Below are 230,686 nucleotides of genomic sequence, written 5' to 3' on the forward strand. Positions count from 1 at the left end.
TAAACCTTCCTCTTAATACTTCGTGTGAGACTCTTGATTACTTTTGCTATTGCCGATTCCGAAGAACCGGCCGCACTTGCCATCAAGCGCCCACACTTATCGGCTGTTAGTTTTTAAAGAGCACATCGCCTGACTTATCCACCTCACCGCACCAAGCGTCTTGCTCAGCGCCGCTTCCGTCCGGCGTTTGCTGCATCAGCAGCAGAGAAACGAGATTATGAAGAATCTTTTTCTCTCTGTCAACAGCTTTTTTTGCTTTCGCTTCTAAAAACTGTCGACTTCGAGGCCGCTTGTTTCGTTTAGCGGCTCCCCGTCTTGCGACGAGGAGCGGAATATTAGGCCAACCAGATGCCAATTACAAGGTCATGACGAAGATTTTTTTCAGGCCCCGTCGCGACGCCTACTTCGCCGCCCCCACGACGGACTCAACCGGCACCGCTGCCGCCATCGCGGCATAGCCAGTGTCGCTCGGATGAATGTGGTCGCCGCTGTCGTACCGACGCTGCAGCGCGCTCGGACGCGCCGGATCCCGCAGCGCCTCGTCGAAGTCGATCACGCCGTCGAACGAACGGCTCGCGCGCAGCGACGCGTTCACCGCCGTGCGGATCGCCTCGCGCTCGGGCGGCAGCGACGCCGGCGTCAGCGTCGCGCCGTAGATCTTGATGCCCCGCTGGTGTGCCTGCGCGATCAGCCGTTGATAGCCGCGCAAGAGCGCGTCCGCGTTCACTTGCGTATGCGGCGCGTCGCAGTCGAGACCTTGGCGGGCGGGCATCGCGGCGAAGTTGATGTCGTTGATGCCGATCAACACGATGATCGCGCGCACGCCCGGCTGGCGCAGCGCGTCGCGATCGAAACGGCTGACCAGCGCCTCGCCGTAGCACGGTGAATTGCTCAGGAGCCGATTTCCGCTAATACCCGCGTTGACCACCGCCGCCTGCCCGCCGCTCTTCTGCGCGATCTGGCGCGCGAGCGCGTCGGGCCACCGGCGATTCGCATTGAGCGTCGAGCGCATCCCGTCGGTAATGGAATCTCCGATCGCGACCACCGTGCGCGCCGACGGATTCTGCACCGACACGTTCGTGAGCCACGCGTATTGCGTGAATCGCGTGCGGAAGGACGCGGCGGACGCTTCCTCGGTCCGGTCGCCGGGCGTCGATACATAGTTAACCTGGCTCGCGATCCGATGCCACGCCACGAGCTTCTGCTCCTTCCCCATGAACATGCTGACCGCGATCGGCTGATCTCGGGCGACATCGAAAGCCACGGGATCGCTCGTCATCTGTCCGCCGGGCGCCACCGTCACGCTCTTGCGTCCGCCGAACAGCACCGGCCGGCCGGTCCCCGCCTGAATTGCCGCGCTGCTGCCGCTCACGGCACGCGCGACGCTCATCGAATCGACGACGAGCGGCTCGGTCCCATACACATTACTGATATGCAGCCGCATTTCCTTGCCGGCGATCAGCGGATAGATCAACTGTCGAACGGTGCGCCCGCCGACGTCCGGCGCGCGATAAAGCGGCGGCGCCTTGTCCAGTTGCGGAATTGCTTGCAACGCCGTCGCCCAGGCGCTGACCCAGTGATCGTTGACGGGCGCGTTCGTCGAAGCGGACGCAGCGGGCGCGCCAGGCGCATCGGCGGCGAAAACGGGCGATACGAAAGCGAGCGGAACAGCAAGCGCGGCCGCGCGAATCGCGGCGAAAGCACGGAGTTTCATTCGGCGATGGCGTTCGGAGAAAGGCAGAATTGTGCCTGATCGTCACACGGATCGGTCTATCGACGCGGTCCGTCCGCCCGCGCATACGAAATGGCCTCACAATGCAGCCAAATCCATTCGCGCGATAAACGAACCATGCAATCCAGAAGCAGCACCTCAGACGTTCCGGCACAACTTCATTGGGAAGAAGACGGCGAAAGCCGCTCGGCCCGCTGGCGATCCGAAAGCGGCAATCAGCCGCCGAAGCGCCTCGTGATCGGTCACGATCAGATGACAGCAGATCACGCCTACCGGCTCGCCTGCGAAGGCACCGCGATTCTTTGGCGCGGCGACTTCCAGAACGCGCGCCAGTTGCTTCAGGCGATGGCCCGCCGCATTGACAACAAGCCGCGCAAGTCCAAAAAGGCGCCGGCCGAAAAGCCCGCCGCACCCGTCGATGCCTTTAATCTGCACCGTCTCGCGCAATCGCAACGCGCGCGCACGCTCGCGATGCTGATCCTCCCGCTCGATGAGCAGTACGCCATTCCGCTGCGCCGCGCGCCGGACGTGCGCCAGGCGTGCGAAGAGGCGTATGGGCCGGCGAAGGAAGCGTCGGTGGTATCGATGCGCGAAGTGCTCGGCCTGATCGGCGCGCATGAATGGCGCAAGAAAGGCGTCGAAATCAAGGCGACGGGCGGCCGGATTCATCCGTATTACGGCGTTTTTTCGCCCGTGCGCGGCGAATATGTCGATCTGGTCGCGAACCAGCCGCTGCCGTCGACGTCGCTTGCTTTCGATATCGGCACCGGCACCGGCGTGCTCGCCGCGGTGCTCGCGCGTCGCGGTGTCGAGCGCGTCGTGGCGACGGACCTCGATCCGCGCGCGCTCGCCTGTGCGCGCGAAAACATCGGCCAGTTGGGCCTCGGCAAGCAGGTCGATGTCGTCGAGGCGAATCTTTTCCCGGAAGGACGCGCGCCGCTGATCGTGTGCAATCCGCCGTGGCTGCCGGCGCGACCGAGCGCGGCGATCGAGCACGCGATCTACGATCCCGAGAGCCGCATGCTGCGCGGCTTCCTCGATGGTCTCGCCGCGCATTTGACGCCCGGCGGCGAAGGCTGGCTGATCCTGTCGGACTTCGCCGAGCATCTCGGATTGCGCACGCGCGCGCAGTTGCAGGAATGGATCGATGAGGCGGGATTGAAGGTGGACGGGCGCATCGACGTCAAGCCGAATCATCCGCGCGCGATGGACAAGACCGATCCGCTGTTCGCGGCGCGGTCGGCTGAAGTGACGTCGCTTTGGCGGCTCGTGGCTCGGTGAAGCAACCTACGATTTCCGATTCCCAAGCCACGCGAGCGCCCCTTCGCCCGCCACCAGCCCGCTCGCGAAACACGCCGTGAGCAAATATCCGCCTGTCGGCGCTTCCCAGTCGAGCATTTCGCCGCAGCAGAAGACGCCGGGGAGCGCGGCGATCATCGACCGCTGATCGAGCGATTCGAACGCCACGCCGCCCGCGCTGCTGATCACTTCCGCGATCGGCCGCGGGCGCAGCACGCGCAACGGCAGCGCCTTGATGCGCGCGGCGAGCGTATCCGGATCGGCGAATTCTTCCTTGCCGACGCATTCGCGCAGCAGACCCGCCTTCAGGCCCGCGATGTGCAGCCGGCTCTGCAGATGGCTCGACATCGAGCGCGCCCCGCGCGGATGGCGCACATCCTCACGGACGCGTTCGGCGGAAAGCTGCGGCCCGAGGTCGAGCAGGATGTTCGTGCCGGCGTCGCCGCTCGCTGTCAGTTGGTCGCGGATCGGCGCGGACAGCGCGTAGATCAGACTTCCTTCGATCCCGTGCTCCGTGATCAGGCACTCGCCGACGCGCCAATCCACCGCGCCGTCCGCGCGCGCCACGCCGATTGCCACCGACTTGAGCGGCTCGCCCGCGAATCGGCTGCGGAAATGCGGCGTCCATTCGACGTCGAAACCGCAATTCGACGGCAGGAACGGCCGCACATCCACGCCACGCGCCGCCAGATGCGCGACCGCGCTTCCGTCCGAGCCGAGTTGCGGCCAACTCGCGCCGCCGAGTGCGAGCACGAGCGCGTCGTGACGGACGCGCTTTTCGCCTTCCGGCGTGGCGAAGCGCGAAACCGACACGCCGTCGTCCGCCCAGCCGAGCCATCGATGCCGCATATGCAGCCGCACGCCCGACGCGCGCAGCCGATGCAGCCACGCGCGCAGCATTGGCGCGGCTTTCATGTCGGTCGGAAAGACGCGGCCCGAGCTGCCGACGAACGTCTCCACGCCGAGCCCGTGCACCCATTCGCGCAGCGCGGCGGCATCGAAACGATCGAGCAGCGGCGCGATATTCGGGCGACGCGCGCCGTATCGGGCGAGAAAGGCGTCGGCGGGTTCGGAGTGCGTGAGATTCATCCCGCCTTTGCCCGCCATCAGGAATTTTCGGCCGACGGACGGCATCGCGTCGAACACATCGACGCGCGCGCCGCCCGCCGCGAGCGCTTCTGCGGCCATGAGTCCCGCCGGGCCGCCGCCGACGACCGCGACTTCGACCGATTCAGTGTTATCAACAGACTCCATGCCCGGGAACCGTGAGAAAAACGAGAGCGACATTGTCGCATCGCGGCATTCACTGGGCGCGCACGAAAAGCCCGCCGCTTCTCGTAAGTCATTAAATAACAAAAAAGAATTTGGTCGCGCGACACCGCGCCAGTACGATCGCGCGATTCTCCGCATCTACAATTTTTCACCTTTCCGATTCCGCCATGTCCGTTTCCATCGCGCCCGATCGCGCTTCCACCCGGGCCGCCGCCGATGCGCGCCCCGTCATCCGCAGCGCCGCGGATGTCTCCAGTCTCGTCAATCGCGGCGCGGCCGTCGGTAGCGATGCGCGCATCGTCGTCGCCATCGCGCTAGGCGGGATTTTTCTCGATGCCTACGACCTCGGCGCCCTCGCGTTCGGCGTCAAGGACATCGCCCGCGAGTTTTCGCTGACGCCGACTGGAACCGGTTTCGTCGCCTCCGCGATCACGTTCGGCGCGATCATCGGCGCATTCTTCGGCGGCTATCTGACCGACAAGGTCGGCCGTTATCGCGTGTTCATGGCCGACATGTTCTTCTTCGTCGTCGCGGCGATTGCCTGCGCGCTCGCGCCGAACGCGTGGGTGCTCGGCGGGGCGCGATTCGTGATGGGTCTGGGCGTCGGCATCGATCTGCCGGTCGCGATGGCGTTTCTCGCGGAGTTCTCGCGTTTGCAGGGACGCGGCAACAAGGCCGCGCGCGTCGCGATGTGGTGTCCGACGTGGTACGCCGCGATCAGCATTTCGTATTTGCTCGTGCTCAGCCTTTACTCGGTGCTGCCCGCGCACAACGCGGGCTGGCTGTGGCGGCTGATTCTGGGTTTCGGCGCGGTGCCGGCGATCGCGATCATCGCGATTCGCAGCCGCTACATGAGCGAATCGCCGGTGTGGGCGGCGAATCAGGGCGATCTGGCGAACGCCGCCGCGATCCTCAAGCGCTCGTATGGCATCGATGCGCGCGTCGAGCCGGACGCGCTCGCCGCATCGAACGCGCCGAAAGCGCGCCGCGCCACGTTCGCCAACTACGGCGCGCTGTTGCGCGGCGTCTACCTGCGCCGCACGGTGCTGGCGACGGTGATCGCGATCGCTTCGTCGTTCGCGTATAACGCCGTCGCGTTCGGGCTGCCGGTCATCATTTCGAGCTTCCTCGCGCAGTCCATGCTCACCACGATTCTCGCGTCGCTCGCGCTGAATCTCTGCTTCGCGTTCGCGGGCGGCCTGTTCGCGGTCCGCACGGTGCCGAAGTTCGGCGCGTGGAACCTGACGGTCGTCGGCTACGCGTTTCAACTCGTGGCGCTCGTCGGGCTCGCGGTTGTCGGCAAGCCGGCGACGGGCGCGCAGGTCGTCATCGCGATCGCGTTGCTCGCCGCGTTCCTGCTCGGGCAAGGCATCGGGCCGGGGTCGCACAGCATGACGTTCGCATCGCTGAGCTATCCGACGTCGCTGCGCGGCGTGGGCGTCGGCTTCAATCAGACGCTGATGCGCGCAAGCTCGACCGTTTCGCTGTTCCTGTTCCCGGTGCTGTCGGCGGCGCTCGGCACGAAAGTGTTCTGGATCATCGCGGTCGCGCCGCTCGCGGGACTCATCGCGCTTTTCGCGGTGCGCTGGGAGCCGTCGGGTTATGACGTCGATGCCGAGGACTTCGCCGGACAGAATGCGAAGTAAAAGTCGAAGGCAAAAGAAAGCGGTGCAGGCTCGAAAGCAGCCGCACCGCTTTTTTTATGCCGATGTGCCGCGCCTAGGTGAATTCCCGGCAATCTCAAAAAAAGCAATTCCCCGACCGTCCGGTCGGTTTATAATCGGCCGACAGCGACTTCCCATGAGCGAGTGTCCGCCATGTACACCCAATCTCTCGATCTTCCCGGCCAGCCCGTCGCCTCCGACGCGCCCGCCGACGCTTCCTCGGACCAGCAACGTTTCGACGCCGTGATGAAAGCCGACGGCAAGATCGAGCCGCAGGACTGGATGCCTGAGGCGTATCGCAAGACGCTGGTCCGGCAGATTTCGCAGCACGCGCATTCGGAGATCATCGGGATGCAGCCGGAAGGCAACTGGATCAGCCGCGCGCCGAGCCTGAAGCGCAAGGCGATCCTGCTCGCCAAGGTTCAGGACGAAGGCGGCCACGGCCTCTATCTATATAGCGCGGCGGAAACGCTCGGCGTGTCGCGCGATCAGCTCGTCGACGCGCTGCACGCGGGCAAGGCGAAATATTCGAGCATCTTCAACTATCCGACGCCCACGTGGGCCGATGTCGGCGTGATCGGCTGGCTGGTCGACGGCGCCGCGATCATGAATCAGATTCCGCTCTGCCGCTGCACATACGGCCCGTACGCGCGCGCGATGATCCGCATCTGCAAGGAAGAGTCGTTCCATCAGCGCCAGGGTTTCGACGCCCTTCTCGCGATGATGAAAGGCACAGAGGCGCAGAAGGATCTCGTGCAGCAGGCGGTGAACCGCTGGTGGTGGCCGGTGCTGATGATGTTCGGCCCGAGCGACAAGGATTCGATTCACAGCGGCCAGTCGTTCGCGTGGGGCATCAAGCGCATCTCGAACGACGATCTGCGCCAGAAGTTCGTCGATGCCACCGTCGAGCAGGCGAAGATTCTCGGCGTGACGCTGCCCGATCCCGATTTGAAGTGGAACGCGGTGCGCGGCGCGCACGATTACGGCGAGATCGACTGGGAAGAATTCTGGCGCGTCGTGAACGGCGACGGCCCGTGCAACAAGGAGCGCCTCGCCACGCGCGTGAAGGCGCACGACGACGGCGCGTGGGTGCGCGAAGCGGCGCTCGCCTACGCGGAGAAGCAGAAAGCCCGCGCCCAAAAACAAGCGGCATGAGCATGGAGACGATGAAGATGAACAAGGAATGGCCGATCTGGGAAGTCTTCGTGCGCAGCAAGCAGGGACTCGATCACAAACATTGCGGCAGCCTCCACGCGCCGGACGCGAGCGCCGCGCTGCGCATGGCGCGCGACGTCTACACGCGGCGTCAGGAAGGCGTGAGCATCTGGGTGGTGCCGTCGTCGGCGATCACGGCTTCGGACCCCGCCGACAAGGGCGAACTGTTCGAGCCCGCCGGCGACAAGATTTATCGGCATCCGACGTTCTTCGTGCTGCCCGACGAAATCAACCACATGTAAGGGCGCGACATGAGCATCGAACATCTCGCCTATGTGCTGCGTCTCGCCGATAACGCGCTGATCCTCGGCCAGCGCAACGCCGAATGGTGCAGCCACGGCCCGGCGCTGGAAGAAGACATCGCGCTCGCGAACATGAGCCTCGATCTGATCGGTCAGGCGCGGCTGCTTTATTCGCACGCGGCCACGCTCGAAGCCGCGCTCACCGGCCAGCAGAAAACGGAAGACGACTACGCCTATTTCCGCACCGAGCGCGAGTTCGCGAATTACACGCTCGTCGAGTTGCCGCACTTCGGGCCGCTCGCCGGCACGGCGCGCACCGAGCGCGACTACGCGGTGACCATCGTGCGCAACTTCCTGTATTCGGCGCTGATGGCCGAACTGTGGACGGCATTGCAGGCATCGTCGGATGCGCAGCTCGCGGCGATCGCGGCGAAATCGATCAAGGAAACGCGATACCACTTGCACCACGCGCGCGACTGGTTCGTGCGTTTCGGCGACGGCACCGATGAATCGCATCGTCGGGCGCAGGCGGCGCTCGATTACCTGATGCCCTACACGCGCGAGTTCTTTCATCCCGATGCAATCGAGCGCGCGGTCGCCGAAGCGGGCATTGCGCCGCTCGCGAGCGATTTCGAATCCGCGTGGCGCGAAACGGTGTCGTCGGCGATCGATGAAGCCACGCTGCGCGCGCCCGCCGACGTGAAGCACGTCAGCACCGGCAAGCTCGGCGAGCATTCGGAGCACATGGGTTATCTGCTCGCGGAAATGCAGAGCCTCGCGCGCCAACATCCGGGCGCGATCTGGTGATGACGACCGCCCTCGCCCGCATCGACGACGCCGCGCTGCAACGCGCGTGGTCCGTCCTCGAAACTGTGCCCGATCCGGAAATCCCGGTCGTGTCGATCCGCGAGCTCGGCATTCTGCGCGACGTGCGTCACGGCGACGACGGCGTGCTCGAAGTCGTCATCACGCCGACGTACTCGGGTTGCCCGGCGATGTCGCAGATCGCGGAAGACATCGCGCATGCGATCGACGGCGCGAATCTCGGCGCGCATCGCGTGCAAACGGTGCTCGCGCCCGCGTGGACGACCGACTGGATCACCGAGGAAGCACGCGAAAAGCTGCGTCGATATGGCATCGCGCCGCCGACGGGCGCGTGCAGCAGCGCGGAAAAGCCGCTGCGCTTCGTGCCGTACAAGAAGGACGTCGTCGCCTGCCCGCGCTGCGGCTCCGCGCATACGGAAACGCTCGCGCAGTTCGGATCGACGGCGTGCAAGGCGCTGTATCGCTGCATCGACTGCCGCGAGCCGTTCGATTACTTCAAGCCGTATTGATTTCCCAAAGACCCGATCATCATGGCGACTCCGCAATTTCATCCGCTGCGCATCCGCGACGTTCGTCCCGAAACCGCCGACGCGGTCACCGTCTCGTTCGACGTGCCGCCCGAACTGCGCGACGCCTTCCGCTTCACGCAAGGCCAGTTCGTGACGCTGAAGACGCATATCGACGGGGAAGAAACGCGCCGCTCGTATTCCATCTGCGTCGGCGTGACCGACTATGACCGCGACGGCGAATTGCGCATCGGCATCAAGCGCGTGCGCGGCGGGCGCTTCTCGAACTTCGCGTTCGATACGCTGAAGCCCGGCCACGAAATCGACGTGATGACGCCCGACGGACGCTTCTTCACGCACCTCAACGCCGATCACGCGAAGCATTACGTCGCGTTCTCGGGCGGCTCGGGCATCACGCCGGTGCTGGCGATCATCAAGACGACGCTCGATATCGAACCCACGAGCCGCTTCACGCTCGTGTATGGCAACCGCAGCGTCGACGCGATCATGTTCGCCGAGGAACTCGAAGACCTGAAGAACCGCTACATGAGCCGGCTCGCGCTGTATCACGTGCTCTCGGACGATCTTCAGGACGTCGAGCTCTTCAACGGCGTGCTGGACAAGGACAAGTGCAAGGCGTTCCTTGCGACGCTCCTGCCGCCGGATGAAATCGACGAAGCGTTCATCTGCGGCCCCGGCCCGATGATGGACGCCGCCGAATCCGCGCTGAAGGAATCGGGCGTGGCGCCGGAGCGCATTCATGTCGAGCGCTTCGGCACGCCGCTGCCGCAGGCAGGCGTTCCGCAGATCGAGATTACGGAAAGCACGCCGGCGGCGGATCTGGAACTGATCATCGACGGGAAAAAGCGCAAGCTGCGCCTGCCGTACGAAGGCGTGAGCGTGCTGGACGTCGGCCTGAAAGCGGGGCTCGCGCTGCCGTATGCGTGCAAGGGCGGCGTCTGCTGCACGTGCCGCGCGAAGGTCGTCGAAGGCGAAGTGAAGATGGACAAGAACTACACGCTCGAGCAGCACGAAATCGACGACGGATTCGTGCTCACGTGCCAGTGTCATCCGGTGAGCGAGCGCGTCGTGGTGAGCTTCGACGAGCGCTGAAAGCGCGGCGCAGCCCACACCGTCGCGCACGACGATTGGCTTAAACTCAAGGATCGCGCCTGAGCGCGTGGAGCGGTCCTTTCGTCTTCTGCATGCCGACACCATGAACATGATTCACGTCACGAACGGCGACAGCGCGGCCCAATCGCTCACCGCGGCGCTTCGGCTCGCGGAGCGCGACGAGCAGGTGATCGCCCTGCGCGACGATCTCGCCGTCGGTCCCATCCGCGACATCGACGAATCGCCGGCCGCGCGCGCGGCGTTCTGGCGTCAGGTGTCGTACAGCACTATCGATTTCGAGGCCGAACTGAAGGCGCAGCAAGCGCTCTTCGGGCGTCTCGCGCGCGGCGACGCGCAGGTCGTCGTGTGGCACGGACAAAGCGCGGCGGATCAGCTCACGCTGCGCCGCGTCGCTTATCACTTGCGCAACGCGCCGCAGCGCCTGAACGAAGCAAAGCTCACGTTCGACGATCTCGCCATCGCCGCCGCCGACGCGCAACCGGAACGCGTCGGCCGGACCGATCGCGCGACCGCCGTCGGCATGTTTTCGCCGAAACAACTGCTCGCGAAACTGCCGAGCGCCGCGCCCATTTCGGTGCTGCGCATCAGCCGGCTCGCGCTCGAATGGCAGGAAGCGAAGCACTCCAACGCGGAAACGCGCCGCCTGCGCGACAACATGCTGGTGTCCGGCACGTGGATCGATGTCGATGAAGCGCTGCTCGAACTCGCGACTGCGGAATGGCGGCCGGCGCGGCGCATCGCGGGCGAGGCGATGGGCCAATCCTTCGATTTCCTGCTGAGCGACTCGATCGCCTTCTGGCGATGCCGCGAACTCGTCGCGGCGGGGCGGCTTAAAATACGCGGCACGCCGTCGGAGATCGTCGACGCCGAATTGCGACGCTCATCCCACACCTGACAAGCCGAAAAGAACGTCCGATAAATGGCCCGTACGAAAGCGCCCGACCACGAAACACAACGCGAACAGATTCTCGAACTCGCCGCCGCCAAATTCGCCCAGACGAGCTACCCGAGCACGTCGATGGCGGATCTCGCCGCCGCGAGCGGCACGTCGAAGGCGCGGCTCTATCACTATTACGAGAGCAAGGAAGCGATTCTCTTCGACCTGCTCGACCGCTACACGAAGCGGCTGATGCTGATCATCGCGCAAGTGGAAGGCGCGAGCGCGCGGCGCGGCTTGAGCGAGCGCGAAGCCTTCGCGGACCTGGTGCGCGCGTTTCTCGCGGAATACGAGACGTCGCACAGCCGGCACGTCGCGCTTCTGAACGACGTCAAATATCTCGAAGACGCGCAGCGCGAGATCGTGCTCGATCGTCAGCGCGATATCGTCGCGGCCTTCGCGCGCCAACTCGCTCGCGCTTATCCGCAGCGCGTGACAAAGGAAAACCAGACCGCGTTCACGATGATGGTCTTCGGCATGATCAACTGGACGTTCACGTGGCTGAAGCCGGGCGGCAAGCTCGGTTACGGCGAGTTCGCCGAGCAGGTCGTCACGATGATCGAGCATGGGCTTGCCGAAAAGGCGTAAGTCATGTTGCATTGCGGCGAATCGCCACCATTGATCTGACTTTTTCATTAAACCATTGAAAACGCGTATCTTTATCGCGATTCAATAGACGTTTAGAACACACCCTCCACGATTTTTAAGGGTTTTCCCGTATGCGTTTCCGCTGAAGCGGATAGAATGCGTTTTGCTTTGCAGCATCCGCATCAAACGACAGGAGAACACCGTGGAACTGACCTTCAACCGCAATGCCGAGCAGATCGTCGCGAGCGACCGTCCGCTGCCCGACGCCGCGCGTTTGCCAGTTCTCGTTCGCGAGCTGTCGTCGGCGGACCGCGAGCGTCTGCTCACGCACTTCCTCGCGCTCGACGAAGACGACCGCCTTCTGCGCTTCGGGCAGATCGTGCCGGATCACGTCATCGAGCATTACGTCCGCAATCTCAACTTCACCAACGACACCGTCTTCGGCGTGTTCGACACCTCGCTGCAACTGGTCGGCGTTGGCCATCTGGCCTACTTGCCCGCTGACGGCGACAAGCGCACGGCGGAATTCGGCGTGTCCGTGCTGGAAAGCGCGCGCGGTCGCGGCATCGGCACGAAGCTGTTCGAACGCGCCGCCATTCGCAGCCGCAACACGCACGTGTCGGTGCTGTACATCCACTGCCTGTCGCGCAATTCGACGATGATGCACATCGCGCGCAAATCGGGCATGAAGATCGAGTACGCGTACGGCGAAGCGGACGCGTATCTGTCGCTCACGCCTGCCGATCAGGCCAGCATCATGGCCGAACTGCTTCAGGAGCAGGCCGCCGTCTTCGACTACGCGATCAAGCGCCAGGCGCATCGCGCAACGCAAATGTTCCAGGCGTTCATGCCGACCGCCGACGCATTCTGATTTCATCGAACAGCGCGGGTGCGCTGCGAGCGGGACCACAAAGGGCGGCCGAGACCGCCCTTTTGCTTTGTGCGTCGACCGCGTCTAGCGCAGCGGCAACACCGTCGTTTCCTTGATGCGTTCCAGCGAAAAGCTCGAGCGGACATCGATCACCGAAGGGTGATGCAGCAGCTGGTCCTCCACGAAGCGCGAGAAATGCTCCATGTCGCGCACCTGAACGCGCAGCAGAAAGTCCATTTCGCCGGTCATTGCGTCGCAAGCGACGACTTCCGGCCATGACCGCACCGCCTCGCGGAACAGATCGCCGTGCGTCGGCGGTTTCGGCGTGCCGGCGGCAACCGGCATGCCGCCGCGCTTTTCCAGCCGCACGTTGACATAGGCAAGCAGCCCGAGGCCCAGCTTTTTCGCGTCGAGCAGCGCGACGTAGCCGCGAATCACGCCCGTCTCCTCCAGCCGCCGGATGCGCCGCAGGCACGGACTCGGCGACAAACTCACGCGATCCGCGATCTCCTGATTCGACAGCCGCCCGTTCTCCTGAAGAATCGCGAGGATTTTGCGGTCTATCGTGTCCAGCTCCGGTTCGGCCATCTTCTATCTCCTCGTCGCGATTACGTGGCAGCTTCGTGCGCAATAGTAGGAAGCGACAAATTGTTTCGCAAGTTTTTGGCGCGATGCGATCGCTAAACTTGTCTTCACGTCGCGTCAGGCGCGCACAGACTAGGAGACAGGCAATGACCGCATCGAACTGGGAGAACCCCGTCGGCACCGACGGCTTCGAATTCATCGAATACACCGCGCCGGACCCGGTCGCGCTCGGGCGGCTGTTCGAGCAAATGGGCTTCACCGCCATCGCGAAGCATCGGCACAAGAACGTGACGCTGTATCGGCAAGGCGGGATCAACTTCATCATCAACGCCGAAAGCGATTCCTTCGCGCAACGGTTCGCGCGCCTCCACGGACCGTCGATTTGCGCGATCGCGTTTCGCGTCGCGGATGCGGGCAAGGCCTACCAGCGCGCGCTCGAACTCGGCGCGTGGGGCTTCGACAACAAGACCGGCCCGATGGAACTGAACATTCCGGCGATCAAGGGCATCGGCGATTCGCTGATCTATTTCGTCGATCGCTGGCGCGGCAAGAACGGCGCGCAGCCGGGCAGCATCGGCGATATCAGCATTTACGACGTGGACTTCGAGCCGATTCCCGGTGCGGACCAGAACCCGGTCGGCCACGGGCTGACCTATATCGATCACCTGACGCATAACGTGCATCGCGGCCGGATGATCGAATGGGCCGAGTTCTACGAGCGCCTTTTCAATTTCCGCGAAGCGCGTTACTTCGATATCGAAGGCAAGGTGACGGCGGTCAAGTCGAAGGCGATGAGTTCACCGTGCGGCAAGATCCGCATTCCGATCAACGAGGAAGGTTCGGAGAACGCCGGCCAGATTCAGGAATATCTCGACGCGTATCACGGCGAAGGCATTCAGCACATCGCGCTCGGCACGGACAATATTTACGCGACCGTCGATGGCCTGCGCACGTCGAAGATTTCGCTGCTCGATACCATCGACACGTATTACGAGCTCGTCGACCGGCGCGTGCCGAATCACGGCGAGAATGTCGCGGAATTGAGAAAGCGCAAGATTCTGATCGACGGCGTGCGCGACGAAATCCTGCTGCAGATTTTCACGGAGAACCAGATCGGCCCGATCTTCTTCGAGATCATCCAGCGCAAGGGCAATCAGGGCTTCGGCGAGGGCAACTTCAAGGCGCTGTTCGAATCGATCGAACTGGACCAGATGCGGCGCGGCGTGCTGAAGGACACGAGCGCGACCTGATCCGTCGAGCGGGCGCAAAAAAAGGGACATGATGCATTCACGTCCCTTTTGTTTTTTTGGCGGCCGATCCTGTTGGTTACTCAGCCGCGAGCGGTCGGGTCAGTTGACCGTATCGTCGCTGCTGCGCTCGGCGTCGCGGCGCTCTCCCGTGCGCGTCTGCGATGCCTGGACGCGAGCCTGCACCACTTGCGGAACGGACGTCGCCCCGAACGGCGAATTTGCGCGCGCGCCGCCCATCGGCGCGCTGATCGCAAAGAAGGCCGCCGAGACCATCAAGAAATTCTGGATATGGCGTTGCTTCATCTAGTTTCTCCTTATAACTGCGTTACGACTCCTGGCAATTCCAGCGCGCACCGAAGCGCCCGTGGAACTGCGCAAGCGCCCGTTTAGACAGAGTTCTAAGCGAGGGTTCCGTGTGTCGGTCGCTTTTACATCTGTAACAAAACGCGTCGGAGCGACGGTGTCGATCGGAAGAATCTGAAGCGGAAACGGGTTTGTCCCACTGTCTGCGCGACGCAGGCATCGGCACACTTGAAGTCCCGGCCAACGCATCCACAAGGTGCGACGGCCCGAAACATGCTTTGGTGATCCCAAACTCGGGTGGAGGAAGACACATAATGAACGCCCCGTTAGACGCAGAACAAAGAGCTTCGCTAGAGGCCGCGCTGAAATCCGTCACACTCGACGACAAATACACGCTCGAACGCGGCCGCGCCTATATGAGCGGCATCCAGGCTCTGGTGCGCCTGCCGATGCTCCAGCAAGAGCGCGACAAAGCCGCCGGGCTCAACACCGCCGGATTCATCTCCGGCTATCGCGGTTCTCCCCTCGGTGTTCTCGACCAGTCGCTCTGGAAGGCGAAGAAGCATCTCGCCGGGCATCAGGTCGTGTTTCAGCCGGGCGTGAACGAGGATCTCGCGGCCACCGCGGTCTGGGGCTCGCAGCAAGTCAATCTCTACCCGAGCGCGAAGTACGACGGCGTCTTTTCGATGTGGTACGGCAAAGGCCCCGGCGTCGATCGTTCCGGCGATGTCTTCAAGCACGGCAATTCGGCGGGATCGTCGCAGCACGGCGGCGTGCTCGTGCTCGCGGGCGACGACCACGCGGCGAAGTCATCGACGCTTGCGCATCAGTCCGAGCACATCTTCAAGGCGTGCGGGCTGCCGGTGCTGTTTCCGTCGAACGTGCAGGAATATCTCGATTTCGGCCTGCACGGCTGGGCGATGTCGCGCTACTCCGGCCTCTGGGTCGCGATGAAATGCGTGACGGACGTGGTGGAGTCGTCGGCGTCGGTGGATATCGATCCGCATCGCACGCAAATCGTGATTCCGACCGATTTCGCGATGCCCGAAGGCGGCCTCAACATCCGCTGGCCCGATCCGCCGCTCGTGCAGGAAGCGCGTCTGCTCGATTACAAGTGGTACGCCGCGCTCGCCTACGTGCGCGCGAACAAGCTGGACCGCATCGAGATCGATTCGCCGCATGCGCGCTTCGGCATCATGACGGGCGGCAAGGCGTATCTCGACGTGCGCCAGGCGCTCACTGACCTCGGCCTCGACGATCAAACCTGCGCGCAGATCGGCATTCGTCTCTATAAGGTCGGCTGCGTGTGGCCGCTCGAAGCGCAAGGCGCGCATGAATTCGCGCGCGGCCTCGACGAGATTCTGGTCGTCGAAGAAAAGCGCCAGATTCTCGAATACGCGATCAAGGAAGAGCTGTACAACTGGCCCGATGCGCAGCGTCCGCGCGTCTTCGGCAAATTCGACGAGAAAGACGGCGCGGGCGGCGAATGGTCGGTGCCGATGGGCAACTGGCTCTTGCCCGCGCATTACGAGCTGTCGCCGGCGATCATCGCGAAGGCGATCGCCACGCGGCTCGACAAGTTCGATCTTCCCGCCGATGTGCGCGCTCGTATCGCTGCGCGCATCGCGGTGATCGAGGCGAAGGAGAAGGCGCTCGCGCGGCCGCGCGTCGAAGCGGAGCGCAAGCCGTGGTTCTGCTCGGGCTGTCCGCACAATACGTCGACGAACGTGCCGGAAGGATCGCGCGCGATGGCGGGCATCGGCTGTCACTACATGACGGTCTGGATGGACCGCAACACGAGCACGTTCAGCCAGATGGGCGGCGAAGGCGTCGCGTGGGTCGGCCAGGCGCCGTTTTCCGGCGACAAGCACGTGTTCGCGAATCTCGGCGACGGCACGTACTTTCACTCCGGCCTGCTCGCGATTCGCGCGGCGATCGCGGCGAAGGTGAACATCACCTACAAGATTCTTTATAACGATGCCGTCGCGATGACCGGCGGCCAACCCGTCGACGGCGTGCTGACCGTGCCGCAGATCACGCATCAGCTCGCGGCGGAAGGCGCGGCGAAGATCGTCATCGTGACGGATCAGCCGGAGAAGTACACGCCGGATGTCGGCATTGCACCGGGTATCGAAGTGCATCATCGCGACGAACTCGACGACATTCAGCGCCAGTTGCGCGAAGTTGCGGGCACGTCCATTCTCATTTACGACCAGACGTGCGCCACCGAAAAGCGCCGCCGCCGCAAGCGCGGCGCGTTTCCCGATCCGGCGAAGCGCGTCGTCATCAACGAAGCGGTGTGCGAAGGCTGCGGCGATTGCTCGGTGAAGTCGAATTGCCTGTCGGTGGAACCGCTCGATACCGAGTACGGCACGAAGCGGCAGATCAACCAATCGACGTGCAACAAGGATTACTCGTGCCTCAACGGCTTTTGCCCGAGCTTCGTGACGGTCGAAGGCGGCCAGTTGAAGAAGCCGAAGGCGACGAGCGTTGCCGGCGATGCGATGCCGCCCGTTCCGACGCCGGACCTGCCTGAAATCGCGCGGCCGTATGGCGTGCTGGTGACGGGCGTGGGCGGCACGGGCGTCGTGACGATCGGCGCGCTGCTCGGCATGGCGGCGCATCTGGAGCAGAAAGGCGTAACCGTGCTCGATGTCACCGGACTCGCGCAGAAGGGCGGCGCCGTGATGAGTCACGTGCAGATTGCGAACCGTCCGGCCGATATCCACGCGACGCGCATCGCGATGGGCGAGGCGGATCTCGTCATCGGCTGCGATGCGATCGTGACCGCGAGCGATGAGTGCGGCTCGCGGATGCAGCCGGGGCATACGCGCGTCGTCGTGAACAGCGCGCAGACGCCGACCGCCGCGTTCATCAAGGACCCGAACTGGCGCTTTCCGGGCGCGAGCGCGGAAGCCGATATTCGCGCGGCGGCGGGCGAGCATGTTGCGCTCGTCGATGCGAACCGCTTCGCCGTTGCCTTGATGGGCGATGCTATCTACACGAATCCGTTCGTGCTTGGCTATGCGTGGCAGAAGGGCTGGCTGCCGCTGCTGCATGAATCGCTCGTGCGCGCGATTGAGTTGAATGCGGTGCAAGTCGAGAAGAATCTAGCGGCGTTCGAATGGGGACGGCGCGCTGCGCACGATCTTGCCGCGGTGATGCGGCTGGCTGGCGGCAAGCAGTCTTCGTCGGATGCGCCGGGCAAGATCATCGCGCTGCATACGCCGAAGGCGCTCGATACGCTCATCGACAAGCGGCTCGATTATCTGGCGAAGTATCAGAACGCGGCTTACGCGGCGCGGTATGGGCGCCTCGTCGCGGATGTGCGCGCGGCGGAGGCGGAACTTGGCGTCGGCGATTATTTGCTGACGGAAGCCGTCGCGCGGAATCTGCACAAGCTGATGGCGTACAAGGACGAGTACGAAGTCGCGCGGCTTTACGCGGACCCGGCGTTCATCGAAAAGGTGAAGAGCAGTTTCGAAGGCGACTGGAAGATCAAGTTCCATCTTGCGCCGCCGTCGCTTTCGAAGAAGGATGCGCACGGACGGCTGATGAAGAAGCAATACGGCCCGTGGATGATGTCCGCGATGCGGGTTCTCGCACGGCTCAAGTTCCTGCGCGGGACGGCTTTGGATGTTTTCGGGCGCACCGAAGAACGGAAGATGGAGCGGGCGTTGATTGTGGAATATGAAGTGCTCGTGCGCGAGTTGATCGCCGGATTGACGATGCAGAAGCTGCCTCTTGCGATTGAACTCGCGAATCTGCCGGATTCGATGCGCGGGTACGGGCATATCAAGGAAAACAATGTCAAGGCGGCGAAGGTGAAGTGGGAGAAGCTGCTGGCGCAGTGGCGTTCAAATGAAGGTGGGGAGAAGCGGCAGGTGGCGTAGCTCGATTGCCCCGCTGGTTGACGGCGATTCGCGAAAAGCGAATCGCTTTTACCCTTTCCGGCCTAGCCTAGCGAAGCGTTCCTTATTTGGTCGTGGTTTACCCACGTAAGTCGACAGTCGGTGAAATTACTCACACGAGTAGTAGGAAGGCCGCACCTCAGTCCCGATCCTAGCGCTCTCGCTCGTGTTTACTACATCGCGCTCCCAGGCCGAACGGTCACGCCACCAAGATTGCCGGCGTAGCGCGATTACAGCTATGATTGACAATCAGGTGCCTTCGGCAAGTTCTTGTCAACAAAGCTTAGAAAAATGACCAAGCATCACGACATCGATGAGAATTCTGAAGTTTTTGATTTTTCTCGTCATAAGCAAATCGCCATTGCCAAATATTTACCTTCCGTTGGCTTCCATGCTGATCTCGCTGCGACTGTTAAATTGATTACCCAAGAAGCATTGAAGCGGAGACAGATTCGCCCCCATTCTATCGAGGCACGTGCCAAGGATCCGGAAAGTTTTGGCCGCAAAGCGGCGAAGCCATCAAAGATAGATCCGAGACGTCCAATGTATACCGATCCAGTCACTGATATCACGGATAAAGCGGCGATACGCATCATCACCTTTTTTCCGCGGACGGTCCAACAGATCGATAAGATGCTCTTGGAAGAGTTTTTCGTTATTGAACATGCGGTTAAGGGAGAGAGCCTTCTCGAAGAAGAGCGATTTGGCTATCAGAGCGTCCATTATTTGCTGAAGCTGAATGCTTCTCGGACTGCTCTACCTGAATATCAACGGTTCAGCGAGGCTGTTATCGAAGTTCAAGTTCGAACGATTCTCCAGCATACTTGGGCGGAGATCGAGCATGACATTCAATATAAGTCGTCATCGACGATTCCGCGCGATATTAAGCGTCGTTTCATGTCGCTTGCTGGACTGCTCGAGATAGCAGACCGAGAATTTCAAGCTATCCAAGATGCCGATCGCGACCTAACGGAAAAAGCACAAACATTAATTTCGGCCGATGACGATCTCTCTACGGTTGAGATCACACCAAATTCACTCAGAACGTTCCTCGATAAGACGTTAGGGCCCGATGGGCGTATGTCGGATTTTTCATACGATTGGGAAACCCGAGTTTTGATGCGGTTGGGCTTTACCTCGCTAAACCAAGTAAAAGAGGTGCTTTCGAAGTATGACGATAATCAATTGTCCAGAATTGCTGAGGGAGGACGGCAAGGGCAATTAACGCGTTTGCAGCACGTGCTTCTTGCTGCTTTGGGTGAGAAGTTTATTGAACGCCATCCGTGGGCTCACGAGGATTGGTTTCAATCCAGACGGCGAAACATTTTAGAACGGTTCAGGGGGAGTAACATCCCAATCGGCGGTTATGACCCGCAAGCCCACGAATCAATAGTCCAAAATATAGCGTCCACCGAAGAGTTAAATGGCGGTGCTAACGAGCCGGCGGACTAAGCTGCGATTGCAGGGGGCGCCTTATCGCGCTAACTGGGTGGATCATTTAGCGGACCTCGAGCCGCTCCCGTTGATATAAGGCAGCAGACTGCCGACGGTCGTCAGCCGAAAAAAACGGCGACCCATTCCCCGGATCGCCGTCCCTGATTCACCAACCTACCGCTTACTTCCCGTGAGCCAACCCAGCATTGGCACTCGCCACCGCCGTCATATTGATGATTCGCCGCACGGTAGCCGCCGGCGTCAGAATATGCACCGGTTTCGCAGCACCCAGCAGGAACGGCCCGACCGTCACGCCCTCGCCGCTCACCATCTTGAGCAGGTTGTACGTGATATTCGCCGCTTCCACGTTCGGCATGATCAGCAGATTGGCCTCGCCATGCAGCGTCGTTCCCGGGAAGGCCGCCTTGCGCACGGCCTCCGACAAAGCCGCATCGCCGTGCATTTCACCGTCCACTTCCAGATTCGGCGCGCGTTCCGCCAGCAGCTTGCGCGCTTCCGCCATGCGCTTGCTCGATGCGCTCGGCACGCTGCCGAAGTTCGAGTTCGACACCAGCGCCACCTTCGGCTGAATGCCGAATCGCTCGATTTCGCGCGCCGCGAGAATCGTCATGTCGGCGAGTTGCTCGGGCGTCGGCGTTTCGTTGACGTACGTATCGCTGATGAACAGATTGCGCCCTTGCAGCATCAGCAGATTCATCGCCGCGAAGTTGTTCGCGCCTTCCGCCTTGCCCAGCACCTGCTCGACGAACTTCAGATGATCCTGATACGTGTCGATGAGACCGCAAATCATGCCGTCCGCATCGCCCGTATGGATCAGGATCGCGCCGATCAGCGTGTTGAACTTGCGCAGCGCGGCCTTCGCGCTCTCCGGCGTCACGCCCTCGCGCGCCGCGATCTCGTGATACGCCTGCCAGCTCTTCTGATAACGCGGATCGTCTTCCGGATTCACGATCTCGAAATCGACGCCCGGCTTCAGCTTCGAGCCCATCTTCTGCAAACGCATTTCGACAACAGCCGGGCGGCCGATGATGATCGGCTTCGCAATCTTCTCCAGCAGCACGAACTGCGCGGCGCGCAGCACGCGCTCGTCCTCGCCTTCCGCGAACGCGATGCGCGCCGGAGCCGCCTTCGCCGCCGCGAACACCGGACGCATCACCATGCCCGTGCGATACACCGTCGCGCCGAGCGTCTCGCGATACGCGTCCATGTCCTGAATCGGACGCGTCGCGACGCCAGAATCCATCGCGGCTTGCGCCACGGCCGGCGCGATCTTGATGATGAGGCGCGGATCGAACGGCTTCGGAATCAGATACTCCGGACCGAATTCCAGCGAATGACCTTCGTAGGCCTTCGCGACTTCATCGCCCTGATCGGTCTCTTCCGCGAGTTCCGCGATCGCGCGCACGCACGCGAGCTTCATTTCCTCGGTGATGGTCGTCGCGCCGACATCCAGCGCGCCGCGGAAGATGAACGGGAAGCACAGCACGTTGTTGACCTGGTTCGGATAGTCCGAACGGCCCGTCGCGATGATGCAGTCCGGCCGCACCTTCTTCGCTTCTTCCGGGCGGATTTCCGGCTCCGGATTCGCCAGCGCGAGAATCAGCGGCTTGTCGGCCATGGTCGCGACCATCTCCGGCTTCAGCACGCCCGCGCTCGAACAGCCGAGGAACACGTCGCAGCCGTGCATCGCGTCGCCGAGCGTGCGCGCGTCGGTGCTCGCCTGATAGCGCTCCTTCGACGCGTCCAGGTTGCCGCGTCCTTCGTAGATCACGCCCTTCGAATCGGTCACGAGCGTGTTCGACTTCTTGAGGCCCAGATGCACGAGCAGGTCCAGACACGCAATCGCCGCCGCGCCCGCGCCGGAGCAGACGAGCTTCACTTCATCGAGCTTCTTGCCGACCACTTTCAGGCCGTTGAGAATCGCCGCCGACGCGATGATCGCCGTGCCGTGCTGGTCGTCGTGGAAGACGGGAATCTTCATGCGCTCGCGCAGCTTCTTTTCGATATAGAAGCATTCCGGCGCCTTGATGTCTTCGAGGTTGATGCCGCCGAGCGTCGGCTCGAGCATCGCGATGGCGTCGACGAGCTTGTCGGGATCGGTTTCATCGAGTTCGATATCGAACACGTCGATGCCCGCGAACTTCTTGAAGAGACAGCCCTTGCCTTCCATCACCGGCTTGGCCGCGAGCGGACCGATGTTGCCGAGACCCAGCACGGCCGTGCCGTTCGTCACGACGCCGACGAGATTCGCCCGCGACGTGTACTTCTGCGCGTCGAGCGGTTCGTCGAAGATCGCCATGCACGCGGCGGCGACGCCCGGCGAATACGCGAGCGAGAGATCGAGCTGATTCGACAGCGGCTTGGTCGGCGTGACCGAGATCTTGCCGGGACGCGGATTCTGGTGATACGCGAGAGCGCTTTGCTTCAGTTGTTCGTCCATGATTGACCTGATTATCCAGAGACGTTTGGGAATTTATTGGACAGGGTTCACAGCCTGCGACCGCTCTAACGATGAGTGGACGGTGTGAATCGATGGACCCATGTTGTCAGTCGCCCGGTGCGTCGGATAGACACGGCGTCGCGCCCGGCTGAGGTTATAGCGGGCGGACGGAGGCTTGTTATTTTTTAGGACGTTCAGTGTACACCGCGCCCCTGAAATGACGCGCAGCAGCATTGCATTCCGCGAAAGCTGCCGCGCGCCGGAACGCCGCGTGTCAGGGCGTCGCGCGGGCTACCACGCGTAGCGCGCGCCGAGCCGCACGCCATATTGCGAATAGTCGTGTGCGCCCCACTGCCCCGAGAGATCGCTCCATGCGGACCAGCCTTTCGCGAACGTGGCGTTCAGGCCGAGCCGCAGTTCGTAGCGATCGGTCGGATACATCTGCGGCAACGAGACATCGTTGAACGCGATCGCGAGATTCGACTTGTCGTGCCACCAGTTGAACGCGACATGCGGCATGAAGCGCTTGCCGCTGCCGGCATCGATTTCACGCGACACGCGCACGCCCACGCGCGTAATGACATTGCTCGACGCGCCGTTCGTGATCGCCGTGCCATTCGGCTCCGTCAGGTCGATGCCGAGCTGACGCAGCCAGACCGCCTGCACTTGCGGCTCGAATCGCCACGACGCGCCGAGCGGTAACGCCCAGCCGCCTTCGATCGACGCCGCCCACGCTTTCGTGTGATACGCGACGTCGGGAAGGTCGTCGCCGCGCACGCCCTTGTCCATCCATCCGAACTGCAGCCACGAATCGACGTACGGGCCCAAGCGCGACCGCGCGTTCGCGAACCACGTCGCGTACATGCCGACGCTGTAGCCGTTCACCGTGCCCGTCGCGTGCGCGGTGTTGTCGGCGGCGGAGGCGTCGGTGTGGAAATAGCCGTAGCCGGCCATCGCGCCGATCTGGAAACGATCGTCGTCGGTGAAGAGCCGGCCGCGCGCGAGATCGCCGCCGCCCTGCAGCAGCACGCTGTTCGTTCGCGCGCTGTATTCGTTCTCCGATGCGGCGCTTGCGGTCGTGCGGCCGACGAGACGCAGCCATGCGCCGTTGTCGCGTTCCTGCGAGCCGGACGCGGCATCGGCGGAAAGCGAGTTCATGCGATCGTCGAGGCTGTGCAGGAACAGCAATCGCGGCGCAGCCGCGTTGGCCAGATACGCGGGCACTTCCGGACGGTATTCCGGCGTGGGCGTGGGAGTGGGCGCGGGCGGTGTCGGCGTCGGCGGACTCGGCGGTGTCGGTGTCGGCGGACTCGGCGGCGTTGGCGGCGTTGGATCCGGCGGCGTCGGTGTCGGCGGTTCTGGAGGCGTCGGCGGTTCTGGAGGCGTAGGTGGAGAAGGCGGCGTCGGCGGCAGCGGCGGCTTCGGCGGTCGTTGCGAGCGCAAGTACCAGTTGCCGTCGTCAGGATCAGTCACGCTTCCCCGATACAGACGATATTCATAAGGCCCCGCCACCGCCCGCCCGGTCAGCGTGAACGCCGTCGCGGGCGCGATGCCGCCGTCGATCGCCTCGATCACGCGAATACCGTTGAACGTCAGCGCGCCTCGCCCGCCTGCATTCGCGATGCGCACGCTGGTCACGCCCGTCGCCGCGCCGCCATCGATCACGAGCCGGTCCGACGCCGACCGATCCCCGCCGAGCGCCGTGTTGAGCACGAGCGTCGCCGCGTCGCCGTGATACTGCCGCACCGTCAGCGTGTGGAACGCGCCATCGGGCGAGCGCGCAAAACCAACGACGCTGCCCGCGCTGATGAGGCTCGTCAGCGTCGAATCGCCGTTGATCCACCACGCCGAGCCGTTCACGAGCGCCGCGCGAAGAATCGCATCCGCCGACGCCGGCCCGCGCATCAACGACGCGCCGTAGAGTGTCGCGCCGTTCGCGGTGAGATCCAGTTCGCTCGCCCGCGCGACGCTGTCCACGGCGAGCAACGCCGGCCCCGCCGCGCCGCCGCCGGTGAGCGACACGCGCGCCGATCCGTCGATGACTCCGATCGCCGCGCCCTGACTGCTCGCGAGCGTCGTTGCGTCGAACACCGCCGACATCGGCGCGGACGATACCCCGCCGTTCACGCTCAACGCGTTCGCCCCGGCGCCCGACGCGCTCACCGCGCCGTTGCGCATCGCGATGGCGCCGCCGTCCAGCAACACGATGCCGTTCGCCAGCGCGCCGCTGGTCGCAACCTGCACGCCGTCGGCGTCGATCTGCGTGCCCGCGCCGCTCGCGACCAGTCCATGCGACGCCACGCCCGATGTCGTCACCGCGCCGCCGTTCATCGTGAGACTGCCCGAACCGGCGGCCAGCGCGCCGATCGCGTTGTCGCCGAGCGTCGTCACCGTCGTGCGGGTGGTGTCGATGTTCGCGTCCGCGACCGCCGCGTACAGCCCCGGCGAACCCGTGCCCTCGGTCCGGACATCGACGCCGCGCAGCACCATCGAGCCGGGCGACGCGACGAATGCGCCCGGCGAGCCCGATCCCGTCGTGAGCACCGACGTGCGCCCGCCCAAAGCATCGACAAGAATGCTCGATCCGCCCGACGTCTGCCCGAGCGCGCCCGCGTTGTCGCCGGCCGTCATCACCGAACTCGGGCCGAACAGTTCGAACGAGCCGGTCGCGACGGTCACGCCGCCCGCCTGCAGCCCGTACGCGACGATGGTCGAATCGTGGAGCTGCATCGCCCCGCCATAGTCGATGAACACGGCATGCGACCGCTCGCCGTAGGTCGTCAGGCTGACGCGCCCGGTGATGATCTGCCCGTGGAACACGTGGACGCCGTTCGAATGCACGCCTTCTGTCGTGATGCTGGAGTTCGTGTCGCCGAAGTCGATGCGGCCGCCGCCGTCGACGTAGGCGCCCGTCGATTCGTCGCCGCTCGACAACAGCACGACGGGCGCGGTGACCGTGATCGATCCGCCGTTGGTGGCGTGGAAGACGGCGGCATAACTGGCGGCGCCGGTATTGAACGCGCCGCCGGCGACGGTTCCGTCGCAGCCGTCGGCGAGATAGGAAGTCGCGGACGATGATGGCGGCGCACACGTCGCGGCTTGCGCGGCCGGTACGTGCATTGCCATCGAGAGCAGGAGCAAGAACAACCTGACGATCCGCGCGCCGGCGTTGTCCGCCTTGTCACGCAACATGCAATTTTCCTTGTAATACGATGATCGTGCCGACCGGCTCGCGCGTTTGCGCGCCCTCGTTGGTGTCCGGTCAGTCTATGAGCCGGCGCGCCCCGCCGCCGCTACGTATCCTTCAATAACCGGGTAACGGATACGAAACAACGGATGCGAAACAACGGCGCGCGCTCGCCCCGGCGCGCGGGCTCGGGTAAAATCGCCGGTTAGCCGTGCAGGGGATGAAGGGCGCGTTCCGCGTCGAAAGCCCCGTCGACACGCGCGCCGGAAAACGCGAGACAGTCCATCGGAAGACGGCTCGTTTCGCGTCCAGCCCGTGCGCCAAGGGCCTCGCGCCGCCTCCTCGCTTCTCGAAGCGCCACACCAGTCCAAGGATTCGCCCATGACAGGCTTCGATCGCCAGACGATCTCCGACACCACCGCCAAGATGCTGCTCGAAGTTCAGGCGGTGCATTTCAACGCGGAAAAACCGTTCATCTTCACGTCCGGCTGGGCGAGCCCGGTTTATATCGACTGCCGCAAGCTGATCTCGTATCCGCGCGTGCGCCGCGGCCTGATGGAAATGGCGGAAGCCACCATCCTGCGCGATGTCGGCTACGAACAGATCGATGCCGTCGCCGGCGGCGAGACCGCGGGCATCCCGTTCGCCGCTTGGATCGCCGATCGCCTGATGGTGCCGATGCAATACGTGCGCAAAAAGCCGAAGGGATTCGGCCGCAATGCACAGATCGAAGGTTTGCTGACCGAAGGCCAGCGCGTGCTGCTGGTCGAAGACCTGACCACCGACAGCCGCAGCAAGATCAACTTCATCAACGCGCTGCGCACCGCCGGCGCGAGCGTGAACCACTGCTTCGTACTCTTCCACTACAACATCTTCAAGGAGAGCGTGTCGGTGCTGAAGGACATCGATGTCGAACTGCACGCGCTCGCTACGTGGTGGGACGTGTTGCGCGTCGCGAAGCAACAAGGCTACTTCGAGACGAAGACGCTCGATGAAGTCGAGAAATTCCTGCACGCGCCCGCCGAATGGTCGGCTGCGCATGGCGGCGCGACCGCAGCACCGCAATAAAGCGTTTGCTGTTTAAAGGGTAAAAGAAAAAGCTGCTGATTCACATCAGCGGCTTTTTTCATTTATGCGCCGATTAAACGTTAATGCGCCTTATAGCGAGTTCGGATTGGACGCGGGAGAATCTTCAAGCGAACCGTCGCCCGAATACGCGGACAGGTTCATTAACCCGTTACTCTGCGCATACTGAAAAAGCTCGGAATCGCGTTCGATGCCGAGTTTGCGCATCGCCGTGTTTTTCTGCGTGCTGATGGTCTTGATACTGCGACGCAACTGGCCCGCGATTTCCGTGATCGTCATGCCCGACACGAAGAGGCGCACGACTTCCAGTTCGCGCTTCGACAGGATGACGCCGCGCTGCTGCCCGCCCGCGCCGATTCCCATGCTGTCGAGCGCCGCCTTCACCGACGGCCCGAGATATTCCTGCCCGCGCATCACGTGCTGGATGGCCCAGCCGATGTGATTCATGTCGTCCGCCTTGTTGATGATCGACATGACGCCGACTTCGCGCAAACGTTTGAGCAAGGCCGGATTTTCGAGCATCGTCAATACGACAAGGCGCACCTTCGGGAACTGGCGGCCGATATAGCCGAGCAGCGGCATGCCGTCGCCATAGGAACCGCCGGGCATGGCGAGGTCCGTGACGAGCACGTCGCACGATGTCTTTTGAAGAAGCTGGACGAGTTCGGTCGATTGCCGCGCCTGTCCGACTACATCGACTTCGGGAAACTTGCTCAGCGCCTGAGTGGCGCCGAACAGGATCACCGGATGGTCGTCTGCAATGATGACTTGTATTCGCTGGCTCATTTATTCTTCCCCGCATCCGGTTGATTCATTGCCACGCGAATCAATGCCAAATAGCTCATATTTTGCTCAACAGAGTCTGGAATCGTGACCGCCGTAAGAAGCGCCATACAGAACGCCACTGAATTTGCGCTATAGGTTGAGTCCCAAGGATCAAGCTTTTAATGCTTTGTTGCAATGTTAAACTGCATCTTCGTATGAAGCGCATCACTGAGACAAAAAACATCGTTGCAGTCGGTGAAACGCTGCTATATGCACGTTAGCTACTGCCAGGAGTCAGCTATGCGCGTCGCATGCCGGATCATGCGCTCGAGAAATGCTGCGGTCGTTGCCTTTGGTGCAGTCAGTGCAATGACGCTGCTGTGTCATACACACGTGGTGGCGGCGCAGTCCGCGTTCAGCGTGTCGAGTCCGGATCTCGCGCCCGGCAAGCCCGTGAGCCGCGAACTACTTTTCAACGAATCGGAGTGCAAGGGCGGCAACCGCTCGCCGCAGATCGCCTGGCGCGGCGCGCCCGCGCAGACGCGCAGCTTCGCGGTGACCATTTTCGATCCCGATGCGCCCGGACGCGGCTGGTGGCACTGGGCCGTCGCCGGCATTCCGGCGAGCGTCACGCATCTGTCGGCCAACGCGAGCGCGTCGGGCGCGCTGCACAAGCTCGGCGCGGTCGAAGCGCGCAACGATTGGGGCACCGACGGCTACGGCGGCCCGTGCCCGCCGCCGGGCAAGGCGCATCGTTATGTGGTCACCGTATATGCGCTCAACGACGAGGACCTGCGGCTGCGCCAGGGCACGCCCGCGCTCATGTTCGAGCACGAAATCCGCACAATGGCCATCGCCAGCGCGCAACTCACCTTCACTGTCGGGCGATAGACGATCGATCGCGCCGGGCGACCGTTGCGCTTTTTGCGTGCGCTCGCGCCGGTAAGCCCGAATTTGTTCTTGCTAGACTGGCCGCATCCGTCCGCCGGTCCTGTCCCCGCATTCGATCGCGTCGGCCGAGCTCCGGCGGCTATCGTGCCATTCAGGTGCCATTTACGTGTCGATGCGCGCCGTCGGCGGCCAAGAGGGAATCATGTCGAACATCATCATCGTTTATCACAGCGGATACGGTCATACGAAGAAGGTCGCCGAAGCCGTGCTCGCGGGCGCAACCTACGCCGGCGCGAACGCCAGGCTGCTGCCGGTCAGCGAGATCGACGACGCCGCCTGGGCCGACCTCGACGCCGCCGACGCCATCGTCTTCGGCGCGCCGACGTACATGGGCGGCCCGTCCGCCGACTTCAAGAAGTTCGCCGACGCCAGTTCGAAACCGTGGTTCGCACAGAAATGGAAAGACAAGATCGCTGCGGGCTTCACAAATTCCGCGACGATGAACGGCGACAAGTTTTCGACGATTTCCTACTTCGTCACGCTCGCGATGCAGCACGGCATGATCTGGGCGGGCACCGGCATGATGCCGTCGAACACGAAGGCCGCGACGCGCAACGACCTGAACTTCGTCGGCGGTTTCACGGGACTGCTCGCGCAATCGCCCGCGGATGCATCGCCTGACGAAGCGCCGCCTGTGGGCGATATCGAAACGGCGAAGGCGTTCGGCGCGCGCATCGCTGCGGTCACGGCGCGCTGGACCGGCCGGTAAGGCTTGCGCCATTGCGCGCGCCGCGTTCAGTCTGCTGCGCGGCGCGACATCAACGGGTCCTCGGAAACGCCTTAGAATGACGTTTTTTGCGGCAGGCGCGCGCGTCGTCGCCCGAACCAGTGAGAGCGAGATGACCACGAAAGTATTTGTCGACGGACAGGAAGGCACCACCGGCCTGAAAATCTTTGAATATCTGTCGCAGCGGCGTGACATCGAAGTGTTGCGTATCGACGAAGCGAAGCGGAAGGACGTCGAAGAGCGCCGCCGGCTCATCAATGCGTCGGACGTGACGTTCCTGTGCCTGCCGGATGTGGCGTCGCGCGAATCGGTTTCGCTCGTCGATCCCGCCAACGCGAAGACCTGCGTGATCGACGCGAGCACCGCCTTCCGCACGCACGACGACTGGGCGTACGGCCTGCCCGAACTGTCGCGCGCCCAGCGCGAGCGCCTGCGCACGGCAAAGCGCATCGCGGTGCCGGGCTGTCATGCGTCGGCGTTCGTGTTGTCGGTGCAGCCGCTCGTCGCGGGCGGTCTCATTCCGGCCGACTTCGCCGCACACGCCTATTCGATCACCGGCTACAGCGGCGGCGGCAAGAAGATGATCGCCGAGTACGAAGCCGGCGGCGATGCGCGCCTCATGAGCCCGCGCGCCTACGCGCTCGGCCTGACGCACAAGCATCTGCCGGAAATGTCAGTGCGCACCGGTTTGTCGCGCGCGCCGATTTTCACGCCGATCGTCGGACCGTTCCTGAAGGGTCTCGCGGTCACGACGTATTTTTCGCCCGACCAGCTCGCGCGCACGGCCAGGCCGCAAGACGTGCGCGAGATGCTCGCCGAGTACTACGCGAACGAGCCGTTCATGCGCGTGATGCCGTTCGACGCCGAAAGCAATCTGGATAACGGTTTCTTCGACGTTCAGGCCTGCAACGACACGAATCGCGTCGATCTCTTCGTGTTCGGCAACGACGAGCGTTTCGTCACGGTCGCGCGTCTCGATAATCTTGGCAAGGGCGCATCGGGCGCGGCGATCCAGTGCATGAATCTGGCGATCGGCGCCGACGAGGGCACGGGACTCGCACGCTGAAATCGAATCGCATGGAACGCAAAAAGCCGACCTTCGGGTCGGCTTTTTTCTTGCGGCGCAGCATCGGCTGCGAACAAAATCTATGGGCGAAAAAAAGCCCGCCTAGGTTGGCGGGCTGAATCCATATCAGTGGAGACATGGAGGAGACAGGACCACTATACCAAGGAATTTGGTGCGACGCAACATCCGGTCTCACGGCTGCGTCATCGACAAGATGAATTGCAGCTGATCCGCGGAAATCGGCTTGACGAGATGGATGTCGAAGCCCGCTTCCTGCGTCATTTCGCGATGCTGCGGCTGCCCCCAGCCCGTCAGCGCGACGAGCAGCAGCGCTGCGCCGTTCGGCGTCTCGCGCAAGGCACGCGCGGCGGCGAGACCATCGACGATCGGCATGCCGAGATCGAGGATCACCACTTCGGGCGCGAACTGCGCCGCCACTTCCACCGCCTGCGCGCCGTTCGCCGCAAGCGCCACTTCGTGTCCCATGCCGTTGAGCAGATGCGCGAGACCGGCCAGGGCGTCGTCGTCGTCATCGGCTATCAGGATGCGCTTGGTCATGACTGCCTCACCGGGTTGCGTAGATTTCGAGTTTCAGCTTGTTCGCGCCCGCCTGCGCCGCCGCGACTTCGGTGCGCGATCCGCGCGGTCCGATGCTGAAGTGCTGCCGCGCGGGCGAATTCTCATCGTGGACGGCGTCGGGCAGGCAGGCGGCGATGTCCGCGGCCACGCCTTGCAGCGCGTCGGCGCTGGAGCCACCGTGCGGCGTCCACGTGCATCGGTAATTCGTCTGCGATGCCGCGCATTGCGCGTCGTCGCCATAGGAAAGCGCGATCGGGCGGCCATCCATCGCGGTCAGCGACGAAAATTTCGGCGATGCCGCCACGATGCGCTTCAGGGCATCGCAAGGGCTCGGGGTATCGTCGGCGCGGGCGGCTGTCGCGGCGAGAACGCCGCAACACAGCGCGGCAAGCACGACGCTTCGGCTCTTCGGATGCATGGGCGTCTCCTTTCGTTCAAAGCCGGGATTCGCCCGCGCTCCGTCCCATGCAACGTGTCGCGGCGGCTCGGACGCCGCGCAACAGTTGCGTTCTGGCTGCTCTTGTCGTCGCCGCGAGTCGCGGGCTTTTGTCGACCGCTACTATCCGCCCGCTCGATCGCGCCTGTATGTTCGAAAGCGAATGAAGCGTCGCAACCGCAGCAAGGTGCGCACCAGTTTTTGCAGACGTTAGCGATCCCGAACGATCAATGCCGCAAGAGCGCCATCATCGCGCCGAAGCCGATGAACACGCCGCCCGTCAGCCGGTTGAACGCCTGCGCGACGGCCGCGCTTCTTAGCGTGCCGCCGATGCGCGCGCCGACGCCCGCATAGGCCGCGTAGCAGCCGAGTTCGACGACGACGAACGTCGCCACGAGCACGATGAATTGAGGGAACACGGGTCGCGCGGCATCGATGGATTGCGGCAGCAGCGCGGCGGCAAAGAAGATCGACTTGGGATTGCTGCTCGCGACGATGAAGCCATTTCGGAAGAGCGTCGGTGCATTGGCCTGCGCGTTGCCAGTCGCATCGCGCGCTTCGACCGCACTCGGCTTCGCGCGCCAGCTCTTCACGCCGAGCCACACGAGATACGCCGCCCCGGCGATGCGCAGCGCATCGAAAAGACGCGGCCACGCTTCGAGAAACACGCCGAGTCCCGCCGCCGAGACGGAGAGCATCAGCACGAGCGCGCAAAGGCTGCCGGCCATCGTCGCGGATGCGCGGCGCATGCCGTGGCGCGCGCCGTGCGTCATGACGAGCAACATGCTGGGACCGGGAATCGCGGATACGACGAAGACAGTGGCGACGAACAGCCACCAGACATGCAGGCTCATTGCGGCATCGAAAGGAGAAAGGGAGAGGATTATGCCGCGCGCCTCTCCCGGCGATGCCGCGTTGTCTCGTTATCTCGCTATCCTGCTATCGGCCCGCGCGACGCGCCGCCACCTGGCCGAGCACCGCGAAGTCCTTCTCGCCGTCGCCGTGAGCGAGCGCATCGACGAGGTTGTCGCGCACCACGCTCGCGACCGGCAGCGGCACGTTCACCGCATCGCCGGCGGCGATGGCGAGCCGCACATCCTTCAGTCCGAGCCGCGCCTTGAAGAGCGCGGGCTCGTAGCGGCGCTCGGCGATCATCTTCCCGTAGCCCGCGTAGACCGGCCCCGGAAACAGCGAATTCGTGATGACGTCGAGGAACGCCTGCGCCTCGATGCCGTGTCCGGTCACGAGCGCCGCCGCTTCGCCGACGGTTTCGATCGCCGAGGCCAGCATGAAATTCGCGGCGAGCTTCAGCACGTTCGCATGCTGCGGCTCTCGCCCGACGCGCCACGTCTTTTGCCCGAGCGCATCGAGCACGGGCTGCACGCGGTCGATGTCCGCGTCCGCGCCCGCCGCGAGAATGTTGAGCTTGCCCGCCGCCGCGACATCCGGCCGCCCGAGCACCGGCGCCGCGACGTAAGCCACGCCGTGCTGCGCGTGCAGCTCCGCGAGTTCGACGGCGAGCGCCGCAGAGATCGTCGCCATGTTGACGTGCACGAGGCCCTTCGGCGCGTGCTTGAGCAAGCCGCCGTCGATGAGCACCGAACGCAGCGCGTGATCGTCGGCGAGCATGGAGAACGCGGCGTCGCCGGCGAACGCCTGCTCGGGCGTATCGACCACGGAGGCGCCCTGATCCGCGAGCGCACGCGTCTTGTCGCGCGAGCGGTTCCACACGCGCACCGAATGTCCCGCCTTCAGCGCGTTGACCGCCATCGCGCCGCCCATTTCACCCAGTCCGATGAATCCGATATCCATGCCGTGCTCCACGAAGTGTTCGATGATCCGTATGCGTTCGCCCGCCAGTAAAGCACATCGTCCGGAAGCACGCAGCGGCGGCCAATGCCATACTGCTGCATGGTCACGGCGCGCTTTCATTTCCATCACGAACTGAACGATTTCCTCGCCCGGTCGCAGCGGGGATGCACGTTCGAATGCGCGTGCCCGAAGGCGTCGTCGACCAAGCACATGATCGAGGCCCTCGGCGTGCCGCATACGGAAGTCGATCTTGTCGTGCGCAACGGCCGTCCCGCCGGCTTCGACGTGCAAATCGAAGAAGACGACCTGATCGAGGCTTATCCGCCGCATCGCGCGCCGCCCGACATGGCCGATGGCGCGCTGCTGCTGCGTCCGCCGATGAAGGCATCGGACCTTCACTTCATCGCCGATGCGCATCTCGGCGGTCTCGCGCAAGTGCTGCGGCTCGGCGGCTTCGACACGCATTACGACAACAACTTCGCCGACGATGAAATCGAGCGCCTCGCGCTGGAGGAATCGCGCATCGTGCTGACGCGCGACCGCGAACTGCTCAAGCGCCGCACCGTGCTGCGCGGCTGCTATGTGCGCGCGCTGCAGCCGGACGAGCAATGGCGCGAAATTGCCGAGCGGCTCGATCTTGCGCCGCACGTGCGCGCGTTCCGCCTGTGCCTGATGTGCAATGCGCCGCTGCGCCGCGCGATGCCCGACGAAATCGACGATCGCGTACCGGACGGCGTGCGTCAGCGTCATACGCGCTTCGTCACATGCGATGTGTGCCGTCGCGTGTTCTGGGAAGGCTCGCACTGGAAGCGGATGCGCGCGCGCATCGACGCGCTGGCCGAAGCGAGCCAGGCGTGAGCGCGCGGCCACGTACAATACGGCACACTCAAAAACCGCCGCACTGGAGCATCGCGTGAACAAATTTCAACTGGAACAAAACAAGGCATTCAAGCTCGCCAACGACCTGAAGCAAGGCGGCCGGGCGAACATCGGCGGCACGGCTGCGCCGAAGACGGATCGGCGCGAGCAGCGCAAGCTCGATCAGGCGAAGGGACTCGTGCCGTTCGCGTGCAAGCTCGACGAAAAGCTCGTCAGCCAACTGAAGGAACGCGCCGAATCGCACGAAGGCGGCATGACGGAAGTGCTGGCCGAACTGCTCGTCGCAGCAGGTCTGCAACGCTGATCGTCGAACGCCTCTACACGCTGCCTGCTTTTTCGATCACCAGGATGCGCGCCGCGCCCACCGGCTCGGCGTAATGCTCGTCGCCGGCCTGGGCGTGGAAGATGTCGCCAGCATTCAGCGTGACGGTGCGCTCGCCGTCGGCGTCACGCACATGCATGCGGACCACGCCGTCCATCACGGCGAAGACTTCCTCACCGTCGTTCACGTGCCATTTGTAGGGCGTGTCCGTCCAGTGCAGCCGGCACGACGTGCCGTTCATCACGCAGATATCGAGCGCGCCCCACGCGCGCTCGGCCGTGAACTTGCTGCTTTCGATCACTTTCATGCGATGCCGCCTATCGAACGAGGTTGCGCGCTTCGTCGACGTCGGCGTGGCGCGCGGCCGGAATGCACGCGACCGCGACCAGCGAAATCACGAGACCGGCCATCACATAGAAGGTCGGCGCGAGCTGCGAACCGGTGATACGGATGAGCCACGTCACGATGAACTGCCCAAAGCCGCCGAAGATCATCACCGCGATGTTATACGCGAGCGACAAGCCGGTGGATCGCACGTTCGCGGGGAACAGCTCCGCGAGCAGCGCGCCGAACGGGCCGTAGTAGCCGGCGAGCGTGATCGACAACACGCTCTGCACGATGACGAGCCGCATCACGCTCGGCTCCGCCGCGAGCCACGCGAACAGCGGATAGATCACGACGAGCGTGATGCCGAGCGACCACAGCGTGAGCCCCTTGCGCCCGATGCGATCCGACCATGCGCCCGCCACCGGGCACAGCACCGTCAGCAGCAGATTGCCGACGATCAGCGCGGTGAACGACTGCCCGAACGGCAGTTTCAATTGCTTGACGGCGAACGTCGGCAGATAGGCGATCAGCACGTACACGGTGACCGTCAGCGCGACGACCGATCCGAGCCCGCACAGGATCTCGCGGCTATGCGCGCGGAACACTTCGCCGAGCGTCGCCCGGCGCGCGGTCTTTTGCGCGTGCAGAAACGCTTCCGTGTCCGCCATGTTGCGCCGGATGTACAGGCCGACCGGCCCGATCACGAGCCCGAGAATGAACGGCACGCGCCAGCCCCACGATTCGAGCGCCTCGGGCGACAGGCCGCGCGAAATCGCCGCGCCGACGACCGCGCCCAGCAGCAGCGCCGCCGCCTGGCTCGCCATCTGGAAGCTGCCGTAGAAGCCGCGCTTCGAGAACGGCGCGGCTTCGATCAGAAGCGCGGTCGAACTGCCGAACTCGCCGCCCGCCGAGAAGCCCTGCAACAGGCGCGCCGCCACGATCAGAAGCGGCCCGCCGATGCCGATCGCCGAATATGGCGGCGCAATCGCGAGCAGCAGAATGCCGAGCGTCATCAATCCGATGACGAGCATGAGCGCCGCCTTGCGCCCCGCGCGATCCGCATACAGCCCGAGCACGATGCCGCCGACCGGCCGCATCACGAAGGCGACGCCGAAGGTCGCGGTGGTCAGGAGAATCGACGAGTAATCGCTTTCGCTCGGGAAGAACAGCCGCGCGATCACCACGGTCATGAAGCCGAACACGGTGAAGTCGTACCACTCCAGCGCGTTGCCGATCACGGCGGCCGCTATGGCGCGCGCGTTCAATGGTCTGCCTGCCATGCGAATCCCTCAGTGGTGGATGTGCCTCGGACTCATGCCCGATGATGTCACGCGCCGCGCCGCCCTGCCTTTTTCGTCATGGCTCATGCCTCTCGCGCGCTATTTTTAGTCCTGGCGAGTGTAAAGACCGCACGTTGGGTTATCAAGCGATGAGGAAAAGCGATAAGCGACAGGCAAGAAAAAGCGCGCCGGGCTTCGCAGCCGGGCGCGCTTTTCACCGATACATTCGCTTCGCGTTACGCCTTCTTCGCGTAGGCGCTGCACCAGCCCTTCGAGGCGACGAGCTTGTTCGCGAACATCGGGCACGGCGCGAACGCATCGGCGGCTTTGCCCTGATAGAACTGACAGTTGCCGCAATCCTGGCCGGCCGCGTATTTCGGGAACTTGGCCTTGTCGACCTTGCTCGCGTCGAGCTTGTAGCCGAGCGCCTGCGCGGTCGGATCGCTTTCCTCGACTTTCGGCGCGTCGGCGAAAGCGGCGCGCGAACCGAGCGCGAACGTCGATGCAACGCCCACGCTGGTGATCAGAAACGTGCGACGGGAAGTCTTCATGGTGACTCGCTCCATGTTGTATTGGGGGATTTCGCCGTTCTGACGACGGCGATGCCCGAGCATAACAACACCGAGGCGAATGGATGACGACGAATGCCGAAAATAAGCGCTTCAGCGCGCCATGTCCGCCACGCGTTCGCCGATGGCGAGCGACGCCGTCAGCCCCGGCGATTCCATGCCGAACAGGTTCACGAGTCCCGGCACGCCGTGCGCGGATTTGCCCTGGATCATGAAATCGGCGGCGGCCTGACCGGGGCCAGAGAGCTTAGGCCGGATGCCCGCGTAGGCCGGCTGCAACGCGTCGTCGGGGAGGCCGGGCCAGTACGCGCGGATCGCGGCGTAGAAGGAATCGGCGCGGCGCGGATCGACGTCGTAGTTCAGCGACGTCACCCATTCCACGTCGGGGCCGAATTTCGCCTGACCGCCCATGTCGATCGTCAGATGCACGCCGAGGCCGGCTTCGTTCGGCATCGGATAGATGAGACGCTCGAACGGCGCGCGCCCGCTCACGCTGAAGTAATTGCCCTTCGCGAAATAAAGCGGCGGCACGTGGCGGTCGTCGAGGCCGCGAATGCGCCGCGCGATGTCGTTCGCGTGCAGCCCCGCGCTGTTGATCAGATACGACGCCCTGAAGCGCGCGGGCGCGTCGCCGCCGGTTTCGACGATAAAGCAGCCTTCGCGCGCATCGATGTCGACGACCGGCGTATGGAACACGACGCCGGCGCCGTGATTTTCCGCATCGCCCTGGTACGCGAGCATGAGCTGATGGCTATCCACGATGCCCGTGCGCGGCGAATACACCGCTTCGACGCATTGCAGTTGCGGCTCCATTGCCAGCGCCTCTGCGCCGCTGACGCGAACGAGTCCTTCGACGCGATTCTCGATGCCCTTCTGCTCGAGCGCCGCGAGCTGCGGAATCTGGTTGCGCGCCGTCGCGACGAGCAGCTTCCCGCATTGCCGATGCGGCACGCCGTGCGCCGCGCAGTACTCGTAGAGCATTTCGCGTCCGCGCACGCAGAGTTCGGCCTTGAGCGAGCCGCGCGGATAGTAGATGCCGGCGTGAATCACTTCGCTGTTGCGCGAACTCGTGCCGACGCCGATGGCTTCGCCCGCTTCCAGCACGACGACTTCGCGCCCGCGCATCGCCAAAGCCCGCGCGATGGCGAGCCCGACGACGCCCGCCCCGATGACCACGCATTCGATCCGATCCATGTCCCTTTCCGCGCCAACCCGATGCTAACTATTCTACGTGGGCAACTATTGCGCGTTGCACAACAAACGCACAGGGAAGGCGTCGTTTTCCGGTGCAATTCGGATAAAGCCAAGAATCCGGCCGCCAGAATACGAAAAAGACCGGTTTTCAGGCCGTTTCTGGCCGTTTTGCCATTTTCGGGGCGTCAGAATCCCATCGATTTCCGGCGCGACTGGCGATCGAGCTGGATATCGCGCGCCTCGACGTGATGCCTTCCGTCGATGCGCGCGTTGCCGAACGCGTTGAGCATCGCGCGCCGCATGCCGCGCGGCGACGCTTGCGTGAGCGCATCGAGCGGCGCATCGCCGAGCGTTTCGGGAAAGCGCCCGCCCCACGCGTGCGCTTCGCGGATCTCGGCGTAGATCGCCTGCCCGATGCGCCGCGCGCCGTCGCGGTCCGGCGCGGGAATCTCGTACACGTTCATGCGGTTCAGAAGCGGCTCGGGGATCGCGCGCGCGTCGTTGGCCGTCGCAATCCACACGATGTTGCCCGCGTTGATCGGCACCTCGGCGAATTCGTCGATGAACGCCTTCGCCGTGTCGTGCTCGAGCAGCGCGTAGAGCGCGCCCAGCGGATCGTATTGCGCGTCGCCGGTGGCCTTGTCGATTTCATCGACGGTGATGACGGGGTTCGCGTAGCTGCCGTTCACGAGCGCGTCGAACACCTTGCCGGGCTTCGCGTTGCGCCATTGCGACGACGCGCCCGACAGAATCCAGCCCGCCGTGAGCGAGCTCATCGCGACGTAATGCGATGACGTGCCGAGCAGCCGCGCAAGCTGCTTCGCGAAATGCGTCTTGCCGATGCCCGGCTCGCCGAGCAGCAGCATCGGCATGAGTTCGAGGCGGTCGTCGGTTTCGAGGCACAGCGCGATCTGCTTGCGAATGTCGTCGAGCGGTTCGTCGAAATTCGGCAGCGAAGCCACGAGATCGTCGATGGAAGGCATGCGGTTGGGCTTCACGCAGAAGCGCAGATTGCCCACCTTCAGCATCTTTTCGTAGGTGGCGCGCAGCGCGTCGCTTGCGCCATCGGAGAGTTCGTTGAGCGCGGTTTCCACGTCGTCGAGACTGTAGACCTTACTGAACGATGCCACCGCCAGTTCCTGTTTCACCACGGCCGTCGTCATGTCGCACCCCGTCTTTTGATTGATCGACGATTCAGTGTATCGATGACAAAACCGCACGCAAGCGAGCAGTCCCGCGCGTCTGCTGCCAATCGAATGTTGTTGCTCGAAGCTGCAAGCCTAAGACGCCGGGCGCTAGTATCATCGTCGGGATCGATGCGCCGGGCGGGTTCGGAACGTGCTCCCGGACATGACTGACCCGCGCGCCGGAGAAGCTTTCAATGACGAAAACAAACCGCACCGCATTTCTGTATCCGATCCGATCCGCGCTTCTGTTGAGCGCCTGCCTCGCCGCGAGTCACGGCGTCCTCGCGCAAAGCGCGCCGCAGCCGGTCGACTGGGAGCTGCAGGTCGTGCGCGACGGCCAGCAGATCGACTCGTTTTCGGCGACGACGAACGTCGGCCAGGCGCGCACGGATACGCATCACGATGTCGTGCAGAACCGCGTCGGCTGCGCCGACAAACCCGCGGGCGACATCGACCTGCAACGCACCGTCACCGTGTCGCCGACGCACGCGAGCGCCGACGACATCACGCTCGCCATCGATGCGCAAGAGACGATCGAAGACGATGCGTCGCGTACTTCGACGTCCGGCTGCAAGGTGCCGCCGACGCCGCGTCAGGTGAGCGGCTCGCATCCCGGTCTCGTGGTGAAGCCGGGTGAATGGGCGCAGTGGCAGATCATCGACAGCAATCCGTCGCTGGCGTACCGGGTGCGCGCCAGCCTCGCTCCATCCGCGCCGGCCGAGTGACCGGGCGTCGGCGCGTACAACACAACGAACGCATGCGAAACCCAGAACATCTTCCGCCAGCACCGTCCGCGAAAGCGGTCACGCCGGATTTCACGGCGGTGAGCTGGAATCTGCACAAGGGCCGCTCGCCGCTCGGCCTGCGCGCGTGGAGCGCGATGCAGCGGTGGGTTCAGACCACCAACGCGGACGTCTACTTTCTTCAGGAAGCGATGGCGCGGCGGCTGCCGCAGCCGGTGCTCGCAAGCGGTTTCGGCAAGCCGCTTGCCGGTCCGCTCGACGATGTCTGGCATTGCCAGGCCACCGAAATCGCCACCGCGCTCGAGTTGCAGATCGCGCTCGGGCCGAACGTGTTCAAGCCGTCGTGGCGGCACGGCAACGCGATTCTCTCGCCGCATCCGCTGGATCTTTCCGGGCGATGGGACATTTCCGCGCATCGCTTCGAAAAGCGCGGGTTGCTCGTCGCGCGTGCGACGTTCGCGGGCCGGGCGGTCACGCTGCTATGCGCGCATCTTGCGCTGACGCGTCAGGCGCGGCTGCGTCAGATGAACTGGATCGCGCACTGGATCGCGAAGGAAGCGCCGGACGGCCCGCTCGTGCTCGCCGGCGACTTCAACGACTGGCGCAACGACTCGGTGCCGCTCTTCGGCGAACTCGGCATGAACGAAGTGGCGACGATGCTCGGCGAATCCGGCCGCACGTTCCCCGCGTTTTCGCCGGCGCTCGCGCTCGACAAGATGTTCGTGCGCGGTCTCAGACCCGTCGAATGGCTCGTGCCGACGCAGGACACCGCGTGGCTCTCCGATCACCTGCCGTACATGGCGCGGCTGCGGGTCGAGTGAGGGAAAGTCAGGCGCGCGCGAGCAGCGCCTCGATCTCGTCGATGGAAACGGGCTTCGTGAGGTGATGATCGAAGCCCGCATCGAGCGCGGTCTGACGGTCGGCGGCGCTGCCGTAGCCGGTGAGCGCGAGCAGCAACGCGTGGCGGGTCGCGTCGCGCTTGCGCATCTCGCGCGCCACGTCGAAGCCGCTCATTCCCGGCAAGCCGATATCCAGCACCACCACGTCGGGCCGGAATTCGTCGATGGAGGCGAGCGCGCGTGCGCCGTCGTGCTCGGTGCGCACTTCGTGGCCGAGCGCTTCGAGCAGCATCGACATGGCGAGCGCCGCGTCGGCGCTATCGTCGACGAGCAGAATGCGGCGGCTCTCCGTGCCGCCGTGCGCTCCGGCGCTGGTGGTCATGCGTCCCCGCGATTTTGAGATGGCCCGGCCGACTGTAGCATACGCTGCATAGAAACGATGAGACCGCAACGCCGTGACGCGACGGCTCTGCTATCGTGAATGTTTCGGCCGCATCGACGCGCTTTGCCATGTTCGATCTATTCGACGACATCCCCAAGCCCGACATCGCGTGGCACCCGGACTGGATCGCCGCGGACGCCGGTTCCGACCTGATGGGCGCGCTGATCGAGGAGGTGCGCTGGCAGCAGGACTTCATGAACACGCCGGGCGGACGCGTGCCGCTGCCGCGCCTGACCGCGTGGCAGGGCGAGCCCGACGCCGTCTATGTCTACTCGGGCATCCGCAACGTGCCGCAGCCGTGGACGCCCGCCGTCGCGCAACTTCGCGATGCCGCGCAGGAAGCGGCCGGCGCGCGCTTCAACAGCGTGCTGCTCAACCGCTATCGCGGCGGGCTCGACAGCATGGGCTGGCACGCGGACAAGGAACGCGAGCTCGGGCCGGAGCCGGTGATCGCATCGGTGAGTCTGGGCGCGGCGCGCAGCTTCGAATTCCGCCACGTCCGCACGCACGCGACGCACACGCTGTCGCTCACGCACGGCAGCTTGCTCGTGATGCGCGGACGCACGCAGCTCGAATGGGTGCATCGCGTGCCGAAAGAGCCGGGCGCGCGCGGCGAGCGCATCAATCTCACGTTTCGCTGGGTGGATGCGTCGAAGGCGCGCCGCTGAATCAGGGCCGTTTCGCGACGAAATCGATCTCCACGAGCGCATCGCGCGCAAGCCCCGTCACGCCGATGCACGTACGCGCCGGCAGCGGCTTCGGCGCGAAATACGAGCGGTAGACGGCGTTCATCGCGTCGTAATCGCGCTTGAATTCGGTCAGGTAGATGCGCACGGACACGACGTTGTCGAGCGTGAGGCGAAGTCCCGTCAGCACGAGAATCAGGTTGTCCATCACGCGCCGCGTTTGGGCCGCGATGCCTTCGGGCAGCGGCGCGCTGTCGTCGTCGGGATGCGTCGGCATCTGGCCGGTCAGAAAGACCCAGCCGTCGGCTTCCGCCGCGTGCGAGAACGGGCCGACGGGCGTCGGCGCGGCGTCGATCATCGAGAATTTGGGCTGCGTGGTCACGTTATGTCCTTGGGGCTCGCGCTGATGACGTCGATCAGGCGCCCTGCACGTTAGCGCGACAAAATTCGCGCCGTGCGCAGAACTGTCGTTTGCACCGCTTCGATGCGAAGATGACAGCCTTACAGTCGTACGACGCACACCGACAAGAACCCCGACCACGGAGCCACTCGATGCTGCCCTACCCCGTCTTCACCGATGCCGTCCTGCGCATGCTGTGCGCGGTGCTGGTGGGCTGCATCATCGGCATCGACCGCGATCTGCACGGCAAACCGACCGGCATGAAAACGCTCGGGCTGGTGTCGCTCGGCGCGTGCATCGCCACGATGTGCGCAATGGGCTTCTCCACGCGCACGCTGTCCGACGACGCCGACGTGTCGCGCGTGGTGCAGGGCATCGTGACGGGCATCGGCTTTCTGGGCGCGGGCGTGATCATCCAGAATCAGGCGGAAAACCGGATTCGCGGCCTCACGACGGCGGCCTCGATCTGGGTCACGGCGGCGGTCGGCATTCTGTGCGGGCTCGGCGTGTGGAGTCTCGCGCTCGTTGCGACCGTCTTGCTGATCGCGCTCTTGATCGTGGGGCGCATCATCGAGAAAAGCCTGCATCGGCGATGGATGCGCAAGCCGCCCGACGAACGCGCCGCGCACGGTCCGGTAGAAGAGGACTGAGCGGCGCGCGGCTCATGCAATCGAGTCCCGCGAGCTTGGCCGCGTAGAGCAGCGCATCGGCGCGCGCCATCAGCGCACCTTGAGCCGATGCGCCGCGACGCGCCAACTGACGTTCAGACGCCGCGCCATGAAAAAACGCGGCGGACCATGAGGCCCGCCGCGCCTTTCGAAACCGGATTCGTTACCGCTTACCAACCGTGGCGATCGTGCCAGCGCTCTTCGCGGCGCATCTCGTGCCGCCAGTGACGTTCGCGCCGCTCGCGCCATTCGTGCTCGCGCCAGCCTTCGTCGCGATAGCCGTAGCCATAGCCATACGCGACCGGAGCCGGCTGCACGTACACCGGTTGCGCCGCGTAGTAGGCCGGCACGCCCACGCCTACCGCCACATCGACATGCGCAGAAGCCGATGCCGATATCGCAAGCGCCGCCATCCCCGCCAGCCCGACCACCGTACCAAGCAGTTTCTTCTTCATTTTGCTGTCCCCCTGCACCGAGTGCCGTGTGAGTGAGTGTAGTCTAGAAGGCGCGGCCGGACACAGGTGCAACAGCGCTGCGAGAAAAGTAACGTGGCGTAACGGCCGCGTCGCGTTCAACGCACGCGCTTGCCGCTTTCGTCGATGACCACTTCGCCGTCTTCCTTCGTGAACGGTCCTTGTTGCGGCGAAGGCAGGATATCGATCACCAGTTCCGATGGCCGGCACAGCCGCGCGCCGATCGGCGTATCGACGAACGGGCGGTTGATGAGAATCGGATGCGCGAGCATGGCGTCGATGAGCTGATCGTCGGTGAGCGCGGGATCGCCCAGGCCGAGTTCCGCATACGGCGTGCCTTTCTCGCGCAGCGCGTCGCGCACGGAAAGACCGGCGCGCGCGATGAGCGCGGTGAGCGTCTCGCGGCTCGGCGGATGCGTCAGATACTCGACGACATTCGGCTCGATGCCCGCGTTGCGGATCAGCGCGAGCGTGTTGCGCGAGGTGCCGCATTTCGGGTTGTGATAGATGGTGACGGTCATCGCGTTCTCCTTCGGTTCTCAATCTTCGTAAACGAATTGCATTCTATTGCCGACGCACGGCCAACACACGTCCAACACACGCCGTCGATGTCGCCCGCGCCCGCATCGCGTCATGTGCACGACTAAATCTCCGGCGTATAAGCGTATTTGCTGTTCATTGCGAAACGCGCCGCCTATAACGGAAATGCCGCAAGCGCGCGTCACGCGAAGCGGCGTGATGCACGAACGTCCGCACTGCGCGCTTTCGACGGCTGATGAGCAGCATATCGAATAGCGAACGGATGCGCGGCACTCGCGCGGCGCATCAATCAAGGAGTCGACGACATGAAATCCAGTCTGGCCATGACGGCGCTTGCCGTCTCGTTACTCGCTGCTGCGGGCGTCGCATCCGCGCAGCAAACCTACTATCGGACCGCGCAAGTGCCAGGGCAAGCCACGCCGGATACGTGGACGCAGCCCGGCACGATGCAGCAAGGCGCAAACATGCAAACGGGCGATGCATCGTATGGCGGCGTGCCGTCGACACGAGGCGGCGCCGGATCGATGAGCATGGGCGGCAGCCCCATCTCCAAGCCGTGCGTGCGCGGCCCTCAGTGCGATATCTTCTTCGGGAACTGATGCGTTGGCATCGGTGCATCGGGACGCGTCTCCCGCAATGGCGGACGCGCCCTTTTCCCTCTCCTCCGGATTCCCCATGCACCGCGACGCGTTCCTCGCCCTTCTTCCCGCCGAAGGCTTTCACGAAGTCGTCACCGTCACGCGCGAGCCGAACGGTTCGCTCGATGCGCACACGCATCCGTTCGAAGCGAAAGCGCTGATCGTCGAAGGCGAATTGACCATCCGCATCGGCGATGACGCGCGGCTGTATCGCGTGGGCGACATCTTTCATCTGCCCGCGAATGTCGAACATACGGAGCAGTATGGGCCGCACGGCGTGAGCTATCTCGTCGGGCGAAAGTAGCGCGGCGCACGCGCGGACTTCCTGTTCGCTACACTCTTCACGGGTCCGGACAGGAGACGCCTCATGGCAACGAAGAAGAAAAGCGAGAGGAGCGAGAAGAGCGGGAGCGCGGGACGCATTCTCATCGGTGTCGGCGGATGGAACTTCGAGCCGTGGCGCGGCACGTTCTATCCGGACGATCTTGCGCAAAAGCGGGAACTGGAATACGCGAGCCGCGCGCTCACGAGCATCGAAGTGAACGGCACGTTCTACGGTTCGCAAAAGCCCGCGACGTTCGCCAAATGGCACGACGAAACGCCCGACGACTTCGTGTTCTCGCTGAAGGCCTCGCGCTATTCGACGCATCGCCGGGTGCTCGCCGAAGCGGGCGAATCCATCGAGCGTTTCTTCGCGAGCGGCGTGCTCGAACTCAAGGACAAGCTCGGTCCGATCAACTGGCAATTCGCGCCGACCAAGCAGTTCGATCCCGAAGACTTCGAAAACTTTCTCAAGCTCCTGCCGCAGGAAGTGCAGGGACGCGCCATTCGCCATGCCGTCGAAGTGCGGCACGAAAGTTTCGCCGATCCGGCGTTCGTCGCGCTATTGCGCAAATACGGCGTGGCCGTCGTCGCGGCGGGCGATTCGAAGTATCCGCAAATCGCGGATGTGACCGCGCCGTTCGTCTATGCCCGCATCATGGGCACGACCGAAAAGCCCGCGAAAGGCTACCCGAAGGCCGCGCTCGACCGCTGGGTCGCGCGCGCGAAGGAATGGGCGGCGGGCGGCGCACCCGACGACTTGCAGACGGTCGGCGAACCGCCCGCGAAGGCATCGGCGCGTGACGTGTATCTGTACGTCATCAGCGGCCACAAGGCCGTCAACCCGCTCGCCGCGATGGCGCTCATCGAACGGCTGAAGCGCGAGTCGTAGATTCGCCTCAACGCACGAGGCACGGCCGCTTGTTGTCGAACTTCCAGTTCGGAATGAGAAATTGCATGGCGATGCCGTCGTCGCGCGCGCCGAGACCGTGCTCCAGATAGAGCGCGTGCGCCTTTTCGATTTCGTCCATGTCGAGTTCGACGCCCAGGCCCGGCGTCTCCGGCACCTTCACCTTGCCGCCGACGATCCGCAGCGGATCGCGCGTCAGGCGCTGGCCGTCCTGCCAGATCCAGTGCGTGTCGATCGCGGTGATCTTGCCGGGCGCGGCGGCGGCGACGTGCGTGAACATCGCGAGCGATACATCGAAGTGATTGTTCGAATGCGATCCCCACGTGAGGCCCCAGTCGTTGCACATCTGCGCGACGCGCACGGAGCCTTGCATCGTCCAGAAATGGGGATCGGCGAGCGGGATATCGACCGATTGCAGCTGGATGGCGTGGCCCATCTGACGCCAGTCCGTCGCGATCATGTTCGTCGCGGTCGGCAAGCCCGTCGCGCGGCGGAATTCGGCCATCACTTCGCGGCCCGAATAGCCGTTCTCCGCGCCGCACGGATCTTCCGCGTAGGCGAGCACGTCGTGCTTGTCGCGGCACAGGCGAATGGCTTCCGCGAGCGACCACGCGCCGTTCGGATCGAGCGTCACGCGCGCCTCGGGGAAACGCTCCGCGAGCGCGGTCGCCGCTTCCATTTCGGCATCGCCCGACAGCACGCCGCCTTTCAGCTTGAAGTCGTTGAAGCCGTAGCGCGCCTTCGCCGCCTCCGCCAGGCGCACGACGGCTTCGGGCGTCAGCGCTTCTTCGGTGCGCAGGCGTTCCCAGTCGTCGCGGCCATCGGCGCCGCTCGCGTACGGCAGGTCGGTCTTGTTGCGATCGCCGATGTAGAACAGATAGCCGAGCATCTCCACTTCGTCGCGCTGCTGCCCTTCGCCGAGCAGCGCCGCGACCGGCACGCCGAGATGCTGCCCGAGCAGATCGAGCAGCGCGGCTTCGAGCGCGGTGACGGCGTGGATGGTCGTGCGCAGATCGAAGGTCTGGAGGCCGCGCCCGCCGGCATCGCGATCCGCGAACTGCGTGCGCACACGGTTCAGCACCGCCTGCATGTTGCCGATGGATTGCCCGACGACGAACGCGCGGGCATCGTCGATAGTCTTGCGGATGTTCTCGCCGCCCGGCACTTCGCCGATGCCGGTGTTGCCCGCGCTGTCTTTCAGAATCACGATGTTGCGCGTGAAGAACGGGGTGTGCGCACCGGAGAGGTTCATCAGCATGCTGTCGCGGCCCGCGACGGGCACGACGCGCAGTTCGGTGACTTTCGGAGTGGCGTTGGGTTGCATTGCGTTGGTCGACATGTGAGTGATCCCGAAGTTGAGTGTCTGGCCGCGTTCAGTGCGCGTTGCGATGCGCCGCGTGTCCGACGGGCGTCCCGTCCGATCGGCGACGATTGCGCGTGAGGAAAGCCGCCGCCGCCGCGATCAGCGACGCGACGCCGAGCCCGTACAGCCCGCCCGACACCGAGCCCGTGTGTTGTTGAAGATAGCCGAAGGTCGCGGGCGCGAAGAAGCCGCCCAGATTGCCGACCGAGTTGATGAGCGCGATCACGCCGGCCGCGACGCGGGCATCGAGATAGCCTTGCGGAATCGGCCAGAACAGCGACGCCGCCGCCTTGAAGCCGATCGCCGAGAAGCAGATCGCCACGAACGACAGCACCGCGTTGCCCGTCGTCGATGCGAACAGCCCGCACGCCGCGATCACGAGCGCCGCCGCGAGCCACGCCTGCTGGAAGCGCCAGCGCGCGGAGAGCAGCGCGAAGCAGTACATCGCGACCATCGCGATCAGCCATGGAATCGCGTTGAAAAGGCCGACCTGGAAATCGGTGAGGCCGCCCATCTTGCGGATGATCGTCGGCAGCCAGAACGTCGCGGCGTAGATGGTGAGCTGGATCGCGAAATACAGCAGGCAGAACAGCGCGATCTGCGGGTCTTTCAGAAGCTGGATCGCGGGAACGTGACGGCCGCCCGCGGCTTCGCGCTCGGCCTGCTCGCCCGCGATCGTCTTTTCGAGCACGGTGCGCTCGTCGGCGGTGAGCCAGTGTGCATCCGCGATGCGCGACTTCAGCAGCATCCAGCTCACGCCGCACAGCAGCACGGAGAAACCGCCTTCGATGAGGAACATCCACTGCCAGCCGTGCAGCCCGAGGCCGCGAATGGACAGCAGACTGCCGGTGATCGGACCCGACAGCACGGACGCGAACGCGGAGCCGCCGAGGAAGATCGCGATTGCCTTGCCGCGCTCCTTCTGCGGCAGCCATTGCGTGAAATAGAACACGACGCCCGGGAAGAAGCCCGCTTCCGCCACGCCGAGCAGAAAGCGCAGCACGTAGAACGACGTGTCGTTCCAGACGAAAGCCATCGCCGCCGCGACGATGCCCCACGTCCCCATGATCCGCGTGAGCCACGCGCGCGCGCCGTACTTCTGCATCAGCACGTTGGACGGCACTTCGAACAGCGCATAGCCGATGAAAAACAGCCCGCTGCCGAGCCCGTACGCCGCCGCGCCGATGCCGAGATCGGTCTGCATGTGCGAATTGACGAAGCCGACGTTCACGCGGTCGATGTAATTCGCGATGAACATGATCAGGAACAGCGGCAGGACGTGACGCTTGACCTTGGAACTGGCCGACTCGAGCAAATCGTCGGCGCGCGGGGCGGGGGCGGATCGCAAGGCTGTCTCCTGATGGTGTAGGTTGTCTGACGACATCTTAGGGTCATCGGACGACTCGCGCATCGCGTGTTTACCCTCTACGACTCTGGCTTCGAGGGTCCGTCATAGGCCTACGATGACGCAGAGAGTAGACGTCTGACGACTGCTGAAATGAAGAAGCCGGCTTGCGCCGGCTCGATCCTCGCGACTGCGCGAAACTTACTTCGCGTCCTGCCCGATCTCGTGGTTCGCCAGGAACTCCAGCGCGCGAACCATGCCCGAGTGATCCCACGCCTTGCCGCCGTGCGCGGTGCACGCGTTGAAGAGCGCCTGACACGTCGCCGTGTTCGGCAGCGAGACGCCGAGCGATTGCGCCGTCGAGAGCGCCAGATTCAAGTCCTTCTGATGCAGTTCGATCCGGAAGCCGGGATTGAACGTGCGCTTGGTCATCCGTTCGCCGTGGACTTCGAGAATACGCGACGAAGCGAAGCCGCCCATCAGCGCGGTGCGGACCTTCTCGGCATCGACGCCCGCCTTCGACGCGAGCAGCAGCGCCTCGCCGACCGCCTCGATCGTCGCCGCGACGATCACCTGATTCGCGACCTTGCAGACCTGGCCCGCGCCGACTTCGCCGATCAGCGAGATGTTCTTGCCCATCATCTCGAAGAGCGGCTTGACCTTGTCGAAGGTCGCCTGCGCGCCGCCGACCATGATCGTGAGCGATGCCGCCTTCGCGCCGACTTCGCCGCCGGAGACGGGCGCATCGAGGTAATCGGCGCCGCGCTCGCGGACTTTCGCGGCGAACTCGCGCGTCGCAATGGGCGAAATCGAACTCATGTCGACGACGATCTGCCCCGCGCGCAGCGAATTCGCGACGCCGTTCTCGCCGAACAGCACGCGCTCGACGTCAGGCGTATCCGGCACCATCAGGAAGATGATGTCCGCTTTCCCCGCGACGGCCGCAGGGCTGTCGCATGCCGTGGCGCCCGCCTTCGTCAGTTCGTCGGGCACGCCGCTGCGCGTGAACGCCGCCAGTTCCACGCCGTTCTTGACCAGGTTCGCGGCCATGGGAAGCCCCATGATGCCGAGTCCGATGAAGCCTGCTTTTGTCGTCATGTATCGCTCCTTGTGTGCTGTGTGTGCCTTGTTCATGTGTCGATGCGCGGTCTTCGCAGCTTACTCTTCGATGAAGTGTTTCTTCACGGCTTGCGCCGCGTTGCGCAGCAACCCGAGATCGGCACAGACGGCGACGAGCGTGCAGCCCATCGACAGATAGCGGTCCGCGTCCTGCTGCACCGGCGCGAGGATGCCGCTCGGCTTGCCCGCGGCGTGCGCGCGCTCGAACACGTGCGCGATGGCCGCCTGCACGTCCGGATGATTCGGGTTGCCGAGATGGCCGTAAGCGGCGGCGAGATCGGACGGGCCGACGAACAGCGCATCGACGCCGTCGACGGCGGCGATTTCGTCGATGGCATCCACGGCTGCCCGACTTTCGATCTGCACCGCGACGCTGATATTGTCGTTCGCGATATTGAAGTAGTCCGCGATGGTCCCGTACCGGTTCCCGCGATGCCCCACCGACACGCCCCGGATGCCGTGCGGCGGATAACGCGTCGCGGCGACGGCGCGGTGCGCGTCGGCGGCGCTATCGACGAACGGAATCAGGAAGTTCACGAATCCGCCGTCGAGCAGCCGCTTGATCGCGACGGGCTCGTTCGCCGGCGGCCGCACGACGGGCGCGCTCACGCTGTCCTTGAGAGCCATCAGTTGCGGAATGAGCGTGAGCGCATCGTTGGGCGCGTGCTCGGCGTCGAGCAATATCCAGTCGAAGCCGACGACGCCCAGCAACTCGGTGACGATCGGACTGGCCAGCGACGACCAGCAGCCAATCAGCTTCTTTCTCTCGCGCAGCGACGCCCGGAACGCGTTGGGCAACGGTTGATACGGTGTCGAAGACGGCATGGTGCCTCCCCGTGGCGGCTGGATCGGTGGATTTTGGCTTGCGACTAAGTCGTAGGATGTCTTAACAGAAGGTATCGCGATTCCGGCCATCCGGAACAGGAGCGTTAACCCTTAAAGTGCCTCTGTGTGCCGCGCTCGCGCGATCATCTGTCGCTTCTCTTGTCATACGATGTCTTATATATCGCGTTGTCGCCGAATTGACGATCCGCCTGCCGAACTTCATGATGGTTCATCAGACCTCGTTGTCAAAGCATGTATGCGTGGGCATCGAGGTCGTCCGACCTCAACTTTTCCCGAATTGCAGAACGAAAATGGCCAGCCTCACCGATAAAGTCGTCGCCGCCCTCATCGAAGAGATCGAGCGCGGCGTGCTCCGCCCCGGCGACAAGATTCCGACCGAAGTCGCGTTGATGAAGCAGATGTCGGTGAGCCGGTCGGTGGTGCGCGAGGCGGTGTCGCGGCTTCAGGCGGCGAATGTCGTCGAGACGCGGCATGGCATCGGCACGTTCATCCGCGCGATGGCGGATCGCGAATCGGTGCGGCTCAAGGACGCCGATCTGTCGAACTTGCTCGATGTGATGGCGATCATCGAATTCCGGATCGATTTGGAAGGCGCGGCGGCCGCGCTCGCGGCGGGGCGCCGGACCGAGCAGCATCTGAAGCAGATTGCCGGGGCGCTCGATCGTTACGAAGAGCAGGTCGCCAATGGCAGCACCGATGTGCTCGAGCATGACGTCGAGTTTCACTTGCAGATCGCGCGGGCGAGCGGCAACCGGTATTTCTACGACGTGCTCAGCCAGATGGGACGCGCCGTGAGTCCGCGCACGCGGCTCGGCAAGGCGGAGATTGCGGAGCTGGATCAGATCGAACGGTTACGCAACGTGCTCAACGAACACAAGGCGATCTATCAGGCGATCGTTCGCCAGGATGCCGACGATGCCCGCGCCGCGATGCGCATGCATTTGAGCAACAGCCGTGAAAGGCTGCGTCAGGCGCATGAGACTGCGGTGAACTGAACTGCTCCGGTTTTGAGCGACGCTGCATGCGTCTCTAAGTAAACAAAAGGATTCGTATGTATACGTGGTAGTAGTTAACAAGCCTGCCACTTTTCAGTGGATAACCCGATTCGCGCGTTTCGCGTCAATGACTTGCGAAGTAAACAACTTCGGTATGAATCGGCGGATTGCGGATGGAAGCGAGGACAACTTTCGGGACTTTTTCGGAATCGCCGAGTTATGCAGAAAGCGCGAACAGTTTACGCGGCGGGGTTTGTACAGGGTTGTCCACAGGTAAACGCGGGGACGTGGCGGGAAAAGACTGTCCATCGCGCGTACCGAATAATTTCATTCACGCAAGTCGCGGCAGCGCGGCGCTTCTGCTAGTCCATCTTTCCCAACCCGACGTTACACAGCTAGGTGTCTGCCAGGACAGTGCCGAACTGAAGCCAACGAACGGCTTTCTTCGCCAAGCTGCGCTACCGGGACAAGGCCTTACACAACGTGCCGCCACGCACGTAAGAAGCGCTCTGTCTCGCGTAGAACTTAAGAACGGTCAACGCTACATGCCCTGCATTCGTTGAGCGTGGGATATGATCTCAGCACTATGTGAGGGCCAGGGAGCAACAGTGGGCCACCGCCGTCTGCACATATCTGTTGCTTCCTAGCGCAACTACGTGCAGACCGATCGCAGGCGATCGTGAAGTAGTGAGCCATTTTTGGTTAGATAACCTAAATAATTTAAGCAGAAGAGTCGCAATATGGCGGGGCCCTTTTTCAAAATCGTGGTCAATGATCTTGCGAGGACGCCAAGGCTTACGGGCATCTGTGCCGGTTATGAGCTGGGCGCATGGCGTGCCGACCAGCTCTCAAAACTCCTCTTTCAATCCCTACCAGACTTCTGTCTCCGTTACTCAGAGTACCACAGCATCGACGCAGGAAACGCCGCTGAGCGACTAGGCGAGGCGGCGAGGAAGATCTATCAGACTGACGCGTATCGAAATCGTGGTGAATTCGGCGAGTTAATATTGCACGTTGCGCTCAAGAAGGTGTTCGCAACCCTTCCGGCGATATCGAAGATCTACTTCAAAGACTCGAGTAATCATGCGGTCAAGGGCTTCGACGCCGTTCATGTCGTTCCTACTCAGGCCGGTCTCGAGCTGTGGCTCGGCGAGGTTAAGTTTTACCAGAACATTGGGAAAGCGATTACCGACGTTTGTCTCGAGCTTGATGCGCACTTCGAGCGTGAGTATTTGCGAGATGAGTTCTTGCTCATCAAAGGCAAGATTGACGAGACGTGGCCTCATGCACAGAGATTGCAACAACTTCTTGACGAGACCGTTTCATTAGATGCTGTTTTTGATGTCGTGGTTGTACCTGTGTTGCTGACGTATAACAGTCCAACGACAGCGCTTCACAACCAAAGTACTGACGAGTATCTACGTTTGCTAACGGCCGAACTTGAGAAACACTATCAAACATTCATCTCGAAGAACAACCTGACACACATTGAAGTACGCCTCATTCTCTTCCCACTGAGCGAAAAAAAGCTCCTTGTCGATGCGCTCCATAAGCGGCTGGAGATTTACCAATGCCTTTAAGTTTCACCGAGATCCGCGCGAAAATAGCGACCGCCGCGCTAGCAGGAATATCAGACCCTTTCTCACTCTTGCAAGATGTCTCCAGTTTCCTTAACGTCTCGCGGGGCACGAGCGAGGAACATTTTGGACAGGAACTGGTTATTCGCTTACTCGACATCCGGCATATGTTCGAAGCGCATGCTGTCATCATAGACGCGCTCGTCCGTGAATCGGGTCTTTTTCCCTATCTTAATCCTGACCGACTTGGTATCGCCGATGCCCTTGCATACGAAATGCACCGTCCGGCTGCTAATTCAGACACAGTTTTTCACCGGGCACAGGCGCAAGTATTTGATCACATCATGTCCGGCAGGAGCGTAGTATTGAGCGCGCCGACGAGTTTCGGGAAAAGCCTAATCATCGACGCAATCGTGCATTTGGGCCGTTTTCGCAACATCGTAATCGTGGTCCCGACGCTAGCACTGCTTGACGAAACGCGACGCCGCCTTGCAGCGCACAGCACGAGATACAAAATCATTACCCACTCGTCACAAACTCCCGCTGATCGCAATATCTTCGTGCACACGCAGGAGCGAGTCATACAGAACGAGCACATACAGAAAACCGATTTCTTCGTTATAGATGAGTTCTACAAGCTAAACCCGGGAGAAGATGACGGCCGCGCGCAAATGCTGAACTTAGCTTTCCATAAGCTTTCAAAACAGGCAAGTCAATTTTATATGCTCGGCCCCAACATTCAGAACATCCCGGACGGTTTCATCGAGAAGTTTCAATGCCGATTCATTCGCACCGACTTCAACACTGTCGCCTCCGAAATTCATCGCTTTGACGTGCAGGACGACACGACTCACGCTGTTGATCTGTGTACACGGCTGAAAGAACCCACGCTGATTTACGTTCGATCGCCAGCACGAGCTCACGCGCTGGCTACTAAGTTGGCGAACGCGTTGGGCGACGTCGGAGCTGCCTCGGCAAAGGAAACCTCGCAGTGGGTCAAGGAGCGTTACCACTCCGACTGGTCGTTTGCCAAGGCACTCAGCGCTGGCATTGGGATACATCATGGCAAATTGCCGCGCTCGCTTACTCAGCTCATGGTGCGTCGCTTCAACGAAGGCGCAATACGCTTTTTGGTATGCACGTCAACTTTAATTGAAGGAGTCAACACGCGTGCTAAACATGTGATTGTCCTCGATAACAAAATCAACAATAGAAAGTTCGACTACTTCACGTTTTCGAATATCAAGGGTCGCTCGGGTCGAATGCTGAAGCATTTTATTGGGCACGTCTATCTCTACCATGAGCCTCCGCAGGCAGAATTGCCGTTGGTCGACATACCCGTGGTGACGCAATCAGACGACGCTAGCGACGCGTTGCTGATTCAGTTAGAACCGACCGAACTCACCGCGTCATCATCGGGGCGGGTAAGACAGTACTATGAGGACCCCCTCCTGAGCCTTGAGGTCCTACGAGAGAATGCAGGAATCGACCCAGCGGCGCAACTCGCCGTAGCTCAAGCAATCGTCAGAGACCTTCGCCGGGCTCACACTATGCTTTCGTGGCGGGGCTTTCCATCGTTTGAGGAGTTGGCCTACCCGTGTGACTTGCTTTGGAAGCATTTCACCGAAGGTCGACCGCGGTCCGGCGCAACGACTGCTAGACACCTCGCCTTTCTGCTGCGGCGCCTATTGCGAGCCCGCAGGTTCAGCGATGCACTCGCGCTTTTCCACCGCGATGGAAGGCATGTCGACGACGCCATCGAAACGCTGCTCGACTTTCAGCGTCAATGGGCCGAGTTTCGAGCACCGAACCTTCTCTCTGCTGTCGACCGAATTCAACGCCACGTCTTCGAGAAATATGGACTGGCGGCTGGTAACTACGAAGCGTTCATCGGCAGAGTTGAGAACGTAGGCCGTCCTCCTGTAGTAAATGCGCTGGACGAGTACGGGCTTCCGACGCAAATAGGACAAGTGGTCTGGAAGGAACTTGGCCGGCCTGACACGCTTGACGAGATGCTTGAGGCGCTGCGCTCGCGAGACCTCTATTACCTTGAACTTACCGGATTTGAGAACCGCTTCGTACAGGATGTCCGAAATAGCCTAATGCCTACCCGAGTCGCATAGGCGGAAAGGCTTGCCGGACAGCGTGCCGCTATACGATGCTTTCTAGACTTGATCGCGACTCTGATCGCTGATGCTATCGCAGACTCTGTCGGGACTTTCTTTCCTAAGCGTTGGTTCAATGAAGCGTGCAGCTTGCGGCCGCTCATATAGCCGACCGCAAATTGCTGCAGTTTGGACAGTTGCTTAAGACATGCTCCGTCCGCTTCAGGTAAAACTCCCGAAAACGATAAGTGATGGTATGAGGCGGTCACAAACAACAACAAAAACGGCAGTCCCTCCTCCTCCTCACTCCACCGTCACCGACTTAGCCAGATTCCGCGGCTTATCGACATCCGTCCCGCGCGCGCACGCCGTGTGATACGCGAGCAACTGCAGCGGCACCACGTGCAGAATCGGCGACAACGCCCCGTAGTGCTCCGGCATCCGGATCACATGAATGCCGTCTTCGCTGACGATGCGGGTATCCGCATCCGCGAACACATACAGTTCGCCGCCGCGCGCCCGCACTTCCTGCATGTTCGACTTCAGCTTCTCCAGCAGCGTATCGTTCGGCGCGACGGTGACGACCGGCATCGCCTCCGTCACAAGGGCAAGCGGCCCATGCTTTAGTTCGCCCGCCGGATACGCCTCCGCGTGGATATACGAAATCTCCTTGAGCTTCAGCGCGCCTTCGAGCGCGATCGGATAATGCAGCCCGCGCCCGAGGAACAGCGCATTCTCCTTGCGCGCGAACTCTTCGGACCACGCGATGATCTGCGGCTCCAGCGCCAGCACGCTATTCAACGCCGCCGGCAAGTGACGCAACTGACCGAGATACGCCGCTTCCTGCTTCGCATCGACGCGGCCGCGCAATTTCGCCAGCGTCACCGCCAGCACGAACAGGCCGACGAGCTGCGTCGTGAACGCCTTCGTCGATGCCACGCCGATCTCCGTTCCCGCATGCGTCAGGAACGCGAGTTCCGTCTGACGCACCATCGCGCTCGTCGCGACGTTGCACACGGCGAGCGTGTGCGCGTGACCGAGCGATTGCGCGTGCTTCAGCGCGGCGAGCGTATCGGCGGTTTCGCCCGACTGCGAAATGACGACGACCAGCGCCTTCGGATTCGGCACCGACTCGCGATACCGATACTCGCTCGCAATTTCCACCTGCGTCGGAATCTTCGCGATGGATTCGAGCCAATACTTCGCCGTCAGCCCCGAGTAATAGCTCGTGCCGCACGCGAGAATCAGCAGGCTGTCGATGTCCGCGAACACGTCCTTCGCGTTCTCGCCGAAGAGGTTGGCGGTGAATTCATCGCCTTGCGGAATCGTGTCGGTGATCGCGCGCGGCTGCTCGAAGATTTCCTTCTGCATGAAATGACGATACGGCCCGAGTTCCACCGCGCCGCCGTACGCCGCCACCACGCGCACTTCGCGCTCGGCGGGCAAGCCCTGACGATCCACGATCTTCACGCCGTCCAGCGCGATTTCGACGACATCGCCCTCTTCGAGGAACGCGAAGCGATCGGTGCTGCCGGCGAGCGCGAGGGCATCGGATGCGAGGAAGTTTTCGCCCTCGCCCACGCCCACGACGAGCGGCGAACCCTGGCGCGCGCCCACCACCGTATGCGGCTGATCCTTATGAATGACCGCGATCGCATATGCGCCGTGCAGCAGCTTGACGGCTTCGCGCACGGTCTGGAACAGATCGCCGCGATACATGCTGTGAATCAGATGCGCGATGACCTCGGTGTCCGTCTGCGACACGAACTCGTAGCCCTTGTCGCGCAGCATCGTGCGCAGCGACTCGTAGTTCTCGATGATGCCGTTGTGCACGAGCGCGACCGTATCGCGCGAAAAGATGGGATGCGCGTTGTCGGTGACGGGCGCGCCGTGCGTGGCCCATCGCGTGTGCGCGATGCCCGTCATGCCGGCAAGGCTCGATTCCTTCACTTGCGCGTCGAGATCCGACACCCGCGCGACGCTGCGCGCGCGGCGCGGCTCGCCATGACTCAGCACGGCGACGCCGCACGAGTCGTAGCCGCGATATTCCAGCCGCCGCAAACCTTCGACGAGCACCGGGACGATGTTACGTTGCGCTACCGCGCCGACAATTCCGCACATGGCGTTATCCTTTGATATCCGAATCAGACGCACCTATCGAAAGGCCGCGCGTTCAGCACGGCCCAGCGCGCTTCAAACCTTCTTCTTGGTCGGGCGAACGTAGCCCGTCTTGCTGACCTGGCGCTTCTCGTTCAGCACCAGCTCGCCCTCACCGACGTCCTTCCACACCGTCGTGCCCGCCGCAATCGTCACGCCGCGCGCCACGCGCACCGGCGCGACGAGTTGCGTATCGGAGCCGATGAACACGTCGTCCTCGATCACCGTGCGATGCTTGTTCGCGCCATCGTAATTACAGGTGATGGTGCCCGCGCCCACGTTCACGCGCGCGCCGATATCGGAATCGCCGATATAGCTCAGGTGGTTCGCCTTCGCGCCGTGGCCCATGACCGCGTTCTTCACTTCGACGAAATTGCCGACGTGCGCTTCGTCGCCGAGCACCGCGCCCGGACGTAGCCGCGCGTACGGGCCGAGCACGACCTTCGCGCCCGTCGTGCCGCCTTCGATATGCGTGTACGCATCGACGCGCGTGCCCGCGCCGATCGACGCATCGCGGATCACGCAGTTCGGCCCGATGCTCACGTTGTCCGCGAGCGTCACGCGGCCTTCGAACACGCAGTTCACGTCGATCGACACGTCCGCGCCGCATTCCAGCGTGCCGCGCACGTCGATGCGCGCGGGATCGGCGAGCGTGACGCCCGCATCGAGCAGCGCGTACGCCACATTGCGCTGATGCACGCGCTCCAGTTCCGCGAGCTGCACCTTGCTGTTCACGCCGAGCGTTTCCCATTCGGCGTCGGGCTGCGCGGTCACGACCTCGACGCCCGCTTCGATCGCGCGTTCGACGACATCGGTCAGATAGAACTCGCCTTGCGCGTTGTCGTTCTTGAGCGACGCGAGCCACGCTTCGAGCGTGCGCGTCGGCGATACGACGATGCCCGTGTTGATTTCCGCGATGCGCCGTTCTTCGTCGCTCGCATCCTTCTGCTCGACGATCTTCCGCACCGCGCCGTTCGCGTCGCGCACGATGCGGCCGTAGCCGGTCGGATCGTCCACGGTCACCGTGAGCACGCCGTAGCGTTCGGTGCCCGCCGCGTCGAGCAGACGCTTCAATGTGCTCGCGCGCGTGAGCGGCACGTCGCCGTACAGCACGAGCGTGGGCACGGACGGATCGAGCAGCGGCAGCGCCTGCTGCACGGCGTGTCCGGTGCCGAGTTGTTTGTCCTGCACGGCGAACTGCACGTCGGGCGCGCCGACGGCATCGCGCACTTTTTCCGCGCCGTGTCCGACGACGACGACGAGGCGCGTGGGCGACAGCGTGCGCGCCGTGTCGATGACATGCGCGAGGAGCGGCCGGCCCGCCAGGGGATGGAGCACTTTCGGCAGGGCGGAGCGCATGCGCTTGCCCATGCCGGCAGCCAGAATGACGATATTCATCGCGGGTTCTTGCAGATGGAAGCCAGGTTTAAGGTCGGGCCAATATAGCACGCGAACATGGCCGAAACGGCGTGCGAAAAAGCGCGCCGGGGCCTGCTGGAGAAGGTCTTACAGGTCGTCGAACTGGACAATTGAAATAGCGTTCGGCGTGCCTGACGGTTCGCTCGCGCACGGTTCTTCGTCGAACGCGATATCGCCCTGCGGGTCGGCCTCGCCGGTCGCGCGCAGGCCGGCGAACGGGAAAAGCGCGGTATCCATCAGATGCGACGGCACCACGTTCGACAGCGCGTTGAACATGTTTTCCACGCGCCCCGGGAAACGCTTGTCCCATTCGCGGATCAGCGCCTTCATTTCCGCGCGCTTCAGGTTCGGCTGGCTGCCGCACAGATTGCACGGAATGATCGGGAATTCGCGCAGTTCGGCGTACTTTTCCAGATCCGTTTCCTTCACGTACGCGAGCGGACGGATCACGACGTTCTTGCCGTCGTCGGATTGCAGCTTGGGCGGCATGCCCTTCAGCTTGCCGCCGTAGAACATGTTGAGCAGCAGCGTCTGAAGGATGTCGTCGCGATGATGCCCGAGCGCGATCTTCGTCGCGCCCAGCTCGCCCGCCACGCGATACAGAATGCCGCGACGCAGGCGCGAGCACAGCGAGCACGTGGTCTTGCCTTCCGGCACCAGCCGCTTGACGATGCTGTACGTGTCCTGATTTTCGATGTGGAACGGAATATCGAGCTTCGACAGATATTCCGGCAGCACGTGTTCCGGAAAGCCGGGCTGTTTCTGATCGAGATTGACGGCGACGATCTCGAAGTCGATCGGCGCGCGTTCGCGCAGGCGCATGAGAATCTCGAGCATCGCGTAGCTGTCCTTGCCGCCGGACAGGCACACCATGACCTTGTCGCCCTCTTCGATCATGTTGAAGTCGCCGACCGCCTGGCCGACCTGGCGCGCGAGCCGCTTGAACAGCTTGTTGTTCTCGTACGCTTCCTTCTGCTGGCGCCGGGTCAGCGCCTCGCGCGCGGGCTTTTCTTCTTCGACGTTTTGAATGGCTTCACGCGCGTTCATGCTCGTTCCTCTTTGATGCGGAAGACTTCGACGCCCACCGCGTCGCAGTCCGGATAGACGTCGGGCTTTTCCGTCGATACGGCGACCGCCCGCACGTTCGGATGCGCGAGCAGCGCGGCGGCGACATCGTCGCAAAGCGTTTCCTGCAAATGGATGTGGCCGCGCTTCACGCGTTCGGCGATGGTCGAGCGCATGAAGTCGTAATCGACGACTTCGGCGAGCTTGTCCGCGACGGGCGTGGACAGCGCGAGCGGCACGAACAGTTCGACGTTGATCACGACGCGCTGCTCGCCGCGCTTTTCGAAGTCGTGCACGCCGATGTTGATGCGCACTTCGTAGTTGCGCAGAAAAAGCCGCCGGCAATCGGTGAGCCGGGGATGCGAAAGAGCGGCAAGCATGGGTGTGTTTCCAAGGTTAAGGCTTTCGCGCGCCGATCAGGTACATCACGTCGCGCGTGCTCGGCACGAGATGCTGGCCGCCATCGACGACGAGCGTCGTGCCCGTCACGCCGTGCGCGTTCGCCAGATAGCACGCGGCCTGCGCGAGATCGTCCACGGTCGATGCGCGCCCGAGCGGCGTCACGCGATGCGCCTCTTCGAACGACGCGGGCGTCTGCCACGCCGACACCAGCGTCAATCCCGGCGCCAGCCCGACCACACGCAGCTTCGGCGCGAGCGCCTGCGCGAGCGCGACGGTGGCGTTGTCGAGCGCGGCTTTGGTCAGCGTGTAGGACAGGTAGTCCGGGTTCATGTTGTACAGCTTCTGGTCGAGCACGTTGATGACGACGCCGCGCCGGGCGTCGTCGGTCGCGGCGGCTTCCGGCGTCGCTTCGTGCAGCTTGCGCGCGAGCGTGAGCGGCGCGGCGACGTTCACCGCGGCCATCTGCATGAGCTTTGCGTAGGTGAAATTCGTGGCGGTGTCTTCGTCGAAACGCGAGGCGCAGTTCACCACGCATTGAAGCGCGCCGAATGCTTCGACGCACGCGGGCACGAGCCGCGCGGTTTCGGTTTCATCGGCGAGATCGGCTTTGAGCGCGACCGCGCGGCGGCCGAGCGCTTCGATCTGCGCGACGGTTTCGTGCGCCTCGCGCTCCGAGTGGCCGTAGTGCACGGCGACGTTCCATCCCTGGCGCGCGAATTCCAGCGCGATGCCTCGCCCGATGCGCTTTCCGGCGCCGGTCACGAGAACGGCGCGCGCGCGCGTCTCCGCGGACGCGGATTCAGACGATTTTGCGGGAGAGAACGGCGAGGAAGCGCTCATTTACAATACTGGGATGAATCCGAAAGCTCGACAATCCGATAGTTTACCTGCTCCGGGCGCCGACGCGCTCGCGCAGTCCGAGGCGCTGACGCAGTTGATCCGCGAGCGCATCGCGGCGGCGGGCGGCTGGTTGCCGTTCGACCGATACATGGACCTTGCACTGTACGCGCCCGGCCTCGGCTACTACAGCGGCGGGGCGATGAAATTCGGCCGTCGCGCGGAAGACGGCAGCGACTTCGTGACCGCGCCGGAATTGTCGCCGTTGTTCGCGAAGACGCTGGCGCGGCCGGTGGAGCAGGCGTTGCGCGAGAGCGGCACGCGCCGCGTGATGGAGTTCGGCGCGGGCACGGGCAAGCTCGCGGCGGGGCTTTTGACGGCGCTTGCCGAGCTGGACGTGGAGATCGAAAGTTACGAGATCGTCGATCTGTCGGGCGAATTGCGCGATCGTCAGCGCGCGACGCTGATGGCGCAGGCGCCGACGCTCGCCGCGAAGGTGGAATGGATCGATGCGTTGCCGGACGCGTTCGAAGGCGTGGTGATCGGCAACGAGGTGCTGGACGCGATGCCGGTGCGGCTCGTGGTGCGCAAGCTGGGCGCGTGGCATGAGCGTGGCGTGGTGGCTGAAGGCGAGGGTTTCGCGTTCGCGGACCGGCCGGTCGCGGTAGATGCGCAGATCGAACAGATCGATGCCGCCATCGACGAAACCAACGACGAGCCGTTTGCCGAATATGTCACCGAGACGCACGAAGCGGCGCTGGCGTTCACCAAGACGGTTTGCACGATGCTCGTGCGGGGCGCGGCGTTCTTTATCGATTATGGATTTCCGCGCCGCGAGTTTTATCATGCGCAGCGCGCGGGCGGGACGTTGATGTGTCATTACCGGCATCGGGCGCATGCGGATCCGTTTTTGTATCCTGGGTTGCAGGACATTACGGCGCACGTGGAATTTACGGGCATCGCCGAGGCGGGGGTGGAAACGGGCGCGGATTTGCTCGGTTTTACATCGCAGGCGCGGTTTCTGATGAATGCCGGCGTCACTGATGTTTTGAGCGATATCGATCCGAGCGATGTGAAGCGATTTTTGCCTGCGGCGAATGCGGTGCAGAAGCTTTTATCCGAAGCGGAGATGGGCGAGCTGTTCAAGGTGATCGCGTTTTCGCGCGGTATTTCCGGTACGGTCGATGCGTTCATGTCGGGCGACCGTTCTCATACGCTTTGAGTTTGCGATCATGATCCGCTGGCTGCTCACTACGTTTGTTGCACTCATGGTGCTTTCGGCCTGCTGGCCGTGGCTTAGGAAGATCGGCATCGGACGGTTACCCGGGGATTTCACTGTCCGCATATTCGGACGGGAATATTCTTTTCCTTTTATGTCGACGGTTTTGCTCTCGCTTTTGCTTTCGTTTATTGCGCGGGCGCTTTGAGTTTTTTCTTTTTCTTCGTTTTTCTTCGTTTGTTCGCGTCGGTCTATTAGCACGCCCCTCCCCGGGGCAGGGGTCACTTTCTTTGCTGCTGCAAAGAAAGTAACCAAAGAAAGCAGCTTTTCGGGCCCGAAGCACTGACTGCGTGATCACTCCGTAGAACCAGATTGGCACTCAGCTTGACACAGCCCTGAATCACCTTCCGCGCCCGCTGAGCGCCACCCCATGCGAGCCCCCGGGCTCGACAACACCGTCGGTACGTGACGCGCCGCGCGACAGCGCAAACTTCAAAGACAGTCACTCGCCACCGCTAAACCCTACTCGTGGGTGATCTGCGCGTGGCTTGTAGTTGTAGTTTGCAGTTCGTGGTTTGCGTTTGTGCTTGTGGCTATCGTGTGCGGTTTTTATTTCTACGTGTGCGGCAGTGCCCGATGGTGTTGACGAGCCCGGGGGCTCGCATGGGGTGGCGCTCAGCGGGCGTGGAAGGTAATTCAAGGTTGATTCAAGCTGAGTGCCAACGTCGTTCTACGGAGTGCTCCGTCAAAACTGACTGCGGGCGAAAAAGCTGCTTTCTTTGGTTACTTTCTTTGCAGCAGCAAAGAAAGTGACCCCCGCCCCGGGGAGGGGCGAGCTAATAGACCGACGCGAATAAACGAAGAAACGAAGAAACAGAAAGATTAAGAAGCACCAAAAACAGCGTCGTGCACGGCCGCAACCCGTGCCTCATGTACAGCATCCTTGATGCGAGAAGGCTGAGAAGCAAACCGCTGTGCAACAGCCCCCGCATCGACTGAACGTGCAGCAACGAGTGCAACCCGTAACCGCTCAGCCTGCGGATAAGGCTGCTCCTCGAGCCCGAGCCGCCCGCGTATATCCGCCAGACAGGCCTGCAACGCCTCCGCAAACCGCGCCGGCTTACGCAACGCATCGGATCGTTCGAACAAGCGCACGAGCGCCGCCGCGCTCATATCCATCACGCGATGAATATTCCCATGCTCACGCGCGACGAGCATCGCCAGATCGCGACACTCGTTCGGCACGCGCAACCGCTCAGACAAAGGCTTGAGCAAATCCAGACTTCGCCCCTCATGCCCGATATGCCGCGGCAAAACATCGTCCGGCGTCGTCGCCTTGCCGAGATCGTGCGTCAGCGCCGCGAACCGCACCGGCAACGCGAAACCCTGCGACGCCGCATAGTCGAGCACCATCATCACGTGCACGCCCGTATCCACTTCCGGATGGTAATCGGCACGCTGCGGCACGCCCCACAACGCATCCACCTCGGGAAGAATCCGCGCCAGCGCGCCGCAGCCACGCAACACCTCGAACATGCGCGACGGCTTCTTCTCCATCAGCCCGCGCGATACTTCCTGCCACACACGCTCGGGCACGAGCGCATCGACCTCGCCCGCTTCGACCATCTTCTTCATCAACGCCTCGGTCTCCGACGCGACGCGAAAATCCGCAAAACGCGCCGCGAATCGCGCCAGCCGAAGAATGCGCACCGGATCCTCGATGAACGCATCGCCCACATGCCGGAACAACCTGTTCGCGAGATCGGACTGGCCGTCGTACGGATCGATCACCGGACCCGTCAGCTCGCCCGCCGGATTCACCTCGCGCGCCATCGCGTTGATCGTGAGATCGCGCCGCGCCAGATCCTCTTCGAGCGTCACGTCCGGCGAATAATAGAACTGGAAGCCGTGATAGCCCGCCGCCGTCTTGCGCTCCGTGCGCGCGAGCGCGTATTCCTCGTGCGTCTGCGGATGCAGGAACACCGGAAAATCCTTTCCCACCGGCCGATACCCCTGCGCCACCATCTGCTCGGGCGTCGCGCCCACGACCACGTAATCGCGGTCCACCACCGGCATGCCGAGCAACTCGTCGCGGATCGCGCCGCCTACCGCGTAGATATTCATCGCGCGCTTTCCTTGCGGGCATCGTCGATCCACGCAGTCACCGCCGGCAGTTGCGTCATCCGGTTCGCATACGCGCGCGATGTCTCGCTCAACGCCGGCTCATACGAGTTGAAGCGCATGACGACAGGCGCATACATCGCGTCCGCGATGCAGAAATCGCCGAACAGAAACGGCCCGTCCGATTGCGCGAGACAGTCGGTCCATATCGCGTCGATGCGCGCAATGTCGAACAGCGCCGCCGGCGTCGCGCCGATGCCCGGCGCATGCGTCGCAATCTGCATCGGCATGTTCTGGCGCAGGTCCGCGAAGCCCGCGTGCATCTCCGCGCTGATGCTCCGTGCGCGCGCGCGGGCGGCGGCGTCGCGCGGCCACATCGCGTGTTGCGGATGAAGTTCCGCGAGCGTCTCCATGATCGCGAGCGATTCCCACACGGCGTCGCCCGCATCGGTGACGAGGCACGGCACCTTGCCGGACGGCGTCACGTCGAGAATCTTCGCTTTCGTGTCGGGCTGGCCGAGGCGGATCAGCGTCTCGTCGAACGCAATGCCGAAGTGCCTGAGCAGCACCCACGGACGCATCGACCAGGAGGAAGAATTCTTGTCACCGATAACGAGTTTCATGCGATAGAGGATCAACGGTGCGCCGTGGCGCGGAAGGTATTGAAGCGCGAGCGTGGCGTATTGCCGGTGAGATACAGCGGTGCGATGGCCTCGATGCTCGCCGGCTCGCCGATATCCAGTTCCGGCGCAAGCGGGCCGCTCGCGATGCTCGGCGTCTTCATCGAATCGAGATTGTCGCGCGACATCATCGGTTCGCCCGGCGCCATTTCAAGCGTCATCGCCTGAAGGCGGCCGAGGCTCTCCGGCAGCTTGACGATGCGCGCCCGCCGCCCGATCGTCGCGCCCGCGAAGCGCACGAGTTCCGCGAGCGTATAGACGCCCGGTCCCGCGAGTTCGTAGGTCATGCCGTTGGCGGCATCGAGATCCAGCACGTTGACGATGGCCTTCGCGACATCGCCGACGAAAACGGGCTGGAACTGCGCATCCGCGCAGGCGAGCGGGATCACCGGGAAAATGCGTTGAAGGAACGCGAACTGGTTGAGCAGGTTGTCCTCGGGGCCGAACACGACGGAGCTGCGGAAAATCGTCCAGTCGAGACCCGACTCGCGGATGTGCTTCTCGCCATCGCCCTTCGAGCGCAGATACATGCTCGGGCCGTCGGGATCGGCGCCGATCGCGCTCATGTGGATCAGCCGCCGCACGCCCTTCGCCTCGCACGCAGCCGCGATCTTGCGCGGCAACTCGACGTGCGCCCGCGCGAACTCCGGGCCGTACGGGTCGCCGCGGCTTCCCTGCAGCACGCCTACGAGGTTGATCACCGCATCCGCTTCCGCGATGAACGCGGCGAGCTTGATGGGATCGTGCACATCGGTTTCGATGACATCGACGGGAAGCAGCGTCAGATGCGCCGCGTTCACGCGCCGCCGCGTCGCGATCCGAACGTTCTTGCCGAGATCGACGAGCGCGTTGACGAGATGGCTGCCGATGAAGCCGGAGCCGCCGATGAGCGCTACGTTTTGATGTCGCATGTTCGCCTCTTGGATGTGGCGGCTTGCCGGTTGCGGCTGACGAATGCGGGGCTTGAAAGCAGATGCGAAGACGAGCCGCCGCGCGTGTCCGAAATCATGGAAACGCGCGGCGTCGTGTGTATGCGCTTACGGCGCGATATAACCCAGCCGCGCCTTCAGCGATTGCGGACGTCCTTCGAACAGCGCTGCGTAATACACGGTGTTCGACAGCACGTTCTTCACGTAATCGCGCGTCTCGGAAAACGGAATGGTTTCAGCAAAAACCGCGCCCTCGACCGGCGCGCGCAAATCCTGCCGCCATTGTTTCGGCCGGCCGGGACCGGCGTTGTAGCCAGCGGTGGCGAGCACGGGCGAGTTGTCGAATTGATTGTAGATCATCGACAGGTAATTCGTGCCGAGCAGGATGTTCGTGTTGATGTCGTTCATCTGCGCGCGCGACACCGTCCCGAGACCGATCTTTTTCGCCACGAGTTGCGCCGTGCCGGGCATCAGTTGCATGAGGCCGCCCGCGCCGACTTCCGAACGCGCATTGATGATGAAGCGCGATTCCTGGCGGATCAGCCCGTACGCCCATTCGATATCGAGCCCGGTGGTCTGCGCATCGCGCTCGACGATATCGCGGAACGGCGAGAGATAGCGCAGCGAAAAGTCGTGCTCGCTCTTGGTCTTGTCGGCGGTATTGACGGTGCGGTCGAACAGTTCGATGCGCTTTGCATACTGCGCGGCGGCGAGCAGTTGACGGTCCGTCATCGTACGAAGCGGCCAGTTCCATTCGCGATTGCCTTCCAGCCGCATGTTGAGCGCATAGAAACGCTGCGACAGCGAGAAGCCCGGCACCGACTGCATCTGCGCGATCTCGGCGTCGGACACGGTCGTGCGCGGCGGCACCGTGATCTTCTGCCCGAGTTCTTCCAGCGCGAGCTGGCCGTAGAAGTTGTATTGATCCGCGATGCTCTGGAATTCCTGATTCGCCGTGGCCGTGTCGCCGGCCTGCTTCACGGCGCGCGCGTGCCAGTATGTCCACGAAGGCTGGCTGCGCAGCGTCGGCGGCATCTGTTCGATGGACCAGCGCACCATGTTCCAGTCGCCCGCGAGCAGCGCGCTGCGCGTGCGCCATTCGTACGCGGGGTTCGACAACTGCGCATTCGCCGACAGCCGATACCAGTCCGCCGCCGCCGGCATGCGCTTCAACGCCGCCTGATAGCCGATGGTCCCCCAGCCGATCGCGCGTTCGGCGGGCGTCAGGCCCGGCGCGACGGAACTGAACGTGGCCGCGGCCATCGCCGGATCGTTGCGCGCGAGGCGCGTGACGGCGAGCAGCGTCAGCTGATGCGCCGGCGTGTTCGGCATGACGCCGCGCGCGAGATAAAGCGGCGGCTTGTTGACGGCGTTATCGAGCAGCTCGGGCTTCGGCTGTTCCTGGCCGAGCGCTTCGACGATATTCGCGCCGGTCGTCGTGTAGTTCTGTTCGTAGGCGAGGCGGATCTGCTGCCAAATGTCGTCGCTCGTGAACTGGGCGGACTCCGCCAGCGCGCCGATCAGATCGACGCAGCCGTCGCCGTACCATTTCGGATCGACGAGCAGCGCGCGCGATGCCTCCGCCACATTCTCGCCGCGCGACATGCGTGCTTCGAGCGCATAGCACTTGACCTGCGTGTCGTCGTTCAGCACGAAACGGGCATATTGCTGCTCGAAGTTCTTCCAGTCGTGACGGCCGCCGAGCACCACGAGATAGTCGTTGCGCATGCGATCCGCGATGGCCTGGCCGTCGTAGCGCTGCAGGAACGAGAGCACGGGCGCATCGGGCGCGTCGGGGCGTGCGTGGCCTTGCGCATCGAAGAGTTGCGGCTTGATCGTGAAATATTCGATATAGCCCGGCGCCGGATAATTCGGAATCTGCGAGGCGAGTTGCGCGGCGCGGCCCGCGTCGTTCGCACGCGATGCCTCGCGCAGTTGCATGAAAATGCGGTCGTCGGAGGACGGGGAAAAGTCGGCGTCGGGAGGCACGGCCGTCGCGGTTCCGCATGCGACGAGCGTCGCGGCTGCAAGGGCGTAACCGGCCGCGAGATATACTCGGTTGAGGCGTTTTGACATCGTTATTACTGGAGCGCGAGGTGGTCCAAAGATCGGTCCAAAGCATAGCACGCAACGTTTGCGCAGAACCCAAAAGCGCCCTTCGCGCAACGCTGCTCGCCGAGCGCGAAGCGCAGAGCGAACACGCGTCGCGCGCGCGCACGGACGCGGCGCTCGCCGAACGGCTTCGCGCGGTGCTGGAAGAACGCGCGGTCAGATGCATCGGCTTCTATTGGCCGGTGGCGGGCGAATTCGACGCGCGCGCCGTTTTGACCGAATGGCTCGCATCGAAAGATGCAACCGATGCACGCGAAGCCGCGCTGCCGGTCGTCGTGCAGCCCCACGCGCCGATGGTCTTCCACGCCTGGCGCGCCGACTCGCCGATGAAATCCGGCCGCTATCGCATTCCCGTGCCGGAGGAAGAACGCGTCGTGGTGCCGGATCTGCTGCTGGTGCCGTGCGTCGGTTTCGATGCGGACCGCTTCCGGCTGGGCTACGGCGGCGGCTATTTCGACCGCACGCTCGCCGCGTGGCCCGCTGCGCGCAAGCCTGTGACCATCGGCATTGCGTATGAAGCGGGCCGGCTCGACGCGTTGCCGCGCGAATCGCACGATATGCCGCTCGATGCGATCGTCACCGAAGCCGCGCTTTACTGAGAACGCGCGCTCAAAGCGATGCCGCCGCGCGCGCGGCGGTGTCGTAGAGGCCGGATGCGTTGCGCATCAATTGCGCGGCCTCGCCGATCTGCTCGTTGGTGAGTCCGCTTTCCCGCAGCGCCGAAATCAGGCAGCTCTCGCGCACTTCGCGATACTTGCCGCACAGCTCGCGTCCCGCCGGCGTCGCCGAGAAGAACACTTCCTTGCCGGTCTTTTCGCTCGTCACATAGCCGCGCGCGACGAGTTTCTTGAGCGCATATGTGGCAACGTGGGTGTCCTCGATATTGAGCACGAAGCAGATGTCCGCGAGCTTCTTCTTGCGGTCGCGGTGATTCACGTGATGCAGCAGCGACACTTCCACCGCCGTCATGTCCTTCGCGCCGGCGGCGGACATGCAGCGCACCATCCATCGATTAAACGCGTTGCTCGCCATGATGAGCGCGTACTCGAATTCGGACAGTTCCGCGCTGGTTTCGGAGACGAGATGTTCGGACGACACGATCTTGGTAGGGTGACGCGACATGGCGATGACCGTAGGAAAGTGCGCCGGAGTGTAGCGCAGCGCCCTTTCCGCCCGCCACGCACGCGTTTTTACGACACTCCAGACAAACGCGAATAGATAATTTCTTGATAATTTATTGACAATGTACCATCGTTGACACGACGCAGCGAACCGCATTTTGCGCGCGCCGTGAAGAGGCAAGACCTGGAACCATGACCACACCCCGTATCCATCCGCTCGGCGATTGCGCGCTCGTTTGCGACGTCGCGCCGCCCGCCACCATCGAATGTCAGCGCCGCATCTGGGCGCTGGCCGAACACGCGCGCCTGATGCCGCAGGTCGTCGAAGTGGTGCCCGGCATGAACAATCTCACGATCGTCTTCGACCCGCTCGAAGCCGATTACGAAGCCCTCGCCGCGCAGCTCGAAGCGGCCTGGAACGCCGTCGCCGGCGCCGATGAGCCCGGCGCGGAAATCGAAATTCCCGTGCGCTACGGCGGCGAGGACGGCCCCGATCTCGCGGAACTGGCGAAGCACGCGGGCCTTTCCGTCGACGAAGTGGTGAAGCGTCACACCGCAGCCGAATACATCGTGTTCTTTCTCGGCTTCCAGCCGGGCTTCGCGTACTTGGGCGGCCTCGATCCCGCGCTGCACATGCCGCGCCGCCGCGAACCGCGCCTCGAAGTGCCGGCGGGATCGGTGGGAATCGGCGGGGCGCAGACGGGCATTTATCCGGCTGCATCGCCCGGAGGATGGCAACTGCTCGGCCGCACCGAACTCAAGCTCTTCGATCCGTCGCGCAATCCGCCGACGCTGATGCAGCCCGGCGACCGCGTGCGCTTCACGGCGCTGGAGGTGCGCGCATGATCGACGTGATTCGCGCGGGCGTGCTATCCACGGTGCAGGATCTGGGCCGCCACGGGTATCGGCATCTCGGTGTCAGCTCGGGCGGTGCGCTCGATGCGCTGTCGCTCGAAATCGGCAATCGCATCGTCGGCAACAGGCCGGATGCGGCGGGCATCGAAGTGACGTTCGGGCCGACCGTGCTGCGCTTCAAGCGCGCGACGCGCATCGCCATCACGGGCACCGACTTCGGCGCGACGCTCGACGACGAGGCGATCTATTCGTGGTGGAGCGTGCCGGTGCGCGCCGGCCAGGAACTGACGTTGCGCGCGGCCAAGCGCGGCATGCGCTGCTATGTGTGCATCGCGGGCGGCATCGACGTCCTGCCGATGCTCGGCTCGCGCAGCACCGACCTCGGTGCGTGCTTCGGCGGCCTGGGCGGGCGCGCGCTGCGCGACGGCGACCGCTTGCCGGTGGGCGTGCCGCAGCCGCACAAGGGCATTGCGTTTTCGCCGGAAGAACCGGCGTTCGGCGTGAAGGCGCCTGCGTGGTGCAAGTTCGTGCTCGTCGACGAACCCGTGCGCCGCGGACGCCACGCGCCCGGTCTCGCGTGGGCGGTGCCGATCCGCGTGCTGCGCGGCCCGGAGTATGCGAGCTTCAGCGACAAGGCGCATCAGGACTTCTGGAACGAAGAATGGACGATCACGCCGAACAGCAACCGCATGGGCTTCAGGCTCGCGGGCACGGCGCTCGAGCGCACCGACCGGACCGAACTGCTGTCGCACGCGGTGCTGCCGGGGACCATTCAGGTTCCGCCGAACGGCCAGCCGATCATCCTGATGGGCGACGCCCAGACCACGGGCGGCTATCCGAAGATCGGCGCGGTGATTCGCGCGGACCTGTGGAAGCTCGCGCAGGTGCGATTGAACGGCGGTGTGCGCTTCATCGAGACATCGGTGGAGGAAGCGCGCCGGGCGCTCGCGGAAGAACGCCAGTACGTGAGCCAGGTGGAAACGGCCATCGCGATGCACGAGGAACGCATCGCGCGATAAAGCGATAACAACACACGCTTCAGCTTCAAACCCAACGACTATTACGACGACATCATGGAAATCGATCTCAACGCCGATCTCGGCGAAGGCTGCGGCTCAGACGAGGCGCTGCTCGATCTCGTCAGCTCCGCCAACATCGCGTGCGGCTGGCACGCGGGCGGCGCCACCGCGATGCGCGACTGCGTGCGCTGGGCGGTCCAAAAAGGCGTCGCCATCGGCGCGCATCCGAGCTTTCACGATCCCGAGAACTTCGGCCGCAAGGAAATGGACCTGCCGCCCGAGGAAATCTACGCGGGCGTGCTGTATCAGCTGGGCGCGCTCGCGGCGATCGCGAAGGCGGAAGGCGGGCGCATCGCGCACGTGAAGCCGCACGGCGCGCTGTACAACCAGGCGGCGAGAACGCCGCACATCGCCGATGCGATCGTCGCCGCCGTGCGCGACTTCGATTCTTCGCTGCTCGTGTTCGGTCTCGCGAACAGCGGTCTCGTCGATGCCGCGAAGCGCGCGGGCCTCGGCGCCATCGAGGAAGTATTCGCGGATCGCGGCTATCGCGCCGATGGTTCGCTCGTGCCGCGCAAGGAACCGGGCGCGCTGCTCGACGACGAAGACGCCGTGCTCGACCGCACGCTTTCGATGGTGCGCGAGCAGCGCGTGCAGGCCGTGTCGGGCGAATGGGTGCCGCTCAACGCGCAGACCATCTGCCTGCACGGCGACGGCGAGCATGCGCTGGCGTTCGCGCGGCGCATTCGTGGCGCACTGGCCGATGCGGGCATCGGCGTGCGCGCCGCCCGCGCTGCCTGAACGCTGCAACGAAGCATTGAACGCCCCGCGAAGCCGGGGCGTTTTAGCAAGCGGCCACGAGAGCCGCAATTCGGCACACGCGCCCGGCTCGAGGCGCGGTGTTTTCATCGATATTCGTTTGGAGATCTCATGGCAACCCCAGTCAGTCTATGGCCGCTCATCGGCGTGGCCGTCATCATCGTGGGCTTCGTGCTGCGCTTCAATCCGATGCTGATCGTCGCCGCCGCCGCGATCATCACCGGTTTCGCGGCGCATTTTCCGCCGGAGCGCATTCTGAGCGCCATCGGCAGCGGCTTTCTCAAGACGCGCAACATTCCGCTCATCATCCTGTTGCCGCTCGCGGTGATCGGCTTGCTGGAGCGCCACGGGCTGCGCGAGCGCGCGCAGATCTGGATTTCGGGCATTCGCGCGGCGACGGCCGGGCGGCTTCTGATCGTCTATCTGCTCGTGCGTGAATTGACGGCGGCGGTCGGCCTGACGGGTCTCGGCGGTCATCCGCAGATGGTGCGCCCGCTGCTCGCGCCGATGGCCGAAGGCGCCACGGAAGCGCGCTACGGCAAGCTTTCCGATGCGGTGCGCTTCAAGCTGCGCGCGTATTCGGCGGCGACCGACAACGTCGGCCTCTTCTTCGGCGAGGACATTTTCGTGGCGTTCGGCGCGATCGTGCTGATGGTCACGTTCCTGAAGGAAGCGGGGATCGTCGTCGAACCGATGCACGTGGCCGTCTGGGGCATCCCGACCGCGATCTGCGCGTTCCTGATCCACGGCTTTCGCCTCTGGCTGCTCGACCGTCAACTGACGCGCGAACTCGATGCGCTCACGCGCAATGTCGCGGGAGAAAAAGCATGACGCTCACGATCAACTATCTCTTTTATCTCGTCGGCATCGTGCTCGTGGTCGTCGCGGGCATGATCCTGACCGACAAGTCGCATCCGCGCCGGCTGACGGCGGGCGTGTTCTGGCTCGTCTACGCGCTGATCTTCCTGATCGGCGACTGGCTGCCGGTGCCGGTCGTCGGCGTGCTCGTCGTGGCGATGGCGGTGATCGCGGGACTGGGCGGCGTCACCGGCGCGAAGCCGAAGATGCTCTCCGAGGAAACGCGCCGCCAGAGCGCCGTGCGGCTCGGCAACAAGCTCTTCGTGCCCGCGCTGACGATTCCCGTCGTGACCGTCATTCTCACGCTCGGCGCGAGTCATCTCGTGTTCGGCGGCAAGCCGCTGATCGAACTGAAGAACGTGACGCTGATCGGCTTCGGCATTGGCTGCGTGATCGCGCTGGCGGTGGCCTGCGTGATGACGCGCGATACCGTCGGCCAGTCGATGCGCGAAGCGCGCCGCCTGATCGATGCGCTTTCGTGGGCCGCCGTGCTGCCGCAGATGCTCGGCATGCTCGGGCTCGTGTTCTCGGACGCGGGCGTGGGCAAGGCGGTCGCGCACGTGACGACGGCATACGTCAATCTGGACTACCGGCTCGTCGCGGTGGCGGTGTATTGCATCGGCATGGCGCTTTTCACAATGGTGATGGGCAACGGTTTCGCCGCCTTCCCGGTCATGACGGGCGGCGTCGGCGTGCCGATTCTCGTCGGCGTGTTCCACGGCAATCCCGCGACGATGGTCGCCATCGGTATGTTCTCGGGCTACTGCGGCACGCTCATGACGCCGATGGCCGCGAACTTCAACATCGTGCCGGCGGCGCTGCTGGAGTTGCCCGACAAGAACGCGGTGATCAAGGTGCAGGTGCCGACCGCGCTGACGTTGCTCGTCGTGAATATTTTCTTGCTGAACTGGTTGATGTTTATCTGAAGCAAGCCGTAACGAACGGCGCATGATGATCGTGCTTCATGCGTCGTTGCATCGCACCCTCCTTCCGCACACCGCTCCGCCAGCCATTTGGCGCAATATCCCTGCCGTATTTTTCCTTCGCATAACGAAGCGCATCTTTTATGCGTTTTCTTAAATTCGGACCGATCCTATTCCGGCTTGCGGGTGCATAACGGAGACTTTTGCCCCGTAAAGGGCCGCAACGCGCATGAGGTGCGGCCTTCGAAGATGAGTCGCTAACCGGCATGTGAAAGCAAGGCTAGTCCTGCATGACGCGTATGGCGGCCGTTTATGTCAGTCCAAATTTGCCGATGGTCCGGTAAGCCGCCGCAAGGAGTATGCGGGGGCGTGGTGCGCCGGGTATGGCCATCGGTCCCGTCATGCGATTGCCACGATACTCCTTATTGACAGAGCGGCCTTGTGGCTGCGACGTTGTACTGCGTCTTTGCGAAGCGCTCGTCGCCGCGGGAAGCGCGCTCATGGCGTACCGCCTGTTCGGCGAGTCCGCCGAGGCGGCCCACGACAGCGCGGCCGCGGCGTTCGCCGTGTTGTTCGCATGGGCCGCGCAGTCCGTTTGCGCGCAGCGGCGCGGTGCGCCGGTCGGCGGCATCGTTGCGCCTGCGTTGGCGTGGATGCTCTGCGACGCGCTCGCGACGTGCGCCGTCATGTGGATGCATCGCGAATATCATCCGTCGCGCGCGTGGTTTGCCTGCTGGGCGGCGTCGACGCTGGCGGGCGTCATCCTCTGCGGCCTCGTAGTCCGCATGGACCGTGTGCGGCGCGCGCGCACGCGCTCCGTTGCAGTCGTCGGTCGCGGCGATCATTACGAGACGTTCCTGCAGCGCTTTCTCGACAAGCGCGATTCCGTCTATCGCATCGACGCACGGTTCGATATGGACACCGCCGCCGCCGCGCCCGCCGACGGCATCCGCCGGTTCCAGTGCATCGAACAGTTCGCGGCTTACGTGCGTGAGCAGCGCATCCACGAACTGTGGCTTGCACTTCCGCTGACCGATGAAGCCACGCTGCTGCGCTTCCTCGAACTCTTCCGCAACGACCTGCTCAACATCCGCTTCCTTCCCGATCTCGGCAAGCACGCGCGCTTTTGCAGCGACGCCGCCGATCCCGACGCGGCCTTCGCCATCAATCTAGTCGCCGCGCCGCTGACGGACCGCGCGCAGGCCGCCAAGGACGCGTTCGACCGCGCTTTCGCGGCATGCGCGCTCCTCGCGGTGTCGCCGCTTTTCCTGCTCATTGCGATTGCCGTGAAGCTCTCGTCGCCGGGGCCGGTGCTGTTCCGGCAATGGCGCCACGGCGCGAAGGGCGAGCCGTTCCAGATCTACAAGTTCCGCACGATGCACGCGCACGCGTCGGACGACGGCGTGGTCGCGCAAGCCACGCGCGGCGACGTCCGCATCACGCGCATTGGCGCGCTGCTGCGCCGCACGAGCCTCGACGAGCTGCCGCAGTTTCTCAACGTGCTGCGCGGCGAGATGTCGGTGGTGGGGCCGCGTCCTCATGCCATCGAGCATGACGCGCTTTATCAGGACGTCGTCGACGGCTACATCCACCGGTATCGCATCAAACCCGGCATCACGGGCTGGGCGCAGGTGAACGGGCTGCGCGGCGAAACGGATTCCATCGACAAGATGCAACAGCGCGTCGAACACGATTTGTTCTATCTCAGCAACTGGTCGCTGGCGTTCGATGTGCGCATCGTCATGGCGACGGTCGTGCGGGGCTTCGTTCATCACAACGCTTATTGAAGCGCAGGATCATCCATGAAGTATTCGATTGAGCGCGCCTGCGACGCAATGCGGCGCGCTTCCTTGCCCAAACGCGGCGCGGCCATCGCTCTCGTAGGACTGCTGAGCGCATGCGCGGCCGCGCCGGGCTTCCGGATGCAGGTAACGCCGGGCGCGGGCGACGGCGCGCAGACCGGCGCTTCGCATGTCGATGCGACGGCCACGACGCCCGAAATCGCCATCACCGAGCTGGACCTCGGCACCGTGAAGCGGCTCGTCACCGAGCGCCACACTCGGCAGGACGAGCAGACGCAGCAATTATTCGCCGCGCCGCAAGCCTATACGGTCGGACCGGGCGATGTATTGCAGATCGTCGTCTGGGATCACCCGGAATTCGCGGAAGCCGTCGGTTCGACGCAGACGCAAGGGCCGTCGAAGCCGGGCGATCCGGCGGCGGGCTTCGTCGTCGATCAGGGCGGGAAGGTGACGTTTCCGTACGCGGGCTCGCTGGCCGTGGCGGGTTTGCGCACCGAGCAGATCGGCGAGCGGCTGACGTCCGCGCTCTCGCGATTTTTCGTGAAGCCGCAGGTGACGGTGCGCATGGCGTCGTATCGATCGCGTCAGGTGTATGTGGATGGCGAAGTGCGCTCGCCCGGCGCGTTTTCCGTGACGGACGTGCCGCTCAGTTTCTATGACGCGATTTCGCGCGCCGGCGGGTTTTCCGATTCCGCCGATCAGAGCGATGTGGTGCTCGTGCGCAATGGCGTATCGCATCGGGTGGATGTGGCGCACATGCTCGCGCAGGGCATGAATCCGTCGCAGCTTTATCTGAAAGCGGGCGACCTGCTGCGCGTGGCATCGCGCGAGGACAACAACGTCTACGTGATGGGCGAAGTCACCAAGCCTGGCTCCGCCGTGCCGCGCCGCGACGGCAAGCTCTCGCTCGCGGATGCGCTGTCGCAGGTGGGCAGCGTCAACGCGAGCACGGCGGATACGGCGCAGATGTTCGTCATCCGCTCGCGGGACAACACGCCCGAAGTGTTCCATCTCGACAGCCGGTCGCCAGTGGCGATGCTCGTGGCGAAGGAGTTCGAGTTGCAGCCGAAGGACATCGTGTATGTGGACGGCAACGGGCTCGTCCGCTTCAACCGCGTGCTGAGCTTGCTGATGCCGCTGATCAATACCGGCCTCACGGCGGGAGTGATCGCGAAATGATCCGCTCCGTGTTGATGGTGTGCGAAGGGAACGTGTGTCGCAGTCCGCTGGCGGCGGCGTTGCTCGCCGAACGATCGCCGCATTTGGAGGTGATGTCGGCGGGAACGGCGGCGCTCGATGGACATTCGGCAGATCCGATCGCAATCGACCTTATGCGGGAACGCGACATCGATGTCACCGGACACATCGCGCGCACGGCCAACCTTCAACTGATGCGCGGAAGCGACCTCGTGCTCGCGATGACGCGTGCGCAACTCGACTGGCTGCTGTCGCGCTATCCGTTCGCGCGAGGTCGCGTGTACCTGCTCCTGCACGAAGGCGCAGGCGATGTCGTCGATCCCTTCAGGAAAAGCCGGGCGTGCTTCGAAGCGTGCCTCAAGCAGATCGAGACAGGCGTCGCCGAGTGGTCAGAAAGGCTTCGCGCCGACTGCTGACGTTCCCGCCGTGGCACTCGCCACCTGACTCCAACGATTGCAACGCCCGGCGTCCAAACCTTTCGACCGAGTGTCGCAGTCCGCCACGTTTTGCCTCACCTGAAGAACCCAGTCATGTCACACCTTGATAGACACAACCCTTCCGAGGCCTTCGAGATCGATGTCATCGCCGTCCTCTCCACGCTTCGCACGCATGTGTGGCGCATCGTCCTGATCGCTGCTGTCGTCACAGCGCTCGGAACCGCATGGGCGTTTTTGTGGCCGCCGAAGTATCAGGCGGACATCCTCGTCCAGATCGAGGATGTGTCGGACGGCGCGGCCGCCGGCACGCTCCTTGGCGATGTGTCGTCGTTGTTCGACGTGAAGTCGTCGGCAGCAGCGGAAGCACAGATTCTTGCGTCCCGGCTCGTGCTTTCGCGCACCGTCGAGAAACAACGGCTTTTCATCGACGTCACCCCAGCGCGCTTTCCGCTCATCGGCGACTTCGTATCGCGGGTGACAGAGACGCCGCATACGCCGGGTGTATTCGGCTTCGGCGGGTTCGCATGGGGGCAAGAAAGCGCGGAACTGACGCGCCTGGATGTCCCGAAGCAACTTCAGGAGGAGCCTTTTTCGCTGATCGTCGAACCTGGTGGCCGCTACGAACTGCGCGGTGACGACCTGAGTGCGCCCGTGCACGGAAAGATTGGCGCCGAACGCACGGTGAGCACGCAATATGGACCGGTCGTCATCAACGTGGCTCGCATGAATGCATCGCCGGGCACGCGGTTCACGGTCGTGCGGCATGGGTTCGACGAGACCGTCGATCTACTGCAGAAGCGGCTCGAAGTACACGAAAAGGTGAAGCAGTCGGGCGTGCTCGTCGCGACCTTGCTGGGGCGAGACCCGGAACGCACCGGCCGCACGTTACGAGATATCGGCGACCAGTACCTGAAGCAGAACGTAGAACGTAAATACGCCGATGCCGCGCAGTCTCTCGCCTTCCTCGATGTTCAATTGCCTGTACTGCGCCGCAAGCTCGAGGATGCGCAAGACCGTTTGACCGCGCTGCGTATCAAGCGCGGTGTGGTTGACCTGCCGGTACAGACGACGACCGGACTGCAGCGGCAAGTCGAAGTAAAAGCGCAACTCGTGCAGCTTCAGCAAAGGCGCGCAGAACTGATGACTCGCTATACGGCCATGCATCCCGAAGTCATGGCTACGGACAAGCAGATGTCGGTGCTGCAGGCCGAGATGGAGCAGTTCGACGTCGCGTTGCGTCGCCTGCCGGACCTGGAACAGGAAACCGCCCGGCTGATGCTCGATGTGAAGGTCAATACCGATCTCTACACCGCCACGCTGAATAACGTACAGCAGTTGCAATTGGTGAAAGCGGGCAAAGTCGGCAGCGTGCGCGTCGTCGATACGCCAGCCGTGCTCGATGTACCGACCTGGCCGAATCGCTGCATCGTCATCATCGCTGCGGCTTTGGGAGGCCTGCTCCTCGGGATTGCCTATGCCTTCGCGCGCGAGTTCCTGCGTGGCGGCGTCAATTCCGCCGAAGAGATCGAACGACGCGTCGGGATGCCGGTCCTGACTGCAGTGCCGTTTTCTGCGAAACAGAAGTTGGTGCAGAAGCAAGCGATGCGCAGTGAAGCGCGGCAAGTTAGCCTTCTCGCCAGCGAAGCGCCGGACGACCCTGCGATAGAGGCGCTGCGCAGTCTGCGGACCGCGTTGCGAATGCGGCTGGCCGGAACGCCGAGCAAAGTCATCATCGTCAGCGGCGCCGCGCCGGGAGCGGGCAAATCTTTCGTGACCGCGAATCTGGCGCTCGTGCTCGCGTCGATGGGCCAGCGCGTTTTGTTGATCGACAGCGACTTGCGCCGCAGTTCGCTTCGTCCTTATTTTGGCATCGGGCAAGGCACGGGATGGGCCGACGCCATCGCGGGCAGAGCGGACTTCGCATCCACGGTGCACCGCGCCGAGTCGACGGGCCTTGATTTCGTCGCGGCAGGCTCGCTTGTTTCGAACCCTGCTGAGTTGCTGGCGTCGTCAGCCGTCGGCGCGCTCATCGATGCTGCCCGGAACAAGTACGACTACGTGCTGATCGACACCCCGCCGATACTCGCAGTCGACGATGCAGCCGCAGTCGCCTCGCATGCCGACTCGGTGCTGCTCGTCGCCCAGGCCGGCGTCACGCGCATCGGCGAAGTAAGGGAATCCGCCAAGCGGCTCAATCACGCTGCGCTGAAACAGATCAGCGTCGTGCTCAACGGTGTGCCGGCCCGATCGATCCGTTCGACCTACGGCAGCCACGGCTACAGCACATACAACTACGCAACACCTGCCGATGCCAATGCATCAAGACTTGGTTCGTGGCTTCGCTCGTGGCTGGGACGGCGATGAATATGCGCGCAGCTCTCAAGGACGCCCACCGCGAGCGGCGTTCGCGCAGCCGCGCTGGTAATGCGGCCGCGTCCCGTTCGCTGACCGTGGCGATGGTGGTCGAGGCTGCCGGTGGCGGCGTCGCCGTGCATCTCGCGGACCTGATTCCCGGCCTCGCGGCGCGCGGCGTGGACGTTCATCTCATCGCCACGCAAGACACCGACCGTTTCGATGCGCAATGCATCAAGCCGGAGCACCTGTCGTTATGCCGGTCGGTCACGCGCGTGCCGATGCGCCGCAATGTCGGCCTGCACGATCTCGCGTCGTTCATGCATGTTGCGCGGGCGCTCGCGCGCATTCGTCCGGACATCGTGCACGCACATAGTTCCAAAGCCGGCGTGCTTGCACGCGCGTGCCCCGGACCTTGGTCGAAGGTCTACACGCCGCACGCCGTTTATACGCTCAATCCTACGCTCAAGCCTTCGGCGCGTTGCGTGTACGGCGCGATCGAGAAATTATTCGGGCGCTGGCTCACTCATCGCCTCATCGCGGTCTCGGACGATGAAGCCCGGCATCTTCGCGATGTACTCAAAATTCCAGGCGAACGAATCGCGACCGTCTGGAATGGCGTGCCGGAGTTTGAAACCCTCGACCGCAAGGAAGCGCGCCGCCGGCTCGGTCTGGCCGATGACGCATTCGTCGTCGGTCTGGTGGGACGCTTCGCGTTCCAGAAGGGCGTCGACCGGCTGGTCGCCATTGCACGCGAAGTGGGTCAGCATCTGAAAGAAGAGGTGCAGTTCGTCTGCATCGGCAGCGGTGACTTCGCTGCGACAGCAGGCGCGCACGCACATTCGTTGCCGGAAAACATTCGCGTGATCGGAGCGGTGCCGCAAGCGCGGCGCTTATTCGAGGCGTTCGATGCGTTGGCATTGCCTAGTCGCTATGAAGGCTTTCCCTACGTGTATCTGGAAGCAGTCGCGGCTGGTGTGCCGATCGTTTCCACCCGCGTCGCAGGCGCCGACGCGCTCGTGACAGCGCACGAAACCGGCGTCGTTGTACCCAATGGCGACGACCCCGGTCCATTCGCCGACGCGCTGATCGATCTGGCGACCGACACGCCGCGTCTCGCGCGCCTGAGAGCCAATTGCCTGAGCGCCGCGGCGCACTTCACCGCCGATCGCATGGTCGACGAAACGCTTGCCGTCTACCGGCAATGCATCAACCGAAAAACTGTATGAGTTCCATCCGACTGATCGTGCTGTTGCACGCCTATAGCCGCCGCAATTCTGGCGACGGCTTGCTCGTCGACTTGTCCGCTGCGCTTCTGCGCGAGGCGTTCGGTCCACGCGTTCGCATCGCTGTCGTCGCGGCTGATCCTTCGTCCTTTCCGGAGTACGACGATGTGCTGCATGCGCCCGTCATTGCGGATGCCGGTGCCCGGCGCGTTGAGGCGGCCTTGCGCACGGCATGTCGGCTGCCGACTCCGGCCTCGGAGATTCTGCACAATCGACTCGCGAGCGCGGACATGATCGTCGGTGTGGGCGGCGGGTATCTGCGTGCGCGCAATGGCGTTGAAGCGTTGAAGCTCGAACTCGGCCATCTCGTGCAGGCAAGGGCAGCGCGCGACGCGGGGAAGCCAGCGGTCTATCTGCCCCAGAGCATCGGGCCGGCGACGGCTTGCACGCCCGCGCTGACCGCACGCGTCGCGGCCCGATTGCGCCACGCGCTTTCCAGCTTCGATGCCGTATGCGTGCGCGACGATCGCTCGCAACGCTTTCTTCAGGGACATGCGACGTCGGTTCGGATGCCGGATCTGGCCGTTCTCGAATTCGGCCGCGCACGGGAAGCTGTCCTTGCTCGCGCCGCATCACGGGAAGGACGCGTCAGGCATCTCGCGCTGGTGTTACGTGAGGCGCCGAGCTGGAGCCGCGCCCAACGCGAACGCTACGCGGCGTCGGTGCGTGAGCTCATCCGACTTGCACAGGGAGAGTGCCGCGTCAGTTTCGCGGTGCAGAGCACCGGGCGAGGCAACGACGATGCGGCTTATTACCGTCGAATGGGTATCACCGAGGACCTCCCGAGTCTGCGCCATCTGCTTGAATCCGACACGCCTGACGCAGTCGTCTCCGTACGCCTTCATGGCGCGCTCGAGACGCTGCTGCATGGCGTTCCCGCGTATCACCTCAGCTACGAGCGCAAGGGATTCGGCGCGTATGACGACCTGGGCATACCGGGCTGGGTAGCGAACGCGGCGGACTTCGACGCGGCCGCCGTGATGAGTCACGTATTCGCGTCGCAAGCACTGCCTTCGTTGTGGGGCGCAACCGAAGGCGCGCTCGGACGCATCGATACGCAGCGTGCGTCACTCGTCGAATTGCTGCGGCGTACGGCTGGTATCGAATCCGTTAGCGATCGGTCGGGCAGCCACGCGCAGCCGTTCACGGAAACGCACTGATAAGCCGCGATGCTGTTGCGCCTCTTCTTGCGTGTGCTCTCCCTGTCGGCCAAATTCGGCTTGACCATTGTGATCGCGCGCACGGTCGGATTCTCGGCCGTCGCCGAATACGGGATCGCCGTAGCCGTTTCCGTCGTCGCGTCGAAGGTGTTGGGCTTGGGCTTCAGTGCTGAACTGAACCGGCGCATGAGCAGGCCGCAGCCTGAAGCTGCCATTGCGACGGCTCGCGTATTGCGCAGTATCTATGCAAGCTCCTACGTCATTGCCGCAATTCCTTGCCTTGCGGCAGTTTGGGCAGGCAACGAGTGGGCAGGCCAGTCGTTCGGGCTTTGGTCGTGGGCCATGATCCTGCTGGTAGCGGCAAGCGAACATCACGGTTTCGAAGTCAACACCTACATCTTCTCGCTTCATCGCGCACGGGCCGGTTCGGTCATGCTCTTCTTGCGAACGGGCGGTTGCGCGGCGGTCGCGATCGTCGGCCTCGTATGCGGCATGCCGGGAGGGATCAGCAGTGTCTTCATGCTGTGGACACTGACGAACGTCTTCGTGATTTTTTGGGCTTGGTCGTTGATCGAGCGCACAGCGACCGTACGCCCGAGCGAGACCGATCAGGCGACCCCTGCCGCATCTTCCCTGCGCGAGACGTGGATTGCGGGTGCGCCTTATTACATCGGAGGCATCGTGCTGGCCGGACTGCAATACGTCGAGCGTTTCGTCGCGTCGGCGTTTCTGCCGGCAAACGATGTCGGCCGTTACGTCTTCGCATGGTCAATAGCCAATGCGGTGCAGACGATTTGCTACGCGACGGTCGGCGTCGTTGCAGCGCCGCGACTGGCGCGCGTGGTCGAAGCCGCGACTGCGGACTGGCATACGAGCTTCCGTATCCTGCTCGCTCGTACGATCGCGATAAGCATGGCCGTGGCGCTCGCCATCATGCTCGCGTCGCCGATCATTTTTCGAATGGCGAAGGAAGCCGTGACAACAACGGGCTTCGTCACGCTCGCCGTTCTCGTTGTTTCATTCGTGCTGCGGTCGCTCGGTGATTTGCTCTGGGCCGCAGCCGTGGCCCGCAAAGCGCGCGGAAGGATCGTGATTGGAATGCTCGCTGCAGTGGCTTGGGCTTGCCCCGCTTCGCTATGGCTGATACCCGGTCACGGCACGGTTTCGATTGCGCTCACCCATCTACTCGCCAGCGTTCTTGTGCTCATCGCCCTCGCGTGGGCGCAAAGCCGCGAGCCGGCACAGGCTTCCTAATCATGTTTGACACCTTGATGCGCTCCGGCCCGCCGCTTAGCCGTGGTCTGATTGCGTGGCTCGCCGGACTGTCCACCCTTTGTTACTCCGGCTTGTTCATGGCCGGGAAGTCGTTTCTGCCCGAGTTCCTGTTCCGTGACTCGGACAAGATCCAGGCGCAGATGAACGGCTCGAGCGCTTACGACGGTTCATCATTCGATGCAGTGGGCAAGTTCTATGCGATGTTCGGGCCGACGCTGCTCAATGTCGTTGTGCTCGCTCTTGGCGTCGGTTTCATTCTTGCCATCTTCAAGCGAGTGAGACATGTGGGGTCGCTCGGCGTCGCACTTGTCTTTGGCTCGCCGTGCGTGTTCTTCAATCTCTTCGTTGCGTCGAAGGACACGCTCGTCGTCGCGCTATCGCTCTTGATCGTGTGGACGCTGCGGCGCGGTGGCGCAAAGCTCACGATGGCGGCTGTCTTGTTCGGCTACGCGTCCTATGCGGTATCCGTGCGCACCTATTACCTGCTGATCGTGGCGCTGGCTGGCTGTTTGTGGATTTATCGGCGAGCAGGACGCCGGACGCGCCTCGTGATGATCGGAGCCGGCCTGCTCGGCCTCTATGCGTTGCCTACGATCGGCTATTACGCGTTACTGCATCCACGCGATATGGCGGTCGATTACCTCGTCTACCAATCGCCTTTCGGCGCACGCACGAGTTTTTATAACCTGCGTCCGCCCGACGGTTTTTCTTCGTTTTGCATCGATTACGCCTACGCGGCGCTGAGGCTGCACCTTCCGATGTTGTTTTCGCCGGACCCTCGTGGCCTTGTCATGCAAATGTTCGTCCTCGCAGCGTGGTTTTCCACCCGTCCGATGCGCGCCAACAGGGAGACGTGGCCGGGCGTCAGCGTGCTTGCGTGCCTGGTCATGGCGCACATGATGGTCTCCACGCTATTCGAACCGGATCTCGGAAGTTATGTTCGCCATCTGTCGAGCGTCTCCCTGTTTTGCATGGTCCTGTTCAGTCTTCGGAACAACGCGTCACTCGAAGCCGGCGCCACCGTTCAGGGTGTGCCCGAGGCCGCGGCGCCGAAGTAATCGCGTACCGTATGCAGAGCCGGTTTCTCGGCGCCGGTTGCATCGACGAGACCGAAACTCCGCTCCCTCGCCGTGCGGCCGCTGGCCGTGTCCTTCCATTCATAGACGGAGATGAGCGACGCATCGAGGCTTCGGATCGAAGCAAGAAAGCTACGGATACGGCTTGCCTGTAATGTCGCATTGCTGGTGGCTGAGCCGTCCGAGGGTACTCCCCACTCGGTGATGACGGCCGGCATCGCATACTTCGAGCCAATGTCATCAGCGGCATTTCTAATCTCCGGGGGCGTCATACCGTATGCGTGGTAAGAAATCGCATCGATGCAATGCGGTGACGTTGTCAGCACTGACTGGGTGAGTCGGCTTGGCAAATTATTGCCGACCGGCGCGCGAGAGAATCCGAAGCCATAGATTGGAACGGTGCGCGATGCTGCCTTCAAACCGCTGCATACTCCCTGCATGAACGCGGGAAACGTTCTCGCGATATCGCCAGTCGGCCAATAGCGACTCAAGTCCGGCTCGTTCCACAACTCGATGCCGACGAGTTGCGACGCGTACTGCCTCGCAATCTGCGTCACTTGTGCACCAAACCGCTTGCCTGCGGAGATCATTGGCGCGGTATCGCGAGTTGCCTCATCGACGAGAGGAGCGGTCGAACGCATGGTCAGCAGCACGGGCACCTTCGCACGTGCGGCGACGTCGAACGCGGAGGCTACGCGGCGCCTGTAGGCCGCATCGTCGAGCTGGTTGGTCCAGATGCCGAAACGCACGAAGCTAAAGCCTGAGCGCGCGATTGCGTCGGCGTCCTGCGGCGTGAGCGTCTCGATCTTGACTTGCACGCCGACACGCTGTGTCTGCGGCGTGGTGTCTGCTACAGCGGCGAACGGCATCGGTGATGCAAGCGCAGCGAGTATCAACGCGAGCGTGCGAATTGGTAAGGAATGCATGGAACAGTGTCGTTGGCGTCTGATGCGATTCGAAAGCATACGCCGATGATCGAATTTCCAGAACCTACCCCCCCACCACCACAAACCCCCTCCTCCTCAACAACTCCAACACCCCCCTCTCTCCCCCGAGATGCAGCGCCCCGATAGCCACGAAAATCGGCTTATCGGGCGCGCTCAACGCCACCATCCTCTGCACGAACCGTCGATTCCGCTCATACACCACGCGGTTATCCACCTGGGCCGCCAGCACCTTCGACCTCGCCAGCTTGCTGCTCTTCGCATCGTCCCAGGCCTTCAGCGCGTCCGCATCGCCGATACGCCACAGCCGATGCAGCTCCTTCACATCCGCCACATTCTCCGCCGACGTCTGCGCGAGATCCTCCGCGAGCATCTCCCGCTGCTGCGCGGACGTGAGATGCGTGAACGTCGATATCTGCTCGTTCAGCGTCTCCAGTCCCACAATCTTCCCGCGCACGCGCAAATACACGTTCTGCAATTGCGCCTCCGTGCCGTATTCGCTCTGAAACCCCGCCTTTAGCGTGTCATAAGTCTGAATCAGCATCGACGCAAGCCACGGCCGCGTATGCCGCAGGTTCTTCAACGCCGCAGGATTGCCCCGCATGCGCGCCTCGACCTTCTTCCACATCGATTCCGGCAGATAGTCGATCAGACATTCGCTGCGGCACATTCCATAGCGGTTCACGTCGTCTTGCGACAGCAGCAGTTCATCGGGGGAAATTTCGAGCGCCAGTATGGGCGATGCATCGAGCGCCGCGAGAATCGGCTTGCGGAAAGGCTGCTCGGGCGGATAGTCGCTGGCATAGCCCACATGCAGCGTGCCGAGCAGATAGATCGTCGTCGCGCCGCGCGTGGCGACATAAAACGGCATGCGCGCCGGCTGCACGCGCACCGGGCCCGTTGCCGTCGTGCCGGTGGAACGGTCGGTGCGCGAAGGCGATGCCGGCGGCGCAGGAACATCGGTCGCGCTGGCATCGCCCGCGGGCTGCGGTGTGCCGCCCGGCGCGCTGCGCGATCCGGTGACGGCGAAGGCTGCCGTCGATAGCGCGATCACCAGCGTGATCGCGCAGCTCGCGACAAGGGCGCGCCGCGCGAGCAGCGCCATGCCGCGAGACGCAAAGCGGCGCGTCCGGTCGATCACCCGACGCGCCGCCCGCGATTCAGGCATCGCCTTCACCGACCTCCTCGGCGCGATGACACGACACCTGCCGGCCATCGACGACACGCAGCGCCGGCTCTTCCACGCGGCATCGCTCGATCGCATACGGGCAGCGCTGATGGAACGTGCAGCCCGACGGCGGATTCAGCGGCGACGGCATCTCGCCCTGCAGCTTGATCTTGATGCGCCGGTCTTCCTCGAAGAGCGCGGGCGTCGCGGACATCAGCGATCGCGTGTACGGATGCCGCGGATTCGCGAAGATCGTCTTCTTGTCGCCAAGCTCGGCAATGCCGCCGAAGTACATCACCATCACGTCGTCGGCAATGTGCTCCACCACCGACAAGTTGTGCGAGATGAACACGTAGCTCGTGCCGAATTCCTGCTGCAGATCCATGAAGAGATTCAGAATCTGCGCCTGAATCGATACATCGAGCGCCGACACCGGCTCGTCCGCCACGACGATCTGCGGATCCAGAATCATCGCGCGCGCAATCGCCACGCGCTGACGCTGCCCGCCCGAGAACATGTGCGGATAACGCGACGCATGCTCGGGCCGCAAGCCGACCGTGCGCATCATCTTCGCGATGCGTTCCGCGCGTTCCGTCGACGAGAGTTTCGTGTTGATCGCGAGCGGCTCGCCGAGCGTCTGCTCAACCGTCTTGCGCGGATTCAGCGATGCGAACGGGTTCTGAAACACCATCTGCACGCGCTGTCGCAACTCGGCGATCTTCGCCTTGCTCGCGCCCGCCACGTCCTCGCCTTCAATCAACAAGCGGCCCGACGTGGGCGCCTCGATCATCGTCAACTGACGCGCGAGCGTGGACTTGCCGCATCCCGATTCGCCGACGACCGCGAGCGTGCGTCCGCGCTTGAGCTCGAACGACACGCCGTTCAGCGCCTTCACCGTGCCGTGCTTGAATGCGCTGCGCTTCACGTCGTAATGCTTCGTGAGCTTGTCGGCGGCGAGCACGATGTCCTGCTTCATTTCCTTCGGTATCGCGTTCATCGCGCGCCCTCCCCGACGATCTGCGCCTCACGCTCCACGCGCACCGCCTGCTTCACGTCGTCTGCGACGTTGAGCGGCTTGATGCAACGCGCGCGCACGGCCGGATCGTTCCAGTCGAGTTGATACAAATGCGGCCGGCCCTTCCAGCAGTCATCGACGACATACTTGCAGCGCGGCGCGAAGAGACAGCCGCTCGGCCTGTCGTCGCGGCCCGGCACCATGCCCGGCAGCGCGGCGAGACGCGCCGCGCCACGGCTATGCTCGGGAATCGCGGCCAGCAGCGCTTCCGTGTACGGATGATGCGGCTCGCTGAAAATGGCCGGCACGTGATTCGTTTCGATGATCTCGCCCGCGTACATCACCGCGACACGCTGCGCCACTTCCGAAACCACCGCGAGATCGTGCGAGATCAGCACGAGCGCCATGCCGCGTTCCTTCTGCAGCTTCACGAGCAGTTCCATGATCTGCGCCTGGATCGTGACGTCGAGCGCCGTGGTCGGCTCGTCGGCGATCAGAAGCTTCGGATTGCACGCCACCGCCATCGCGATCATCACGCGCTGGTTCATGCCGCCCGACATCTGATGCGGAAACGCATCGATGCGGCTTTTCGCATCCGGAATGCCGACCTGATCGAGCAGCTCCAGCGCGCGCTTGTGCAATGCATCGCCGCGCAATCCTTCGTGCAGCTTCAGCACTTCCTTGATCTGATAGCCGACGGTATAGCTCGGGTTCAGGCTCGTCAGCGCGTCCTGAAACACCATCGCGATATCTTTGCCGATGATCCTGCGACGCTCGCGCGCCGATGCCTTCAGCAAATCGCGTCCGTCGAACGTGACCTGATCGGCGGTGACTTTGCCGGGATGATCGATGAGGCCCATTAGCGCCATCATCGTGACGCTCTTGCCCGAGCCGGATTCGCCGACGACGCCGACCACTTCGCCCGGCGCCACCGACAGGCTGATGCGATCGACCGCTTGCGTGCCGCCGAACGTCACCTGCAGGTTACGGATAGTCAATAAATCGTTCATGTCATCCCATCCGTTTCAGTTTCGGATCGAGCGCGTCGCGCAGACCGTCGCCGAGCAGGTTGATCACGAGCACCGAGACGAGGATCGACAGACCCGGCATCGTCACGATCCACCATGCGCTTTCGATGTAATCGCGCGCCGATGCGAGCATCGCGCCCCACTCCGCCGCCGGCGGCTGCACGCCTAAGCCGAGGAAGCCGAGCGCGGCGGCATCGAGAATCGCGGATGAAAAGCCGAGCGTCGCCTGCACGATGAGCGGCGCGGCGCAGTTCGGCAGCACTTGCGAGAACATGAGCCGCACGGTGCCCGCGCCCGCCACGCGCGATGCCGTCACGTATTCCTTCTGCAATTCGCCGAGCGCCGATGCGCGCGTGAGGCGCACATAGCCCGGCAGCGCGACGATGGCGATGGCGAGCATCGTGTTGACGAGTCCCGGCCCGATGATCGCGACGACGGCGACCGCGAGCAGCAGCGAAGGCAGCGCGAGCAGCACGTCCATCACGCGCATGATCGGCGTGTCGAGCCAGTTGAAGAACGCGGCCATGAGACCGAGCACGACGCCCGGGATCAGCGCCAGCACCACCGAAACGAAGCCGATCCAGAACGACAGCCGTGCGCCGTACATCAGGCGCGAGAGGATGTCGCGGCCGGCTTCGTCGGTGCCGAGCAGGAACATGCGATTGCCGCCTTCGAGCCACGCGGGCGGAATCTTCACGTAGTCGCGGTATTGCTCGATCGGGCTATGCGGCGCGATCAGCGGCGCGAAGATCGCGACGAAAATGAGCACCAGGACGATCGCGCCTGCCGCGACGGCGCCGCGATTGCGCGAGAAGTTCGCCCAGAACTCGCGCGCCGCGACCATGCGGCCGGACGGGGGCGTGAGCGCGCCGGGCGGGAGATTGTTTTGGATATCAGCCATAACTATGCCTCGCGCCGAGCCGCCTCAAGCGAGGCATGCGCCCCCTCGGAGGGCAGCGAACGAAAGTGAGTGTGGGGGTAGTCCATCTGTTTCCTCAGCGAGTATGGCGAATGCGCGGATTCAACACGCCGTACAACAGATCGACGACCAGATTCACGATGATCACGAGCGACGCGATCATCAGAATGCCGCCTTGCACGACCGGATAGTCGCGGCGCGAAATGGCGTCGATGAGCCACTTGCCGACGCCCGGCCACGAGAACAGCGTCTCGGTCAGCACCGCGCCCGCGAGCAGCGTGCCGACTTGCAGACCGATCACGGTGACGACCGGAATCAGCGCATTGCGCAGCGCATGCACGACGACCACGCGCAACGGCGACAAGCCCTTCGCGCGCGCCGTGCGGATGTAGTCCTCGCGCAGTACTTCGAGCATCGACGATCGCGTCATGCGCGCGACGACGGCCAGCGGAATGGTGCCGAGCACGATGGTCGGCAGAATCAGATGGCTCAACGCGGACGTGAACGCGCCTTCGTCGGTGGAGAAGAGCGAGTCGATCAGCATGAAGCCGGTGACGTGCGGAATGTCGTATTCCACCGCGATGCGGCCCGACACCGGCGTCCACCCGAGCTTCGCCGAGAAGAACATGATGAGGATCAAGCCCCACCAGAAGATCGGCATGGAATAGCCGGTGAGCGCGGTGCCCATCACGCCGTGATCGACGACCGTGCCGCGCCTGAGCGCCGCCGCGACGCCAGCCGGCAGGCCGACGACGAGCGCGAAGATCATCGCGCAGATGGACAGTTCGACGGTCGCCGGGAAGCGCGCGAGGAACTCGCCCATCACGCTCGTGTTCGTGATGATCGACGTGCCGAGATCGCCTTTCAGCGCGTGCCCGACGTACGTCAAGTATTGGAGCGGAAGCGGCTGGTCCAGACCCAGGCGCTTCATGGCTTCGGCGTGCATGGCCGGGTCCACGCCCCGCTCGCCCATCATCACTTCGATGGGGTCGCCGGGAATCAGGTGGATGAGCGCGAACGCGAGAATCGTAATGCCGATGAACGTCGGTATCACCATTCCTATGCGTCGCAAAACGAATCGGAACATGATCGCCCTTAGATATCGTTCGTGGGGTAAAGACGTGACCGGCGGCCGGATCGTTGCGATCCGCGCCGCCGGCCCTGTTTCGACTGATGCTTTTCTAGCGCAAAAAGCGTTCCGTCAGCTGATTACTGCATGCCGACGCCATCGAAGCGCACGTAGCCGAGCGGCTCGATCTTCATGTTCGTCACCTTCTTGCTGACCGGCTGATAGACGGTCGAATGCGCGATCGGCGAGAACGGCAGTTGTTGCGCGAAGATCTGCTGCGCGTCGGTGTACGCCTTCGTGCGCGCGGCGACATCGGTGGTCGAACGGCCCTTCACGACGAGATCGTCGAACGGCTTGTAGCACCACTTCGAGAAGTTGCTGCCCTTCACCGCGTCGCAGCCGAGCAGCGTGCCGAGCCAGTTGTCGGGATCGCCGTTGTCGCCGGTCCAGCCGATCAGCATTGCATCATGCTCGCCCGCGTGCGCGCGCTTCAGATACTCGCCCCACTCGTACGACACGATATTCGCCTTCACGCCGATCTTCGCCCAGTCGGCCTGGATCATCTCGGCCATCAGACGCGCGTTCGGGTTGTAGGCGCGCTGCACGGGCATGGCCCACAGCGTGATCTCGAAGCCGTTCGGGAAGCCTGCCTTCGAGAGCAGTTCCTTGGCCTTCGCGGTGTCGTACGGATTCGCTTTCAGGTTCTTGTCGTAGGACCACTGCGTCGGCGGCATCGGTGCGGTGGCTGCCTGACCCGCGCCCTGATACACGGAATCGATGATCGCCTTCTTGTTGATCGCCATGTCGAGCGCGCGGCGAACGTCGGCATTGCCGAGGTCCTTCTTCGTCACGTTATACGCAACGTAGCCTTCGTTGAAACCGGCCTGCGACGGCGTATCCACATTCGATGCCGACTTCAGCGCCGAAATGTCGCCCGGGCGCGGATAGCTCATGACCTGGCATTCGTTGCTCTTCAGCTTCTGCACGCGCACGGCGGCATCCGGCGTGATCGAGAAAATCAGCTTGGAAATCTGCACCGCGTTCGGCTTCCAGTAGTCCGGATTGCCGTCGAAGCGGATGGTCGCGTCCTTCGTGTAGCTGCGGAAAATAAACGGGCCCGTGCCGAGCGGATACTGATTGATGTCGGCGGCCTTGCCGTCCTTCAGCAACTTGTCCGCGTATTCGGCGGACAGGATCGACGCGTATTCCATCGCCATGTTCTGAATGAAGGGTGCGCTCACTTCCTTCAGCGTGAACTTCACGGTGTACGGATCGACCTTGTCGATCTTCGCGATCAGCTTGTCGAGGCCCAGGTCCGTGAAGTACGGGAACTGCACGTTGTACGCCTTGCGGAACGGATGGTTCGCATCCAGCATGCGGTTGAACGTGAAGAGCACGTCGTCGGCGTTGAATTCGCGCGTCGGCTTGAAGTACGACGTCGTCTGGAACTTCACGCCATGACGCAGATGGAACGTGTACGTCAGGCCGTCCGGCGAGACGTCCCACTTTTCCGCGAGACCGGGTTCGACTTTCGTGCCGCCGCGTTTGAATTCGACGAGGCGGTTATAGACGGTGAAGGTGTTCGCGGTGAAATCGGTGCCCGTGGTGTACTGCGCGGGATCGAAACCGGCGGGGCTGCCTTCGGAGCAGTAAATCAGCGTTTTGTTCGGGATTGCCGCGTTCGCAGCGCTCGCCGCGAACAACGTTGCCGTAGCGACAGCGCCCATGAGCGCCGACAAGCGGGCGGCTCGCAACAGGCCATTCTTCTTCATGTTTCCTCCAGGTCAGTGCCGGCTTCTGGCCGGCGTAGCGCGATATTACTTGATCGCGTCCTCCGCCTTGTTAGCGGACGAAAAAACCGGGCGCAACACTAGCATGAACAAATGTCACGCGGGCTGTTGGTTTTCCCCACTTTCGCCGCGCGAAAAAGCTCGGACCGCGAAACGTCGTCGCGCAACCGAAAGTCTTCTGAAAAGGAAGGAGAAAGAAGAACCGCGCGGCGAGCGCCGCGCGGGTGATGCCAGGTGATGCTAGTTGACGCTTTTTATGCGCTCTTGAAGCCGAGCCGTTCGCAGATGGTCTTCGTCGCGGCCGCGCCGTTCAGCGTGTAGAAGTGCAGACCGGGCGCGCCGTCGTCGACGAGACGGCGGCACAAGCCCGTCACCACGTCGAGGCCGAACGCGCGGATCGACTCGCGATCGTCGCCGAAGCTTTCGAGCCTGCGCGCGATCCACTTTGGCACTTCCGCGCCGCACATGTCGGAGAAGCGCATCAGTTGCGAGAAGTTGGTGATCGGCATGATGCCCGGCGTGATCGGCACATCGACGCCGAGCTTCCTCGCTTCGTCGACGAACTCGAAGTACGCGTCCGCATTGAAGAAGTACTGCGTGATCGCGGCGTTCGCGCCCGCCTTCACCTTGCGCGCGAAGTTCTCCATATCGACGCGCGGCGAACGCGCTTGCGGATGAAACTCCGGATACGCGGCCACTTCGATGTGGAACCAGTCGCCGTGCTCCTGGCGGATGAACGCGACGAGCTCCGACGCATAACGCAACTCGCCGACTTCGCCCATGCCCGAAGGCAGGTCGCCGCGCAACGCGACGATATGGCGAATGCCGTGCTCGCGATACGCGCCGAGAATCGACCGCAGGCTTTCCTTCGACGAACCGATGCACGACAGATGCGGCGCCGCCTCGAAGCCTTCCGCCGCCATTTCGAGGACGGTATCGAGCGTGCCCTGCTGCGTGGAACCGCCCGCGCCGAAAGTCACGGAGACGAACTTCGGCGAGAGCTTCGCCAGTTGCGCGCGCGAGGCCCGCAACTTGTCCACGCCTTCCTGCGTTTTCGGCGGGAAAAACTCGAATGAGAGTTCGATGGGTTTCATGATGATGTGTGCGCGTGAAGCGCGGCGGCTAGCCGAAGTTGCGCTGCCCGAAAATGAGCGCCGACAGGAGCCACGACACGATGCTGTAGAGAATCGAGCCGAAGAACGCGGACCAGAAACCCGACACTTCGAAACCTTTCAGCAGCGACGAGCACAGCCAGAAGCACAGCGCATTCACCACGAGGATGAAGAGGCCGAGCGTGAGGATGGTCACCGGCAGCGTGAGGACGATGAGCACGGGCCGGATGATCGCGTTGATCAGGCCGAGCACGATCGCGATGATGAGCGCCGTGCCGAAGCTGCGTATGTGAATGGACGGCACCAGATACGTGATGATCAGAAGCGCGAGCGCGTTGATCAGCCATGTCAGCAGCACGGTCATCGAGGTTTCTCCGGTTGGTCGTCGTTCGGGCAACGCGCCGCACGGATGCGCGTGCATCCGTGCCGGCATTGCCGCCGCTTGCTCGCGTGCGTCGCGGGCAATTAATAGCGGTAGTGGTTCGGCTTGAACGGGCCGTTTTTATCGACGCCGATATAGCCGGCCTGCTCGTTCGACAACACGGTCAGCTCCGCACCGATGCGGCCGAGGTGCAGGCGCGCGACCTTCTCGTCGAGATGCTTCGGCAGCACGTACACCTTGTTCTCGTACTGGTCGCCGCGCGTGAACAGTTCGATCTGAGCGAGCGTCTGGTTCGTGAACGAGTTCGACATCACGAACGACGGATGGCCGGTCGCGCAGCCGAGGTTCACGAGACGCCCTTCAGCCAGCAGAATGATGCGCTTGCCGTCCGGGAAGATGATGTGATCGACTTGCGGCTTGATGTTGTCCCACGTGTACTGGCGCGTGGACGCAACGTCGATTTCCGAATCGAAGTGACCGATGTTGCAGACGATCGCGTTGTTGCGCATCGCCTTCATGTGGTCGTGGTTGATCACGTGGTAGTTGCCCGTCGCCGTCACGAAGATGTCGGCCTTGTCGGCGGCGTATTCCATCGTCACGACGCGATAGCCTTCCATCGCGGCTTGCAGCGCGCAGATCGGATCGATTTCCGTGACCCACACCGTCGCGCCGAGCCCGCGCAGCGATTGCGCGCAGCCCTTGCCCACGTCGCCGTAACCGGCCACGACCGCGATCTTGCCCGCGATCATCACGTCGGTCGCGCGCTTGATGCCGTCCACGAGCGATTCGCGGCAGCCATAGAGATTGTCGAACTTCGACTTCGTGACCGAATCGTTCACGTTGATGGCCGGGAACGGCAGGCGGCCTTCCTTTTCCATCTGATACAGGCGATGCACGCCCGTCGTCGTTTCTTCCGTCACGCCCTGGATGTGCGCGAGGCGCGTGGAGTACCACGTCGGATCGGCGTCGAGGTGGCGCGCGATCGATGCATACAGCGCGACTTCTTCCTCGTTCGTCGGCTTGGCGATGACCGAGCGATCCTTCTCCGCCTTCGAGCCGAGAATGAGCAGCAGCGTGGCGTCGCCGCCGTCATCGAGAATCATGTTGGCGAATTCGCCGTTCGGCCATTCGAAAATGCGATGCGAGAATTCCCAGTACTCGTCGAGCGATTCGCCCTTGAACGCGAACACGGGCGTGCCGCCATCGGCGATCGCGGCGGCTGCGTGATCCTGCGTGGAGAAGATGTTGCACGACGCCCAGCGCACGTCCGCGCCCAGCGCCGTCAGCGTTTCGATCAGCACGCCGGTCTGAATGGTCATGTGCAGCGAGCCGGCAATGCGCGCGCCCTTCAGCGGCTGCTGCGCCTTGTACTCTTCGCGCGTCTGGATGAGACCCGGCATTTCCGTCTCGGCGATATCGAGCTCTTTGCGGCCCCATGCGGCGAGCGACATGTCGGCGACGACGTAATCCTTGGAGTTTTGGGAATCGAGAACTGCGGCGTTCATCACGCCCTCCTTTTCTAAAAAGACTAGAAATGTTGACGTGAGCGCCGTTCGAATGCGGTGGCTTGACGGGCGTTTTCACCTTGAAGGTAAAGCGCCTTCGAACCGTCCGGATTGAATGCCTCCGAGCCTGGCGGATGCTGCTTTTCAGCGGATCATCCGTCGCAACGCTCCTCGGGGGCGAGCGTCGATTGTAGCAAAGTCTTATGGAATGGTTTGGCTTTCAGCGTGCGCCGATTCCATCTTTCGGCGACGTGCGAATCAGAACGGCAACGCCGAAAGCAGCGGCGCGAGCAGCACCATCACGACGCCCGCGATCATCATCGTGAGGCTGGAAACCACGCCTTCTTCGCTCCCCAATTCGCGCGCTTTCGCCGTGCCGACGCCATGCGCCGCCGCGCCGAACAGCGCGCCGCGCGCGAGCCGCGTGCGCAGCGGCACGAGCGCGAGCACGAGTTCGCCGAAGAGCATGCCGCAGACGCCCGTCGCGATCACGAAGAGCGCGGTGAGGTCTTTCGGCGCGTGAATCTTGTCGGAGACGGCGAGCGCGAACGGCGTGGAAACGGAGCGCGTCGCGAGACTGCGCTGCAGTTCGGGCGACAAATGCAGCAGCTTCGCGAGCGCCAGCGATCCGCCGACGCCCACGAGAATGCCGACCGTCACGCCGACCGCCAGCGAAATCCAGTGACGCTTCAAGAGCGCGCGATATTCGTAGATCGGCACCGCGAACGCGACGGTCGCGGGTCCGAGCAGCCACATGAGCCAGCGCGTATCGGCGAAATAGACCGAATACGGGATGCGCGCGGTTACGACGACGAGCGCCAGCACCGCCGGAACCGCGACGAGCGGCGTGAGCCACGCGCTCTTGAAGCGCGCGTAAAGCCGCTTCGACGCGAAATACAGCGCGACGGTCAGCACGAAGCATCCAGCCGCGATCAGGCGGCCGGCGTCGTCATCGAAAAGGGATGCGTAAAGGTGGCTCATGGTCGTGCGCTCAGGGCGTATTCAGGCGCGGGCCGCGTGACGGGCGACGAGCGCGCGGCGCAGCGCGAGACGGCGTTCGAGGCGCGCGGCGCGATCGACGGCGAACGCCACCGCGATCATCACCATCAGCGTGCCGCCGACGACCACCAGCGCGAGCCGCCAGCCGTCTTCCATGAACAGCCCGCCGTACTGCACCACCGCGACCGCTGCGGGAATGAAAAACAGCAGCATGTCGGCGAGCAGCCAGTCCGCGCCGGCCTTGACCCAGCGCGGCGCGATGCCGCCGCACATCAGCAGCAGAAGCAGCGCGATCAACCCGACGACGCCGCCCGGCACCGGCAGCGCCAGCTTGCGCGCAACGAAATCCGCTGCGAACCAGATGCCGGCGATGCCCGCCGACTGCACCGCGACGCGTACGAAACGCGCCGCCGTCGCGCGGGCGTCGGTGGAAGGCGTGGGATTGGGGAGAACGGCGGCCATGGCGGATTCCGGTTATTGTTTCGACTAGGGGTTAACCTGTATGTCGAGTATATGGGCGGTGCTCTCATAAAAAAAATGACTTAAGCTCATCCATATCATTCCGATCTGGAATCCGGAGCCCGACATGGAACTGCGCGCGTTGCGATATTTCGTCGAAGTGGTGAAGCAGAAGAGTTTCACCACGGCGGCCGAGCACATGTTCGTCACCCAGCCGACGATCAGCAAAATGGTGAAAGCGCTGGAAGACGAAGTCGGCTCGCCGCTGTTGCTGCGCGAGGGCCGCCAGATGGTGCTGACGGATGCCGGGCAGATCGTGTATCAGCGCGGCATCGACGTGCTCGCGGCGCACGCGCGGCTCGAAACCGAACTGAACGATCTCGGCACGTTCGGGCGCGGGACGCTCACCATCGGCATTCCGCCGATGGGCGGCTCGCTTTTCACGCCCGCCATCGCGGCGTTCCGGCGGCGGTATCCGAAGGTCGAGCTGAAGCTGTTCGAGCGCGGATCGAAGGCGATCGAAGCGGCGCTCGTCGATGGCGAACTGGAACTCGGCGGCGTCCTGCAGCCCGTCGATACCGACATGTTCGACGTGCTGCCCGTCAGCCGCCAGCTTCTATGGCTCGTCGCGGCGAAGGGATCGCGCTGGGAGGACATTCGCGAAGTGCCGCTCGCCGATCTCGCGGCCGAGCCGTTCGTGTTCTACGGCGAAAGTCTCGCGCTCAACGACATCGTGCTTCAGGCATGCCGCGAGGCGGGCTTTTCGCCGACGATCGTCGGGCGCAGCGGGCATTGGGATTTCATGGCGGCACTGGTGCAGGCGGGCATCGGCATCGCGCTGTTGCCCGCGCCGTATTGCCGGCGCCTCGACGCCGACGCGTTCACGTGCCGCCCGGTCGTCGCGCCGGAAATTCACTGGGACATGGCGCTCGGCTGGCGGCGCAACGGTTATCTGTCGCATGCGGCGCGCGCGTGGATCGAGGTCGCGCGCGAAACGCTGCCCGCGAATCTGGATCAGGATTTCATGGCCGACGGCTTCGCCCGCGCGCGACGCTAAAAACGCGTTCCGCCAATGAAAACGCGCCGGAGCCGCAGATCGCGGTCCGGCGCGTGATTCATTGAGAGAGCGAATTAGCTCGCTTCCCTGAACTCGATGCGGCGATTCGCCAGGCGTCCGGCCGCCGTCGAGTTGTCCGCGATGGGATTCGCCGAGCCGAAGCCTTCCACCGTGAGCGAGTCCGCCGGGATGCCGTGCTTGACGAGATACGCGCGCACGGCTTCCGCCCGCTTCTTCGACAGTTCCTTGTTCAGCGCCGCGCTGCCGGTGTTGTCCGAGTAGCCGGCGATGTGCAGCTTGATCGGCGTGGCGTGCCCGTTGCACGCCTTCAGCGCCTTGACCGATTTGGCGAGCGACGCCATGGCGGCAGCGGGCGGCGTGTTCGAGCCGATGCGGAAATTGACCGGCTTCAGGTTCAACATTCGCGCGACGACCAACGCGGAGCACGCGTCGCCCGTTGCTGGAGCCGAAGCGGAGGAAGCAGACGATGCAGCGGAAGCAGCCGAAGCCGCGCCGATATTCCAGCCCGCGCCGAGCAACGGCTTCAGCTTGTCCAGCCAGCCGAGCTTCGCGTCGGCGGCCTTGCCGTCCAGTTCGATCTTGTCGCCCGTAATCTGCACGCGTGCGCCCGGCAGCGTCACGACAGGCAGCAGCTTGTCGATCTTGCCGATCCATGCCGACGGCTTCACGTCAGGATCGACCGTCACGTTCGCGTGAAATTTGCCCGCGCCGCCGAGCTTGGCGGACAACGCGTCGATCAGGCGCTGCCGCTCTTCTTCGCTGCCGACCGTCGCGTTGAGCGTCGGCACGCCGGAAGCGTCGACGGCGAACGATGCGCTTGCGTCCTTCGTCGGCTGAATCGCCGGGGCCGATGCCTGATCCGGCGCGGATGCCGACTTGTCGGCGGTCACGGCGCCAGCGGAAGCCGCCGAAGAATCAGAAGCCGCCGAAGAATCCGAAGCCGTCGCAGCCGCCGATGCCGAAGCACCAGCGTCCGCTTGCGCATCCGATGCGTGCTCTTTCGGCTTCTCTTCGGTCGAGCAGCCGCGCGCGACCAGCGCGGCGAACAGCGCGAGCGCCGCAGCGTTGGCGACCCACAGCCACTTGCGCTTGCCCGACTTGTCCTTCTCTTCGCCGTCCGGTTCGGGTGCGGCGGGATCGCTATGAATGGGGAACGCCGCCGCTTCCTGCGTGGCCGGATGCTCCAGATGCGACGACACCGCCTTCAGCCGCGTCGCGACGCCCGCGAGGAACGCGCCGACCGAGCCGAGCCCGAGCGCCTGCGCGAACGCGTCCGTCATGTTGGCGCGCACGACAGGCAGTTGATGGCCGAGCAGCGTCGGCAACTGGCCGACCTGCGCATTGTGCTGCGTGAAGTAGCGCTTCAGCAGCCCGAGGATGGTCGCGCCGACCACGCCCGTCAGCGTGCGCGTGGCGCTCGCCGCCACGCCCGTGTATTCGGCGATGCGTTCGCTCAGCAGGTTGAGGCTGTCGTGCGACGCGACCGCGCCGTCCACCGATGCGCCCGTGGCCAGCAACGTCTGCATGCCTTCGTCGCGGACGACGAAATGCGGCAGTTCGTCGGCGATATGCGTGTTCACGGTTGGCGCCATGATCGACGCAAAAAGACTGCGCGCGCCGTCGAGCGACGACGCCTTGTTCATCATCGAGCCGATGAGCGCCGGGCCGCACAACGAAACGACGCGCTTCGCGGATTCCGGCGTGCAGCCGATGCGCGTGGCGAGATGCTGCAGCACGCTTTCGTTCAAGGCGCCCTGCACCAACTGGTTGAGGTTCATGCTCATTGCGAATGCTTCCTGAAAAGCCGTAGTGGCACGGGCTGTCGGCCCAATAAAGTCGAGCCGATTATAGGTTCGGGTTCCTGCACATCAGCGCGGCCGACTAAACAATCGGATTTCTCTCAGCGATCGGCGCTTTCAGACTGCGCCTCAGAAAAGTTGGCAGCTTTGTGACAACCGCGCCGCGACGCCCGGCCGGACTGAAGAGAGCAATGCCTCTACACCTCAGCCGAAAGCGCGGCCTATCATGGTTTCATCCGGGATAGCGGCCGCGTGGCCGGTGTCACGCGTGACTGACAACGGCGGCTCACCGCGCCGAACGCTTTCAGGGAGACCGACGCATGAACTCGCCTTCGGCCGATGCACACGATCATCCTTTCGGCGTGACACACGAAGTCACGAATCAGCCGCCGCCGCTGTGCGATTACGACGCCTTCGCCGCCGATCGCGCGCTCGCTGCCGCCGTCGATCGCGAAGGCGCGAGCTGGCACGCGAATGCGCTGACCCGCGACGCCCGCGCGCTCACGCAGCCCGACGTCCTCGCGCTCGCGGAGCTCGCCAATCGCCACACGCCGGAACTGGCGACGCACGATGCGCGCGGCGAGCGCATCGACGCAATCGAGTTTCATCCGGCGTGGCACGAACTGCTGCGGCGGCTGCGTCACGAAGGATTGCAGGCGCTTCCGTTCGAACCCGGCGCGCGCGCAGGTTCCATGGCCGCGCGCTGCGCGAGCTACTTCCTGCACGGCCAGCTCGAATCCGGTTCGCTGTGTCCGATCACGATGACCTTCGCGAGCATTCCCGTCTTGCGCAACGAACCGGCGCTGTATGCGCGGCTCGCCGGGCCGCTGCTTTCGCGCGAGCACGATCCGCGCGACATTCCGCTCGAAGCCGGCAAGCGCTCGATGATGATCGGCATGGGCATGACCGAAAAGCAGGGCGGCTCCGATGTGCGCAGCAATCGCACGCGGGCGTATGCGGCCGGTGCCAGCGGAACGGGCGGGCGCGGAGGCGAATACCGGCTCGTCGGCCACAAGTGGTTCTTTTCGGCGCCGCAATGCGACGCGCATTTCGTGCTCGCGCGCACCGCCGACGATGGCGGCCTGTCGTGCTTCTACGTGCCGCGTTTCGCGCCGGACGGCCGCAAGAACGCGGTGCGCGTGCAGCGGCTGAAGGACAAGGTCGGCAATCGTTCGAACGCGAGCAGCGAAGTCGAATTTTTCGATGCCTACGGCGTAATGATCGGCGATGAAGGACGCGGCGTGCCGACGATCATCGAAATGGCGAACTTCACGCGGCTCGATTGCGTCATCGGCAGCGCGGCGCTGATGCGCGCGGCGCTCGTGCAGGCGATTCACCACGCGCGGCATCGGAGCGCGTTCGGCGCGCGGCTCGCCGATCAGCCGTTGATGCGCAACGTGCTCGCGGACCTCGCGCTGGAATCGGAGGCGGCGACGCTGCTGTTCATGCGGCTCGCGGGCGCGTTCGAGCAGAGCGCGGCAACCGGCAGCGCGCCGCTGATGCGCGCGTGGCGGCGCATCGTGACGCCGGCCGCGAAGTTCTGGGTGTGCAAGCGCGCGGTCGAGTTCACCGGCGAGGCGATGGAAGTCTGGGGCGGCAACGGCTATGTCGAAACGGGGCCGATGGCGCGTTTTTATCGCGAAGCGCCGGTCAATTCGATCTGGGAAGGCTCGGGCAACGTGATGTGCCTCGACGTGCTGCGCGCGTTCGAGCGCGAGCAGGACGCGGCGCACGCGCTGTTCGACGACTGGCGGAATGCGGCGGCGCAATATCCGGCGCTTTCGGCGGCATTGCAAGGGCTCGTCGCGATGCTGACGGGCGATGCCGCGTCGCGCGAGGCGTCGGCGCGGGGCATTGCTCAGCGGCTGGCGTTATGCGCGCAAGGCGTGTTGATGGCGCGGCATGCTCCGGCGGACGTGGCGCAGGCGTTCATCGAAACGCGGTTGGGCGACGCGCGCGGCGAAACGGGGCGCGTGTTTGGGACGCTGCCGGCGCGGTTCGATCATCGGGCGATCGTGGAGCGGGCGTTCGGGGTGTAGAAGCGGCGCGCGAGCCTGCGCGCCTTACCGCCCCGCCCTTCCCGCCTCGCGGATCGGCTCTTCGTTCTCCAGCCGATAAACCCACGACAGCAATTCCGCCACCGCGTGATAAAGCGCCGGCGGGATATGCGAATCGAGATCCACCTGCATCAGCAGCGACACCATGTCGGGCGAGTCGTGGACGTACACGCCCGCTTCCTTCGCGCGCTGCACGATCATTTCCGCGATCAGCCCGTAACCCTTCGCGACGACGCGCGGCGTCGCCTCGCGGTTGCCCGCGTCGTAGGTGAGTGCCGTCGCCTGCTTGCGGCCGTAGGGCGTGCTCATGCCGAGCCTCCGTCGCCAGCCGGCGATGCGCGGAACAAATGCGCGAGCGGCGAGCGCACCGGCTTCGCGCCCGCGTCGCTCGCGTTGCCGCCGCCGTTGAGTTCGATATCCGCGCCGTCGATCGAACGCACCGACATCGACGCGAGCGCAATGCCCGCCGCATCCAGTTGACGCGCGAACGCCGCGCCTTCCGACGCGAGACGGCCCGCGCCCTTGTCGCTCGCCTTGATGCGCACCGCGAGCTTTTCGCCCGTCAGCACGAGTTCCGCGTCCACGGTGCCGAGCGCCGGCAGCGAAAGCGTCACGCGCGTGCGCCAGGCGCGGTCGTCGGCGGGAGCCTCGGACGGGCGGGCATCGCGCGGCTCGCGGGCGATTTCCCATTCGAAGCGCGTGCCCGGCCACGCCTCGCCTTGCCAGCGGAACTGGCCGTTGGCGAGCACGTCGAGTTGCTGACGGACGACATCGAGCGTCGCCGGATGAATGCCCGCCGCAACGGACGCCTGCACCGCCGATTCATGCGTTCCCGGCTGCGCGGCCGCCGTGGGCGCGGCGCTCGCCGTCTGGGAATTGGACAGCACCGAAGCCGGCGCATCGCGCACCGAAGCGGCGAGCGCGGCCGCCTGCTGCGGCGTCTGCGGCATCGCGACGGGGCGCGCGGGCAGCGGGGCATCGGTGAAGTCGGGGGTCGTAGCGGGATGCGCGGACCACGCATCGCCGGCGAAATCGAGCGGCATCGCGCGGGGATCGACGCGCGCCTGCGGCTCGTTCGAGAGCGACGCCGCGCTGCGCTGCCCCGCGAGCCATTGCGCGAGATGCGATTCGTAGAACAGCCCGCTTTCGCCGACGGTCTTCGCCAGCCCTTCGGCCAGCGCGCTCGCCGGCAGCGGCGGCAGGTTCAGGCTCGCGGCGCGCGCAGCCGCGACGGCGGCGGCGTTGGAGGAGAAAGCGGTATCGAAGAGACCGGTGGTGAGCGCGGCGAAGGCGCTCGCGGGACGCGGCGGCGTGGGCCATAAAGGCGTGTCGCCGATGACGGCGGGCGCCGCGCCGCCCAAGCGGGAGATCACGTCGAGCGTGCGCGCGACGCTGGAAAGCTCGGTTTGCGCCGATGCCGCCGACGCACCCGGCGCCGCCGTGACGGGCGTATCGACGGAATGGAACGCGCCCGCTTGCGTCGTCGTCCGGCTGGCGGCGGCGCCGGTCGCGCCGTTGACGCCATCGGCTGCGCGGATCGCGGACAGAACGAGGTCGGTGCGGCTCGCGAGCAAGGCCGCGAGCGTGGAATCGAGTCCTGTCATGCCGAAATCCTCATGGGCGTCCGCCGTGCGAAGCGGCGGGCGCAAGGCGGCTGCTAACGCAGTCCGACCATCTTTTTCAGAACACGCGCCGTGCTGTTGACGGTGAAGAGCGCCGACAGGCGCGCGAGACTCGGCGAGCTCAGATCGCGAATGGCGGCGTCGTCGGCGAGAATCTTCTTCACCAGGTCCAGCTTGCGCGCCCGGGCGCTTTCGTCGAGGTCCGATCCGGCGTTCGTTTCCTTCAACTGATCGACCAACTCGCGATACGCGCTCTGCATCGCCTTCAGTTCGCTCCATTCGCCCTCGCGCGCCGCGACCAGCATCTGGGCGGAAAGTGCGGCGATGGCTTCGTAGTGAGCGAAGTATTCTTGTGTGGTTTTCATTCTTCTCCGGCAGTCGCCCGCCGCTTTCCGTTCAGACGGCGGCCGCGGTCATCTTCGCCACTTCCGGTCCGATTCCAACCCACGCTTCCTCGAGCGTCGCCAGCAAGTCGTCCACTTCCACGAGCATCGTCTCGTCCTGCTTCAGGTTCGCTTCCAGAAGCCGGCGCGTCATGTACTCGTACAGCGCGTCCAGCCGCTGCGCGATTTCGCCGCCCGCTTCCTTGTTCAGCGCCTGTTGCAGACCGCTCTCGACGATGCTGATCGCCTTGCTGATCGCCGCTCCGCGTGCGCCGACGTTGTTCTGCTGCTGATGCATCCGCGCCTGCGCGATGGCCTGCCGCGCGCCCTGATAGAGCATCACGATGAGCCGGTGCGGGCTGGCTCCCATCACGCCCGTCTGAACGCCGACGCGCGCATATGCGTTGGCTCCCGCCTGTCCCTGCGAATACATCGATGGCTCTCCCAAATTGCGATGCCGGCGCGGCGCTTCGGGCCGCCCGTCCGGACGCCTGCGGCGTCTGCCCGGTAAAAGTCGGTGCTGGCGAAAACACGCTGGCGCCGCCCGCTGTCGCGAGCGAACCATCGTTCGCCGTGCTGTTATCGGGGTTATCGGAGAAACGCGGCAAAGCTTTAGGGCGCAAGGCTCGGGGCCATACCGGCTGGACGCGCGGGACGGCGTTTCAGCGCGTCAGACCGAGATCTGCATGATGTCGTTGTAGGCCGAGACCAGCTTGTTGCGCACCTGCAGGCCGAATTGCAGCCCGACGTTCGCCTTCTGCATGTCCACCATCACGTCGTTGAGCGAGACGTTCGGCGCGCCGATCTCGAATGCGTGCGCTTCCTTGAGCGCGCTCGTCTGGTTGTCGCTGATCTTGTCGATCGACGATTTCAGCGCGTCCGCGAAACTGCCCGCGCTCACCGCGCCCGAGCCGCCGCTTTGTCCGGTGACCGCGCCGGACGCCGTCGCGCCGCCGGCCGCCTGCGCGGACATCGACTGGATCGCGCTCAGTGCGGCGGAAAGCGGATTGATCGGAAAGTTCATGTTGACTCCGTGTGACTGAAACGCTGTTGCAAAGGCCGGAAAAGGGTCCGGACGGCGCTCGAAAGCCTCGTCGGGACATGAAAAAGATTAGCAGCGGGTGCGTTTCCAAACCGCCCGAAGAACGGGGGAAACCCGGCTCTATTCGTCGAATCGACTTGCAATGTTGTGCGGATAATCCCCATCGTGAAAAGACTTCCTCAACCGCTGACGCACAGTCGCGGCAGGAAGACGCAACAGATTCGGAGTATCGACGCCAAATGGAAACGCCCAACAATTCTTTGATCACGCCCGACGCCAGAATGGGTCTGGCGGGCGCGCAGCCAGGCGCGGCCGGCAGCCCCGCCGCGGGCGCGGGCCTTTCCGGCGCGGATTTCGGCGGCTTTGCGCAGCGCGTGCCGATGCTGTCGCAGTTCCGCTCGAACCCGCGCGTGCCGCTGATCATCGCGGTCGCCGTCCTCGCGATGGTCGTCGCGGGCCTCTTGCTGTGGTCGCGCCAGCCGGACTATCGCGTGCTGTTCAGCAATCTGTCGGATCGCGACGGCGGCGCAATCGTTGCCGCGCTCCAGCAGGGCAATATTCCGTACAAGCTCTCGGACGGCGGCGGCGCCATTCTCGTGCCGGCCGAACAGGTTCACGAAACGCGCCTGCGTCTCGCGAGCCAGGGTTTGCCGAAGAACGGCTCGGTCGGCTTCGAACTGATGGACAACCAGAAGTTCGGCATCAGCCAGTTCGCGGAACAGATCAACTATCAGCGCGCGCTCGAAGGCGAGCTGGAACGCACCATCGGCTCGATTTCGTCGATGAAGTCGGCGCGCGTGCATCTCGCCATTCCGAAGCCGAGCGTCTTCGTGCGCGACAAGGAACTGCCGACCGCTTCCGTGATGATCAACCTCTACCCCGGCCGCGTGCTCGACGAAGGCCAGGTGCTCGCGATCGCGCACATGGTCGCGTCGGGCGTGGCGGACATGCCGGTGAAGAACGTGAACATCGTCGATCAGGACGGCAACCTGCTCACGAGCCAGAGCGCGGCGAGCGGTCTCGACGCATCGCAACTGAAATATGTGCAGCAGATCGAGCACAACACGCAAAAGCGCATCGACGCGATCCTCGCGCCGCTCTTCGGCGCCGGCAATGCGCGCTCGCAGGTCAGCGCGGACATCGACTTCTCGAAGCTCGAGCAGACCGCCGAAAGCTACGGCCCGAACGCGAATCCGCAGAGCACGGCGATCCGCAGCCAGCAATCGAGCGAATCGAGCGAAACGTCGGGCAGCGGCGCGACGGGCGTGCCGGGCGCGCTCTCGAACCAGCCGCCGCAGCCGGCATCCGCGCCGGTCGACGCCGCCGCATCGGGCTCGGCCGCTGCGAAGTCCACGCCGCAAAACCTGCGCAAGGACACGACGACGAACTACGAAGTGGATCGCACCGTGCGCCACTTCGAGCAGGCGACGGGCGGCATCAAGCGTCTTTCCGTGGCGGTGGTCGTCAATTACGAAAAGCAGGTCGATGCGAAGGGCAAGGTCACGATGACGCCGCTCGCCGCCGACAAGCTCGCGCAAGTCCAGCAGCTCGTGAAGGACGCGATGGGCTACGACGAGAAGCGCGGCGATTCGGTGAACGTGGTGAACAGCTCGTTCTCGTCGAACCTGGACATGACGCCCGACGTGCCGTGGTGGCGCACGCCCGACATGATCGCGCGGGGCATCGCGCTGGCGAAGTACGTGGGCATCGGCATCGTCGCGCTGTTCCTGTACTTCAGCATGGTGAAGCCGGCAATGCGCCGCGCCTTCCCGCCGCCGCCGGAACTCGCGCCTACGCTGGCGGGCGGCCCGGACGATCTCTCGCTGCTCGACGGCCCGACCTTGGACGGCGAGAAGAAGGAAGACGAAGAAAAGGATGCCGAGGTGAGTCTCCTCGGTCATGAAAGCAACAAGGCGAAATTCGATCGCAATCTCGAGTACGCGCGCATGGTCGCGCGTCAGGACCCGAGAATCGTTGCGACGGTCGTAAAGAACTGGGTGTCCGATGAACGCTGAAGGCCTGAATAAAGCCGCGCTCCTCCTGATGTCGATCGGTGAGGAAGAAGCCGCCGACGTTTTCAAGTATCTCGCGCCGCGCGAGGTGCAGAAGATCGGCGCGACGATGGCGGCGCTGAAGAACGTGACGCGCGAGCAGCTCGACAACGTGCTGACCGAGTTCGTCTCGGAAGCGGAAAAGCACACGGCGCTGTCGCTCGATTCGAGCGAGTACATCCGCTCGGTGCTGACGAAGGCGCTCGGCGAAAACAAGGCCGGCGCGCTGATCGACCGCATTCTGCAAGGCAGCGACACGAGCGGCATCGAAGGCCTGAAGTGGATGGACTCGGGCGCGGTCGCGGAACTCATCAAGAACGAGCATCCGCAGATCATCGCGACGATTCTCGTGCACCTGGACCGCGATCAGGCGTCGGAAATCGTGTCGCTGCTGAACGACCGCCTGCGCAACGACGTGCTCCTGCGCATTGCGACGCTCGACGGCATTCAGCCCGCCGCGCTGCGCGAACTCGACGACGTGCTGACCACGCTCCTCTCCGGCAGCGACAACCTGAAGCGCGCGCCGATGGGCGGCATCCGCACGGCAGCCGAGATTCTCAACTTCATGTCGAGCAATCACGAGGAAGGCGTGCTGTCGAACGTGCGCGAATACGACGCCGAACTGGCGCAGAAGATCATCGACCAGATGTTCGTGTTCGAGAACCTGATGGACCTCGAAGACCGCGCGATCCAGTTGCTCTTGAAGGAAGTGGAATCCGAAACGCTGATCGTGTCGCTCAAGGGCGCGCAGCCGGGATTGCGCCAGAAGTTCCTGTCGAACATGTCGCAGCGCGCGGCCGAACTGCTCGCCGAAGACCTCGATTCGCGCGGTCCGGTGCGCGTGTCGGAAGTGGAACAGCAGCAGCGCAAGATCCTGCAGATCGTGCGCAATCTCGCCGAAAACGGCCAGATCCAGCTAGGCGGCAAGGCGGAGGACGCATATGTCTAACGCCGCGGCCGCGAAGGCGAACATGTCCGCGTATCAACGCTGGGAGATGGCGTCGTTCGATCCCGTCACCGTCGACAACAGTGCGGCGGATCAGGCCGCGCTCGAAGCGCATCTGCGCCGCGTCGAGGAAGACGCGCACGCCCAGGGGCTTGCGAAGGGACACGTCGCCGGTCAGGCGCTCGGCTTCAAGACGGGCTTCGAGCAGGGTCAGGCGAAGGGTTTCGAGGAAGGCCGCAAGGAAGCGCTCGCGCAAGCCGAGCAACTCGCGCAGATCGCCGATACGTTCAGGACCGCGCTGCAAGCCGCCGATGCGGCCATCGCGGAGACGCTCGCCGCGCTCGCCATCGACATTGCGCAGCAGGTCGTGCGTCAGCATTTGACGCTCGATCCGACCGCGCTCGTCGCCGTGGCGCGGGAAGTGATCGCCGCCGAGCCGGAGCTTTCGGGCACGCCGACGTTGATCGTCAGCCCGACGGATCTGCCGGTCGTCGATTCGTATCTGAAGGAAGAACTGGAAGCCGCCGGCTGGACCGTGCGGCCCGATCCGACCATCGAACGCGGCGGCTGCAAGGCGCACGCCGCGACCGGCGAAATCGACGCGACCAACGCGTCGCGCTGGGAACGCGTGGCCGCCGCGCTCGGGAGCAACAAGCCGTGGTGAACAACCGCATCACACAGGACGGACTGAGCGCGCTGGAACAGGAAATCGCGCGCGCGTCGTTCGGGCCGCTCGCGGGCGATGAAAGCCTCGGCGCCCTCGACGACGCCGACGCGGACACGATCGCCGCGCGCACGATCGCCGAACTGGCGACGCTCGCGGGCAATCCGCACATCGACACGTGGCGCGAGAAGCTCGACGCGCTGAAGTCGCGCAACGCCATCGCGAAGCCGCTGCGTCCGTGCGGGCGTCTGACGCGCGCGGCCGGTCTCGTGCTGGAAGCGGTCGGCCTGAAGATGGGCGTCGGCTCCGAATGCATGATCGAGTTGCCGCCCGGCAGCGCGATTCCGACCGCCGAAGCCGAAGTCGTCGGCTTCGCGGGCGACAAGCTCTTTCTGATGCCGACGACGGAAGTCGCGGGTCTCTTGCCCGGCGCGCGCGTGTATCCGCTCGAAAGCGCGCCGATCAACGATCCGATGGCGGGCGCGAAGCGCTTGCCCGTCGGCTGGGAAATGCTCGGCCGCGTGGTCGATGCGTCCGGCCGTCCGCTCGACGGGCTCGGCCCGCTCGGCGCGAAAGTCGATGCGCCGCTGTCCGCGCCGGTCATCAATCCGCTGAACCGCGAGCCGATTCACAAGGTGCTTGACGTCGGCGTGCGCGCGATCAACTCGCTGCTCACGGTCGGGCGCGGCCAGCGCATGGGCCTGTTCGCGGGCTCGGGCGTCGGTAAATCGGTGCTGCTCGGCACGATGGCGCGCTACACGAGCGCGGAAGTGATCGTGATCGGGCTGATCGGCGAACGCGGCCGCGAAGTGAAGGAATTCATCGAGCAGATTCTGGGCGAAGACGGTCTCGCGCGCTCGGTCGTGGTGGCCGCGCCGGCGGATGTGTCGCCCGTGCTGCGGATGCAGGCCGCCGCGTACACGACCTCGCTCGCCGAATATTTCCGCGATCAGGGCAAGCACGTGCTGATGCTGATGGATTCGCTCACCCGCTACGCGATGGCGCAGCGCGAGATTGCGCTCGCGATCGGCGAGCCGCCGGCGACGAAGGGCTATCCGCCTTCGGTGTTCGCGAAGCTGCCGGCGCTCGTCGAACGGACGGGGAACGGGCCGGAAGGCGGCGGTTCGATCACCGCGTTCTATACGGTGCTGACCGAAGGCGACGATCAGCAGGACCCGATCGCCGATTCCGCGCGCGCGATTCTGGACGGCCACATCGTGCTGAACCGGTCGCTGGCGGAGGCGGGGCACTATCCGGCGATCGATATCGAGCAGTCGATCAGCCGCGTGATGACGTCGATCATCGACGACAAGCATCTGGAGCGCGTGCGTCTGTTCAAACAGATGTTGTCGCGCTATCAGCGGAACAAGGATTTGATCAACGTGGGCGCGTATTCGAGCGGCCGCGACCAGTTGCTGGACCGGGCGATCGCGCTGTATCCGCGCATGGAGCAGTTTTTACAGCAAGGCTTTCGCGAGCAGGCAAATTTTGAACCGAGCCTTGATTTGTTGCACCAGCTTTTCGACTAGTATTCGAGCCATTCATCAGAAGAACGCGTAGTTCCACGACCACAGAGACCGCACGTCCATGTCCAAGAATCTGCCGATCAACACGCTCATCGAGCTGGCGCAGGAAGAGCTCGAATCCGTCACCAAGAAGCTGGGGAAGCTGCAGCAGGAAAAGACCGAGATCGAGGCGCAACTCGCTTCGCTCGTGACTTACCGCGACGAGTATCACGCGAAGTTCACGGCGTCGGCGCAGGTCGGCACGACAGCGCAGACCCTGCGCAATTTCCAGGCGTTCGTCGATACGCTCGATGCCGCGATCGCGCAGCAGCGCGCGGCGCTCGTGATGGCGGATCACCGCATCGAGGCGATGAAGCCCGAATGGCGCCTGAAGAAACAGAAGGTCGGCAGTTACGAAGTGCTCGCAGCGCGCGGCGAAGCGGTGCTCGCGAAGCAGGCGGCGCGTGTGGAGCAGCGCGAAGCGGATGAGCATGCGGCGAAGATTCTGCGCATGCGGTCCGCGAGAGCATGAGATTTTTAGCGGCGTTGGTCCGCGTGTAATTCATTTATCGGATTTCAGAGGCTGAATATGTCCTCCGTTTCATTCACGGGCGCGCTTTCGGGTGCGTCGTCTTCTCAGGCTTCGGGCGCATCGGCGGCCAAGCGCGCGGCGAGCGCGGGCGTGTCGTTCGGGCAGACGCTGCAGGGCATCACCGATCGCGCGCATGCCGAGGCTCAAGCGGCGCAGGCGCTCGCTTCCGGCGATACGTCGAGCGTGCATGACGCGCCGAAGCCCGACGACAGCGCATCGGGCAAGGACGACGACGCGCACGCCAAGTCGTCATCGGCCGATGCGAGCACGAAGGCGGACGCATCGGCGCGTGCGGACAAGAGCGCGGGCGCGGATGAATCGAAGGCGTCCGACGCTGCGAAGCCGTCCACGTCCGCCGATGCCGCCGCGAAAGCCGCAGCCGACGCGAAGGCACGCGCGGATGCCGCGAACGCGGCGAACGCCAACCATGCCGACGCCGCTTCCGACGACGCGACGCTTGCCGATCTCGCCGATGCGGCGACGGCGAGCGGCGTGACGACGGCATCGACGGATGGCGAGACGTCCGCGACCGGCGACACGAAGAAAACCGACGACGCGAAATCCGCGCAGGACGCGCTGCAAGCCGCGCTCGCGGCGATGAACAACGCGCCGGCGGCGGCTGCACCGGTGGTTCATTCGAACGCCAGTACGGGCGAAGCGGGTAACGCGAATAATGCGGGCGATGCGCAGACGCGGGGCGCCAAGGGCGCGCGCGCGGGCGTGGTGCTGGCGAACGTATCGGCGGGCGATGCGAAGGGCGCTGCGACGACGGCGCAGGCGGAAGCGACCGCGATGACGAACGCGCAGGCCGCGTTGACGCCGGTGGCGGCGGACGGCGCGAGCGCCGCGTACGAGCAGGCTGCGGATGCGGCGGCGCACGCGGTGGCGTTGCAGGCGGCATCGGCGAATTCGGGCGTATCGAGTCCGCAGGGCGCGATGACAGCGGCGACGAGCGCGGCGATTGCGCCGCACGTGGGCGCATCGGGCTGGGACGATGCGTTCAGCCAGAAAGTCGTTTTCTTGTCGAATGCGAATCAGCAGAGTGCGGAGCTGACGCTCAATCCGAAGGATCTTGGGCCGTTGCAGGTGACGTTGCAGGTGGCGGACAACCATGCGCATGCGCTGTTCGTGTCGCAGCATGTGCAGGTGCGCGAGGCTGTTGAGGCGGCGATGCCCAGGCTGCGTGAGGCGATGGAGGCGAATGGCATCAGCCTCGGGAGTGCTTCTGTTTCCGATGGATCGGCGTTTGGCCGGCAGTCGCACGAGGAGCGGAATGGCGACGGGCATTCCTCGAGGGGCGGTTTTGCTGGCGCTTCAGTTGGGCGTGTTGCTGGTGGCGGTTCTTCTTTGCCGACGCGGCGCACGGTCGGGCTTGTCGATACTTTTGCCTAAGGCAGTTTTCTTCGTTTCTTTTTTTTCTTCGTTTTTTCGTGTCGGTCTATTAGCACGCCCCTCCCCGGGGCGGGGGTCACTTTCTTTGCTGCTGCAAAGAAAGTAACCAAAGAAAGCAGCTTTTCTGGCCCGAAGCACTATATCTCTGGTCACTCCGTAGAACGAGATTGGCACTCAGCTTGACACAGCCTTGAATCACCCTCCGCGCCCGCTGAGCGCCACCCCATGCGAGCCCCCTGGCTCGACAAAACCATCGGTGCGCAACGCATCATGCAATGCCACGAGTCTCGAGATTTATTCTTCGGGTGACTATGGTTGGTGACTTTCGGTTGCGGCGCGGGTTTTTTGTTAGTGCGTGGGCGGTGGTGCGCGATGGTGTTGTCGAGCCCGGGGGCTCGCATGGGGTGGCGCCCAGCGGGCGTGGAAGGTGATTCAAGGTTGATTCAAGCTGAGTGCCAATCTTGTTCTACGGAGTGGTCACCCCTTCGATGCATCGGGCCAAGAAAGCTGCTTTCTTTGGTTACTTTCTTTGCAGCAGCAAAGAAAGTGACCCCCGCCCCGGGGAGGGGCGAGCCAATAGACCGACGCGAAAAAACGAAGAAACGAAGAAACAAAGAAAGAACCAAAACGAAGAACAGAAAAGAACACTAAAGCCCGAGTCCGCTCCGGCCGATATCAAGTTCAACCTCAACCGCGAGCGGAAAAAACCCGCCCGGCGGTAGCCGGAAAGAAAAAGGAACCCCGTCCAAATGTCCAACAACATTTTCAACATCGGCCTGTCGGGCTTGAACGCAGCCCAATGGGGCCTGACGACGACCGGCCAGAACATCAGCAACGCCGCCACGCCGGGCTATACGCTCGAAAAGGTCGCGTATCAGGAATCGTCGGGGCAATTCACCGGCTCGGGCTACCTCGGCACCGGCGTGCAAACCACCACCGTCTCGCGCCAGTACAGCCAGTACCTCACGACACAAGTCAACAACACGCAATCGTCCAGCAGCGCAGCCAACACGTATTACACGATGGTCTCGCAACTGAACAACCTCGTCGGCGATCCGACCCAGGGCATCGCCGCTGGCATCACCAGCTATTTCTCTGGCCTGCAATCGGTGGCGAACTCGGCCAACACGTCGGCGTCGCGCCAGTCGCTCGTCAGCAGCGCGCAGACGCTTGCCAATCAACTGACGTCGGCCGGCGAGACGTACGATCAACTGCGCCAAAGCGTCAACACGCAACTGACCAGCGCCGTATCGTCGATCAACAGCTACGCGCAGCAGATTTCCGATCTCAACAAGCAGATCAGCATCGCGAGCGCGTCCGGACAGCAGCCCAACCAGCTGCTCGATCAGCGCGATCAGGCCGTCACCAGCCTCAGTTCGATGATCGGCGTGCAAGTCGTCCAGCAGGACGGCAACTACAACGTGTTCATCGGCAACGGGCAGCCGCTCGTCGTCGGCAATACGCAATATGGGCTGCAAACGGTCGCGTCGCCGACGGACCCGAGCGAGCTGACCATCGCGTTCAAGAGCCGCGACGGCTCCGCGACCACCCCCGCGCAAACGCAATACATCGATAACTCCGCGCTCACCGGCGGCGTCGTCGGCGGATTGGTCTCCTTCCGCAGCCAGACGCTCGATCCCGCGCAGGCCCAGCTCGGCGCGATCGCGACCAGCTTCGCCGCGCAGCTGAACGGCCAGAACGCGCTCGGCCTCGATCTCAACGGCAACGCGGGCGGCGCACTCTTCTCGACGGGCGAGCCCATCGTCTACGCCGACGCGCGCAACAAGGGCGGCGGCAGCCTGTCCGTCTCGTTCGCCGATCCGACGCAGCCGAGCACGGGCGACTACACCGTCACCTACGACGGCACCGACTATCAGGTGACGGACCGCGCATCGGGCAAATCGGTCGGCAGCTTTTCGGCGGCCGCCGGCAACGGCACGGTCGCGGGCCTGAACATCACCCCGTCGGGCGCGATGCAACCGGGCGATTCGTTCACCATCCAGCCGACGCGCGGCGCGCTCGACAACTTCGCGCTCACGACGACGAGCGCCAGCGCGATCGCGGCGGCGTCGCCGGCGGTGTCGTCGGCATCGACGGCCAATACCGGCACGGCGTCGATCTCGTCGGCGACGGTCACGGCGGGCTACACCATGCCGTCGGGATCGGGCATCACGCTCGCGTACAACAAGGCGGCGTCCGGCTTCACGTCGAATGTCGATGTCACCGTGGGCGGCACCACGTATCCCGCGAACTCGACGATTCCCTACGATGCATCTAAGGGCATGACGGTCACGTCGAACGGCGTGAGCGCGACGATCAGCGGCACGCCCGCCGATACCGACACGTTCAACATCGCGCCGAACAAGGGCGGCACGAGCGACGGCAGCAACGCGCTCAAGATGGCGAATCTCGTCTCGACGAAGTCGCTCGACGGCGGCAGCGAGACGCTCACGAGCTCGTATGCGGCTTACGTGAACACCATCGGCAATCAGACGAACCAGCTCAAGGCGACGAGTTCGTCGCAGACCGCGCTGCTCAATCAGGCGACGACGGCGCAGCAATCCGTGCAGGGCGTGAACCTGAACGAGGAAGCGGCGAATCTCATCCAGTATCAGCAGCTTTATCAGGCGAACAGCAAGGTCATCCAGACGGCGTCGACCCTGTTCCAGACGCTGCTTGGCATCTTCAATTAAGGCGAACCGCGATGCGTATTTCCAGTTCCCAGTACTTCAACCTGAACGTCGCTTCGATGAGCGACCAGCAGAGCACGCTCGCGTCGATGTATCAGCAGATCTCGTCGGGCAAGCGGATTCTCACCGCATCCGACGATCCGCTCGGCGCCGCGCAGGCCGTGCAGCTCACCTTGAAGAGCGGCGCGCTTTCGCAATACGGCACGAACCAGACGACGGCGCTTTCGTCGCTGCAGCAGGAAGACTCGACGCTCAGCGACGTGAGCAACGTGATGCAGAGCATTCAGTCGAAGCTCGTGCAGGCGGGCGACGGATCGCTCACGGATGCGGACCGTTCCTCGGTGGCCGATGCCATCAAGGGTTATCGCGATCAGCTGATGGGCCTGGCCAATACCACCGACAGCAACGGCAACTACATCTTCTCGGGACTGAAGGGCGGCACGCAGCCGTTCGCCGATGATCCGTCGGGCGTGGGCACGACGTATTCGGGCGATTTCGGTCAGCGCACGGTGCAGATCAGCGAAGGGCGATCGATTGCCGTGGGCGACTCGGGCGCATCGATCTTCAGGAGCGTATCGCCGACGGAGAGCGATCCGGTATCGAGCGCGGACAAGAACAACACGGGCTCGGGGACGATCAGCGCCGTGAGCATGCAGGACACGAGCAATCCGAACAACGCGAGCACCTACTCGATCAAGTTCGCCGTCGATGCCACTTCCGGCGCGACGACTTACACGGTGACGGCGACGCCAGCGGATTCATCGTTGCCGACGACGCCGACCGCGTACACGGGCAAGACGGACATCACGCTGGGCGGCCAGAAGGTGACGATCGACGGCGCGCCCGCGAACAACGACACGTTCACGGTGCAGCCGGCGACGAAGGACGACAACGACATTTTCGCGACGCTGGACAATCTCGTGAATGCGCTGAAGCAGCCGACGACTACGCCGGGCGCGCAGGCGGCGTTGCAGAATGCGCTGACGACGGCGGGTACGAAGATCGGCAATACGTTCAACAACGTGTTGTCGGCGCAGACGGTGGTGGGCGGACGCGAGCAGGAAGTGCAGGCGACGCAGACTGCGATGCAGACGACGCAGACGCAGACGGCTTCTGATCTTGCCAATTTGACGAGTATCGATCTCGTTTCGTCCATTAGCTCTTATGAGTTGACGCAGTCTTCGCTGCAGGCCGCACAGATGGCTTTTTCTCAGATTCAGAAAATGTCGTTGTTTCAATACTTGGGCAACTGATTTTTGATTTTTGCGTGCGCTTTGTTGGTCGTTGAACTTGTTTTCGCGTCGGTCTATTGGCTCGCCCCTCCCCGGGGCGGGGGTCACTTTCTTTGCTGCTGCAAAGAAAGTAACCAAAGAAAGCAGCTTTTCGCCCGCACTTCGTTTCTTGATGGTGCACTTCGTAGCGCCACGTTGGCACTCAGCTTGACCCAACCCTGAATCACCCTCCGCGCCCGCTGTGCGCCACCCCACGCGAGCCCCCGGGCTCGACAAAACCATCGCGCACCACCGCCCATGCAATAACGAAAGACTCCAACCAGCAACCGAAAGCCATAAACCATAGCCACGCGACGACTAGATTTCATCGGGACTCGTGGCATTGCGTGATGCGTTGCGTACCGATGGTTTTGTCGAGCCCGGGGGCTCGCATGGGGTAGCGCTCAGCGGGCGCGGAAGGTGATTCAAGGCTGTTTCAAGCTGAGTGCCAACCTGGTTCTACGGAGTGCTCCGTCAAACCGAACCACGGGCGAGAAAGCTGCTTTCTTTGGTTACTTTCTTTGCAGCAGCAAAGAAAGTGACCCCCGCCCCGGGGAGGGGCGTGCTAATAGACCGACGCGTATAAACGAAGAAAACGAAGAAGAAACGCAGTTAGAAAAACCCCTGCGCCACACGCCCCACCTGTTCAATCCCCGAATCGAAGATTCGAAGAAAGAACGGCAAGAGATTCGGCACCATGAGCTGAAGCAACAAAAGCCCGATGAGCATCGTCACGGGAAACCCGACCTGAAAGATCCCGATCTGCGGCGCAGCGCGATTAAGAATCCCCAAAGCGAGGTTGGCGATCAAGAGCGCCGCGACCACCGGCAGTGCGAGCAACAAGCCCGTTGCAAAGATACTGGCGCCGTAGCCAACCAGCACCCGCCAGCCTTGTGCATGAGCCGCAGACGCCACGACATTCGCCCCGACGGGCACGTTCTGAAACGTGGTGATGAGCGCGCCGATCAACTGCAGATGCCCGTCGAATACGAGAAAGGCGAGCATCGCCAACGTATTGAGGTATCGCGATACCACCACCGCATTGCCGCCCGCGCGCGGATCGTAAAGCATCGCGAATCCCAGGCCCATCTGCTGCCCGATGAACTCGCCCGCCGCATCGACGGCCGCGAACGCAATCTGCATCGTCATGCCGATGGCCGCGCCAATCAAAAACTGATTGACGATGATCCACACGCCCGCCGCCGAAAACACCGTCGCCTGCGGCATCGCGGGCAACGTCGGCGCGACAATCAGCGTGACGAACGCAGCAAGCGCGATCTTCACGCGCATCGGAATGGCCATGTGGCTCAGCACCGGCGCGGTGGCCACGAGCGCGAGAATTCGCACGAACGGCCACAGGAACGCGGTCAGCCAGCCATTGAGCTGCGCATAAGTGACGGAAAACATCGCGGCGATCTCAGCCCGTGATCGCGGGCGTGATGGTGAACACGTGACGCATGTAATCGAGCAGCGTCGAAAGCATCCACGGACCGGCAATCACCAGCGTCACCGCGACGGCAATCAGCTTCGGAATGAACGACAGCGTCGATTCGTTGATCTGCGTAGCCGCCTGGAACAGGCTCACCACCAGACCGACGACGAGCGCCACCAGCAGCAACGGCGCAGCCAGCAACAAGGCGACATACATCGCCTGATGCGCCATCGTCATGACGGATTCGGGTGTCATCTGCGTGTCCTCACGAAACGAAGCTCTGCGCGAGCGAGCCGATCAGCAACTGCCAGCCATCGACGAGCACGAACAGCATCAGCTTGAACGGCAGCGCGATCGTCGATGGCGAAACCATCATCATGCCCATCGACATGAGCACGCTCGCCACCACCATGTCGATGATGAGAAACGGAATGAAAATCGTGAAGCCGATCTGAAAGCCCGTCTTCAGCTCGCTCGTCACGAACGACGGCACCAGCAGCGAAAGCGGGACGTCCTCGGGGCCGTTCATCGGCGGAGCCTTGGAAATGCGGGCGAAAAGCGCGAGGTCAGACTCGCGCGTCTGCTTCAGCATGAACTGCTTGAAGGGCGCGACGCCGCGCGTCATCGCCTGATCCATCGCAATGGTGCCTTCGGAAAAGGGCTTGTATGCGTCGTTGTATGCGCGGTCGAGCACCGGCGACATCACGAAGAACGAGAGAAAGAGCGCGAGGCCGACGAGCACCTGATTCGGCGGCGTGCTCGACGTGCCGAGCGCCTGACGCAACAGCGACAGCACGATGATGATGCGCGTGAAGCTCGTCATCATCAGGACCATCGCGGGGAGGAACGAGAGCATCGTCAGCAGCAGCATCGTCTGCACGCTGAGCGAGTACGTCGTGCCGCCGTTGGGGCCGGGACTCGTGTTGAAGGCGGGCAGACCCGCCGTGCTTTGCGCGAACGCCGCGTACGGCATCAACGCGATGACAACGGGCAGCGCGACCTTCGCTCCAACCTTCACTGCGCGCACGATGTTACGACTGACCTGCATGACTTGCTCCTGCCTACGAACCGTAGTCTTGATCGACAGGCTGCATTGTTGACCACCCGACCCGCAAACGATGGCGCGAAAAGAAGGGCAATTCGGGGCTAACTCGTTCTATTGCCGCATGCGTTCGAGTCCCTTTTTCAGGGCATGAAAGCAAAAGCGCGCGATCCTCGCGGACCGCGCGCCTTGTCGCCGCTGCGCTGCGTCGAACTACTTCGCGCCGCCGACGAACTTCTGCATGCGCTTGTTCGCTTCGCCTGCAAGTGCATCGCGAAAGCGCTGACCGAATGAGCCCGGCAACGTTTGCGCGGGTGTCGGCGTCTGATTGCCGATACCATCGGCTTCGGCGGATCCGGCGGGCATCGTATGCAGAAGCCGCACGTTGCCGGGCCCCGCACCGAGCACGAGCCACGTATCGCCGATCTCGACGACCGCCACGCGTTCCTTGTTGCCGAGCGATGCGCCGCCCACCACCTTCACGAGACCGCTTCGCTTGCCGCCCTGAAAGCCGAACTTGCGGGCGAGCCATGCGCAGCCGAACACGAAGCCGATCACGATGACGAGCCCGAAGAGCGTCTGCAGCACCGCGCCGAAGCCGAGCGACGGCACCGCGCTTCCCGCGCCCACGCCCGACGCGATCTGCGCCGCGTGATTCACCGCGTTCATGTCGGCGGCACGGGCGAAAAGCGGTACGGCCATAAGCGGTACGGCGGACAACGAACCAGCGGCGAAGCGTTTCATCGATTCAGCTTCCGGATACGTTCGGACGGCGTGATGATGTCCGTCAGGCGAATGCCGAACTTGTCGTTCACGACGACCACTTCGCCCTGCGCGATGAGACAGCCGTTCACGAGCACGTCCATCGGTTCGCCGGCGAGACCGTCGAGTTCCACGACCGAGCCTTGCGCAAGCTGCAGCAGGTTGCGGATCGCGATCTTCGTGCGGCCGAGTTCCACCGTCATCTGCACGGGGATGTCGAGAATCATCTCGATGTCGTTGCGCGTCGACGGCGGCGTGGCCTTCGACAGCGGCTGGAACACGCCGGCGGATGTGGCCGGTGCTTCGTTGCCGTTTTGTTCGGCGAGCGCGGCCGCCCAGTCGTCCATGGCCATCTCGTCGTCGGTCGAAACGGTCGCGCCAGGCTGCGTGCCTTCCTGCATCAAATCACTCATAACTACCTTCCTTCGGGGAATCGCTTGCGCTGATCATCTTCTGGACGCGCAGCGCGTATTGACCATTGAAAATTCCGTAGCCGCATTCCATCACGGGCACGCCGTCCACCTTGGCGACGACCTGCTCGGGGATATCGATCGGCAAGACATCGCCCACGCGCATGTTGAGCAGCTTTTCGAACGACGATCGAACCTCCGCGAGATCCACCGTCAACTCCACTTCCGCCGATTGCACCTGCTGCGACAGCACGCGGACCCAGCGGCGGTCCACTTCGAGCGCTTCGCCCTGAATGGGCGAGGAGAGCACGTCGCGGATCGGCTCGATCATCGAGTATGGAAAGCAGATGTGCAGCGTGCCGCCCGTCGAGCCGAATTCGATCGTGAACTGCGTGACGATGACGATCTCGTTGGGCGTCGCGACGTTCGCGAACTGCGTGTGCATCTCGGAGCGCATGTATTCGAACTGCAGCGGGCGCACGCTGCGCCACGAGGCCGCGTAGTGCTCGAACACGAGGTTGAGCAGCTTGTGGATGATGCGCTGCTCGGTCTGCGTGAACTCGCGGCCTTCGACGCGCGTATGAAACCGCCCGTCGCCGCCGAAGAGGTTATCGACGACGAAGAACACGAGGTTCGGATCGAACACGAAGAGCGACGTGCCGCGTAACGGCTTCACGTGGACGAGGTTCAGGTTCGTCGGGATGGGCAGATTGCGCGTGAATTCGCTGTATTTCTGCACTTTCACGGGGCCGACGGAGATTTCCGCCGATCGCCGCATGAAGTTGAAGATGCCGACGCGCATGAGTCGCGCGAAGCGGTCGTTGATGATTTCGAGGCCGGGCATCCGGCCGCGGACGATGCGTTCCTGCGTCGCGATGTTGTAGGGACGCACACCGACGGGTTTGTTCTCGTCGGAGACCTGGTCGATTTCGCCGGTGACGCCCTTGAGGAGGGCATCGACCTCCTCTTGCGACATGAACTCTTCGTGGCCCATGACTCTGTTCGTTCCTTAAAGATTGGATGTCGTGGGCTTACTGGACGACGAATTCGGTGAACAGCACATCATCGACATGCACCGGATGATCGGGCGTGCTGGCGATGCTTTCGACGGCGCTGCGCAGTTCGGCGGCGAGCTTGCGTTTGCCGTCGATGGTCGCGAGGTCTTCCGGGTGCTTGGCCGAGAGGATGAGCAGCACGCGGCTGCGGATTTCGGGCATGCGTTCGGTCAGCGCGGCCTGGGCTTTCTCTTCCTTGAGCTTGAGCGTGAGACCGACGCGCAGGTAATGCATGATGCCGTCGTCGGCTTGCAGGTTGACGGTGAGCGAATCGAGCGGGAAGAACACGGGCGGCGGCGGTGCGGGCTTGCTGGCGTGGCCGGATTTTCCGAGCAGGAAGTAGGCGCCGCCGGCACCCGCGCCGAGCAGGACGATTGCGCCGATCGCGATGATCAGGATGCGCTTGAGTTTGCCGCTTTTAGCGGGAACGATGGGTTGCTGGTTTGCGGTCGTGGTAGCCATGAATGCGTGCCTCTTTCGATAGGATGCATTGTTCGCTATCGCGTAAGGTTGTGATGGGGGGAATAGAGGGGGGATTTGGGGCTATCTTTGGGTTTTGCACTGGAGTGCGGACGTTGGGGTTTTTCGTCCGGGGAGCTTGTTTTCGCGTCGGTCTATTTGCGTTGCCCCTTCCCCGGGGCGGGGGAGAGCAGCTTTCTTTGCCCAAAGCACGAAATCTCTGGCCACTCCGTAGAGGCAGATTGGCACTCAGCTTCACGCAAACTTGAATCACCTTCCGCGCCCACTGAGCGCCACGTCCCTTCGGCGCGCGCGGCGGGTTTTCAATGCTTATTATTCGCGTCGGTCTATTAGCACGCCCCTCCCCGGGGCGGGGGTTACTTTCTTTGCTGCTGCAAAGAAAGTAACCAAAGAAAGCAGCTTTGTTGGCCCGAAGCATCGAAGGCGTGCCCACTCCGTAGACCCACGTTGGCACTCAGTTTGAAACAGCCTTGAATCACCTTCCGCGCCCACTGAGCGCCACCCCATGCGAGCCCCCGGGCCCGACAACACCATCGCGTACGACGTCTCACGCGAGAGAAAAGACTTCACGCAGCACCAGACACGCGCGTAAGCCCAATCCGCATGACTTACCGGCGCTGGATGGCAGATTCAGTGGTGAGAGATGCAGCAACGCGGTCCGCTGCACGCCGATGGTGTTAACGAGCCAGGGGGCTCGCATGGGGTGGCGCTCGGCGGGCGCGGAAGGTGATTCAGGGCTGTGTCAAGCTGAGTGCCAACGTGGTTCTACGGAGTGCACCATCAAAACGGACTGCGGGCGAAAAAGCTGCTTTCTTTGGTTACTTTCTTTGCAGCAGCAAAGAAAGTGACCCCCGCCCCGGGGAGGGGCGAGCTAATAGACCGACACGAAAAAACGAAGAAAAGCCCGCCCCTGCAAGAAAGGGGCAAAAACCCTCACCTGACCAATGAACGCCGCTTCATTTCCAACTGAGTAATGAGCCGCTGGAGAGTATTCTCCGCCGACCCCGGCATTGAAACGAACTTGAACCCGAGCGTGAACCGCCGATCGCCCTTCGGCGTAAGCGTCTCCCGGTGCGAGACCAACTTGAGATCAAGCGTCACCTTACCCGTAGCGGTGAAGTGCAATTCAGCATCCTGAATCACGACGCCCATTTCCATATCCGCGACGCGCTCGTCCATCGTGCGCAACGCCACGCCGCCCAGCGACAGATCGTGCACCTCGAAGCGGAACCGGTCGCCATCCGCCAGCGAACCGCTGCAAATATAAGGATCCAGCACCGGCGCCTCGACGCGGAAATACTCGCGACGCTGCATGTAATACAACACCGGCGGAAAGTCCGCCTCGAACGCCGGCCGGCCATCGAACAGGGTCTCGCGCGCCATGCCCGTCGTGAACTCCACGCGAACCCCCTCCGGCGCCGCATGAAAAACGAGCTTCTGCGCACGCAGCACATCGCGATTCTGCTCCGCCACGCCGCCCCAGTCGAACGTGAATCGATGCGACGTCACATCGACATCCAGCAGCCGCGTCACGATCTGCCCGTCGCCATATTGCGCCGTCAGAAAATCCCCGCGATTCGCCAGATTGCGCAGCGATACGCCGATCTCCAGCGGATTCCGACGCCCGAAATCCACTTCGTGGTCGATCTCGTCATCGGCAAAGTCATGCTTGTGATTGGTATTCATGGTGCTGGCCGTGTTCAATTTGCCCTCGCATCGCCGGTCTTTTTTACGCCGCTCAGCGAACCGGACCCCGTCGATCCGGTACTGTCGTCCACGAGTTAGCGGCATGCCTCATGAAAAGTTTAGGGGCCGTCGCGAAATTTCTGTGTGGCGCGCCGTCCCCATCGACGTAAAACGTTTGCACCCTCCGGACGCCCCGCAAGTGCCTCGCGAGTGGCCGCCGCGCTGCGTCAAACGATCTGCTTCATGATCGAGATGAGCTTCTTCGCGTACTGCGGATCCGTCGCGTAGCCCGCCTTCTGCATGCCGTGCGCGAAGCCCGCGACGTCGCGCGACGCTTCCACCACCGGCGCATAGCGCGGATTGCTCTTGATGAAGCTCGCGTAATCGGTCAGCGCATCTTCGTATGAATCGTAGGCGCGGAAGCGCTCCACCACCTTCTTCGGCTGGCCGTTCACGTATTCCGTCGTCACCGCGTTGACCGTCTTGCCGGTCCAGCTGCTCGTCGCCTTGATGCCGAAAATGTTGTGGCTCGTCTGGCCGTTCGCCTGCTTGATCTCGCGTTTGCCCCAGCCCGATTCCAGCGCCGCCTGACCGATGATGAAGCGCGCCGGAATGCCCGTCGCCGCGCTCGCCGCCTGCGCGGGCGCCGCGAGCCGCTCGACGAACGCATTCACCTTGTCCGAACCGTTGCCGTGCGCGGGCGGCTCCAGCGAGCTGGCCGCCGAATAACCGCGGCCATCGCCGAGCGAAGCGCCGTTCTTGTTCGCCTGCGCCGCCGCATAGGCTTTCGCCATCGCGTTCATCGCGGCGATGTTGCCCGCGTTCGATTCGATATCGCCGCCGCCGCCCGACATGCCGCCGAGCGCCTGCATCGCGTTCATCGACTTTTCGCCGCCCGCGCCACCCATGATGTTCGCGTCGGCCTTGCCGCCGGCGTTGCGCATCAGTTGCTTCAACATCATGTCCGCCACGCCGATGCCCTTCGACGACATCTGCTGCGACAACTGCTGGTCGAGCATCGCCGTGAACGACTTCGAATCGTTCGATTCGAACGGACTGTCGGACGGCGTCGCGTCGCGCATGCTCTTCAGCATCATCTGCGTGAAGACGGCGTCGAACTGCTGCGCGGCGGCCTTGAGACCTTGCTGCGGATTCGCGCCGGCCTGCGCACGCAGCGCATCAAAGCCCTGCGTGTCGAGCGCGAACCGGTTCGAGAGATTCGACAGTCCGCTCGTATCGGTCGATGCCAGCGGCGTGCTGGCGATACCGTTCGTATTCGAGTTCATGTGCCGCCCCCGTTAGATGATTTCGAGGTCGGCGCGCAGCGCGCCAGCCGCCTTCATCGATTGAAGGATCGAAATCAGGTCCGCGGGCGTCGCGCCGAGCGCGTTCAGCCCCTTCACGACATCCGCGAGATTCGCGCCCGCCGACAGCATCTTGAGCGCGCCGCTATCCTGCTTGAGCTGAATCTGCGACTGCTTCGCCGCGACCGTCTGCCCGTTGGAAAGCGCGTTCGGCTGGCTCACCGCCGTCTGCGTGTTGATGACCACCGACAGGTTGCCGTGCGCCACCGCGCAGTTCTGCAGCGTGACCATCTGATTCATCACGATGGACCCGGTGCGCGCGTTGAGAATCACCTTCGCGGCGGCCTGCGCCGGACGCACATCGATGTTCTGCAACTGCGCCATGAACGACACCTGCTCGGCGGCGTCCGTCGGCGCGCGAAGCTGGATCGTGCGGCCATCGAGCGCGAGCGCCGTGCCCATGCCGAACTGGTTGTTCACCGCCGCGACCACGCGCTGCGTCGTGTCGAAGTCCATCTCGCGCATTTCCATCTGCATGACGCCGCCTTGCTGCTGGAGCGCCGTCGGGACCGCGCGCTCGACGATCGCGCCGCCGGAAATGCGGCCCACCGCGAGCTGGTTGACCTGCACCTTGCTGCCGTTCGCGCTCGCGCCCGCGCCGCCGACGACGAGGTTGCCCTGCGCCATCGCGTAGACCTGGCCGTCCGCGCCCTTCAGCGGCGACATGAGCAGCGTGCCGCCGCGCAGACTCTTCGCGTTACCGAGCGACGAAACAGTCACGTCGATCGCTTCGCCGGGACGCGAGAACGGCGGCAGCGTCGCCGTCACCATCACGGCGGCGACGTTCTTCAACTGCATGTTTTGCGTCGTCGCCGGATTCACGGTGATGCCCAGGTTGCCGAGCATGTTCGTGAGCGACTGCGTGGTGAACGGCGTCTGCATGGTCTGGTCGCCGGTGCCGTCGAGACCCACGACGAGGCCGTAGCCGATCAGCGGGTTGTCGCGCACGCCCTGGAACGAGACGAGATCCTTGAGACGTTCGGCGTGCGCATGCTGCGCGGCGCCGATGGCGACCAGCGCGGCCGCGAGCGAGAACGAAACGAAACGTTGGAGCGGAGTCATGATCAGAACGGCGCGACGTTGAGGAAGAAGCGTTGGAGCCAGCCCATGTTCTCCGCTTCGTCGATATAGCCCTTCGCCGAATATTCGATCTTCGCGTCGGCGATTTGCGTGGAGTACACGGTGTTGCTGCCCGAGATGGTCGTCGGATTGACGACGCCCGAGAAGCGCACGAATTCGTTGCCCTGGTTGATGAGCATCTGCTTCTCGCCGCTCACCATCAGGTTCCCGTTCGGCAGCACTTCGGTGACGGTCACGGTCAGCGTGCCGCTGAACGTGTTGGCCGCGCTCGCGCCGCCCGCCGCCGTGAACTTGTTCGCGCCGGTCGCCGAGAGATTCGTGTTGTTGAAGAGACCGCCGAAGATGCCGGGCGTCGTCGGCACCGCGAACGAGCCGGAGCCGCCGCGGTTGGTGTTCGCCGCCGACGACTTCGTCGCGTTGACGTTTTCGGAAATCACGATCGTCAGGATGTCGCCGACATTGCGCGGCCGCTGGTCTTCGAAAAGCGGCCGGCCCGCGTAGCCCGCGTTGTAGATCGCGCCGGGCGAGCGCGTGCCGGAAGGCGGCTGCGGCGGACGCGCGGTCATCGGCTGCTGGATGATCGGCTCTTTCGGCACGAGGCCGCATGCGGCCAGCGCGGAAAACAGCGCCGCCGTCGAGGCACGCGCGAGGAGGTGTTTAAGCGACATCTTGATAACTCGTTTGATGCGAAATGTAGCGCTAGTGTGACGCCATCCTCGCGAATTCCATCCGTCGAATAGAGGGTTAAACCTGCATTTGCGAGAGCGTCTGCAGCATCTGGTCGGACGTCGTCACGGCCTTGCTGTTGATTTCGTACGCGCGCTGCGTCTGGATCATGTTGACGAGTTCCTGCACCACGTTCACGTTCGACGCTTCCACGTAGCCTTGCTGTAGCGAGCCCGCGCCGTTCAGTCCCGGCTGCGACACGTTCGGCGCGCCCGAGCTGCCCGTCTCGGAGAACAGGTTTTCGCCGCGCGCTTCGAGACCGGCCGGGTTGATGAACGTCGCGAGCTGAATGGCGCCGACGTTCGTGGCGGCCGTCGTGCCCGGCTGCGTGATCGATACCGTGCCGTCCGAGCCGATGGTGATCGACGTCGCGTTCTGCGGAATGGTGATCGCCGGATTCAGCTGGTAGCCGCTCGACGTCACGAGCTGGCCTTGCGCGTTGGTCTGGAAGGAGCCGTCGCGCGTGTAGGCGGTGGTGCCGTCGGGCATCGTCACCTGAAAGAAGCCTTGACCGTTGATGGCGACGTCCTTCGAATTGCCCGTCTGCTGCAGATTGCCCTGCGTGTAGAGGCGCTCGGTCGCGACTTGCTGCACGCCGGTGCCGAGCTGAATGCCCGAGGCGAGTTCGGTTTGCTGCGTCGAGTTCGCGCCCGGCTGGCGGGTCGTCTGATACAGCAGGTCCTCGAACACCGCGCGCGAACCCTTGAAGCCGTTGGTGGCCACGTTCGCGAGGTTGTTCGAGATCACGTCCATCTGCGCTTGCTGCGCGTTCATGCCGGTCGCGGCGATGTAAAGAGAGCGATTCATGTTCGTTTCCTGGTGTGCTTCGCCGCTTAGGAGAAGTTAAGCAGCTTGTTGGCCGATTGTTCGTTCTGGTCCGCCGATTCCATCAGCTTCGTCTGCATCTGGAACTGGCGCGCGTTGGTGATCATCGAGACCATCGCGGAGACCGGATTCACGTTGCTGCCTTCGAGCGCGCCGCCGGCCACGACCACGCTCGGGTCCGCATCGGCGGGGTCGCCGGATGCAGTGCGATACAGGCCGTCGTCGCCGCGCGTGAGCGTCGCCGGATCGGGATTCACGAGCTTCAGCTGATCGACGGTGGCGATCGCGGTGGGCGGATCGCCCGGAATCAGCGCGGAGATCGTCCCGTCTTTGCCGATGGTCACTTCGGCGCCCGGCGGCACCGACAGCGGGCCGCCGTTGCCGAGCACCGGCAGGTTGTTCGCCGTGACGAGCTGGCCGTTCTGATCGACGTGCAGATTTCCTGCGCGCGTGTACGCCTCGCCGCCGTCCGCCGTTTGCACGGACAGCCAGCCCGGTCCCTGAACGGCCACGTCGAGCGGATTGCCGGTCTGCTGGATCGGGCCGGCGGAGTAATCGGCGGTCGGCGTCGACGAGAGCACGAAGGTGCGCGTCGAGCCGTCGGCGGACTGGTTCTCGAACGACATCGGCACCTGACGGAACGCCGCGAGCTGCGCCTTGAAACCCGTGGTCGATGCGTTCGCGAGGTTGTTCGCGACGACGGCTTGCTGCTCGAGCGACTGGCTTGCGCCGGTCATCGCGGTGTAGATCAGACGGTCCATGAATCGCTTTCCTGTTTCCTATGCGTGCGGACGCCGCTTACAGATTGATCAGCGTCTGGTCGACGGTCTGCTGCGTCTTGATCGTTTGCGCGTTCGCCTGATAGTTGCGCTGCGCGGTGATCAGGTCCACGAGCTCGTGCGTCAGGTCCACGTTCGAGTCTTCCACCGCGCCGCCTTGCAGCGTGCCGTGGTTCGTCGAGCCGGGCACGCCCACTTGCGCCGCGCCCGAAGCCGCCGTCTGCGCGTACACGTTGCCGCCGAGGTTCTGCAGGCCGTTCTGGTTGTTGAAGTTGGCGATGGCGACCTGGCCGAGCGCTTTCGTTTCGCCGTTCGAGTAGTTGCCGGTCAGCATGCCGTCCGTGCCGACGCTGAAGCCCGTCAGTTCGCCCGTGCTGTTGCCGTCCTGATGCAGGTTCGACAGGCCGCTCGTCGCGCCGTACTGGGTCGTGCCGGACAGATCGAGCGTGATCGTTTGCGTCGCGCCCGTCGTTTTGTCGGCGCCGTTGGGAATCGTGAACGTGAACTTGGTGCCGCCGCTCGTCGGCACGCTGACGCCCGGCTTTGACGTGGACGACAACGCCGTGCCCGTCAGCGCGCCCGACGAATTGAAGCTCACCGAGCCGAGGTCGGTCTGCTGCGAGACGGGGTCGCCGTAGCCGGCATACGCTTCCCACGTACCGGTGTCGGTCTTGGTGAAGTAGACGGACACTTTCTGCGTGCCGCCGAGCGAGTCGTACACATCCACCGAAGTCGATGCGTTGTACGTGTTGCCGTTGGTCGGATCGAAGCCGGAAACGGGCTTGTCCGGGTCCTGCGAGTTCAGGTTGAACGCCGCGGTGATGGTTTTCGTCGCGCTCGGCGCGATGTTCGCGGTCGGAACGGTCAGCGGCACCGTGCTCGCGCTGTTGACGACGCCGCCCGAATCGGCTGCGTAGCCCATCAGTTGCAGGCCGGCCGAGTTGACGATCTTGCCGCTGTCGTCCAGATGGAACACGCCGTTGCGCGAATACACGATCGAGCCGTTGTTCGACAGCTGATAGAAGCCGTTGCCGTTGATGGCGACGTCGAGCGCCTGGTTGGTCGTCGTGATCGTGCCTTGCGAGAACTGCTGCTGCACTTCCGCGAGGCGCGTGCCGATGCCGATCTGGTTCGACACGGCCGTGGCCATGGAACTCGCGTACATGTCGGCGAACTGCGCGGCGCCCTGCTTGAAGCCGACGGTATTCGAGTTCGCGATGTTGTTGCCGATCACATCGAGGTCGCTCGACGCGGCGCCCAGACCGCTCAATGCTTGTTGGTAGCTCATGTTTGTCTCTTGGCCGGACGTGTCCCGGCATCAAAGGAATGGGGAATCAAAGAATCGAGGCGACGCTGGACAGCGCGACCGTCGAACCGTTCGCGAGCTTGAGGCCCGGCGCGCCGCCCGACATCTGCACGACGCTCTGCACCTGCGAAGCCGCGAGCGTCGTCGCGGTCGCCTGCTGGCCGTTGATCGTGCCTTGCGCGGTGATCGTGTAGCTGCCGTCCGCGAGCGTGGCGCCCTTCGAATCGACCGGCTTCCAGCCCGATACCGGCACGACGCCCGCGCCTTGCGCGCCGAGATCGAGCGTGTTGACGATGTTCCCCGACTTGTCCTTCACGACGATCTGCAGGTCGCTGACATCGTTGGCGAGCTGCACGCCGAAGTTCGACGACGCGCCGCTCGACACGCTCACCGTGTTGCCCGGCGCGAGCACGTTCGAGCCGATGAGCATCGCGGCTTGCGTCGACTGGCCGGCGGAGAGTTGCGTCGCGAGCGAGCTGAGCGACGTGTTCAACTGGCCGATGCCCGACACGGTGTTGATCTGCGCGAGCTGCGAAGTCATCTGCGAGCTGTCGGCGGGATTGGTCGGGTCCTGGTTCTTGAGCTGCGTCACGAGCAGCGTCAGGAACGTGTTCTGCAGATCCGAGGCGGACGTGCCGCTCGTGCCGCTGCTGCTGGATGCCGACGACGCGCTCGACGCGCCGTTCATGGTGTCGAGCAGCGTCTGCGACACGGTGGTGCCGTTGCTGCCGATCGAGGTGTTGGTGGTCACGGGTTAATCCTCAGAGTCCGGTTCAGGTTCCGATGGTCAAAGTCTTGAGCATCAATTGCTTGGCGGTATTGAGCGTCTCGACGTTCGCCTGGTAGGAACGCGACGCGGAAATCATGTTGACCATCTCCTGCACGGGATCGACGTTCGGCAGCGTCACGTAGCCGTCCGCGTTCGCCGCCGGGTTGCTCGGGTCGTAGCTGGTTTTCATGGGACTCGGATCGTCGATGACGCCCGTGACCTGCACGCCGCCGACCTGCTGGCCGGAGCCGCTTTTCGCGCCGCCGAGCGGATCGACGGCGAACACGACCTGCTTCGCCTTGTACGGCTGGCCGTCCGGGCCGGTCGTGCTGTCCGCGTTCGCGAGATTCGACGCGGTCACGTTCAGGCGCTGCGCCTGAGCCGACATCGCCGAACCGGCGACGCTGAATATGTTCATCAATGAAGGCATGGCTTCCCTTAACCTTTCTTAATTGCGCTTAGCTGTTGGACGTGATGGCGGACAGCATCGACTTGATCTGCGAGCTGAGCACCGTCATGCCGGCTTCGAAGTGCAGCGCGTTGTCCGCGAACTGCACGCGCTCGGCGTCGAGATCGACGGTGTTGCCGTCGAGCGATGGCTGGCTCGGCACGCGATACGCGAGCCGGCCGTAGTCGTCGCTCGGACCGCCGGATGCGGCGAGCGTCGACGTGCCGGACATGTGACCCTTCGCGGTCACGGCCATCGACGCGCCGCTGCTGATCGAGACCGGCTGCGCCATCTTGAGCGTCGCTGCATTCGATGCCGATGCGCCGCCGCCCTGCTTCAGCGCGCCGGCGAGCGCGGTCGAGAAATCGACGTCGCGCGCCTTGTAGCCGGGCGTGTCGGCGTTGGCGATATTCGACGACAGCAGTTCCTGCCGGTAAGCGCGTACGTCGAGCGCCTCGCGGCCGAACGCGAATTCCTTGTCGAGCTTGTCTAGCATTCCCGGGGTTCCCCAAGTTCGTTGTGTCGCATACGCCCAGCGCACCGCGCGGGCCTTTTTGCATGACACGCATCTTAGGAGCGGCGCGCAATTACTAATCCGATGAATAACCGGGAAACGCGGCCTCTATTCGAGGCTTGGACGCGGCGCGGCGTATCTAGAATCTGGGTCGTGGTGAGAAGCCGGCGTTTTTCCGGCGCTCGGCCGGTGGCCGCCGTGGGCGGATCGAATGAATCGATGAATCGAATAACGCGTGTGCGCCTTGGCGCGGCGAGCGAGGAGTGAAGTGATGAGCAGGTCCGCCAGGCATCCGTCGAACGCAGCGGCGCGTCGTGCAGCGTCGTTTGCACGCAGCGCGTCGCGGTGCGTGGCGGGCGTGTCGCTCTTCGTCGGCGTGGCCGCGGGCGCGTTCGCGCAGCAAAGCGACGGCTTCATCGCGATTCCCGGCAACGCGGAGACGAATCCGTCGGCGGTGGCGGATATGGCGAAGGGGCTGGGTGCGAAGCCTGCCGCTGCGCCCGTGGCCGTCGCTGCGCCGGCGCCCGCGCCGTATCTTGCGCCTGCGCCCGGCTATCGCGCCGCGACGAAAGCCGCCGATGCCGCCATGCGCCACGCCGCGCTCGCGCTCGATGCCCGCGCCGAAGCCGCCGACGACGCAATGGACGACGCCAGCGGGATGATCGTCATTCCCGGAACCGGCGAGGCGAAGCCCGCTGCTGCTGCGGTTGCTGCGGTTGCCGCGGTTGCTGCCGTTGCGCCTGCAAAGCCGGTGTCGCCCGTCAAGCCGGCCGCATCGCGCGATGTGATTCCGGTCCTCGTCACGCGCGACGACACAGCCGTGTCCCGCAACGCCGGCGCGCGTCCGATCGCGGCACGCGAGGCATCGCCGGTCAAGCGCGCGAATTACGCGCCCGCGAGCGCGGACGCCGCTTCTCCGATTAAGCGCGTGAGCTTTTCGCCTTCGTCGGCAGCGACGCAAGCGCCGGCAGCCGCCGCCACGATGCAGGACGGCGAAGCCATCCGCGCCGCTGCGCTCTCATTCTTGCAGCAACAGACCGCGGGCCTGCCCGGCAAGGTCGAGATCACCGTCACGCCCGTTTTCCCGCGCGGCCTCGCCGCCTGCTCGGCGCTCGATCCGTTCATGCCCACGGGCGCGCGTCTCTGGGGCCGCGTGACGGTCGGCGTGCGCTGCGTCGGCGAGCGCCCGTGGACGCTGTATGTCCAGGCGCGCATCTCGATCAACGCGACGTACTACACCGCCGCGCGCGCCATTTCGCCGGGCGAAGTGCTCGCCAGCGCCGACCTCGTCGCCCGCGACGGCGATCTCACCGCGATGCCGCAAGCCGTCGTCACCGATCCGTCGCAGGCGGTCGGCGCGGTCGCGTTGTCGCGCGTGCCGGCGGGCCTGCCGCTGCGCACCGACATGCTGCGCGCGGCCAGTTCCGTGGCGATCGGCCAGACGGTTCATGTGGTCGCGGACGGCTCCGGCTTCTCCATTTCCGCCGAAGGCAGCGCGATGAACAACGCCGCGCCCGGCCAGCAAATCCGCGTGAAAACGGCGGGGGGCCAGATCATCACGGGCGTCGTGAAGGACAGTCAAACGGTGGAGATCCGGATGTAAAGACGCGCTGGCCGTCCATTCCCGACCGGGCCAGCGCAGTCCAGACCGCACCGAAAAGCGTCACCGACCCGATGTTTCATTTTGTTGCAATTCCAGCGAATCCCCGTCCGGCAAGGCTTTCCGGGCGATGATCGCGCCGAACGTGTGCTGCGCCACAGAGGCCAGGGTAAAGTTTTCCAAACCCACCGCCGATAAAGGACTCAACACGTTCGGGAATGGACATCGTGAAAATCGAATCGAAAAGCAACACCACTCTGGCGAGCCTGCAAGACGGCGCGCAACGTGCATCGCAAGGCGATGCGAAAACTGCCGCAACCACCGCGCCGGCCAATGACGTGAAAGCGGGCGGGACATCGACGGTCAGCCTGTCGACGTTGTCGTCCGACCTGCGCGCATCGAACGGTTCGGACATCGATACGGCGAAAGTCGAATCGATCAAGGCCGCGATCCGCGACGGCAGCCTGAAGATGGACACCAGCAAGATCGCCGACGGCATTTTGAGCACCGCGCGCGACCTGCTGCAAACGAGAACCCCGCCGACCGGCGGCTGAAACGCAACGACCCGGGCTCGCCCGGAACACGACGTGGACAGCGCCGGGCGGCTTCGACCCAACCCGCGTTTTAGCGAGCTGCAATGAGAGACGCCCTGCTTGCCACTGTCATCGAAGAAGTCGCCGCCGTTCAGGCGTTCGAATCCCTCCTCGCCCACGAGGAAAAAGCGCTGATCGCCGCGCAGCCGCTCGCCGAGCTGCCGGGGATCATCGAGGAAAAGACGGCGCTGACCGAGCGCATCGGCACACTCGAGAAGCAGCGCGACGCGCAACTTGGCGCGCTCGGGCTGCCGGGCGGATTCATCGGCATGGAAGCCGCCGCCGAAACCGATGCGCAGATCGCCGAGCAATGGGCGCTGCTGTGCGCCGCCGCCCGCCGCGCGAAACAGGGCAACAACAACAACGGCGTGCTGATCCGCACGCGCATGGAATACAACCGCAAGGCGCTCGCGGCGTTGCAGGTCGCGCCGTCGAAAGCCGGTTTCTACGGCCCGGACGGGCGCGTGCCCGGCGCCTGACGCGCGTTTCTCCTCTATTCTCGCGGCGCATGACTTCACCGGTCATGCGCCGTTTCCATTGCGCTTCCGCTATCCGTCGATTAACCCGGTTTTTGCGAGCCTAATCCGCCGATGGCTGCTCGACGCCTTCCGCAATAATCGCCTCCATCAGAAAACGGCTCGATGCCGTTTGCAACCTGCTGGACAGCGAAGTACGGAGCGGAGCACGCGGTGTCGGAAGAAAGCGATCTCGAAAAGACCGAATCAGCCACTCCCAAGCGCCTGGAAAAGGCGCGGGAGGAAGGCCAGGTTGCGCGCTCGCGGGAACTCGCGTCGTTTGCACTGCTGGCGGCGGGATTTTTCGGCGTGTGGGGTTTGTCGGGGCCGATCAGCGGTCATTTGCAGTCCATTCTGCGCGGCGCGTTCACGTTCAATCACGAGACCGTTCTCGACACGCGCCAGATGATGATCGGCGCGGCCAACGCCGGCAAGGAAGGCATGCTTGCCGTGCTGCCGGTGCTCGCGCTGACGGCCGTCGCCGCGCTCGCCGCGCCGATGGCGCTCGGCGGCTGGCTCCTCACCACGAAGCCGCTCGCGCCGAACTTCGGGCGGCTCAATCCGGTCAGCGGCCTCGGCAAGATGTTCTCGTCGCAGGGACCGATTCAGCTCGGCATGTCGATTCTGAAGACGATCGTCGTCGGCGGCATGGCGGGATCGGCAATGTGGAGCCGCAAGGCCGAAGTGCTCGGCCTCCTGACCAAGCCGCTCGGCCTCGCGCTCGCGGATGTCATGCATCTCATCGTCGTGTGCTGCGGCATGGCGATCGGCGGGCTGTTTCTCGTCGCCGCCGTCGACGTGCCGTATCAGATGTGGTCGCACGCGAAGAAGCTGCGCATGAGCAAGGAAGAAGTGAAGCGCGAGCACAAGGAAAGCGAAGGCGATCCGCACATCAAGGGCAAGATCCGCCAGCAGCAGCGCGCGGCCGCGCGTCGCCGGATGATGCAGGCGATTCCGACCGCCGATGTCATCGTCACGAACCCGACGCACTTCGCGGTCGCGCTGAAGTATGCCGACGGCGAGATGCGCGCGCCGAAGGTCGTCGCGAAGGGCGTGAATCTGGTCGCGGCGCGCATCCGCGAACTGGGCCGCGAAAACAACGTGCCGCTGCTCGAAGCGCCGCCGCTTGCTCGCGCGCTGTATCACAACGTCGAGATCAACCGCGAGATTCCGGGCGCGCTGTACGGCGCGGTCGCGCAAGTGCTCGCGTGGGTCTATCAGCTCAAGCGTTATCGCGACGAGGGCGGCATCCGTCCCGACGATCCCACGGATCTCGACGTGCCGAAGGAACTGGACAAAGGCGGCGTATCCGACGCCGACGCCGATGAGGAAGCCGCTGAAGCGCTTTCCGGCGACAACCCATCACAAGGAGCCGCAGCATGAACGCGCGCGCTGGATTTTTCGCCAAACGGCCGGACGCGCTCGGCACGCAGAACCTGCGGGCGCTCGCCGGCCCGATCCTGATCTGCATGATCCTCGGCATGATGATTCTGCCGTTGCCTGCGTTCCTGCTCGATCTGCTGTTCACGTTCAACATCGCGCTGGCGGTGATGGTGCTGCTCGTCAGCATGTACACGCAAAAGCCGCTCGATTTCGCGGCGTTCCCGAGCGTGCTGCTGTTCTCGACGCTGCTGCGGCTTTCGCTGAACGTGGCATCGACGCGTATCGTGCTGCTGCAAGGCCACACGGGTCCGGACGCGGCGGGCCAGGTGATCGAATCGTTCGGGCACTTTCTCGTCGGCGGGAATTTCGCCGTGGGTATCGTCGTGTTCGTGATCCTGATGATCATCAACTTCATGGTGATCACGAAGGGCGCGGGACGTATCGCGGAAGTCGGCGCGCGCTTCACGCTCGACGCGATGCCCGGCAAGCAGATGGCCATCGACGCCGACCTGAACGCCGGCCTCATCAACGAGGAAACCGCGAAGAAACGCCGTACGGCGGTGGCGCAGGAAGCGGAGTTCTACGGTTCGATGGATGGTGCATCGAAGTTCGTGCGCGGCGACGCGATCGCGGGCCTGCTGATCATGGTGATCAACATCGTGGGCGGGCTGATCGTCGGCATGCTCCAGCACGACATGGACTTCGCGCACGCGGCGACCAACTACACGCTGCTGACCATCGGCGATGGCCTCGTCGCGCAGATTCCGTCGCTCATCATTTCGACGGCGGCGGGCGTGATCGTCTCGCGCGTCGCGACCGACGAGGACATCGGCACGCAGTTGACCGGCCAGTTGTTCCAGAACCCGCGCGTGCTGATGATCACCGGCGTGATCATCGGCGTGATGGGGCTGATTCCCGGCATGCCGCACTTCGCGTTCTTGCTGCTGGGCGGCGGTCTCGTCTACGCGGCCCGTTCGATGAACAAGCGCGCCGAAGCGAAGAAGAAAGCGGGCGCCGTCACCGATGTCACGCCGATCGCCGCCGCCGCTGCCGCGTCCGCCGAGAACGCGGAGGCGAGCTGGGAGGACGTCGCGCTCATCGATCCGCTCGGGCTGGAAGTGGGCTATCGGCTGATTCCGCTCGTCGATCGCAATGCGGACGGCGAACTGCTCAAGCGCATCAAGGGCATTCGCAAGAAGTTCGCGCAGGAAATCGGCTTTCTGCCGCCGGTCATTCATATTCGCGACAACCTCGAATTGCGGCCGAACGGGTATCGCATTGCGCTGAAGGGCGTGGAAGTCGGCATCGGCGAGGCGTTCCCGGGTCAATGGCTCGCGATCAATCCGGGCCAGGTTTCGGCGACGCTGCCGGGCGCGCAGACCACCGATCCGGCGTTCGGCCTGCCGGCGGTGTGGATCGACACGAACATGCGCGAACAGGCGCAGGTGTATGGCTACACGGTCGTCGATGCGAGCACGGTGGTCGCGACGCATTTGAATCATCTCGTCGTGACGCACGCGGCGGAACTGCTCGGGCGACAGGAAGTGCAGGCGTTGCTGGAGCGTATCGGCAAGGACACGCCGTCGCTCACCGACGATCTCGTGCCGAAGGTGCTGTCGCTCACGACCTTGCAGAAGGTGTTGCAGAACCTGCTCGACGAGAGCGTGCCGATCCGCGACATGCGCACGATTCTCGACGCGCTGCAGGAACACGCGCCGCGCATTTCGGATGCGTACGAGTTGACGGCGGCGGTGCGTCTGTCGCTCGGGCGCGCGATCACGCAGCAGTGGTATCCGGGCAGCAACGACTTGCAGGTGATGGGCCTCGATCCGACGCTGGAGCGGGTGTTGTCGCAGGCGCTATCGACGGGGCCGAATCCGGGACTGGAGCCGGGGCTGGCGCAAACGCTGATGACATCGACGCAGAACGCGATGATGCGGCAGCAGAATCTGGGGTTGCCCCCGGTGTTGCTGGTTCAGCATTCGCTGCGCGCGATGCTCGCCCGGTTCCTGCGACGGAGCCTGCCGCAGTTGAAGGTGATCTCGTATGCCGAAGTGCCGGATACGCGGAATGTGAAGGTGGTTAATCTGATTGGGGGGTGAGCGGCGGGTTAGTGCTGCTCCGAGAGTTTTCCGCGGTATCGGAAATGTACAACTTCAGTGGCTCGCCGTCCGAGTTGAGTTCTGCCTTTGCAACAAAGCGGAGCATGCGCATTGCAGCCATCGCCTCCACATACGGATTGTTGGGCCGATTGAAGATTGGATCGGTGACTTGCGCGGGAATACGTGCAACGTCGCCGTCCAGCGTTACTTTGCATGATCCGGTCGTCATGTCGAATTCGGATATCAAACCGGCGTAAACGGCCGTGTGGTCCGAAATCGCCAGATCGGCGTCAGCGAAAGCTCGCTTGTGGTCGCCGCTCAACTCCGCAAACTTTTCTCCGCTTGCGTAGAGGTCGATGTTTTTGCACGAGCGATCGATGGGCGTCAATGCCTGTCGTGCCGCTGGGCGGAGCGCATCCGCCATCTTGTTGATGGTATCCGTCAGCTTATCGACAGTGCCCTGATTGTTGCGAAGGGCCTGTTGAAGGGCTTCGCTTAAATACTTCATTTCGTCTTTGTCTCGTCGGGACAGCACATACTGGACAAGGGTAGTAAGCAGAGCCCCAAATACGCAGGACCACAGTTCCCGGCTACCGACGATGCTCTTTACTACCGCCAACACTTCATAGCAATGATGCTCTGCGACGGGAACCGCAACAACCTGTACGTCCAGTGCGTCAAGATGCTTCGAGAGTTTACTCGTTTTCAGAAAGTGCGCGCTGACGGCGAGAATCCGCGCAAACCCCTGAATTGATTGGCCGAGTTGATTGAGATCCAATTCTCGTTGCTCTGCGTTGTTCCCTTCGAAGCGGATACCTATGACCGGAAACTCGTGTGTCTGTACAGAGGTTAGACCGTTGTTGACTGTGTCTTTCGGCGGCATGATCAATATGGATATCTAACTAAATGGCAAACTCCGATATTAGTGTTGCCCGGTATGCGGCAGCTTGGTCGTAACGCTTTATTCCAATCGCCAAGTGCGGGAATCGCGTACGGCTGAGGGCAGGCCGCACGCGCTCATTGCCCCCGCCTCAACACTCCACGATATTCACCGCCAACCCGCCGCGCGAAGTCTCCTTGTACTTCGTCTTCATATCCGCGCCGGTCTCGCGCATCGTCTTGATGACCGAATCGAGCGACACATAGTGCGACCCATCCCCGCGCATCGCCATGCGCGCGGCGTTCACGGCCTTCACCGATCCCATCGCGTTTCGCTCGATGCACGGAATCTGCACCATCCCGCCGACCGGATCGCACGTCAGTCCCAGGTTGTGCTCCATGCCGATTTCCGCCGCGTTCTCCACTTGAGCCGGCGTGCCGCCGAGCACCGCCGCGAGCGCGCCCGCCGCCATCGAGCACGCGACGCCCACTTCGCCCTGACACCCGACTTCCGCGCCCGAAATCGATGCGTTCATCTTGTATAGAATGCCGATGGCCGCCGCCGTCAGCAGAAAGTCGATCACGCCCTGCGCATTCGATCCCGGCACGAAGCGGTCGTAGTAATGCAGCACGGCCGGGATGATGCCCGCCGCGCCGTTCGTCGGCGCCGTCACGACGCGTCCGCCGACCGCGTTCTCTTCGTTCACGGCGATCGCGTACAGATTGATCCAGTCGATCATCGATAACGGATCGCGCAGCGCCTGCTCAGGCTTCCCCGCCAGCGCGCGATAAAGCTGCGGCGCACGGCGCTTTACCTGGAACGGACCGGGCAAGTTGCCGTCCGCTTCCGGATTGCCGATTCCGCACCCGCGCGCGACGCAATCCTGCATCACATCCCAGATGCGCATGAGGCCCGCGCGAATCTCGTCTTCGCTGCGCCAGATGCGCTCGTTTTCCCACATCAGTTGCGCAATCGACTTGCCGGATTCGGCGCACATCTTCATCAGCTCGTCGCCGGTGTGGAACGGATACGGCAACTGCTCGTGCGCCGTCAGCACCGCCGTGTTCGCCGCGCCCGCCGTCACCACGAAGCCGCCGCCCACCGACAGATACGTCGCTTCGCGCAAGAGCTGACCGTTCGCATCGAATGCATGCAGCTTCATGCCGTTCGGATGCTCCGGCAGCGCCTGCCGATAAAACGCGATGTTCTCCTTCAGCGCGAACGGAATGTCGTGCGTGCCGAGCAGCGCAAGCGTCTTCGACGTGCGCACGGCCTCGAGTCTCGGAACGATGCTCGAAGCATCGACGGTATCGGGGGCATCGCCCATCAGGCCGAGCATCACGCCGCGATCCGTGCCGTGGCCCTTTCCGGTCGCACCGAGCGATCCGTACAGCTCGCATTTCACCGATGCCACCGCGCCCAGCAGCCCGTCGCGCTCGAGCCCTTGCGCGAACATCAACGCGGCGCGCATGGGTCCGACGGTGTGTGAACTCGAAGGTCCAATGCCGATTTTGAAGAGATCGAAAACGCTGACTGCCATGACTGTTCCTGCTGAATGATTAACGCGCCGGCAGCGGCAAACACACCGCGAGCCACGCGGGCGGCGTCGGCGCGAGCCGCAATGCCACCGGCGCATAGCGGCCGTCCAGACGCGCCGCCAGATGAAAGAGTTCCGCCGCGTTCTTCGGGTCCCATTGGCCCGAAAAACCCGGCAGGCCGGCCTCGCGACGCTTTGCATCGAAAGGTACGGTCGAATGCACGAACTCGTCGTGCGTTCGGGTGCCGAGCGCATATGGCGTGAGCCAGTTGAGCGCATCGGCCAAGGTCGCGCCGGTCGTCGCGCGCTCCGGCAGCCAGTTGCGATTGTGGCGACGCGCGGCGAGCGCCGCCGTCACGAGCGGCTGCAGGTCATACGTGACGTAGTGCAGCGCATCGCGTTCGGAGAAATCGACCGTCGATCCATCCGGCGCGATGTTGTCGCCGATATGCTCCACGAAGAGCCGCTGCGCCGCGTTGATCAGCTTGCGATCGTCGATGGTGAACGCGCCCATCGCCACCAGCTTCACGCGATGACTCTGCCAGTTGTTCCGGTACGTGCCCTTGAGCGGGCGCGCCTGTTTGTCGATGTCGGCGATATAGCCCGTCACCATCTTCGCGATGAACGCGTTCGCCGCGTTGCGCGTCTTCACGGGCAGCGCGCTCGCCGTCAGGTCGTAGGCGAGGATCAGCGATTCGAAGTTCGTCTCGTCGATCGGATTGAAGCTCGACCGGTACGTCGTCGTCCACGCCAGCAGAAAGCGGTCGACGAGGCGCAGATAGCGTTCGTTGCCCGTCGCGCGCCACGCGAGCGCGGCGTCGCGCATGAGGTCGAGATCGCGCTCCGCTTCGACGCTTTGATCGTAAATGCCTTCGTGCGGCAGCGTGCCTTCCGTGTGCAGCGTGGCGCGCGGCTTCGGCTGATCGTCCACATGCGATTGCACCGACTGCACCAGCGCCTTCACGCCCGGATCGGCCTGAATGCGTTCGCTCGCCTGCATGGCGGGCGCGGCGCAGAAGTTCATCGCCGCGTGCGCGGCAGGCGCTGCCAGCAGCGTGCAAAGCGCGGCCAGCGTGGCGGGCTTCATCGAAAAACGGCTCGCCTCGTTCACCTTTCGCACCTTCCGCGTCATATGAACTCCCTGATTGCTTTGGTCAGGGGTGAGATGTTAGCCGTTCCCGAACGCGCCGCAAGCTCGCCGACAATGCGTGACGCTTGCCGGCGACTCGCGGCGCGCCGCAGCGTCACGCGTCCGCGTACTCCGAAACCGGCACGCACGAGCACATGAGGTTGCGGTCTCCATACGCGTTGTCCGCGCGGCCTACCGGCGACCAGTACTTGCGCGCCACCAGCGACTTCACCGGATACGCCGCCGCCTCGCGCGTGTACGCGTGATTCCACTCATCCGCGGTGACGACCGCCGCCGTGTGCGGCGCGTTCTTCAGCACGTTGTCCTCGCGATCGGCGCGGCCTTCTTCCACCGCGCGAATTTCTTCGCGAATGGCGATCATCGCGTCGATGAAGCGGTCCAGCTCTTCCTTCGATTCCGATTCCGTCGGCTCGACCATCAGCGTGCCGGGGACGGGGAAGCTCATGGTCGGCGCGTGGAAGCCATAGTCGATCAGACGCTTGGCCACGTCTTCCACCGAAATGCCGCTCGCTTCCTTGATCGGCCGCACGTCGAGAATGCACTCGTGCGCGACGAGTCCGCCCGCGCCGCTGTACAGCACCGGAAAATGCGGCGCGAGGCGCTTCGCCACATAGTTCGCCGCGAGGATCGCGCTTTCGGTGGCAGCGGTGAGCCCCTGCGCGCCCATCATCGCAATGTACATCCACGAGATCGGCAGGATCGCGGCCGATCCGTAAGGCGCCGACGACACCGCGCCAATGCCCGCTTCGTCGCGCTTGTAACCGGTGGACGTCTGGTTCGGCAGGAACTTCGCGAGATGCGCGCCGACCGCGACCGGACCGACGCCCGGCCCGCCGCCGCCGTGTGGAATGCAGAACGTCTTGTGCAGGTTCAGGTGCGAGACGTCGCCGCCGAACTGGCCGGGGGCGCAGAGGCCGACCATCGCGTTCATGTTCGCGCCATCGACATAAACTTGCCCGCCGTGCTGATGCACGATGTCGCAAATCTCGCGGACATTGCGCTCGAAGACGCCGTGCGTCGACGGATAGGTGATCATGATCGCCGCGAGATTCGCCGAATGCTTTTCGGCCTTCGCCTTCAGGTCGTCGATATCGACATTGCCGTTCGAATCGCACGCGACGACGACCACCTGCATGCCCGCCATTTGCGCCGATGCCGGATTCGTGCCGTGCGCGGACGCCGGAATCAGACACACATTGCGATGCCCTTCCCCGCGCGACTCGTGATACGCGTGAATGATCAGCAAGCCCGCGTATTCGCCCTGCGATCCCGCGTTCGGCTGCAGCGAAACAGCCGCGTAACCCGTGCACGCGACGAGCATCTGTTCGAGCTGATCGATCATCGTGCGATAGCCGACCGTCTGCTCGGCGGGCGCGAAAGGGTGAATCTGCGCGAACTCGGGCCACGTGACCGGCAGCATTTCCGACGTGGCGTTGAGCTTCATCGTGCAGGAACCGAGCGGGATCATCGTGCGGTCGAGCGCCAGGTCCTTGTCGGCGAGGCTGCGCAGATAGCGCAGCATTTCGTGTTCGGAGTGATGGCGGTTGAAGACCGGATGCGTGAGGTAATCGCTCGTGCGCTTGAGGTCGGCCGGAAGCGAGTCTTTCAGCGCGGCGTCGAGCGCGTCGATATCGAACGTTTCGGTCTTGCCCGCGACATCCGCGAAGAGCGCGAAGAGCTTCTGCAAGTCGTCGCGCGTGGTGGTTTCATCGAGCGATACGCCGACCTGACTCGCGCTCACGCGGCGCAGGTTGATATGCGCGGCATACGCGGCCTGATGCAGCGCGTTGGTGTTCGCGCCGCTGTCGATGGTGACGGTATCGAAGAACGTTTCGTTGGCGATGCTGTAGCCGAGCTTCGCGACGCCCGCCGCGAAAATCGACGCGACGCGGTTCACGCGCAGCGCGATCGTCTTCAGACCTTGCGGGCCGTGATACACCGCGTACATGCTCGCCATGATCGCGAGCAGCGCCTGCGCCGTGCAGACATTCGACGTCGCCTTCTCGCGGCGGATGTGCTGTTCGCGCGTCTGCAGCGCGAGACGCAGCGCGGAATTGCCTTGCGCGTCGACGGTCACGCCGACGAGACGCCCCGGCATCTGGCGCTTGAATTCGTCGCGCACGGCCATGTACGCCGCGTGCGGACCGCCGAAGCCGACCGGCACGCCGAAACGCTGCGTATTGCCGATGGCGACGTCCGCGCCCCATTCGCCCGGCGGCGTGATGAGCGTGAGCGCCAGCAGGTCCGCCGCCGCGACCACATGGCCGCCCGCCGCGTGAATGGCTTCAGCGAGCGCGCGGTAGTCGCGGACATCGCCGTTTGCGCCGGGATATTGCAGCAGCACGCCGAACGCGTTCGCGCTCGCGGCGTCCGCAGCCGGCCCGACCTTGACTTCGATACCCGCCGGTTTCGCGCGCGTCTTCACCACTTCGATGGTCTGCGGCAGCACGTCGTCCGCGACGTAGAACACGTTCGATTTCGGCTTGCCGACGCGTTGCAGGAGCGTCATGGCTTCGGCTGCGGCGGTGGCTTCGTCGAGCAGCGATGCATTCGCCATCGCGAGGCCCGTCAGGTCCATCACCATCTGCTGGAAATTGAGCAGCGCTTCGAGCCGCCCTTGCGAGATTTCCGGCTGATACGGCGTGTACGCCGTGTACCACGCCGGATTTTCGAGCACGTTGCGCAGGATCACGGTCGGCGTGTGCGTGCCGTAGTAACCCTGGCCGATGAAGGTTCGAAACACCAGATTCTCGTCCGCGAGCTTGCGCAGCGACGCGAGCGCTTCCGCCTCGCTCTTCGGCTGCGTGAACGCGGCGAGCGGCAGCGTCTCCTTGCGGCGGATCGTTTCGGGAATCACCGCGTCGATGAAAGCCGCGCGCGATGCGAAACCGAGCGCGTCGAGCATGGCGCGCTGATCGGCGTCGTCGGGACCGATGTGCCGGCCGGCGAACGCATCGTGGCATTCGAGCGCGGCGAGTGACAGGGAGGTGCGGTTCATCAGGCGATCCGGGTGTTCGAGCTTCATGTGAATTCCGACTGACGACGAAGGCGCGGCGGCCTTCGTCCATGAGATAAGTTATTCGCCGATCGACTTGCCGTAGCCTTCGGCGTCGAGCAGCTTCTCGAGGCCCGCGTCGCTTGCGGGCTTGATCTTGAAGAGCCAGCTTTCGTACGGCGCGCCGTTCACCTGATCCGGCGACGAAGTCAGCGCGTCATTCGCGGCGACCACTTCGCCCGAGACCGGCGCGTAGATGTCGGATGCCGCTTTCACCGATTCGATGACGGCGATCGCGTCGCCCGCCGCAACGGACTTGCCCGCCGCCGGCAGTTCGACGAACACGATGTCGCCGAGCGCTTCCTGCGCGTGATCGGTAATGCCGACGGTCAGCGTGCCGTCGGATTCCGTGCGGACCCATTCGTGCGATTCGGTGTATTTCAGATCGGCCGGGATGCTCATTGGATGCTCCTTGCGTGGTTCGTTCGTGAGTTTCTTGATCGGTGGGACGCGCGCATCCGGCTTATTGAAGGTCCACGAGAACCTTGCCGTTGCGCACGAACGGAAGTTTTACCACGCGCGCGGGGACTTGCTTGTCGCGGATGACGACCTGCACCGTATCGCCCGGTGCGACCGCCGTCGGGACGCGGGCGAACGCAATGGATTCCTGCATCGACGGGGAAAACGTGCCGCTCGTGATTTCGCCGTCGCCGTGCGGCGTGACGACTTTCTGATGCGCGCGCAGCACGCCGCCCGCACGACCGTTTTCCTTGATGAGCACCAATCCGACGAAGCTCGCCTTCGAGCCGTTCGCTTCCAGCGCCGCGCGGCCGACGAAATCGCGCGGCGTCTTGAGATCGACCGTCCAGGCGAGGCCCGCGTCGAGCGGCGACACGTTTTCGTCCATGTCCTGGCCGTAGAGATTCATGCCGGCTTCCAGACGCAGCGTGTCGCGCGCGCCGAGGCCGGCGGGCGTCACGCCGGCTGCGTGCAGCGCGTTCCAGAGCGCTTCGACGTGCGTCGCCGAAACGACGATTTCGAAGCCGTCCTCGCCGGTATAGCCGGTGCGCGCGAGCATCAGCTCGCCGAATGCGGTGGACGGAAAATTGACTGCGTTGAACGGCTTGATGTCCTGCGTCTGCCCGCGCGTGTCGGGCAGCACTTGCCAGACTTTTTCGCGCGCGTTGGGCCCCTGCACCGCGATGATGCCGAGATCGCCGCGCGGCGTGATCGACAGATTGAATTCGCCTTCCGCGTTCAACTGCCCGAACCACGCGATGTCCTTGTCCGCCGTGCTCGCATTCACGACCACGCGGAAATACGTCTCGGAAAAGTAATAGACGATGAGGTCGTCGATCACGCCGCCGTCGCTCTTGAGCAGGCACGAATAGAGCGCTTTGCCGGGCGTCGTGAGTTTGTCGACGTTGTTGGCGATCGCGTAGCGGAAGAAGTCGCGGACGGCCTCGCCGTGGAAATCGACGACGCGCATGTGGGAGACGTCGAACATGCCGGCGTCGGTGCGCACGGCGCGGTGTTCGTCGATTTGCGAACCGTAGTTGACGGGCATGTCCCAGCCGCCGAAATCGACCATGCGCGCGTTGAGCGCGAGGTGTGCGGCATGCAAGGGTGTGTGTTGAAGAGAAGTCATCGGGGCCTCGGTTCGCCAGACAAAAAAGGCCACGCAGCGAACGTCCGTCAGCGGAAATGCGCCTTCGCGCCGCTCGATGCGGCAAGGAGGCGCGACCGCGATGCGGTTGCGATGCGTGACCCCTCTGTCCTCGGTACCTGAGAGATTGCGCGGACACCGGCGTGTGCCGATGGTCCATCGCGCGCCCCTTCGGTGGGCAACTGGCCTCGTTCGACGAAGCCGCTGCCGCTCTCCAGAGTGCGAGGAAATGCTTCCTCGACGCGGCCGGTCCTTTTGCCTGAGAGTTTGCGGGTGTGCCCCTTCGGCGGCGCGGCGTCCGCTGATTTTTCGCACAGCGGCGGCCACGCGCTCTCCCGACGCGTGCGGCAGAATTTACGCGACGCAAATGGCCTTGTCAAACGGATTCGGACCGCTGCGATTGCCTGAATCGGCCGGGTGTGATGGGCACGAATCGTTACTTTTGCGGCGCGGCGCGCGCCTACACTCGGGGTTTGCAACTTACTCTGGAATGGTCATGGCATCCGTCACCATCAACGGCCGGACGGTCACCGGCAAGAACATTTCCATTCGCGGCAAGCAAGTGACCGTCGACGGCGAAGTCGTCAGCGGCGATAGCTCGCCGAGCGTGACCATCGAGATTTATGGCGACGTCGAAAAGATCGACGTCGACGCTTGTGGCAAGCTCACCGTGCATGGGCAGGCGGGGGTCGTGTCGACCGTGTCGGGAAACGTGTATTGCGGCGATGTCGGCGGGTCGGTGCACACGGTTTCGGGAAACGTCGCTTGCCGCGATGTCGGCGGGAATGTCAGCACGACATCGGGAAGCATCAGGCGGGGGTGAGAGTCACCCCCTCACAAACTCCATCCGCCGCCCTTCCCGCTCGCTCTGCGTCGCCAGTTCGATGATCGTCATCGTATCCACCGCATCCTGCGGCGTCACGGGGAACGCCTTGCCATCCAGCACCGACGCCGCCAGCGCACGATAAAACTCCACGTAAGCGCCATCGCGCGTGGCGAATTCGTGGCGCAGATCGTGATCGCCATCCACTTCGCGCAGCAGTCCCGGCGGATTCTTGCCGAAGCCCGCATCGCCCGGACGCATGCCCGAGCGCAACTGATCTTCCTGCACATCGAGGCCCGTCTTCACGTAACTGCCGCGCGTGCCGTGGATCGCGAAACGCGGCGGCTCAAGCGCGGCCAGCGCGCTTGCGTGCAAGACGACCTCCTTGTCCGCATAACCGAGCACGAGATGCACGTAATCCGGCGCGTGCGCGTGATCACGATGCGCCTTCACGAACGCCGTCACCGTCTGCGGCGCGCCGAAAAGCGCCAGCGCCTGATCGATCAGATGCGGCCCGAGATCGAACAACAAGCCGCCGCCGCGCGCCGCTTCCTCGCGCCACCGCTGCGGCACTTTCGGGCGAAAACGGTCGAAATGCGATTCGTAATGCGTGATGCGCCCGAGCCGCCCGCTCTCGATCAGCGCGCGCGCCGTCATGAAATCGCCATCCCAGCGGCGATTGTGGAACGGCGCGAACAGCAAACCGCGCTCGGCGGCGAGATCGGCGAGCGCGCGGGCATCGCGTGCGGAAAGCGTCACCGGCTTGTCGACGACCACGTGCCTGCCCGCCGACAACGCGCGCCGCGCGAGATCGAAGTGCGTGTCGTTCGGCGTGGCGATGACGATGCACGCGATGTCGTCGATGGCGAGCAGCGCATCGAAGTCGGCGACGATTCGTGCGTCCGGATAGTCGGCCTGCGCGCGCTCGGCCTGGCTCGTCGCGATGGCTGCCACGCTCGCGCGTCCGCAATGCTCGATGACGGGCGCGTGAAACGTCGCGCCGGCAAGTCCATAGCCCATCAGGCCGACTTTCAGTGCTGAACTCATGTGGGCATCATCCTGTGGTGAATCGTGGATCGTGAATCGACTCGATATTGTGGCACGCGCCCGAAACGCCGCCACCATGAAACGAACGAGGGCCAAAACCCGCCGCGTTCTATCGTGTTAACATCGCGCTCTCGAATTCGCCGCGCGCGTGCATCGTCTCGTGCGCGGTCTCGCAGTCCATCAGCGGCGGTGTTTTTTTACTGCTCGCCGCTCGCCTCACTCTCCAAAGTCCAGAACGATGTCCGCAGGTCTCAACGCCGCGCAAAGCGAAGCGGTGCGCTATCTCGATGGTCCCTGTCTCGTGCTCGCCGGCGCGGGCAGCGGCAAGACGCGCGTCATCACGCAGAAGATCGCGCATCTGATCGAAGGACGCGGCTTCGAGCCGAAGCACATCGCCGCGCTTACCTTCACGAACAAGGCCGCGCTCGAAATGCGCGAGCGCACCGCGAAGCTGCTCGAAGGCAAGACGCTCACCACGCCCGGCAAGGAAGGCCGTAGGGTGCCGGTCAATCAGCTGACCATCTGCACGTTCCACTCGCTCGGCGTGCAGATCATGCGGCAGGAGGCGGAGCACGTCGGCTTGAAACCGCAGTTCTCGATCATGGATTCCGACGACTGCTTCGGCATGGTCCAGGAACAGCTCGGCACCACGGACAAGGGCCTGATCCGCAAGATCCAGTCGATCATCTCGCTGTGGAAGAACGCGATGGTCTCGCCCGATCAGGCGTCCGTGCTCGCGAGCAACGAGGACGAGCACCAGGCGGCGATCGTCTATCGCAGCTATGCCGCGACGCTGCACGCGTATCAGGCGCTCGATTTCGACGATCTCATTCTGCGCCCCGCGCAACTTTTCGCCGAGAACGAGCAGGTGCGCGAGAAGTGGCAGAACCGCCTGCGCTATCTGCTGATCGACGAATATCAGGACACCAACGCCTGTCAGTACGAATTGCTGAAGCTGCTGGCCGGCCCGCGCGCCGCGTTCACCGCCGTGGGCGACGACGATCAGGCCATCTACGGCTGGCGCGGCGCGACGCTCGAGAATCTCGCGCAGTTGAGCAAGGACTTTCCGAAGCTGCACGTCATCAAGCTGGAGCAGAACTATCGCTCGACGGTGCGCATTCTGACGGCGGCGAACAACGTCATCGCGAACAATCCGAAGCTCTTCGAGAAGAAGCTGTGGTCCGAGCACGGCATGGGCGACACGATCACCGTCACCGGCTGCAACGACGAAGAGCACGAAGCCGAATCCGTCGTGTTCCGGCTCTCGGCGCACAAGTTCGAGCGGCGCGCGGCGTTTCGCGATTACGCCATCCTGTATCGCGGGAATTTTCAGGCGCGCATTTTCGAGCAGGTGCTGCGGCGCGAGCGCATTCCGTACGTGCTGTCGGGCGGGCAGTCGTTTTTCGATCGCGCGGAGATCAAGGACATCATTTCGTATTTGCGGCTGATCGCGAATCCCGACGACGATCCCGCGTTCATCCGCGCGATCACGACGCCCCGGCGCGGCGTCGGCAACACGACGCTCGAAGCGCTCGGCGCGTTCGCGGGCGCGGCGAAGGTGTCGCTGTTCGAGGCGGTGTTCATGGGCGGCATCGAGGCGCGGCTGTCGGCGCGTCAGGTCGAACCGCTGCGCACGTTCTGCGAGTGGATTCGCCGCCTGTCCGACCGCGCCGCGCGCGATCCGGCGACCACCGTGCTCGACGACATGATGGAAGCCATCCACTACGAAGCGTATCTCTACGATGCCTTCGACGAGCGGCAGGCTCAATCGAAATGGCAGAACGTGCTGGAATTCTGCGAATGGCTGAAGCGCAAGGGCACGAAGCCGGATGCATCGCCCGAGACGGAACAGACCGGCTACGACACCGCCGACGGTCTCTCCGACGACGGCAAGAACCTGCTCGGCCTGATCCAGACCGTCGCGCTGATGTCGATGCTCGAAGGCAAGGACGAAGATCCCGACGCGGTGCGGCTTTCAACGGTGCATGCGTCGAAGGGGCTGGAGTATCCGCACGTGTTTCTGGTGGGCGTGGAGGAAGGCATCATGCCGCATCGGGGGAATTCGGACGATGACAGCCCCGTCGACGATGCGCGCATCGAGGAAGAGCGCCGGCTGATGTACGTGGCGATCACGCGGGCGCAGCGCAGTTTGCATCTGAACTGGTGCAAGAAGAGAAAGCGCGCGCGGGAGACGGTGGTGTGCGAGCCGTCGCGCTTCATCCCCGAGATGCTGCTCGACGATGCGCCGCCGCCGACTGCGGAAGAAGCGCCGCTATCGCCGAAAGACCGGATGGCGATGCTGAAGGCGATGCTGCAAAAGGGCTGATCGACGCCCGAAAAAAACCCTGCGACGCGTGATGCGTGCGCAGGGTTTTCTATCACCGCGACGTTACTTCGACGCGTTCACCATGTAATCCACGGCGGCTTTCACGTCAGCATCCGGCGCGTTCGACCCGCCTTTCGGCGGCATCGCGCCCTTGCCGTGGAGCGCGTAGTTGTAGACGGTGTCCATCGGCTCCTTGAGGCGCGGCGCCCAGGCGGCTTTATCGCCGAACTTGGGCGCATTCAGCACGCCCGCCGCGTGACACGCCTGGCAGACCTGTTCGTAGAGCGCCTTGCCCGCTTGCGATGCATCCGCGCTTTGCGCGCCCGCAGCCGGAGCCGATGCCGTCTGCGGCACGGACGCCAGCGCGGCGACGGCGGCTGCGGCCTGCGCGTTCTCGGTGGCGCCCGAAGCGGCCGTCGGAGCCGATGCCGATGCCGGCGCCGACGCTCCCGCCGATGCCGCCCCGCCCGATGCCGGTTGCGCCGGTTCCGCGAACTTGCCGCCGCCGTTGTTCGCCATATAGACGACGGCGCGCGCGATTTCGAAGTCGCTGTAATCGTCGGGGCTGGTGCCGCCGCGCGGGGGCATCGCGCCCTTGCCGTTGAGCGCGTTGTGCAGCAGCGTGTCGTAGCCTTCGCCGATGCGCGGTGCCCATGCGCCGGCATCGCCGAATTTGGGTGCGCCGGCTGTGCCCGCCGCGTGGCAGGTGGAGCAGACGGCCTTGAACACTTCCTCGCCGGTTTTGTAGACGCGGGGCGCGTTGGCGTCGCGGATATCGACCTTCGCGGCGGGCGCGATGCGCTCGACGACGGAAGCGTCGATGTTGGTGCCGGCGCCGGTGCGCGTCGAGGTATCGACGTAGACGGCCAGCAGAATGATGATGGCGACCGGGATGCCGAACCCCGCGATCACCGCCGCGATGAGTTGGGCGGGCGTTCTGATCGGGGCTCCGTGGGGTGCTTCGCTCATGCTTGTCTCGTCTCCCGTTTTTTGATTGAGTCGGTTCAGACAGCGTGACGGCTACGGCTTTGCCCTTTGCGTCGCCAAGGGCACGGTCGATTATAGACGGAACGTTTAACGGAAGGCGTAGGGGCGGCGAGGCGTGTAGCGGGCGTTTACCCGCATTTTCGCCGATGCCGCGCGGCCCGTCGAACCCCGCGCGATGGACGGATCTGCCGAAAACAGGTATTCTCTCGGATTCGCATGGGTCTTGCTGTCGCCTTTCGGCACCCGCAAGCAAGGCCTTCCGCCGATGCGCCCGTAGCTCAATGGATAGAGTACTGCCCTCCGAAGGCAGGGGTTGCTGGTTCGATCCCAGCCGGGCGCGCCATCTTTGTTATGCAACAGCCGACGCGCTGACCAGTTGCTAGCAACCCGAGCGCAAATCTGCATCGCTCGAAAAAATCAAGCCCCAATAAACCAACGGCGGCCGAGTCACCCAAGACCCCAGCCGCCGCGCCAAGCCACGGAAACACGAGCTAAAGCCTCAAGCCTCCACGCCCGTCCACTCCTGCTCCCGCAACTTCGCCCGCAGCCGCGCCACCGCCTGACTATGCAGTTGGCAAACGCGCGACTCGCTCACTTCCATCACCGCGCCGATCTCCCGCAGATTCAACCCGCGCTCGTAATAGAGGCTCATCAGCAGCTTCTCCCGCTCCGGCAAGCGATCGATCGCCTCGATCAGCGCGCCGCGCAAGCTATCGTCGAGCAACGCCGACAACGGGTCCGACCGATCCACGCAATATCGATCCAGAAACGGCTCGTCATCCGCCGAACGATCGAAGTCTTCGTAATAGATCAACTGGCTGCCGTGCAGGTCCTGCAGCATCGACTGATACTCGTCGAGCGGCAGTTGCATGTGCTCGGCGATCTCCATCTCGCTCGCCGACCGGCCGAGGCTCTGCTCGACCTTGTGCACCGCCGATTCCACTTCGCGCGACGTCTTGCGCATGCTGCGCGGCAACCAGTCGTTCGCACGCAGTTCGTCGAGCATCGCGCCGCGAATCCGCTGGCTCGCGTATGTTTCGAACTGCGCGCCCTGATCTTCCTTGTAACGGCTCGCCGCATCCATCAGGCCGATCATGCCGGCCTGAATCAGATCGTCGAGATCCACACTCGCCGGCATCTTGGCGACGAGTTGCAACCCCAGTCGACGCACGAGCGGCGCATAGCGCGTCAGCACGTCGGATTGCGAGAGTTTGCCTTGGGCGTTGTACATCTGGGTCACCTTTGTCTTGATCACATCGACGCCGTGCTGCTCAATGCATGACCGGAAAACGCCGGCGCTCTGCGCACCGTTTCCCGCCCGCCCTTGTCAGACCCGTCAACCAAAAACCGCGCTTCGTCCCCGGCTTCCGCGTCGCGCGCACCAGGCGCGGCACGCATCGGCCAGTGCAGAAGCTCCGCCGCGATCTGGCGGTAATCGCGCGCCGCGGCCGTAGCCGGAAACGCTTCCACCGCCGAGCGCGAGAGCTCCCTCGCCCGAGCGACGCGCGCATCCTCGGACACATATCCCGCCTGCACGAGCGACACAGCCAGATACCGGCTCGCCACACCCGACAGGTTCTCGAACGCGACCGCCGCATCGGCCGGGTTCTGCACGTGGTTCATCAGCACGCGGAACTGGCCGATCGCATGCGCGTAATGCAGACGCTTCATGCACGCGTACGCCTCGGTGATCGCCGCCGCGGCCACGCGCGTCACAATCAGAAAGTCATGCGCCTGCGCCGCGAGCGACGACAACGCGCCATGCCGATCCAGCTGCGCGTCGATCAACACGATGTCCGCCGGGCCGTCGAGCAGCGCGCGACACTGCGCGGCATCGTGGCTCACGCGTTCGTCGCGGGGCGCTGCGATCAGCGAAAAGCCGAACGGCGTCCGCGTCACCACGTCCTGCAGCGCTTGCCGTCCGGACATCACCGCGCTGAGCGCCTGCGAATCCGAAAGCCCCGCCATGCGCGTCACCGATGCGCTGTTCTGCCGCTCGTCGATGACGAGCACATCCTTGCCATGCACGGCGAGCGCCGCGCCGAGATTCACCACCGCCGACGTGCAACCGATGCCCGCCGGTCCGCCCGTGACCGCCACCACGCGCGAACCTGCACGCGTGAGAAGCCGTCTCAGACCTTCAGCCTGGTCGAGCACGAGCTTATCCAAAGCGAACCTCATGAAGTTCGGCCGTCGCGCGCGCGGACAATGCGGAGAGCAGTGCCGGCACTTCCTCGTCCTGCGGCACGAACGGCGAGCCGTCGCGCGGAATGCAGAACGCACTCTTGATCAGAAAACGCTTGGTCGCGACGTACAGGTTCTCCGGCACCTTCTGCCCGGTCGATACGTAATGCACCGGCAGCTTGTAGCGGATGACCGTGTCGAGCACGCCGCCGAGATTCGTCGCTTCGTCGAGCTTGGTCAGAATGCAGCCCGCGAGCGGCGGCTGATCCACCGCGCTCTTGTACGCCTGCACGACTTCGTTCAGCGTGTCGCCGTGGCTCGTCGCGTTGAGCAGCAGAATGCGCTGCACCGGATGACCCGCGCCGCACAGCATCGAAATCTGGTCGGAGACCATGCGATCGCGCTGGCTCATGCCGATCGTGTCGATCAGCACGATGTGTTTGTTGCGCAACTCGGACAGCGCGAGTTGCAGGTCCGCCGCGTCCTTCACCGCATGCACCGAGACGCCGAGAATCTTGCCGAAGATGCGCAGTTGCTCGTGCGCGCCGATCCGGTAGCTGTCCGTCGTCAGAAGCGCGACCTTGCTCGCGCCGAAGCGCATCACGCAGCGCGCGGCGAGCTTCGCGGTGGTCGTCGTCTTGCCGACGCCCGTCGGGCCCATCAGCGCGAACACGCCGCCGCGTTCCATCAGCGCGTCTTCGCTCGCCATCACCGGCAAATTCGATTCGAGCACCTGCTGCACCCATTCCATCGCGTGCTCGGCGCTTTCCATCTCCGGCATGTTGTCGATGACCATGCGCACGAGCTGCGCCGAAAAGCCGGCGGCGAAGAGGCGCTTGGTCAGCACGGCGTCGCTCGGCGTGCGGCGCTGGCGGTCGCTCCAGAGCAGACCCGAGAAGTGTTCTTCCATCATGGCGCGCATCGACGAAAGCTCGTTCATCACGGTTTCGTTGACGACCTCCTCCATGCGCGAACGGATCGCTTCCGTGACGACAGCCGCCGCGTTCGCGGGCAAGCCTTCGAATGCACCTTCAGCCGATGCAGCCGATGCGTTCACCACCGGCGATGCGTCCACTTGCGGCGCGCTCGCGTTGATCTTCTGCGCGGCGCGGCGGGCGGCGACTTGCGCGGCTTCGCGCGCCCACTCGGGCGTGTCGATCTTCGCCGGCGCGGGCTGGCGCTGTGCGTGGATCGCGTGCTCGGTCTTGTCGACGGCCGGTGCTTTCGGCGCGACGGGCACGCCGAGACCGCGCGCAATCGCCGACGATGCCGACAGCGGCCGGTTCGACGGCGTCGCGGCCTGCTCGGCGATGCGTCGCGCATGCTCGATCAGCCACGGATTCGAATCGGCCATCGTGCGCGATGCGTCATCGGCGGGCGCTTCGTCGTCGGCGTCGGTATTCGCGCCGAACACGGAGGAGAACACGTCGCCGCTTGCATACGGATTCGACGCGGCCGGCCTGGCCGCAGCGGCCGCTGCCTGGGCGAGCGCGGCGCGCGGCGTGGCGCTCGCGAAAGGCGCGGGCGCGGCCTGCTCCGCTGCGGGCGAAATGGACGCGATATCGCTGTCCGCGACGCTCATGATTTCAACGGAACCGTCGTCGAGCGTACGGTTCGACAATACGATTGCATCGGGGCCGAGCGCTTCTCGAACCTGTCGCAGTGCGTCGCGGCTGTTCGCGCCAATGAATTTACGGATGTTCAAACTTGCCCCCGATGAGGAATAACTGCGATCTTTGCGAGGCGGACGCCGCCGGATGTTTCGTCGTGTCCGCTTTTCAGTGAAGCCATTATTGCGAACTTGAGGCCTCGCCTATCGCTGGATAAAGGGTGTGAAAAAGGGGTATTTCGGCTGATGGACGGCAGCGACGCGTCCGGCGAGCGCGTCGCGGAAAAAGATTCCGCTTCCTGCGTCATCCACGGCGGCGCGTCGCGGCGTAAGCTGTAGGGCGCTCGCGCGGCACGCAGCCGCGCCGGAAGAACCGACAACCCGCTTTCACGCGACCCAGGTCAGCGACGTCGAGCGCTGGCCGGCACCGACAGGAGACTTTTACGCATGGCGTCCGATGTTTCCCCCGCTTCGACCGCTTCCTCTCAAACCACCGGCGCGCGTCTCGTCGTCGATGCGCTCGTGCATCACGGCGTCGAGCGCGTGTTCTGCGTGCCCGGCGAGAGCTTTCTCGCCGTGCTCGATTCGCTGCACGACGAGATCGGGCAGATAGAGACCATCGTGTGCCGCCACGAGGCGGGCGCGGCGAACATGGCCGAAGCGGTCGGCAAGCTGACCGGCCGTCCCGGCGTCGCCATCGTGACGCGCGGCCCGGGCGCCACGCACGCGTCCATCGGCGTGCACACGGCGTATCAGGATTCGACGCCGATGATCCTGCTGATCGGCCAATGCGCGCGCGACCACATGGATCGCGAGGCATTTCAGGAGATCGACTATCGGCGCATGTTCGGGCAGATGGCGAAGTGGGTCGCGCAGATCGACGATCCGCGACGCGTGCCCGAATACATGAGTCACGCGTTTCATGTCGCGACGGCGGGGCGTCCGGGGCCGGTCGTGCTCGCGCTGCCCGAGGACATGCTGACCGAAGCGTGCGACGCCGTGCCGGCCGCGCCGCGTTATCAGCGCGTGGCGGCATCGCCCTCGGCGGCGCAGGTCGAACGCCTGCGCGATACGCTCGCGAACGCGAAGCAGCCGTTCGTGATCGCGGGCGGCAGCGGCTGGACGCAGGACGCCACGCACGACTTCGCGCGCTTCGTCGAGCGCTGGCAGTTGCCAGCCGGCTGCGCGTTCCGCTTTCAGGACACGCTGAACAACGAGCATCCGAACTATGCGGGCGATGTCGGCCTCGGCATCAATCCGGCGCTCGCCGCGCGCGTGCGCGATGCCGACGTGCTCTTCGTGCTCGGCCCGCGCATGGGCGAATCGACGACGGGCGGCTACACGCTGCTCGACATCCCGAAGACGAAGCAGACGCTCATCCACGTCCATCAGGGCGCGGAGGAACTCGGGCGCGTGTATAGCGCGGATTTGCCGATCGTGTCGGGCATGCCGGAGATCGCATCGATGCTCGCCGCGCTCGATCCGCCTTCGGACATCGCGTGGGCGGGATCGGCCGAGGCGGCGCACGCGTCGTACCTCGACTGGCGCAAGCCGAAGCCGATGATCGGCGACGTGCAGCTCGGCGAAATCATGCGCGCCCTCGCGGATCGTCTGCCCGCCGACGCGATTCTCACCAACGGCGCGGGCAATTACGCGACGTGGCTGCATCGGCATTATTCGTATCGGCATTTCCGCTCGCAGGTGGCGCCGACGAGCGGCGCGATGGGCTACGGCGTGCCCGCAGCCATCGCCGCGAAGTCGCTGTATCCGGAGCGCACGGTGATCGCCTTTGCCGGCGACGGCTGCTTCATGATGTCGAGCCACGAAATCGCGACGGCGATGCAGTACGGGCTGGCGGTGATCTTCGTCGTGGTGAACAACGCACAGTACGGCACGATCCGCATGCATCAGGAGCGGCATTATCCGCATCGCGTGCACGGAACGGGACTCACGAATCCGGATTTCGCCGCCTATGCGCGCGCGTTCGGGGCGCACGGCGAGCTCGTCGAGACGACGGATCAGTTCATGCCCGCTTTCGATCGCGCGGTGAGTTCGGGGCTGCCCGCCGTCATCGAGATTCGCATTCCGCAGGATCAGAGCACGCCCGGCGCGACGCTCGAACAAATTCGGCAACAGGGCAAGCGATAGTTCAAGCTTTCGATTCGCTTGCAGTTAACTTCCGGTGGCAGTAGAGTGATCCGCTCGAAAACACCGGGAGTTAGCGATGCTTAAGATTCTTGCGGTTGCATTGGCGTTGAGCTTGTCGGGCGCGGCGTTCGCGAAGGCCGATTGCGCGGCGCATCCGAAAAGCGAGTGGATGAAGGAATCGGACGCGAAGGCGAAGATCGAGTCGCAGGGCTACAAGATCCGCAAGTTCAAGGTCGACGGCAACTGCTACGAAATCTACGGTCACGACAAGGACGGCAAGAAAGTCGAGATTTACTACGACACGAAAACGCTCGATGTCGTGAAGTCCGAAGTCGACTGAGCGCGCCGTCTCTCATGCCGATGCGCGTAAAAACGTGGGACATCTGGGTCCGGCTCACGCACTGGACGGTGGCGGGCATCGTTGTGTGGAACCTGTTCGGACCGACCGATGCCACGCATCGGCTGCTCGGTTATGTCGCGGCGGGACTCGTGATTGCGCGCATCGTGTGGGGCTTCGTCGGCTCGGCGAATGCGCGCTTCTCCGCCTGGTGGCCGACGCCCGCGCGGCTGCGGACTTATGTGCGCTCGCTCGCGGCTGGCAGGCCGGAGCATCATCGGTCGCACAATCCGCTTGGCGGCCTGATGGCGCTCTTTCTGTGGTTTCTCATTCTCGCGCTCGGCGTGTCGGGATGGCTCATGCGGCTCGACGCCTTCTGGGGCGAAGACTGGCCGCAGGAGATTCATACGTGGCTTTCGCTGATCATCGAAGTCTGCGTGTGCGTGCACGTCGCGGCGGCGGTGCTCATGACGCTGTGGACGCGCGAGGGCCTCATTCGCGCGATGGTCACCGGGTATAAGCGCGGCGAGAAGGCGTCGGATTGAATTGCGCTTCTTCGGAAAGGCAAAACGGCCCGGCCGCTTGCGCGAACCGGGCCGTTCCGATCAAGCCCTGAAGCCTGAAGCGTGGCGCTTACTTGCCGCCCACGCTTTGCAGCGTCGTCCACTTGCCGCCGACGACCTTGTACAGCGTGATGCCGCCGTTCTTCAGGTCGCCCTTCGCGTCGTACGACAGATGCTTCGCCGTCACGCCCTGCATGTCGGTCTTCGCGAGCACCGGCAGATACTTCGCCGGGTCCGTCGAGTTCGCGGCCTTCATCGCGTCGAACATGGCCATTGCGCCGTCGTAGGCGTACGGCGAGTACGTCTGCACGTCTTCGTTGAAGCGCTTCTTGTACTTCGCTTCGTATGCCGCGCCGCCCGGCATTTCGTTCATCGGCAGGCCAGCCAGCGATGCCACCGTGCCGTCAGCCGCGTCGCCCGCGATCTTGAGGAACGTGTCGGTCTTCACCATTTCGCCCGCCATCAGCGGTGCGCGGAAGCCGAGCGTCTTCATCTGCTTGACCATCGGGCCGGCTTGCGAATCGGCGCCGCCGTAGTACACGAGGTCCGGATTCGTCGACTTGATCTTGGTCAGAATCGCCTTGAAGTCGACAGCCTTGTCGTTCGTGAATTCGCGAACGACGATAGTGCCGCCCGCCGCCTTCGCCGCCTTCTCGAACTGGTCGGCGAGACCCTGGCCGTATGCCGTGCGGTCATCGACGATAGCGATCTTCTTGACCTTCAGCGTCTTCACCGCGAACTCGCCCGCGACCGAACCCTGCTGCGTGTCCGAGGTCATCATGCGGAACGTGGTCTTGAAACCTTGCGTGGTGTATTCCGGCGCGGTCGCCATCGCGATCTGCGGAATGCCCGCGTTCGCGTAGATGCGCGATGCCGGAATGGTCGTGCCCGAGTTGAAGTGGCCGAGCATGCCCTTGATGCCGTCGTCCACCAGCTTCTGCGCGACGGTCGTGCCCGTGCGCGGGTCGGCCTGGTCGTCCGCCGAATCCAGCACGATACGAACCGGCTTGCCGCCGATCACCGGCTTCGTCGCGTTGAACTCTTCGACCGCGAGCGTGATGCCGTTCTGGAAGTCCTTGCCGTAGTGCGCTTGCGCGCCGGTCATCGGGCCGGCGAAACCGACCTTCACGTCCTCGGCTTGCTGAGCAAACGCGGTCCCCGCCAGCGACAGGCCGGCGAGCGTCAGGGCTGCCGCCAGCTTGTTCATCGTGTACTTCATAGCTTCTCCTAGTACCAGTGTGGATGGCAGCTTCTGCCGGGATCGCCGTGCCGGCTGCCGTTTGTTTGAATTTGTTGAACCGAGCGCCGCGAACGTCTCAACCGATCGTCATCAAATTCGCATTGCCGCCCGCCGCCGCCGTGTTCACGCTCACCGAGCGTTCCGTCAGCAGACGTTCGAGCGCGTAGTCTTCGCCGTCGTGGCCAGCGTCGGCGAAGGCCCCCGCCGCGACGCCCTGCACCGATACGATCGGCCCGGGGCGCTTGGCGATTTCCTTCACGAGCGACAGCAGTTCGTCGCTGTCGCCTTCGAACAGCACGGCATCGAAGCCGGCTGCGGGATCCTTCTTCACCGCTGCATGCGCCTTCAGCGACGCCGGCAGCGACGCGACCAGCTGCTCGCCCGCCGATCCCGCGAAGAGCGCCTTGTTGCCCGTCGCCAGCACGGCGGCGAACTGCGCGCGCGCCCCGCTTTCCGTCGACGCCACGCACAGCACCGTGCCGCGCGCGCTCAGCGTGTACGTGTTGCGCTCGCCGGTCGGCCCGGCCAGCACGGCGGTCGCGCCCGCCAGCACGTGCTGCAGATAGCCGTCGCAACGCGCGGCGGTCTGCGGATCGCGCTCGCCGATGGCCCAGTCGCGCAATGCGGTGAGGGCGGCGGCGGGCGTATCGGCGGATGCGGTTTCATCGACGACGAGCGTGCTCGCGAGCGACTTCGGCAAGCCGGTCGGGCGCTTGGCGAGGAGACGCTGCAGGTACAGCGCGCCGCCCGCTTTCGGACCCGTGCCCGACAAACCTTCGCCGCCGAACGGCTGCACGCCGACCACCGCGCCGATCACATTGCGGTTCACGTAGATGTTGCCCACGTGCGCCCGCGAGATCACATGCGCGATGGTTTCGTCGATTCGCGTATGGATGCCGAGCGTCAGTCCGTAACCCGTCGTGCGAATTTGGTCGAGGAGTTTATCAAGAGACGCGCGGCGATAACGCACCACGTGCAGCACCGGCCCGAAGACTTCACGCTTCAACTCGTCGATGCTGTCCAGTTCGATGAGCGTCGGCGGCACGAACGTGCCTTGCGCGCAGCCTTCCGGCAGCGGCAGTTGCACGACCTTGCGGCCCTTCTCGCGCATCGATGCGATGTGCGCGTCGATGCTGCGCTTCGCGTCGATATCGATGACCGGGCCGACATCCGCCGACAGCCGGTCCGGATTGCCCACGGCGAGCTGCTTCATCGCGCCGGTCAGCATTTCGAGCGTGCGGTCCGCGACGTCGTCCTGCAGGCAAAGAACGCGCAGCGCCGAGCAGCGTTGACCGGCGGAATCGAACGACGACTGCATCACGTCCGCGACGACCTGCTCCGCGAGCGCCGACGAATCGACGATCATCGCGTTCTGGCCGCCGGTTTCGGCGATCAGCGGAATCGGACGGCCTTCGGGATCGAGTCTTTCCGACAGCGTCTTGTTGATGAGCCGCGCGACTTCCGTCGAGCCGGTGAACATGACGGCACGCGTGCGCGCATCGGCGACGAGCGCCGCGCCGACGGTTTCGCCATCGCCCGGCAGCAGTTGGACCGCGCCCGCCGGCACGCCGGCCTCGCGCAGAATCCGCACGGCTTGCGCGGCGATCAGCGGCGTCTGTTCCGCGGGCTTCGCGAGCACTGGATTACCGGCCGCGAGCGCTGCCGCGACCTGGCCCATGAAGATCGCGAGCGGGAAATTCCACGGGCTGATGCAGACCACCGGCCCGAGCGGACGATGCGTGTCGTTCGAAAACTCCGCGCGAATCTGCGACGCGTAGTAGCGCAGGAAATCGACGGCTTCGCGAATCTCCGCGATCGCGTTCGGCAGCGACTTGCCCGCCTCGCGAATGATGAGGCCCATCAGCGTGTGCATTTGCGCTTCGAGCAGATCGGCGGCGCGCGAGAGGCAGTCGGCGCGGTCTTCGACGGGCGTCGCTTGCCAGATCGGCGCGGCAGCCACCGCGTTCGCAAGCGCGGCGCTCACCTGTTCCGACGATGCTTCGATCACCGCGCCGACCACATCGCGATGATCCGCCGGATTGCGGATGTCGCGCGCGACGCCGTGGACGGCCGTGCCGCCTTCGAGCATCGGCGCGGCTTGCCACGGATGATTGCCGCTCGCCAAGAGCGCCGATGACAGCGACGCCAGCCGATGCTCATTCGACAGATCGAGGCCCATCGAATTGAGGCGCTCGTTGCCGTAGAGCTGGCGCGGCAGCGGAATTTTCGCGTGCGGCGCGCCGAGCGGAACGATCTTCATCGCTTCGTCGATCGGATCCTGCACGAGATCCTTGACCGGAATCGATTCATCCGCGATGCGGTTCACGAACGACGTATTCGCGCCGTTCTCCAGCAGACGCCGCACGAGATATGCGAGCAGCGTTTCGTGCGTGCCGACCGGCGCGTACACGCGGCACGGGCGGTTCAGCTTGTCGCGGCCGGTGACTTCTTCGTAAAGCGGCTCGCCCATGCCGTGCAGGCACTGGAACTCGTACTGGCCGGGATAGTAGTTCTGCCCCGCGAGGTGATAGATGGCGGACAGCGTGAACGCGTTGTGCGTCGCGAATTGCGGATACACCGCGTCAGGAGCTGCGAGCAGCTTCTTCGCGCACGCGAGATACGAGATGTCCGTGTAGATCTTGCGCGTGTAGACCGGATAGCCTTCGAGACCGTCGACTTGCGCGCGCTTGATTTCGGTGTCCCAGTACGCGCCCTTCACGAGACGGATCATCAGGCGATGACGGCTGCGGCGCGCCAGATCGATCAGATAGTCGATCACGAACGGGCAGCGCTTCTGGTATCCCTGCACCACGAAACCGATTCCGTTCCAGCCCGCGAGTTCGGGATCGAAGCACAGCGCTTCGAGCAGATCGAGCGACAATTCGAGACGATCGGCCTCTTCAGCATCGATGTTCAGGCCGATGTCATAGCGGCGCGCCAGTTGCGCGAGCGCGCGCACGCGCGGCAGCAGTTCGGTCATCGTGCGCTCCTGCTGCGAGCGCGAATAACGCGGATGCAGCGCCGAGAGCTTGATCGAAATGCCCGGGCCTTCGTAGATGCCGCGCCCGCCCGCCGCCTTGCCGATCGCGTGAATCGCCTGCTCGTAGGACGCGTAGTAGCGCTGCGCGTCTTCTTCCGTCGTCGCGGCCTCGCCGAGCATGTCGTAGGAGTAGCGGAAACCGCGCGCTTCGAACTTGCGGCTGTTCGCGAGCGCTTCGGAAATCGTCTCGCCGGTGACGAACTGCTCGCCCATCAGACGCATCGCCATGTCGACGCCCTTGCGGATCAGCGGTTCGCCGCCCTTGCCGATCATGCGCGTCAGCGCCGACGACAAGCCCGCTTCACTGTTCGTCGTCACGAGCTTGCCAGTGATCATCAGGCCCCACGTCGCCGCGTTCACGAAGAGCGACGGCGCCTGGCCCATGTGCGAGCGCCAGTCGCCCTTGCTGATCTTGTCGCGGATGAGCGCGTCGCGGGTCGCGCGGTCGGGAATGCGCAGAAGCGCTTCGGCGAGGCACATCAGCGCGACGCCTTCCTGGCTCGACAGCGAGAACTCGTGGATCAGCCCTTCGACGCCGCCGCCCGTGCTCTTCGCGCGCAACGCTTCGACGAGCTTCGTCGCGAGCTTTTCGGTGTCGGCGGCGACGGTGGTGGGCAGACGCGCCTGGCCGATCAGGAACGGCACGCACTCCGGCTCCGGCCGGCGATACGCCGCCGTGATCGCCGCGCGCAGCACCGATTGCGGCTGCACATTCTGCGCGAAATCCAGAAAGGGGTGCGGTGCGCCGTCTTCGTCGGTGTCGACGGAAGCGGCGTCGTTCAGATCCGATGCGCCGTTCACGCCCGACAGTTCCGGCGGAAGCTGGCCATGCTCGATGCGTTCGAGATAGGCGAAGATCGCCTGCTTGATGAGCCAGTGCGGGGTGCGTTCCAGTCGCGTGGCGGCGTCTTTCAGCCGGGACCGCAGCAAATCGTCGACTTTCACGCCAAGGGTTGTGCTCGCCATATTTCCTTCGTTTGCCGGTCGTGCCCACCCGGCCAGAGACCAAAAAGTTGGCGAATCGTACCCCGCTGATTTAAAAGGTGCAACCGATGTTTCCGAGATGGTTGCACCCCGTTCAGAGCGTTATCCCACAAGGCTTTGCGCCATTCGCCCGCCGGCTGGCGGATGGCGGAAATTGCCTAGTAGTTTCCCTAACTCAAGTTTTTTGGGACAAAGCCCTAAGTAAATGCGACTCCGGAGCCGATATAAAGGCGACGCCCGCCAACGACGCGGCTTGGGGCTTACGGGGAGAAGAGGAGCATGAGTACTTGGATGTGGGTTGTCGGCGCCTGGATCATTTTCGCGATCTGCGTCGTGCTGTTCGTGCGCGGGGCGTCGGCGCGCACGGATGCGGTCGATGAATCGCGCCCGGAAACGGCGCCCGCGCAAGGCGAGCGGTCGGGCGCGAAGGTCTGAGCGAGCTCAGACGTCGAGCGGATCGACTTCCACGTTCCAGCGCAACACGCCCTTGAGCGAGCGCAGGACCGGTTGCCACGCGCGCAACGCGGACTGCAGCGCGGCCCGCGATCCGCTTTCCAGCAACAATTGCGCGCGATGCACGTTGAATACTTTCACGATGGTGAGCGGCACCGGATCGTAGACCGTCACGCGGTCCGCGCCCGGCAAGGGCGCAAACGCCGCCGCCGCTTCTTCGAGAAACGCGATGGCCGCCTCGAGCGTGCGGCCTTCGGCGCGCAGCATCGCCTGATAGACGAACGGCGGCAGGCGCGCGTCGCGGCGCTCGGCGAGCGTCGCGTTGGCGAATCCGACGTAGTCCTGCCGCGATAACGCGAGATACAGCGCGTGACGCGGATAGCGCGTCTGGATCAGCACTTCCCCCGGCAGACCGGCGCGGCCCGCGCGGCCGCTGACCTGCGTGAGCTGCGCGAAAAGCCGCTCGCTCGCGCGGAAGTCGTGCGAAAACAGCGCGGTGTCGGCGTTCAGCACGCCGACCAGCGTCACGCGGCGAAAGTCGTGTCCCTTCGCGATCATCTGCGTGCCGACGAGGATATCGACTTCGCCGGCGTGGACATCGGAGAAAAGCGCCTCGGCGCTGCCCTTGCGGCGCGTGCTGTCGGCGTCGATGCGCAACACGCGCGCGCCCGGCACCACGCTCGCGAGCGTCTCTTCGACGCGCTGCGTGCCGCGTCCCATCGGCGCGATATCGATGTTGCCGCACTCCGGGCACGACTTCGGAATACGCGATTCCCAGCCGCAATGGTGGCAGCGCAACGCGCGCTCGGGCTTGTGCAGCACGGCGTAGGCGCTGCAGCGCGGGCAGCCCGCGACCCAGCCGCACGCTTCGCAGGAAAGGATCGGCGCGTAGCCGCGGCGATTCAGGAACACGAGGCTTTGCTCGCCGCGCTCGAGCCGCGACTTCAGCGCGGCGATCAGCGGCCCCGACAGTCCTTCCACCGATGCGCGGCCACGCTGCCGCTCTTCTTCCAGATCGACGAGGCGCACCACCGGCAGCGCCGCGTCGGCAACGGCGCGTCGCGTGAGCGTGAGACGCGTGTAGCGGCCCTGCTCGGCCTGCCACCAGGTTTCGAGCGATGGCGTCGCGGACCCGAGCACCACCGGAATATCCAGTTGCTTCGCGCGATACACGGCCAGATCGCGCGCGGAATAGCGCAAGCCTTCCTGCTGCTTGTACGCGGGATCGTGTTCCTCATCGACGACGATCATTTCGAGCTTCGGCAGCGACGCGAGAATCGCGAGCCGCGTTCCCAGGACGATCCGCGCGCTCCCGGTATGCGCCGCGAGCCAGTTCCGCGCGCGTTCGCCTTCCGCGAGGCCGCTGTGCATCGTGACGATGGAACCCGCCGCGAGCGCCGCGAATCGCGCGCGAAACGCCGCTTCGAACTGCGGCGTCAGGTTGATTTCCGGCACGAGCACGAGCGCCTGCGCATCCGGCTGCGCGGACAGCATTTCGGCAAGCGCGTGAAGATAAACCTCGGTCTTGCCGCTGCCCGTCACGCCATGCAGCAGGAACGGCGCGAAACCTTGCGCGCCGGCAATGGCCGTCACGGCGTCGCGTTGTTCGTCGGTCAGATGGGGAAGCTGCGCTGCGCCGGTCGGCGATTCATGCGGCGGCGGCGTTTCAGCCGCAGCCCGCTCGATCCAGCCGCGCGCGAGCCACTCGTCGAAGATCGCGGCGGCTTTCGGATGCAGCGCGCGGGCATCGGACAGGCCGAGCGACTTTTCCGCCGCGAGCGCATCCGCCAGCCGACGCAAGGCGGTCGCGCGCGCGGGCAAGACATCGTGGATTTCGGCGCGTCCGGCCGGCAGCAGGCTGAAGCGCTCCTCCACCGCGAGCAGCCGTTCCCAGCGCGATGCATCGCGCAACGCCTGCGGCAGCGCCGGCAACGCGACCTCGCCGAGTCCGCGCTGATAGTAGTCCGCCGCGAAACTCGCCAGCGCGATCCATTGCGCGGAAAGCGGTGGGCAGTCGACGCAGATGTTGCTGACGTCGCGCAGCTTGTTCGCGGGAACGTCCGTCGTCGATAGAACTTCGCAGATCAGCCCGACGACCTCGCGCCGTCCGAACGGCACGAGCACGAGCTTTCCGGCGATCGGATCGGCGGGCAGCGAATAGCGGTAGTCGAACAGCACGGGCATCGGCTGATCGATGGCAACGCGCACGAAAACGTCGGTCATCGTGCGGCGTTGGCGAGAAAGCTCGCCGTGAAACTTGCACACGGTGCGACAGGCCGTCGCGAAACGAAGTTAAAGTGAAACATCACAATCGGCCGTAAGTAGCCGATTATTTTTGGATTTCCCGCGCTTTCCACAGGCCTGTGGATAACTTTGTTGAGAAGTCCGCGCGGCGCGGCCGAAAGGAATGTCACGAATCGCTTATGTGCGTTTGCCCACATTCCGGACAAGGCTCGTTAAAGTTGTTAGAAATCAGATACTTGAAGCGCGAATAGAGGCGCTTTATTGGCCACGTGCGTCCATATGTCTGATGGCGCGACGCAACGAACAAAATGTGCATAAGTCGATCTTGACATCCCGGTGCGCCGCGAACCACGGGCGATGCGGCCGACGCTGCACCGCAGCATCATTTCAGCTTCATTGCGCCGCGCGCATTTTACGGCTGTGCTGGTGAACTTCGTCGACCAGTTCGGCGACGTGATCGGGCGGCGTGAATTGCGAAATGCCGTGGCCGAGGTTGAAGACGTGGCCCGGAAAATTCCCGAAGCTTTCGAGAACGCCGCGCGCCTCGGCACGAATGGTCTCGGGCGGCGCGAACAGCACCGAGGGATCGATGTTGCCCTGAAGCGCCACGCGGTCGCCTACACGCTCGCGCGCGACGCCGAGGTTCATCGTCCAGTCGAGGCCGACCGCATCCACGCCGGTCGCGGCGATCTCGTCGAGCCACAGCCCGCCGCCCTTCGTGAACGTGATGACCGGCACGCGTGCGCCGTCGTGCTCGCGCTTCAGGCCGGCGACCACCTTCGCGATGTAGTCGAGCGAAAAGCGCTGATACGCGCCATCCGCGAGCGCTCCGCCCCATGTGTCGAAGATCATCACGGCTTGCGCGCCCGCTTCGATCTGCGCATTCAAATACGCGGTCACGGCTTGGGCGTTCACATCCAGAATGCGGTGCATCAGGTCCGGCCGGGCGTAAGCCATCGACTTCACCGTGCGATGGTCGTCCGAACCGCCGCCTTCCACCATGTAGCAGGCGAGCGTCCACGGGCTGCCGGAGAAGCCGATCAGCGGCACTTTCTGGCGGCCCTGCGCGTCGGTGAGCGCACGGCGGATCTGGCGCACGGCGTCGGTGACGTAGCGCAGCGTCGCGTCGATGTCCGGCACGGCCAGGCGCTTCACGTCGTCTTCGGTGCGCACGGTGCGCTCGAAGCGCGGACCTTCGCCCTGCACGAAGTTCAGACCGAGACCCATCGCGTCGGGGACGGTCAGAATGTCGGAGAAGAGAATGGCGGCGTCGAGCGGAAAGCGTTCGAGCGGCTGCAGCGTCACTTCCGTCGCGAAATCCGGATTCTTCGCCAGCCCGAGAAAGCTGCCGGCGCGCGCGCGCGTGGCGTTGTATTCGGGCAGATAGCGGCCCGCCTGGCGCATGAGCCAGATCGGCGTGTAGTCGGTCGGCTGGCGCAGCAGCGCACGCAGGAAAGTGTCGTTGAGAAGAGTCTGTGCCACGTCGCTCGGTGCTGAAGCCAGAAGAGAATCGTCCATTCTACCGGACCGGCTGCCCGTTTTCGCGGCAGCGCGGCGGCAAATCCGCACGGCGCGCCTATTTTCGAGACGATGTTCAGACGCCCGCGTGCTCGCTATCATCGATGGCCGCCTCATCGCCATTACAACAACTCAGGAGCATCGATGAAACGCACGTCCTTCTGTCTCGCCGCGTGTGCCTTTGCGTGGTCGCTTTCCACATCGGGCGTCGCGCACGCCCAGACGGTTCAGGCCGGCAGCGTCGCGCAGGCCGCGTCCGCGCCGTCTGCGCCAACGGCATCCCGGCTCGACGACATCATCGCGCGTCACACGCTGCGCGTCTGCACCACCGGCGACTACAAGCCGTACACGTTCCTGCGGCCGGACGGGCAGTTCGAAGGCATCGATATCGATCTCGCGGACAACCTCGCGAAGTCGCTCGGAGCGAAGGCCGAGTACGTGAAAACGTCGTGGTCGAACCTGATGAACGACTTCGTCGCGAAATGCGATATCGCGGTGGGCGGCGTCTCGACGACGCTCGATCGCCAAAAACGCGCGTTCTTCACGGCGCCTTACATGGAAGACGGCAAGACGCCGATCGTGCGTTGCGCCGATGTCGACAAGTACCAGACCGTCGCGGCGATCGATCAGCCGGGCGTGCGGACGATCGTCAATCCCGGCGGCACCAACGAGCGCTTCGCGAAGCAGTTCTTCCCGCACTCGCAGTTGATCGAGTACCCCGACAACGTGACGATCTTCAAGCAGATCCTCGACGGCCACGCCGATGTCATGGTCACCGATGCGTCCGAAACGCTGCTCCAGCAGAAGCTAAATCCCGGCCTGTGCTCGGTGCATCCCGATAAGCCGTTCCAGTTCGGCGAGAAGGCTTATCTGCTGCCACGCGGGGATATCGCGTGGCAGCAGTATGTCGATCAATGGCTGCACCTCGCGCGATCGACCGGCGAGTTTCAGGCGGTCGTCGACAAGTGGCTGAAGTAATCGCCTATCGCTCGGCGCGCAGCAGTTCGCCTGCGCGTTCACCAGCCTTGCGGAACCAGCCGAGCGCCGCTTCCGATTGCGTGTGCAGCCGCGCGAAGCCATGCGTCATGTCTGTGGCATCGATCATTTCGACGCGGCCGCCGTTCGTTTCGAGGAAGCGCTGAAGCTCGAAGGCGTCGTCGTACAGCGGATCGTGGGCGGCCGCGACGATCAGCGCCCGTGCCGGCGTGCGCTCGAACGGCTCGGCGAGCGGGAAGGCGCGCACGTCGTGATCGCCGGGCGCGACGCCGGACAGCAATTGCGTCCAGTACCACTTCATCTCGTCGTTGGTGAGACCCGGCCCGTTCGCGTTGGCGATGCAGCTTGCGCTCTCGAATTGCCGACGCATCACCGGGTAAAGCAGCAGTTGCAAGCCGATGAGTCCCGCCACGCGCTCGTTCGCACCGCGCGCCGCGACGACGGCCAGATGCGCGCCCGCACTGTCGCCGCCGACGCCCAGACGGTCGGTTGCGAACCCCATCCGCGAGCGATGCTCCGCGAACCAGATCAGCGCGTCGAGGGCGTCATCGCAGGGCGCGGGAAACGGATGCTCGGGCGCGAGGCGATAATCGACGCTCGCCACGGCACACTGCGCGTCGCGCGCGAGACGGGCTACGAGCGCGTCGTGGGTATCGAGGTCGCCGACCACCCAGCCGCCGCCGTGGAAATACACAAGTAACGGTAGCGGGCCGGAGGTCGCCTTCGGCTTGTAAATACGCGCGGCAAGCGTCCGTCTTTGTAAAACAATGTCAATGTCCTCGACGGTCACCGCGTCGTCACGCTCGCGCGCGTAGGCTTGCGCTACGTCCCTGAACCGCTGGCGTATGGTGGGCGCGCTGGCGTCCGGTCCGAGCGGCGGGAACGCTTCTGCGACTCCCCGGTAATAGCGGAGCAAGGCTGCGTCGATGGTCATGCAAGTCTCCAGGATTGGTTTTTGATGAAAGAAACGAGCGTAATCCGAGCGTGAAATCGATTTTCATCCGTCCGCACGTGCTATTTCTCGTACGAATCGGTTAAAGGCCGCTGACCCAAAAAATCGCATTTTGCCGATAATCGCAGGCAACAGAATAATTGCCCTGAATAAAAGACAACATTTGAACGACGAATGCAGATTTGGCGCGAGAATGTTTAATCACAATTCCCTATGGGTGAGTTACAACCTGAAACACTTTGTTACGGCGATCCGGATTCAATTCGCCCACAATCTGTTGAAACGGTTTCAACACGGATGGGATCGGGCGCGCAGTGCAAATATCGCGTGTCTCGATGGTCGGCAAGGTTCGAAGCTCTTTTCAGGGGCATCCGTGTTGGGATCGTTCTTCGATTTGGTATCGAAGTCTCCCACAGTTGGTCTCCTCGCGCTAACCCCGTAGCGTGTGGTTTTTAGCGGGCTCCAGGCCCGCTTTTTTTTCGCTTGAACAAACGTTTGCGCCTCGCGCGCCCGACGTTCGTTCCATGACAGAAGGGAGCGCAACGCGCTCCCTTTGTCTTTTCCGCCGCGCGACATCGCCGCTTTCACGCGGTTTTGGCTTCGGCAAGTTTCAGTTCATCGATCATGCGCGCCCGCATCACGAACTTCTGCGCCTTGCCGGTCACGGTCATCGGCAGCTCGTCGACAAAGCGGATATAGCGCGGAATCTTGTAATGCGCGATCTGTCCTTGGCAAAACGCGCGGATATCGTCCTCGCTTGCCTGTTCGCCGGGCCGCACCACGATCCACGCGCAGACTTCCTCGCCGTACTTTTCGTCGGGCACGCCGAACACTTGCACCGATTGGATCTTCGGATGCCGAAACAGGAATTCTTCAATTTCACGCGGATAAACATTCTCCCCGCCGCGAATGACCATGTCCTTTAGCCGGCCGACGATATTGCAGTAGCCATCCGCGTCGAGTGTCGCGAGGTCGCCGGTGTGCATCCATCCGTCGATAATCACTTCGCGCGTCCTAGCGTCGTCGCCCCAGTAGCCCTTCATCACCGAATAGCCGCGCGTGCAGAGTTCGCCCGTCTCGCCGACCGGCACGATCTCGCCGAGCGGATCGACGATCTTCACTTCGAGATGCGGCTGAATGCGGCCGACGGTCGTCGTGCGCTTGTCGAGCGGGTCCGTCGTCGAACTCTGGAACGACACGGGACTCGTCTCCGTCATGCCGTACGCGATCGTGATTTCCGCCAGATGCATCGTGGAAACGACGCGTTTCATCGTTTCGATCGGACACGGCGAGCCCGCCATGATGCCGGTGCGCAATCGGCTGAGATCGTATTTCGCGAAGTCGGGGTGATCGAGTTCGGCGATGAACATCGTCGGCACGCCGTGCAGCGCGGTGCATTTTTCCTCGTGGACGGCGGCGAGCGTCGCGACGGGATCGAACGCTTCGCCGGGGAAGATCATCGCGGCGCCGGTCGAGACGCACGCGAGCACCGCCAGCACCATGCCGAAGCAGTGATACAGCGGCACCGGGATGCACAGCGAGTCTTGTTCGGTGAGGCGCATCGCCATCGCGATGTATCGCGCGTTGTTGACGATATTGCGATGCGTGAGCGTCGCGCCCTTCGGATTGCCCGTCGTGCCACTCGTGAACTGGATGTTGATCGCGTCGTCGGGGGACAGCTTCGCTTCCAGCGCGTCGAGCCGGGCTGTGTCGAGGGCAGCGCGGCCCTGGCGCATCACGTCATCGAAATTCAGCATGCCGGGCGTGGCGGTGTCGCCCATGCGGATCACCGTGCGAAGTTCGGGCAGCCGCGCTGCGTGCAGCGCGTTCGGCTCGGCATCGGCGAGTTCGGGCGCGAGCGTCTGAAGCATCTCCAGATACTTCGACGTCTTGAACTGTTCCGCCGCGACGATCGCCTTGCAACCGACCTTGTTCAGCGCGTACTCGAGTTCCGCCAGCCGATACGCCGGATTGATGTTGACGAGGATCGCGCCCATGCGCGCGGTCGCGAACTGCGTCAGCAGCCATTCCACGCGATTCGGCGACCAGATGCCGACGCGATCACCCGCTTCGATTCCGAGTTCCAGCAGGCCGCTCGCGAGCACATCGACTTGATCGGCGAACTCGCGCCACGTCCAGCGGATGCCCTGCTCGCGGAACACGACTGCCGGCCGGTCCGAAAATCGGCCGACGGTGTCGAGCAGGAAGCGCGACACGGTTGCGTCACTCAAGGGAATATCGGTCGCGCCGCGGACATAGGAAAGCCCGTCGCGTGGTTCGATCTGCGCGCCGGCCTGCGTCGGTTCAGTTGCCATCGATGGTCTCCGCCGAATGTAGGCTCATTGGAAGGCCATTGTGCACGCCGGTCGAACGTGCGGGCATTGAGTGTTACCCGCAGCGGATTTCGGAAACCGCTTTGAATCAAGCGCTTGAGCGATCAGCGGCGCTTCGCATGTTCGATATGCAGTTTTGCAGGCAAAGCCGCGCGCATAAAAAAAGCAGCCCGAAGGCTGCTTTCTTCAACTGCTTACGAAGCGTGTTGCTAGCGCTGCTTAATGCTTCGCGTGCGCCTTGCGCAGACGCTGGATTGCCGCGAGCTGAGCGGTCGCATACGCGAGTTCGGCTTGCGCCGTGGCGTATTCGAGCTCCGAGGTGTTGTTTTGAATCGCTTCCTCGGCGCGCTTCTTCGCCTGCTCGGCCTTCGCTTCGTCGAGATCGGCGCCGCGGATGGCGGTATCGGCGAGAACGGTCACGATGCCCGGCTGGATTTCGAGAATTCCGCCAGCCACGAACACGAACTCTTCCGTGCCGTCTTCCGCCTCGATGCGCACCGCGCCCGGACGAATACGCGTGATGAGCGGCGTGTGGCCCGGCAAAATGCCCAGCTCACCCGCTTCGCCCGGCAGCGCGACGAACTTCGCCTGGCCCGAGAAGATTTGCTCTTCCGCGCTGACGACGTCTACCTTGATGGTTGCCATATGTGTCGACTCCTGGGGTCTATCTCCCCTGCGCGGGGAGGACGCAAGGTATCGCTAAACACCACTCTAAAGCACGGTGCGCCAACGTCTGTCAGCTGCCTACGCGGCAGCGAACGTCCGCAGTAGCGATACCCCCAATCCTTACTGGATCTTCTTGGCCTTTTCGAAGGCTTCGTCGATCGTGCCGACCATGTAGAACGCCTGCTCCGGCAGATGATCGCATTCACCTTCGACGATCATCTTGAAACCGCGAATGGTTTCCTTCAGCGGCACGTACTTGCCCGGCGAACCCGTGAACACTTCAGCAACGTGGAACGGCTGCGACAGGAAACGCTGGATCTTACGAGCGCGCGCGACCGACAGCTTGTCTTCCGGCGACAGTTCGTCCATGCCCAGAATCGCGATGATGTCGCGCAGTTCCTTGTAGCGCTGCAGCGTCTGCTGAACGCCGCGCGTGATCGAGTAGTGCTCTTCGCCGATCACGTTCGGGTCGATCTGACGCGAGGTCGAATCGAGCGGGTCCACTGCCGGATAAATACCGAGCGAGGCGATGTCACGCGACAACACGACGGTTGCGTCCAGGTGGCCGAAGGTCGTAGCCGGCGACGGGTCGGTCAAGTCGTCCGCAGGGACGTACACGGCCTGAACCGACGTGATCGAGCCGGTCTTCGTCGACGTGATGCGCTCTTGCAGCTTGCCCATTTCTTCAGCCAGCGTCGGCTGATAGCCCACTGCCGAAGGCATACGGCCGAGCAGAGCGGACACTTCCGTACCCGCCAGCGTGAAACGGTAGATGTTGTCGACGAAGAACAGCACGTCGAGGCCTTCGTCACGGAAGTGCTCAGCCATCGTCAGACCGGTCAGCGCGACGCGCAGACGGTTGCCCGGCGGCTCGTTCATCTGGCCGTACACCAGCGCGACCTTGTCCAGAACGTTCGAGTCCTTCATTTCGTGATAGAAGTCGTTCCCTTCACGGGTACGCTCACCCACGCCCGCGAACACGGAGTAACCGCCGTGTTCCTTCGCGATGTTGTTGATGAGTTCCATCATGTTCACGGTCTTGCCCACGCCTGCACCGCCGAACAGACCGACCTTGCCGCCCTTCGCGAACGGGCAGATCAGGTCGATAACCTTGATGCCGGTTTCGAGCAGTTCGGTCGACGGCGACAGCTCGTCGAACGAAGGCGCGTGCTGGTGGATCGAGCGCGTGGTTTCCGACGTGATCGGACCGGCTTCGTCGATCGGACGGCCGAGCACGTCCATGATGCGGCCGAGCGTCGGCTTGCCGACCGGCACGCTGATGGGCTTGCCCGTGTTCTTGACCATCGTGCCGCGGCGCAGGCCGTCGGATGCACCCAGACAGATGGTGCGCACCACGCCGTCGCCCAGCTGCTGCTGGACTTCGAGCGTCAGTTCGGTGCCTTCCAGAATGAGCGCGTCGTAAATCTTCGGCATTTGCGCACGCGGAAATTCCACGTCGATAACGGCGCCGATGCACTGTACGATCTTGCCTTCTACCAAAGCAGTAGTACTCATCGCATTTCCTTTAGATACTGTGTTCTTTCAAGCGGCCGTCAGACCGCTGCGGCGCCGCCGACGATTTCCGACAATTCTTTCGTAATCGCGGCCTGGCGGCTCTTGTTGTAGACGAGCTGCAGTTCGTTGATCACGCTCTTCGCGTTGTCGGACGCGGCCTTCATCGCGACCATGCGCGCCGATTGCTCCGACGCCATGTTTTCCGCGACCGCCTGATACACGAGCGCTTCCACGTAGCGCACGAGCAAATCGTCCACCACCGTCTGAGCGTCCGGCTCGTAGATGTAGTCCCACGACGTCTTCGGCGTCTCGCCGTCCGCACCCTTCTGATGAAGGTCATCGACCGACAGCGGCAGCAACTGCTCGATCACCGCTTCCTGCTTCATCGTGTTGACGAAGCGCGTGTACGCCAGGTACACCGCGTTGATCTTGCCTTCCGAATACAGGTCGAGCTGCACCTTGATCGCGCCGATCAGCTTTTCCAGATGCGGCGTGTCGCCCAGTTGCGTGACTTGCGACACGACCTTGGCGCGCAACCGGTTCAGGAAGCCGAGCCCCTTGCCGCCGATTGCCGACGCTTCAACGGACACGCCCGACTGGTCGAGTTCCTTGATCTTGGTCAGCGACGCACGCAGGATGTTCGTGTTCATGCCGCCGCACAGACCCTTGTCAGTCGTGACGAGGATCAGGCCGGCCGTCTTCGCGCCTTCGTTCTTCACCATGAACGGGTGACGATACTCGGGGTTCGCTGCGCTCATGTGCGCGGCGATTGCGCGGACCTTGTCGGCATACGGACGGGCGGAACGCATGCGCTCCTGGGCGCGGCGCATCTTCGATGCGGCGACCATTTCCATCGCTTTCGTGATCTTTCGCGTGTTTTGCACGCTCTTGATCTTGCCGCGAATTTCCTTCATTCCAGCCATTGCTTACTCCTTGATCGAAGCCGCGCGACGTTCATTCAGTGATGCGCCGCGCGTTGCTCCTCTGTCCCGATCAATAAGCGCCCGACTTCTTGAAGTCCTTCAGCGCGGCATGCAGTGCGCCTTCGTCGTCCTTCGACAAGTCTTTGTTGTCTTCGATGCGCTTGATCAAATCGGCATGGCTCGTCTTGAGGTATTCGCGCATGCCCTTTTCGAACGGCAGCACCTGCGCAACTTCCAGATCGTCGAGATAGCCGTTGTTGGCCGCGAACAACGCCACCGACAGCTCCCACACCTGCAGCGGCTGGTACTGCGGCTGCTTCAGCAGTTCCGTCACGCGGCGGCCGCGCTCGAGCTGCTTGCGGGTGGCTTCGTCGAGGTCCGACGCGAACTGCGCGAACGCTGCCAGTTCACGATACTGTGCGAGGTCGGTACGGATACCGCCCGACAGCTTCTTCACGACCTTGGTCTGAGCCGCACCACCGACGCGCGACACGGACACGCCCGCGTTGATCGCAGGGCGGATACCGGCGTTGAACAGGTCGGTTTCGAGGAAGATCTGGCCGTCGGTAATCGAGATCACATTCGTCGGAACGAACGCGGTCACGTCGCCGGCTTGCGTTTCGATGACGGGCAGTGCCGTCAGCGAGCCGCTCTTGCCCTTCACTTCGCCGTTAGTGAACTTCTCGACGTACTCTTCCGAGACGCGAGCAGCACGTTCCAGCAGACGCGAGTGCAGATAGAACACGTCGCCCGGATATGCTTCGCGGCCCGGCGGACGGCGCAGCAGCAGCGAAATCTGACGATATGCCCACGCTTGCTTGGTCAAGTCGTCATAGACGATCAGCGCGTCCTGGCCGCGATCGCGGAAGTATTCGCCCATCGTGCAGCCGGCGTACGGCGCGAGGTATTGCATCGCGGCCGATTCCGAAGCCGAAGCCGCCACGACGATGGTGTAAGCCATCGCGCCGGTTTCTTCGAGCTTGCGCACCACGTTCATGATCGACGAAGCCTTCTGGCCGATCGCGACGTAGATACAGATGAGGTCCTTGCCCTTCTGGTTGATGATCGCGTCGACAGCCACGGCGCTCTTGCCGCACTGACGGTCGCCGATGATCAGCTCGCGCTGGCCGCGGCCGATCGGCACCATGGCGTCGATCGACTTGAGACCCGTCTGCACCGGCTGGGACACCGACTTACGCCAGATCACGCCCGGGGCGATCTTTTCGATCGCGTCGGTCATCTTCGCGTTGACCGGACCCTTGCCGTCGATCGGGTTGCCGAGTGCATCGACCACGCGGCCGATCAGTTCCGGGCCGACCGGCACTTCGAGAATGCGGCCCGTCGTCTTGACGATGTCGCCTTCCGTGATGTGCTCGTACTCACCGAGAATAACGGCGCCGACCGAGTCGCGCTCGAGGTTCAGCGCGAGGCCGAACGTGTTGCCCGGGAATTCGAGCATTTCGCCCTGCATCACGTCCGACAGGCCGTGGATACGCACGATACCGTCGGTCACGGAGATCACGGTGCCCTGGTTGCGAACGTCCGCGCTCGCTTCAAGGCCCTGGATCCGGCTCTTGATCAGCTCGCTGATCTCAGAGGGATTGAGTTGCATTATTCGCTCCTGATAGTCAATTCTGTTGCGTGCCAGCTGAGGCGCTTCCTGGAAGCGTCAGGCGGTCAGAGCCGTCTGCATGCTGGCAAGGCGCGCGCGGACCGAGGTATCGAGCACTTCGTCGCCAACCGTCACGCGAACGCCGCCGATCAGCGACTGATCGATTTCGACGATCGGCTTCAGCTTGCGCTCGAACTTGCGTTCGAGGCTTGCGACCAAGTCGTTCAACTGTGCGCCTTCGAGGGGGAACGCGCTGACGATATGCGCGTCGGCCGCACCTTCACGGGCGTTCTTCAGCTCGTCGAACTGGACGGCGATTTCCGGCAGCAGCGGCAGACGATGATTCTCCACCAGCATGCGCACGAAGTTCTTAGCCTGAGCATTGCCTTGGGCGAGCGGCGACTTCACCGCGGCGAGCAGCAAATCGGCGATCTGCTCGCGGCTCACCTTCGGGTTCGAGGCGACCGATTCCACTTCGGGCAGACGCGCAACCTCTGCCAGCTCCTCGACGAAGGTGGACCAGCCCGCGAGATCGCCGGTTTCGGCCACGCGGAACAGCGCTTCTGCGTAAGGACGAGCGATGGTTGCAAGTTCGGCCATGATCAGAGCTCGGTTTTGAGTTGATTCAGCAGATCGGCGTGAGCCTTCTGATCGACTTCGCGCTTCAGAATTTGCTCGGCGCCCTTCACGGCCAGCGCGGCGACTTCGGCGCGCAGTGCTTCGCGTGCCTTGACGACCTGCTGGTCGGCGTCCGCCTTGGCTTGCGCCACGATACGCGCGGCTTCTGCCTGAGCGTTGGCCTTGATTTCTTCGGCGACGGCGGCAGCGCGCTTTTCGGCGTCAGCGATACGCTGCTGGCCGTCGTTGCGTGCCTGGGCGAGTTCCTGGTCGACGCGCTTGTGCGCAGCTTCGAGTTCCGCCTTGCCCTTGTCGGCGGCGGCGAGGCCGTCGGCAATCTTCTTCGAGCGCTCGTCGAGGGCGTTGATCAACGGCGGCCACACGAACTTCATCGTGAACCACGCGAGGATCAGAAACACGACCATTTGCGCAAACAGGGTTGCGTTGAGATTCACGGTGTTTCCTTAAACGTTGCTTGATCGGAGGTGAAACGGTTAAAAGGCGCTCATCGGCTTGTTGAGCTCGATCAGCGCCTCACCCGTTCCGTTCAGGCGTCTTTAAAAGTCAGACGCACAGTTCCGAGGAACCTCAGCCTGCGAGCTTCGAAAGCAGCGGGTTCGCAAACGCAAACAGCATTGCCACACCGACGCCGATCAGGAACGCCGCGTCGATCAGACCAGCCAGCAGGAACATCTTGGTCTGCAGCGGGTTCATCAGTTCCGGCTGGCGGGCGCACGCTTCAATGTACTTGCCGCCCATCAGACCGATACCGATACAGGCGCCGATTGCACCCAGGCCGATGATGATGCCGATACCGATGGCGGTCAGACCCTGGATGTTGGCGATGAAAGCTTGCATGATCACTCCTTTGATTAAAGACTTTGGAACTGGATTTATAGAAAACGAAAACCTAAAACCTGAACGATTCCGGAACGTGCCGCAACGCGTCAGTGTGAGTCATGCGCCTGGCCGATATAAACCAGCGTCAGCATCATGAAAATGAACGCCTGCAACAGCACGATCAGAATGTGGAAGATCGCCCAAACCGTGCCCGCGACCACATGGCCGATAAAGCCGAGCAACGAAGCGTCCGCACCGAACGTCCACATGCTGCCCAGAAGGGCGATCAGGAGGAACAGCAGTTCGCCGGCGTACATGTTGCCGAAAAGCCGCATGCCGAGCGAAACCGTCTTGGCGACGAACTCGATGATGTTCAGCGCGAGATTCGGAATCCACAAGAGCGGATGCGCGCCGAACGGAGCGGACAGCAGTTCATGCACGAAGCCGCCGGCGCCCTTGATTTTGAAGTTGTAGTAGATCATCAGCACGAACACGCCGAGCGCGATGCCGATGGTGCCGTTCAGGTCGGCCGTCGGCACGATGCGATGATGCGGCAGCGCTTCCGAAAGACCCAGCCAGCCGATAACGCGGCCCGGCAGATCAACGGGGATGAAGTCGAGCGAGTTCATCAGGGCGACCCAGACGAACACGGTCAGTGCGAGCGGAGCGATGAAGCGGCGGCTGCCGTGAATCATCGACTTCGACTGGTCCTCGACCATTTCGACCAGCATCTCGATGGCGCACTGGAACCGCCCGGGAACACCGGAGGTCGCCTTGCGTGCGGCAAGACCGAGAATGATGATGGTCAAGAGACCGCACACGATCGACCAGAACAGCGTGTCGAGATTCCAGACGTGGATGTCGAAGATCGACGTCTGTGTGTGCGTGGAAAGATTCTGCAAGTGGTGCGCAATGTACTCGGACGGGTCCAGAGCGTGCGTTCCTTCGCTAGCTGCCATATCGTTAAAGCCACCCAAATTGTCAAAAATCTTTCGACGCCTGCCGCTTCCGAGCCGCCGCTTCGCGTCGCGGCTCCGGGGCGGGAGGCCCGTGTGCGGAACGTGTTCCACACATCTTCAATCTAGTTGCCGCGCAGCCGTCCCGCACTTACCTGGGAGGTCATCGCGGCAAATCACGCCGGGTTACCGCAGGGCCATTGCAATCCAGTACGTCTTCAGAGCCACGATGTACGTGACGAGCAGCGGCAACCACAACGCGCTCTTGTACCAGAATGCGACCGCGACGAACATAGCAATCGTCGCTCCCATCTTGATCGCTTCGCCGATCATCCAGCTCATGATCGTCTCCGCGCCGGTCTTTGCTCGCAGACGCGCCGCGAACAGCGCGGCAGGCAGCCAGCAGATCGCTCCTCCCAGGAACGCGGACAGCGCAGCATCGCCCGGCGGCTTATAGAACAGCCACCACAGGAGCGTCGCACCCAGGGACAAAACCATTTGCGCAGCCACGACCTTCAAAGGCGTGACACGCGATGGACGACTCACTTCGGGGCCGAACAGCTTCTCTGCCTGATCCCGTGTGAGCGGAACGATATTGTTATCTTGCGCTTCGGCATCCCACGAGTCGTCAGAGGGGCGCGGCTGATTTCCGGAGGTGTTCGTATCGCCGGTTGAGCGAGCGCTGACTTGCATGTTTCGTTCGCGCATTTCCGTCGCATTTGCTGAAGACTCGCGCGCCTGTTTCGCTCTCGCGCCGTCTTCCAGCCCTCAACCGAGAGTCCGGGGAATCACCCTGCGCTTTCGTCGCGCTTTCGAGGTGGCCTAGCTGATAAATCCGGGCGATTGTAAGCGATTGTTGTCACGGATTCAATAGTTTAGGTGTGTCAAAAGCCAAGCGGATAGCACTTGAAAATCGGTCTCAAAACCGAGATTTTTCTTGTGACTGCAAGCAGAAGTTCAGATTCCTTTGCCGGCTGTTCGAGTCTTCAAACGAGCGCCCATCCGATCAGCGCTGCGGCGATCCAGAACGGGATCGACATCGCGTGGAAGCGCATCCAGATATTCTTTTCGCCTGACAAACGCACCGCGATGAGATTCGCGAGCGAGCCGATCGCCACACCGAAACCGCCGACGCTCACGCCGAACGCGAGCGCGCGCCAGTCTTTCGAGAACTCGGCAAGCACGATGGCGGCGGGCACGTTGCTGATGCCTTGCGACAATACCGCGCCAGCGGCAAACGCACGCACCGGCGAGCCGACGCCGATATGTGCGATCGCGTCATGAACCGACGGCAACGCGGCCGCGCTGCGCAGCACGATGAACATCAGCACGAAGATCAGCAGCAAAAGCCAGTCGATGCTGAATACGATCTTGCGCCGCCATAACAGAAAGCCGATCGCGACGGCGGCCAGTCCCGGCCCGGCATGATGCGCGTCCGCGAGCGCCACGAAGACGGCGAACGCGACCGCACTGACGGCGCACAGGACGCGGTCCACGGGATGCGCTTCGACATCGCCCGAAAGGTCGAGCGGCGCGTTGCGAAACATCGCGAAGGTGACGACGGCGAGCAACGCCATCAACGCGGCACAGAGCGGCAAAAGCGCCCACACGAACGCGCCGAACGACACGCCGCTCGTCTGCCATAGGAAAAGATTCTGAGGATTCCCGAGCGGTGTGAGAATCGATCCCGCGTTGACGGCCAGCGCGATCACGATCACGAGGCGCTTCATCGGCAACGGCGCGAGCTTGTGCAACGACAACGTGAGCGGCACGACGGCGAAAAGCGCGACATCGTTCGTCAACACCGTCGAAAGCGCCGCCGCCAGCGCGACGAGAAAGAGCGCGAGACCGCGCACGCCGTGAATGTGATGGACGAGCCGATGCGCCGACCACATCAGGAATCCTGAATATTCAATGGCTTTCGTCAGGATCAGCAAGCCCGCGAGCGTCAGTACCGTTTGCCAGTCGACGAGACCCGGCAGCGACATCCACGGGCGCGGATGCCCGATCTGCAAGAGCACCAGCGCCGCAACGAGGATGGCGAGGACCGGTTCCTTACAGACGATTCTCCAGACGCGCGTCAGCCAATCGGGCCGTACGCCCTTCGCGTTGAATTCGGACAAAATCGGGCCTGGTTCAGGCTGCGGTCGTCGGCGCTTCGACGTTGCTGCCGCGCAGCTTCGTCAGAATGCCTTCGAGCGCGTCGAGGTTGCCGAAGTCGATCGTCACTTTCCCGCGCCCTCTTCCGCCGAGCTTGATCTTGACGCTGGCCGCGAGCAGGTCCGACAGCTCTTCTTCGAGGCGTCGCGTGTCGCGGCCGCCGTCGTTGGCCGGACGCGCCTTCGTCGCGGGCGTTTGCTTGAGCGTCGCGGCGACGAGGCGTTCCGTTTCACGCACCGACAAACGCCGATTCACGACGTGGTTGGCAAGCTGGATCTGCGTGGCGGCGTCGACGGCGAGCAGCGCGCGCGCGTGGCCCATGTCGAGGTCGCCGGCGAGCAACATCGTCTGAACGGGCGATGCGAGGTTCAGCAAGCGCAGCAGGTTCGACACCGCGCTGCGCGAGCGGCCGACCGCTTCGGCGGCCTGCTCGTGCGTGAACGTGAATTCGTCGAGCAGACGCTGGATGCCCTGCGCCTCTTCCAGCGGATTCAGATCTTCGCGCTGAATGTTCTCGATGAGCGCCATCGCGGCGGCGGCCTGATCGGGCACGTTCTTCACGAGCACCGGCACTTCGTCCAGGCCGGCGAGACGCGCGGCGCGGAAACGCCGCTCGCCCGCGATGATTTCGTACTGCTGGTCGCCGATCGAGCGCACGAGAATCGGCTGCATCAGACCCTGCGCGCGGATGCTCGCCGCAAGCTCCTGCAGCGCGCCTTCGTCCATGCGCGTGCGGGGCTGATACTTGCCGGCTTGCAGCTTGTCGAGCGGCAAGACATTCGGCGTTCCCTCGCCGCGCACGGCTTCGGTGATATCCACGCTGCCGCCGAGCAATGCGTCCAGACCGCGGCCAAGCCCCTTCTTCTTCATCACAGCGCTCATTTCGATTCCTCCGTCGGCGATTCCTGCCGCATCGAATGGGGTTGCAGCGCGCGCACGCGCTCGATCATTTCCGTGCCGAACTGGATGTACGCCTGCGCGCCGCGCGACGACTTGTCGAACACAACGCCCGGCAGCCCGTAGCTCGGCGCCTCGGCGAGACGCACATTGCGCGGGATCACGACATCGAAAACCTTGTCGCCGAAATGCGCTTTCAGTTGGTCGGACACTTGCTGCTGCAGCGTGATCCGCGGATCGAACATCACCCGCAACAAGCCGATGACTTTCAGATCACGGTTGAGATTCGCGTGGATTTGTTTGATTGTGTTGACGAGGTCCGACAACCCTTCCAGCGCGAAGTATTCGCACTGCATCGGAATGACGACGCCGTGCGCCGCGCACAACGCATTGAGGGTGAGCAATGAAAGCGCGGGAGGGCAATCGATCAGCACGAAATCATAGTCATCCGCTATATCGGCGATGGCCTTGCGAAGAATCCCCTCACGGTTTTCCATGCCGACGAGTTCGACTTCGGCACCCGCCAGTTCGCGGTTCGCCGGCAGTACGTCGTATGCGACCGCTTCTGGACGCACGCGCGCCTCGCGCAAGGTCACGCCATCCACGAGCACTTCGTACACCGTGTTCTCGCACGCGGCCTTGTCGACGCCGCTGCCCATCGTCGCGTTGCCCTGCGGATCGAGGTCGATCAACAGCACGCGCTGCCCGAGCCCCGTGAGACTCGCCGCGAGATTGACCGCGGTCGTCGTCTTTCCAACGCCGCCCTTCTGATTTGCGACGCAGAAGATTTTTGCCATCGTTTAGTGTCCTCGTTTCTTCGCTGTCAGAAGATCAGCATGGCTGGGTCGGTGCGGGCACTCAGACATCGAACGCGACTTCAATTAGGTGCCGCTCGGCATCTAGCATCGGCACGGTCAAGCGGTCGATGCGCGTTGCCGTCGCGCCAGCCGGCAGACGGGCGATTTCGGCATCCGGTTTGACGCCCTTCATCGCCAAGATCCGGCCGCCGTCCGCAACCAGATGACGCGAAAGTGTAACGAAATCCGAGAGCTCTGCGAATGCGCGCGACACGATTACGGCGAATTTTTCCGGCACTTCGACGCCCGGCGTCAGACTTTCGACGCGCCCGGTCACGACCGACAGGTTCGGCAAGTCCAAATGCGCCTTCGCCTGTGACTGAAACGCGGTTTTCTTATGCACGATATCGTTCAGCGTGACGTGCACGTTCGGCAACGCAATCGCGATCACGATACCGGGCAGTCCGCCGCCCGAGCCGACGTCGAGCACATTGGCTGCGGCGCGCTCGCTGATTGCAGGAACGACCGCGAGCGAATCCAGAATGTGCTGAATCATCATCTGCTTCGGATCGCGGATGGCCGTCAGGTTGTAGACGGCATTCCACTTTCCGAGGAGCGCCACATAATCGAGCAGTTGTTGCTTCTGACCTGCGGACAGCGCCACGCCGAGTTGCGCGGCGCCATCGTCGAGCATTGTCGCGAGATCCGTCATTGAGCCGCCGTCGTGCTGGATGCCGCTTCGCCACCGGCGCTCTTGCCGCGACGTCCAAGCCCGCGCTTGAGGTGCACCATGAGCAACGAAATCGCGGCCGGCGTGATACCCGAAATGCGCGACGCCTGCCCTATCGTTTCCGGTCGATGCTGCGACAGCTTTTGACGCGCCTCAAAGGAGAGCCCGCGCACTTCGCTGTAGTCGATTCCCTCGGGCAAGCGCGTGTTTTCTTGCGCTCCGTTGCGGACGATCTCATCGGCTTGTCGATCGATATAGCCTTGGTACTTCACGCCGATCTCGATTTGCTCTTTGATCTGCGCGAGCAACACCGGATCGTCGGCGAGCTGCGCTTCCGGAGCGCACTCGCCACCGCGCAGCGCGCAGATTCCATCGTACGAAACCCCGGGACGTCGAAGCAGATCGGCCAAGCTGTATTCGTGATCGATCGGCTTTCCGAGAAGCACTGTCGCCTCTTCTGCCGAGAGCGTTTTCGGATTCACCCAAGTCGAGCGCAAACGCTCTGTTTCACGTGAAACAGCGTCGCGCTTTCGGCTGAAGGCGTCCCAGCGCACATCGTCGATGACGCCGAGCTCGCGGCCGATTTCCGTCAAGCGCATGTCAGCGTTGTCTTCGCGCAGAGAAAGGCGGTATTCCGCTCGGCTCGTGAACATGCGGTATGGCTCGGAGACGCCGCGCGTCACGAGGTCATCGACCAGCACGCCGAGATACGCCTGATCGCGACGTGGTGACCACGCGTCCTTGCCTCGCACCTGCAATCCTGCATTAATCCCGGCCACCAGCCCTTGCGCCGCCGCCTCTTCATAGCCGGTCGTGCCGTTGATCTGCCCGGCGAAGAACAGCCCGCCAATCGCCTTCGTTTCTAGCGACGCCTTGAGCGCGCGCGGATCGAAGTAATCGTATTCGATCGCGTAGCCAGGCCGCAGGATGTGCGCGTGCTCGAGCCCACGCATCGAACGCACGAGTTCCAACTGAACGTCGAAGGGCAGGCTCGTGGAGATGCCATTGGGATAAAACTCGTTCGTAGTCAGCCCTTCTGGCTCAAGAAAGATCTGATGTGCGTCCTTCGAGGCGAATCGATGAATCTTGTCCTCGATGGACGGGCAATACCGCGGCCCGACGCCTTCGATCACGCCGGTATACATCGGCGACCGATCCAACCCTGAGCGAATGATGTCGTGCGTCTGCGTATTCGTATGCGTGACCCAGCACGGCATCTGATGCGGATGCTGCTCGACGCGACCCAGGAACGAGAAAACGGGAATAGGATCGAGGTCGCCCGGCTGCTCCTCCAGCTTGGAGAAATCGATGGTGCGGCCGTCGATTCGCGGCGGCGTGCCCGTTTTGAGCCGGCCTTGCGGCAGCTTCAACTCTTTGAGTCGAGCCGAGAGCGATACAGCGGCAGGATCGCCCGCACGGCCACCAACGTAGTTGTTCAGGCCCACGTGAATCTTGCCGTCGAGGAATGTGCCGGCGGTCAGCACGACGGCGCGGGCGCGGAAGCGCAGCCCGACCTGTGTCACAGCGCCGACGACGCGATCGCCTTCGACGATCAGATCATCGACTGCTTGCTGGAAGAGCCACAGATTCGGCTGATTTTCGAGCCGATGCCGAATCGCCTGCTTATAGAGCAGCCGGTCAGCCTGCGCGCGCGTGGCCCGCACTGCCGGCCCCTTCGACGAATTCAGGATTCGGAACTGGATGCCCGACTCGTCCGTCGCGGCTGCCATGGCGCCGCCGAGCGCATCGACTTCCTTGACCAAATGGCCCTTGCCGATGCCGCCAATCGACGGATTGCAGCTCATCTGGCCCAGCGTCTCGATATTGTGGGTCAAAAGGAGGGTTGTACAGCCCATTCGAGCGGACGCGAGGGCCGCCTCTGTGCCTGCGTGACCGCCGCCAACGACGATTACATCGAATTCTGTGGGATAAAGCATTGGGATTTCGTGTGCGAACGACACGAACCTGAAGATGGAATATCGCAGGATTATATAGGCTTCCGCTACGCTCGATTCGTCTCGCCTCGCGCGGACGAAAAAAATGGCGTGTTTCACGTGAAACACGCCATCCAAAAACGACGGGCCGGGCTCGATTAAGCGGCTTTCTTTGCCAAGCCGAGATAGGTCTCGATGACCTTGGGGTTGTGCTGCAGGTCGTCCGCCTTGCCCTCGAGCGCAAATTCGCCCGTCTCGAGCACGTAACCGTAGTCGGAAATTTGCAACGCGGCCCGGGCGTTTTGCTCGATGAGCAGCGTCGCCACACCCGTCTGCCTGAGCGCGCTGATAATGTGGAATATCTCCTTCACGATCAGCGGCGCGAGTCCAAGACTCGGCTCATCCAGCATCAGCAACTGCGGCTTGCCCATCAGCGCGCGCCCTACTGCCAGCATTTGCCGTTCACCGCCCGACAGCGTGCCCGCCGCCTGCTCCCGACGCTCCTTCAGTCGTGGAAAGAGTTCGAAGACGTGATCGAGCTGGTCGAGGAAATTGCGCTCACCGGCGCGCTTCCGTCGATACGCGCCCAGCACGAGATTATCCTCAACGGTCATTGAAGCAAAAAGCTCTCGCTTTTCCGGGACCAGACACATTCCACGTGCGACACGGCGTTCGATGGCAACCGCCGATACGTCATCGCCCAAGTACCGAACGCTGCCCTTCGCATGCCCCGTATGCGGCAACGCGCCCATGATCGCGTTCAGCAGGGTCGATTTGCCCGCGCCGTTCGGCCCGATAACCGACACGATTTGCCCTGCGCCGACCTCCAGCTTCGCGTCGTGCAATGCCTCGACCTTGCCGTATCGCACGGACAAGCCGGTTACTTCCAGAATCGATCCGCTCATCATTCCACCCCGCCCAAGTACGCTTCGAGAACCGCCGGATCTTTTTGGACTTCCTCCGGCAAGCCTTCCGCGATCTTCGTTCCGAACTCCATCACGACGAGCCGATCCGTCAGATTCATCACGAAGTCCATGTCGTGCTCGACGAGCAAAATGCTCATGCCTTCCGCGCGCAGTTTGCGCAGCAAGTCGGCGAGCTGCTGCTTCTCTTGATATCGAAGACCCGCAGCCGGTTCGTCGAGCAGCAACAGCGTCGGGTCACAGCAAAGCGCACGCGCAATCTCAAGAATGCGCTGCTGGCCGAGCGCGAGACTGCCCGCCTCGCTGTACATATGTTTTTCCAAGCCGACGCGTGTGATCTGCTTCGCCGCTTCCGACATCAGCCGCGCTTCTTCCGCCGCGTTCAGCCGCGCGATGCTGCGCCACACGCCCGTGTTCCCCCGCAAATGCGCGCCGATGGCCACGTTCTCCAGCACGCTCATCCCCGGCAGCATTTTGACGTGCTGGAACGTCCGCCCGATGCCGCGCTTCACGATCATCCGCGATGTCAGCTTTTCGATGCGTTCGCCGTGAAAAGTGATCGCGCCGCTCGTCGCCTGCAGGACGCCGGTGACAAGATTGAACGTGGTCGACTTGCCCGCACCGTTCGGACCGATCAGGCCGATGATCTCCCCTGCTTTGACATCGAAGCTCACGTCGTTGACCGCGACGAGGCCGCCGAACTGCTTGCGCGCCTTGTCGACGATCAGCAGCGGCTCGCCCGCCGACGGTTTGCTGCGCTGCGGCAACGGTTCTCCGTGATCCGGCACATGCGCGCGCGTCCCACGCGGGAACAGTCGCGCGACGAACGGCCATACGCCCTGTCGCGCGTACTGCAGAAGCAGCACCATGACGACGCCGAACACGATGATCTCGAAATTGCCGTTCGCGCCGATCAGCTTGGGAAGCAGCGTCTGCAGGTAGTCCTGCAGCACGGTGAGGATCGTCGCGCCCAGAATCGCACCCCAAACATGCGATACACCGCCGACCACCGCCATGAACAGGAACTCGATGCCGTGGTTCAGCCCGAATGGCGTCGGATTCACCGCGCGCTGCAAATGCGCGTAGAGGAAGCCGGAGATGGCCGCGAGAACCGCCGCGTAGATGAAGATCACGACGCGCATCCACGCCGTGTTGACGCCCATCGCTTCCGCCATGACGCCGCCGCCGCGAAGCGCGCGGATTGCGCGGCCCGGTCGACTATTAAGCAGATTCTGAACAGAGACCACCGCCAGCAGCACGACGACCCAGATCAGGTAGTAGATGCTGCGGCCCGATTCGAGCTGCCAGCCGAACAGGTTCAGCACGGGAATGCCGTTGATGCCGTCGTACTTGCCGAGCAGTTCCATATTCCCGAACAGATAGAACAGCGACAGCCCCCACGCAATGGTGCCGAGCGGTAGAAAGTGGCCTGAAAGCCGCATCGTGATAAGACCGAGCAGCAGCGCGATGAAGGCCGTTAGCACGACGCCCGCTATCAGCGCGAGCCAGGGCGAGATGCCGAAGCTCGTCGTCAGGAACGCGGTCGCATACGCGCCGACGCCGACGAACGCCGCCTGCCCGAAGCTCGTCATGCCGCCGATGCCCGTCAGCAGCACGAGGCCGATCGCGACGATCGAATAGAGGCCGATGTAGTTCAGCAGCGTGATCCAGTACTCCGGCACCGAAACCGGCCCCGGCAACACGGGCAACGCGAATACGACCAGCAAGAAGACCCAGAAAAGTCGGAATTTCATCGGATTACTCCTCGTCTTCATCCGAATGCGGGCTCGCCAGGCTTCGCCACAGCAGCACCGGAATGATCAACGTGAAGACGATGACCTCCTTGTAAGCACTCGCCCAGAACGACGAGTACGACTCCAGCAGCCCGACCAGCAGCGATCCCGCCGCCGCGAGCGGATAACTCACCAGCCCGCCGACGATCGCCCCGACGAAGCCCTTCAGGCCGATCAGGAAGCCCGAGTCGTAGTAGATGGTCGTGATCGGCGCGACGAGCACGCCGCACAGCGCGCCGAGGCCGGCCGCGAGCGTGAACGCGAGGCGTCCCGCTTGCGTCGTTCCGATGCCGACGAGCCGCGCGCCCAGCCGATTCACCGACGTCGCGCGCAGCGCCTTGCCCGAAATCGAACGATCGAAGTAGAAGTACAGCGCCGCGATGAGAACCACGGCCGTGCCGACGACCCACAGGCTTTGCCCGGAAATCGAGACGCCGCCGATATCGAAGTTGGCGTCCGAGAACGCGGTCGTGCGCGAACCTTCCGCGCCGAACATCACGAGCCCGAGGCCGACCATCGCGAAATGCACGGCCACCGCGACGATCAAAAGCAGCAGCGTGCTCGCCTCTGCGATCGGCTCGTACGCGAGCCGATACACGAACGGTCCCATCGGCACGACGATGAGCAGCGTCAGCGCGATCTGCGCCATCATCGGCAACGGCTGCGCGAAGACGGATTGGGTGAGCCCCCACACGGCCACGGGAAACAGCAGGTACTTGCCCGCCAGCACCGCGAGCAGGCGACCGATCTGGTGATAGCGCGCAGGATGCCGCACGATCGATGCGACTTCCGCGATGAAGCAGCCCACGCCCATCGCGATGAGCAGGAAGCACGTCGCCGGCAGCTTCTGCGTTTGCAGCGCGGCCAGCGTCAGCGCGCCATACGCGACGAACTCGCCCTGCGGAATGAAAATGACGCGTGTCACGGAAAACACGAGCACCAAGGCGAGCGCGAGCAAGGCGTAGATCGCTCCCGTCGTGATCCCGTCTTGCGCGAGAATCGCCGCAATCGATAAGTCCATACTTCCTCTTTGAGCTTCCTGAAAAACCTGGAGGGCCGCGAGAGCCCGTGGAACATGGGAAAAGCGGCGCACCATCGGCGCGCCGCTTCCCTATCTTGAAAATGGGAGGCGAGGACGCTCACGCACGACCACGCCTCGCACGGCTTAGTCGTTCAGCAGCTTCCACTTGCCGTCGACGATCTGCACCATCACGCGTGCGCGATTGTCGAAGCCGTTGTGATCGTTCGTCGTGGTGTTCATGATGCCGTGCGCGACCGGCAGGTCCTTCAGGTTCTCGAGCGCGGCGCGCAGCGCCTCGCGGAACTCGGGCGTGCCCGGCTGCGCTTTCTTCAGCGCCTCGGGGATGGCGCGCGCGAGCATCTGACCGGCATCCCACGCGTGACCGCCGAACGTCGACAGTGATCCCGCGCCGTTGGCCTTCTCGTACGCGTCCTTGTATGCCGCCGACGACTTTTTCACCGGATTGCTGTCCGGCAGTTGCTCGGTGACAAGCACGGGACCCGCCGGCAGGATTTCGCCTTCGCAGTCCTTGCCGCAGACGCGCAGGAAGTCGTTGTTCGCGACGCCGTGCGTCTGATAGACCTTGCCCTTGTAGCCGCGCTCCTTCAGCGCCTTCGCCGGCAGCGCGGACGGCGTGCCCGCGCCCGCGATCAACACCGCGTCGGGGTTCGCGCCCATCGTCTTCAGCACCTGGCCCGTGACGGACGTGTCCGTGCGGTTATAGCGTTCGTTCGTGACGATCTTCAGCTTGTGCGCCGCGGCCGCCGTGTTGAACACGTTGTACCAGCCGTCGCCGTAGGCATCCGCGAAGCCGATGAAACCCACCGTCTTCACGCCGTGCTTCTCCATGTAACCGGCGATGGCGTCGGCCATGAGCGCGTCGTTCTGCGGCGTCTTGAAGACCCAAGCCTTCTTCGCATCCATCGGCGCGATGATCGCGGCGGATGCGGCCATCGAGATCATCGGCGTCTTCGCGCTCGATGCCGGATCGATCATCGCGAGCGAGTTCGGCGTGACCGTCGAGCCGATGATCGCGTCGACATGATCCTCGTCGATCAGCTTGCGCGTGTTCTGCACGGCGCGGCTCGTGTCGGAACCGTCATCGAGCACGATGTATTGCACCGACTTGCCGCCGATCTCCTTCGGCAGCAGCGCGACGGTATTTTTCTCGGGAATCCCGAGCGATGCCGCCGGTCCCGTCGCCGACAACGTCACGCCGATCTTCACCTGCGCGAATGCGGCGCCCGTGCCGAAAATCGCGCTGCCCGCGAGTGCGAGCGCGATGCTCCTGCCAACCCATGCTTTCTTCGTTTTCATTGCTCGTCTCCAAACGCGACTGTGCTCGTTTTGCTATCAGGCACCCCTGCGGTGCGCTGCTGCGAGTTTTTATCGATGCGCCCGACTCAAAAAAGGCGCACCCAATCTATTTACCGCGTTACACCATGCCAAGGCTCGTTTTCCCTGACCAATACAGAGCGATGCCCAGGCCAATGCGCGGGGCTTTGCGCCCTCTTCTTTCCACTCCTGCACAACAAAAAAGGCGCGTTCGTTGCAACGCGCCTTTGATGTCCGGATCGATTCACATATCGACGTTCAGTTAGCCGACAACTTCCACTTGCCGCCGACGATCTCCACCATCACGCGCGCTCGCTGATCGAGTCCGGAGTGATCGTTCGCGCTCATGTTGAAGATGCCGTGCGACGCGGGCAGGTTCTTCGTCTCTTCGATGGCCGCGCGCAACGCCTCGCGGAACGCCGGCGTGCCGGGCTGGCCCTTCTTCAATGCGATGGGAATCGCGCGTTGAAGAATGAGGCCCGCGTCCCACGCGTGACCGCCGAACGTCGAGACCGATCCCGCGCCGTTCGCGCCTTCGTACGCCTTCTTGTAGGCGAGCGCGGCCGGCTTCACGGGATTGCTGTCGGGCAGCTGCTCGGCGACCAGGAGCGGTCCCGCCGGCAGGAACGTGCCTTCGCAATCCTTGCCGCACACGCGCAGGAAGTCGTTATTGGCGACGCCGTGCGTCTGATAGATCTTGCCCTTGTAGCCGCGCTCCTTGAGCGTCTTCTGCGGCAGCGCGGCCGGCGTGCCCGCGCCCGCGATCAGCACCGCGTCCGCGTTCTGCGACACCATCTTCAGCACTTGCCCGGTGACCGACGCGTCGTTGCGCGCAAAGCGCTCGTTCGCGACGACCTTCAGCTTCGCCAGATCTGCCGCCTTCGAGAACTCCTTGAACCAGCTCTCGCCGTACGCATCCGCGAAGCCGATGAACGCGACTGTCTTCACGCCGTGATTCGCCATATGCTGCGCGATGGCCGTCGCCATGAGGATGTCGTTCTGCGGCGTCTTGAAGACCCACGCGCGCTTGCTGTCCATCGGTTCGACGATGCTGGCGGCCGCGGCCATCGAGATCATCGGCGTGGTGGTTTCGGCGGCGATATCGATCATCGCGAGGGAATTCGGAACAACGGTCGAACCGATGAGCGCATCGACGTGATCTTCGCTCGTGAGCTTGCGCGCATTCTTGACGGCTTGCGTGGAATCGGTGGCGTCGTCGAGCACGATGTATTGCACCTTCTGCCCCGCCACTTCCTTCGGCAATAACGCGATGGTGTTCTTCTCCGGAATACCGAGCGATGCGGCCGGCCCTGTCGCCGAAACCGTCACGCCTATTTTCACGTCCGCCCGAACCTGCGTGCTCATAACCGCCGTTAATCCCGCAACGGCCATCGCGACCGCCTTACCGCGTAACGCCCACTTCATTGATTTGCACCCCGTAAATCGTCAGTTCGAATTGAAGTAATGCCAGGAAGAAGTCATGCTTGAACGCCCGCGGATTTTATGTCGCGAATCGCCGACCAGCGGGTCGGGAAATGCAGTTTAGCGGACGCAAGCGCCGCGCAGCAAGCGTTTTGAAGGGCTTGCGCCCCGCCGCGTGAGGCTTGGCGCACGTGACGCGATGGCTTGAAAAGCTCGCCCGCATTATCTGTCTGTTAAATCGCTTGAGCGGCGACCGTATTATCGGCGGGCAAATAAAAAAGCGCTGTTGGAGTCATCCAACAGCGCTTTCGATTTGGGCACTTTGTGCCTCATGTCTCCTCGTTCTCCACCTCAAAATTCGGGTGCAACAGAACTAGGAAGGATATTAATGTCGTGACCATTACACGACAACCTAGCATTTACCCTAGTGGTGCATGCAAGCACCTTAAATGGGCGCATTTTGTGCCGTCAACCACGGGTTTTGCACTGCACGCGATTCGTTCGGAATTCAAACTAAATCGCGCTATCCCTGCAACGGCCTCACGCGCGCCACGATTTCCCCGACGATCCCGCGCCGGAAAGCCAGCACGCACGCGATGAAAATCACGCCGGTCACAATCGTCACCGATTCGCCGAGCGACTGGAACCACTCGACGCCCGTGAGATTCGCGATGCCCGTGCCGATATCGCCGAGCCGGTCTTCGAGCGCGACGATGATCGCCGCGCCGAGCAGCGGCCCGAACATCGTGCTCATGCCGCCGACGAGCGTCATGAGCACGACGAGGCCGGACATTGTCCAGTAGGCATCGCCGAGCGTTTCGAAGCCGAGCACGAGCGTCTTCGTCGCGCCCGCCAGACCCGCGAGCCCCGCCGACAGCACGAACGCGAGCAGCTTGTAGCGCGCGGTGTCATAGCCGAGCGATACCGCGCGCGGCTCGTTCTCCTTGATCGCGATCAGCACCTGTCCGAACGGCGAATGCACGATGCGCACGATCAGCGCGAACGCGAGCAGCATCACCACGAGCACGATGTAGTACAGCGTGATGTCGTTGCCGAGGTTCACGATGCCGAACAGCTTGCCGCGCGGCACGCCCTGCAGGCCGTCTTCGCCGTGCGTGAACGGCGCCTGCAGGAACACGAAGTAGACCATCTGCGCGAGCGCGAGCGTGACCATCGCGAAGTAGATGCCTTGTCGGCGGATCGCGAGCAGCCCGACGACCACGCCGAGCAGCGTCGCTACCGCCGTGCCGGCGATCACGCCGAGTTCGGGCGTGAAGCCGAGCGTCTGGATCGCATGGCCGGTGGTGTAGCCGGCGCTCGCAAGGAACATCGCGTGCCCGAAGGACAGCAGCCCCGTATAGCCGATCAGCAGGTTGAACGCCGCCGCGAACAACGCGAAGCACAGCACCTTCATCATGAAGACCGGGTACACGCCCGCGAACGGCGCGATCAGGAGACCGATCAGCAACAGGCCGTAAAGCGCTTTTCTCTGCATCATTTTTCCTTGCCGAAGAGCCCTGCCGGACGCACGAGCAGCACGAGCGCCATGATGACGAAGACGACCGTCGCGGACGCTTCCGGATAGAACACGCGCGTGAAGCCTTCGATCACGCCGAGCAGCAGGCCCGTGAGGATCGAGCCCATGATCGATCCCATCCCGCCGATCACCACGACGGCGAACACGGTGATGATCATCGACTGCCCCATCAGCGGCGACACCTGGATGACCGGCGCGGCCAGCACGCCCGCGAACGCCGCGAGCGCCACGCCGAAGCCGTAGGTCAGCGTGATCATCAGCGGCACGTTGACGCCGAATGCCTCGACGAGCTTCGGGTTCTCCGTGCCCGCGCGCAGATAGGCGCCGATGCGCGTCTTTTCGATGACGAACCACGTCGCGAAGCAGACGATGAGCGACGCCACGACCACCCACGCGCGATAGTTCGGCAGGAACATGAAGCCGAGATTCGTCGCGCCGGACAAAAGCGACGGCACGTCGTACGGTTGCCCCGACGAGCCGTAGATGGAACGGAACACGCCTTCGATCACGAGCGTGAGGCCGAACGTGAGCAGCAAGCCGTAGAGATGGTCGAGCTTGTAGAGCCAGCGCAGCATCGACCGTTCGATGACCACGCCCAGCAAGCCCACGATGACGGGCGCGAGCAGCAGCATCGCCCAGTACGGGACGTTGAAGTACGAATAGCCCATCCACGCGAGCATCGCGCCCAGCATGAAGAGCGCGCCGTGCGCGAAGTTGATGACGTTGAGCAAGCCGAAGATCACCGCGAGCCCGAGACTCAGGATCGCGTAGAACGAACCGTTCACCAGTCCGAGCAGCAACTGGCTCATCATCGCGGCGAGCGGGATGCCGAATATTTCCATTGAACCGCCGTCAGAAACGTTGTGGCGACGGGCGGCCCGCGAGCCGCCCGCCACGTCTGCTCACCGAAAACTTACTTCCAGGCCGCGCAGCGCGATTCCGCCTTCGTGCCGAACGCCTGATCGCCCGGAATCGTCGCCGTGATCTTGTAGTAGTCCCACGGTTCTTTGGATTCCGAAGGTTTCTTCACTTCCATCAGGTACATGTCGTGGATCATCGCGCCGTCCTGGCGGATGTAGCCCTTCGCGTAGAAGTCGTCGATCTTCGTCTTCTTCATCTCGGCCATGACCTTGTCGTTGTCCGTGCTGCCCACCGCTTTCACGGCCTTCAGATACGTCGTGACGGCGGAGTAGTCGGCGGCCTGAAGACTCGTCGGCATCTTCTTCATCTTCGCGAAGTAGCGCTTCGCCCATTCGCGCGTCTTGTCGTCCTTGTTCCAGTACCAGCTATCCGTCGCGACGAGACCTTGCGTCGTTTCGAGGCCCAGGCTGTGGATGTCCGACAGGAAGATGAGCAGCGCAGCGATCTTCATCGACTTGTTGATGCCGAATTCCTTCGCGGCCTTGATCGAGTTGATCGTGTCGCCGCCCGCGTTCGCCAAGCCGAGCACTTGCGCCTTCGATCCTTGCGCCTGCAACAGGAACGACGAGAAGTCCGACGCCGACAGCGGATGACGCACCGCGCCCAGCACCTGGCCGCCGTTGGCCTTCACGACATCCGACGTGTTCTTTTCCAGCGCCTTGCCGAACGCGTAGTCGGCGGTGAGGAAGTACCACGTCTTGCCGCCCTGCTTCGTCACCGCAGAACCGGTGCCCTTGGCGAGCGCCATCGTGTCGTAGGCGTAGTGGACGGTGTACGGCGAGCACTGCTCGTTCGTGAGGTTGTCCGCGCCCGCGCCGATGTTGATGTACGGCACCTTCTTTTCCGCCGACACTTGCGCGGTGGAGAGCGCGGTGGCCGAGTTGGTGCCGCCGATGATCACGTTCACGCCGTCACGGTCGATCCACTCGCGCGCGCGCGATGCCGCGATGTCCGCCTTGTTCTGGTGATCCGCGTACACGAGTTCGATCGGCTTGCCGTTCACCTTGCCGCCGAAATCGGCGATCGCCATGCGGATGGCTTCGAGGCCGCCTTGTCCGTCGATGTCGGCGTAGAGGCCCGACAAGTCGGTGACGAAGCCGATCTTGACGCTGTTGGCATCGGCCGCCTGCGCGCCGCTGCTCATCAGCGTCACACTCGCCGCCGCAGCCGCAAAACAAAGAGTAGAGAGGCGCGCGAGGGTCTTCTTTTTCATTCCAGTCTCCGTGAGTTTTGGTTCTTGCCGTGTTACTGGTCGTGCCTGTTGCCCTACTGCGATGCAGTCTTTGCCGCGTTGCCGGCGATCACACGCCGAGCAGTTCGTGCAGCACCGGCATCTTCGCTTCGAGTTCCCCCGCACCGAAATGCTCGACGATGTTCCCGTGCTCCATCACATAGAAGCGGTCCGCGAGCGGCGCCGCGAAACGAAAATTCTGTTCGACCATCACGATGGTGTAGCCGCGCGCCTTGAGCATGAGGATCATCCGCGCGAGTGTCTGCACGATGACGGGCGCGAGGCCCTCCGAGATTTCATCGAGCAGGAGAAGATTGGCGCCCGTTCGCAGAATGCGCGCGACGGCGAGCATTTGCTGTTCGCCGCCTGACAGACGCGTGCCCTGGCTCGCGCGCCGTTCCTGCAGGTTCGGAAACATGGCATAGAGCTCGTCGAGCGGCATCGCTTCCTTCGGATTGCCGACGAGCGGCGGCAGCAGCAGATTCTCTTCGCACGACAGGCTCGAAAAGATGCCGCGCTCTTCCGGGCAATAGCCGACGCCGAAGTGCGCGATCTTGTGCGTCGGCAGCCCGATGGTCTCGCGTCCGCCGACGCGAATGGAGCCCGTGCGCCGGCCGGTGAGGCCCATGATGGCGCGCAGCGTGGTCGTGCGTCCGGCGCCGTTGCGGCCGAGCAGCGTGACCACTTCGCCGCGATTCACCTTCAGATCGACGCCATGCAGGATGTGCGATTCCCCGTACCACGCCTGCAATCCCGCGATTTCCAGCGCAGGCGCATTGCCCGCCGCGCCGTTCGCCTCGCGCGAGCGGCGCTCTTCCACGATCGTACTCATGCGTGCGCTCCGGTGAGCGCCGCATCGGCGCTGCCCATGTAGGCTTCCATCACCAGCGGATTCTTCGACACTTCCGCGTAGTTGCCTTCCGCGAGCACTTCGCCGCGCTGAAGCACGGTGATGGTGTCGGAGATGCCGGCGATCACGTTCATGTTGTGTTCGACCATCAGGATCGTGCGCCCCGCCGATACTTTCTTGATGAGCGCCGTCACGCGATCGACATCTTCGTGGCCCATGCCTTGCGTCGGTTCGTCGAGCAGCATGAGTTCGGGCTCCATCGAAAGCGTCGTCGCGATTTCGAGCGCGCGCTTGCGTCCGTACGAAAGCTCGACGGTTTTCGTATCGGCGAAATCGGTGAGGCCGACTTGTGTGAGCAGGTCCATCGCGCGATCGTTCAGGGCATCGAGCGAACGTTCGCTGCGCCAGAACTGAAACGACGTGCCGAGCTGACGCTGCAAGCCGATACGCACGTTCTGCAGCACGCTCAAATGCGGGAACACGGCGGAAATCTGGAACGAACGGATGATGCCGCGTCGCGCGATATGGGCGGGACGTTCGCGCGTGATATCGGTACCGTTGAAGACGATCTGCCCCGCCGAGGGTTCGAGAAACTTGGTGAGCAGATTGAAGCAAGTGGTCTTGCCCGCGCCGTTCGGGCCGATCAGCGCATGGATCGAGCCACGGCGCACGCGCAGGTTCACGCCATTCACGGCCGTGAAGCCTTTGAATTCTTTCGTGAGCCCTCGCGTTTCCAGAATGGTATCGCCGAGAATCATGTCCCCTTCCATGCGAAGTGAGGCGCTAGACGATGAATTCGCCTGCGCCTTATTGTTCTTTCCGCACGCGCCCGAACGTTGTCTCCATTCCGGCGCGGCGTCGCTTCGTGCTGCGACTCTATGTGCATTGCGTGCTGCACAAAGCGGACACGAGGTAAGCCGAGCATCACTTTGATCCGGAGCCATTGTCGCGCCAATGATGCAGCGCAATCATTGGGATTTGCACTAACTCACGCGGCACGCAAAATACCCGTCGATGCACGCGATCGGGGCACGCCGCGTGCTCATGGTCATCGCGCTCGTCACATTCACGCAAGCGCTGATGCGATCACTTCCTGTGTGTGCAGCGTATCGCGGTCTTCGCGGATCATCTGGCTTGCGCGCTCGGCGATCATCAGCGTCGGCGAATTCGTGTTGCCCGATGTGATGACCGGCATCACCGATGCATCCACCACGCGCAGTCCGCGCACGCCGATCACGCGCAAGCGGCTATCGACGACGGCGGCCGGGTCGTTGTCCGTGCCCATGCGGCACGTGCCGACCGGATGAAAGATCGTCGTGCCGATATTGCCCGCTGCTTCGACGAGTTCTTCCTGCGTCTGGAACTGAATGCCCGGCAGAATCTCTTCGGGCGCATGACGCGCAAGCGCCGGCGCGCTCACGATGCGTCGCGTGAGACGCAGCGAGTTCACGGCGATTTCACGGTCACGGTCCGTCGAAAGATAATTCGGCGCGATCAACGGCGCGGCATGCGCATCCGGCGATTCGATATGCACGCTGCCGCGCGATGTCGGGCGCAAATTGCACACGGAAGCCGTGAACGCATTGAACGGATGCAGCGGTTCGCCGAAACGTTCGAGCGACAAAGGCTGCACGTGGTATTCGACATCGGCGCGCTTGATGGATGCATCGTCGGGATTCGACTTGGCGAACACGCCGAGCTGCGATGGCGCCATCGACATCGGGCCGCTTCGCATGAGCGCGTATTGCATGCCGATGAAGAGCTTGCCCCACCAGCGCGCGGACAGCGTGTTCAGCGTGCGCGCGCCGTTCACCTTGTAGGCCATGCGCAGTTGCAAGTGGTCCTGCAGATTTTCGCCGACGCCGCGCAAATGCTGCACGACATCGATGCCGAGCCGCTGCAGCCGCGCGCCATTGCCGATGCCCGATAGTTCGAGGATCTGCGGTGAATTCACCGCGCCCGCGCTCAGCACGACTTCGCATCGCGCCCTTGCGATGAAGTCGGTATCGCCGCCGCGATATTCCACGCCCACGCAACGTGCGCCTTCGAACACAAGCCTTTGCGTATGCGCGCCGGTGATCGTCGTGAGATTCGGGCGCTTCATCGCTTCGCGCAGGAACGCTTTCGCCGCGTTCCATCGGATGCCGCCGCGCTGGTTCACATCGAAATAGCCGACGCCCGTGTTGTCGCCGCGATTGAAGTCATCGGTCGCGGGGATGCCGGTTTGTTGCGCGGCCTGCGCGAAGGTTTCCAGGATCTTCCACTTCAGGCGCTGCTTTTCCACGCGCCATTCGCCGCCCGCGCCGTGCCATTGGTTCTCACCGCCGTGGTGGTCTTCGCTGCGCTTGAAGATCGGCAGGACCGAGTCCCACGACCAGTTCGAATCGCCCGTGATGTGCGCCCAATCGTCGTAGTCTTCGCGCTGGCCGCGCATGTAGATCATGCCGTTGATCGACGAGCATCCTCCCAGGACTTTTCCTCTCGGGTAGGAGAGCGATCGGTTGTTCAGGCCCGGCTCTTTCTGCGTCTTGTACAGCCAGTCGGTGCGCGGGTTGCCTATGCAGTACAAATATCCCACCGGGATGTGGATCCAGTGGTAATCGTCCTTGCCGCCGGCTTCTAGCAGCAGCACGCGCGTGTTCGGGTCCTCCGTCAGGCGGTTCGCCAGCACGCAACCTGCGGTGCCCGCGCCTATCACTATGTAATCGTAGGTGCCCTCTTCTTTTCTTGCTGTCTGTTTCATCTCAATGTCTCCAGTCTCTTTTTTGCCGTCTTTTTTTCTTGCGGCCTTTCGTGTCGGTCTATTAGGTCGCCCCTCCCCGGGGCGGGGGTCACTTTCTTTGCTGCTGCAAAGAAAGTAACCAAAGAAAGCAGCTTTTCTACCGCCCGCTGCACGCCCTGCTCGCTCATTCTTGACGCCTGCCGTGGCACTCGCCTAAGTGTCGCCCTCACAAGCCCCACCCGGCTTGGTGCGAATAGCCACTGGCACATCGCACCTTTCCACTCGCTGGCACAGCACCAAATAGCTCCGCCCCCGCTGCGCGGGCGTTGGGTCGTTCGTCGGCGGTTCTTTTCTTGCTGTCTCTTAGACTAGTGCGAAATTCGCTTTTTAATCCAATCAGATTCGTTCGATCGCGTTATAAGTCGCGCTAATATCACGCATGGACTACACCCTCCTGCGCGCCTTTCTCACCGTCGCCCGCGAAGGCAATCTCACGCGCGCCGCTGCCCAACTCCATCTCACGCAGCCCGCCGTCAGTCTCCAAATCAAAAACCTTCAGGAAATGCTCGGGGTCGTCCTCTTCACCCGAACCTCGCACGGGCTGCTCCTCACCCGCGACGGCGAAGCCCTCCTCCCCCACGCCGAACGTGCTCTCGCCACCGCCGCCGAAGTCCGGCGCGCCGCTGCCGCGCTGCGGCATGAACTCTCCGGGACGCTGCGGATCGGCACTATTCTCGATCCGGAATTTTTGCGGCTCGGCGGATTTCTCCGGCAGTTCGTCGAACGGTATCCGCGCATCGAAACCGCGCTGCGGCACGGCATGTCCGGATGGGTGCTCGAACGCGTCCGCGCACGCGATCTCGACGTCGGCTACTACATCGGCGATCCCGCCATCGACGGCTCACGCGACGGCGACCGCTTTCACGTCGTCCGGCTCACGCCATTCCTGTATCGCGTGCTCGCGCCCGCCGGATGGCACAACCGCGTCAACAAAGGCAAACGCAATTGGGCCACGCTCGCCAAGCTGCCCTGGATCTGGACGCCGCCCGAATCCGCTCACAACCGGCTGCTCTCGCGCGTGTTCCGCGAAGCCGGCGCCACGCCCGTCATCGTCGCCGAAGTCGATCAGGAACCGTCCATGCTCGATCTCGTGAAATCCGGCGTCGGGCTCTCGCTCGCGCGCGATTCCATCGCGCTCGCCCAGGCGCACGCCCATGCGCTCACCATCGTCGATGGCGTCATCGTGCCGACACAACTCTCGTTCGTCGCGCTCGCCGAACGTCGCGACGAACCCGCCATCGCCGCCGCGCTCAAACTCATCGACGCCCAATGGTCCGTGTAACGCACGGGTCACGGTATGCTTGGTACGCTCGGCTTAAGCCCACCAACGGAGACCTTTTCATGGCACGCAACATCGAAATCAAGGCGCGCACGCATCAGTTCGACCAGTTGCGCGAGCGCGCAGCCGCCCTCGCCACCGATGCGCCCCTCGTCTTTCGCCAACAGGATTTCTTCTACGACGTGCCCACCGGCCGCCTCAAGCTGCGCCAGTTCGACGACGGCACGCCGCCCGAACTCATCTTCTACCAACGCGACGATCGCGACGGCCCGAAAGTCTCGTACTACTCGCGCAGCCCCGTGACGAACGCCGAAGCCATGCATACGCTGCTCGCGCAGGCGTTGACGACGCGCGGCATCGTTTCAAAGGAGCGGCATGTTTATCTGGTCGGGCGCACGCGCATTCATCTGGATCGCGTGGACGGACTAGGCGATTTCGTCGAGCTGGAAGTGCTGCTCGGCCAGGACGACGACGAAGCCGGCGGCGAACAGGAAGCGCACGACATGTTCGCGCGGCTGGGCGTCGCGCAAGCGGACCTCGTGCCGGTCGCGTACGTCGATTTGCTGAATCCCGCGCCTCAGGCGGCGTCGCCGGAAAGGTGAGCGAGCGGCAGCGGACCGTTGCGCTTGAACGTCGTCAGCACGATGTTCGAGCGCACGCTATCCACGCCCGGCACGCGCATCAGCTTCTTCATCACGAAGCCGGACAGCGCGTTCAAATCCGGCGCCACGATGCGCAGCAGATAATCCGCGTCGCCGACGGTCGCGTGACATTCGAGCACTTCCGGCAGCGCGTCGATTTCCTGCTGGAACTGCTCGATGACCGAATCGCCATGATGCTTGAGCTTCAGGCTCGTGAACGCCGTCACGCCCAGGCCGAGCTTCTCCGGCCGCAACACCACGCGATAGCCTTCGATCACGCCCGTCGCTTCGAGGCGCTGCAGGCGTCGCCCGATTTGCGACGGCGATAGCGGCACCTGCTCCCCAAGCTGCTGATGCGTGGCGCGCCCGAAACGCTGCAGGACGTCGAGCAGGGCAAGGTCGAAATGATCGAGTTCCAACATGAGGCGGATTCGCGCGAAGGCCCAAGGAAATGCGACTTTAGCGCATCGCCGGGGCACGGATCATCATGACGACGCACTTATACGCATTGGCGCGCGCATATTAATACTTGCTTACATCGCCCAACAAGGTAACGGACGTATTACGAACCGTGACACCCGCGAAAGCCGATCACCCGCGAAAATGTGCCTGTAACCCACCTTTGGAAGGCGATCAAAATCCGCACGTAAGCCGATTCACGGCGTATCTTTCAGTGATGAAGGCGGATTTTTAACCGCTCGTAAACTCCGCGAACGGTGCAAGATACCGCCTGCTGGCGCGCTGGTCGGCGTGCGCGCCCGAAGCGGTACAATCGGCAGCGAATTATTTCGATGTCACCCGCGCGGCGCCGCATGAGAAGTAACGGTTTTGGTCCGGCCGACCCCGCGCTGCCGCCGCCGCCTTGCGCGGCCTGCGCGCCGGATCGCATTCAACCCATTGTACTGAGCGACTTCATGCGAATCCTCCTGATCGAAGACGACCGCCCCATCGCGCGCGGCATTCAAAGCAGCCTCGAGCAATCGGGCTTCACCGTCGACATGGTTCACGACGGCATCTTCGCCGAGCAGGCGCTCGCGCAGAACCGCCACGAACTCGTCATCCTGGATCTGGGCCTGCCCGGCATCGACGGCATGACGCTGCTTTCGCGCTTCCGGCAAGGCAATCGCCACACGCCGGTCATCATCCTCACCGCGCGCGACGAACTGCACGACCGCGTGCAAGGGCTCAACAGCGGCGCCGACGACTACATGCTCAAGCCGTTCGAGCCGCAGGAACTCGAAGCGCGTATCCGCGCGGTGATGCGCCGCAGCGGTCCGCACGGCGACGTGCCGCGCCCCGAAGTCACGCTGGGCGGCTTGCGCCTGTCGGGCGTCGATCGCCGCATCTTCAACGACGAACGCCCGCTCGAACTGTCGCCGCGCGAATTCGCGGTGCTGGAAATGCTGCTGCTGCGTCACGGCCGCGTGGTGAGCAAGGCGCAGTTGCAGGATCACCTGACACACTTCGGTGGCGATCTCGGCGATACGGCGATCGAAGTGTATGTGCATCGCGTGCGCAAGAAGCTCGAAAACACGCGTGTGGAAATCGTGACGGTGCGCGGCTTCGGTTATCTGCTTCAGGAGATCCGGCAGGCGGCGTGATGCATCGCGCGTCGTTGCCGTAAAACGCTTTGCGACTTCCCACCCGGCGCGCGGGCGATCAGCGTTTCGCCCGCGAAGACTGGCTCGATCTGGCGCGATCGACGCCCACCCAACCTCCTGCGCCGCCGAGCCTGCGGCGCACGTTGTTGCGCCGTCTTGCCGCGCCGCTCTCGCTGCTTGCGCTGATGAGCGGCCTCATGGCGTACTGGCTCGCGTGGCAGTACACGCAGCACGTAGTCGACCGCTCGCTCGCCGATCTCGCCACCGCCATCTCGAAGCAAATCCAGCTCGCGGGCGTCGATGCCCCCGTCACCGTTCCGCCGCTCGCCCAGGCGATGTTCTCCGATCCCGTCGAGCAGCTCGTCTACCGCATCAGCACCGGCGACGAGGAAATCGCTGGCGACCCCGAATTGCCGCTCACGGGCACGGCCGTGCGGCGCATTCATTACGCGTACGTCTTCGAGACCCACTACCAGGGCACGAGCGTGCGCGCGGCGCAAGTGCGCGTGCCGCAGCAGACCGGCAATCCGATCGTCGTCGAGGTGGCGCAGCGCGTGGGATCGCGGTATCGCATCGCGGTGGAATTTCTGTTCGCGATCATGATGCCGCTGCTGCTCCTGCTGCTGGCCGGCTGGGTGATCGTGTGGCGCGTCGTGAATCAGCAGTTGAACCCGCTCACCGATCTCGCCGACGCGCTGAATCGCCAGACGCATAGCTCGCTGGAGCCGGTCGACGAATCGCACGTGCCGAGCGAAATCCGCCCGCTCACGAGCGCGATGAACGGCCTGCTCGTGCGTCTGCAAACGGCGCTGGATGCGCAGCGCAAGTTCATCGCCGATGCCGCGCATCAGTTGCGCACGCCGCTCACCGCCGTGAAGCTGCACGCGGAGCAGGCGCTCAGTTCACGCGATCCCGCGAAGGCCGTGGAAGCGGTGAAGGAGTTGCGCGCATCGGCGGACCGCGCGGTGCGGCTGTCGAATCAGTTGTTGTCGCTCGCGCGCGCCGAGCCGGGCGAACAGGCCGCGCGCTTCACGGACTTCGATTTCGCCGCGCTCGCGTTCGAAACCGGCGCCGAATGGGTGCCGCGCGCGCTGGCGGCGCGGGTCGACCTGGGCTTTCAGCGTACCGACGATCCGGAAAACGAGCACCCGATGATCGTGCGCGGCAATATCGTGCTCGTGCGCGAAGTGCTGGCGAATCTCATCGATAACGCGCTCAAGTACGTGCCGCCCGCGCGCTACGAAGGCGCGCGCATCACGCTGACGGTCGGCGACTGGCGCGATCCGCAAGATGCGCGTTTCGGCGAAGTAGTGATCGAGGACAACGGTCCCGGCGTGCCGCCCGATCAGCAACCCGATCTCTTCAAGCGCTTCTTCCGTGGCGACGGCCAGAGCGTGGAAGGCGGCGCGGGACTGGGACTCGCGATCGTGCATGACATCGTGGTGCTGCACGGTGGCAGCGTGCATTACGAAGACGCGCCGGAAGGCGGCGCGCGCTTCATCGTGCGGATACCGCTGAAGGCGCCAGCCGACGCCCGCCCCACGCCTTCCGAGAAGTAAGCGGAGCGCTTATTTCTTTTTGAGCGCGAGCATCGTGCCGCGGCACTTCTTCGCGCCGCAGCGGCACTCGTATTCCTTCTTGAGCTTCTTGGTGATCCGCCCTTCGATCACGAGGCCGTAGTCGTAATTCAGCTCTTCATCCGGATCGATGTCGCGCAGCGCGTGAATGAACACGCGCCCTTCCACTTCCTCGGCTTCGCAGTTCGGCGCGCACGAATGATTGATGTACTTCGCGCTGTTGCCGTCGATCTTGCCGTCGATCACGCGGCCGTCGTCGAGCGCGAAGTAGAAAGTGTGATTCGGTTCGTCCGGATTGTGCGGATGACGGCGCAGCGCTTCCTTCCACGAAATGCGCTCGCCCTTGTATTCCATCACCTTGTCGCCCGCGGCAATCGGCTTCACGGCAAACACGCCCTTGCCATGCACGCCCGAGCGGCGAACGGTGACCTTGCGTGAACTCATCGAACGAATCCTTAATAACGAATCGGTGGGGACGTCATGCGCGCGCGGACGCGGGCATAAAAAAACGCGGTGGCCATGAAGGCACCGCGTTCAACGGTATCGACGGTATCGTACACTCCCGCCCGCTCGCTGCTCAACTGTGTCGAATCAACGCTGCCCGAACGAGATGTCGCCGAACAGATGCTTCTGCTCGCGCGGCTGCGAGCGCCAGTACTGCGGCGGCGCGCTGACGGTCGCGCCAAGCTCGGCGGCCGCGTGCCACGGCCAGCGCGGATCGTAGAGCATGGCACGCGCCATCGCCACGAAGTCGGCCTGCCCGCTCGCGACGATCTCTTCCGCGTGCTTCGCGTCCGTGATCAAGCCGACGGCGATGGTCGTCACGCCCGTCGCTTCCTTGACGGCCTTCGCGAACGGCACCTGATAGCCGGGTTCGAGCGGAATCTTTTGTTGTGGCGATACCCCGCCCGACGACACGTCGATCCAGTCGACGCCCCGCTTCTTCAACTCCGACGCGAACGCGATCGTGTCTTCGATGCCCCATCCGCCTTCGACCCAATCCGTTGCCGAGACACGCACGCCGACGGGCTTGTCGCCGGGAAACGCGGCGCGCACGGCATCGAAGATTTCGAGTGGATAGCGCATGCGGTTCTCGCGCGAGCCGCCGTATTCGTCGGTGCGCTGATTCGCGATCGGCGAGAGAAATTGATGCAGCAAGTAACCGTGCGCCGCGTGAATTTCGAGCGCGTCGATACCGAGGCGTGCCGCGCGCCTCGCCGACGCAACGAACGCTTCCTTCACGCGCAAGAGGCCTGCGGTATCGAGCGCGAGCGGCGGCGTTTCATCGGGCTTGTGCGAAATCGCCGATGGCGCGTGCGTCATCCAGCCGCCATCCGCGACGGAAATGAGCTGGCCGCCTTCCCACGGCGTGTGGCTCGATGCCTTGCGGCCCGCATGCGCGAGCTGCATCGTCACCGCGATGTTGGAGTGCTGGCGGATCGCGGCGAGCACCGGACGCAGCGCCGCTTCGGTCGCGTCGTCCCACAGGCCGAGATCGCCGGGCGTGATGCGTCCGTCAGGCTCGACCGCCGTCGCCTCGATGCACAGCATGCCCGCGCCGGACAGCGCCAGATGGCCGAGATGGATCATGTGCCACGCCTGGGCTTCGCCGCGTTCGGCGGAGTACTGGCACATCGGCGAAACGACAATGCGATTGGGAACCTGCAAACCGCGAAGGGTCGCGGCAGTGAAGAGCGCGCTCATGTCTTAAGCTCATCGCGAAGAAGGAAGCGGTCGAGAATAGCACCGCACTTTTCTTCGTGCAGCGTCGACGGCTCAGGCCGAACGCGGCGCGCCCGGAAACCGGTCGAGCCATTCGCCGAACATCGCACGGGCGGCGGTTTCGAGCGCGGCGCCGTGCCGCGCGGTGGCCTCGCGCAAACCGGCGACCGTTGCGCCGCTCTGCGCGATATCGCCGGGATACGTGATCAGCCAGTTCTCGAAGCGATCCGTCAGCACTTCGGCATGGCATTGCAGCGCGAGCACGTGCTCACCCCACGAGAACGCCTGATGCGCGCACGTTTCGGTCGATGCGAGCAGCGTCGCGCCTTCGGGCAGATCGAACGTGTCGCCGTGCCAGTGGAAGACGGGCACCGAATCGAGATGATTGAGCGGCGATGCCCGGCCCGCTTCGGTCAGCGCAAGCGGCGACCAGCCGAGTTCGAGCGCGCCCGACGAATACACGCGCGCGCCGAGCGCCCGCGCGATCAGTTGCGAGCCGAGACAGATGCCGAGCGTGGGAAGTCCCGCCGCGATGCGTTTTTTGAGCATCGACAGCAGCGGAGCGAGATGGGGATACTGCGCGTCTTCATACGCGCCGATCGGCCCGCCGAGCACGACGAGCAACGACGGATCGAGCGGATTGGGCGCCGCGATGCGCCCGCGCCCGACATCGAGATAACGCACGAGGTGGCCGCGGTCGCCGAGGACCAGTTCCAGACTGCCGAGATCTTCGAAATGGACGTGGCGAATCGCCAGGACTTCATGTTTCATCGGCGCTTCCAGAAATCGACGCGTGGCTCGGAACACAAACGAGGGACGAGCCGCGCCTCGCTGCGAGGCGCGACGGCACAGTCTAACCGACTCGCCGACGCCCCACAGCGCGGAATGCCACCGATGCCGCCGAAGCCGGCGGCCTCATCGAACTCAGGCGATCTGCGCGAAGATCTTCCAGACCTTCTTTTGCTGAGTGAGATCGCCTTCTTCGTATACCGAACAGTCGAGACGGAGATCCGTATCGGCCATGTCGATCTGAAGAAGCGCGCAATGGTGCGGGACCTTCTTCGGATTCTTGCTGACTTCGAGATGCGAGCACGAAAGGCACATGCGGTGCGCCGGAATCTGTTGCTGCGTCTCGAGCTGGCGGATGGTCTTGAGCAGCGAGCGATACAACGACGCCTGCTCCTCTTCGCGCAGCGTGCCGACCGCCTTCGAAAGGAAGTCCGGCCATTGCAGCGCCTTTTTCGCGGCGGTGCGGCCGCGTGCGGTCAGACGGACCGCCAGGGCGCGGCCATCGTCCAGCGCGCGGCGCTTTTCGACGAGCCCCTTGCCTTCGAGCGTGCTCACGGCATCGCTCGTCGTCGCGGCGGTCAGCGCGGTTTCGCGCGCGATCTCGCCCAATCGCATCGGCCCCTTACGCTGCATCAGCAGCACCAGGATTTCACCTTGAGTCGGCGTGAGCCCCGCTCCTTCCGCCCACTCCCATGCCTGGCTGCGCATCGCGGTGCTCAGCCTCAGCAGGCCGTGGGTCACCCGCCCCGTCGCCTGCTCTCCGTAAACGCCTTCACTCATAATATTTCGCTTGTTTTCCGCTTTATAGGTTTCGACGGCATGTTCGCATGAAACCGCGAACCCCTCGTCCCGAAAGCCCGCCCCGATTCACGTTTCCCGTTCGTCGGGATGCCTCCCGGTTCGTGGTCCCCGCCGTCTCAAAATTCAGGCGTACAAAGCCAATTCGCTGTGCCTGAATGGGGACATTGCAACCCTCTTCGTTTTGCGCCTTCTTGTGTGCAGCCGTGGCGCTCATTCGCCGACTATAACCCGCCGTCGCGAAAGTCGCCATTCTAAGCGACTGAGACCAAACGTACACCTTAATTATCCACGCAAAACTGTGGATAACCCGTGGAAAACCGCCTTATTTCGTTGTGAGTGAGGTTTCCATAACGGCCACATCGTGCGCAAGCCCACCTTCCCGGTCACGACGCTTTGCACGAAGGCGGATATCGAGCGCCAAAGGTTGATCGGCGCGTGTCGTGACTCAACTGCGGACTCACCTGCGGCACCGGTCTTTTTCGTTACCGAGTATTACTCAGGTATACGGACGCTGAATGGAAACCTTAAGGACGCCGTTCCGCTTTCCCTCAAAACGATGACGGCGCCAAGTTATTCCATCGACCGACATGCACGCGTTTCATACAGACACGATGCGCGGCCCGAAAAACAAAAAGACCGCTTCGATGCTCCGAAGCGGTCTTTCGACTTCTCATGCTTTCAGCGCGTTAAACGCCTCACGCGCGCCACTGCAGACATTGCTGCCGAACGGCTTCATGCAGCGACTTTTCCTTGTCGAACACGCCGCGCAACCAGGTTGCATCGTTGATGCCGCCGCGTGCAATGTCGGCCACCTGTGCGAGCGCGGCCTGCGAGCCGAGCGCTTCGGCGTGCGGCGCGAGCACGTCGAGCGTCGCGAGAATGTCTTCGGCGATGGTATGCCGCTCGCCCGTCTGCGGATGGACGCACGTGCCCTCCAGCCCGAAGCGGCACGCTTCGAAGCGGTTGAACGTATAGACGAGGTAGTCGTCTTCCTGCGGCATGAGCGGCTTGTCGATCAGCAGATAGCGCGACAGCGTCTGGATGTAGCACGCGATGGCCGCGGCGCGATCGACCGAAAGCGGCGTGTCCATCACGCGGACTTCGATCGTGCCGAAACCCGGCTTCGGCCGAATGTCCCAGTAGAAGTCCTTCATGCTGTTGACGACGCCCGTGTGGACCATCTTCGAGAAATACTCTTCGAAGCTGTCCCACGTCAGCACGAAAGGCGCGCGCCCCGACAGCGGAAACGCGAACACCGAATTGAGCCGCGCCGAGTGAAAGCCCGTATCGACGCCCTGAATGTAAGGCGACGAAGCCGACAGGGCGATGAAATGCGGGATGTAGCGCGACATGGCATGCAGCAGGAACAGCGCGCTATTCGGATTCGGACAGCCGATATGCACGTGCTGCCCGAACACCGTGAATTGCTTGGCCAGATAGCCGTACAGCTCGGAGATGTACTGAAAGCGCGGCGCATCGTAGATCTGCCGGTCGCTCCATTGCTGGAACGCGTGCGTGCCGCCGCCCGCGAGTCCCACGTTCAGCTGATCCGCCGCGGCGACGAGCGTATCGCGGATCTTGCGCAGATCGGTGACGGCCTGCTCGTGCGTCGTGCAGATGCCGGTCGAAAGCTCGATCATGCTTTCGGTGATTTCCGGCGTGATGTTGCCCGGAATCTTTTCGTCCTTGATGAGCCGCATCAGGTCCGATGCGGCGCGTGTCAGATCGTAGTCGTGCGTATTGACGACCTGGATCTCCAGCTCCACGCCGAACGTGAACGGCTCGGAGTCGATGAATGGTTCTAGTGCCATGACGCCTCTTGTTGATCAATGCATGAGCGCCGGCGCGCGCCTATTCGCGGCGCTCGCCGACCGCCGACAAACTACGGTAGACCACGAACGGCGTCGCGATCTGAAGCACGACGATCGAACACATGACGATCGCGCGCAAGGTCGGGTCGTAGTCGGGATAAAGCACGTACATATCGTCGACGAGCAGATACGCAAGCGCCGACATCGGCGTGAGCGCGACGCCCAGCGCCGCGCCCTGCTTCCAGTTGAGTCCGCTCGGCTTGGCGAACATCAGCACGCCGACGAGTTTGCCGATGACGCGCGCGACGATCAGCCCGAGCGCCGCGACGCCGCCGAGCGCGATATCGCGCCAATGGAACGACGTAAGCGTGAGCGCAAACAGGATGACGGTCAGCAGCCATCCCGCCGATCCGAAATGCGCGGGCCACAATTGCGGCCGTTCGTCCGCGTTCTTCACGATGATGCCCGCCGCGAGCAGCGCGAGAATCGTCGAGAGTTTGAAGATGTGCGCCACCGCGATCGCCAGCAGCACGAGGCCGAACAAGGCAACGAAGGAATGCTCATCGTTCGCATTCAGACGCCGATAAAGCATATTGCATGCGCGTGCCAGCAGGAACGCGAGCACGAGCGATCCGATCAGCAAATAGAGCGGCTGAAGAATCGTCGCGAACGTGTTGCCGTAGATTTCCTGATGCAGCACGCCCGCCGCGAGCTTTTCGACGATGACCGCGTACATGCTGTTTAGCGCGGTCAGCGTCATCAGGCGTTGCGTGACCTGGCCTTCCGCGCGCAGTTCGGTCTTGAGCTGGATGACCATCGCGGGCGACGTCGCCATTGCGATCGCGGCGATGACGACGGACGGCATCGTCGGCACTTTCACGAGCATCAGCGCGATGAGCACGAGGCCGAACGTCAGCGTCGATTCCGCGATGCTCGACAAGATCAGATACGGATTGCGGCGAATCCAGCGCAGATCCAGCCGTCCGCCGAGTTCGAAGAGCAAAAGTCCGAGCGCGACATCGAGCAGCGGACGCGACAGCCCGCCCGCGCTGGCGTCGATCACGCCGAGGCCGGCGTTGCCCGCGATCAGCCCGATCACCGCATAGCCCGTGATGCGCGGCAGCCGCCACGCGCGCCACAGCAGTTCTCCGGCGAGACCCGCCGTGACGAGCGCGAGACCGGCCCAGAGAATGGCGTCGGGTTCGAGCGGCCACGCGGGCAGAAATGAAAATGCCGAATTCATCTTGGGGGCTTCTCCTTCGTTGCTGCAGCAGAGGACACGCTCGATCGCATGAGTTCGCTCGTCACAGCGAGACTCGCGGGCGGCGTCGATGCGCGACCCGTCGATTGAGCGTTGCTTCAGTTATTCATTCAGGCGAAACGAAATCGACCGAACACGGCGTCACGGACGAGCCGTGCGAGCCATTCGACGCGTCCGGCTCCAGATACGGCCTTGCTCGCATCTCTACTCTTGGAAAAGCATCTGCGATGCTTCGGCGCAAACGCTGGCCGGACTCAGTAAACGACGTTGCGGCTTGATGATCGGATTGTCGATTCGCAAGCATCGTTCCATTGAAGCGCCCGCCGGTGACCGGCGCGACGCAGGAAGAAGCGCGATTGTGCCACACCACGCTCCTGGCGACAGAACTGCAACCTCATGATTCTTATGAAGTAAAAGCGACTGCCAAGTTCCATCGAGACGGAAAGGCTGACCGGATTCGACTTCGATGTTGCGCTTCCGGTGGCTTCGCCTTCAGGTGTTTACAGGTTTACCGTATATATACGTAGTCGTAGTTAACAAGGCGCGGCCGCGCCTGTGGACAACCTGCGTTTACCGCAACGAATCAACGATCTGCACCCGGAAGAACCGCGCGGTAAACATGTTCGCGCCGCGCCGTTAACCCGGAACAACTTTTGGCCGCCGAAACGGCGTCACCGGTTTGTCCCGTTTACGTGCACAACGCGTGCACAGCTCTTTCTGACGCAATCCGCCGGGTTATCCACAGCGTTTCGAGGATAACTACGCCGCGCCGATCGCTCCGTGACGTAACGCTCGCAAAAAGAAACGCGCCGGATCGACGGCTTCGGCGAGTTCGCGTTCGATCGGCCACGGCTCGCCTTCCATCTGCGAGGCGATGAGCTCCGCCGCGAGCGTCGCCCAGATGAGGCCGCGCGAGCCGAACGCGAACGCGCCGTAAAGACCGTCGCTGCGCGGCAGATCCAGCGGCCACGCGCCCGATAGGCGATGCGCGTCGCGGCGGGCGGCGGTTTCGTCGGCGAGCTGGCCGATCATCGGCATGCGGTCGCTCGTCACGCAGCGAAACGCCACGCGCCCGTGCGACACCGATGCGCTTTGCAGCGCCGGCAACATGCGTCCGACGCGCTCAATGTTTTCCAGATGCCCCGCTTCGCGCAGGTGCGGATCGGTGTCGTCGATGTCGTAGGTCGCGCCGATCAACGTGCGCCGTTCGCCGAGCGGCACCGCGTATCCGTCGCCGATGACGGGCACGCGCAGCGCATCGAGTGCACTGGCGTCGAGCATCGAAAGCTGGCCGCGCACGCCGCGCGTCGGATCGCCGAAAAGATGGCCGAGCCGCGCGGCGTCGTGCGCGTTCGCCAGCACGACGACCGGCGCCTGCGCGATCACCGCGCCGCTCGCATCGAACGCGCGCCAATCGCGGCCGTCGCGTTCGATGCGCGCCACTTCCGTGTTCCAGCGCGCGGCGAGCGCATCGCCGGCGGCGGCGAGTTGCGCCGCGCAGACGGCGGCCGGCGAAATGGCGCCGCCGTGCGGGAAGAACCATCCGCCGCGCGCGACGTCGACGCCCGCCACGCGCGAGGCTTCGTCACGCGACATTGCGGCGACGTACTCGCGCGGGTAGCCGAATCGCTCGATGGCGGCGGCGAGGGCTTGCGCGTCTTCGTGCGTATCGGCGATTTGCAGCAGGCCCGCGCGGCTGCGGCGCAGGTCGTGGCCGGCGGCTTCGAGCGCGTGCCATTTGCCGAGCGTGTGGAGAAAGGCGGCGCGCGTCAGCCGTGCGGCGATGCTGTCGTCGCGCCAGACGATCGGGTGAAAGACGCCCGCCGGATTTCCCGATGCATCGCGCGCGGGCGACGCATGACGGTCGATGAGCGTGACGCGCCATCCACGCGACGCGAGCGCCGATGTCGCGGCGCAGCCCGCGAGTCCCGCGCCGATCACAATGGCTTCGCGTGTCGGCGCATCGCAGGCGGTCGGCGGTTCGTGACGGCGGACTCGCCAGCGCGGCGCGAAGCGGCCCGTGATGCCATCGGGCGTGGCGGCGGTGTCGAAGCCGGAACCGGTGAGCAATTTCAGCAGCGCGGCTTGCGCGGGCTCGGGTGCTGAAGCGGTGACCGTCGCGCCGTCGGCGGCGAAGCGCGCGAGCGTCTTGCAGAGCTTGCGCGGATCGTCGTGTTGCGATGCGTCGAAGTGGAAGGCATCCGCGCGCAGCCACAGTCTCGACAGCATGTCGTCTTCATCGCCGATAGCGAGCGTCAGCACGACGCGACCCGCATCGAATTCCACGCGATGCACGCCCGGAACCCGCAAGGGCAGCGCTCGCGCGAGTTCGATCGCGAGCGGGTCGTTACCGTGCGGCGCATCAGGCGGCGCGGTCGCCACGAGATGAAGGCGCTCGCTGCGCTCATCGCACGCGCGCCATCGACGCCATACCGCGAACAAAGCGCTTGGGCTGCCGAAACGCGCATCGGCATCGACGAACGTGAAGCTGCGCTTGCCTCTCCAGCGCGCGGAAAGAGTGTGGAATGCGAGCAGCGGTTCGCAGGGCGGCGATGTTTCGGTCATGCGTCGGGCATCGGTGATGAGATCAACTCGACACTGTATCGCCCGCGCCTCGCGAAGACCGAAAGACGATCCTTGGCCCACGCGTCAGCACGCATCGAAGCCAGTCGCGACAAGGCATCCGGCGCTCCCGGGCAAGGCTTTTTCCGCCTGAACGTTGGCAAAAACCAACGCGCGGCGGCGAATCGAGCATCCGCTCGGAAAGGACTCGCCGGCTCGCGAAGATCGCGCGTCAAAAAGCCGTCCGCAACCCCTCGTTACATAAGGGTAAATCTTTGAAACCCTTGTCCTGATTGGATTTGCGCTGCGCTATCATACGAAGCGCCGCGTTCGAAGGCGGCGCGAGGGCTTTGATGTGAGGCAATGCCAGTGAAGTGGCGCGAAACCGCGCCATTCGTCCGGCGGGCACGCCAGAAGGCCGCCCCTACTCGACTGCACGGCTTGCGCACGTATAATCGGCGCGTTCGCGCTGTTCGTGTCAACCTAAACTGATAAAGGAACCTTAATGAACAAACAGGAATTGATCGACGCCGTAGCCGCTCAGACCGGCGCCAGCAAAGCTCAAACGGGCGAAACGCTCGACACGTTGCTCGAAGTGATCAAGAAGGCTGTCTCGAAAGGTGACGCGGTGCAGTTGATCGGTTTCGGCAGCTTCGGTTCGGGAAAGCGCGCAGCGCGCACCGGCCGTAACCCGAAGACCGGCGAATCCATCAAGATTCCGGCGGCAAAGACGGTCAAGTTCACGGCCGGCAAGGCATTCAAGGACGCAGTGAACAAGAAGTAAGCTTCTTGCCGTGTGGCGCTTCCCGCAACGTTGCGCAGCGCCTCCCAGCACTTCAAGCACTTCCAGTAGTACCGCCTTGCAGCGCCTCTAGCAGCACCTGTTAGTCAGGTTCTTCCGCATGTGCGGAGATAAGCCGGAGACCACGAAGTTCGTAAACCCGCCATCGGCGGGTTTTTTTTCGTCCTTAGTGCCCGCGATCGTCGCAGCGGCAGTCGGGGCCGTGATCGTGGTCATGTTCGTGCGCATGATCGTGATCGCCGTGTTCGTGGTCGTGCTCTTCCACGTCCCACGCGGGAAACGGATCGCTCAAGCGCTGCCAGCTTTGCGCGCCTGCCGCCCATTCGTCGTCGGTGAGCAGGCATGCGTCGAACTTGCGACGCCAAGCGTCGGCATCGAGATCCAGTCCGATCAGCACCAGCTCCTGCCGCCGGTCGCCGATGCTGTTGTCATCCGGATCGCCGAACCATTCCGCGACGATCTCCGCTTCGAGTTCGGGATCGTCCGTCGGCCATTCGCTGCGGTCTTGCGCCGCCCACCACACGCCCGCCGGGCCATGACGCAGCGTGCCGCCCGCCTGCGACAGCGATCCGCCCACGACACTGCGCGTCGCGAGCCAGAAGAAGCCCTTCGCGCGCAGCACGTCCGGCCATTCCTGATGCAGCAGATTCCAGAGCCGCTCCGGATGAAACGGCCTGCGCGCGCGATACACGAAATGCCCGACGCCCGCGGCATCGGAAGTCTCGGACGCATCGGATTCGTGTTCGCCGTTCAGAATCGCGAGCCAGCCGGGGGCGCTCGCCGTCGTATCGAGGTCGAAGCGGCCGGTATCGATCACTTCGTCGAAAGGCGCTCGGCCGTACTGCGCGCGGATCTGCACGGCGCGCGGATTCAGCCCGCGCAGCACGCGCGAAAGCTTTTCGACTTCCTCTTCGCCGACGAGATCCGTCTTGTTCAGCACGATCACATCGCAGAATTCGATCTGCTCGACGAGCGTTTCGACGACCGTCTTGCCTTCTTCGCCGTCATCGTCGCCGCTAGCAATGCCGCGCTCCGCCAGCGAATCCGCCGATGCGTAATCGCGCATGAAGCTCGTCGCATCGACGACGGTCACGAACGTATCGAGATGCGCGCGGCCGGCGAGCGCGGCCTGATCGTCGTCGCCGAAAGCGAGGTGCTCGGCGATGTCCATCGGATTGGCGATGCCCGTCGATTCGATCACGATCGCATCGAAACGCTGCTGTTCCGCGAGTTCGATGATCGCCTGTTCCATGTCGTGCAGCGAACGGCCCGCGATCGCCCCGACGCGCACGTTCTGGCCGTTGGCGAGGAGCGCATCGAGCAGCGTGGTCTTGCCCGCGCCGACGAAGCCCGAAAGCACGGTGACTGGCAGTGGTGTCTGGTTCATTGCGAGGGATCAGTGGAAGTGCGGCAGGAAATGCTCGCGGATCGAGCGGCGGCATGCGGCGAGCGCGTCGCGGCGTGGTGCGACGCGCTTCGGTCGAAGCAACGATTTTGCATCAAATGTGACGAAAGCGGCGCGCGCCGTCCGTCCGATGGCGGGATTTACTTCGAGGCCTGCAGCAGCTTCCAGCGCCGCAGAATTTCGATGATCTGCGCCGAGTATTTGTCGCGCAGCGCAGGCGTTTCGGAATGGTAAGCACCGACCGCCTGCCAGGAATTGCCGTACTTGTTCATTTTCTGGCGCAGATGCCAGGCCGCGACGTAGACGCTTTTGCACGGCTCCATGAGCGTGCCGCTGGAAATGCCGTATTGCGACAGCGTGTTCAGGTGGATGGAGTTGATCTGCATCAGCCCGTAGTCCGTCGAGCCGTTGGCGTTCTTGTTGATGGCGTCGGGCCGGTTGTGCGATTCCTGCCAGGCGATGGCGCGCAGTATGAGCGGATTTACCTTCTGATACTTCGCCGCTTCGTCGAAACAGTCGGCGTGAGCGGACGCGGCCGCGCACATCGCGCCGCACGCTATCACAGGTAATCGCAGGAATCTCTTCATCGTGTTTCTACTCCATCCGCCCGGTGCGGAACGTCATGCCGCCGACGCGGCGCGCCAAGCGCCCACGTCAGAAAATTCAATGTCCGAGCCGGAGCGTCATCGGGAAAACCCACCCGTTACGCACGCGCCGGTCAAGCGGAACCGCCCGTATCATACCGGCTGACGTTTCAGGCCATAAGTTGGCTAGCCGACATAGGTCCGAGGGAACGCGGGAAGTGAAACAATCGCGGCCCCGGAGCGCGACAATGCGCTGCTAAACGTATGAATAATAAAGTAATGTGTTCGGGTTACAATCCGGCACCTGCGCGGATCCCGTGCGGAACCCATACGGTTTTCAGCCGTCCGATGGAAACCCGCCATACGGTGTATCGGCGGGCTTTCGGAAGGCTTGATACTCGCCGGGAATCATTCGGCAGACGGCCAGAATCTTGGCGACTGCGAGCAACTGCGTCGGCGATTTGAACAAATTCGTTACACAAAGCTGCTATCGTCACATTTTTATAAATAATCGTGGTGGGGCGAATACGCTCGCACCTCGGTCGGCAGCGCCTTCGGATTGGCGAACGGTGCTGCCTTAGCCGGTTAAATTTTTTGAGATCCGGCTCAGACATCACATCCATGAGAAGACAACCTATGGCACTGCGTCGCATGGCGACGGCACTGCTGGCGGCGGGACTTATCGTCGCGCAAGCCGCGCACGCGCAAGTGACGTTGAATTTCGTCAACGCCGATATCGACCAGGTCGCGAAAGCGATCGGTGCGGCCACCGGCAAAACCATCATCGTCGATCCCCGCGTCAAGGGGCAGCTCAACCTCGTCTCCGAAAATCCGGTGCCCGAGGAACAGGCGCTGAAGACGCTTCAGTCGTCGCTGCGCATGCAGGGCTTCGCGCTCGTGCAGGATCACGGCGTTCTGAAAGTCGTGCCCGAAGCCGACGCCAAGCTGCAAGGCGTGCCGACGTATGTGGGCAACGCGCCCGGCGCGCGCGGCGATCAGGTGATCACGCAGGTCTTCACGCTGCGCAACGAATCGGCGAACAACCTGCTGCCGGTGCTGCGCCCGCTGATCTCGCCGAACAACACGATCGCCGCCTATCCGGCGAACAACACGCTCGTGGTTACGGATTACGCCGACAACGTGCGGCGCATCGCGGGCATCATCGCGGGCATCGATACGGCGGCGGGCCGCGAAGTCGATGTCGTCACGCTGAAGAACGCGAACGCCATCGACGTCGCCGAGCAGATGAACAAGCTGCTCGATCCCGGCACCATCGGCAGCACCGACGCGACGCTCAAAGTGACCGTCACGCCGGACGCGCGCACGAATTCGCTGATGTTCCGCGCATCGAGCAGCGCGCGCCTCGCGGCTGCGAAGGCGCTGGCGAAGAAGCTCGACGCGCCCACGTCCGAACCCGGCAACATGCATGTCGTGGCGCTGCGCAACGCCGACGCCACGCGCCTTGCGAAAACGCTGCGCGCCATGATGGGCAAGGGCGGCGGCGGTTCGGACAACACCTCGACCTCGGGCTCGAACACATCGAGCTCGTTCGGACAGAGCGGCCTCGGCAACTCGTCGACATCGACGGGAACCGCCGGCACGCCGCCGCTGCCGGGCGGCTTCGGCGGCGGCAGCAGCTCGGGCACCGGCAACAATCCGATGTCCGGCTCGGGCACCAATCGCGACACCGGCTTCTCGTCCAACAAGGAGAGCGACACCGGCAACGACACGAGCGGCGGCGGCATGATCCAGGCGGATTCGGCGACGAATTCGCTCATCATCACCGCGGCCGATCCCGTCTACCGCAACCTGCGCACCGTGATCGACCAGCTCGACGCGCGCCGCGCGCAGGTTTATATCGAAGCATTGATCGTCGAGCTTTCCGCGACGACGGGCGCGAACCTCGGCATTCAGTGGCAAGGCCTTCTGCTGTCGAACGGCGGCAACAACGCGCTGTACGGCAGCACGAGCTTCGGCTCCGGCAACACGAACATCTTCGATTTGACCGTGCAGGGCAATGCGATCGCGCAGAATCCGTCGTCGATCACGTCGACGACCGGGCTGCTCGCGAACGGCCTGAACATCGGCTTGCTGCACCGCTTCGGCAATCTGTTCGGTCTGGGCGGCCTGCTGCAGGCGCTGTCCACGTCGGCGGACGCCAACATTCTCTCCACGCCGAATCTGATCACGCTCGACAACGAGGAAGCGAAGATCGTCGTCGGTCAGAACGTGCCGGTCGTGACGGGTTCGTACGCGACGCCGACGGCGAACGCGGCGACCTCGGTGACGGCGTTCAACACGTTCGACCGCCGCGACGTCGGCGTGACGCTGCACGTGAAGCCGCAGATCACCGAAGGCGGCGTGCTGAAGATGCAGATCTATCAGGAAGATTCGAGCGTTGATGCCACGACCAAGGCCGATCCGGGCGGCGTGACCATCAACACGCGCTCGGTGCAATCGACCATTCTGGCCGACGACGGCGAGATCGTCGTGCTCGGCGGCTTGATGCAGGATCAGTACAACAACAACAACAGCAAGATTCCGCTGCTCGGCGACATTCCGTTCATCGGCAGCCTGTTCCGCAGCGAAAGCAAGACGCGCACGAAAACGAACCTGATGGTGTTCCTGCGCCCGGTCATCGTGCGCGATCAGGCGACGGCCACGCAGATCGCGAATACGCGCTACGACTATCTGCGTCAGCAACAATACGGATCGACGACGGATAACCGCATCATCAAGGATCAGAACGTTCCGGTGATGCCGCCGAAGCCGCTCGGCCCGAGCGAAGGCGGTGGCGCGCCGGCCCAGAATCTGCTGGACTGGAACAATCTGACGCGCGGCGTGCCGAGTACGACGCTGCCTCAGGATCCGAACGCCGGTCCCGCGCCGCAGCCGTATCAGCAGGCGCCGCAGAGCACGAATCCGCCGCCCGCGAACGGTGCGACGAACGCCGTGCCCGGTAACGCCGCGACCAACGCGATGCCCGGCAACGCCGCGACGAACGCGCTGCCGGGCAACGCCGCGACGAGCAACTACGCGGTGCCTAACAACACGCCGAGCGCGCGGCCGCTCGAAAGCAGTCCGACAGGAGCCCGACCGTGAGCACGGTGAACGCGGTAGCCGAAAGCACGAACCTCAGCGCCGATGCGGCCGAGCACGGGCCCGCGACGGCCGCGTCGCCGCTCGCCGCGCGGCTCGTGCCTTACGGCTTCGCGCGGACCGGGCAGATTCTGCTCGCGCATCAGCATGCGGACAGCATCGAAGTGTGGATCAGCGAGCGCACGAGCGATGCCGCGCTCGCCGAAGTCGCACGCAATTTCGGCGCGCTGTCGATTCAGCGCAAACCCGCCGACGAGCTCGCCGCCGCGATCAACTCCGCGTACGCCCGCAACGACGGCAGCGCGGCGCAGGTGGTCGGCGAAGTGGAAGGCGAAGTCGATCTGTCGCGTCTGATGCAGGACATTCCGGAAGTCGAAGACCTGCTGGAATCCGAAGACGACGCGCCGATCATCCGCATGATCAACGCGCTGCTGACGCAGGCGGCGCGCGAACAGGCGTCGGATATTCACATCGAGCCGTTCGAGAACGCGTCGGTGGTGCGGTTTCGCGTCGACGGCACGCTGCGCGACGTCGTCCGCCCGAAGAAGGCGCTGCACGGCGCGCTGATCTCGCGGATCAAGATCATGGCGCAGCTGGATATCGCCGAGAAACGTTTGCCGCAGGACGGCCGCATCACGCTGCGCGTCGGCGGCCGTCCGGTCGATGTCCGGGTGTCCACGCTGCCGACCGGCCACGGCGAACGTGCGGTGCTGCGTCTGCTGGAAAAGGACGCGCAGCGCCTGAATCTCGAAACGCTCGGCATGGCGCGCGACACGCTCGTCCACTTCGACAAGCTGATCGGCAAGCCGCACGGCATCGTGCTCGTGACCGGGCCGACGGGTTCCGGCAAGACGACCACGCTTTATGCGTCGATGTCGCGGCTGGAAACCACGACCACCAACATCATGACGGTGGAAGACCCGATCGAATACGACCTGTCTGGCATCGGGCAGACGCAGGTGAACGAGCGCATCGGCATGACGTTCGCGCGGGCGCTGCGCTCGATTCTTCGTCAGGATCCGGACATCATCATGATCGGTGAAATTCGCGACCTGGAAACCGCGCAGATCGCGGTGCAGGCTTCGCTGACCGGTCACCTCGTGCTCGCGACGCTGCACACGAACGACGCCGCGTCCGCCGTCACGCGTCTCACCGACATGGGCGTCGAGCCGTATCTGCTGGCGTCGTCGCTGCTGGGCGTGCTCGCGCAGCGGCTCGTGCGGCAGCTGTGTCCGGTGTGCAAGGAAGCGCGCGAGGAAGAAGACGGCGTGAAGCACTGGCATCCTGTCGGTTGCGACCGATGCGGCCAGTCCGGCTACGTGGGCCGTCGCGGTGTGTACGAACTTCTGCTGATCGACGACGCCATTCGTCCGCTGATCCATCGCAACGCCGCCGACGCCGAGATTCTCGCGGCGGGCCGCGCGAACGGCATGCGCACGCTGCGCGAGGACGGCGACCGCTGGCTGGCGGCGGGCGTGACGTCGCTCGAAGAAGTGCTGCGCGTGACCGGTGGCGATTAAGGGCGGAGCGTAACGTATGCCAGCTTTCCGTTTCGAAGCGATCGACCACGCGGGCAAGACGCAGACCGGCGTGCTCGATGCCGACAGTGCCCGCGCCGCGCGCAGCCAGTTGCGCACGCAAGGGCTGACGCCGCTCGTCGTCGAGGCCGCGGGCACGCGCACGCGCGGGGAACGGCAGCAGCGGCTCTCGCTGGGACGCCGTCTGTCGCAGCGCGAGCAGGCCATCCTGACGCGCCAGCTCGCGAGTCTCCTGATCGCGGGCTTGCCGCTCGGCGAAACGCTTCAGGTGCTGACCGAGCAATCCGAGCGCGATTACATCCGCGAACTGATGGCCGCGATCCGCGCCGAAGTGCTCGGCGGGCATTCGTTCGCCAATGCGCTCGCGCAGCATCCGAAAGACTTTCCCGAGATTTATCGCGCGCTCGTCGCGGCGGGCGAGCACACCGGCAAGCTCGGGCTCGTGCTGTCGCGTCTCGCCGATTACATCGAGCAGCGCAACGCGCTCAAGCAGAAGATCATTCTCGCGTTCACGTATCCGGGCATCGTGACGATCATCGCGTTCGGCATCGTCACGTTTCTGCTGAGCTATGTCGTGCCGCAAGTGGTGAACGTGTTCGCCAGCACGAAGCAGGCGCTTCCGTTCCTCACCGTGATGATGATGGCGCTCTCCGCCTTCGTTCGAAGTTACTGGTGGGCGGTGCTGATCGGCGTCGCGGTGATCGCGTGGCTCGTGCGGCGTATTCTGTCGCGGCCCGGACCGCGCCTGGCGTTCGACCGCTGGCTCCTGACCGCGCCGCTCGTCGGCAAGCTGGTGCGCGGCTATAACACCGTGCGCTTCGCCAGCACGCTCGCCATTCTGACCGCCGCCGGCGTGCCGATCCTGCGCGCGCTGCAAGCCGCCGGCGAAACGCTCAGCAATACCGCGATGCGCAATAACGTCGACGACGCCATCGTGCGGGTGCGCGAAGGCTCGTCGCTGTCGCGCGCGCTCGGCAACACGAGGACGTTTCCGCCCGTGCTCGTGCATTTGATCCGCTCCGGCGAAGCCACCGGCGACGTCACCACGATGCTCGACCGCGCCTCCGAAGGCGAGGCGCGCGAGCTCGAACGCCGCACGATGTTCCTGACGAGCCTGCTCGAACCGTTGCTGATTCTGGCGATGGGCGGCGTGGTGCTGGTCATCGTGCTCGCGGTGATGCTGCCGATCATCGAACTGAATAATCTGGTGCAGTAATGAACGCCCTTCAAACTCGGTTACTGACGCTTGCCGCCCTCGCGCTCTTTTGCGTGACGGTGACGTACTGGGTCGTCACGCTGACCTCGCGCCAGACCGCGCCGCTGCCCGCCGCCGCCGCGACGCGCACGCCGTCGGTGGAACAGGCCGCGACCATTTTCGGCGGACAGCTCGACCGGCAAGCGAACTCGGACGTGCATCTGTTCGGCATTCTCGCGCTGCAAGGCGGCGCGGCGGCCATCGTCAGCTACGGCGGCGAACCGGCGCGCGCGGTGTCGCTCGGCAGCGCGCTCACGCAGGGAGTGAAGCTCTCGGAAGTGCGGCCGCGTTCGATCATCATCGAACGTAACGGTGCGAAGTCGGAAATTTTCCTGCCGGCGATGCCGCCCGGACCGACGATCTACGTGCGCTGACCGCGCGGCGATCGCTGCGTCGCGCGTTGACTGCTGTCACGGCGCGGTGTTCAGGGATGGATAGAATCCCCGGCGGCTCCGGTCATCCGTCAAGCCGCTTATTCTTTAATCAAAAGCGGGCGCAAGCCCAGAATCAACAACGAGGTAGCAGTCATGCAAATGTGGACGCAACGCCGCATGGAAATCACCCAGGCCAAGGCGCGCCGTCAACGGGGCTTCACGCTTATCGAAATCATGGTCGTGATCGCGATTCTCGGCATTCTCGCCGCGCTGATCGTGCCGAAGATCATGAGCCGTCCGGACGAAGCGCGCCGCGTGGCCGCGAAGCAGGACATCGGCACCATCATGCAGGCGATGAAGCTGTATCGCCTCGACAACGGCCGCTATCCGACGCAAGAGCAAGGCTTGCGCGCGCTGATCGAGAAGCCGTCGACGGAACCGGTGCCGAACAACTGGAAGGACGGCGGCTATCTGGAACGCCTGCCGGCCGATCCGTGGGGCGGCCAGTATCAATATCTGAATCCGGGCGTGCACGGCGAAATCGACGTGTTCAGCTACGGCGCAGACCAGAAAGCGGGCGGCGAAGGCAACGATGCCGACGTCGGCTCGTGGCAATAGCCATCGCGTAGTTGAGGATCAGCGTGAACGGGCATCGAAAAGCGCGTCGTCAGGCAGGTTTCACGCTGCTGGAAATGCTCGTCGTGCTGGTGATCGCCGGCTTGCTCGTGTCGCTCGCGTCGCTGCAGCTCACGCGCAATCCGCGCACCGACCTGAACGAGGAAGCGCAGCGGCTTGCGCTGTTGTTCGAATCCGCGGGCGACGAAGCCCAGGTGCGCGCGCGGCCGATCGCCTGGCAGCCCACCGACGGCGGCTTTCGCTTCGATATCCGCACCGACGACGGCTGGCGTCCGCTGCGCGACGACCTGCTTCGCGCGCGGCGCTGGGAAGGCGGCGTGACCGGCGTGACGATTCAATTTCTCGATTCGGACAAGTCGGTGAGCCGGCTCGTTTTCGGCACGGAAGCCATCGATACGCCGATGGAAATCACGCTCGTGTCGGCGGCGGGCCGCGCGACGATCATCGGCAGCGGCAACGGCCGCTTTCAGGTGCGGTGATGCGCGCGCGATCCAGAACCGCCGGCTTCACGATGATCGAAGTGCTCGTCGCGCTCGCGATCATCGCGGTGGCGCTCGCGGCGTCGCTGCGCGCGGTCGGCTCGCTCGCGACGGGCGAAGCGGACTTGCATCGGCGGCTGCTCGCGGGCTGGAGCGCGGACAACGAACTCGCGCAGCTTCGTCTCGCGCGCGCGTTTCCGGACATCGGCTCGCGCACGTTCGACTGCTCGCAAGGCAATCTGAAGCTCGTCTGCACGCAGCGCGTCACCGCGACGCCGAATCCGATTTTCCGGCGCGTGGAAATGCTCGTGTCGACGCCCGGCCGTTCCGGCTATCTCGCGCAAATGGTCACGGTGGTGGCGAATGAAACGAACCGCTCGCTCTGAGGCCCGGCGCACGGGTCGGCGGCAGCGCGGTTTCACGCTGCTGGAAATGCTCATCGCCATCGCGATTCTCGCGGTGATCGCGGTGCTGTCGTGGCGCGGCCTCGATTCGATCATCCGTTCGCGGGCGACCATCACGAATTCGATGGAAGACGAGCGCGTGGTCGCGCAGTTGTTCGACCAGATGCGCATCGACGCGCGCCAGGCCGCAACCGACGACGAAGCCGGCCAGCCCGCCGTGTCGCTCGGCAACGGGTCGCTGCAAATCGTGCGCGGCGTGTTCGCGCCGAACACCGCGCCGCGCCTTCAGGTGGTGCGGTATCGGCTGACGAACGGGCGCATCGTGCGGTACGCGTCGCCGCCGCTCGAAAACGTGGGTGAAGTGCGGCGCGCGCTGTCATCGGGCGGTACCACCGATGGCTGGAGCGCCGTGCCGCTGATGGGCGGCGTGGGTTCGCTGGCCGCGCGCGTCTATATTCCGGCGAAAGGCTGGACGACGCGCATGGCCGACGTGCTCTCGCAGATCAACGACAACGACAACAACCTGAAGGTGCCGCAACTCGGCAACGCGCCGCTCGCGCGCGCGGTGTCGGGCATTCAGGTGGCGGTCGGCGCGCCGAATCTGCGCGTGCCGATCACGCGCGTGTTCCTGGTCGGAGAATGACGATGCGCGCATCGGGCCGAAGCGGAAAACAACGCGGCGTCGCGATCATCAGCGCGCTGCTGGTCGTCGCGCTGTCCGCCATTCTCGTGTCGGGCATGTTGTGGCGGCAGCAAGTGCAGGTGAGGCGCATCGAGAATCAGCGGCTGCTTGCGCAGGCGCAGTGGATTTCGCGCAGCGCGCTGGACTGGACGCGGCTGATTCTGCGTTCCGAAGCGGATACGTCGCCGACCGTCACGTATCTCGGCGGCGTGTGGGGCGTGCCGATCGCGAAGACGAAGCTCTCCGATTTCCTCGGGCAGATCGGCGAAGTGCGCGCGCAGGAAGGCGCGCAGACGTATCTGTCCGGCTCGATCGAGGACGCGCAGGCGAAGTTCAACCTGCGCAATCTGGTCGCCACGCCGACGCCCGGCGTGCTGACCATCAACGTGCAGCAGATTCAGTCGTTTCAGCGGCTGTTGACGCTGCTCGGCATCAACGGATCGCTCGCGAAGACGGTGGCGTTGCAGATGCGCGCGGGACTCGCGCGTTCCGCGACGCGCTTTCAGACGCAGACCGGCAACGGCACGAGCCTCGCGACGACGAATCCGGAAGAGACGATGGCCGCGATCGCGCAAGGCGGCGGCACGGGCGGCGGCAATTTCACCGACGATCCCGGCATGAAGGACGCCGACAGCAACGCGCCCGTCGCCCCGCTGCAAATGATCAGCGTGGACTCGCTGCTCGACGTGCCGGGTTTTTCGGCGGAAGCGGTCGCGAAGCTCCGCAAGTTCGTGACCGTGCTGCCGACGACGACGCCCGTCAACATGAACACCGCGCCCGCCGAAGTGATCGCGGCGGTGGTGGAAGGCATGAGTCTGTCGCAGGCGCAGGCGTTCGTCGCGCGACGCGAGACGGTGTTCTTCCACGACGCCGGCAACGTGCAGCTCGCGCTGACCGGCGCGGGCGTGAAATCGACGTCGATCGATCCGAGCGAGTTCGACGTCACCACGCGCTATTTCGTGATTCACGGGCGCGTCGACCACGAGCGCGCGCAGCTCGAGCGCACGACGCTCGTGTACCGCGACCCGACGACGCACACCACGCGCATCGTCTACACGCGCGACGCGCTCTGATGACGATGTTTCTGACAAGAGGAAGTGGCCTTTGAGCACACTGATCGTTCTATTGCCGCCGCGCGATCCCGCGGTGCGCTCGCAGGAATGGCATCTGCCGGACCTGCCGTTCTTGCTGCTGGACAAGCGCGGCCAGACCCAGCGCGCCGGCCGCGCGGCGGTCGGCCTTCTGCCGCACGCCAGCGCGACGGTGCTGATCGTCGCCGCGCGCGACACCCTGCTGCTCGCCGCCGCCGTGCCGCCGCTCAAAGGGCCGCGGCTGCGCCAGGCGCTGCCGAACGTCGTCGAGGATCAACTGATTCAGGACCCGCAGACGTGTCACATCGCAGTCGATCCCGCCGCGCTCGCGGATGGGCGTCGCGTGGTCGCGGTCATCGATCGCGGGTGGTTCCGCTTCGTGTGCGACGCATTCATGTCGGCGGGGCATCGGAATTTGAAAGCGGTGCCGGCCATGCGCTGCCTGCCGGTGCCGGCCGCGCAAGCTGTCGAACCCGTTGAAGGTGCCGAAGCCGTCGAAGGCGAAGCCGTCGTGCAAACGCCGTTCATCGCGGGATTGCTCGGCAACGTGGTATCGACCGCGCCCGCGCTGATCGGCGAACTGGCGGCGACCGCGCCCGCCGCGACCGCACCGCGCGTGGAAATCGCGATTGCGCGCGGCGAAGGCGCGGCGCTCGGCGAAGGGCTCGCGCTGCCGGCGGATTCCATCGCGTCGACGCTCGCCGCGCTCGCGGGCGATCACGCGCTCACGCTGTATTCGCTCGTCGATCTTCCGGGCGACGAGCCGCGTCTCGCGTCCTCGCGCACGAGCGCGGTCATGATGGACGCGCATCCGCTCGCGTTCGAAGCGTTCGCGCGGCAGGCGCTCGCGAGCCGCTTCGACCTGTGCCAGTTCGAATTCGCCGCGCAGCCGTGGCGCCTCGATCGCGCGACGATGCGTCGCCTGCGCGTGCCGATCGCGCTCGTGGCGGCGTCGGTCATCGTGTCGATCATCGGTATCAACGTGCAATGGCTGCAGCTTGCGCGTCAGCGCGACGCCATCGCCGCGCAGATGACCGAACTGCTGCTCAACGCGTTCCCGAAAACGACCGTCGTGCTCGACGCGCCCGATCAGATGTCGCGCAACCTCGACCGGCTGCGCGTGGCGTCGGGCGAGCTGTCGCCGTCGGATTTCCTTTCCCTCGCCGACGGCCTCGCGCGTTCGCTCGGTCCGGTGCCGGTGAACGGCATCGCCGGGCTGGACTATCGCGAGCGGCATCTGGAAGTCACCTTCAAGCCGACCACCAAGGTCGATCCCGACCTGTCGAAGCGCCTCGCCGCGAACGGCCTGAACGGCGCAATCGACACCAACACCGGCAAATGGATGATCAGGAGCGGCCAATGAAAGCGGAAATCGGACAGACGCTTTCCGAGTTCTGGGAAGCGCGCACGCCGCGCGAAAAGACGCTGCTGCTGTGGGGCGGCGTGGCGCTCGGCATCGTGCTGATTTATCTCGTGCTGTGGGCGCCGGCTTACGAAGGCCGCGAGCGCCTGCGTCAAACATTGCCGACGATGCAGCGCCAGCTCGCGACGATGACCGCGCAAGCCAACGAAGCGCGTTCGCTCGCGGGCAGCGCGGAAGGCGTGACGCCGACCGGCGGCGCACTGCGTGATGCGCTCGCGAAGTCGCTCGCCGACAGCGGCATGCAGCCGACGCAGGTTCAGGTGATCGGCGCGGCGGTGCAGATCCAGTTGAAGAACGCGTCGTTTCCGAACTGGACGATGTGGCTCGACGACGCGCGCAAGCAGTTCAAGGTGCAGGTCTCGGAGGCGCACGTGACCGCGCTTCAGCCGGACGGTCAGGTGGATCTGACGGCATCGCTGCAACCGGCCACGGTCAAATGAGCTACTGGACGCGCAGAATCCGGCTCGCCCTGCCCGGACTTTTCGTGATGGTGATTTCGATTGCGGGCACGCTGCTCGCGATGATGCCCGCCGCGTGGATCACGCCGCAGTTCGCGCGCGCGACGGGCGGCCACGTGAATCTCGTCGATCCGGCAGGTTCGCTTTGGCACGGCTCCGCGACGCTGATGCTCGCGGCGGGCGGCGACGGCGGCGGCGCGACGCTGCTGCCGGGGCGCATCGAATGGACGACGGCGTTCTGGCCGCTCTTCACGGGCCGCGTCCACATGACGATGCGCCAGACCGAAGCGATGCCCGACGCGGTGATCGTGGACGCCACGCTGCGTGGCGCGTCGCTTTCGCCCGGCGCGATGGCCGTGCCCGCGACGCTGCTCGCCGGGCTCGGCGCGCCGTTCAATACGCTGAACTTCGATGGAACCGTGCGGCTTTCGTGGACCGAATTCCGCGTGCTGGGGCGCAACGCCTACGGGCAATTCGTCGTGACGCTCGACGACATGGCTTCGCGCGTATCGCGGGTGAAGCCGCTCGGGTCGTATCGCGTGGCGTTGCAGGCGCAGGGCGCATCGGCGGCGATCGATCTTTCGACGACCAAAGGGCCGCTATTGCTGACCGGCAACGGGACGGTGGCGCAGGGACAGACGTCGTTCGAAGGCGTCGCGAAGGCCGAGCCGCAGCAGCGCGAGAATCTCGCCGGCTTGCTTAATCTGCTCGGACGGCATACCGATCCGGATACCGTCGCCCTGACGTTCGCGCGGTATTAGACGGCCGGCTTCTGCGCTACCGACGTTGCCGCGGCGGAAGGCGCGGACGCAGCGGAAGGCGCTTCGACGCCGCCCGTTTCGCGATCCATCTGCCCGGCGTCCCACCCGCCGCCCAGCGCCTTCACCAGCCCGACCGACGACACCATCCGCTGCCCCGCGATGTTCGCGAGCTTCTGCTGCGCGGTGAACGCGGTCGTCTGCGCGGTCAGCACGCTGATGAACGCGACGGTCCCCGCCTTGTACTGATTGTTGATGATCGCCAGCGCCTGCTGCGCCGATTCGACCGCCTGCTGCTGCACGACGATTTCCCGCTCGAGAATACGCAGCGACGCGAGATTGTCTTCGACATTCTGGAACGCGCTCAGCACGGTCTGCCGATACGTCGCGACGTTCTGATCGTAGGCGGCGCGGGCCGCGTCGGTGCGGGCGGCGCGCAGACCGCCGTCGAAAATGGTCGCGGCGATATCCGGCCCGAGCGTCCAGAAGCGCGACGGCGCGCGCAGCAATTGCGACAGCACCGAACTCTCGAAGCCGCCCTGCGCCGACAGCGTCAGCGACGGAAAGTAAGCCGCGATTTCGATGCCGATCTGTTCGTTCGCCGCCGCCGCCTTCCGCTCGGCGGACGCGATGTCCGGACGCCGTTCGAGAATCGCCGACGGCATTTCGGCGGGCACGGTCGGCGGCGTGGCGTCGAGCGGAATCGGCGGAATGGAGAATGTGGACGCCGGTTCGCCGACGAGCGCCGCAATCGCGTGCTCGTACTGCGCGCGCGCGATGCCGTTATCGATCGCGGATGCCTGCGCCGACTGCAACTGCGTCTGCGCCTGAATCACGTCCGAGCGTGCGACGATGCCCTGTGCATACTGATTCTGCGTGAGCTTGAGCGATTGCTGGTAAGCCGCGACGGTATCGTCGAGCAGCCTTTGCTGGGCGTCGAGCGAGCGCAATTGAAAGTACGTCTGCGCGAGCGTGGCCTGCGCGGAGAGGCGCGCGTTCGCGAGATCGGCGGCGGCGCCCTGCTGCCCGGCCTTCTGCGCATTCACGGTTCGCCCGATGCTGCCCCACAGGTCCGGCTCCCACGTCGCATCGAGCGAGAGGCTGAACTGGTTGTTGATCGACCCCTGCTGGCCGAAGCTCGAACTGGCCGTCGACCGGTTGCCGGCGCCGGTTCCGGAACGCGAAGCCGAAGCAGACGCGCCGATCGTCGGGAAATACGCCGCCCTTGCCTCGCCGACGAGCGCCCGCGCCTGCCGATACGCCGCCGCGTATTGCGCGATGCTCTGGTTCGACTGATTCAGCCGCGTTTCGAGATCGTCGAGGCGTGTGTCGTTGTAGATGGTCCACCACGCGCCGCGATCGAACTGATCGGACGGCTGCGCGACTTTCCAGCCTTGCGGCGCTTCCTTGTAGCTGGCCGGCATCGGCGTGGAAGGACGCTGATAATTCGGGCCGACCGCGCAGCCTGCAAGCGACACGGCGAGCGCGGCTGCAATGGCGATGGCGCTGAACTGCCGCACGGAGCGGTGAGCGGCGCGAGCGGAGGACGAGACGGAAGCGGCGGAGCGAGACGGCATCTGCTTGTGGAAATCCTGTCGGCGGCGGTTCGTCCAGTGCGACGAACGCGGTCAGCCGAAATAGTAACGGAACGCCCGCGAGGCAGCGGGAGGCGGGCGTCGGGCAGACGTTAGCGTAACGGCTTCGCCGTAAGCCTGGTGTTACGCGGATGGAGGATTGAGTTACGGCGCGTTACTGCGGCGCGCGCGGGAGCCGGTCAGCGGCCCGTCGCGCCGCAGCTTCCGGTGCAGGGCGGCGTCGGTGCGGCGAGCATGCGGCGCTCGGCGGCGGCTTTGGCAGGCTTGGCGGGCTTTGCGGAAGCCTGCTTTCTGCGATTGCGGTTTTCGAACCATCCCATTGCGAGCACCGCGAACGATCCGCCCGGCAGCAGGAACACGATCAGATAAAGCGCAAGCTTCCACGCGTTCAGCTTCGACGGAACGAACTGACGGGAAGCACGGGCGATCGTGCTGCTGACATCGCCGAAGCGTCGGCGGGCGGTGCGGGCGAGGCGGGTCATCGGATGGTCCTGGGGGCGTCGGAAATCGACGCGGCTGGCGTCAAAACATGGTCTCGGGTGGCGCATGGAGCGCTTAACTCGTTGGTTTAAATAATATTGACTGAGCAAGTATTTTTCAAGATACTACCGCCAGCTTTTTCGAACCTGTTGTTTCGCGGCACGCCGCACCGACGTCATATCTGCATGGACAGCGAACCGCTCTACGATCCCGCCACGATTCAGCTCGAAACCAGCCTCGGCTATCACTTGGCGAAGGCGCGCAACGTGTTGATCGCGCGGACCGATCAGGCGCTGAAGCCGCTCGATCTGACGTCGCAGCAGATCGGCGTCATTCTTTGTCTGTCGTCCGGGCGGGCGCGCACGCCGCTGGAACTGTCGAGGGAAATGTCGTACGACAGCGGCTCCATGACGCGCATGCTCGACAGGCTCGAAAAGAAAGGCTTCGTGCGCCGCACGCGTAGCGACGCGGACCGGCGCATCGTCGAACTGAGGCTCACCGAGCGCGGACAGGAAGCGGCGGCGCGCCTGCCGGCCATCGGCGCGACGGTGCTCAACGAGCAGTTGCGCGGGTTCAGCCGCGCTGAGCTGGATTCGCTCATCGGCATGCTGGCGCGCATCATCGGCAATTCGCCGGGCGACGATTGTGCCGGCTGCGCGCTCGACGACGAAGCCGACTAAAAACCTTCGCTGCATCGGCGTCATTTGCCCATTTCACTGTCTGGGCAGAGAATGTCGCGACACTCAATTACGAACGGCTGGAGCACAAGAAAAATGTCAACGACCGCAACCACGACACCGCCCGATCCCGCCGCCCCGCCCGCCCCGACGCCGCTCGCGGGAGGCGTGCTCGCGCTGCTGACGATGGGCCTCGCGCTCGGCACGTTCATGGAAGTGCTCGATACGTCCATCGCGAACGTCGCCGTGCCGACGATTTCCGGCAGCCTCGGCGTCGCGACGAGCGAAGGCACGTGGGTCATTTCCTCGTATTCGGTGGCGTCGGCGATCGCGGTGCCGCTGACCGGCTGGCTCGCGCGGCGCGTCGGCGAGGTCAAGCTCTTCACGATTTCCGTGCTGCTGTTCTCGGTCGCCTCGGCGCTTTGCGGCTTCGCGCACAACTTCGAGTCGCTGATCGCGTTCCGGCTGCTGCAAGGGCTCGTGTCCGGCCCGATGGTCCCGCTTTCGCAAACCATCCTCATGCGCAGCTATCCGCCGGAGAAGCGCGGCCTCGCGCTCGGTCTCTGGGCGATGACCGTCATCGTCGCGCCGATCTTCGGCCCCGTGATGGGCGGCTACATCACCGATAACTACACGTGGCCGTGGATCTTCTATATCAACGTGCCGATCGGTATATTCTCGGCGGCTATCGCGTACTTCCTGCTGCGCGGCCATGAAACGAAAACGACGAAGCAGCGCATCGACGGCGTGGGGCTGACGCTGCTCGTGGTCGGCGTCGCGAGCCTGCAGATGATGCTCGACCTCGGCAAGGACCGCGACTGGTTCAACTCGACGTTCATCGTCGCGCTGGCAATCGTCGCGGCGGTGTCGCTCGCGTTCATGTTCGTGTGGGAGATCACGGAAAAGGAGCCGGTCATCGACCTTTCGCTGTTCCGTGACCGCAATTTCGCGATGGGCGTGCTCATCACGTCGCTCGGCTTTCTCGCGTTTTTCGGCTCGGTGGTCGTGCTGCCGCTCTGGCTGCAAACCGTGCTCGGCTATACGCCGTGGCTCGCGGGCCTGGCGACGGCGCCCGTCGGCATTCTCGCGCTCGTGCTTTCGCCGATGATCGGCCAGAACATGCATCGCATGAATCTGCGCGTGGTGGCGAGCTTCGCGTTCGTCGTGTTCGCGCTCGTGTCGTACTGGAACTCGACGTTCACGCTCGATACCCCGTTCCACGACATCGTTTATCCGCGTCTCGTGCAGGGCATCGGCGTGGCGTGCTTCTTCGTGCCGATGACGACGATCACGCTCTCCAGCGTCAGCGACGACCGGCTCGCGGGCGCGGCGGGGCTCTCGAATTTT

At 63.8% G+C, this 230,686-nt stretch carries 209 protein-coding genes, 1 tRNA gene and 3 riboswitches (1 of these 213 cut by a window edge); of the genes, 87 read left to right on the top strand and 123 right to left on the bottom strand.

Features of this window, described 5'->3' with window-relative positions; translation table 11 throughout:
- Positions 1–400: 400 nt before the first annotated feature.
- A complete protein-coding gene (locus AWB72_RS00005) occupies positions 401–1,714 on the bottom strand; it encodes an SGNH/GDSL hydrolase family protein (protein WP_040051305.1) in 1,314 nt (437 codons plus the stop codon).
- Positions 1,715–1,849: 135 nt separating this feature from the next.
- On the opposite strand from AWB72_RS00005, the gene AWB72_RS00010 reads away from it, so the two are divergent.
- On the top strand, positions 1,850–3,013 hold the full coding sequence (locus AWB72_RS00010) for a methyltransferase (protein ID WP_040051304.1): 1,164 nt from the start codon (positions 1,850–1,852) through the stop codon (positions 3,011–3,013).
- Positions 3,014–3,019: 6 nt separating this feature from the next.
- Here the strand turns inward: AWB72_RS00010 and AWB72_RS00015 are convergent, their stop codons facing one another.
- Entirely contained in the window at positions 3,020–4,285 is a 1,266-nt protein-coding gene (locus AWB72_RS00015; protein WP_040051303.1) for a TIGR03862 family flavoprotein, read from the bottom strand.
- Between the two features lie 185 nt (positions 4,286–4,470).
- Here AWB72_RS00015 and AWB72_RS00020 point away from each other — a divergent pair, with 185 nt between their 5' ends.
- The 9 genes from AWB72_RS00020 (at position 4,471) to AWB72_RS00060 (ending at position 12,285) form a co-directional block, all read left to right on the top strand.
- On the top strand, positions 4,471–5,949 hold the full coding sequence (locus AWB72_RS00020) for an MFS transporter (RefSeq protein WP_040051302.1): 1,479 nt from the start codon (positions 4,471–4,473) through the stop codon (positions 5,947–5,949).
- A gap of 171 nt (positions 5,950–6,120) precedes the next feature.
- Positions 6,121–7,122, top strand: a complete 1,002-nt coding sequence (gene paaA / locus AWB72_RS00025; protein ID WP_040051301.1) for a 1,2-phenylacetyl-CoA epoxidase subunit PaaA — start codon at positions 6,121–6,123, stop codon at positions 7,120–7,122.
- Positions 7,119–7,424, top strand: coding sequence for a 1,2-phenylacetyl-CoA epoxidase subunit PaaB (gene paaB / locus AWB72_RS00030; RefSeq protein ID WP_342065311.1), 306 nt, complete (start codon positions 7,119–7,121; stop codon positions 7,422–7,424). Before paaA ends, paaB begins: the two co-directional genes overlap by 4 nt.
- Positions 7,425–7,433: 9 nt before the next feature.
- Positions 7,434–8,231, top strand: a complete 798-nt coding sequence (gene paaC / locus AWB72_RS00035; protein ID WP_040051300.1) for a 1,2-phenylacetyl-CoA epoxidase subunit PaaC — start codon at positions 7,434–7,436, stop codon at positions 8,229–8,231.
- Positions 8,231–8,758, top strand: coding sequence for a 1,2-phenylacetyl-CoA epoxidase subunit PaaD (gene paaD, locus AWB72_RS00040; protein WP_040051299.1), 528 nt, complete (start codon positions 8,231–8,233; stop codon positions 8,756–8,758). The genes paaC and paaD overlap by 1 nt, the downstream gene beginning before the upstream one ends.
- A 21-nt stretch (positions 8,759–8,779) precedes the next feature.
- A complete protein-coding gene (gene paaE / locus AWB72_RS00045; RefSeq protein WP_040051298.1) occupies positions 8,780–9,868 on the top strand; it encodes a 1,2-phenylacetyl-CoA epoxidase subunit PaaE in 1,089 nt (362 codons plus the stop codon).
- A gap of 103 nt (positions 9,869–9,971) precedes the next feature.
- Entirely contained in the window at positions 9,972–10,784 is an 813-nt protein-coding gene (locus tag AWB72_RS00050; RefSeq protein ID WP_040051297.1) for a DUF1835 domain-containing protein, read from the top strand.
- A gap of 24 nt (positions 10,785–10,808) precedes the next feature.
- Positions 10,809–11,414: a TetR/AcrR family transcriptional regulator gene (locus AWB72_RS00055; protein ID WP_040051296.1), complete on the top strand. Its 606-nt coding sequence runs from the start codon at positions 10,809–10,811 to the stop codon at positions 11,412–11,414.
- 202 nt (positions 11,415–11,616) lie between these two features.
- Positions 11,617–12,285 carry a GNAT family N-acetyltransferase gene (locus AWB72_RS00060; protein WP_040051295.1) on the top strand — a complete coding sequence of 223 codons (669 nt, stop codon included), beginning with the start codon at positions 11,617–11,619 and terminating at the stop codon, positions 12,283–12,285.
- 84 nt (positions 12,286–12,369) lie between these two features.
- Here AWB72_RS00060 and AWB72_RS00065 read toward each other — a convergent pair whose 3' ends face one another.
- On the bottom strand, positions 12,370–12,873 hold the full coding sequence (locus tag AWB72_RS00065) for an Lrp/AsnC family transcriptional regulator (protein ID WP_040051294.1): 504 nt from the start codon (positions 12,871–12,873) through the stop codon (positions 12,370–12,372).
- A gap of 143 nt (positions 12,874–13,016) precedes the next feature.
- Here AWB72_RS00065 and hppD point away from each other — a divergent pair, with 143 nt between their 5' ends.
- Complete coding sequence (hppD, locus tag AWB72_RS00070; protein WP_040051293.1) at positions 13,017–14,120, top strand: 4-hydroxyphenylpyruvate dioxygenase; 1,104 nt, start codon at positions 13,017–13,019, stop codon at positions 14,118–14,120.
- Between the two features lie 99 nt (positions 14,121–14,219).
- Here hppD and AWB72_RS00075 read toward each other — a convergent pair whose 3' ends face one another.
- Entirely contained in the window at positions 14,220–14,423 is a 204-nt protein-coding gene (locus AWB72_RS00075) for a hypothetical protein (protein WP_040051292.1), read from the bottom strand.
- A gap of 314 nt (positions 14,424–14,737) precedes the next feature.
- On the opposite strand from AWB72_RS00075, the gene AWB72_RS00080 reads away from it, so the two are divergent.
- On the top strand, positions 14,738–18,316 hold the full coding sequence (locus AWB72_RS00080; protein WP_087127748.1) for an indolepyruvate ferredoxin oxidoreductase family protein: 3,579 nt from the start codon (positions 14,738–14,740) through the stop codon (positions 18,314–18,316).
- 309 nt (positions 18,317–18,625) lie between these two features.
- Entirely contained in the window at positions 18,626–19,786 is a 1,161-nt protein-coding gene (locus tag AWB72_RS00085) for a GTP pyrophosphokinase (protein ID WP_084592952.1), read from the top strand.
- A 163-nt stretch (positions 19,787–19,949) separates the two neighbouring features.
- Here AWB72_RS00085 and AWB72_RS00090 read toward each other — a convergent pair whose 3' ends face one another.
- Together AWB72_RS00090 and AWB72_RS00095 are read right to left on the bottom strand one after the other, a co-directional pair.
- The gene (locus tag AWB72_RS00090) at positions 19,950–22,229 is read right to left on the bottom strand and encodes an NADP-dependent malic enzyme (RefSeq protein ID WP_040051289.1); all 2,280 of its coding nucleotides are present in this window, start codon (positions 22,227–22,229) and stop codon (positions 19,950–19,952) included.
- Positions 22,230–22,520: 291 nt separating this feature from the next.
- A complete protein-coding gene (locus AWB72_RS00095; protein ID WP_040051288.1) occupies positions 22,521–25,421 on the bottom strand; it encodes an autotransporter family protein in 2,901 nt (966 codons plus the stop codon).
- Positions 25,422–25,797: 376 nt separating this feature from the next.
- On the opposite strand from AWB72_RS00095, the gene AWB72_RS00100 reads away from it, so the two are divergent.
- Complete coding sequence (locus AWB72_RS00100) at positions 25,798–26,484, top strand: orotate phosphoribosyltransferase (RefSeq protein ID WP_040051287.1); 687 nt, start codon at positions 25,798–25,800, stop codon at positions 26,482–26,484.
- Positions 26,485–26,574: 90 nt separating this feature from the next.
- Here the strand turns inward: AWB72_RS00100 and AWB72_RS00105 are convergent, their stop codons facing one another.
- Positions 26,575–27,288, bottom strand: a complete 714-nt coding sequence (locus AWB72_RS00105; protein ID WP_040051286.1) for a response regulator — start codon at positions 27,286–27,288, stop codon at positions 26,575–26,577.
- Positions 27,289–27,636: 348 nt separating this feature from the next.
- On the opposite strand from AWB72_RS00105, the gene AWB72_RS00110 reads away from it, so the two are divergent.
- From AWB72_RS00110 to argC, 3 genes are all read left to right on the top strand, one after another.
- Complete coding sequence (locus AWB72_RS00110; protein WP_244285498.1) at positions 27,637–28,158, top strand: YbhB/YbcL family Raf kinase inhibitor-like protein; 522 nt, start codon at positions 27,637–27,639, stop codon at positions 28,156–28,158.
- Between the two features lie 202 nt (positions 28,159–28,360).
- On the top strand, positions 28,361–28,927 hold the full coding sequence (locus AWB72_RS00115; RefSeq protein ID WP_087127901.1) for a flavodoxin family protein: 567 nt from the start codon (positions 28,361–28,363) through the stop codon (positions 28,925–28,927).
- 130 nt (positions 28,928–29,057) lie between these two features.
- The gene (gene argC / locus AWB72_RS00120) at positions 29,058–30,011 is read left to right on the top strand and encodes an N-acetyl-gamma-glutamyl-phosphate reductase (RefSeq protein ID WP_040051309.1); all 954 of its coding nucleotides are present in this window, start codon (positions 29,058–29,060) and stop codon (positions 30,009–30,011) included.
- 192 nt (positions 30,012–30,203) lie between these two features.
- Here the strand turns inward: argC and AWB72_RS00125 are convergent, their stop codons facing one another.
- From AWB72_RS00125 to AWB72_RS00140, 4 genes are all read right to left on the bottom strand, one after another.
- The gene (locus tag AWB72_RS00125) at positions 30,204–30,569 is read right to left on the bottom strand and encodes a response regulator (protein ID WP_040051284.1); all 366 of its coding nucleotides are present in this window, start codon (positions 30,567–30,569) and stop codon (positions 30,204–30,206) included.
- Positions 30,570–30,576: 7 nt separating this feature from the next.
- Positions 30,577–31,008 carry a hypothetical protein gene (locus AWB72_RS00130; RefSeq protein WP_040051283.1) on the bottom strand — a complete coding sequence of 144 codons (432 nt, stop codon included), beginning with the start codon at positions 31,006–31,008 and terminating at the stop codon, positions 30,577–30,579.
- 245 nt (positions 31,009–31,253) lie between these two features.
- A complete protein-coding gene (locus AWB72_RS00135; protein ID WP_040051282.1) occupies positions 31,254–31,880 on the bottom strand; it encodes a LysE family translocator in 627 nt (208 codons plus the stop codon).
- Between the two features lie 85 nt (positions 31,881–31,965).
- Entirely contained in the window at positions 31,966–32,838 is an 873-nt protein-coding gene (locus AWB72_RS00140; RefSeq protein ID WP_040051281.1) for an NAD(P)-dependent oxidoreductase, read from the bottom strand.
- A gap of 99 nt (positions 32,839–32,937) precedes the next feature.
- On the opposite strand from AWB72_RS00140, the gene AWB72_RS00145 reads away from it, so the two are divergent.
- Together AWB72_RS00145 and AWB72_RS00150 are read left to right on the top strand one after the other, a co-directional pair.
- Complete coding sequence (locus AWB72_RS00145) at positions 32,938–33,696, top strand: Mut7-C RNAse domain-containing protein (protein WP_040051280.1); 759 nt, start codon at positions 32,938–32,940, stop codon at positions 33,694–33,696.
- Between the two features lie 55 nt (positions 33,697–33,751).
- Positions 33,752–34,021, top strand: coding sequence for a hypothetical protein (locus tag AWB72_RS00150; RefSeq protein ID WP_040051279.1), 270 nt, complete (start codon positions 33,752–33,754; stop codon positions 34,019–34,021).
- A gap of 13 nt (positions 34,022–34,034) precedes the next feature.
- On the opposite strand, the gene AWB72_RS00155 is transcribed toward AWB72_RS00150, so the two are convergent.
- From AWB72_RS00155 to AWB72_RS00175, 5 genes are all read right to left on the bottom strand, one after another.
- Positions 34,035–34,346, bottom strand: coding sequence for a cupin domain-containing protein (locus tag AWB72_RS00155; protein ID WP_040051278.1), 312 nt, complete (start codon positions 34,344–34,346; stop codon positions 34,035–34,037).
- Positions 34,347–34,356: 10 nt separating this feature from the next.
- On the bottom strand, positions 34,357–35,646 hold the full coding sequence (locus AWB72_RS00160; RefSeq protein ID WP_040051277.1) for an MFS transporter: 1,290 nt from the start codon (positions 35,644–35,646) through the stop codon (positions 34,357–34,359).
- Between the two features lie 236 nt (positions 35,647–35,882).
- Positions 35,883–36,197 carry a high-potential iron-sulfur protein gene (locus AWB72_RS00165; RefSeq protein WP_040051308.1) on the bottom strand — a complete coding sequence of 105 codons (315 nt, stop codon included), beginning with the start codon at positions 36,195–36,197 and terminating at the stop codon, positions 35,883–35,885.
- A gap of 111 nt (positions 36,198–36,308) precedes the next feature.
- A complete protein-coding gene (locus AWB72_RS00170; RefSeq protein WP_040051276.1) occupies positions 36,309–37,409 on the bottom strand; it encodes an NAD(P)/FAD-dependent oxidoreductase in 1,101 nt (366 codons plus the stop codon).
- A 185-nt stretch (positions 37,410–37,594) separates the two neighbouring features.
- Positions 37,595–38,572, bottom strand: coding sequence for an AAA family ATPase (locus tag AWB72_RS00175; RefSeq protein ID WP_040051275.1), 978 nt, complete (start codon positions 38,570–38,572; stop codon positions 37,595–37,597).
- 218 nt (positions 38,573–38,790) lie between these two features.
- On the opposite strand from AWB72_RS00175, the gene AWB72_RS00180 reads away from it, so the two are divergent.
- Together AWB72_RS00180 and AWB72_RS00185 are read left to right on the top strand one after the other, a co-directional pair.
- A complete protein-coding gene (locus AWB72_RS00180; RefSeq protein ID WP_040051274.1) occupies positions 38,791–39,321 on the top strand; it encodes a hypothetical protein in 531 nt (176 codons plus the stop codon).
- Positions 39,322–39,353: 32 nt separating this feature from the next.
- On the top strand, positions 39,354–40,160 hold the full coding sequence (locus tag AWB72_RS00185; RefSeq protein ID WP_087127750.1) for an endonuclease/exonuclease/phosphatase family protein: 807 nt from the start codon (positions 39,354–39,356) through the stop codon (positions 40,158–40,160).
- Positions 40,161–40,167: 7 nt separating this feature from the next.
- Here AWB72_RS00185 and AWB72_RS00190 read toward each other — a convergent pair whose 3' ends face one another.
- Entirely contained in the window at positions 40,168–40,560 is a 393-nt protein-coding gene (locus AWB72_RS00190) for a response regulator (RefSeq protein ID WP_040051272.1), read from the bottom strand.
- A 128-nt stretch (positions 40,561–40,688) separates the two neighbouring features.
- On the opposite strand from AWB72_RS00190, the gene AWB72_RS00195 reads away from it, so the two are divergent.
- Positions 40,689–41,288 (top strand): alpha-ketoglutarate-dependent dioxygenase AlkB family protein, encoded by a 600-nt coding sequence (locus AWB72_RS00195; RefSeq protein ID WP_040051271.1) that lies wholly within the window; start codon positions 40,689–40,691, stop codon positions 41,286–41,288.
- A gap of 1 nt (position 41,289) precedes the next feature.
- Here the strand turns inward: AWB72_RS00195 and AWB72_RS00200 are convergent, their stop codons facing one another.
- Positions 41,290–41,664: a RidA family protein gene (locus tag AWB72_RS00200; RefSeq protein WP_374728852.1), complete on the bottom strand. Its 375-nt coding sequence runs from the start codon at positions 41,662–41,664 to the stop codon at positions 41,290–41,292.
- 194 nt (positions 41,665–41,858) lie between these two features.
- Here AWB72_RS00200 and AWB72_RS00205 point away from each other — a divergent pair, with 194 nt between their 5' ends.
- Positions 41,859–42,356, top strand: coding sequence for an MgtC/SapB family protein (locus AWB72_RS00205; protein ID WP_052449965.1), 498 nt, complete (start codon positions 41,859–41,861; stop codon positions 42,354–42,356).
- Between the two features lie 188 nt (positions 42,357–42,544).
- Here the strand turns inward: AWB72_RS00205 and AWB72_RS00210 are convergent, their stop codons facing one another.
- A complete protein-coding gene (locus AWB72_RS00210) occupies positions 42,545–42,829 on the bottom strand; it encodes a hypothetical protein (RefSeq protein WP_040051268.1) in 285 nt (94 codons plus the stop codon).
- A gap of 116 nt (positions 42,830–42,945) precedes the next feature.
- A complete protein-coding gene (gene arsC, locus AWB72_RS00215; RefSeq protein ID WP_040051267.1) occupies positions 42,946–43,368 on the bottom strand; it encodes an arsenate reductase (glutaredoxin) in 423 nt (140 codons plus the stop codon).
- A gap of 324 nt (positions 43,369–43,692) precedes the next feature.
- Between arsC and AWB72_RS00220 the strand changes: the two genes are divergently transcribed.
- The 3 genes from AWB72_RS00220 to AWB72_RS00230 all read left to right on the top strand — a co-directional run bounded on the left by AWB72_RS00220 (position 43,693) and on the right by AWB72_RS00230 (position 45,238).
- Positions 43,693–43,986 (top strand): hypothetical protein, encoded by a 294-nt coding sequence (locus AWB72_RS00220; RefSeq protein WP_143754564.1) that lies wholly within the window; start codon positions 43,693–43,695, stop codon positions 43,984–43,986.
- A 76-nt stretch (positions 43,987–44,062) separates the two neighbouring features.
- The gene (locus AWB72_RS00225; protein WP_040051265.1) at positions 44,063–44,329 is read left to right on the top strand and encodes a cupin domain-containing protein; all 267 of its coding nucleotides are present in this window, start codon (positions 44,063–44,065) and stop codon (positions 44,327–44,329) included.
- 63 nt (positions 44,330–44,392) lie between these two features.
- Positions 44,393–45,238 carry a DUF72 domain-containing protein gene (locus AWB72_RS00230; protein ID WP_040051264.1) on the top strand — a complete coding sequence of 282 codons (846 nt, stop codon included), beginning with the start codon at positions 44,393–44,395 and terminating at the stop codon, positions 45,236–45,238.
- Positions 45,239–45,245: 7 nt separating this feature from the next.
- On the opposite strand, the gene gudD is transcribed toward AWB72_RS00230, so the two are convergent.
- The 4 genes from gudD to garL form a co-directional block, all read right to left on the bottom strand.
- The gene (gudD, locus tag AWB72_RS00235; RefSeq protein WP_040051263.1) at positions 45,246–46,595 is read right to left on the bottom strand and encodes a glucarate dehydratase; all 1,350 of its coding nucleotides are present in this window, start codon (positions 46,593–46,595) and stop codon (positions 45,246–45,248) included.
- A gap of 34 nt (positions 46,596–46,629) precedes the next feature.
- Positions 46,630–47,877, bottom strand: coding sequence for an MFS transporter (locus AWB72_RS00240; protein ID WP_244285523.1), 1,248 nt, complete (start codon positions 47,875–47,877; stop codon positions 46,630–46,632).
- Positions 47,878–48,165: 288 nt separating this feature from the next.
- Positions 48,166–49,098 (bottom strand): 2-hydroxy-3-oxopropionate reductase, encoded by a 933-nt coding sequence (locus AWB72_RS00245; protein ID WP_143754565.1) that lies wholly within the window; start codon positions 49,096–49,098, stop codon positions 48,166–48,168.
- Positions 49,099–49,122: 24 nt separating this feature from the next.
- Positions 49,123–49,908, bottom strand: a complete 786-nt coding sequence (garL, locus tag AWB72_RS00250; RefSeq protein WP_040051261.1) for a 2-dehydro-3-deoxyglucarate aldolase — start codon at positions 49,906–49,908, stop codon at positions 49,123–49,125.
- A gap of 311 nt (positions 49,909–50,219) precedes the next feature.
- On the opposite strand from garL, the gene AWB72_RS00255 reads away from it, so the two are divergent.
- The 3 genes from AWB72_RS00255 to AWB72_RS00265 all read left to right on the top strand — a co-directional run bounded on the left by AWB72_RS00255 (position 50,220) and on the right by AWB72_RS00265 (position 54,624).
- A complete protein-coding gene (locus tag AWB72_RS00255) occupies positions 50,220–50,924 on the top strand; it encodes a FadR/GntR family transcriptional regulator (RefSeq protein WP_040051260.1) in 705 nt (234 codons plus the stop codon).
- Between the two features lie 740 nt (positions 50,925–51,664).
- Positions 51,665–52,504 carry a HamA C-terminal domain-containing protein gene (locus AWB72_RS00260; RefSeq protein WP_087127753.1) on the top strand — a complete coding sequence of 280 codons (840 nt, stop codon included), beginning with the start codon at positions 51,665–51,667 and terminating at the stop codon, positions 52,502–52,504.
- Complete coding sequence (locus tag AWB72_RS00265) at positions 52,495–54,624, top strand: DEAD/DEAH box helicase (RefSeq protein WP_040050894.1); 2,130 nt, start codon at positions 52,495–52,497, stop codon at positions 54,622–54,624. Before AWB72_RS00260 ends, AWB72_RS00265 begins: the two co-directional genes overlap by 10 nt.
- Before the next feature lie 285 nt (positions 54,625–54,909).
- On the opposite strand, the gene glmS is transcribed toward AWB72_RS00265, so the two are convergent.
- The 5 genes from glmS to AWB72_RS00290 form a co-directional block, all read right to left on the bottom strand.
- The gene (glmS, locus tag AWB72_RS00270) at positions 54,910–56,727 is read right to left on the bottom strand and encodes a glutamine--fructose-6-phosphate transaminase (isomerizing) (protein WP_040050895.1); all 1,818 of its coding nucleotides are present in this window, start codon (positions 56,725–56,727) and stop codon (positions 54,910–54,912) included.
- 72 nt (positions 56,728–56,799) lie between these two features.
- The gene (glmU, locus tag AWB72_RS00275; RefSeq protein ID WP_040050896.1) at positions 56,800–58,161 is read right to left on the bottom strand and encodes a bifunctional UDP-N-acetylglucosamine diphosphorylase/glucosamine-1-phosphate N-acetyltransferase GlmU; all 1,362 of its coding nucleotides are present in this window, start codon (positions 58,159–58,161) and stop codon (positions 56,800–56,802) included.
- Between the two features lie 108 nt (positions 58,162–58,269).
- The gene (gene ttcA / locus AWB72_RS00280; protein ID WP_040050897.1) at positions 58,270–59,229 is read right to left on the bottom strand and encodes a tRNA 2-thiocytidine(32) synthetase TtcA; all 960 of its coding nucleotides are present in this window, start codon (positions 59,227–59,229) and stop codon (positions 58,270–58,272) included.
- Positions 59,226–59,627, bottom strand: coding sequence for a dihydroneopterin aldolase (locus tag AWB72_RS00285; RefSeq protein WP_035962310.1), 402 nt, complete (start codon positions 59,625–59,627; stop codon positions 59,226–59,228). Before AWB72_RS00285 ends, ttcA begins: the two co-directional genes overlap by 4 nt.
- 16 nt (positions 59,628–59,643) lie before the next feature.
- Positions 59,644–60,489: an SDR family oxidoreductase gene (locus tag AWB72_RS00290; protein ID WP_040050898.1), complete on the bottom strand. Its 846-nt coding sequence runs from the start codon at positions 60,487–60,489 to the stop codon at positions 59,644–59,646.
- 13 nt (positions 60,490–60,502) lie between these two features.
- Here AWB72_RS00290 and AWB72_RS00295 point away from each other — a divergent pair, with 13 nt between their 5' ends.
- Together AWB72_RS00295 and AWB72_RS00300 are read left to right on the top strand one after the other, a co-directional pair.
- Complete coding sequence (locus AWB72_RS00295) at positions 60,503–61,708, top strand: class I SAM-dependent methyltransferase (protein WP_040050899.1); 1,206 nt, start codon at positions 60,503–60,505, stop codon at positions 61,706–61,708.
- Between the two features lie 10 nt (positions 61,709–61,718).
- Positions 61,719–61,913, top strand: a complete 195-nt coding sequence (locus tag AWB72_RS00300; RefSeq protein WP_040050900.1) for a DUF2905 domain-containing protein — start codon at positions 61,719–61,721, stop codon at positions 61,911–61,913.
- A 674-nt stretch (positions 61,914–62,587) separates the two neighbouring features.
- On the opposite strand, the gene AWB72_RS00305 is transcribed toward AWB72_RS00300, so the two are convergent.
- From AWB72_RS00305 to AWB72_RS00320, 4 genes are all read right to left on the bottom strand, one after another.
- Positions 62,588–63,829: a multifunctional CCA addition/repair protein gene (locus tag AWB72_RS00305; protein WP_087127754.1), complete on the bottom strand. Its 1,242-nt coding sequence runs from the start codon at positions 63,827–63,829 to the stop codon at positions 62,588–62,590.
- Complete coding sequence (locus AWB72_RS00310) at positions 63,826–64,449, bottom strand: glutathione S-transferase family protein (RefSeq protein ID WP_040048603.1); 624 nt, start codon at positions 64,447–64,449, stop codon at positions 63,826–63,828. The genes AWB72_RS00305 and AWB72_RS00310 overlap by 4 nt, the downstream gene beginning before the upstream one ends.
- Positions 64,450–64,460: 11 nt before the next feature.
- The gene (locus AWB72_RS00315; RefSeq protein WP_040048532.1) at positions 64,461–65,417 is read right to left on the bottom strand and encodes a complex I NDUFA9 subunit family protein; all 957 of its coding nucleotides are present in this window, start codon (positions 65,415–65,417) and stop codon (positions 64,461–64,463) included.
- A gap of 126 nt (positions 65,418–65,543) precedes the next feature.
- Positions 65,544–67,511 (bottom strand): lytic transglycosylase domain-containing protein, encoded by a 1,968-nt coding sequence (locus tag AWB72_RS00320; RefSeq protein WP_040048533.1) that lies wholly within the window; start codon positions 67,509–67,511, stop codon positions 65,544–65,546.
- 8 nt (positions 67,512–67,519) lie between these two features.
- Between AWB72_RS00320 and AWB72_RS00325 the strand changes: the two genes are divergently transcribed.
- Complete coding sequence (locus AWB72_RS00325) at positions 67,520–68,146, top strand: 5-formyltetrahydrofolate cyclo-ligase (protein ID WP_040048604.1); 627 nt, start codon at positions 67,520–67,522, stop codon at positions 68,144–68,146.
- Positions 68,147–68,156: 10 nt separating this feature from the next.
- Here the strand turns inward: AWB72_RS00325 and AWB72_RS00330 are convergent, their stop codons facing one another.
- Complete coding sequence (locus AWB72_RS00330; protein ID WP_040048534.1) at positions 68,157–68,669, bottom strand: winged helix DNA-binding protein; 513 nt, start codon at positions 68,667–68,669, stop codon at positions 68,157–68,159.
- A gap of 191 nt (positions 68,670–68,860) precedes the next feature.
- Here AWB72_RS00330 and pxpB point away from each other — a divergent pair, with 191 nt between their 5' ends.
- From pxpB to AWB72_RS00395, 13 genes are all read left to right on the top strand, one after another.
- Entirely contained in the window at positions 68,861–69,514 is a 654-nt protein-coding gene (gene pxpB, locus AWB72_RS00335) for a 5-oxoprolinase subunit PxpB (RefSeq protein WP_040048535.1), read from the top strand.
- The gene (locus AWB72_RS00340; protein ID WP_040048536.1) at positions 69,511–70,542 is read left to right on the top strand and encodes a 5-oxoprolinase subunit C family protein; all 1,032 of its coding nucleotides are present in this window, start codon (positions 69,511–69,513) and stop codon (positions 70,540–70,542) included. The genes pxpB and AWB72_RS00340 overlap by 4 nt, the downstream gene beginning before the upstream one ends.
- A gap of 54 nt (positions 70,543–70,596) precedes the next feature.
- Complete coding sequence (gene pxpA, locus AWB72_RS00345) at positions 70,597–71,343, top strand: 5-oxoprolinase subunit PxpA (RefSeq protein ID WP_040048537.1); 747 nt, start codon at positions 70,597–70,599, stop codon at positions 71,341–71,343.
- A gap of 129 nt (positions 71,344–71,472) precedes the next feature.
- Entirely contained in the window at positions 71,473–72,192 is a 720-nt protein-coding gene (locus AWB72_RS00350; protein ID WP_040048538.1) for a DUF969 domain-containing protein, read from the top strand.
- Positions 72,189–73,145, top strand: a complete 957-nt coding sequence (locus AWB72_RS00355) for a DUF979 domain-containing protein (RefSeq protein ID WP_040048539.1) — start codon at positions 72,189–72,191, stop codon at positions 73,143–73,145. Before AWB72_RS00350 ends, AWB72_RS00355 begins: the two co-directional genes overlap by 4 nt.
- Before the next feature lie 398 nt (positions 73,146–73,543).
- Positions 73,544–74,929, top strand: coding sequence for an undecaprenyl-phosphate glucose phosphotransferase (locus AWB72_RS00360; protein WP_087127903.1), 1,386 nt, complete (start codon positions 73,544–73,546; stop codon positions 74,927–74,929).
- Positions 74,930–74,944: 15 nt separating this feature from the next.
- Positions 74,945–76,123 (top strand): polysaccharide biosynthesis/export family protein, encoded by a 1,179-nt coding sequence (locus tag AWB72_RS00365; protein WP_374728843.1) that lies wholly within the window; start codon positions 74,945–74,947, stop codon positions 76,121–76,123.
- Complete coding sequence (locus tag AWB72_RS00370; RefSeq protein ID WP_040048541.1) at positions 76,120–76,557, top strand: low molecular weight protein-tyrosine-phosphatase; 438 nt, start codon at positions 76,120–76,122, stop codon at positions 76,555–76,557. Before AWB72_RS00365 ends, AWB72_RS00370 begins: the two co-directional genes overlap by 4 nt.
- Before the next feature lie 114 nt (positions 76,558–76,671).
- Complete coding sequence (locus tag AWB72_RS00375; protein WP_052449652.1) at positions 76,672–78,942, top strand: polysaccharide biosynthesis tyrosine autokinase; 2,271 nt, start codon at positions 76,672–76,674, stop codon at positions 78,940–78,942.
- Positions 78,943–78,944: 2 nt separating this feature from the next.
- Complete coding sequence (locus tag AWB72_RS00380) at positions 78,945–80,159, top strand: glycosyltransferase family 4 protein (protein ID WP_244285500.1); 1,215 nt, start codon at positions 78,945–78,947, stop codon at positions 80,157–80,159.
- Positions 80,156–81,376, top strand: coding sequence for a polysaccharide pyruvyl transferase family protein (locus tag AWB72_RS00385; RefSeq protein ID WP_052449653.1), 1,221 nt, complete (start codon positions 80,156–80,158; stop codon positions 81,374–81,376). The genes AWB72_RS00380 and AWB72_RS00385 overlap by 4 nt, the downstream gene beginning before the upstream one ends.
- Before the next feature lie 9 nt (positions 81,377–81,385).
- Entirely contained in the window at positions 81,386–82,630 is a 1,245-nt protein-coding gene (locus tag AWB72_RS00390; RefSeq protein WP_040048543.1) for a lipopolysaccharide biosynthesis protein, read from the top strand.
- 17 nt (positions 82,631–82,647) lie between these two features.
- The gene (locus AWB72_RS00395; RefSeq protein ID WP_208863097.1) at positions 82,648–83,709 is read left to right on the top strand and encodes a hypothetical protein; all 1,062 of its coding nucleotides are present in this window, start codon (positions 82,648–82,650) and stop codon (positions 83,707–83,709) included.
- Here the strand turns inward: AWB72_RS00395 and AWB72_RS00400 are convergent.
- The 12 genes from AWB72_RS00400 to AWB72_RS00455 all read right to left on the bottom strand — a co-directional run bounded on the left by AWB72_RS00400 (position 83,676) and on the right by AWB72_RS00455 (position 96,120).
- On the bottom strand, positions 83,676–84,653 hold the full coding sequence (locus AWB72_RS00400; protein WP_052449654.1) for a cellulase family glycosylhydrolase: 978 nt from the start codon (positions 84,651–84,653) through the stop codon (positions 83,676–83,678). The genes AWB72_RS00395 and AWB72_RS00400 overlap by 34 nt on opposite strands.
- Positions 84,654–84,717: 64 nt before the next feature.
- The gene (locus AWB72_RS00405) at positions 84,718–85,839 is read right to left on the bottom strand and encodes a TraB/GumN family protein (protein WP_040048609.1); all 1,122 of its coding nucleotides are present in this window, start codon (positions 85,837–85,839) and stop codon (positions 84,718–84,720) included.
- Positions 85,832–86,836: a peptide ABC transporter ATP-binding protein gene (locus AWB72_RS00410; protein ID WP_040048545.1), complete on the bottom strand. Its 1,005-nt coding sequence runs from the start codon at positions 86,834–86,836 to the stop codon at positions 85,832–85,834. Before AWB72_RS00410 ends, AWB72_RS00405 begins: the two co-directional genes overlap by 8 nt.
- Entirely contained in the window at positions 86,833–87,864 is a 1,032-nt protein-coding gene (locus AWB72_RS00415; protein ID WP_052449655.1) for an ABC transporter ATP-binding protein, read from the bottom strand. The genes AWB72_RS00410 and AWB72_RS00415 overlap by 4 nt, the downstream gene beginning before the upstream one ends.
- Before the next feature lies 1 nt (position 87,865).
- Positions 87,866–88,783 (bottom strand): ABC transporter permease subunit, encoded by a 918-nt coding sequence (locus AWB72_RS00420; RefSeq protein ID WP_040048546.1) that lies wholly within the window; start codon positions 88,781–88,783, stop codon positions 87,866–87,868.
- A 94-nt stretch (positions 88,784–88,877) separates the two neighbouring features.
- A complete protein-coding gene (locus AWB72_RS00425; RefSeq protein WP_040048547.1) occupies positions 88,878–89,888 on the bottom strand; it encodes an ABC transporter permease subunit in 1,011 nt (336 codons plus the stop codon).
- A gap of 122 nt (positions 89,889–90,010) precedes the next feature.
- A complete protein-coding gene (locus AWB72_RS00430; protein WP_087127758.1) occupies positions 90,011–91,642 on the bottom strand; it encodes an ABC transporter substrate-binding protein in 1,632 nt (543 codons plus the stop codon).
- A gap of 272 nt (positions 91,643–91,914) precedes the next feature.
- Positions 91,915–92,754, bottom strand: coding sequence for a methylenetetrahydrofolate reductase [NAD(P)H] (metF, locus tag AWB72_RS00435; RefSeq protein ID WP_040048549.1), 840 nt, complete (start codon positions 92,752–92,754; stop codon positions 91,915–91,917).
- Between the two features lie 28 nt (positions 92,755–92,782).
- Positions 92,783–93,136 (bottom strand): phage holin family protein, encoded by a 354-nt coding sequence (locus AWB72_RS00440; RefSeq protein ID WP_040048550.1) that lies wholly within the window; start codon positions 93,134–93,136, stop codon positions 92,783–92,785.
- Between the two features lie 101 nt (positions 93,137–93,237).
- Entirely contained in the window at positions 93,238–94,659 is a 1,422-nt protein-coding gene (gene ahcY / locus AWB72_RS00445; RefSeq protein ID WP_040048551.1) for an adenosylhomocysteinase, read from the bottom strand.
- A gap of 32 nt (positions 94,660–94,691) precedes the next feature.
- Positions 94,692–94,838, bottom strand: a riboswitch (S-adenosyl-L-homocysteine riboswitch).
- Positions 94,839–94,917: 79 nt separating this feature from the next.
- Positions 94,918–95,640 carry an LrgB family protein gene (locus AWB72_RS00450; RefSeq protein ID WP_040048552.1) on the bottom strand — a complete coding sequence of 241 codons (723 nt, stop codon included), beginning with the start codon at positions 95,638–95,640 and terminating at the stop codon, positions 94,918–94,920.
- A gap of 21 nt (positions 95,641–95,661) precedes the next feature.
- Positions 95,662–96,120 carry a CidA/LrgA family protein gene (locus AWB72_RS00455; protein WP_040048553.1) on the bottom strand — a complete coding sequence of 153 codons (459 nt, stop codon included), beginning with the start codon at positions 96,118–96,120 and terminating at the stop codon, positions 95,662–95,664.
- Between the two features lie 124 nt (positions 96,121–96,244).
- On the opposite strand from AWB72_RS00455, the gene AWB72_RS00460 reads away from it, so the two are divergent.
- Positions 96,245–97,174, top strand: coding sequence for a LysR family transcriptional regulator (locus AWB72_RS00460; RefSeq protein ID WP_040048554.1), 930 nt, complete (start codon positions 96,245–96,247; stop codon positions 97,172–97,174).
- A gap of 74 nt (positions 97,175–97,248) precedes the next feature.
- Here AWB72_RS00460 and AWB72_RS00465 read toward each other — a convergent pair whose 3' ends face one another.
- Complete coding sequence (locus tag AWB72_RS00465) at positions 97,249–98,979, bottom strand: OmpA family protein (protein ID WP_040048555.1); 1,731 nt, start codon at positions 98,977–98,979, stop codon at positions 97,249–97,251.
- Between the two features lie 335 nt (positions 98,980–99,314).
- Between AWB72_RS00465 and AWB72_RS00470 the strand changes: the two genes are divergently transcribed.
- A complete protein-coding gene (locus tag AWB72_RS00470; protein WP_087127759.1) occupies positions 99,315–101,033 on the top strand; it encodes an isovaleryl-CoA dehydrogenase in 1,719 nt (572 codons plus the stop codon).
- A gap of 24 nt (positions 101,034–101,057) precedes the next feature.
- Here AWB72_RS00470 and AWB72_RS00475 read toward each other — a convergent pair whose 3' ends face one another.
- From AWB72_RS00475 to fliE, 5 genes are all read right to left on the bottom strand, one after another.
- Entirely contained in the window at positions 101,058–101,360 is a 303-nt protein-coding gene (locus tag AWB72_RS00475; protein WP_040048557.1) for an EscU/YscU/HrcU family type III secretion system export apparatus switch protein, read from the bottom strand.
- A complete protein-coding gene (gene fliK, locus AWB72_RS00480) occupies positions 101,357–102,655 on the bottom strand; it encodes a flagellar hook-length control protein FliK (RefSeq protein WP_040048558.1) in 1,299 nt (432 codons plus the stop codon). The genes AWB72_RS00475 and fliK overlap by 4 nt, the downstream gene beginning before the upstream one ends.
- 53 nt (positions 102,656–102,708) lie before the next feature.
- Entirely contained in the window at positions 102,709–103,038 is a 330-nt protein-coding gene (locus tag AWB72_RS00485) for a flagellar protein FliT (RefSeq protein WP_040048559.1), read from the bottom strand.
- Between the two features lie 31 nt (positions 103,039–103,069).
- Positions 103,070–103,489 carry a flagellar export chaperone FliS gene (gene fliS, locus AWB72_RS00490; protein ID WP_040048560.1) on the bottom strand — a complete coding sequence of 140 codons (420 nt, stop codon included), beginning with the start codon at positions 103,487–103,489 and terminating at the stop codon, positions 103,070–103,072.
- A gap of 237 nt (positions 103,490–103,726) precedes the next feature.
- Positions 103,727–104,080, bottom strand: coding sequence for a flagellar hook-basal body complex protein FliE (fliE, locus tag AWB72_RS00495; protein WP_040048561.1), 354 nt, complete (start codon positions 104,078–104,080; stop codon positions 103,727–103,729).
- Between the two features lie 257 nt (positions 104,081–104,337).
- Here fliE and fliF point away from each other — a divergent pair, with 257 nt between their 5' ends.
- From fliF to flgL, 8 genes are all read left to right on the top strand, one after another.
- Positions 104,338–106,113, top strand: a complete 1,776-nt coding sequence (gene fliF, locus AWB72_RS00500) for a flagellar basal-body MS-ring/collar protein FliF (protein ID WP_087127761.1) — start codon at positions 104,338–104,340, stop codon at positions 106,111–106,113.
- Positions 106,103–107,098, top strand: coding sequence for a flagellar motor switch protein FliG (gene fliG, locus AWB72_RS00505; protein ID WP_040048563.1), 996 nt, complete (start codon positions 106,103–106,105; stop codon positions 107,096–107,098). Before fliF ends, fliG begins: the two co-directional genes overlap by 11 nt.
- Positions 107,091–107,759 (top strand): flagellar assembly protein FliH, encoded by a 669-nt coding sequence (fliH, locus tag AWB72_RS00510; RefSeq protein WP_040048564.1) that lies wholly within the window; start codon positions 107,091–107,093, stop codon positions 107,757–107,759. The genes fliG and fliH overlap by 8 nt, the downstream gene beginning before the upstream one ends.
- Positions 107,753–109,288, top strand: coding sequence for a flagellar protein export ATPase FliI (fliI, locus tag AWB72_RS00515; protein ID WP_040048565.1), 1,536 nt, complete (start codon positions 107,753–107,755; stop codon positions 109,286–109,288). The genes fliH and fliI overlap by 7 nt, the downstream gene beginning before the upstream one ends.
- 58 nt (positions 109,289–109,346) lie before the next feature.
- Positions 109,347–109,796: a flagellar export protein FliJ gene (fliJ, locus tag AWB72_RS00520; RefSeq protein ID WP_040048566.1), complete on the top strand. Its 450-nt coding sequence runs from the start codon at positions 109,347–109,349 to the stop codon at positions 109,794–109,796.
- Between the two features lie 57 nt (positions 109,797–109,853).
- Positions 109,854–111,248, top strand: a complete 1,395-nt coding sequence (locus AWB72_RS00525; RefSeq protein WP_087127762.1) for a flagellar hook-length control protein FliK — start codon at positions 109,854–109,856, stop codon at positions 111,246–111,248.
- Between the two features lie 749 nt (positions 111,249–111,997).
- A complete protein-coding gene (flgK, locus tag AWB72_RS00530) occupies positions 111,998–113,941 on the top strand; it encodes a flagellar hook-associated protein FlgK (RefSeq protein WP_040052876.1) in 1,944 nt (647 codons plus the stop codon).
- An 11-nt stretch (positions 113,942–113,952) separates the two neighbouring features.
- Complete coding sequence (gene flgL, locus AWB72_RS00535; RefSeq protein ID WP_040052875.1) at positions 113,953–115,191, top strand: flagellar hook-associated protein FlgL; 1,239 nt, start codon at positions 113,953–113,955, stop codon at positions 115,189–115,191.
- A 630-nt stretch (positions 115,192–115,821) separates the two neighbouring features.
- Here flgL and fliR read toward each other — a convergent pair.
- The 17 genes from fliR to flgB form a co-directional block, all read right to left on the bottom strand.
- A complete protein-coding gene (gene fliR / locus AWB72_RS00540; protein WP_040052874.1) occupies positions 115,822–116,616 on the bottom strand; it encodes a flagellar biosynthetic protein FliR in 795 nt (264 codons plus the stop codon).
- 10 nt (positions 116,617–116,626) lie between these two features.
- Complete coding sequence (gene fliQ, locus AWB72_RS00545; protein ID WP_008352562.1) at positions 116,627–116,896, bottom strand: flagellar biosynthesis protein FliQ; 270 nt, start codon at positions 116,894–116,896, stop codon at positions 116,627–116,629.
- Positions 116,897–116,906: 10 nt separating this feature from the next.
- Positions 116,907–117,689, bottom strand: a complete 783-nt coding sequence (gene fliP, locus AWB72_RS00550) for a flagellar type III secretion system pore protein FliP (RefSeq protein ID WP_040052873.1) — start codon at positions 117,687–117,689, stop codon at positions 116,907–116,909.
- Positions 117,690–117,896: 207 nt separating this feature from the next.
- The gene (gene fliO, locus AWB72_RS00555; protein ID WP_040052872.1) at positions 117,897–118,427 is read right to left on the bottom strand and encodes a flagellar biosynthetic protein FliO; all 531 of its coding nucleotides are present in this window, start codon (positions 118,425–118,427) and stop codon (positions 117,897–117,899) included.
- On the bottom strand, positions 118,424–118,858 hold the full coding sequence (gene fliN, locus AWB72_RS00560; protein ID WP_040052871.1) for a flagellar motor switch protein FliN: 435 nt from the start codon (positions 118,856–118,858) through the stop codon (positions 118,424–118,426). The genes fliO and fliN overlap by 4 nt, the downstream gene beginning before the upstream one ends.
- Entirely contained in the window at positions 118,851–119,849 is a 999-nt protein-coding gene (gene fliM / locus AWB72_RS00565) for a flagellar motor switch protein FliM (protein ID WP_040052870.1), read from the bottom strand. Before fliM ends, fliN begins: the two co-directional genes overlap by 8 nt.
- A gap of 37 nt (positions 119,850–119,886) precedes the next feature.
- On the bottom strand, positions 119,887–120,372 hold the full coding sequence (fliL, locus tag AWB72_RS00570; protein ID WP_040052869.1) for a flagellar basal body-associated protein FliL: 486 nt from the start codon (positions 120,370–120,372) through the stop codon (positions 119,887–119,889).
- Positions 120,373–121,323: 951 nt separating this feature from the next.
- The gene (locus AWB72_RS00575; RefSeq protein ID WP_040052868.1) at positions 121,324–122,076 is read right to left on the bottom strand and encodes a flagellar brake protein; all 753 of its coding nucleotides are present in this window, start codon (positions 122,074–122,076) and stop codon (positions 121,324–121,326) included.
- Between the two features lie 227 nt (positions 122,077–122,303).
- Positions 122,304–123,362 carry a flagellar assembly peptidoglycan hydrolase FlgJ gene (gene flgJ, locus AWB72_RS00580; protein ID WP_040052867.1) on the bottom strand — a complete coding sequence of 353 codons (1,059 nt, stop codon included), beginning with the start codon at positions 123,360–123,362 and terminating at the stop codon, positions 122,304–122,306.
- Between the two features lie 12 nt (positions 123,363–123,374).
- The gene (locus AWB72_RS00585; RefSeq protein ID WP_040052866.1) at positions 123,375–124,502 is read right to left on the bottom strand and encodes a flagellar basal body P-ring protein FlgI; all 1,128 of its coding nucleotides are present in this window, start codon (positions 124,500–124,502) and stop codon (positions 123,375–123,377) included.
- A 2-nt stretch (positions 124,503–124,504) separates the two neighbouring features.
- Entirely contained in the window at positions 124,505–125,188 is a 684-nt protein-coding gene (locus tag AWB72_RS00590; protein ID WP_052450103.1) for a flagellar basal body L-ring protein FlgH, read from the bottom strand.
- Positions 125,189–125,264: 76 nt separating this feature from the next.
- The gene (gene flgG, locus AWB72_RS00595; RefSeq protein ID WP_040052864.1) at positions 125,265–126,053 is read right to left on the bottom strand and encodes a flagellar basal-body rod protein FlgG; all 789 of its coding nucleotides are present in this window, start codon (positions 126,051–126,053) and stop codon (positions 125,265–125,267) included.
- A 26-nt stretch (positions 126,054–126,079) separates the two neighbouring features.
- Entirely contained in the window at positions 126,080–126,832 is a 753-nt protein-coding gene (gene flgF / locus AWB72_RS00600; RefSeq protein WP_040052863.1) for a flagellar basal-body rod protein FlgF, read from the bottom strand.
- 37 nt (positions 126,833–126,869) lie between these two features.
- Positions 126,870–128,138 (bottom strand): flagellar hook protein FlgE, encoded by a 1,269-nt coding sequence (gene flgE / locus AWB72_RS00605; protein ID WP_040052862.1) that lies wholly within the window; start codon positions 128,136–128,138, stop codon positions 126,870–126,872.
- A gap of 46 nt (positions 128,139–128,184) precedes the next feature.
- Positions 128,185–128,907 (bottom strand): flagellar hook assembly protein FlgD, encoded by a 723-nt coding sequence (locus AWB72_RS00610; protein ID WP_040052861.1) that lies wholly within the window; start codon positions 128,905–128,907, stop codon positions 128,185–128,187.
- Positions 128,908–128,929: 22 nt separating this feature from the next.
- The gene (gene flgC, locus AWB72_RS00615; RefSeq protein WP_035962196.1) at positions 128,930–129,355 is read right to left on the bottom strand and encodes a flagellar basal body rod protein FlgC; all 426 of its coding nucleotides are present in this window, start codon (positions 129,353–129,355) and stop codon (positions 128,930–128,932) included.
- A gap of 28 nt (positions 129,356–129,383) precedes the next feature.
- On the bottom strand, positions 129,384–129,869 hold the full coding sequence (gene flgB, locus AWB72_RS00620; protein WP_040052860.1) for a flagellar basal body rod protein FlgB: 486 nt from the start codon (positions 129,867–129,869) through the stop codon (positions 129,384–129,386).
- Positions 129,870–130,158: 289 nt separating this feature from the next.
- On the opposite strand from flgB, the gene flgA reads away from it, so the two are divergent.
- From flgA to flhA, 5 genes are all read left to right on the top strand, one after another.
- On the top strand, positions 130,159–131,490 hold the full coding sequence (gene flgA, locus AWB72_RS00625; RefSeq protein WP_040052859.1) for a flagellar basal body P-ring formation chaperone FlgA: 1,332 nt from the start codon (positions 130,159–130,161) through the stop codon (positions 131,488–131,490).
- A gap of 224 nt (positions 131,491–131,714) precedes the next feature.
- Positions 131,715–132,041, top strand: coding sequence for a flagellar biosynthesis anti-sigma factor FlgM (gene flgM / locus AWB72_RS00630; RefSeq protein ID WP_040052893.1), 327 nt, complete (start codon positions 131,715–131,717; stop codon positions 132,039–132,041).
- An 83-nt stretch (positions 132,042–132,124) separates the two neighbouring features.
- Positions 132,125–132,559 (top strand): flagellar protein FlgN, encoded by a 435-nt coding sequence (locus tag AWB72_RS00635; protein ID WP_040052858.1) that lies wholly within the window; start codon positions 132,125–132,127, stop codon positions 132,557–132,559.
- Positions 132,560–132,769: 210 nt separating this feature from the next.
- A complete protein-coding gene (gene flhB, locus AWB72_RS00640) occupies positions 132,770–133,978 on the top strand; it encodes a flagellar biosynthesis protein FlhB (protein ID WP_040052892.1) in 1,209 nt (402 codons plus the stop codon).
- Entirely contained in the window at positions 133,975–136,080 is a 2,106-nt protein-coding gene (flhA, locus tag AWB72_RS00645; RefSeq protein ID WP_040052857.1) for a flagellar biosynthesis protein FlhA, read from the top strand. The genes flhB and flhA overlap by 4 nt, the downstream gene beginning before the upstream one ends.
- On the opposite strand, the gene AWB72_RS00650 is transcribed toward flhA, so the two are convergent.
- From AWB72_RS00650 to gcvT, 6 genes are all read right to left on the bottom strand, one after another.
- On the bottom strand, positions 136,061–136,963 hold the full coding sequence (locus AWB72_RS00650; RefSeq protein WP_040052856.1) for a DUF7946 domain-containing protein: 903 nt from the start codon (positions 136,961–136,963) through the stop codon (positions 136,061–136,063). The genes flhA and AWB72_RS00650 overlap by 20 nt on opposite strands.
- A gap of 148 nt (positions 136,964–137,111) precedes the next feature.
- Complete coding sequence (locus tag AWB72_RS00655) at positions 137,112–138,500, bottom strand: L-serine ammonia-lyase (RefSeq protein ID WP_040052855.1); 1,389 nt, start codon at positions 138,498–138,500, stop codon at positions 137,112–137,114.
- 19 nt (positions 138,501–138,519) lie between these two features.
- On the bottom strand, positions 138,520–139,629 hold the full coding sequence (locus AWB72_RS00660; RefSeq protein WP_040052854.1) for an alginate lyase family protein: 1,110 nt from the start codon (positions 139,627–139,629) through the stop codon (positions 138,520–138,522).
- Positions 139,630–139,741: 112 nt separating this feature from the next.
- Entirely contained in the window at positions 139,742–142,672 is a 2,931-nt protein-coding gene (gene gcvP / locus AWB72_RS00665) for an aminomethyl-transferring glycine dehydrogenase (protein ID WP_040052853.1), read from the bottom strand.
- A gap of 51 nt (positions 142,673–142,723) precedes the next feature.
- Complete coding sequence (gene gcvH / locus AWB72_RS00670) at positions 142,724–143,104, bottom strand: glycine cleavage system protein GcvH (RefSeq protein WP_040052852.1); 381 nt, start codon at positions 143,102–143,104, stop codon at positions 142,724–142,726.
- Between the two features lie 61 nt (positions 143,105–143,165).
- Positions 143,166–144,290 (bottom strand): glycine cleavage system aminomethyltransferase GcvT, encoded by a 1,125-nt coding sequence (gene gcvT / locus AWB72_RS00675; protein ID WP_040052851.1) that lies wholly within the window; start codon positions 144,288–144,290, stop codon positions 143,166–143,168.
- A gap of 114 nt (positions 144,291–144,404) precedes the next feature.
- A riboswitch (glycine riboswitch) is annotated at positions 144,405–144,536 on the bottom strand.
- A gap of 8 nt (positions 144,537–144,544) precedes the next feature.
- Positions 144,545–144,656, bottom strand: a riboswitch (glycine riboswitch).
- Positions 144,657–144,804: 148 nt separating this feature from the next.
- On the opposite strand from gcvT, the gene AWB72_RS00680 reads away from it, so the two are divergent.
- On the top strand, positions 144,805–145,131 hold the full coding sequence (locus AWB72_RS00680; protein ID WP_143754567.1) for a hypothetical protein: 327 nt from the start codon (positions 144,805–144,807) through the stop codon (positions 145,129–145,131).
- Between the two features lie 3 nt (positions 145,132–145,134).
- On the opposite strand, the gene AWB72_RS00685 is transcribed toward AWB72_RS00680, so the two are convergent.
- Positions 145,135–146,178, bottom strand: a complete 1,044-nt coding sequence (locus AWB72_RS00685; RefSeq protein WP_040052849.1) for an oxidoreductase — start codon at positions 146,176–146,178, stop codon at positions 145,135–145,137.
- 238 nt (positions 146,179–146,416) lie between these two features.
- Here AWB72_RS00685 and AWB72_RS00690 point away from each other — a divergent pair, with 238 nt between their 5' ends.
- The gene (locus tag AWB72_RS00690) at positions 146,417–148,504 is read left to right on the top strand and encodes a UvrD-helicase domain-containing protein (protein WP_040052848.1); all 2,088 of its coding nucleotides are present in this window, start codon (positions 146,417–146,419) and stop codon (positions 148,502–148,504) included.
- A gap of 63 nt (positions 148,505–148,567) precedes the next feature.
- Here AWB72_RS00690 and AWB72_RS00695 read toward each other — a convergent pair whose 3' ends face one another.
- Complete coding sequence (locus AWB72_RS00695) at positions 148,568–149,473, bottom strand: c-type cytochrome (protein ID WP_040052847.1); 906 nt, start codon at positions 149,471–149,473, stop codon at positions 148,568–148,570.
- 285 nt (positions 149,474–149,758) lie between these two features.
- Between AWB72_RS00695 and AWB72_RS00700 the strand changes: the two genes are divergently transcribed.
- Positions 149,759–149,834: transfer RNA gene (locus tag AWB72_RS00700), tRNA-Arg, on the top strand.
- Between the two features lie 156 nt (positions 149,835–149,990).
- On the opposite strand, the gene AWB72_RS00705 is transcribed toward AWB72_RS00700, so the two are convergent.
- From AWB72_RS00705 to flhF, 3 genes are read right to left on the bottom strand one after another with little or no spacing between them, the layout of a single operon-like run.
- Positions 149,991–150,722, bottom strand: coding sequence for an RNA polymerase sigma factor FliA (locus tag AWB72_RS00705; protein WP_040052846.1), 732 nt, complete (start codon positions 150,720–150,722; stop codon positions 149,991–149,993).
- 20 nt (positions 150,723–150,742) lie between these two features.
- Positions 150,743–151,660 (bottom strand): MinD/ParA family ATP-binding protein, encoded by a 918-nt coding sequence (locus AWB72_RS00710; RefSeq protein WP_040052845.1) that lies wholly within the window; start codon positions 151,658–151,660, stop codon positions 150,743–150,745.
- Positions 151,653–153,380, bottom strand: a complete 1,728-nt coding sequence (gene flhF / locus AWB72_RS00715) for a flagellar biosynthesis GTPase FlhF (RefSeq protein ID WP_040052844.1) — start codon at positions 153,378–153,380, stop codon at positions 151,653–151,655. Before flhF ends, AWB72_RS00710 begins: the two co-directional genes overlap by 8 nt.
- A gap of 351 nt (positions 153,381–153,731) precedes the next feature.
- Here flhF and AWB72_RS00720 point away from each other — a divergent pair, with 351 nt between their 5' ends.
- The 3 genes from AWB72_RS00720 (at position 153,732) to AWB72_RS00730 (ending at position 156,314) form a co-directional block, all read left to right on the top strand.
- Positions 153,732–155,432, top strand: coding sequence for a thiamine pyrophosphate-binding protein (locus AWB72_RS00720; protein ID WP_040052843.1), 1,701 nt, complete (start codon positions 153,732–153,734; stop codon positions 155,430–155,432).
- A 76-nt stretch (positions 155,433–155,508) separates the two neighbouring features.
- Complete coding sequence (locus AWB72_RS00725; RefSeq protein ID WP_040052842.1) at positions 155,509–155,772, top strand: PepSY domain-containing protein; 264 nt, start codon at positions 155,509–155,511, stop codon at positions 155,770–155,772.
- Between the two features lie 20 nt (positions 155,773–155,792).
- Complete coding sequence (locus AWB72_RS00730) at positions 155,793–156,314, top strand: cytochrome b/b6 domain-containing protein (RefSeq protein ID WP_040052891.1); 522 nt, start codon at positions 155,793–155,795, stop codon at positions 156,312–156,314.
- 88 nt (positions 156,315–156,402) lie between these two features.
- Here AWB72_RS00730 and AWB72_RS00735 read toward each other — a convergent pair whose 3' ends face one another.
- Positions 156,403–157,551 carry a branched-chain amino acid ABC transporter substrate-binding protein gene (locus AWB72_RS00735; protein WP_040052841.1) on the bottom strand — a complete coding sequence of 383 codons (1,149 nt, stop codon included), beginning with the start codon at positions 157,549–157,551 and terminating at the stop codon, positions 156,403–156,405.
- A gap of 97 nt (positions 157,552–157,648) precedes the next feature.
- Positions 157,649–161,578: a trifunctional transcriptional regulator/proline dehydrogenase/L-glutamate gamma-semialdehyde dehydrogenase gene (gene putA, locus AWB72_RS00740; protein WP_040052840.1), complete on the bottom strand. Its 3,930-nt coding sequence runs from the start codon at positions 161,576–161,578 to the stop codon at positions 157,649–157,651.
- A gap of 297 nt (positions 161,579–161,875) precedes the next feature.
- Here putA and AWB72_RS28800 point away from each other — a divergent pair, with 297 nt between their 5' ends.
- Positions 161,876–162,031 carry a hypothetical protein gene (locus AWB72_RS28800; protein ID WP_159459335.1) on the top strand — a complete coding sequence of 52 codons (156 nt, stop codon included), beginning with the start codon at positions 161,876–161,878 and terminating at the stop codon, positions 162,029–162,031.
- A 6-nt stretch (positions 162,032–162,037) separates the two neighbouring features.
- On the opposite strand, the gene AWB72_RS00745 is transcribed toward AWB72_RS28800, so the two are convergent.
- Together AWB72_RS00745 and hemE are read right to left on the bottom strand one after the other, a co-directional pair.
- Positions 162,038–164,272 (bottom strand): primosomal protein N', encoded by a 2,235-nt coding sequence (locus AWB72_RS00745; protein ID WP_040052839.1) that lies wholly within the window; start codon positions 164,270–164,272, stop codon positions 162,038–162,040.
- A 414-nt stretch (positions 164,273–164,686) separates the two neighbouring features.
- Positions 164,687–165,775 (bottom strand): uroporphyrinogen decarboxylase, encoded by a 1,089-nt coding sequence (gene hemE / locus AWB72_RS00750; RefSeq protein ID WP_040052838.1) that lies wholly within the window; start codon positions 165,773–165,775, stop codon positions 164,687–164,689.
- A gap of 180 nt (positions 165,776–165,955) precedes the next feature.
- Between hemE and AWB72_RS00755 the strand changes: the two genes are divergently transcribed.
- Positions 165,956–166,789 (top strand): transporter substrate-binding domain-containing protein, encoded by an 834-nt coding sequence (locus tag AWB72_RS00755; RefSeq protein WP_040052837.1) that lies wholly within the window; start codon positions 165,956–165,958, stop codon positions 166,787–166,789.
- A 4-nt stretch (positions 166,790–166,793) separates the two neighbouring features.
- Here the strand turns inward: AWB72_RS00755 and AWB72_RS00760 are convergent, their stop codons facing one another.
- The 27 genes from AWB72_RS00760 to AWB72_RS00890 form a co-directional block, all read right to left on the bottom strand.
- Entirely contained in the window at positions 166,794–167,741 is a 948-nt protein-coding gene (locus AWB72_RS00760; RefSeq protein WP_087127764.1) for an alpha/beta hydrolase, read from the bottom strand.
- Between the two features lie 602 nt (positions 167,742–168,343).
- Positions 168,344–170,074, bottom strand: a complete 1,731-nt coding sequence (locus AWB72_RS00765) for an AMP-binding protein (protein WP_087127765.1) — start codon at positions 170,072–170,074, stop codon at positions 168,344–168,346.
- A 237-nt stretch (positions 170,075–170,311) separates the two neighbouring features.
- Positions 170,312–170,737: a F0F1 ATP synthase subunit epsilon gene (locus tag AWB72_RS00770; RefSeq protein WP_008352481.1), complete on the bottom strand. Its 426-nt coding sequence runs from the start codon at positions 170,735–170,737 to the stop codon at positions 170,312–170,314.
- 141 nt (positions 170,738–170,878) lie between these two features.
- Entirely contained in the window at positions 170,879–172,273 is a 1,395-nt protein-coding gene (atpD, locus tag AWB72_RS00775; protein ID WP_040052834.1) for a F0F1 ATP synthase subunit beta, read from the bottom strand.
- Positions 172,274–172,311: 38 nt separating this feature from the next.
- The gene (gene atpG / locus AWB72_RS00780) at positions 172,312–173,196 is read right to left on the bottom strand and encodes a F0F1 ATP synthase subunit gamma (protein WP_040052833.1); all 885 of its coding nucleotides are present in this window, start codon (positions 173,194–173,196) and stop codon (positions 172,312–172,314) included.
- A gap of 70 nt (positions 173,197–173,266) precedes the next feature.
- A complete protein-coding gene (gene atpA / locus AWB72_RS00785; RefSeq protein WP_040052832.1) occupies positions 173,267–174,808 on the bottom strand; it encodes a F0F1 ATP synthase subunit alpha in 1,542 nt (513 codons plus the stop codon).
- A 57-nt stretch (positions 174,809–174,865) separates the two neighbouring features.
- A complete protein-coding gene (locus AWB72_RS00790) occupies positions 174,866–175,408 on the bottom strand; it encodes a F0F1 ATP synthase subunit delta (RefSeq protein WP_040052831.1) in 543 nt (180 codons plus the stop codon).
- Positions 175,409–175,410: 2 nt separating this feature from the next.
- Entirely contained in the window at positions 175,411–175,881 is a 471-nt protein-coding gene (locus AWB72_RS00795; RefSeq protein ID WP_040052830.1) for a F0F1 ATP synthase subunit B, read from the bottom strand.
- Positions 175,882–176,014: 133 nt separating this feature from the next.
- Positions 176,015–176,284: a F0F1 ATP synthase subunit C gene (gene atpE, locus AWB72_RS00800; protein ID WP_007180033.1), complete on the bottom strand. Its 270-nt coding sequence runs from the start codon at positions 176,282–176,284 to the stop codon at positions 176,015–176,017.
- A gap of 89 nt (positions 176,285–176,373) precedes the next feature.
- Complete coding sequence (gene atpB / locus AWB72_RS00805; RefSeq protein ID WP_040052829.1) at positions 176,374–177,225, bottom strand: F0F1 ATP synthase subunit A; 852 nt, start codon at positions 177,223–177,225, stop codon at positions 176,374–176,376.
- A 183-nt stretch (positions 177,226–177,408) separates the two neighbouring features.
- Positions 177,409–177,930 carry an ATP synthase subunit I gene (locus AWB72_RS00810; RefSeq protein WP_040052828.1) on the bottom strand — a complete coding sequence of 174 codons (522 nt, stop codon included), beginning with the start codon at positions 177,928–177,930 and terminating at the stop codon, positions 177,409–177,411.
- Positions 177,931–178,208: 278 nt separating this feature from the next.
- Positions 178,209–179,306 (bottom strand): SLC13 family permease, encoded by a 1,098-nt coding sequence (locus AWB72_RS00815; protein WP_244285524.1) that lies wholly within the window; start codon positions 179,304–179,306, stop codon positions 178,209–178,211.
- A 52-nt stretch (positions 179,307–179,358) separates the two neighbouring features.
- The gene (locus AWB72_RS00820) at positions 179,359–180,264 is read right to left on the bottom strand and encodes a ParB/RepB/Spo0J family partition protein (protein WP_040052826.1); all 906 of its coding nucleotides are present in this window, start codon (positions 180,262–180,264) and stop codon (positions 179,359–179,361) included.
- On the bottom strand, positions 180,261–181,076 hold the full coding sequence (locus AWB72_RS00825) for a ParA family protein (RefSeq protein ID WP_052450102.1): 816 nt from the start codon (positions 181,074–181,076) through the stop codon (positions 180,261–180,263). The genes AWB72_RS00820 and AWB72_RS00825 overlap by 4 nt, the downstream gene beginning before the upstream one ends.
- A gap of 61 nt (positions 181,077–181,137) precedes the next feature.
- Positions 181,138–181,770 carry a 16S rRNA (guanine(527)-N(7))-methyltransferase RsmG gene (rsmG, locus tag AWB72_RS00830; RefSeq protein WP_040052889.1) on the bottom strand — a complete coding sequence of 211 codons (633 nt, stop codon included), beginning with the start codon at positions 181,768–181,770 and terminating at the stop codon, positions 181,138–181,140.
- Between the two features lie 14 nt (positions 181,771–181,784).
- Positions 181,785–183,743 carry a tRNA uridine-5-carboxymethylaminomethyl(34) synthesis enzyme MnmG gene (gene mnmG / locus AWB72_RS00835; protein ID WP_087127907.1) on the bottom strand — a complete coding sequence of 653 codons (1,959 nt, stop codon included), beginning with the start codon at positions 183,741–183,743 and terminating at the stop codon, positions 181,785–181,787.
- Positions 183,744–183,898: 155 nt separating this feature from the next.
- Positions 183,899–184,645: an ABC transporter ATP-binding protein gene (locus tag AWB72_RS00840; RefSeq protein WP_374728853.1), complete on the bottom strand. Its 747-nt coding sequence runs from the start codon at positions 184,643–184,645 to the stop codon at positions 183,899–183,901.
- Positions 184,645–186,417 (bottom strand): branched-chain amino acid ABC transporter ATP-binding protein/permease, encoded by a 1,773-nt coding sequence (locus AWB72_RS00845; RefSeq protein ID WP_052450101.1) that lies wholly within the window; start codon positions 186,415–186,417, stop codon positions 184,645–184,647. The genes AWB72_RS00840 and AWB72_RS00845 overlap by 1 nt, the downstream gene beginning before the upstream one ends.
- A gap of 4 nt (positions 186,418–186,421) precedes the next feature.
- Entirely contained in the window at positions 186,422–187,477 is a 1,056-nt protein-coding gene (locus AWB72_RS00850) for a branched-chain amino acid ABC transporter permease (protein WP_040052823.1), read from the bottom strand.
- Positions 187,478–187,621: 144 nt separating this feature from the next.
- Positions 187,622–188,794 (bottom strand): ABC transporter substrate-binding protein, encoded by a 1,173-nt coding sequence (locus tag AWB72_RS00855; protein WP_087127767.1) that lies wholly within the window; start codon positions 188,792–188,794, stop codon positions 187,622–187,624.
- Between the two features lie 276 nt (positions 188,795–189,070).
- Entirely contained in the window at positions 189,071–190,237 is a 1,167-nt protein-coding gene (locus AWB72_RS00860; RefSeq protein WP_040052821.1) for an ABC transporter substrate-binding protein, read from the bottom strand.
- 520 nt (positions 190,238–190,757) lie between these two features.
- The gene (locus AWB72_RS00865; RefSeq protein WP_040052887.1) at positions 190,758–191,729 is read right to left on the bottom strand and encodes a branched-chain amino acid ABC transporter permease; all 972 of its coding nucleotides are present in this window, start codon (positions 191,727–191,729) and stop codon (positions 190,758–190,760) included.
- Positions 191,729–192,613 (bottom strand): branched-chain amino acid ABC transporter permease, encoded by an 885-nt coding sequence (locus AWB72_RS00870; RefSeq protein ID WP_040052820.1) that lies wholly within the window; start codon positions 192,611–192,613, stop codon positions 191,729–191,731. The genes AWB72_RS00865 and AWB72_RS00870 overlap by 1 nt, the downstream gene beginning before the upstream one ends.
- Positions 192,614–192,684: 71 nt before the next feature.
- Complete coding sequence (locus tag AWB72_RS00875; RefSeq protein WP_040052819.1) at positions 192,685–193,905, bottom strand: ABC transporter substrate-binding protein; 1,221 nt, start codon at positions 193,903–193,905, stop codon at positions 192,685–192,687.
- Between the two features lie 88 nt (positions 193,906–193,993).
- Entirely contained in the window at positions 193,994–194,755 is a 762-nt protein-coding gene (locus AWB72_RS00880) for an ABC transporter ATP-binding protein (RefSeq protein WP_040052818.1), read from the bottom strand.
- Positions 194,752–195,531, bottom strand: coding sequence for an ABC transporter ATP-binding protein (locus AWB72_RS00885; protein WP_087127909.1), 780 nt, complete (start codon positions 195,529–195,531; stop codon positions 194,752–194,754). The genes AWB72_RS00880 and AWB72_RS00885 overlap by 4 nt, the downstream gene beginning before the upstream one ends.
- Before the next feature lie 308 nt (positions 195,532–195,839).
- Positions 195,840–197,516 (bottom strand): GMC family oxidoreductase, encoded by a 1,677-nt coding sequence (locus AWB72_RS00890; RefSeq protein ID WP_040052817.1) that lies wholly within the window; start codon positions 197,514–197,516, stop codon positions 195,840–195,842.
- A gap of 418 nt (positions 197,517–197,934) precedes the next feature.
- On the opposite strand from AWB72_RS00890, the gene AWB72_RS00895 reads away from it, so the two are divergent.
- The gene (locus AWB72_RS00895) at positions 197,935–198,837 is read left to right on the top strand and encodes a LysR family transcriptional regulator (protein ID WP_087127771.1); all 903 of its coding nucleotides are present in this window, start codon (positions 197,935–197,937) and stop codon (positions 198,835–198,837) included.
- A 59-nt stretch (positions 198,838–198,896) separates the two neighbouring features.
- Positions 198,897–199,436: a class IV adenylate cyclase gene (locus AWB72_RS00900; protein WP_040052815.1), complete on the top strand. Its 540-nt coding sequence runs from the start codon at positions 198,897–198,899 to the stop codon at positions 199,434–199,436.
- Here the strand turns inward: AWB72_RS00900 and AWB72_RS00905 are convergent.
- Positions 199,412–199,897: an Lrp/AsnC family transcriptional regulator gene (locus AWB72_RS00905; RefSeq protein ID WP_040052814.1), complete on the bottom strand. Its 486-nt coding sequence runs from the start codon at positions 199,895–199,897 to the stop codon at positions 199,412–199,414. The two genes, AWB72_RS00900 and AWB72_RS00905, sit on opposite strands and share 25 nt — an antisense overlap.
- A 492-nt stretch (positions 199,898–200,389) precedes the next feature.
- On the opposite strand from AWB72_RS00905, the gene AWB72_RS00910 reads away from it, so the two are divergent.
- On the top strand, positions 200,390–201,076 hold the full coding sequence (locus AWB72_RS00910; protein ID WP_035962098.1) for a response regulator transcription factor: 687 nt from the start codon (positions 200,390–200,392) through the stop codon (positions 201,074–201,076).
- Between the two features lie 89 nt (positions 201,077–201,165).
- On the top strand, positions 201,166–202,635 hold the full coding sequence (locus tag AWB72_RS00915; RefSeq protein WP_040052885.1) for a sensor histidine kinase: 1,470 nt from the start codon (positions 201,166–201,168) through the stop codon (positions 202,633–202,635).
- 9 nt (positions 202,636–202,644) lie between these two features.
- Here the strand turns inward: AWB72_RS00915 and AWB72_RS00920 are convergent, their stop codons facing one another.
- The 7 genes from AWB72_RS00920 to mnmC1 all read right to left on the bottom strand — a co-directional run bounded on the left by AWB72_RS00920 (position 202,645) and on the right by mnmC1 (position 211,602).
- Positions 202,645–203,097: an SET domain-containing protein gene (locus AWB72_RS00920; protein ID WP_040052813.1), complete on the bottom strand. Its 453-nt coding sequence runs from the start codon at positions 203,095–203,097 to the stop codon at positions 202,645–202,647.
- Between the two features lie 147 nt (positions 203,098–203,244).
- Positions 203,245–204,357: an NADH:flavin oxidoreductase/NADH oxidase gene (locus tag AWB72_RS00925; RefSeq protein WP_040052812.1), complete on the bottom strand. Its 1,113-nt coding sequence runs from the start codon at positions 204,355–204,357 to the stop codon at positions 203,245–203,247.
- Positions 204,358–204,429: 72 nt separating this feature from the next.
- Positions 204,430–205,146 (bottom strand): glutamine amidotransferase, encoded by a 717-nt coding sequence (locus tag AWB72_RS00930; RefSeq protein WP_040052811.1) that lies wholly within the window; start codon positions 205,144–205,146, stop codon positions 204,430–204,432.
- A gap of 153 nt (positions 205,147–205,299) precedes the next feature.
- Positions 205,300–205,944: a MarR family winged helix-turn-helix transcriptional regulator gene (locus tag AWB72_RS00935; RefSeq protein ID WP_040052810.1), complete on the bottom strand. Its 645-nt coding sequence runs from the start codon at positions 205,942–205,944 to the stop codon at positions 205,300–205,302.
- A 716-nt stretch (positions 205,945–206,660) separates the two neighbouring features.
- Positions 206,661–207,776 (bottom strand): YbdK family carboxylate-amine ligase, encoded by a 1,116-nt coding sequence (locus AWB72_RS00940; protein WP_040052809.1) that lies wholly within the window; start codon positions 207,774–207,776, stop codon positions 206,661–206,663.
- Positions 207,777–207,816: 40 nt separating this feature from the next.
- Positions 207,817–209,019 carry a cation:proton antiporter gene (locus tag AWB72_RS00945; RefSeq protein WP_040052808.1) on the bottom strand — a complete coding sequence of 401 codons (1,203 nt, stop codon included), beginning with the start codon at positions 209,017–209,019 and terminating at the stop codon, positions 207,817–207,819.
- A gap of 777 nt (positions 209,020–209,796) precedes the next feature.
- A complete protein-coding gene (gene mnmC1 / locus AWB72_RS00950; RefSeq protein ID WP_040052807.1) occupies positions 209,797–211,602 on the bottom strand; it encodes an FAD-dependent 5-carboxymethylaminomethyl-2-thiouridine(34) oxidoreductase MnmC1 in 1,806 nt (601 codons plus the stop codon).
- A gap of 502 nt (positions 211,603–212,104) precedes the next feature.
- On the opposite strand from mnmC1, the gene AWB72_RS00955 reads away from it, so the two are divergent.
- The gene (locus AWB72_RS00955) at positions 212,105–212,383 is read left to right on the top strand and encodes an HU family DNA-binding protein (RefSeq protein ID WP_035962086.1); all 279 of its coding nucleotides are present in this window, start codon (positions 212,105–212,107) and stop codon (positions 212,381–212,383) included.
- Positions 212,384–212,567: 184 nt separating this feature from the next.
- Here AWB72_RS00955 and AWB72_RS00960 read toward each other — a convergent pair whose 3' ends face one another.
- Positions 212,568–213,788, bottom strand: a complete 1,221-nt coding sequence (locus AWB72_RS00960; RefSeq protein WP_040052806.1) for a GTP-binding protein — start codon at positions 213,786–213,788, stop codon at positions 212,568–212,570.
- 158 nt (positions 213,789–213,946) lie between these two features.
- Complete coding sequence (locus tag AWB72_RS00965; protein WP_052450100.1) at positions 213,947–214,393, bottom strand: lytic transglycosylase domain-containing protein; 447 nt, start codon at positions 214,391–214,393, stop codon at positions 213,947–213,949.
- A gap of 633 nt (positions 214,394–215,026) precedes the next feature.
- Here AWB72_RS00965 and gspD point away from each other — a divergent pair.
- From gspD to AWB72_RS01025, 12 genes are all read left to right on the top strand, one after another.
- Positions 215,027–217,492 carry a type II secretion system secretin GspD gene (gene gspD / locus AWB72_RS00970; protein WP_040052804.1) on the top strand — a complete coding sequence of 822 codons (2,466 nt, stop codon included), beginning with the start codon at positions 215,027–215,029 and terminating at the stop codon, positions 217,490–217,492.
- The gene (gene gspE, locus AWB72_RS00975) at positions 217,489–219,009 is read left to right on the top strand and encodes a type II secretion system ATPase GspE (protein ID WP_374728845.1); all 1,521 of its coding nucleotides are present in this window, start codon (positions 217,489–217,491) and stop codon (positions 219,007–219,009) included. The genes gspD and gspE overlap by 4 nt, the downstream gene beginning before the upstream one ends.
- 16 nt (positions 219,010–219,025) lie before the next feature.
- Positions 219,026–220,243, top strand: a complete 1,218-nt coding sequence (gspF, locus tag AWB72_RS00980; RefSeq protein WP_040052803.1) for a type II secretion system inner membrane protein GspF — start codon at positions 219,026–219,028, stop codon at positions 220,241–220,243.
- A complete protein-coding gene (locus tag AWB72_RS00985; protein WP_040052802.1) occupies positions 220,243–220,656 on the top strand; it encodes a type II secretion system protein N in 414 nt (137 codons plus the stop codon). The genes gspF and AWB72_RS00985 overlap by 1 nt, the downstream gene beginning before the upstream one ends.
- Positions 220,657–220,809: 153 nt before the next feature.
- Positions 220,810–221,274, top strand: coding sequence for a type II secretion system major pseudopilin GspG (gene gspG / locus AWB72_RS00990; protein WP_040052801.1), 465 nt, complete (start codon positions 220,810–220,812; stop codon positions 221,272–221,274).
- Between the two features lie 23 nt (positions 221,275–221,297).
- The gene (locus tag AWB72_RS00995) at positions 221,298–221,771 is read left to right on the top strand and encodes a GspH/FimT family pseudopilin (protein ID WP_040052800.1); all 474 of its coding nucleotides are present in this window, start codon (positions 221,298–221,300) and stop codon (positions 221,769–221,771) included.
- A complete protein-coding gene (gene gspI, locus AWB72_RS01000; protein ID WP_040052799.1) occupies positions 221,771–222,157 on the top strand; it encodes a type II secretion system minor pseudopilin GspI in 387 nt (128 codons plus the stop codon). Before AWB72_RS00995 ends, gspI begins: the two co-directional genes overlap by 1 nt.
- Entirely contained in the window at positions 222,135–222,818 is a 684-nt protein-coding gene (locus AWB72_RS01005) for a PulJ/GspJ family protein (protein ID WP_084593111.1), read from the top strand. The genes gspI and AWB72_RS01005 overlap by 23 nt, the downstream gene beginning before the upstream one ends.
- The gene (gspK, locus tag AWB72_RS01010; protein ID WP_040052797.1) at positions 222,815–223,930 is read left to right on the top strand and encodes a type II secretion system minor pseudopilin GspK; all 1,116 of its coding nucleotides are present in this window, start codon (positions 222,815–222,817) and stop codon (positions 223,928–223,930) included. The genes AWB72_RS01005 and gspK overlap by 4 nt, the downstream gene beginning before the upstream one ends.
- A gap of 31 nt (positions 223,931–223,961) precedes the next feature.
- Positions 223,962–225,311: a type II secretion system protein GspL gene (gene gspL, locus AWB72_RS01015; RefSeq protein ID WP_087127773.1), complete on the top strand. Its 1,350-nt coding sequence runs from the start codon at positions 223,962–223,964 to the stop codon at positions 225,309–225,311.
- Positions 225,308–225,811: a type II secretion system protein M gene (locus AWB72_RS01020; protein ID WP_040052883.1), complete on the top strand. Its 504-nt coding sequence runs from the start codon at positions 225,308–225,310 to the stop codon at positions 225,809–225,811. The genes gspL and AWB72_RS01020 overlap by 4 nt, the downstream gene beginning before the upstream one ends.
- Complete coding sequence (locus AWB72_RS01025; RefSeq protein ID WP_040052795.1) at positions 225,808–226,590, top strand: type II secretion system protein N; 783 nt, start codon at positions 225,808–225,810, stop codon at positions 226,588–226,590. The genes AWB72_RS01020 and AWB72_RS01025 overlap by 4 nt, the downstream gene beginning before the upstream one ends.
- On the opposite strand, the gene AWB72_RS01030 is transcribed toward AWB72_RS01025, so the two are convergent.
- A complete protein-coding gene (locus tag AWB72_RS01030) occupies positions 226,587–228,164 on the bottom strand; it encodes an efflux transporter outer membrane subunit (RefSeq protein WP_040052794.1) in 1,578 nt (525 codons plus the stop codon). The two genes, AWB72_RS01025 and AWB72_RS01030, sit on opposite strands and share 4 nt — an antisense overlap.
- 197 nt (positions 228,165–228,361) lie before the next feature.
- On the bottom strand, positions 228,362–228,664 hold the full coding sequence (locus tag AWB72_RS01035; protein WP_040052793.1) for a hypothetical protein: 303 nt from the start codon (positions 228,662–228,664) through the stop codon (positions 228,362–228,364).
- Between the two features lie 183 nt (positions 228,665–228,847).
- Here AWB72_RS01035 and AWB72_RS01040 point away from each other — a divergent pair, with 183 nt between their 5' ends.
- Both AWB72_RS01040 and AWB72_RS01045 read left to right on the top strand, forming a co-directional pair.
- Positions 228,848–229,342, top strand: a complete 495-nt coding sequence (locus AWB72_RS01040) for a MarR family winged helix-turn-helix transcriptional regulator (protein WP_087127774.1) — start codon at positions 228,848–228,850, stop codon at positions 229,340–229,342.
- Between the two features lie 93 nt (positions 229,343–229,435).
- A protein-coding gene (locus AWB72_RS01045) for a DHA2 family efflux MFS transporter permease subunit (RefSeq protein ID WP_040052791.1) crosses the window boundary here: on the top strand, positions 229,436–230,686 show its 5' portion. Its footprint extends 321 nt past the window's final position; 1,251 of the gene's 1,572 nt are visible here — the first part of the coding sequence; the start codon lies at positions 229,436–229,438; the stop codon falls past the right edge of the window.

The sequence above is a fragment of the Caballeronia concitans genome (assembly GCF_001544615.1).
Lineage (GTDB): Bacteria > Pseudomonadota > Gammaproteobacteria > Burkholderiales > Burkholderiaceae > Caballeronia > Caballeronia concitans.

Coding starts and splice junctions, on each gene's coding strand:
- AWB72_RS00005 (WP_040051305.1), bottom strand. CDS start 1,714: ATGAAACTCCGTGCTTTCGCCGCGATTCGCGCGGCCGCGCTTGCTGTT.
- AWB72_RS00010 (WP_040051304.1), top strand. CDS start 1,850: ATGCAATCCAGAAGCAGCACCTCAGACGTTCCGGCACAACTTCATTGG.
- AWB72_RS00015 (WP_040051303.1), bottom strand. CDS start 4,285: ATGGAGTCTGTTGATAACACTGAATCGGTCGAAGTCGCGGTCGTCGGC.
- AWB72_RS00020 (WP_040051302.1), top strand. CDS start 4,471: ATGTCCGTTTCCATCGCGCCCGATCGCGCTTCCACCCGGGCCGCCGCC.
- paaA (WP_040051301.1), top strand. CDS start 6,121: ATGTACACCCAATCTCTCGATCTTCCCGGCCAGCCCGTCGCCTCCGAC.
- paaB (WP_342065311.1), top strand. CDS start 7,119: ATGAGCATGGAGACGATGAAGATGAACAAGGAATGGCCGATCTGGGAA.
- paaC (WP_040051300.1), top strand. CDS start 7,434: ATGAGCATCGAACATCTCGCCTATGTGCTGCGTCTCGCCGATAACGCG.
- paaD (WP_040051299.1), top strand. CDS start 8,231: ATGACGACCGCCCTCGCCCGCATCGACGACGCCGCGCTGCAACGCGCG.
- paaE (WP_040051298.1), top strand. CDS start 8,780: ATGGCGACTCCGCAATTTCATCCGCTGCGCATCCGCGACGTTCGTCCC.
- AWB72_RS00050 (WP_040051297.1), top strand. CDS start 9,972: ATGAACATGATTCACGTCACGAACGGCGACAGCGCGGCCCAATCGCTC.
- AWB72_RS00055 (WP_040051296.1), top strand. CDS start 10,809: ATGGCCCGTACGAAAGCGCCCGACCACGAAACACAACGCGAACAGATT.
- AWB72_RS00065 (WP_040051294.1), bottom strand. CDS start 12,873: ATGGCCGAACCGGAGCTGGACACGATAGACCGCAAAATCCTCGCGATT.
- hppD (WP_040051293.1), top strand. CDS start 13,017: ATGACCGCATCGAACTGGGAGAACCCCGTCGGCACCGACGGCTTCGAA.
- AWB72_RS00075 (WP_040051292.1), bottom strand. CDS start 14,423: ATGAAGCAACGCCATATCCAGAATTTCTTGATGGTCTCGGCGGCCTTC.
- AWB72_RS00080 (WP_087127748.1), top strand. CDS start 14,738: ATGAACGCCCCGTTAGACGCAGAACAAAGAGCTTCGCTAGAGGCCGCG.
- AWB72_RS00085 (WP_084592952.1), top strand. CDS start 18,626: ATGACCAAGCATCACGACATCGATGAGAATTCTGAAGTTTTTGATTTT.
- AWB72_RS00090 (WP_040051289.1), bottom strand. CDS start 22,229: ATGGACGAACAACTGAAGCAAAGCGCTCTCGCGTATCACCAGAATCCG.
- AWB72_RS00095 (WP_040051288.1), bottom strand. CDS start 25,421: ATGTTGCGTGACAAGGCGGACAACGCCGGCGCGCGGATCGTCAGGTTG.
- AWB72_RS00100 (WP_040051287.1), top strand. CDS start 25,798: ATGACAGGCTTCGATCGCCAGACGATCTCCGACACCACCGCCAAGATG.
- AWB72_RS00105 (WP_040051286.1), bottom strand. CDS start 27,288: ATGAGCCAGCGAATACAAGTCATCATTGCAGACGACCATCCGGTGATC.
- AWB72_RS00110 (WP_244285498.1), top strand. CDS start 27,637: ATGACGCTGCTGTGTCATACACACGTGGTGGCGGCGCAGTCCGCGTTC.
- AWB72_RS00115 (WP_087127901.1), top strand. CDS start 28,361: ATGTCGAACATCATCATCGTTTATCACAGCGGATACGGTCATACGAAG.
- argC (WP_040051309.1), top strand. CDS start 29,058: ATGACCACGAAAGTATTTGTCGACGGACAGGAAGGCACCACCGGCCTG.
- AWB72_RS00125 (WP_040051284.1), bottom strand. CDS start 30,569: ATGACCAAGCGCATCCTGATAGCCGATGACGACGACGACGCCCTGGCC.
- AWB72_RS00130 (WP_040051283.1), bottom strand. CDS start 31,008: ATGCATCCGAAGAGCCGAAGCGTCGTGCTTGCCGCGCTGTGTTGCGGC.
- AWB72_RS00135 (WP_040051282.1), bottom strand. CDS start 31,880: ATGAGCCTGCATGTCTGGTGGCTGTTCGTCGCCACTGTCTTCGTCGTA.
- AWB72_RS00140 (WP_040051281.1), bottom strand. CDS start 32,838: ATGGATATCGGATTCATCGGACTGGGTGAAATGGGCGGCGCGATGGCG.
- AWB72_RS00145 (WP_040051280.1), top strand. CDS start 32,938: ATGGTCACGGCGCGCTTTCATTTCCATCACGAACTGAACGATTTCCTC.
- AWB72_RS00155 (WP_040051278.1), bottom strand. CDS start 34,346: ATGAAAGTGATCGAAAGCAGCAAGTTCACGGCCGAGCGCGCGTGGGGC.
- AWB72_RS00160 (WP_040051277.1), bottom strand. CDS start 35,646: ATGGCAGGCAGACCATTGAACGCGCGCGCCATAGCGGCCGCCGTGATC.
- AWB72_RS00165 (WP_040051308.1), bottom strand. CDS start 36,197: ATGAAGACTTCCCGTCGCACGTTTCTGATCACCAGCGTGGGCGTTGCA.
- AWB72_RS00170 (WP_040051276.1), bottom strand. CDS start 37,409: ATGGATCGGATCGAATGCGTGGTCATCGGGGCGGGCGTCGTCGGGCTC.
- AWB72_RS00175 (WP_040051275.1), bottom strand. CDS start 38,572: ATGACGACGGCCGTGGTGAAACAGGAACTGGCGGTGGCATCGTTCAGT.
- AWB72_RS00180 (WP_040051274.1), top strand. CDS start 38,791: ATGACGAAAACAAACCGCACCGCATTTCTGTATCCGATCCGATCCGCG.
- AWB72_RS00185 (WP_087127750.1), top strand. CDS start 39,354: ATGCGAAACCCAGAACATCTTCCGCCAGCACCGTCCGCGAAAGCGGTC.
- AWB72_RS00190 (WP_040051272.1), bottom strand. CDS start 40,560: ATGACCACCAGCGCCGGAGCGCACGGCGGCACGGAGAGCCGCCGCATT.
- AWB72_RS00195 (WP_040051271.1), top strand. CDS start 40,689: ATGTTCGATCTATTCGACGACATCCCCAAGCCCGACATCGCGTGGCAC.
- AWB72_RS00200 (WP_374728852.1), bottom strand. CDS start 41,664: ATGATCGACGCCGCGCCGACGCCCGTCGGCCCGTTCTCGCACGCGGCG.
- AWB72_RS00205 (WP_052449965.1), top strand. CDS start 41,859: ATGCTGCCCTACCCCGTCTTCACCGATGCCGTCCTGCGCATGCTGTGC.
- AWB72_RS00210 (WP_040051268.1), bottom strand. CDS start 42,829: ATGAAGAAGAAACTGCTTGGTACGGTGGTCGGGCTGGCGGGGATGGCG.
- arsC (WP_040051267.1), bottom strand. CDS start 43,368: ATGACCGTCACCATCTATCACAACCCGAAATGCGGCACCTCGCGCAAC.
- AWB72_RS00220 (WP_143754564.1), top strand. CDS start 43,693: ATGAAATCCAGTCTGGCCATGACGGCGCTTGCCGTCTCGTTACTCGCT.
- AWB72_RS00225 (WP_040051265.1), top strand. CDS start 44,063: ATGCACCGCGACGCGTTCCTCGCCCTTCTTCCCGCCGAAGGCTTTCAC.
- AWB72_RS00230 (WP_040051264.1), top strand. CDS start 44,393: ATGGCAACGAAGAAGAAAAGCGAGAGGAGCGAGAAGAGCGGGAGCGCG.
- gudD (WP_040051263.1), bottom strand. CDS start 46,595: ATGTCGACCAACGCAATGCAACCCAACGCCACTCCGAAAGTCACCGAA.
- AWB72_RS00240 (WP_244285523.1), bottom strand. CDS start 47,877: ATGTTCATCGCGAATTACATCGACCGCGTGAACGTCGGCTTCGTCAAT.
- AWB72_RS00245 (WP_143754565.1), bottom strand. CDS start 49,098: ATGAACAAGGCACACACAGCACACAAGGAGCGATACATGACGACAAAA.
- garL (WP_040051261.1), bottom strand. CDS start 49,908: ATGCCGTCTTCGACACCGTATCAACCGTTGCCCAACGCGTTCCGGGCG.
- AWB72_RS00255 (WP_040051260.1), top strand. CDS start 50,220: ATGGCCAGCCTCACCGATAAAGTCGTCGCCGCCCTCATCGAAGAGATC.
- AWB72_RS00260 (WP_087127753.1), top strand. CDS start 51,665: ATGGCGGGGCCCTTTTTCAAAATCGTGGTCAATGATCTTGCGAGGACG.
- AWB72_RS00265 (WP_040050894.1), top strand. CDS start 52,495: ATGCCTTTAAGTTTCACCGAGATCCGCGCGAAAATAGCGACCGCCGCG.
- glmS (WP_040050895.1), bottom strand. CDS start 56,727: ATGTGCGGAATTGTCGGCGCGGTAGCGCAACGTAACATCGTCCCGGTG.
- glmU (WP_040050896.1), bottom strand. CDS start 58,161: ATGAATATCGTCATTCTGGCTGCCGGCATGGGCAAGCGCATGCGCTCC.
- ttcA (WP_040050897.1), bottom strand. CDS start 59,229: ATGAACGCGCGTGAAGCCATTCAAAACGTCGAAGAAGAAAAGCCCGCG.
- AWB72_RS00285 (WP_035962310.1), bottom strand. CDS start 59,627: ATGCTTGCCGCTCTTTCGCATCCCCGGCTCACCGATTGCCGGCGGCTT.
- AWB72_RS00290 (WP_040050898.1), bottom strand. CDS start 60,489: ATGAGCGCTTCCTCGCCGTTCTCTCCCGCAAAATCGTCTGAATCCGCG.
- AWB72_RS00295 (WP_040050899.1), top strand. CDS start 60,503: ATGAATCCGAAAGCTCGACAATCCGATAGTTTACCTGCTCCGGGCGCC.
- AWB72_RS00300 (WP_040050900.1), top strand. CDS start 61,719: ATGATCCGCTGGCTGCTCACTACGTTTGTTGCACTCATGGTGCTTTCG.
- AWB72_RS00305 (WP_087127754.1), bottom strand. CDS start 63,829: ATGAATATCTACGCGGTAGGCGGCGCGATCCGCGACGAGTTGCTCGGC.
- AWB72_RS00310 (WP_040048603.1), bottom strand. CDS start 64,449: ATGAAACTCGTTATCGGTGACAAGAATTCTTCCTCCTGGTCGATGCGT.
- AWB72_RS00315 (WP_040048532.1), bottom strand. CDS start 65,417: ATGCGACATCAAAACGTAGCGCTCATCGGCGGCTCCGGCTTCATCGGC.
- AWB72_RS00320 (WP_040048533.1), bottom strand. CDS start 67,511: ATGTCAAAACGCCTCAACCGAGTATATCTCGCGGCCGGTTACGCCCTT.
- AWB72_RS00330 (WP_040048534.1), bottom strand. CDS start 68,669: ATGTCGCGTCACCCTACCAAGATCGTGTCGTCCGAACATCTCGTCTCC.
- pxpB (WP_040048535.1), top strand. CDS start 68,861: ATGACCACACCCCGTATCCATCCGCTCGGCGATTGCGCGCTCGTTTGC.
- AWB72_RS00340 (WP_040048536.1), top strand. CDS start 69,511: ATGATCGACGTGATTCGCGCGGGCGTGCTATCCACGGTGCAGGATCTG.
- pxpA (WP_040048537.1), top strand. CDS start 70,597: ATGGAAATCGATCTCAACGCCGATCTCGGCGAAGGCTGCGGCTCAGAC.
- AWB72_RS00350 (WP_040048538.1), top strand. CDS start 71,473: ATGGCAACCCCAGTCAGTCTATGGCCGCTCATCGGCGTGGCCGTCATC.
- AWB72_RS00355 (WP_040048539.1), top strand. CDS start 72,189: ATGACGCTCACGATCAACTATCTCTTTTATCTCGTCGGCATCGTGCTC.
- AWB72_RS00360 (WP_087127903.1), top strand. CDS start 73,544: ATGCGATTGCCACGATACTCCTTATTGACAGAGCGGCCTTGTGGCTGC.
- AWB72_RS00365 (WP_374728843.1), top strand. CDS start 74,945: ATGAAGTATTCGATTGAGCGCGCCTGCGACGCAATGCGGCGCGCTTCC.
- AWB72_RS00370 (WP_040048541.1), top strand. CDS start 76,120: ATGATCCGCTCCGTGTTGATGGTGTGCGAAGGGAACGTGTGTCGCAGT.
- AWB72_RS00375 (WP_052449652.1), top strand. CDS start 76,672: ATGTCACACCTTGATAGACACAACCCTTCCGAGGCCTTCGAGATCGAT.
- AWB72_RS00380 (WP_244285500.1), top strand. CDS start 78,945: ATGCGCGCAGCTCTCAAGGACGCCCACCGCGAGCGGCGTTCGCGCAGC.
- AWB72_RS00385 (WP_052449653.1), top strand. CDS start 80,156: ATGAGTTCCATCCGACTGATCGTGCTGTTGCACGCCTATAGCCGCCGC.
- AWB72_RS00390 (WP_040048543.1), top strand. CDS start 81,386: ATGCTGTTGCGCCTCTTCTTGCGTGTGCTCTCCCTGTCGGCCAAATTC.
- AWB72_RS00395 (WP_208863097.1), top strand. CDS start 82,648: ATGCGCTCCGGCCCGCCGCTTAGCCGTGGTCTGATTGCGTGGCTCGCC.
- AWB72_RS00400 (WP_052449654.1), bottom strand. CDS start 84,653: ATGCATTCCTTACCAATTCGCACGCTCGCGTTGATACTCGCTGCGCTT.
- AWB72_RS00405 (WP_040048609.1), bottom strand. CDS start 85,839: ATGCCTGAATCGCGGGCGGCGCGTCGGGTGATCGACCGGACGCGCCGC.
- AWB72_RS00410 (WP_040048545.1), bottom strand. CDS start 86,836: ATGAACGCGATACCGAAGGAAATGAAGCAGGACATCGTGCTCGCCGCC.
- AWB72_RS00415 (WP_052449655.1), bottom strand. CDS start 87,864: ATGAACGATTTATTGACTATCCGTAACCTGCAGGTGACGTTCGGCGGC.
- AWB72_RS00420 (WP_040048546.1), bottom strand. CDS start 88,783: ATGGCTGATATCCAAAACAATCTCCCGCCCGGCGCGCTCACGCCCCCG.
- AWB72_RS00425 (WP_040048547.1), bottom strand. CDS start 89,888: ATGTTCCGATTCGTTTTGCGACGCATAGGAATGGTGATACCGACGTTC.
- AWB72_RS00430 (WP_087127758.1), bottom strand. CDS start 91,642: ATGAAGAAGAATGGCCTGTTGCGAGCCGCCCGCTTGTCGGCGCTCATG.
- metF (WP_040048549.1), bottom strand. CDS start 92,754: ATGAAACCCATCGAACTCTCATTCGAGTTTTTCCCGCCGAAAACGCAG.
- AWB72_RS00440 (WP_040048550.1), bottom strand. CDS start 93,136: ATGACCGTGCTGCTGACATGGCTGATCAACGCGCTCGCGCTTCTGATC.
- ahcY (WP_040048551.1), bottom strand. CDS start 94,659: ATGAACGCCGCAGTTCTCGATTCCCAAAACTCCAAGGATTACGTCGTC.
- AWB72_RS00450 (WP_040048552.1), bottom strand. CDS start 95,640: ATGAGCCACCTTTACGCATCCCTTTTCGATGACGACGCCGGCCGCCTG.
- AWB72_RS00455 (WP_040048553.1), bottom strand. CDS start 96,120: ATGGCCGCCGTTCTCCCCAATCCCACGCCTTCCACCGACGCCCGCGCG.
- AWB72_RS00460 (WP_040048554.1), top strand. CDS start 96,245: ATGGAACTGCGCGCGTTGCGATATTTCGTCGAAGTGGTGAAGCAGAAG.
- AWB72_RS00465 (WP_040048555.1), bottom strand. CDS start 98,979: ATGAGCATGAACCTCAACCAGTTGGTGCAGGGCGCCTTGAACGAAAGC.
- AWB72_RS00470 (WP_087127759.1), top strand. CDS start 99,315: ATGAACTCGCCTTCGGCCGATGCACACGATCATCCTTTCGGCGTGACA.
- AWB72_RS00475 (WP_040048557.1), bottom strand. CDS start 101,360: ATGAGCACGCCCTACGGCCGCAAGCAGGCGACGGCACTCACCTACGAC.
- fliK (WP_040048558.1), bottom strand. CDS start 102,655: ATGACAGGACTCGATTCCACGCTCGCGGCCTTGCTCGCGAGCCGCACC.
- AWB72_RS00485 (WP_040048559.1), bottom strand. CDS start 103,038: ATGAAAACCACACAAGAATACTTCGCTCACTACGAAGCCATCGCCGCA.
- fliS (WP_040048560.1), bottom strand. CDS start 103,489: ATGTATTCGCAGGGACAGGCGGGAGCCAACGCATATGCGCGCGTCGGC.
- fliE (WP_040048561.1), bottom strand. CDS start 104,080: ATGAACTTTCCGATCAATCCGCTTTCCGCCGCACTGAGCGCGATCCAG.
- fliF (WP_087127761.1), top strand. CDS start 104,338: ATGGAAACGCCCAACAATTCTTTGATCACGCCCGACGCCAGAATGGGT.
- fliG (WP_040048563.1), top strand. CDS start 106,103: ATGAACGCTGAAGGCCTGAATAAAGCCGCGCTCCTCCTGATGTCGATC.
- fliH (WP_040048564.1), top strand. CDS start 107,091: ATGTCTAACGCCGCGGCCGCGAAGGCGAACATGTCCGCGTATCAACGC.
- fliJ (WP_040048566.1), top strand. CDS start 109,347: ATGTCCAAGAATCTGCCGATCAACACGCTCATCGAGCTGGCGCAGGAA.
- AWB72_RS00525 (WP_087127762.1), top strand. CDS start 109,854: ATGTCCTCCGTTTCATTCACGGGCGCGCTTTCGGGTGCGTCGTCTTCT.
- flgK (WP_040052876.1), top strand. CDS start 111,998: ATGTCCAACAACATTTTCAACATCGGCCTGTCGGGCTTGAACGCAGCC.
- flgL (WP_040052875.1), top strand. CDS start 113,953: ATGCGTATTTCCAGTTCCCAGTACTTCAACCTGAACGTCGCTTCGATG.
- fliR (WP_040052874.1), bottom strand. CDS start 116,616: ATGTTTTCCGTCACTTATGCGCAGCTCAATGGCTGGCTGACCGCGTTC.
- fliQ (WP_008352562.1), bottom strand. CDS start 116,896: ATGACACCCGAATCCGTCATGACGATGGCGCATCAGGCGATGTATGTC.
- fliP (WP_040052873.1), bottom strand. CDS start 117,689: ATGCAGGTCAGTCGTAACATCGTGCGCGCAGTGAAGGTTGGAGCGAAG.
- fliO (WP_040052872.1), bottom strand. CDS start 118,427: ATGAAACGCTTCGCCGCTGGTTCGTTGTCCGCCGTACCGCTTATGGCC.
- fliN (WP_040052871.1), bottom strand. CDS start 118,858: ATGAGTGATTTGATGCAGGAAGGCACGCAGCCTGGCGCGACCGTTTCG.
- fliM (WP_040052870.1), bottom strand. CDS start 119,849: ATGGGCCACGAAGAGTTCATGTCGCAAGAGGAGGTCGATGCCCTCCTC.
- fliL (WP_040052869.1), bottom strand. CDS start 120,372: ATGGCTACCACGACCGCAAACCAGCAACCCATCGTTCCCGCTAAAAGC.
- AWB72_RS00575 (WP_040052868.1), bottom strand. CDS start 122,076: ATGAATACCAATCACAAGCATGACTTTGCCGATGACGAGATCGACCAC.
- flgJ (WP_040052867.1), bottom strand. CDS start 123,362: ATGAACTCGAATACGAACGGTATCGCCAGCACGCCGCTGGCATCGACC.
- AWB72_RS00585 (WP_040052866.1), bottom strand. CDS start 124,502: ATGACTCCGCTCCAACGTTTCGTTTCGTTCTCGCTCGCGGCCGCGCTG.
- AWB72_RS00590 (WP_052450103.1), bottom strand. CDS start 125,188: ATGTCGCTTAAACACCTCCTCGCGCGTGCCTCGACGGCGGCGCTGTTT.
- flgG (WP_040052864.1), bottom strand. CDS start 126,053: ATGAATCGCTCTCTTTACATCGCCGCGACCGGCATGAACGCGCAGCAA.
- flgF (WP_040052863.1), bottom strand. CDS start 126,832: ATGGACCGTCTGATCTACACCGCGATGACCGGCGCAAGCCAGTCGCTC.
- flgE (WP_040052862.1), bottom strand. CDS start 128,138: ATGAGCTACCAACAAGCATTGAGCGGTCTGGGCGCCGCGTCGAGCGAC.
- flgC (WP_035962196.1), bottom strand. CDS start 129,355: ATGCCTTCATTGATGAACATATTCAGCGTCGCCGGTTCGGCGATGTCG.
- flgB (WP_040052860.1), bottom strand. CDS start 129,869: ATGCTAGACAAGCTCGACAAGGAATTCGCGTTCGGCCGCGAGGCGCTC.
- flgA (WP_040052859.1), top strand. CDS start 130,159: ATGAGCAGGTCCGCCAGGCATCCGTCGAACGCAGCGGCGCGTCGTGCA.
- AWB72_RS00635 (WP_040052858.1), top strand. CDS start 132,125: ATGAGAGACGCCCTGCTTGCCACTGTCATCGAAGAAGTCGCCGCCGTT.
- flhA (WP_040052857.1), top strand. CDS start 133,975: ATGAACGCGCGCGCTGGATTTTTCGCCAAACGGCCGGACGCGCTCGGC.
- AWB72_RS00650 (WP_040052856.1), bottom strand. CDS start 136,963: ATGCCGCCGAAAGACACAGTCAACAACGGTCTAACCTCTGTACAGACA.
- AWB72_RS00655 (WP_040052855.1), bottom strand. CDS start 138,500: ATGGCAGTCAGCGTTTTCGATCTCTTCAAAATCGGCATTGGACCTTCG.
- AWB72_RS00660 (WP_040052854.1), bottom strand. CDS start 139,629: ATGACGCGGAAGGTGCGAAAGGTGAACGAGGCGAGCCGTTTTTCGATG.
- gcvP (WP_040052853.1), bottom strand. CDS start 142,672: ATGAAGCTCGAACACCCGGATCGCCTGATGAACCGCACCTCCCTGTCA.
- gcvH (WP_040052852.1), bottom strand. CDS start 143,104: ATGAGCATCCCGGCCGATCTGAAATACACCGAATCGCACGAATGGGTC.
- gcvT (WP_040052851.1), bottom strand. CDS start 144,290: ATGACTTCTCTTCAACACACACCCTTGCATGCCGCACACCTCGCGCTC.
- AWB72_RS00680 (WP_143754567.1), top strand. CDS start 144,805: ATGGCATCCGTCACCATCAACGGCCGGACGGTCACCGGCAAGAACATT.
- AWB72_RS00685 (WP_040052849.1), bottom strand. CDS start 146,178: ATGAGTTCAGCACTGAAAGTCGGCCTGATGGGCTATGGACTTGCCGGC.
- AWB72_RS00690 (WP_040052848.1), top strand. CDS start 146,417: ATGTCCGCAGGTCTCAACGCCGCGCAAAGCGAAGCGGTGCGCTATCTC.
- AWB72_RS00695 (WP_040052847.1), bottom strand. CDS start 149,473: ATGAGCGAAGCACCCCACGGAGCCCCGATCAGAACGCCCGCCCAACTC.
- AWB72_RS00705 (WP_040052846.1), bottom strand. CDS start 150,722: ATGTACAACGCCCAAGGCAAACTCTCGCAATCCGACGTGCTGACGCGC.
- AWB72_RS00720 (WP_040052843.1), top strand. CDS start 153,732: ATGGCGTCCGATGTTTCCCCCGCTTCGACCGCTTCCTCTCAAACCACC.
- AWB72_RS00725 (WP_040052842.1), top strand. CDS start 155,509: ATGCTTAAGATTCTTGCGGTTGCATTGGCGTTGAGCTTGTCGGGCGCG.
- AWB72_RS00730 (WP_040052891.1), top strand. CDS start 155,793: ATGCGCGTAAAAACGTGGGACATCTGGGTCCGGCTCACGCACTGGACG.
- AWB72_RS00735 (WP_040052841.1), bottom strand. CDS start 157,551: ATGAAGTACACGATGAACAAGCTGGCGGCAGCCCTGACGCTCGCCGGC.
- putA (WP_040052840.1), bottom strand. CDS start 161,578: ATGGCGAGCACAACCCTTGGCGTGAAAGTCGACGATTTGCTGCGGTCC.
- AWB72_RS28800 (WP_159459335.1), top strand. CDS start 161,876: ATGAGTACTTGGATGTGGGTTGTCGGCGCCTGGATCATTTTCGCGATC.
- AWB72_RS00745 (WP_040052839.1), bottom strand. CDS start 164,272: ATGACCGACGTTTTCGTGCGCGTTGCCATCGATCAGCCGATGCCCGTG.
- AWB72_RS00755 (WP_040052837.1), top strand. CDS start 165,956: ATGAAACGCACGTCCTTCTGTCTCGCCGCGTGTGCCTTTGCGTGGTCG.
- AWB72_RS00760 (WP_087127764.1), bottom strand. CDS start 167,741: ATGACCATCGACGCAGCCTTGCTCCGCTATTACCGGGGAGTCGCAGAA.
- AWB72_RS00765 (WP_087127765.1), bottom strand. CDS start 170,074: ATGGCAACTGAACCGACGCAGGCCGGCGCGCAGATCGAACCACGCGAC.
- AWB72_RS00770 (WP_008352481.1), bottom strand. CDS start 170,737: ATGGCAACCATCAAGGTAGACGTCGTCAGCGCGGAAGAGCAAATCTTC.
- atpD (WP_040052834.1), bottom strand. CDS start 172,273: ATGAGTACTACTGCTTTGGTAGAAGGCAAGATCGTACAGTGCATCGGC.
- atpG (WP_040052833.1), bottom strand. CDS start 173,196: ATGGCTGGAATGAAGGAAATTCGCGGCAAGATCAAGAGCGTGCAAAAC.
- atpA (WP_040052832.1), bottom strand. CDS start 174,808: ATGCAACTCAATCCCTCTGAGATCAGCGAGCTGATCAAGAGCCGGATC.
- AWB72_RS00790 (WP_040052831.1), bottom strand. CDS start 175,408: ATGGCCGAACTTGCAACCATCGCTCGTCCTTACGCAGAAGCGCTGTTC.
- atpE (WP_007180033.1), bottom strand. CDS start 176,284: ATGCAAGCTTTCATCGCCAACATCCAGGGTCTGACCGCCATCGGTATC.
- atpB (WP_040052829.1), bottom strand. CDS start 177,225: ATGGCAGCTAGCGAAGGAACGCACGCTCTGGACCCGTCCGAGTACATT.
- AWB72_RS00810 (WP_040052828.1), bottom strand. CDS start 177,930: ATGCGCGAACGAAACATGCAAGTCAGCGCTCGCTCAACCGGCGATACG.
- AWB72_RS00820 (WP_040052826.1), bottom strand. CDS start 180,264: ATGAGCGCTGTGATGAAGAAGAAGGGGCTTGGCCGCGGTCTGGACGCA.
- AWB72_RS00825 (WP_052450102.1), bottom strand. CDS start 181,076: ATGGCAAAAATCTTCTGCGTCGCAAATCAGAAGGGCGGCGTTGGAAAG.
- rsmG (WP_040052889.1), bottom strand. CDS start 181,770: ATGCTCGACGATGGCGCCGCGCAACTCGGCGTGGCGCTGTCCGCAGGT.
- mnmG (WP_087127907.1), bottom strand. CDS start 183,743: ATGCTTTATCCCACAGAATTCGATGTAATCGTCGTTGGCGGCGGTCAC.
- AWB72_RS00840 (WP_374728853.1), bottom strand. CDS start 184,645: ATGAGCGGATCGATTCTGGAAGTAACCGGCTTGTCCGTGCGATACGGC.
- AWB72_RS00845 (WP_052450101.1), bottom strand. CDS start 186,417: ATGAAATTCCGACTTTTCTGGGTCTTCTTGCTGGTCGTATTCGCGTTG.
- AWB72_RS00850 (WP_040052823.1), bottom strand. CDS start 187,477: ATGGACTTATCGATTGCGGCGATTCTCGCGCAAGACGGGATCACGACG.
- AWB72_RS00855 (WP_087127767.1), bottom strand. CDS start 188,794: ATGAAAACGAAGAAAGCATGGGTTGGCAGGAGCATCGCGCTCGCACTC.
- AWB72_RS00860 (WP_040052821.1), bottom strand. CDS start 190,237: ATGAAGTGGGCGTTACGCGGTAAGGCGGTCGCGATGGCCGTTGCGGGA.
- AWB72_RS00865 (WP_040052887.1), bottom strand. CDS start 191,729: ATGCAGAGAAAAGCGCTTTACGGCCTGTTGCTGATCGGTCTCCTGATC.
- AWB72_RS00870 (WP_040052820.1), bottom strand. CDS start 192,613: ATGGAAATATTCGGCATCCCGCTCGCCGCGATGATGAGCCAGTTGCTG.
- AWB72_RS00875 (WP_040052819.1), bottom strand. CDS start 193,905: ATGAAAAAGAAGACCCTCGCGCGCCTCTCTACTCTTTGTTTTGCGGCT.
- AWB72_RS00880 (WP_040052818.1), bottom strand. CDS start 194,755: ATGAGTACGATCGTGGAAGAGCGCCGCTCGCGCGAGGCGAACGGCGCG.
- AWB72_RS00885 (WP_087127909.1), bottom strand. CDS start 195,531: ATGATTCTCGGCGATACCATTCTGGAAACGCGAGGGCTCACGAAAGAA.
- AWB72_RS00890 (WP_040052817.1), bottom strand. CDS start 197,516: ATGAAACAGACAGCAAGAAAAGAAGAGGGCACCTACGATTACATAGTG.
- AWB72_RS00895 (WP_087127771.1), top strand. CDS start 197,935: ATGGACTACACCCTCCTGCGCGCCTTTCTCACCGTCGCCCGCGAAGGC.
- AWB72_RS00900 (WP_040052815.1), top strand. CDS start 198,897: ATGGCACGCAACATCGAAATCAAGGCGCGCACGCATCAGTTCGACCAG.
- AWB72_RS00905 (WP_040052814.1), bottom strand. CDS start 199,897: ATGTTGGAACTCGATCATTTCGACCTTGCCCTGCTCGACGTCCTGCAG.
- AWB72_RS00910 (WP_035962098.1), top strand. CDS start 200,390: ATGCGAATCCTCCTGATCGAAGACGACCGCCCCATCGCGCGCGGCATT.
- AWB72_RS00920 (WP_040052813.1), bottom strand. CDS start 203,097: ATGAGTTCACGCAAGGTCACCGTTCGCCGCTCGGGCGTGCATGGCAAG.
- AWB72_RS00925 (WP_040052812.1), bottom strand. CDS start 204,357: ATGAGCGCGCTCTTCACTGCCGCGACCCTTCGCGGTTTGCAGGTTCCC.
- AWB72_RS00930 (WP_040052811.1), bottom strand. CDS start 205,146: ATGAAACATGAAGTCCTGGCGATTCGCCACGTCCATTTCGAAGATCTC.
- AWB72_RS00935 (WP_040052810.1), bottom strand. CDS start 205,944: ATGAGTGAAGGCGTTTACGGAGAGCAGGCGACGGGGCGGGTGACCCAC.
- AWB72_RS00940 (WP_040052809.1), bottom strand. CDS start 207,776: ATGGCACTAGAACCATTCATCGACTCCGAGCCGTTCACGTTCGGCGTG.
- AWB72_RS00945 (WP_040052808.1), bottom strand. CDS start 209,019: ATGAATTCGGCATTTTCATTTCTGCCCGCGTGGCCGCTCGAACCCGAC.
- mnmC1 (WP_040052807.1), bottom strand. CDS start 211,602: ATGACCGAAACATCGCCGCCCTGCGAACCGCTGCTCGCATTCCACACT.
- AWB72_RS00955 (WP_035962086.1), top strand. CDS start 212,105: ATGAACAAACAGGAATTGATCGACGCCGTAGCCGCTCAGACCGGCGCC.
- AWB72_RS00960 (WP_040052806.1), bottom strand. CDS start 213,788: ATGAACCAGACACCACTGCCAGTCACCGTGCTTTCGGGCTTCGTCGGC.
- AWB72_RS00965 (WP_052450100.1), bottom strand. CDS start 214,393: ATGAAGAGATTCCTGCGATTACCTGTGATAGCGTGCGGCGCGATGTGC.
- gspD (WP_040052804.1), top strand. CDS start 215,027: ATGGCACTGCGTCGCATGGCGACGGCACTGCTGGCGGCGGGACTTATC.
- gspF (WP_040052803.1), top strand. CDS start 219,026: ATGCCAGCTTTCCGTTTCGAAGCGATCGACCACGCGGGCAAGACGCAG.
- AWB72_RS00985 (WP_040052802.1), top strand. CDS start 220,243: ATGAACGCCCTTCAAACTCGGTTACTGACGCTTGCCGCCCTCGCGCTC.
- gspG (WP_040052801.1), top strand. CDS start 220,810: ATGCAAATGTGGACGCAACGCCGCATGGAAATCACCCAGGCCAAGGCG.
- gspI (WP_040052799.1), top strand. CDS start 221,771: ATGCGCGCGCGATCCAGAACCGCCGGCTTCACGATGATCGAAGTGCTC.
- AWB72_RS01005 (WP_084593111.1), top strand. CDS start 222,135: ATGAAACGAACCGCTCGCTCTGAGGCCCGGCGCACGGGTCGGCGGCAG.
- gspK (WP_040052797.1), top strand. CDS start 222,815: ATGACGATGCGCGCATCGGGCCGAAGCGGAAAACAACGCGGCGTCGCG.
- AWB72_RS01020 (WP_040052883.1), top strand. CDS start 225,308: ATGAAAGCGGAAATCGGACAGACGCTTTCCGAGTTCTGGGAAGCGCGC.
- AWB72_RS01025 (WP_040052795.1), top strand. CDS start 225,808: ATGAGCTACTGGACGCGCAGAATCCGGCTCGCCCTGCCCGGACTTTTC.
- AWB72_RS01030 (WP_040052794.1), bottom strand. CDS start 228,164: ATGCCGTCTCGCTCCGCCGCTTCCGTCTCGTCCTCCGCTCGCGCCGCT.
- AWB72_RS01035 (WP_040052793.1), bottom strand. CDS start 228,664: ATGACCCGCCTCGCCCGCACCGCCCGCCGACGCTTCGGCGATGTCAGC.
- AWB72_RS01040 (WP_087127774.1), top strand. CDS start 228,848: ATGGACAGCGAACCGCTCTACGATCCCGCCACGATTCAGCTCGAAACC.